Source organism: Streptomyces endocoffeicus, assembly GCF_016741935.1.
Classification (GTDB): Bacteria; Actinomycetota; Actinomycetes; order Streptomycetales; family Streptomycetaceae; genus Streptomyces; species Streptomyces endocoffeicus.
The window spans coordinates 628320-859005 of record NZ_JAERRG010000001.1; the positions used below are offsets into that span (position 1 = coordinate 628320).

Annotated in this window: 168 protein-coding genes, 5 pseudogenes and 1 riboswitch (2 of these 174 only partly in view); of the genes and pseudogenes, 73 read left to right on the forward strand and 100 right to left on the reverse strand. The window is 71.2% G+C overall.

What is annotated here, in order from left to right:
* The 3 genes and pseudogenes from JK364_RS02775 to JK364_RS02785 all read left to right on the forward strand — a co-directional run.
* A protein-coding gene (locus JK364_RS02775) for an NAD(P)-dependent oxidoreductase (protein ID WP_201847109.1) crosses the window boundary here: on the forward strand, positions 1–920 show its 3' portion. The gene continues 16 nt to the left of window position 1, outside the view; the window shows 920 of its 936 coding nt (coding positions 17–936); the start codon falls outside the window, past its left edge; it ends in the stop codon at positions 918–920.
* Positions 921–966: 46 nt separating this feature from the next.
* Positions 967–2136 carry an iron-containing alcohol dehydrogenase family protein gene (locus JK364_RS02780; RefSeq protein WP_201847111.1) on the forward strand — a complete coding sequence of 390 codons (1170 nt, stop codon included), beginning with the start codon at positions 967–969 and terminating at the stop codon, positions 2134–2136.
* A gap of 167 nt (positions 2137–2303) precedes the next feature.
* Positions 2304–2571: pseudogene (locus tag JK364_RS02785) on the forward strand (RNA polymerase subunit sigma-24); the annotation flags it as partial.
* An 84-nt stretch (positions 2572–2655) separates the two neighbouring features.
* Here the strand turns inward: JK364_RS02785 and JK364_RS02790 are convergent.
* From JK364_RS02790 to JK364_RS02840, 11 genes are all read right to left on the reverse strand, one after another.
* Entirely contained in the window at positions 2656–3114 is a 459-nt protein-coding gene (locus JK364_RS02790) for a MarR family winged helix-turn-helix transcriptional regulator (RefSeq protein ID WP_201847113.1), read from the reverse strand.
* 103 nt (positions 3115–3217) lie between these two features.
* Positions 3218–4081: an SAM-dependent methyltransferase gene (locus JK364_RS02795; RefSeq protein WP_201847115.1), complete on the reverse strand. Its 864-nt coding sequence runs from the start codon at positions 4079–4081 to the stop codon at positions 3218–3220.
* A gap of 67 nt (positions 4082–4148) precedes the next feature.
* Entirely contained in the window at positions 4149–5441 is a 1293-nt protein-coding gene (locus JK364_RS02800) for an amidohydrolase family protein (protein ID WP_201847117.1), read from the reverse strand.
* Between the two features lie 5 nt (positions 5442–5446).
* A complete protein-coding gene (locus JK364_RS02805) occupies positions 5447–6355 on the reverse strand; it encodes a UbiA family prenyltransferase (RefSeq protein ID WP_201847119.1) in 909 nt (302 codons plus the stop codon).
* Between the two features lie 52 nt (positions 6356–6407).
* Positions 6408–7397 (reverse strand): ScbA/BarX family gamma-butyrolactone biosynthesis protein, encoded by a 990-nt coding sequence (locus tag JK364_RS02810; protein WP_201847121.1) that lies wholly within the window; start codon positions 7395–7397, stop codon positions 6408–6410.
* 15 nt (positions 7398–7412) lie between these two features.
* Positions 7413–8417 carry a nucleoside-diphosphate kinase gene (locus JK364_RS02815; RefSeq protein WP_201847123.1) on the reverse strand — a complete coding sequence of 335 codons (1005 nt, stop codon included), beginning with the start codon at positions 8415–8417 and terminating at the stop codon, positions 7413–7415.
* On the reverse strand, positions 8414–9568 hold the full coding sequence (locus JK364_RS02820) for an SDR family oxidoreductase (RefSeq protein ID WP_201847125.1): 1155 nt from the start codon (positions 9566–9568) through the stop codon (positions 8414–8416). Before JK364_RS02820 ends, JK364_RS02815 begins: the two co-directional genes overlap by 4 nt.
* Positions 9565–9870: an acyl carrier protein gene (locus tag JK364_RS02825; RefSeq protein WP_201847127.1), complete on the reverse strand. Its 306-nt coding sequence runs from the start codon at positions 9868–9870 to the stop codon at positions 9565–9567. Before JK364_RS02825 ends, JK364_RS02820 begins: the two co-directional genes overlap by 4 nt.
* Before the next feature lie 16 nt (positions 9871–9886).
* Positions 9887–11542: a hypothetical protein gene (locus tag JK364_RS02830; protein ID WP_201847129.1), complete on the reverse strand. Its 1656-nt coding sequence runs from the start codon at positions 11540–11542 to the stop codon at positions 9887–9889.
* A complete protein-coding gene (locus JK364_RS02835) occupies positions 11539–13308 on the reverse strand; it encodes an AMP-binding protein (protein WP_201847131.1) in 1770 nt (589 codons plus the stop codon). Before JK364_RS02835 ends, JK364_RS02830 begins: the two co-directional genes overlap by 4 nt.
* Positions 13301–16084: a phosphoenolpyruvate synthase gene (locus tag JK364_RS02840; RefSeq protein WP_201847133.1), complete on the reverse strand. Its 2784-nt coding sequence runs from the start codon at positions 16082–16084 to the stop codon at positions 13301–13303. Before JK364_RS02840 ends, JK364_RS02835 begins: the two co-directional genes overlap by 8 nt.
* Before the next feature lie 424 nt (positions 16085–16508).
* On the opposite strand from JK364_RS02840, the gene JK364_RS02845 reads away from it, so the two are divergent.
* Positions 16509–17903, forward strand: coding sequence for a cytochrome P450 (locus tag JK364_RS02845; RefSeq protein ID WP_201847135.1), 1395 nt, complete (start codon positions 16509–16511; stop codon positions 17901–17903).
* Between the two features lie 4 nt (positions 17904–17907).
* Here the strand turns inward: JK364_RS02845 and JK364_RS02850 are convergent.
* Positions 17908–18057: pseudogene (locus JK364_RS02850) on the reverse strand (ArsR/SmtB family transcription factor); the annotation flags it as partial.
* Between the two features lie 10 nt (positions 18058–18067).
* Here JK364_RS02850 and JK364_RS02855 point away from each other — a divergent pair.
* Positions 18068–18676 (forward strand): annotated as a pseudogene (locus JK364_RS02855) (MFS transporter); the annotation flags it as partial.
* On the opposite strand, the gene JK364_RS02860 reads toward JK364_RS02855, so the two are convergent.
* Entirely contained in the window at positions 18642–19277 is a 636-nt protein-coding gene (locus tag JK364_RS02860) for a cysteine hydrolase family protein (protein ID WP_201847137.1), read from the reverse strand. The pseudogene JK364_RS02855 and the gene JK364_RS02860 sit on opposite strands and share 35 nt — an antisense overlap.
* A 345-nt stretch (positions 19278–19622) precedes the next feature.
* Here JK364_RS02860 and JK364_RS02865 point away from each other — a divergent pair, with 345 nt between their 5' ends.
* A complete protein-coding gene (locus JK364_RS02865; RefSeq protein WP_201847139.1) occupies positions 19623–20228 on the forward strand; it encodes a TetR/AcrR family transcriptional regulator in 606 nt (201 codons plus the stop codon).
* Positions 20225–21235 carry a DMT family transporter gene (locus JK364_RS02870; RefSeq protein WP_201847141.1) on the forward strand — a complete coding sequence of 337 codons (1011 nt, stop codon included), beginning with the start codon at positions 20225–20227 and terminating at the stop codon, positions 21233–21235. Before JK364_RS02865 ends, JK364_RS02870 begins: the two co-directional genes overlap by 4 nt.
* Positions 21236–21418: 183 nt before the next feature.
* Here JK364_RS02870 and JK364_RS02875 read toward each other — a convergent pair whose 3' ends face one another.
* The 3 genes from JK364_RS02875 to JK364_RS02885 form a co-directional block, all read right to left on the reverse strand.
* Positions 21419–23233 (reverse strand): FAD-binding dehydrogenase, encoded by a 1815-nt coding sequence (locus JK364_RS02875; RefSeq protein ID WP_201847143.1) that lies wholly within the window; start codon positions 23231–23233, stop codon positions 21419–21421.
* Positions 23234–23405: 172 nt separating this feature from the next.
* A complete protein-coding gene (locus JK364_RS02880; protein ID WP_201847145.1) occupies positions 23406–23789 on the reverse strand; it encodes a (2Fe-2S) ferredoxin domain-containing protein in 384 nt (127 codons plus the stop codon).
* Between the two features lie 45 nt (positions 23790–23834).
* Positions 23835–24012: riboswitch (cobalamin riboswitch) on the reverse strand.
* A gap of 15 nt (positions 24013–24027) precedes the next feature.
* Positions 24028–24219 carry a hypothetical protein gene (locus tag JK364_RS02885; protein ID WP_201847147.1) on the reverse strand — a complete coding sequence of 64 codons (192 nt, stop codon included), beginning with the start codon at positions 24217–24219 and terminating at the stop codon, positions 24028–24030.
* Positions 24220–24411: 192 nt separating this feature from the next.
* On the opposite strand from JK364_RS02885, the gene JK364_RS02890 reads away from it, so the two are divergent.
* Positions 24412–26313: a glycoside hydrolase family 97 protein gene (locus tag JK364_RS02890; protein WP_201847149.1), complete on the forward strand. Its 1902-nt coding sequence runs from the start codon at positions 24412–24414 to the stop codon at positions 26311–26313.
* A gap of 30 nt (positions 26314–26343) precedes the next feature.
* Here JK364_RS02890 and JK364_RS02895 read toward each other — a convergent pair whose 3' ends face one another.
* The 6 genes from JK364_RS02895 to JK364_RS02920 form a co-directional block, all read right to left on the reverse strand.
* A complete protein-coding gene (locus tag JK364_RS02895; protein ID WP_201847151.1) occupies positions 26344–27531 on the reverse strand; it encodes a hypothetical protein in 1188 nt (395 codons plus the stop codon).
* Entirely contained in the window at positions 27528–28121 is a 594-nt protein-coding gene (locus JK364_RS02900) for a hypothetical protein (RefSeq protein WP_201847153.1), read from the reverse strand. The genes JK364_RS02895 and JK364_RS02900 overlap by 4 nt, the downstream gene beginning before the upstream one ends.
* A gap of 129 nt (positions 28122–28250) precedes the next feature.
* The gene (locus tag JK364_RS02905; RefSeq protein WP_201847155.1) at positions 28251–29297 is read right to left on the reverse strand and encodes a PHP domain-containing protein; all 1047 of its coding nucleotides are present in this window, start codon (positions 29295–29297) and stop codon (positions 28251–28253) included.
* Positions 29298–29359: 62 nt separating this feature from the next.
* Positions 29360–31705, reverse strand: coding sequence for a glycoside hydrolase family 65 protein (locus JK364_RS02910; protein WP_201847157.1), 2346 nt, complete (start codon positions 31703–31705; stop codon positions 29360–29362).
* Positions 31702–32445 (reverse strand): HAD family hydrolase, encoded by a 744-nt coding sequence (locus JK364_RS02915; protein WP_201847160.1) that lies wholly within the window; start codon positions 32443–32445, stop codon positions 31702–31704. Before JK364_RS02915 ends, JK364_RS02910 begins: the two co-directional genes overlap by 4 nt.
* 183 nt (positions 32446–32628) lie before the next feature.
* On the reverse strand, positions 32629–33528 hold the full coding sequence (locus JK364_RS02920; RefSeq protein ID WP_201847162.1) for a Gfo/Idh/MocA family protein: 900 nt from the start codon (positions 33526–33528) through the stop codon (positions 32629–32631).
* Positions 33529–33689: 161 nt separating this feature from the next.
* On the opposite strand from JK364_RS02920, the gene JK364_RS02925 reads away from it, so the two are divergent.
* The 3 genes from JK364_RS02925 to JK364_RS02935 all read left to right on the forward strand — a co-directional run bounded on the left by JK364_RS02925 (position 33690) and on the right by JK364_RS02935 (position 36938).
* Positions 33690–35009, forward strand: coding sequence for a YncE family protein (locus JK364_RS02925; protein ID WP_230991279.1), 1320 nt, complete (start codon positions 33690–33692; stop codon positions 35007–35009).
* An 82-nt stretch (positions 35010–35091) separates the two neighbouring features.
* Positions 35092–35595 (forward strand): MarR family winged helix-turn-helix transcriptional regulator, encoded by a 504-nt coding sequence (locus JK364_RS02930; RefSeq protein ID WP_201847164.1) that lies wholly within the window; start codon positions 35092–35094, stop codon positions 35593–35595.
* 71 nt (positions 35596–35666) lie between these two features.
* Positions 35667–36938 (forward strand): MFS transporter, encoded by a 1272-nt coding sequence (locus JK364_RS02935; RefSeq protein WP_201847166.1) that lies wholly within the window; start codon positions 35667–35669, stop codon positions 36936–36938.
* A 56-nt stretch (positions 36939–36994) separates the two neighbouring features.
* Here JK364_RS02935 and JK364_RS02940 read toward each other — a convergent pair whose 3' ends face one another.
* From JK364_RS02940 to JK364_RS02950, 3 genes are all read right to left on the reverse strand, one after another.
* Positions 36995–37372 (reverse strand): toxin Doc, encoded by a 378-nt coding sequence (locus JK364_RS02940; RefSeq protein ID WP_201847167.1) that lies wholly within the window; start codon positions 37370–37372, stop codon positions 36995–36997.
* Between the two features lie 2 nt (positions 37373–37374).
* Positions 37375–37614: a hypothetical protein gene (locus JK364_RS02945; protein ID WP_020865818.1), complete on the reverse strand. Its 240-nt coding sequence runs from the start codon at positions 37612–37614 to the stop codon at positions 37375–37377.
* A gap of 88 nt (positions 37615–37702) precedes the next feature.
* Positions 37703–38677 carry a carbon-nitrogen hydrolase family protein gene (locus JK364_RS02950; RefSeq protein ID WP_201847169.1) on the reverse strand — a complete coding sequence of 325 codons (975 nt, stop codon included), beginning with the start codon at positions 38675–38677 and terminating at the stop codon, positions 37703–37705.
* A gap of 224 nt (positions 38678–38901) precedes the next feature.
* On the opposite strand from JK364_RS02950, the gene manD reads away from it, so the two are divergent.
* Both manD and JK364_RS02960 read left to right on the forward strand, forming a co-directional pair.
* Positions 38902–40143 carry a D-mannonate dehydratase ManD gene (gene manD, locus JK364_RS02955; protein ID WP_201847172.1) on the forward strand — a complete coding sequence of 414 codons (1242 nt, stop codon included), beginning with the start codon at positions 38902–38904 and terminating at the stop codon, positions 40141–40143.
* Positions 40144–40188: 45 nt separating this feature from the next.
* A complete protein-coding gene (locus JK364_RS02960) occupies positions 40189–41172 on the forward strand; it encodes an aldo/keto reductase (RefSeq protein ID WP_201847174.1) in 984 nt (327 codons plus the stop codon).
* A gap of 16 nt (positions 41173–41188) precedes the next feature.
* On the opposite strand, the gene JK364_RS02965 is transcribed toward JK364_RS02960, so the two are convergent.
* From JK364_RS02965 to JK364_RS03005, 9 genes are all read right to left on the reverse strand, one after another.
* Positions 41189–43135 carry a cellulase family glycosylhydrolase gene (locus JK364_RS02965; RefSeq protein ID WP_201847176.1) on the reverse strand — a complete coding sequence of 649 codons (1947 nt, stop codon included), beginning with the start codon at positions 43133–43135 and terminating at the stop codon, positions 41189–41191.
* A gap of 77 nt (positions 43136–43212) precedes the next feature.
* Positions 43213–44664, reverse strand: a complete 1452-nt coding sequence (locus JK364_RS02970) for an FG-GAP and VCBS repeat-containing protein (protein WP_201847178.1) — start codon at positions 44662–44664, stop codon at positions 43213–43215.
* 96 nt (positions 44665–44760) lie between these two features.
* Complete coding sequence (locus JK364_RS02975) at positions 44761–45837, reverse strand: CobW family GTP-binding protein (protein WP_201847179.1); 1077 nt, start codon at positions 45835–45837, stop codon at positions 44761–44763.
* 105 nt (positions 45838–45942) lie between these two features.
* Positions 45943–46950 carry an aldo/keto reductase gene (locus tag JK364_RS02980; RefSeq protein ID WP_201847181.1) on the reverse strand — a complete coding sequence of 336 codons (1008 nt, stop codon included), beginning with the start codon at positions 46948–46950 and terminating at the stop codon, positions 45943–45945.
* A gap of 71 nt (positions 46951–47021) precedes the next feature.
* The gene (locus JK364_RS02985; protein ID WP_201847183.1) at positions 47022–49571 is read right to left on the reverse strand and encodes a glycoside hydrolase family 127 protein; all 2550 of its coding nucleotides are present in this window, start codon (positions 49569–49571) and stop codon (positions 47022–47024) included.
* 130 nt (positions 49572–49701) lie between these two features.
* Positions 49702–51144 (reverse strand): RICIN domain-containing protein, encoded by a 1443-nt coding sequence (locus JK364_RS02990; RefSeq protein ID WP_201847185.1) that lies wholly within the window; start codon positions 51142–51144, stop codon positions 49702–49704.
* Positions 51144–53039, reverse strand: coding sequence for a family 43 glycosylhydrolase (locus JK364_RS57470; RefSeq protein WP_201847187.1), 1896 nt, complete (start codon positions 53037–53039; stop codon positions 51144–51146). Before JK364_RS57470 ends, JK364_RS02990 begins: the two co-directional genes overlap by 1 nt.
* 58 nt (positions 53040–53097) lie before the next feature.
* Entirely contained in the window at positions 53098–54948 is a 1851-nt protein-coding gene (locus tag JK364_RS03000; RefSeq protein ID WP_201847190.1) for a family 43 glycosylhydrolase, read from the reverse strand.
* 230 nt (positions 54949–55178) lie between these two features.
* Positions 55179–56210, reverse strand: coding sequence for a DUF8189 domain-containing protein (locus JK364_RS03005; RefSeq protein WP_201847192.1), 1032 nt, complete (start codon positions 56208–56210; stop codon positions 55179–55181).
* A 318-nt stretch (positions 56211–56528) separates the two neighbouring features.
* Between JK364_RS03005 and JK364_RS03010 the strand changes: the two genes are divergently transcribed.
* The 10 genes from JK364_RS03010 (at position 56529) to JK364_RS03055 (ending at position 67228) form a co-directional block, all read left to right on the forward strand.
* Positions 56529–57614 (forward strand): MerR family transcriptional regulator, encoded by a 1086-nt coding sequence (locus JK364_RS03010; protein WP_201847194.1) that lies wholly within the window; start codon positions 56529–56531, stop codon positions 57612–57614.
* Between the two features lie 180 nt (positions 57615–57794).
* Positions 57795–59798, forward strand: coding sequence for a glycoside hydrolase family 127 protein (locus tag JK364_RS03015; RefSeq protein WP_201847196.1), 2004 nt, complete (start codon positions 57795–57797; stop codon positions 59796–59798).
* A gap of 163 nt (positions 59799–59961) precedes the next feature.
* On the forward strand, positions 59962–60189 hold the full coding sequence (locus JK364_RS03020; protein WP_086881764.1) for an SGM_3592 family protein: 228 nt from the start codon (positions 59962–59964) through the stop codon (positions 60187–60189).
* Between the two features lie 131 nt (positions 60190–60320).
* Positions 60321–61118 (forward strand): ABC transporter substrate-binding protein, encoded by a 798-nt coding sequence (locus JK364_RS03025; RefSeq protein WP_201847198.1) that lies wholly within the window; start codon positions 60321–60323, stop codon positions 61116–61118.
* Between the two features lie 49 nt (positions 61119–61167).
* A complete protein-coding gene (locus JK364_RS03030) occupies positions 61168–61953 on the forward strand; it encodes an amino acid ABC transporter permease (protein ID WP_201847201.1) in 786 nt (261 codons plus the stop codon).
* A 5-nt stretch (positions 61954–61958) separates the two neighbouring features.
* On the forward strand, positions 61959–62795 hold the full coding sequence (locus tag JK364_RS03035; protein ID WP_307841137.1) for an amino acid ABC transporter ATP-binding protein: 837 nt from the start codon (positions 61959–61961) through the stop codon (positions 62793–62795).
* Between the two features lie 219 nt (positions 62796–63014).
* Positions 63015–64058 (forward strand): LacI family DNA-binding transcriptional regulator, encoded by a 1044-nt coding sequence (locus JK364_RS03040; RefSeq protein ID WP_201847203.1) that lies wholly within the window; start codon positions 63015–63017, stop codon positions 64056–64058.
* Between the two features lie 174 nt (positions 64059–64232).
* Positions 64233–65201 (forward strand): acetylxylan esterase, encoded by a 969-nt coding sequence (locus JK364_RS03045; RefSeq protein ID WP_201847204.1) that lies wholly within the window; start codon positions 64233–64235, stop codon positions 65199–65201.
* Positions 65202–65282: 81 nt separating this feature from the next.
* Positions 65283–66458, forward strand: coding sequence for a CaiB/BaiF CoA transferase family protein (locus tag JK364_RS03050; RefSeq protein WP_201847206.1), 1176 nt, complete (start codon positions 65283–65285; stop codon positions 66456–66458).
* 35 nt (positions 66459–66493) lie between these two features.
* Positions 66494–67228, forward strand: a complete 735-nt coding sequence (locus JK364_RS03055) for a YqjF family protein (RefSeq protein WP_201847208.1) — start codon at positions 66494–66496, stop codon at positions 67226–67228.
* A 24-nt stretch (positions 67229–67252) separates the two neighbouring features.
* On the opposite strand, the gene JK364_RS03060 is transcribed toward JK364_RS03055, so the two are convergent.
* Together JK364_RS03060 and JK364_RS03065 are read right to left on the reverse strand one after the other, a co-directional pair.
* The gene (locus JK364_RS03060) at positions 67253–67612 is read right to left on the reverse strand and encodes a hypothetical protein (RefSeq protein ID WP_201847210.1); all 360 of its coding nucleotides are present in this window, start codon (positions 67610–67612) and stop codon (positions 67253–67255) included.
* A 110-nt stretch (positions 67613–67722) separates the two neighbouring features.
* Positions 67723–68358: a TetR/AcrR family transcriptional regulator gene (locus tag JK364_RS03065; RefSeq protein ID WP_201847212.1), complete on the reverse strand. Its 636-nt coding sequence runs from the start codon at positions 68356–68358 to the stop codon at positions 67723–67725.
* A 162-nt stretch (positions 68359–68520) separates the two neighbouring features.
* Here JK364_RS03065 and JK364_RS03070 point away from each other — a divergent pair, with 162 nt between their 5' ends.
* The 8 genes and pseudogenes from JK364_RS03070 (at position 68521) to JK364_RS03105 (ending at position 76233) form a co-directional block, all read left to right on the forward strand.
* On the forward strand, positions 68521–69363 hold the full coding sequence (locus JK364_RS03070; protein WP_201847214.1) for an SDR family NAD(P)-dependent oxidoreductase: 843 nt from the start codon (positions 68521–68523) through the stop codon (positions 69361–69363).
* A gap of 153 nt (positions 69364–69516) precedes the next feature.
* Complete coding sequence (locus JK364_RS03075) at positions 69517–69978, forward strand: pyridoxamine 5'-phosphate oxidase family protein (protein ID WP_201847216.1); 462 nt, start codon at positions 69517–69519, stop codon at positions 69976–69978.
* A gap of 275 nt (positions 69979–70253) precedes the next feature.
* The gene (locus JK364_RS03080; protein WP_201847218.1) at positions 70254–70868 is read left to right on the forward strand and encodes a hypothetical protein; all 615 of its coding nucleotides are present in this window, start codon (positions 70254–70256) and stop codon (positions 70866–70868) included.
* Positions 70869–70941: 73 nt separating this feature from the next.
* The gene (locus JK364_RS03085; protein WP_201847220.1) at positions 70942–71514 is read left to right on the forward strand and encodes a copper resistance CopC family protein; all 573 of its coding nucleotides are present in this window, start codon (positions 70942–70944) and stop codon (positions 71512–71514) included.
* Positions 71504–73624 (forward strand): bifunctional copper resistance protein CopD/cytochrome c oxidase assembly protein, encoded by a 2121-nt coding sequence (locus tag JK364_RS03090; protein WP_201847222.1) that lies wholly within the window; start codon positions 71504–71506, stop codon positions 73622–73624. Before JK364_RS03085 ends, JK364_RS03090 begins: the two co-directional genes overlap by 11 nt.
* The gene (lnt, locus tag JK364_RS03095) at positions 73621–75228 is read left to right on the forward strand and encodes an apolipoprotein N-acyltransferase (protein ID WP_201847224.1); all 1608 of its coding nucleotides are present in this window, start codon (positions 73621–73623) and stop codon (positions 75226–75228) included. The genes JK364_RS03090 and lnt overlap by 4 nt, the downstream gene beginning before the upstream one ends.
* 503 nt (positions 75229–75731) lie before the next feature.
* Positions 75732–75866, forward strand: a pseudogene (locus JK364_RS55025) (DUF3105 domain-containing protein); the annotation flags it as partial.
* A complete protein-coding gene (locus JK364_RS03105; protein WP_372461907.1) occupies positions 75805–76233 on the forward strand; it encodes a DUF3093 family protein in 429 nt (142 codons plus the stop codon). The pseudogene JK364_RS55025 and the gene JK364_RS03105, both read left to right, overlap by 62 nt.
* On the opposite strand, the gene JK364_RS03110 is transcribed toward JK364_RS03105, so the two are convergent.
* The 14 genes from JK364_RS03110 to JK364_RS03175 form a co-directional block, all read right to left on the reverse strand.
* Positions 76177–76557, reverse strand: coding sequence for a methyltransferase family protein (locus JK364_RS03110; RefSeq protein ID WP_230991281.1), 381 nt, complete (start codon positions 76555–76557; stop codon positions 76177–76179). The two genes, JK364_RS03105 and JK364_RS03110, sit on opposite strands and share 57 nt — an antisense overlap.
* A gap of 107 nt (positions 76558–76664) precedes the next feature.
* Positions 76665–77399 (reverse strand): cation efflux transmembrane domain-containing protein, encoded by a 735-nt coding sequence (locus JK364_RS03115; protein ID WP_201847228.1) that lies wholly within the window; start codon positions 77397–77399, stop codon positions 76665–76667.
* The gene (locus JK364_RS03120) at positions 77399–77734 is read right to left on the reverse strand and encodes an ArsR/SmtB family transcription factor (protein ID WP_201847230.1); all 336 of its coding nucleotides are present in this window, start codon (positions 77732–77734) and stop codon (positions 77399–77401) included. Before JK364_RS03120 ends, JK364_RS03115 begins: the two co-directional genes overlap by 1 nt.
* A gap of 67 nt (positions 77735–77801) precedes the next feature.
* Positions 77802–79751, reverse strand: a complete 1950-nt coding sequence (locus tag JK364_RS03125; RefSeq protein WP_201847232.1) for a heparinase II/III domain-containing protein — start codon at positions 79749–79751, stop codon at positions 77802–77804.
* 85 nt (positions 79752–79836) lie between these two features.
* Complete coding sequence (locus JK364_RS03130; protein WP_230991467.1) at positions 79837–80985, reverse strand: ROK family transcriptional regulator; 1149 nt, start codon at positions 80983–80985, stop codon at positions 79837–79839.
* Positions 80986–81038: 53 nt separating this feature from the next.
* A complete protein-coding gene (locus tag JK364_RS03135; RefSeq protein ID WP_201847236.1) occupies positions 81039–84152 on the reverse strand; it encodes an alpha-mannosidase in 3114 nt (1037 codons plus the stop codon).
* Complete coding sequence (locus JK364_RS03140) at positions 84145–86193, reverse strand: DUF2264 domain-containing protein (RefSeq protein ID WP_230991282.1); 2049 nt, start codon at positions 86191–86193, stop codon at positions 84145–84147. Before JK364_RS03140 ends, JK364_RS03135 begins: the two co-directional genes overlap by 8 nt.
* The gene (locus JK364_RS03145) at positions 86175–87788 is read right to left on the reverse strand and encodes an extracellular solute-binding protein (RefSeq protein ID WP_230991283.1); all 1614 of its coding nucleotides are present in this window, start codon (positions 87786–87788) and stop codon (positions 86175–86177) included. The genes JK364_RS03140 and JK364_RS03145 overlap by 19 nt, the downstream gene beginning before the upstream one ends.
* A gap of 17 nt (positions 87789–87805) precedes the next feature.
* The gene (locus tag JK364_RS03150) at positions 87806–88747 is read right to left on the reverse strand and encodes a carbohydrate ABC transporter permease (protein ID WP_201847240.1); all 942 of its coding nucleotides are present in this window, start codon (positions 88745–88747) and stop codon (positions 87806–87808) included.
* Positions 88744–89724, reverse strand: a complete 981-nt coding sequence (locus JK364_RS03155) for an ABC transporter permease (RefSeq protein WP_201847242.1) — start codon at positions 89722–89724, stop codon at positions 88744–88746. Before JK364_RS03155 ends, JK364_RS03150 begins: the two co-directional genes overlap by 4 nt.
* Before the next feature lie 44 nt (positions 89725–89768).
* Positions 89769–90785: a hydroxyacid dehydrogenase gene (locus JK364_RS03160; protein WP_201847244.1), complete on the reverse strand. Its 1017-nt coding sequence runs from the start codon at positions 90783–90785 to the stop codon at positions 89769–89771.
* Positions 90786–90800: 15 nt separating this feature from the next.
* Entirely contained in the window at positions 90801–93827 is a 3027-nt protein-coding gene (locus JK364_RS03165) for an alpha-mannosidase (protein ID WP_201847246.1), read from the reverse strand.
* 81 nt (positions 93828–93908) lie between these two features.
* A complete protein-coding gene (locus JK364_RS03170) occupies positions 93909–94997 on the reverse strand; it encodes a Gfo/Idh/MocA family protein (protein ID WP_201847249.1) in 1089 nt (362 codons plus the stop codon).
* Positions 94982–95638: a ThuA domain-containing protein gene (locus tag JK364_RS03175; RefSeq protein WP_201847250.1), complete on the reverse strand. Its 657-nt coding sequence runs from the start codon at positions 95636–95638 to the stop codon at positions 94982–94984. The genes JK364_RS03170 and JK364_RS03175 overlap by 16 nt, the downstream gene beginning before the upstream one ends.
* A 505-nt stretch (positions 95639–96143) precedes the next feature.
* On the opposite strand from JK364_RS03175, the gene JK364_RS03180 reads away from it, so the two are divergent.
* The 4 genes from JK364_RS03180 (at position 96144) to JK364_RS03195 (ending at position 100898) form a co-directional block, all read left to right on the forward strand.
* Positions 96144–97970, forward strand: a complete 1827-nt coding sequence (locus tag JK364_RS03180; RefSeq protein WP_201847252.1) for a right-handed parallel beta-helix repeat-containing protein — start codon at positions 96144–96146, stop codon at positions 97968–97970.
* A 23-nt stretch (positions 97971–97993) separates the two neighbouring features.
* Positions 97994–98761, forward strand: a complete 768-nt coding sequence (locus tag JK364_RS03185) for an SGNH/GDSL hydrolase family protein (RefSeq protein WP_201847254.1) — start codon at positions 97994–97996, stop codon at positions 98759–98761.
* 1 nt (position 98762) lies between these two features.
* A complete protein-coding gene (locus tag JK364_RS03190) occupies positions 98763–100097 on the forward strand; it encodes a glycoside hydrolase family 99 protein (protein WP_201847256.1) in 1335 nt (444 codons plus the stop codon).
* A 138-nt stretch (positions 100098–100235) separates the two neighbouring features.
* On the forward strand, positions 100236–100898 hold the full coding sequence (locus JK364_RS03195; protein WP_230991284.1) for an SGNH/GDSL hydrolase family protein: 663 nt from the start codon (positions 100236–100238) through the stop codon (positions 100896–100898).
* Here JK364_RS03195 and JK364_RS03200 read toward each other — a convergent pair.
* The gene (locus JK364_RS03200; RefSeq protein ID WP_201847258.1) at positions 100857–102188 is read right to left on the reverse strand and encodes a cytochrome P450; all 1332 of its coding nucleotides are present in this window, start codon (positions 102186–102188) and stop codon (positions 100857–100859) included. The genes JK364_RS03195 and JK364_RS03200 overlap by 42 nt on opposite strands.
* A gap of 144 nt (positions 102189–102332) precedes the next feature.
* Between JK364_RS03200 and JK364_RS03205 the strand changes: the two genes are divergently transcribed.
* On the forward strand, positions 102333–103538 hold the full coding sequence (locus JK364_RS03205) for an 8-amino-7-oxononanoate synthase (RefSeq protein ID WP_201847259.1): 1206 nt from the start codon (positions 102333–102335) through the stop codon (positions 103536–103538).
* Between the two features lie 80 nt (positions 103539–103618).
* On the opposite strand, the gene JK364_RS03210 is transcribed toward JK364_RS03205, so the two are convergent.
* The 4 genes from JK364_RS03210 to JK364_RS03225 all read right to left on the reverse strand — a co-directional run bounded on the left by JK364_RS03210 (position 103619) and on the right by JK364_RS03225 (position 106152).
* Positions 103619–104206 (reverse strand): RICIN domain-containing protein, encoded by a 588-nt coding sequence (locus JK364_RS03210; protein WP_201847262.1) that lies wholly within the window; start codon positions 104204–104206, stop codon positions 103619–103621.
* A gap of 279 nt (positions 104207–104485) precedes the next feature.
* The gene (locus JK364_RS03215) at positions 104486–104800 is read right to left on the reverse strand and encodes a hypothetical protein (RefSeq protein ID WP_201847264.1); all 315 of its coding nucleotides are present in this window, start codon (positions 104798–104800) and stop codon (positions 104486–104488) included.
* A gap of 34 nt (positions 104801–104834) precedes the next feature.
* The gene (locus tag JK364_RS03220; RefSeq protein ID WP_201847266.1) at positions 104835–105746 is read right to left on the reverse strand and encodes a hypothetical protein; all 912 of its coding nucleotides are present in this window, start codon (positions 105744–105746) and stop codon (positions 104835–104837) included.
* 19 nt (positions 105747–105765) lie between these two features.
* Entirely contained in the window at positions 105766–106152 is a 387-nt protein-coding gene (locus tag JK364_RS03225; protein WP_201847268.1) for a PadR family transcriptional regulator, read from the reverse strand.
* A gap of 269 nt (positions 106153–106421) precedes the next feature.
* On the opposite strand from JK364_RS03225, the gene JK364_RS03230 reads away from it, so the two are divergent.
* From JK364_RS03230 to JK364_RS03240, 3 genes are all read left to right on the forward strand, one after another.
* Positions 106422–107078 carry a DedA family protein gene (locus tag JK364_RS03230; protein WP_201847270.1) on the forward strand — a complete coding sequence of 219 codons (657 nt, stop codon included), beginning with the start codon at positions 106422–106424 and terminating at the stop codon, positions 107076–107078.
* A 227-nt stretch (positions 107079–107305) separates the two neighbouring features.
* The gene (locus tag JK364_RS03235) at positions 107306–108388 is read left to right on the forward strand and encodes a sensor histidine kinase (RefSeq protein ID WP_201847272.1); all 1083 of its coding nucleotides are present in this window, start codon (positions 107306–107308) and stop codon (positions 108386–108388) included.
* Positions 108379–109023, forward strand: coding sequence for a response regulator (locus tag JK364_RS03240; RefSeq protein WP_201847274.1), 645 nt, complete (start codon positions 108379–108381; stop codon positions 109021–109023). The genes JK364_RS03235 and JK364_RS03240 overlap by 10 nt, the downstream gene beginning before the upstream one ends.
* 140 nt (positions 109024–109163) lie before the next feature.
* Here the strand turns inward: JK364_RS03240 and JK364_RS03245 are convergent, their stop codons facing one another.
* On the reverse strand, positions 109164–110123 hold the full coding sequence (locus JK364_RS03245) for an ornithine cyclodeaminase family protein (protein WP_230991285.1): 960 nt from the start codon (positions 110121–110123) through the stop codon (positions 109164–109166).
* A gap of 374 nt (positions 110124–110497) precedes the next feature.
* Here JK364_RS03245 and JK364_RS03250 point away from each other — a divergent pair, with 374 nt between their 5' ends.
* Entirely contained in the window at positions 110498–112783 is a 2286-nt protein-coding gene (locus JK364_RS03250) for an MMPL family transporter (RefSeq protein WP_307841138.1), read from the forward strand.
* 104 nt (positions 112784–112887) lie between these two features.
* On the opposite strand, the gene JK364_RS03255 is transcribed toward JK364_RS03250, so the two are convergent.
* The 9 genes from JK364_RS03255 to JK364_RS03295 form a co-directional block, all read right to left on the reverse strand.
* Positions 112888–113700 (reverse strand): alpha/beta fold hydrolase, encoded by an 813-nt coding sequence (locus JK364_RS03255; RefSeq protein WP_201847280.1) that lies wholly within the window; start codon positions 113698–113700, stop codon positions 112888–112890.
* A gap of 126 nt (positions 113701–113826) precedes the next feature.
* Complete coding sequence (locus JK364_RS03260; protein ID WP_069871580.1) at positions 113827–114051, reverse strand: MbtH family protein; 225 nt, start codon at positions 114049–114051, stop codon at positions 113827–113829.
* A 54-nt stretch (positions 114052–114105) separates the two neighbouring features.
* Complete coding sequence (locus JK364_RS03265; RefSeq protein ID WP_201847282.1) at positions 114106–121314, reverse strand: non-ribosomal peptide synthetase; 7209 nt, start codon at positions 121312–121314, stop codon at positions 114106–114108.
* On the reverse strand, positions 121314–141824 hold the full coding sequence (locus JK364_RS03270; protein ID WP_201847284.1) for a non-ribosomal peptide synthetase: 20511 nt from the start codon (positions 141822–141824) through the stop codon (positions 121314–121316). Before JK364_RS03270 ends, JK364_RS03265 begins: the two co-directional genes overlap by 1 nt.
* Entirely contained in the window at positions 141821–151774 is a 9954-nt protein-coding gene (locus JK364_RS03275; RefSeq protein WP_201847286.1) for a non-ribosomal peptide synthetase, read from the reverse strand. Before JK364_RS03275 ends, JK364_RS03270 begins: the two co-directional genes overlap by 4 nt.
* 99 nt (positions 151775–151873) lie before the next feature.
* Positions 151874–152146 (reverse strand): acyl carrier protein, encoded by a 273-nt coding sequence (locus JK364_RS03280; protein ID WP_201847287.1) that lies wholly within the window; start codon positions 152144–152146, stop codon positions 151874–151876.
* A 42-nt stretch (positions 152147–152188) separates the two neighbouring features.
* Positions 152189–153142 carry a hypothetical protein gene (locus JK364_RS03285; protein WP_201847289.1) on the reverse strand — a complete coding sequence of 318 codons (954 nt, stop codon included), beginning with the start codon at positions 153140–153142 and terminating at the stop codon, positions 152189–152191.
* The gene (locus tag JK364_RS03290; RefSeq protein WP_201847292.1) at positions 153139–154905 is read right to left on the reverse strand and encodes an acyl-CoA dehydrogenase family protein; all 1767 of its coding nucleotides are present in this window, start codon (positions 154903–154905) and stop codon (positions 153139–153141) included. The genes JK364_RS03285 and JK364_RS03290 overlap by 4 nt, the downstream gene beginning before the upstream one ends.
* Positions 154902–156719 (reverse strand): fatty acyl-AMP ligase, encoded by a 1818-nt coding sequence (locus JK364_RS03295; protein ID WP_372461909.1) that lies wholly within the window; start codon positions 156717–156719, stop codon positions 154902–154904. Before JK364_RS03295 ends, JK364_RS03290 begins: the two co-directional genes overlap by 4 nt.
* 370 nt (positions 156720–157089) lie before the next feature.
* On the opposite strand from JK364_RS03295, the gene JK364_RS03300 reads away from it, so the two are divergent.
* Together JK364_RS03300 and JK364_RS03305 are read left to right on the forward strand one after the other, a co-directional pair.
* On the forward strand, positions 157090–157920 hold the full coding sequence (locus JK364_RS03300; protein WP_201847294.1) for an ABC transporter permease: 831 nt from the start codon (positions 157090–157092) through the stop codon (positions 157918–157920).
* Positions 157921–157974: 54 nt separating this feature from the next.
* Positions 157975–158916, forward strand: a complete 942-nt coding sequence (locus JK364_RS03305; RefSeq protein ID WP_201847296.1) for a TauD/TfdA family dioxygenase — start codon at positions 157975–157977, stop codon at positions 158914–158916.
* Between the two features lie 85 nt (positions 158917–159001).
* Here the strand turns inward: JK364_RS03305 and JK364_RS03310 are convergent, their stop codons facing one another.
* From JK364_RS03310 to JK364_RS03340, 7 genes are all read right to left on the reverse strand, one after another.
* Positions 159002–162262: a non-ribosomal peptide synthetase family protein gene (locus JK364_RS03310; protein ID WP_201847297.1), complete on the reverse strand. Its 3261-nt coding sequence runs from the start codon at positions 162260–162262 to the stop codon at positions 159002–159004.
* Positions 162262–163530 carry an ATP-grasp domain-containing protein gene (locus tag JK364_RS03315; protein ID WP_201847299.1) on the reverse strand — a complete coding sequence of 423 codons (1269 nt, stop codon included), beginning with the start codon at positions 163528–163530 and terminating at the stop codon, positions 162262–162264. The genes JK364_RS03310 and JK364_RS03315 overlap by 1 nt, the downstream gene beginning before the upstream one ends.
* A complete protein-coding gene (argH, locus tag JK364_RS03320) occupies positions 163527–165011 on the reverse strand; it encodes an argininosuccinate lyase (protein ID WP_201847301.1) in 1485 nt (494 codons plus the stop codon). The genes JK364_RS03315 and argH overlap by 4 nt, the downstream gene beginning before the upstream one ends.
* Positions 165008–166081 carry a pyridoxal-phosphate dependent enzyme gene (locus JK364_RS03325; protein WP_230991286.1) on the reverse strand — a complete coding sequence of 358 codons (1074 nt, stop codon included), beginning with the start codon at positions 166079–166081 and terminating at the stop codon, positions 165008–165010. Before JK364_RS03325 ends, argH begins: the two co-directional genes overlap by 4 nt.
* 105 nt (positions 166082–166186) lie before the next feature.
* Positions 166187–167140 (reverse strand): ATP-binding cassette domain-containing protein, encoded by a 954-nt coding sequence (locus JK364_RS03330; protein WP_307841140.1) that lies wholly within the window; start codon positions 167138–167140, stop codon positions 166187–166189.
* Between the two features lie 169 nt (positions 167141–167309).
* Positions 167310–168149 (reverse strand): TrmB family transcriptional regulator sugar-binding domain-containing protein, encoded by an 840-nt coding sequence (locus JK364_RS03335; protein WP_201847303.1) that lies wholly within the window; start codon positions 168147–168149, stop codon positions 167310–167312.
* A gap of 416 nt (positions 168150–168565) precedes the next feature.
* A complete protein-coding gene (locus tag JK364_RS03340) occupies positions 168566–169201 on the reverse strand; it encodes an HAD family acid phosphatase (RefSeq protein WP_201847306.1) in 636 nt (211 codons plus the stop codon).
* A 374-nt stretch (positions 169202–169575) separates the two neighbouring features.
* On the opposite strand from JK364_RS03340, the gene JK364_RS03345 reads away from it, so the two are divergent.
* On the forward strand, positions 169576–169794 hold the full coding sequence (locus JK364_RS03345; RefSeq protein WP_201847308.1) for a hypothetical protein: 219 nt from the start codon (positions 169576–169578) through the stop codon (positions 169792–169794).
* Entirely contained in the window at positions 169791–170618 is an 828-nt protein-coding gene (locus JK364_RS03350) for a DUF427 domain-containing protein (protein ID WP_201847310.1), read from the forward strand. Before JK364_RS03345 ends, JK364_RS03350 begins: the two co-directional genes overlap by 4 nt.
* Before the next feature lie 56 nt (positions 170619–170674).
* Here the strand turns inward: JK364_RS03350 and JK364_RS03355 are convergent, their stop codons facing one another.
* Together JK364_RS03355 and JK364_RS03360 are read right to left on the reverse strand one after the other, a co-directional pair.
* Entirely contained in the window at positions 170675–172246 is a 1572-nt protein-coding gene (locus tag JK364_RS03355) for an AbgT family transporter (protein ID WP_201847313.1), read from the reverse strand.
* A complete protein-coding gene (locus tag JK364_RS03360) occupies positions 172246–173547 on the reverse strand; it encodes a metal-dependent hydrolase family protein (RefSeq protein ID WP_201847315.1) in 1302 nt (433 codons plus the stop codon). The genes JK364_RS03355 and JK364_RS03360 overlap by 1 nt, the downstream gene beginning before the upstream one ends.
* A 124-nt stretch (positions 173548–173671) precedes the next feature.
* Between JK364_RS03360 and JK364_RS03365 the strand changes: the two genes are divergently transcribed.
* The 4 genes and pseudogenes from JK364_RS03365 (at position 173672) to JK364_RS03380 (ending at position 177412) form a co-directional block, all read left to right on the forward strand.
* A complete protein-coding gene (locus tag JK364_RS03365; RefSeq protein WP_201847317.1) occupies positions 173672–174745 on the forward strand; it encodes an Lrp/AsnC family transcriptional regulator in 1074 nt (357 codons plus the stop codon).
* Positions 174746–174880: 135 nt separating this feature from the next.
* Positions 174881–176152: an O-antigen ligase family protein gene (locus JK364_RS03370; protein ID WP_201847319.1), complete on the forward strand. Its 1272-nt coding sequence runs from the start codon at positions 174881–174883 to the stop codon at positions 176150–176152.
* A 214-nt stretch (positions 176153–176366) separates the two neighbouring features.
* A pseudogene (locus JK364_RS03375) lies at positions 176367–176465 on the forward strand (LysE family translocator); the annotation flags it as partial.
* 122 nt (positions 176466–176587) lie between these two features.
* Positions 176588–177412: an alpha/beta fold hydrolase gene (locus JK364_RS03380; protein WP_201847321.1), complete on the forward strand. Its 825-nt coding sequence runs from the start codon at positions 176588–176590 to the stop codon at positions 177410–177412.
* Here JK364_RS03380 and JK364_RS03385 read toward each other — a convergent pair.
* The 3 genes from JK364_RS03385 to JK364_RS03395 are packed head-to-tail and all read right to left on the reverse strand — an operon-like array spanning position 177357 to position 182059.
* Positions 177357–178874, reverse strand: coding sequence for an AMP-binding protein (locus JK364_RS03385; protein WP_201847323.1), 1518 nt, complete (start codon positions 178872–178874; stop codon positions 177357–177359). The two genes, JK364_RS03380 and JK364_RS03385, sit on opposite strands and share 56 nt — an antisense overlap.
* A complete protein-coding gene (locus tag JK364_RS57475; protein WP_201847325.1) occupies positions 178871–181171 on the reverse strand; it encodes a CaiB/BaiF CoA-transferase family protein in 2301 nt (766 codons plus the stop codon). The genes JK364_RS03385 and JK364_RS57475 overlap by 4 nt, the downstream gene beginning before the upstream one ends.
* Before the next feature lie 18 nt (positions 181172–181189).
* Complete coding sequence (locus tag JK364_RS03395) at positions 181190–182059, reverse strand: alpha/beta fold hydrolase (RefSeq protein WP_201847327.1); 870 nt, start codon at positions 182057–182059, stop codon at positions 181190–181192.
* Between the two features lie 144 nt (positions 182060–182203).
* On the opposite strand from JK364_RS03395, the gene JK364_RS03400 reads away from it, so the two are divergent.
* Entirely contained in the window at positions 182204–182680 is a 477-nt protein-coding gene (locus JK364_RS03400) for an FAS1-like dehydratase domain-containing protein (RefSeq protein ID WP_201847330.1), read from the forward strand.
* On the forward strand, positions 182677–183075 hold the full coding sequence (locus tag JK364_RS03405) for a hotdog family protein (protein WP_201847332.1): 399 nt from the start codon (positions 182677–182679) through the stop codon (positions 183073–183075). Before JK364_RS03400 ends, JK364_RS03405 begins: the two co-directional genes overlap by 4 nt.
* An 89-nt stretch (positions 183076–183164) precedes the next feature.
* Here JK364_RS03405 and JK364_RS56855 read toward each other — a convergent pair whose 3' ends face one another.
* Positions 183165–184118: a quinone oxidoreductase family protein gene (locus tag JK364_RS56855; protein WP_201847334.1), complete on the reverse strand. Its 954-nt coding sequence runs from the start codon at positions 184116–184118 to the stop codon at positions 183165–183167.
* A 329-nt stretch (positions 184119–184447) separates the two neighbouring features.
* Between JK364_RS56855 and JK364_RS03415 the strand changes: the two genes are divergently transcribed.
* The 10 genes from JK364_RS03415 (at position 184448) to JK364_RS03460 (ending at position 193173) form a co-directional block, all read left to right on the forward strand.
* Entirely contained in the window at positions 184448–185677 is a 1230-nt protein-coding gene (locus JK364_RS03415) for an aromatic ring-hydroxylating oxygenase subunit alpha (protein ID WP_201847336.1), read from the forward strand.
* Between the two features lie 114 nt (positions 185678–185791).
* Positions 185792–187141: a M20 family metallopeptidase gene (locus JK364_RS03420; RefSeq protein WP_201847338.1), complete on the forward strand. Its 1350-nt coding sequence runs from the start codon at positions 185792–185794 to the stop codon at positions 187139–187141.
* A complete protein-coding gene (locus JK364_RS03425; RefSeq protein ID WP_201847339.1) occupies positions 187138–188100 on the forward strand; it encodes a DODA-type extradiol aromatic ring-opening family dioxygenase in 963 nt (320 codons plus the stop codon). Before JK364_RS03420 ends, JK364_RS03425 begins: the two co-directional genes overlap by 4 nt.
* A complete protein-coding gene (locus JK364_RS03430; RefSeq protein WP_201847341.1) occupies positions 188097–188960 on the forward strand; it encodes an alpha/beta fold hydrolase in 864 nt (287 codons plus the stop codon). Before JK364_RS03425 ends, JK364_RS03430 begins: the two co-directional genes overlap by 4 nt.
* Positions 188961–188976: 16 nt before the next feature.
* Positions 188977–189759 carry an IclR family transcriptional regulator gene (locus JK364_RS03435; protein WP_201847343.1) on the forward strand — a complete coding sequence of 261 codons (783 nt, stop codon included), beginning with the start codon at positions 188977–188979 and terminating at the stop codon, positions 189757–189759.
* On the forward strand, positions 189756–190292 hold the full coding sequence (locus JK364_RS03440; RefSeq protein ID WP_201847345.1) for a MaoC family dehydratase N-terminal domain-containing protein: 537 nt from the start codon (positions 189756–189758) through the stop codon (positions 190290–190292). Before JK364_RS03435 ends, JK364_RS03440 begins: the two co-directional genes overlap by 4 nt.
* Positions 190289–190684 carry a hotdog family protein gene (locus JK364_RS03445; protein ID WP_201847347.1) on the forward strand — a complete coding sequence of 132 codons (396 nt, stop codon included), beginning with the start codon at positions 190289–190291 and terminating at the stop codon, positions 190682–190684. Before JK364_RS03440 ends, JK364_RS03445 begins: the two co-directional genes overlap by 4 nt.
* Before the next feature lie 181 nt (positions 190685–190865).
* Positions 190866–191888 (forward strand): NAD(P)/FAD-dependent oxidoreductase, encoded by a 1023-nt coding sequence (locus tag JK364_RS03450; protein WP_201847349.1) that lies wholly within the window; start codon positions 190866–190868, stop codon positions 191886–191888.
* Position 191889: 1 nt separating this feature from the next.
* Entirely contained in the window at positions 191890–192210 is a 321-nt protein-coding gene (locus JK364_RS03455) for a ferredoxin family protein (protein WP_201847351.1), read from the forward strand.
* A 150-nt stretch (positions 192211–192360) separates the two neighbouring features.
* The gene (locus tag JK364_RS03460; RefSeq protein WP_201847353.1) at positions 192361–193173 is read left to right on the forward strand and encodes an IclR family transcriptional regulator; all 813 of its coding nucleotides are present in this window, start codon (positions 192361–192363) and stop codon (positions 193171–193173) included.
* Positions 193174–193176: 3 nt separating this feature from the next.
* On the opposite strand, the gene JK364_RS03465 is transcribed toward JK364_RS03460, so the two are convergent.
* Positions 193177–194394 (reverse strand): ROK family transcriptional regulator, encoded by a 1218-nt coding sequence (locus JK364_RS03465; protein ID WP_201847355.1) that lies wholly within the window; start codon positions 194392–194394, stop codon positions 193177–193179.
* A 316-nt stretch (positions 194395–194710) separates the two neighbouring features.
* Here JK364_RS03465 and JK364_RS03470 point away from each other — a divergent pair, with 316 nt between their 5' ends.
* The 7 genes from JK364_RS03470 (at position 194711) to JK364_RS03500 (ending at position 202844) form a co-directional block, all read left to right on the forward strand.
* Positions 194711–195814, forward strand: coding sequence for a Gfo/Idh/MocA family protein (locus tag JK364_RS03470; protein ID WP_201847357.1), 1104 nt, complete (start codon positions 194711–194713; stop codon positions 195812–195814).
* Between the two features lie 68 nt (positions 195815–195882).
* On the forward strand, positions 195883–196770 hold the full coding sequence (locus JK364_RS03475) for a sugar phosphate isomerase/epimerase family protein (protein WP_201847359.1): 888 nt from the start codon (positions 195883–195885) through the stop codon (positions 196768–196770).
* Between the two features lie 28 nt (positions 196771–196798).
* Positions 196799–198304, forward strand: coding sequence for an ABC transporter substrate-binding protein (locus JK364_RS03480; protein ID WP_201847361.1), 1506 nt, complete (start codon positions 196799–196801; stop codon positions 198302–198304).
* Positions 198305–198323: 19 nt separating this feature from the next.
* Positions 198324–199265 (forward strand): ABC transporter permease, encoded by a 942-nt coding sequence (locus tag JK364_RS03485; protein ID WP_201847363.1) that lies wholly within the window; start codon positions 198324–198326, stop codon positions 199263–199265.
* A complete protein-coding gene (locus JK364_RS03490) occupies positions 199262–201061 on the forward strand; it encodes a dipeptide/oligopeptide/nickel ABC transporter permease/ATP-binding protein (protein ID WP_201847365.1) in 1800 nt (599 codons plus the stop codon). Before JK364_RS03485 ends, JK364_RS03490 begins: the two co-directional genes overlap by 4 nt.
* Positions 201058–201903, forward strand: a complete 846-nt coding sequence (locus JK364_RS03495) for an ATP-binding cassette domain-containing protein (RefSeq protein ID WP_201847367.1) — start codon at positions 201058–201060, stop codon at positions 201901–201903. Before JK364_RS03490 ends, JK364_RS03495 begins: the two co-directional genes overlap by 4 nt.
* A 5-nt stretch (positions 201904–201908) precedes the next feature.
* Positions 201909–202844, forward strand: coding sequence for an NADP-dependent oxidoreductase (locus JK364_RS03500; RefSeq protein ID WP_201847369.1), 936 nt, complete (start codon positions 201909–201911; stop codon positions 202842–202844).
* A gap of 5 nt (positions 202845–202849) precedes the next feature.
* Here the strand turns inward: JK364_RS03500 and JK364_RS03505 are convergent, their stop codons facing one another.
* The 14 genes from JK364_RS03505 to JK364_RS03570 form a co-directional block, all read right to left on the reverse strand.
* A complete protein-coding gene (locus JK364_RS03505) occupies positions 202850–203395 on the reverse strand; it encodes a flavin reductase (RefSeq protein WP_201847371.1) in 546 nt (181 codons plus the stop codon).
* A gap of 25 nt (positions 203396–203420) precedes the next feature.
* The gene (locus tag JK364_RS03510) at positions 203421–204173 is read right to left on the reverse strand and encodes an SDR family NAD(P)-dependent oxidoreductase (RefSeq protein WP_201847373.1); all 753 of its coding nucleotides are present in this window, start codon (positions 204171–204173) and stop codon (positions 203421–203423) included.
* The gene (locus tag JK364_RS03515) at positions 204170–204538 is read right to left on the reverse strand and encodes a hypothetical protein (protein WP_201847375.1); all 369 of its coding nucleotides are present in this window, start codon (positions 204536–204538) and stop codon (positions 204170–204172) included. The genes JK364_RS03510 and JK364_RS03515 overlap by 4 nt, the downstream gene beginning before the upstream one ends.
* A 53-nt stretch (positions 204539–204591) precedes the next feature.
* The gene (locus tag JK364_RS03520) at positions 204592–205755 is read right to left on the reverse strand and encodes an acyl-CoA dehydrogenase family protein (protein WP_201847377.1); all 1164 of its coding nucleotides are present in this window, start codon (positions 205753–205755) and stop codon (positions 204592–204594) included.
* A gap of 131 nt (positions 205756–205886) precedes the next feature.
* Positions 205887–207020, reverse strand: a complete 1134-nt coding sequence (locus JK364_RS03525) for a sensor histidine kinase (RefSeq protein WP_201847379.1) — start codon at positions 207018–207020, stop codon at positions 205887–205889.
* Positions 207017–207634 (reverse strand): response regulator transcription factor, encoded by a 618-nt coding sequence (locus tag JK364_RS03530; RefSeq protein WP_201847381.1) that lies wholly within the window; start codon positions 207632–207634, stop codon positions 207017–207019. Before JK364_RS03530 ends, JK364_RS03525 begins: the two co-directional genes overlap by 4 nt.
* A gap of 48 nt (positions 207635–207682) precedes the next feature.
* Positions 207683–208510, reverse strand: coding sequence for an ABC transporter ATP-binding protein (locus JK364_RS03535; protein ID WP_201847383.1), 828 nt, complete (start codon positions 208508–208510; stop codon positions 207683–207685).
* Positions 208507–210276: a dipeptide/oligopeptide/nickel ABC transporter permease/ATP-binding protein gene (locus JK364_RS03540; RefSeq protein ID WP_201847385.1), complete on the reverse strand. Its 1770-nt coding sequence runs from the start codon at positions 210274–210276 to the stop codon at positions 208507–208509. The genes JK364_RS03535 and JK364_RS03540 overlap by 4 nt, the downstream gene beginning before the upstream one ends.
* Positions 210273–211214 carry an ABC transporter permease gene (locus JK364_RS03545; RefSeq protein WP_201847387.1) on the reverse strand — a complete coding sequence of 314 codons (942 nt, stop codon included), beginning with the start codon at positions 211212–211214 and terminating at the stop codon, positions 210273–210275. Before JK364_RS03545 ends, JK364_RS03540 begins: the two co-directional genes overlap by 4 nt.
* Positions 211215–211254: 40 nt before the next feature.
* Positions 211255–212763 carry an ABC transporter substrate-binding protein gene (locus JK364_RS03550; RefSeq protein ID WP_201847389.1) on the reverse strand — a complete coding sequence of 503 codons (1509 nt, stop codon included), beginning with the start codon at positions 212761–212763 and terminating at the stop codon, positions 211255–211257.
* A 103-nt stretch (positions 212764–212866) separates the two neighbouring features.
* Positions 212867–213760: a sugar phosphate isomerase/epimerase family protein gene (locus JK364_RS03555; protein WP_201847390.1), complete on the reverse strand. Its 894-nt coding sequence runs from the start codon at positions 213758–213760 to the stop codon at positions 212867–212869.
* A gap of 39 nt (positions 213761–213799) precedes the next feature.
* On the reverse strand, positions 213800–214909 hold the full coding sequence (locus tag JK364_RS03560) for a Gfo/Idh/MocA family protein (RefSeq protein ID WP_201847392.1): 1110 nt from the start codon (positions 214907–214909) through the stop codon (positions 213800–213802).
* A gap of 38 nt (positions 214910–214947) precedes the next feature.
* Positions 214948–215868, reverse strand: coding sequence for a sugar phosphate isomerase/epimerase family protein (locus JK364_RS03565; protein WP_201847395.1), 921 nt, complete (start codon positions 215866–215868; stop codon positions 214948–214950).
* Positions 215865–217016, reverse strand: a complete 1152-nt coding sequence (locus JK364_RS03570) for a Gfo/Idh/MocA family protein (RefSeq protein ID WP_201847397.1) — start codon at positions 217014–217016, stop codon at positions 215865–215867. Before JK364_RS03570 ends, JK364_RS03565 begins: the two co-directional genes overlap by 4 nt.
* Positions 217017–217260: 244 nt before the next feature.
* Here JK364_RS03570 and JK364_RS03575 point away from each other — a divergent pair, with 244 nt between their 5' ends.
* A complete protein-coding gene (locus JK364_RS03575; protein ID WP_201847399.1) occupies positions 217261–218496 on the forward strand; it encodes an ROK family transcriptional regulator in 1236 nt (411 codons plus the stop codon).
* Between the two features lie 61 nt (positions 218497–218557).
* Here JK364_RS03575 and JK364_RS03580 read toward each other — a convergent pair whose 3' ends face one another.
* Positions 218558–220012, reverse strand: coding sequence for a glyceraldehyde-3-phosphate dehydrogenase (locus JK364_RS03580; protein WP_201847401.1), 1455 nt, complete (start codon positions 220010–220012; stop codon positions 218558–218560).
* A gap of 446 nt (positions 220013–220458) precedes the next feature.
* Between JK364_RS03580 and asnB the strand changes: the two genes are divergently transcribed.
* Positions 220459–222291, forward strand: coding sequence for an asparagine synthase (glutamine-hydrolyzing) (gene asnB, locus JK364_RS03585; RefSeq protein ID WP_201848877.1), 1833 nt, complete (start codon positions 220459–220461; stop codon positions 222289–222291).
* A gap of 19 nt (positions 222292–222310) precedes the next feature.
* Here the strand turns inward: asnB and JK364_RS03590 are convergent, their stop codons facing one another.
* On the reverse strand, positions 222311–223006 hold the full coding sequence (locus JK364_RS03590) for a TetR/AcrR family transcriptional regulator (RefSeq protein WP_201847403.1): 696 nt from the start codon (positions 223004–223006) through the stop codon (positions 222311–222313).
* Between the two features lie 172 nt (positions 223007–223178).
* Here JK364_RS03590 and JK364_RS03595 point away from each other — a divergent pair, with 172 nt between their 5' ends.
* The 3 genes from JK364_RS03595 to JK364_RS03605 are packed head-to-tail and all read left to right on the forward strand — an operon-like array spanning position 223179 to position 225584.
* A complete protein-coding gene (locus tag JK364_RS03595) occupies positions 223179–223808 on the forward strand; it encodes an MSMEG_1061 family FMN-dependent PPOX-type flavoprotein (protein WP_201847405.1) in 630 nt (209 codons plus the stop codon).
* Positions 223809–223831: 23 nt separating this feature from the next.
* The gene (locus JK364_RS03600; RefSeq protein ID WP_201847407.1) at positions 223832–224740 is read left to right on the forward strand and encodes a PDR/VanB family oxidoreductase; all 909 of its coding nucleotides are present in this window, start codon (positions 223832–223834) and stop codon (positions 224738–224740) included.
* A 40-nt stretch (positions 224741–224780) separates the two neighbouring features.
* Positions 224781–225584 carry a siderophore-interacting protein gene (locus JK364_RS03605; protein WP_230991288.1) on the forward strand — a complete coding sequence of 268 codons (804 nt, stop codon included), beginning with the start codon at positions 224781–224783 and terminating at the stop codon, positions 225582–225584.
* 2 nt (positions 225585–225586) lie between these two features.
* Here JK364_RS03605 and JK364_RS03610 read toward each other — a convergent pair whose 3' ends face one another.
* From JK364_RS03610 to JK364_RS03620, 3 genes are all read right to left on the reverse strand, one after another.
* Entirely contained in the window at positions 225587–226189 is a 603-nt protein-coding gene (locus JK364_RS03610; RefSeq protein WP_201847410.1) for a DJ-1/PfpI family protein, read from the reverse strand.
* A gap of 108 nt (positions 226190–226297) precedes the next feature.
* On the reverse strand, positions 226298–226720 hold the full coding sequence (locus tag JK364_RS03615) for a tautomerase family protein (RefSeq protein WP_201847412.1): 423 nt from the start codon (positions 226718–226720) through the stop codon (positions 226298–226300).
* A 64-nt stretch (positions 226721–226784) separates the two neighbouring features.
* Positions 226785–227486, reverse strand: coding sequence for an SDR family oxidoreductase (locus JK364_RS03620; protein WP_201847414.1), 702 nt, complete (start codon positions 227484–227486; stop codon positions 226785–226787).
* 227 nt (positions 227487–227713) lie between these two features.
* Here JK364_RS03620 and JK364_RS03625 point away from each other — a divergent pair, with 227 nt between their 5' ends.
* Positions 227714–228343: a TetR/AcrR family transcriptional regulator gene (locus tag JK364_RS03625; RefSeq protein WP_201847416.1), complete on the forward strand. Its 630-nt coding sequence runs from the start codon at positions 227714–227716 to the stop codon at positions 228341–228343.
* 86 nt (positions 228344–228429) lie between these two features.
* On the opposite strand, the gene JK364_RS03630 is transcribed toward JK364_RS03625, so the two are convergent.
* Together JK364_RS03630 and JK364_RS03635 are read right to left on the reverse strand one after the other, a co-directional pair.
* Complete coding sequence (locus JK364_RS03630; RefSeq protein WP_269146168.1) at positions 228430–229488, reverse strand: PfkB family carbohydrate kinase; 1059 nt, start codon at positions 229486–229488, stop codon at positions 228430–228432.
* Positions 229485–230686: the 3' portion of a purine-cytosine permease family protein gene (locus JK364_RS03635; protein ID WP_201847419.1), read on the reverse strand. Its footprint extends 292 nt past the window's final position; only the last 1202 of its 1494 coding nucleotides appear in the window; its start codon lies beyond the right edge, outside the window — the gene reads right to left on this strand; its stop codon occupies positions 229485–229487. The genes JK364_RS03630 and JK364_RS03635 overlap by 4 nt, the downstream gene beginning before the upstream one ends.

Here is a 230686-nt window from a genome sequence, read left to right on the forward strand (position 1 = left end):
TCGGCCTGGGCAACATGGGTCGCCACATGGCCCGCCACCTGATCGAGGCGGGTCACCAGGTCACCGTGCACGACATCCGCCCCGAGGCCGCCGCGGAGCATCTCGCGCTCGGCGCCGGATGGGCCGACACGCCCGCCGCGTGCGCGGACGGCGTGGAACTCCTGATCACCAGCCTGCCGACGCCGCGTGTCGTCGAGGACGTCCTGCTGCGCGGTGGCGCCGCCGCGGCCCTGGCGCCGGGGGCTCTGTGGGTCGACATGTCGACCTCGACCCCGGCGGCCGCCGAGCGAATCGCCGCCGAGGTGCTGGACGCCCAGCAGGTGCGCCGGCTCGACGCGCCCGTCTGCGGGATGTCGCACGGCGCCGACTCCGGCACCCTGCAGATCTTCGTCGGCGGTGCCGAGGACGACTTCCGGGCCGCGCTGCCCGCGCTGGAGGCGATGGGCGACCCGAAGCGCATCCTGCACATCGGCCCGCTCGGCGCCGGTTACACGGTCAAGCTGCTGCTCAACCTGCTGTGGTTCAGCAAGCTCGTGGCCACCTCGGAGGTGTTCGCGATGGGCGCCAAGGCGGGCGTCGACCTCGGTCTGCTGCGTGATTCCCTGCTCAAGAGCTCCGCCTCGTCCTACTTCCTGGAGCACGACTTCATCCGCGTCCTCACCGACGGCGACTACGACGACTCCTTCGCCATGGTCCTCGCCTGCAAGGACCTCGGCCTCGCCATCGACCTCGGCCGCGACCTGGGTGTGCCCACCGAACTGTCGGCGGTGGTCGAGCAGATCTTCCGCCGCTCCAGGACCGAGCACGGCGACCTCGCGGGCGAGATGAGCCCCGTCCGCCTCTACGAGGCCCTCGCCGGGCAGGAGTTCCGGCTGGCCATCCAGGCCACCGCGCCAGTGGGCGCGACCGTCGCGGTCTGACGACGAGCGAACGCCACCCCGCACCACGACGTCAGGAGCCGCACCCATGACCCCTTCCGGGCCCGGCGGTCCCACACCGCTGAGCATCGACCCCACCTGCCGTATCGAGTTCGGCCCCGGCCGCATCGACCGGCTCCCCGCCCTGATCGCGGCAACCGGCCACGATCGCGCCTTCGTCGTCACCGACCGCGGTCTGCGCGCCGCGGGTGTCCTCGAGCCGGTCCTCAAGGCCCTCGGGGCCGCCGGGCTGGAGTACGCCGTCTACGACGAAGTGGCGCCCAATCCGTCCACCACCAACGTCGACGCGGGTGCCGCACAGGCCCGTACGTTCGGTACCGCCGCGGTCGTCGCCCTCGGCGGGGGCTCCGTACTCGACGCGGCGAAGGGCATCGCCCTGCTGGTCGGCAACCCGGGCGCCACGGCCGCCGACGCCGACGACCTCTGGGAGGCGGGCGACGGGCTACCGCTCGTCGCGATCCCCACCACCTCCGGCACCGGCGCCGAGACCAACGGCTTCGGGGTCATCGAGGACACCGCCGCCTGCCGCAAGGTGTACATCGGCCACCCGTCGGTGAAGCCGTGCGTCGCGCTGCTCGACCCCGAGCTCACCCTGGGCCTGCCCGCGCCCGCCACCGCCGCCACCGGGATCGACGCCCTCGTGCACGGCATCGAGTCGCTGGCCTCGCGTGGCGCGAACCCGATCTCCACCGCCTATGCGACGCAGGCCGTGGCCATGGTCAGCCGCGCCCTGCCCACCGCGTACCGGAACGGCTCGGACCTCGACGCCCGCGCCGAGCTGATGCTGGGCGCCCATCTCGCGGGCCAGGCACTCACCCTCTCCGGGCTCGGGCTCGTCCACGGCATCGGCCATGTGCTGACCGCGCACACCGGCACGCCACACGGCGTCGCCCTCGCCGCCGTCCTCGAGGAGGTGATGGAGTTCAACGCTCCCGCCGCACAGGGCGCCTATGAACAGGTGGCGCGGGCCATGCGCCTCGCACCTCCCGCCGACGGGGACTGGGCGCGGGCAGCCATCGACGGAGTACGCGAGATCGCGGGCACCGTCGAGGTGAAACGCCCCCTGAGGACGCTCGGCGCCGACCGCGCCATGCTGCCCTCCATCGCCGCCGGGGCGGTGGCGGACCCGGTGACGAAGAACAATCCGCTACTCCCCGATCAGACGCGGGTCCTGAACATCCTCACCACCACCTACTGATCGCCACCGCATACTGATCAGCACCCCAGGTTGATCCCGGCGCCTGGATCGTGACCCCGGCGATCCAGGTGCCGTGGCAATGGCTGTCACATCCGCGGACCCGACGGTGTCTTCATGCCGAACCGGCACACGTTCGGCTGCCGCGTGTGTCCGGGTGGAAGCGGCCGGAACACGTGGCGGCCCGGCGGCCGCGGACGCGGGTGAGCCGGTCGGAGCAGCAGGCCGTGGTGGAGCGGTTCCTGGTCGCGTTGCGGACCCGCGTTCGAGACGACGCCCGTATGGCTCAACGGCGCCCCCGCGGGACGGCTCGCCTTCGACGGCGAGCCGTCCGCGGTGAGCCTCCTGGTGGAGAACGGGCGGGTGGCCCGGATCTACGTGGTGAGAACCCCGGGGAAGCTGACCCGGCTGGACGTACCGGCCGAGCTCGCCAGGTGAACCACGCCGCTGCCGCTCTGGCGTCGTGGGTGTTCCGGGCGGTGAGTACCGCCGCCCGGAACACCCACGACCACGCGGAACGCGCTAGTGGTGCCAGCCGTGCCCGCCCGTGTTGTGGATGAAGCGCTGCAGCACCTTCATGGTCGTCAGGTACTCCTCGTCGGAGATGCCCGCGTGCCGCTCCGCCCACAGCTCGTCCTGGAGGGCCGCGGCCTTGTCGTACAAGGCCCGGCCCTCCTCCGTGCTGCCCAGGCGTCCCTCGGCGTCCTCGGTGATCCAGCCCAGGGCGATGGCCCGGTCGATCTCCGCCTCCATGACCTCCGGACCGGCGTCGAGATAGTTGCGGAGGAGGCCGGACACCTCAGCGCGGGTCTTGACGGTGTCGGCGCGTGCGACCTGGGCGATGACCCACCACTGTGGCTGGGTGACGCCGATCCCGGCGAGAGCGGCCTGGATGCGGCTGACCACGGCCTTGTAGGCCGCCCAACTCCAGTACCCGATGGGCTGCTTGAGCAGTTCGGGGTCGCTGTGGGAATACTCCATGGCCGGTCCCTCCGTCGTTGCGTGAACTCGTGTGACGATGGGATCGACCGTAGAAGTTGAACCTAAGTTGAAGTCAAGGTGGTCACCCGGCGGTGGCGGTCGGTCAGCGGTCGGCCGTCAGCAGACGGACGCGGCCCGTGCCGGGCAGGGCCGGGTCGAACGCCGGAGGGACGGGCCGGGCGTGGCGCTCCGCGAGGTCGGTGAGGGATTCCTCCGCGGCGCTCCAGCCGTGGTCCGCGAGCCAGTTGGCGGGAGGCTGCGTCATCTCGTTCTTCCACAGCGAGGACAGCATGCCCATGATGCCCTCCGGTGAGGCGGACGCCGCCTCCCGGGCCTGGTCGGTGTTCACCATCGACCGGGTGACATGTTCCACCCCGAGGTGGCTGCCCGGCGCGGACAGCGCGGTGATCCGGTCGAGCAGACGGTCCGCGTCGCGCTCGGGCAGGTAGACGAGTATCCCCTCGACCAGCCAGGCCGTCGGCACGTCCTCGCGGAAGCCCTGCTTCGCCAGCAGCGAGGGCCAGTCCTCGCGCAGATCGGCGGCGATCACCTCGCGCTCGCAGCGCGGCTCCTCGCCCTGGAGGACGCGTTCCTTGAAGTCGAGCACATTGGGCTGGTCCAGTTCGAAGAGGCGTGTCCCGTCCGGCCAGTGCAGCCGGAAGGCACGGGTGTCCAGGCCCGCCGCGAGCAGGACCGCCTGGCGGCAGCCCGCGGCGCACGCCTGGATGAAGTAGTCGTCGAAGTACCGGGTGCGCAGGGCGAAGTAGTCGCCCATGGCCTCGGTGAACAGCTTTCCCTGTCCCTCGGTCCAGACCGCCTGCTGCTCGGGGCCCGCGGCGTCGACGAAACGCGTGGCCAGGGTGTCCTCGAACAGCCGGTCCGGGCGCCGGCTCTCGTCCGCGCGGGTGATGCCCACGAACAGCGCGGTACTGCTGACTCCCGCCAGGCGCTCGTGTCCGTCGGTCACGTGGTCCTCCGCTTCGTGTGGTTGTCTCTCATGTCCTCTCCCCCGTTCATGAGCGTGTCGTTCCCGCTCACGAGCGTGTCGCTCCAGCTGATGAGGCGGTGCGCTCACGGTACGCCGCACGGTCGAAGCGGACGCCGCCGCGCCAGATCGCCTCGATCGACCGGGTGCGTGTGATGTCCTGCGTGGGGTCGCCCTCGACGAGGACGAGGTCCGCGCGCCGGCCCGGCGCGATCACTCCGCGGTCGGAGAGACCGAAGTGCGCGGCGGGGGCCGAGGTGGCCGCGGTGAGCGCCGCCGCCGGAGTCAGTCCGGCCTCCACCAGGAGGGCCAGTTCGGTGTGGAGACTGGCGCCGTGGACGACCGGGCAGGCGCGGTCCGGCCGGTAGTTGGTGTCGGTCCCCGCCAGCACGGGCACACCTGCCCGGTGCAGACGGGCCACGCTCGCCAGGGCGTGGGTGAAGTGGTGCTCGGGGGACTCCTTCTCCACGCAGAGGCCCTCGTGGCCTTCCGCGATCGCGGTACGGGCGTGGCCCGGCAGATAGGCGACGATGCGCGGATCGTCCGCCAGCGATCGTCCCGTACGGGGCCGGGAGGAGGTCTCCGGGGCGGACGCCTCCAGCATGGCCAGGGTGGGGATGGCGACCCGCTTCTCGTCCGCGGTCCGGCTGACGAACGCGTCGTCCAGAGCCGCCTCCAGCGGAAGGTGCGTCAGCATGTCCACACCGCTGTCCAGGGCGAGTCGCGCGGACCATCCGGCGGACACATGGGCCACGGTGAGCAGGCCCCGACGCCGCGCGGCGTCGGCGAGCGCCGTCACGGTCGCCCGGTCCAGGGCGGGCAGCGACATCCCGTGGTTCGCGCCGTCATCCACGATGATCTTGATGAAGTGAGCGCCCTCCGCCTGTCGCGCGGCCACGAACGCGTCGGCCTCATCGGGCCCGGCCACCGTCGGCAGCAGCGGCATGGCATGGCCGGGGTGCCCTCCTGGCGCGCTTGCCACCAGCCCCGAGCTGCGCATATCGGCGAGGTCGGCACGTTCGCCCGCCGCCGTGCACAGGGCCTGGGTGAGCTCCGGCGGGCCCATGAACATGTCCAGCTCGGTGGTCACACCGAAGGCCAGCGCCAGTTCGAGATTGCTCTCGGCGCCGAACACATGCGTATGCGCGTCGATCAGGCCGGGCAGCAGCGTCAGGCCCGTTCCGTCGATCACATCGGCCGACGCCGACGCCGACGCACCCGAAGCCGCGGCGGGCTCCGTCAGGACGCGTGTGATGACCCCGTCGGCGAACTCCACCGCCCCGGAGCCCAGCAGCGCTGTCCCGTCGAAGATCCGCACCTTGTCGATGATCACCGGCCGCACCTCTCTCACCGTCCGATCGCGATCGCTGTGGAGCCGTAGAAACACAGCAGGTTGAAGAAGAGCACAAAGCCCATCGCCGGGAGCATCAGCCCGGATGGCTGTCTGCGCACGAGGAAGCGCCAGGCGCCGAGGGCGGGGAAGACGATGCTCAAGGCCGGCAGCAGGCCCCGCGTCCCGAAGAGCAGGAGTCCCAGTGCCACCGCGCCCACGGCGAGAGCGAGGCACACGGCCGCGCTGCCGCGCGGGCCGAGCACCTCCGAGTACAGCCGTGCCTCCGGGTCCCGCCGCCACTCGGTCTTCCGGGCGAACTCGAACTGGAGGAAGGCGCAGGCGAACATGGCCAGCAGCGGGACGGCCCGCCCGTCGCCGTCGATCGCGTCGCCGGTCAGCAGCGAGACATAGAGGTAGACGGAGAGCAGCAGCTGCACCGGGTAGCTGACGAGGAGGTTGGCGATGAGGGCCTCGCCGATCCGCGGCGACCAGCGCTCCAGCGCGACCAGGAACAGCGTGTATCCGAGGGCGAGCAGGATCAGCAGCACGGAGAGGGCCGAGACGAGTGCGTTCAGCACGACGACGACCACCGTGATCAGCGCCATGGCGCCGCGCAGCTCCGCCACCGTGATGGCGCCCGTCACCAGGGGCCGGTCCGGGTTGTGCCGGCGGTCGTACTCCAGGTCCTTCTGCTCATCGACCATGCGGGCGAACAGCAGGGCCAGCACCACGCTCACCGCGCGCACCGCGGTCGCCCCGGAGGGTGTCCAGTGCGAGGAGGGCCCGGAGAGTGCCTCGGCCGAGCCTTCCAGGGCCAGGGTCCACAGCACGCCGTAGGTGACGTAGATCTGCGGGCGGAACATCCGCAGGACGAAACGGCCCAGCCGGGCCGGCACGCGGGTGGCGGTCAGGACATCGCTCACCGCCGCCACCGTCTCCCGGACCTGGGACGGTCGAGCGTGCCGGGGGCGGCGGTCATATCGGCCGCGCTTCCGTGTTGGCCGGTGTGAGGCGCAGTTCGCCGTCGGCGATGGTGTGCCCGGCCTGCTTCATGACGCAGCGCAGAACGGCGCTCGTCCCGTCGCCGTCCGCCCGGACGCTCTCGCAGGTGATCGGCAGATCCAGCTCGCCGAAGCCCGTGAAGCGCGCCTTCAGCCCCGTGAGGACGGCCGACGCCGACGGCAGCGCCCCGGTTTCCACGGCGGTGGCGAGGCTCAGCTGCCGGAACGCCTCAAGGGTCAGCATGCCGGGGACATGGTCCAGGGGGTGGTCGAACAGCACGGGGTGACTGGTGTCGACGAGCAGTCGCGCGGCCCCCATCTCCGCTCCGTCCGGGGGGAGTTGGAGCCGAAGCGGGGAGATGACCACGTTCGCCGCGTCCCTGCGGTCGACCAGGGCCTCGCCGATCCGCTCCCCCGGCTCACAGGCCGTGAACGTGGCCTGGACGGGCAGCCCCAGCGTCGCCCGCACGTCCTCGCGCGTCGCTTGCCACTGGGCGGGCGTCAGCCAGGACATGGAGCCGTCCAGCGTCGCCACCACGCGGTCACCGATCAGCGCGGTGTAGGACAGCCGCGCCCCCTTCAGGCCCTCGCGGCCACGGAAGCGGCGCACGATGCGGCAGCGCAGCACCACCTCGGTGGGTACGTCACCTACCGCGAGCGCGGTGATGTCCGCGTCGCGCAGGGCGATGTCCCGCAGGATGAACTTCGTGCCGAACGGGTTCTCGAACAGATCGTGGCCCAGCATGAGGAGCGACTGCCGGACGGCCTCCACCAGGACCATCGGGTCGTAGACGTGGCGGCAGCCCGCCGTGTCCCGGTAGAAGGCGTGTGAGCGGGGTATCTGCACCCCGATGTCGAGGGTGTCCTCGTCCCGGGCGAGCACGCCGGTCAGAAACACCTCGCCCAGGCTCAGCCGGTGGACGAGCTCACGCGGCACCGTCTGGCTGAATTCCACCGTGTCCATGCTTCCCCCTCCGTGTTACCGAACCGCCGACCGCGCCGGGTGGTGCTGCCAGTCGGACACACTGACTCCACCGAGCACGGGGGCCAGCCCCTTGCGCTTCATGGGCAGGACATGGGAGCCGACGATCACCGTGTCCCAGGCGTCGAGCGGCAGCCCGGCCCGCCAGACGGCTTCGATCAGCCGCCGGTAGCCCTCCTGCTCCCCGGCCGCGAGCCGGGTCGCGCGCAGCTCGTCCCGGACGGCGCCGGGGGCCAGGGATTCCTCCGCCTCCGCCACGGCCCGCTTGAGCCGTTCCGCGGCCGGTTCGAAGGAGAGATCCCGCTCGGGCACCTCGCCGTGCAACCGCTCGCCAAGCTCACGCGCGCGGGCCGACTGGTCCTCACCCGCCAGCGCGGAGGCGTAGACCCGCTGCCGGAGCGCCGCACCGAAGTAGATGCCCAACTCCCTTGCCACATCGGCGGGTTCGTCGGGAGTGTGGACGAGGTTGAGAAGATAGCTGTAGCGGCCGGTGGCGTAGCGGAGCTGGCCGGGGACCCGGGCCAGCGGATCGGTCGGGCCCTTCCGCTCGGTCAGGACGACCGACGCGGGTGCGCTCGGCAGGGCCGCGGCCCCATCGGCGTCCTGGCGCACCACGAGCACCACCGCGTCGCAGGTGTCGGTGAACAGGTCGGCGAGACGGCGGCGCTCCGGTGTGGCCAGGTTCCACTGGAAGTACCACAGCGCCCGCACGGTGTTGGGGGTGAGCCGGGTGCGTTCCGCGGCCACGATCCGGAAGCCCTCCCGGGCCAGCCAGTCGACGGTCGTCGGCAACTGCCTGCTGACCACGGCGTCGGGCTTGAGCAGCAGCGCGGCGTGCCGGTGGAGGAAGCCGTCGACATCGGCGGTGAGGGTGGCGAGCTGTTCGACGCTCTCCAGGAAGTAGGTGTCCGAGCCGAAGAGGACGCGCTTGCGCGGATCGCAGCTGAGGGCCGGGGATATGTCGTCGCCGAAGGGCCGGCCGTCCGTCGTGTCGTCGGTCATCGGCCGGCTCCGTTCACATCGCTCGCGGTCGGGCTGGTCCCGTTCGCCGTCGGGGTCGCGTCCGGGCCGGTGATGTTCAGCCGGGCGAGCACCTCGGTGGCGTCGGGCGGCGGCGCGCCCAGGTAGCCCGTCTCCAGGCAGTGGTCGATCAGCGCGCGCAGGAAGTCCTGCCCGTCCGCCGGTGGCCTGCGGGTGGCGAGGCCCGCCGTGTGGGAGTCGTCGAACCGCGTCCGGCGCCGGAAGTAGCTCTCGTAGAGCGTCATGACACGCTCGTAGTACGCCCGCTCCCGGCGGGGCAGCCGCTGGGCGTCGAAGCTCGTCGGAGGCACGAACCTCGGCACCTGGAACGGCGGGTACTCGGCCATCACATCGGAGAAGTCCCGCAGCGTCAGCGGTGCGCCCACCGCGTGGAAGGTGCGGCCCGCCGCCTCCTCGAACCGGTGGGTGACCTCGGTGATGATGTCCGCCACATAGTCCACGGGCACCAGGTCCAGGCGCGCCTCGTACTGGCCGGGGATGGAGCGGACCTTGCCCTCGGTGGCCAGTTTGAGGACGACGTAGATGTTCTTGTAGTCGCGCACCACACCGGTGTGCTCGTCGCCGACGACGATGCTGGGGCGGACGATCGCGGCTCGCACCCCGTCGGCCTGGGCCTTGTGCACCAGGGTCTCGGCCCGGAACTTGCTGTCCTCGTAGGCGTTGGCGAGGCGCTGGCCCTCGTCCAGCTCGGTCTCGCGGATCAGCCCGTCGCGCTCACCGCACACATAGGCGGTTCCCACGTGCACGAGGGGCACACCGCCGGCGCGGGCCAACTCCAGGACGTGGGCGGTGCCGTCGACATTGACCGCCTGGTAGACCTCGTCGGGGAGGCCGAAGTCGGTGATCGCGGCGCAGTGCACGATCCGGTCGAGGCCGTCCGCGACCAGCGCCTGGTACGCGGCCTCGGGCAGACCGAGCCGGGGCTTGGTGACATCGCCCGGCAGGCAGGTGACGGCGTCCGGCTCCAGCGGGGTGCCGTCGTTGCGCATGACCACCGGCTGGTTGTGGACCAGGGCGGTGACCTGGTGCCCGGCCGCCACCAGCCGGGCGGTGACCTCCGCACCGACCAGCCCGGCCGCGCCGGTCACCAGAATCCTCAAGCGCTCCGTCATCGGCCCGCCTCCGCCTGCCGTGCCTCGGTCTCTCGGCGTACTTCTGTCACCAGGCGGACGATGTCGCCGAGCGTGGTGACCGTGGCGGTCCTCTCCTGGGGGAGCTCCCCGAGCCCGAAGCCCTGCTCCAGCGCCAGCGTCAGTTCGATGAGCCGGAGCGAGTCATAGGCCAGATCCGCGATGAGCGCGGTGTCGTCGGCCAGGGTGGTGCCCCCCGCGGGCGCCATCGCGCCGACGATCGCGTACACCTTGCTCCGCGTCTCGTCCTCGTTCGGCGATGGTGTGCCGGTGCTTGACGTCAACGTTGCTCCCTCAGCGTCAGGTGGTGGCGAGATGCGGCTGCGCGCCACCGCTGGACAGCAGATCGCTCGCCTCGTCGATGGGCAGGTCCGCGTCGAGGTGGGCGCCGAGGCGCAGCCAGTCGTAGCCGATCTCCAGGGTCTGCCGCCATCCGTCCGAGGAGTCGAAGGAGGACGGGAAGCCGTGCGCGCCGATCGTGTGCCGGACCAGGGCGACGAAGTCGTCCAGCGCGGTGAGCGCCGCGCTGCCCTGAGCCACGGACGCGATCGTGAGCGTCGCGAGGTGCCGGGCCTTCGCCCGGATCTCGTCGGTGTCCGCTCCCGCCGGGAGGAGGGACAGCCTGCGGACGACCTCGGAGTCCGGGGGCAGCGGATTGACTCCGTAGGCGCTGAGCACGCCGCGCAGCGCGGCCCGCAGTATCCTCCGGGCGCTGAGTTCGGCGACGCTCCACTGCTCGCGGTCCAGGGCGCCGGTGAGGTCCTCGCGGGCGTTCTCCACCAGCACGTTGGACCACACGAGGGTCATCGCGGCGGCGCTGAACCGGCGGGCGGGCATGGGCACCAGATCGATGCCCTCCGCACCGCCGACCGCCGCCCCGCCCACGGTGACGATGGGCCGCGCGATGCTCGGTGGCGGTGTGACGGGGCCGGACGGAGCGGCCAGCGGCATGGCGGGGACGATCGGTCCTTCGCCCTTCCACGCCACCTTCACCAGGCCGAACCGGAGGAACTGGGCGATCCGCGGGCCCGCCTGTGGTGCTCCTGACGCGTCCGCCACGGCCACTACGCTCCCCAGGGGCCGGCCGAAGACGACCGAACGCCAGGCCCGCGCCGCCCGGTCGCCGAGGACGAACACATCCTGCTTGTCGCGTACGACATGCACACGGTCGCCGGTCTGCCAGGTGGTCACCCCGGTGGCCCTGGCCACGGTGATCCGCTCGGAGTCGGGTTCGGCGCCCGCCACCCCCAGATCGGCCGTGAGCCGGACGCCCGCGGTGATGTACTCGGCGGTGCCGAGGCCCGACGCCTCCAGCGAGGCGAGCGTCCGGTACCGGTCACACAGCGGCTGGTCACCGATGCGGTCCAGCTGCATGGGCAGCCACTTCGGCTCCAGATATGCCTCTCCCCGCGCCGCCGCCCAGGACTTCACCGCCTGGATCAGTCCGGCTTCGGTCCATGCCGCGGCCTCCTCCTCCTGGCCGAGCTCCCGCAGGGCGAGCGCGTAGCGGATCGACTGGCGTGCGTGATGTGCCCACCACTCCCGCATCGTGTCCTGGAAGTCGTCGAGGGACATCAGCCCCTTGACCTTCGCCACCAGGTCCGGATTGCGCAGCGGGAAGCTGCGCAGCAGACGCTGACAGCGGTTCAGCAGATCCTCCGGGACGGCGCCCACGTGGCCGCGCGTGTCGGTGGTGATCGCGGAGAACTGCTCGGCGAGCTGCCGCACGGAGCGGGTCCTGACCTCGACCCGACGCCCGTCCAGGAACAGCAGCGAGGGCATGGTGGGCAGGTCGGCGTCGCTGTCCGCGATGAGCAGGAAGTCGATGTCGGACGAGGAATTGCCGAAGCCCTCGGCGATCGAACCTTCGAGGACCACAGCGCAGTTGGCGACGGAGTTGATCCGCGGAATGGTCTTGTCGAGCAGGTTCTGCAGATAGTCCTCGCTGAGGATCACACGGGCCTCCCGGTCGTGACATGGGCCGTCTCGGGGACGCGCGCGTCTTTCTCGAGGACGCCCGCGTCTTTCTCGAGGACGCCCGCGTCTTTCTCGAGGACGCGCGCGTCTTTGAGGCGGCCCGCTCGCAGCTCTTCCCACATGTGGCGACGTCTCGGCTTGCCGCTGGACGTCTTTCTGATCAGCCCGCTGCGCCCGGTGACGACGGTGATGGCGACCTCGTCGCCGAGTGCGCCGCGCAGGACCAGCGTGGCGTCCTCCACCCACGCGCCCTCGGCCTGCTCCGCGAACAGCGTCACCGAGGTGCCGCCGGTGCCCTCGACGCCGACGACCGCGCACTTCTCCCGGGCGATCCCGGTCGCGGAGACCACCTTCGCCTCCAGGTCCTCCATGTAGACGCTGCGTCCGCGCGCCTTGAGGCTGTCGCCCATCCGGCCGAGCACGAACAGCTCGCCCCGGTGGAAGAACCCGGCGTCCCCGGTCCTGATGCCGCCGTCGGTGAACCGTGTGGAGCCGGTGCGCCCGGCGTGGTAACCGCTCGTCACCGAGGGGCCCGTCACCTCGATCTCGCCGAGGTGCCCGTCGGGCAGGGCCCGTCCCCCGTCGTCGACCACCGTGGCGCCCACCCCGTCGCCGGGGCCGCCGCAGCCGATCAGCCAGCCGTCCTCAACGTCGGAGGACGTCTTCGCGGAGCTCGCGAACTCGCCCTCCTCCTCGATGGTGACGGGGCCTCCGAAGCGCAGCGCGCCGGTGTCCACGCGCACGGTCGGCGCGGGAGCGTCGGAGGTACGGACGGTCACCGCGAGCGTCGCCTCGGCGAGCCCGTACGACGGCAGGTAGACGGACGGGGAGAATCCGGCGGGTGCGGCGAGCCTGGCGAAGTGCTCCAGCGCACGGGGGTCGATGGGTTCGGCGCCGACGATGGCGTTGCGCCACGCGGACAGGTCCAGGTCCGCGAGCCGGTCGCCGAGCCGCCGGACCGCGTACTCGAACGCGAAGGGCGGGGCGGCGGTGTGCGCGGCGACGGCGAAGCACCGCAGCCAGCGGGCCGGATCGCGGATGAACTGCTCGGGGCGCATGAGCCACAGATCGTCCCTCACGCTCACGGGGGTGAGCAGACAGCCGATGAGCCCCATGTCGTGGTGGAGCGGCAGCCAGGAGGCTCCGGCGTCGCCCGCGCGCCAGCCGAGTGTGCTCCGGATCAGCGCGAGATTGGCCTCCAGGTTCGCCCAGGTGACCCGGACCCCGCGGGGCCGGCTGCTGGAGCCCGAGGTGAACTGGAGGAGGGCGAGTTCACCGGGTTCGCGGGGCTGGATCTCGTCGCCGTCATCGCGCCAGATCCACGGCTCGCGGTCGGAGCCCGCGGCGGCCAGTACCCGCTCGGCCAGGGGCGCGAGTCCCTCGGCGGTGATGGTGACGGCGGCCTCGGTCTGCCGCAGGATCCCGGCCGCGTGCTCCACGTACTCGGCCTCGGCGGCGAACGACGGCGGGGGGATGAGACAGACCGTGGCGCCCGCGGCCCAGACGCCGAAGAGCGACGACAGACACGGGAAACCGGTGGGCAGGAGGACACACACCACGTCGCCGGGGCGTACCCCTTGTGCCGCCAGTGATCCGGCCACCCGCCGTGCGGAGGCGGCGAGTTCGGGGTATCCGTGGAACTCCCAGCCGCCTCGGTCGTCGGCGAGGTGGATGCCTCGGCCGTGGAGGTCTCCGGCAGCCGTCCGAGGAGGATCCGGCAGCCAGGAGAGCAGTGCCTCACTCACTCTTCGCGTCCTTCGCCTTCTCGGCCTCGGTCCCGGCCCCGCCGTCCGTTCCGGCCCCGGTGTCGCTTCCGGCCGGGGTGTCGGTTTCGGCCGGGGTGTCGTCGTCCAGGAACGTGATCGCCCCCGTCCCTCCGTCCACCCTCAGCCGCATACCGGTCTCCATCTCCGTGACCGCGCCCTTGACCTGGACGACCGTCGGAATGCCGAGCTCACGGGCGACGATCGCCACATGCGTCAGCGGGCTGCCCCGCTCGATGATGAGCGCCGAGGCGGACGGCAGCGCGGCGACCCAGCCCGGATCCGTGCGATAGGTCACCAGGACACCGCCGTTCACATCCACCGGAGTGTCCGTGACGACGGCGCGGGCCTCCACCACACCGGGGCAGGACGGGGTGCCGCGCAACTCCCGGACGCCGGTGCGCGCCACGCCGCCCTTCACAAAGCCGGCCCGCTCCAGATTGCCCCGCCAGTAGGCGGCCCCACGGGTGGTGAACCGGGACGGCGCGGACAGCTGCTCGTCCTCGGCCCGCTGACGCTTGCGCAGCTCCACGAGGCCGCGCAGATCGGTGTGCGCCGTCGTGCCCTCGTAGGCGCCCCGCAGCTCCTCCAGGCGCAGGAAGAAGACATCGTTCCAGTGGTCGATCGCCCGCATCCTGGCGAGATCGCGGCCCATGGCGCGCAGCATCCGCTTCGCCGAACCGAAGGCGCGGGTGCGGCAGAACCTCAGCCGCTCCCGGTTGTAGAGGGAGGTCTGTGCCTTGCGGCGGACGACGTTGTAGAGCATCCGGCGCGGCCCGCGCAGGTGCTCGTCCAGATAGGCGTCGGCCTTGTCGCCGGAATGGGCGTCCACCTCGGGCAGCGCGGCGCGCACCATGGCGAACAGGGTCGACGGGTCCTCCCGCAGATCCGGCACTTCGAGCTTGAGTTCGTCGAGGCTGCGATAGCCGTACGCGGCGACGTACTCGTCCACCGAGGCGAGGAACGCGGTGTGGCCGCCGTCGCGCAGCGCCTGATAGGTGTCCGCGGCCGGGGTCTCCTGGACGAGGCGGCTCAGTTCGGCGTCGTCGCGGACGGTGGCGGCGAGGGCCGACAGCGCACGGGCGGGTTCGATGGACTCCACCCGGGAACCGGGGCTGGCGGCGCTCCAGGTGAGCCACTCGGGGGCATCGGGCAGCCAGCCCCTGTTCAGCAGGGCGAGTGCGCCGATGGACCAGAGAATCGTCGCGTCCAGGGTCTGCATCGGACCCCACTTCTCCAGCAGGTCCTTCTCCAGCGCGCGGAATCGCCGGTAGACGTCCTGGCCCTCCATCGCGTCGTAGTCGACGTTGTCGAACTCCTCGTAGGCCTTGTAGAAGTAGGCCATGAATCGTTCTACAGAGCGGTTCATGGTGAGGAAGCGGCGTACGAAAGCGGCCACCGTCCTCGCGCGGGACAGCCGACCGCGCAAGGAGGAGGAGAAGGTGTACGGGTAGATGGTCTCGGCCATTTCGTCGTCGAGTGGCTCCTCGACGCCGATCGCGACCTCCAGTACTTTCCTGTTGAGTTCATACAGTGGCGCGATCCGCACCATCCGATACCAGTGGAGCAGGTTGTAGTACACCCGGCCATGGAAATAGCCGAGCATTTGAGGAGCCCATTCCTCGATCTCGCGCAGTGCGTCGGGCGGGACCCGGAGCCCTCGGGCGTAGTATTCGTAGACCCTGCCGTAGACATTGGCCGCGAAGCTGTAGGTCAGCGGTGAAACGATTCCGGAGAAGCTCTCGACGATGTTGGCGTTGTCCCAGATCCGGAGTTCGCCTTCACTCGGCCCTAACTGATCCTCCGATGGCTGGATCGCATCCGGCAGCGCGGTGATCGGGCGGGCCTGCAAAATCCACAGGGCGTCATCCGCGAGCGCCCACTCGATGTCCTGCGGAGTGTCGAAGACCGCCGCGATGTGTGCCCCGGCCTCGTGCAGCCGTGCTATGTCCTTCGGCTCCAGCGACAGCTTCTCCCGGTCGGCCCGCTCCACTTCGGCGACCAGATATCCGGAACCCGCCGGATCCAGGTGATAGCGCTCCCGCTTGTCGCCGAGCACGGTGTCGTCCACCGCGCCCGTGGCGCCGTCGAGGACGACGGTGTCGGCGTCCACCGCGCCCGATACCAGGCCCTCGCCCAGTCCGTACACGGAACTGACCACATACTGCCGCCGGTTGCCGGTCACCGGGTTGGCGGTGAACATGACGCCGCTGCGCTCGGCGTCCACCATGTCCTGCACCACGACGGCGATGCCCGCGTCGCGCGGCGGCAGCCCGTGGCGCAGCCGGTAGTGCAGCGATCGCTCGGAGAACGCCGAGGCCCAGCACTTCTTGACGTGCGCCATCACCTCGGGGAGCCCGGACACATTGAGGAAGGTGGCGAACTGTCCGGCGAAGGAGAGCTCCGAGCCGTCCTCCTCGAGGCCGGAAGAGCGCACCGCGACCCGGGGGCGCCCGACATGCGCATACGCTTCTTCGACGACCGACGCGGCCTCGTCGCTCAACTCCCCCGACTCGATGATTTCGGCCAACTGCCGGGAGATTCTGCTCGCATTGTCCTGGGTGACCTCGGCGAGGAGATCCTGGATGCGTCCCGCCTCGTCGAGTGCGGTGATGAATTCCTGGAACACATCGAGCCCGACGACTGCCCACCGGGGGACGGCGAGCCCGTTCCTGGAGAGCTCATGGAGATTCCTCCCCTTCCCGCCCGCCAGCTTCGCAGCCTCACCTGGGAGGCTGTCGTCGACTATGGCTCGCATCGGTTTCCTTGACCTCCGGGCACGCATGTCGCGAAACACACCCCGCTTGATCACGAGGAAGTTTCACCGTACCCCACGGGTCTGGCGATCGCGATCCTTCCCCCTCTTTATACAAGGCCACTTCATGACGTCCTGGCCACTTCATGACGTCTTGATTGAAGACGTCCTGACACTTTGGCTGGTTGCTACGCATTTCCCTAGCGATTGTCGGCCAACCACCCCTGGCGCTCGGCGTTCGCTGGGGGTAGTAGTGAGCTGGTAACCCTAGGATCCTTGCCATTGCTCCCCCCGTTTCCTGCCCCCACGCCCTTTGTTCTCCCCGGCCGGTGGCGAATCCCTGGTGGGCCGCATAGTGGCCACTAGTGGCCGCCGGCTCATGGACGCCGGAGAACTGAGCGGACACTGGACAACTGGAGAAAAACCGATGTCCCTGCTTCCTCCCGGCTCCCGGCAGCCCGCCCTTCTGCAGACCATGCGCATGCGCGACCCGGTCCACTACTTCGCGTCACTTCGGCGGCGCTACGGTCCCGTGTTCCGCATGCAGCTGATCGGTTTCCCGCCCCAGGTGGTGGTGTCCACCGCGGAACTCGCCGCGGAGATCTACAGCACGGACGGCGACGGCAACCGGGCCGGGGCGCTGCGCGCGGGATACGTGCCCTGGCTCGGCGACTATTCGCTGTTCACGAACGACGGCGAGCCGTGGTGGCGGCACCGCAAGCTGCTCAGCCCGGCCCTGCACGGCCGGTCCATCGCGAGCTACCCGGACCTCATCGCCGAGATCGCCGCGGAGGACATCCGGACGTGGCCGCTCGGCAGGCCGTTCGCGCTCCAGGAGCATATGCAGGCCATCACGCTGGAGGTCACCCTGCGGCTGGTCTTCGGGATCCGCGACGTCACCCAGCTGGCCCGGCTGCGGACGTTACTCCTCACCCTGTCCAAGGCCAGTGGCTCCCCGCTCCTGTTCCTGATGCCCGCGCGACTGCGGGCTTGGGCGGAGAAGTCACCGCTGGCGATGCGCGTACCGGTGCTGCCGACGACCCGCACCATGAAGGCAAGCGCGGCGGTGGACGAGATCCTCTTCGCCGAGATCGCGCGGCGCAGGGACGAGGAGGACGGCGACGCCACCGATGTGCTGGGGCGGTTGCTCCAGGCGCGGGACGACGAGGGCCGCTCGATGAGCGACCAGGAGATCCGCGATGAGCTGCTCACCCTGCTGGAGGCCGGACTCGAGACCACGGCGACCGGCCTCTCCTGGGCCTTCGAACGGTTGATGCGTTCCCCGGACGTACTGCGGCGGCTGCAGGAGGAGTTGGCGCGGGGCGAGGACGACAGCTACCTCGAAGCGGTCGTCAAGGAGGTGCTGCGGCTGCGCCCGGTGATCACCGGCTCGGGGCGGCTGCTGGACAAGCCGCTGCGGCTCGGCGGATACGAGATCCCGGCCGGATGGGTGGCCATCCCCATGTTCTCGCTCATCCACCAGGACAGCGAGGCGTATCCGGACCCCGAGGAGTTCCGGCCGGAGCGGTTCCTCGGCGAGGGCGCCCAAGCGGCGCAGAAGTCGTTCCTGCCGTTCGGCGGCGGCCGACGCTACTGCGTCGGCGCGCAACTCGCCATGATGGAGCTGAAGGTGATCATTCGGGAGGTGCTGCGGAGGGTGGAGCTGACCGCCGCCGACCCCGCGCCGGAGGCCCAGCGCATGTGGCACGTCACCCTGGTCCCGGGAAAGCGCGCCGTCGCCGTGGCCCGCGAACAGCCCCTGAACCGCGCACCGTTGAGCGAGGAACCGAGGTGTCCCGTGCACCCGGCCCCGCCCGAATAGGCCATCACCCGCGCGGTGGGTCCGTGGCCGCGAGTCGGTCGCCGAGGGGACTTCGCCGGTACAGCACCTGCCGTCCGTGGCGCGCCCGGGTGACCAGCCCCGTGGCGTACAGGACGCGCAGGTGCTGGGACACGGCGCTCGGAGTCACCCTCACCTGCTGGTAACAGGCGACCGTCTTCGCCGGATTCTCGGCCGTCTGGACCTGTCTGGCGCTGCTCCTGACCAGTCCCGCCTACGGGCTCGGCGCCCAGGCTGTCGGCATGCTCGCCCTGGTCGGCGGGGCGACCATGCTGTGCACTCCGCTCGCCGGGCGCCTGGTGGACCGCCGGGGGCCCGATCCGGTGAACCTCGTCTGTCTGCTCGGGGTGCTCCTCTCCGCCGCGATCCTCGCCCTGGGGGCCCTGGGCGGGACGCCGGGTCTGGCCGCCCTGACGGTCGGCACCCTGCTGCTGGACGTGGCGATGCAGTCCGGCATGGTGGCCAACCAGGCCCGCGTCTACGCCCTGCGCCCGGATGCCCGCGCCAGGCTCAACACCGCCTATATGACCTGCGCCTATCTGGGCGGCAGTGCGGGTTCCTGGCTCGGCGTACGCGCCTGGGGGCGGGCCGGCTGGTGGGGTGTGTGCGCACTCGTCGCGCTTCTCACCGCCCTCGCCCTGGTACGCCATCCGCCGGCCCCGCGCCGACCTCGGGAGAGCCTGCCCGTTCCGGCTCAGGTTCCATGCCGTAACACGGCACCTACGCCTCCGGACCCTCCCCGCGCAGCGCGGTGAGGAGCTCCTTCGTGGTGAGGATGGCATGGGCGAAGGTGGGGCCGTTCAGCTCGTGCGCGGAGTGCATCATCTCGGGCTTGAAGGCGGCTGTGGCATCGCGTACCAGTGTGACGTGGTAGCCCAGCTCCATGGCGAACCGGCCGGTGGACTCGATGCAGGTGTTCGCCAGCAGCCCGACGAGGATCACATGGGTGATGCCGTGCTGCTTGAGCTGCATATTCAGGTCGGTGTTGGCGAATCCGCTCTGCGCCCAGTGCTCCCGGACCACCACCTCCCCCGGCCCCGGCCGGAAGTCGGGATGGAACTCCCCGCCCCAGGTGTCCCGGGCGAAGCTGTGCCGCACCATGACGTTCCGCTGGGTCGGGTTGGGGTGGTCCCACGACTCGTAGTCACCCGGCTCCCAGCGGCGGTGCGGGACGAACACCACCCGCACCCCGGCCTGCCGGGCGGAGCCGACGATGGCGCGCAGGTTGTCCAGCAGACCGACCTCCCGCGCGACGCTCGCCACGGCCGGCCAGATCTTGCCTCCCTCGGAGAGGAAGTCGTTGTAGGGATCGACCAGCAGCACCGCCGTCCGCCGGGGGACATAGGTCTCCGCCATCACGTCTCCTCCGTGGGCAGGCACATCGTGATCGGTCCGGGTACCCATCCCTCGCCGTTCGAACGCCGCACGGCACACCCACCCGCTTCCGGAACGCCCTACGGGGTGCCCGGCGCACCACGCTGCGGAGCCGCGTATCGATCCACGCGGCGGAGCCGCATATCGATGCTTCCCCCTCCCTGCCCCTTGCCGACACCAGGGGCTCCGCCCCTGGACCCCGGGTCCGGGGCGGCGCCCCACCACGTGACGGGGCGGACCGTGACGCCTGCGGCGGGCTGCGACATCGATACTGGGCGCCCGCTATAGTAGGTAGACCTACCTACCTAATCTGCCAGGGTGGATGCGATGAGTGAGACCGGTGTGAGGGCGACGGGGCCCGGGAGACGGCGGCCGGCGCGGGAGCGTCTGCTGGCGGCCGCCGCGCGCCGCTTCTACGCCGACGGCGTGACGGCGACCGGGATCGACACGATCACCGCCGAGGCGGGCGTGGCGAAGATGAGCCTGTACAACAACTTCTCCTCCAAGGCCGACCTCGTCAGGGCCTATCTCGACGCCCGCCACGAGGAGTGGCTGGCGATGTACCGGGCACGGCTGGAGCGGGCCGAGAGCCCCCGCGACGGCGTCCTCGCGGTCTTCGGCGCCTACGCCGATCACGCGGCGTTCGCCTACGAGCGCGGCTTTCGCGGCTGCGGCCTGCTCAACGCGGCCGCCGAGCTGCCCGCCGGGGACGAGGGGCGGACCGTGGTACGCCGCCACAAGGAGGAGGTCGAGCGGCTGATCGCCGGTCACCTCGAGGAGCTGCTGCCCGAGCGCCCCGACGACGCCCGGACGATGGCGGAGCACCTGGCGTTCCTGCTGGAGGGCGCGATGGCGCGCGCCGGTCTGGAAGGGGACGACAGCCGTCTGCGGCACGCCCGCGCGATGGCGGCGGCCCTGCTGGACCGGCTGTGACGGCCCCCGGACCCGGCGCCCGTTCGGCGGGCGCCGGGTCGTTGTGCGTACTCGCCGCGTCCCTGCTGTGGGGCACCACCGGCACGGCGGCCACCTTCGCCCCGGACGTCGGTCCCCTCGCCATCGGCGCCGTCGCCATGGGCCTCGGCGGACTGCTCCAGGCCCTGGTGGCCGCTGCCCGCATCGCCCGCCAGGCACCGCGGCTGCGTGCCCGGCGCGGCACCGTACTGCTCGGCTCGGTCGCGGTGGCGGCCTACCCCTTGGCGTTCTACAGCGCGATGCACCTGGCCGGAGTGGCCGTGGGCACCGTGGTGTCCATCGGCATGGCCCCGCCGGCCTCGGCCGTGATCGAACGGGTCATGGACCGGCGCCGGCTGACGCGCCGCTGGAAACTCGGTGCCGCCCTGGGCCTGTTGGGCACCCTCATGCTGTGCGCGGGCCAAGCCGCCGGGGCCCCCGGCGGCGCGGAGCGGACATCCACGGCCGCCACGCTGCTCGGTGTGGGGCTGGGGCTCATCGCGGCCACGACCTACGCCCTCTACTCCTGGGCGGCTCACCGGCTGATCACCCAGGGGGTCACCTCCCGCGCGGCGATGGGCGCGGTCTTCGGCGTGGGCGGACTGCTCCTGGTGCCGGTCCTCCTGCTCACCGGCGCCCCGCTCCTGGACTCCGGGTCCAACATGGCCGTCGGGGCGTACATGGCGCTGGTGCCCATGTTCGCGGGTTACGTCCTGTTCGGCTGGGGGCTGGCGCATGTGCCCGCCAGCACGGCGACCACGCTCTCCCTGCTGGAACCGGCCGTCGCGGCCGTCCTCGCCGTGCTGGTCATCGGCGAACGCCTCCCCGCCGTCGGCTGGGGCGGTATCGCACTCGTCCTCGCCTGCCTGGCCGTCCTCACCGCCCCGGCGGGCGTCTCCGGGCGGCGCCGGCAGCGGCGAGACGGCGTGACGCCGCTGCGGCGCACAGCGGTGGAGCACACCACCGCTCGGTCGGACCCGGCGCCGTAGCGGAGTCCGGCCCGACGGCAGGCCGTCCGCCGGGCGGTGATGTCATTCAGCCCGCCGCGACTGAGAGCGTTCTGCCCGCCGGGTCAGGTCGCGGTCGCGGACACCCGGTCAGGTCGCGGTCGCGGACACCCGGTCAGGTCGCGGTCGCGGACACCCGGTCAGGTCGCGGTCGCGGACGCCCGGTCAGGTCGCGGTCGCGGACGCCGCCGCGCGGCCCGCGGAGCGGCCCGAGAAGAGGCAGCCGCCGAGGAAGGTGCCCTCCAGGGAGCGGTAGCCGTGCACTCCTCCCCCGCCGAAGCCCGCCACCTCACCGGCCGCGTACAGGCCGCTGATCGGCCGGCCCGAGGCGTCCAGGACGCGGCCGGAGAGGTCGGTCTGGAGGCCGCCGAGGGTCTTGCGGGTGAGGATGTTGAGGCGCACGGCGATCAGCGGTCCGGCGCCCGAGTCCAGGATCCGGTGGGCGGAGGCGGTGCGGCTGAGGGTGTCCCCGGGGTAGGCGAGTGCGTTGCGGATGCCCATGACCTGGACGTCCTTGGTGTACGGGTTCTCGATCTCGCGGTCGCGGGCCTCGATCTGCCGTTTGAGGTCGGCCAGGTCGATCAGGTTGTCGCCGGTCAGCTTGTTCATGCCCGCGACCAGTTGGGGCAGGGACGTGGCGACCACGAAGTCCTCGCCCTTGTCCCGGAACCGCTGGATCGGCTCGGGGGTCTGCCAGATGCGGGAGAGGAGCTGCAGGATGTCCTTGTTGGTCAGGTCCGGGTTCTGCTCCGAGCCCGAGAGCGCGAACTCCTTGGCCATGATCTTCTGGGTGGTGACGAACCACGAGTAGTCATGGCCGGTGGCGGTGATCGACCCGAGGGTGTTCAGGGTGTCGTAGCCCGGGATGTCGGGGCTGGAGAAGCGTCTGCCCTTCGCGTCGAACCACATCGACGACGGGCCGGGCAGAATGCGGATGCCATGGCCCGGCCAGATCGGGTCGTAGTTCCTGAGGCCCTCGGTGTAGTGCCACATCCGGTCGGGGTTGACGATCCGTCCGCCCGCCTGCTCGGTGATCCCCAGCATCCGGCCGTCCACATACGCCGGGACACCGGTGACCATGAACTTCGGCGGCGAGCCGAGCCGGTCGGGCCAGTTCCGGCGTACGAGGTCGTGGTTGGCGCCGATACCACCGGAGGTGACGATCACCACCGGGGCGTTGAGCTCGAAGTCGCCCACCACGGTGCGCGAGGTCTGCTTGCCGCGGGCGGCGGCGCTCGGCTCCAGGATCGAGCCGCTCACCCCGGTGACGGCGCCACCGGTGACGATCAGCTCGTCCACCCGGTGACGGAACTTGAAGGTCACCCGGCCGTCCTTCGCGGCGGCCCGCACCTTCTTCTCGAACGGCTCGACCACGGCCGGACCGGTGCCCCAGGTGACATGGAAACGCGGCACCGAGTTGCCGTGGCCGTCCGCGAGACCGCCGCCGCGCTCGGCCCAGCCGACGATCGGGAACCATTGCACACCGAGCCCGTGCAGCCAGGACCGCTTCTCCCCGGAGGCGAAGTCCACGTACGCCTCGGCCCACTTGTGGGCCCAGTAGTCCTGGCCACCGGGATCGGTGACACCGCGGTCGAAGCCGGCCGTGCCGAGCCAGTCCTGCCAGGCCAGTTCGGGGGAGTCCTTGATCCCCATCAGCCGCTGCTCCTCGGAGTCGACGAAGAACAGGCCGCCGAAGGACCAGAACGCCTGGCCACCGAGGTTGCTCTCGGGCTCCTGGTCGAGGAGGAGCACCTTGCGCCCCGCGGCGGCCAGTTCCGCCGTGGCCACCAGCCCGGCGAGCCCGTGGCCGACCACGATGGCGTCCGCGTCCGAGGACGCCCCGGAGGCGGCGAAGGCCGGAACCGCCGCCTGGGCGAGGGCGGCGCCGGCGAGCACACCGCCCGCCGCCGTCAGGGCGCGGCGGCGGCTGATCCCGTTGATCCCGGCGGGCGACGCGGAATTCTCTGTGGAGTTCTCCATGAGCTGCCTTCCGGAAGGGGGTTCGGAGGGGCGGGAGATACGGAGGGGGTTGCCGCGACGGAATCGTGTTACCGGCCGGCAACGTGTTACCGACGGTAGCCCACAGGGTGCGAGGCCGCCAGAGTTCTGCTCACAAGAGCAACTCCCGCACGGGGCACGGGACTTCGGGCGCTCAGCGACCGCCCGCCGGCGGCTCGGCCGAGGCACTCCCCCGTGGCGAGAACGCGTACAGATCGAGGATGTCGGGCAGCGGTGCCACCCCGGGGCCACCCGCCCGGACCCAGGCCACGATGTCCTCCGTCGCGTCCGGGTCGTTGACCAGGCCGAGCCACACCGGCCTGCCCCCGGCGGCCCGTCCGGCGGCCGACGGCTGCACCACGATCACATTGGCCTGGTCGCAGACGTCCAGACACTCGGAGACGCGTACGGGCGCCTCCTCACCGAGCCGCGCGATCTGCGCGGCATGGTCGATACCGGTCACCTTGGGACTGCCGCAACAGCAGTCCCGGCATACGGTCACCCGGCACGGCAGCGGGTCGGTCGGCCATACGGACATGCCGTATCACCCCTCCTCCGGGGAAGTCCGCCCCGGTGTCGCTCGAGGAGGCGACCGCGTGAGTCTCCTGGCTCTCGGGTCGCTGCTCGTCCCGGCCTTCCCACCCGCGCATGCGGGCAGTGGCCTGTTCGGGATCCGCTCGCCGATCACAGTGGCGGTACCGCGCCGGATTCCCACCGGCTTCCTCGTTCCGCCGTCGCCCTTGTCGCCCGGCATCATCGCATCCCGGGCACCCGGCTCACTCCTTCGGGGCTCCGCAGCGCGCACATTGGGCGAACTCGGCGGTGTCCTGGATCGCGCCACAGTCGGCGCATACCCTCTCCAGCCAGCAGGCGGGGTCCCCGCCCTCGGGCTCGGCGGGCGCCGGGGCCGCCGTCTCCGGGCCCGCCGCCTCCGGGTCCGGGTCGCCGGGCCGAGCCGTGCCGCTCATCGTGTGCGCCTCCTCGTCCGGACCGCGCGCGGGTCCGCCTGCCGACCCTCTACCCCTGGCGTCGTCTCCGGAAGCAGCCAAGCCATAGATCCGATCTCTCACCCGCCCACAACCCTTGACGGGGCGTAATGCCGCTCAACCCCTCCCCAGATATCGGATGACTCGGTAACGTATCCGCCTCGGGAGGCAACGATGCCGAGATCTTACCGACGCTCCGCAGTGGCATTTCTGCTCTGCGGCGTCCTGGCCATGACGCTCTTCATCTCCGGGCCCGCACAGGCGAAGGACTCCGCCTGGACCGTGCGCGGCCCCTCGCCCCACTCCGGTCCCCTCGCGCAGCTGCGGCTCGACGGCGCCTCGGGGGCGCTGACGCTCCAGGTGTCCCGGGGCGGACGTACGGTGGTCGAGCCCTCGCCCGTGGGCATCGTCACCGAGCGGGCGGATCTGTCGCACGGGCTGCGCTATCTGGGACGCCACGACCGCACCGTCGTGGAGCGCTACTGGTCGACGGCCGGCAAGCAGCGCTCGCGCACGGCGCGGATGACCGAGACCCGCTTCCGGTTCCGGGGCGGCGGGAACGCCCGGCTGGACCTCGTGGTGCGGGTCTCGGACGACGGGGTCGCCTACCGCTACGACCTGCCCTCCGGCAGCGGCGATGTCCTCGGCGAGACCTCGGCCTTCACCCTGCCGCCGGACGCGGCGGCGTGGCTGGGCGACTACCGCAAGGACAACGAGAACCTGTTCAAGGAGTACACCGCGGCGACCGCGCCCACCGGTGAGTACATGGCGCAGGCGCTCTTCGAGACGGGCGGCGGCTACGCCCTGATCGCGGAGTCGGATCTCACCGGCCGCTACTCCGCCGCCCGGCTGATCCACCAGCAGGGGCTGCCCACGTACCGCATCGGCCTGTGGGACGAGCGGGTCGAGTCCGACGGGCCGCTCAGCACCCCCTGGCGCGCCCTGATCGTGGGCGATCTGCCGACCGTCACCCAGTCCACCTTCACCGACGATCTGGCACCGGCGTCACGGGTCGCCGACACCTCGTGGATCCGGCCCGGCCCCGCGCTGTGGACCTGGCTCGCGGGCGGCAAACCGGCCGGGCAGAGCCTGTCGATGCAGAAGGGGTACGTGGACTACGCGGCCCAGCGCGGCTGGCCGTATGTGGTGGTGGACGCGGGCTGGTACTTCGACCCCGACCAGTGGGACGTCACCGATCCCGACTGGCAGCGGAACAGCTGGATCCCGCAGCTCGTGGACTACGCCCGCGAGCGGCGCGTGGGCATCCAGGTCTGGATCCACCACCGTGACCTCGACACCGCCGAGGAGCGCGAGCAGTGGCTGCCCACGCTGGAGCGGTGGGGGGTGAAGGGCGTGAAGATCGACTTCATGGACTCCGAGTCCCAGGAGACACTGCGCTGGTACGACGAGATCCTCAAGGCCACCGCGGCCCACCATCTGCTCGTCAACTTCCACGGCTCGACGATTCCCAAGGGCATTCAGCGCACCTGGCCGCAGGTGATGTCGATGGAGGGCGTCAACGGCGAGGAGAAGCGGACCAACACCCCGCAGCACCTGGCGACGCTGCCGTTCACCCGCAATGTCATCGGCTCCATGGACTTCACCCCCGGGGCCTTCCACCGGCCCCAGCGCCCCAACGCGGCGTCGGACGCGGGCGAAGTCGGCCTGTCGGTGCTCTACGAGTCCGGGATCCAGAACCTGGCGGGCACCCCGGAGTCCTATGACGCCCGTCCGCTCGCCCGCCGGTTCCTGGAGCAGATCCCGGCCACCTGGGACCGCACCCGGCTACTGGCGGGGCGGCCGGGTGAGAGCGCGGTGCTCGCCCGCGCCAGCGGCTCGCGGTGGTTCATCGGCGGTACGTTCACCGGTCCCGCGCACACCGCCGAGGTGCCGCTGCGGCTGGAGCCGGGCCGCTGGCTGGTCGATCTGATCCTGGACGGCCCGGACGGTCTGGTCCGCACGCCCACGGTGGTGCGCGGCGGGCAGACCCTGTCCGTGCCGGTCACGGCGGACGGCGGGTTCGCCGCCATCGCCTGCCGCTGGCGGCCCGGCCTGTCGACCTGCGACCGCCCCTGACCATCCCCTACGACCAGCACTGACCACCCGTCACGCGGACACCCCGTCCAGGACGCCCGTCCAGATGCCGATCGCCGGAAGGCAGACACCGGCCGCGAAGACCCATGCGGCGGCGACGGCACTGGCGTAGGGGGCGGGGTGGCCGCCGGTGCACCCGCGGGAGAGGGCCAGCAGCCGGTCGGCCTTCTGAGGTGTCGGGTTCTTCCTCTGCTGAGCGGTGAGGAAGGCGGACAGCCGGTCCGCCGACTCCGCGTCCGTGACCGCCTCGGCGTCCGCCCGCATCTCCATCAGCGTGACCAGGACGCGGCGGGCGCGGCTGTTGGCGTAGAGGCCACCGGTCAGGGTGAGGACGAAGGCGGCCATCGACGCGAGGGTCTGCGCCGGGCGCTCGATGGGGGTGATGGCGAGGGCCGTCACCCCGTCGAAGCACACGGCGGCCTTCCCCGCCGCCGGCGCATGGCGCAGATAGCGCCGTCTCATCGGATCGCCGTGGCGCAGATGCGAGATCTCGTGCCGGAGCAGGACCGGACCTGCCGGGCTCTTGAGCAGGGCGCGCCAGCCGAGCGGGATGGCGACCTGGACGGTCGGTCTGCGGACGTTCAGGGTGAGGGCGTGGTAGAGGAAGGTGCCCGCGGCCGCCCAGAGCGCGGCGACCAGGATGATCGCGGGCACCAGGAGACGATCCCCGTCGATGGGCAGGGACATCCGGTCCCGCAGTACGGCGAAGGCCACTCCGGCCGCGGCGCCGACCGCCCAGACGGACTTGCGGCGCTGCAGTCTCGTCCCCCAGTCCTCCATCCGGCCCAGCCGCCCCGGGGACGGCTGGGGGACGTGGACCACCTTCAGGTTGGACGCCGGGGACCAGCTGGAGACCGCGTTCAGCCCCGCGGTGTCCAGTCCGGCCGAGTGGAAGACGTCCCGGACGCGCACCCAGCCCTTCGCCGACCAGTCGACCGGGTGCGACGCCTCCTCGGCCTCACGACCGCTGAGGGAGTCGGACCGCCACTCGTGGACGAGGGGCAGCAGGAAGACCACGAGGAGGACGAGGGCGGCAAGGAACGCGGTGCCGCCGACCGCGGCCGGCGCGGACAGCGGCTCTTCCCCCGTGGTCATCACACTCGCCCCGGTGACGGGCGCCGCGCACAGCGGCCCGATGAGCACGGTCCAGCAGGTCCGCTCGGCCCGGCGCAGCCGGCGGACCGGGGACGCGACGGTCATGGGCGGCCGGGCGCGGCGGGGTCCGCGGGGTCGGCGCGGTCCACGGGGCCCGCGGGGCCCGCGACATCGGCGGAGTCGGCGGAGTCGGGGCCGGACTCGGAGCGGATGAGCGCTTCCGCCTGGATCCGTACGACGGCCCGCACCATGGCCGGATCCACCTCCGGGGGAAGCCTCAGCTCCACCGTCACCCGCCGGGCGAGCCCCGCCGCTCTGTCCTCGTTCTCGCCGCCCTCCGTGCCCGTCCCGCCCGAGGTGGCGTCGCCGCGCAGACAGCGCTTGAGATAGCCGACGGCGTCCCGCACTCCGCGCTGGACGGCCATCTCGGTCGCCGTCGAGAGCACGGTGAAGGCGATCTGGCCGAGCACGGACAGCCCGATGGTCAGGTAGACATGGGTGTCGACCGCGGGTGCCCCGCTGAGGTCGTCGAAGAACTCCCCCGCGCCGGGCACCCGCCGCCCGGCGCGCATCTCCTCGGCGAACTCCTCGAAGAGCTCCTCGTGTTCGTCCTCGGCGACGGTGCGCGCCGAGGCGTCGACCATCGTCAGGATCCGCTCGATCGCGGCGTCGTCCAGCCCCGTCATGTCTGTCATGTGGTTCCCCCCGTGCGCCACGCCCTTGGCGTGGTCTGCGACACATTTACGGTAGCCCGCCCGAAGGAGAAGATGTAAGGACTTACGGCAAATAGGCGAACTCTCCGCTCATTTCGCGTATGGCCGCCGTCAACTCCCGTGCCCCGCACGGCTTGGGGGCCTGCGCGTGCGGGTCCAGTCCACCAACTGCCGGGCCGTCCACGTGGTGATGACGCGCTCCGCCGGCACCCCGCATTCCACGGCCCGGGCGCATCCGGATGGCTGCCAGTCGAGCTGGCCGGGCGCGTGGGCGTCGGTGTCGATGGAGAAGAACGTCCCCGCCCGCACGGCCTCCCGCAGCAGTCCGCGCGGCGGATCCAGCCGTTCCGGGCGGCAGTTGATCTCCACGGCGGTGCCCGCCTCCGCGCAGGCGCCGAAGACCTCCTCCTGGTCGAAGACCGACTCGGGGCGCTTGCCGCCGAGCAGCCGTCCGGTGCAGTGGCCCAGCACATCGACCAGCGGATCGCTGACGGCGGTGACCATCCGGCGGGTCATGGGGCGGGCGTCCATCCGCAGCTTGGAGTGGACCGAGGCCACCACCACATCCAGCTGGTCCAGCAGCTCCGGCTCCTGGTCCAGGGAGCCGTCGGGGAGGATGTCGACCTCGATCCCGGTGAGCAGCTGGAACGGGGCGAGCTTCGCGCGCAGCTCCGCCACCACGTCCAGCTGGGCGCGCAGCCGGTCCGCCGAGAGGCCACGGGCCACCGTCAGCCGCGGGGAATGGTCGGTCAGCACCGCCCACTCGTGCCCCAGCCGCGCCGCCGTACGGGCCATCAGCTCGATCGGGGAACCGCCGTCGGACCAGTCCGAGTGCATATGGCAGTCCCCGCGCAGCGCGGCGCACAGCTTCGCCGCGTCCTCGTCGGGCTCGCGCCCGGCCTCGGCTGCCTCGGTCTCCAGCTTCGCCAGATATCCGGGCATCTGGTCCTTCAGCGCCTCCTGGACCACCTGCGAGGTCTTGGGGCCGAGGCCCTTGAGCGACCGGAGGGTGCCGTTCGTGGCACGCCGTGCCACCTCCTGGGGGTCCAGGTCGGCGAGCACTGACTGGGCCGTGCGGAAGGCGCGCACCCGGTAGGTCGGCGCCTGGGCGCGCTCCAGGAGAAACGCGATCCGGTCCAGGGCCTCCAGGGGGTCCATCGGGCGCTCCTCGCTGTGGGTGGCGTGGTGTGCGGGGTGTCGCGCCGTGGGGTGTCGCTGCCTCAGGCGCGGCGGTTCGGGCGGCGGCCGGGGGGCTGACGGGGTTCGGGACGGGCCGTCAGCTCATCGATGTCGCAGGTCCGGGGGGTCTTCTCGGAGACGGTGATGGGCCGGCCGTAGTGCCGGATCTCCAGGGGGGCGCCCTCGGCCAGGGAGTAGGTGACGGAGCGGTTGGTGATCTCCACGCGCAGCCTCCGGCCCAGCACCTGCATGGTGAAGGCGAGCCGGGCCAGCTTCTCGGGCAGCTTGGGCGAGAACTCCAGCCTGCCGTCGCGGTGCCGCATCCCGCCGAACCCGGCGACCAGGGCGATCCAGGTGCCGGCGAGCGAGGCGATGTGCAGACCGTCGCGGGTGTTGTGCTCCAGGTCCTTCAGGTCCATCAGGGCCGCCTCGCCCAGGTAGTCGTAGGCGAGCCGCAGATGGCCGACCTCGGCGGCCATGACGGCCTGGGTGCACGCGGAAAGCGAGGAGTCCCGGACCGTGAGCCGCTCGTAGTAGTCGAAGTTGCGTGCCTTCTCCTCCTCGGTGAAGCACTCGCCGCGCAGATACATCGCCAGCACCAGATCGGCCTGTTTGACCACCTGCTTGCGGTACATGTCGAAGTACGGGAAGTGGAGCATCAGCGGGTACTGGTCCGGGCGCATTCCCTGGAAGTCCCACTCCTGGTGGCCGGTGAAGTCCGCGGACTGCTCGTGGACGCCCAGGGTCTTGTTGTACGGGACGGACATGGACTCGGCGGCGTCCCGCCAGGCGGCGGCCTCCTCGTCGTCGACGCCCAGTTCGGCGCCCTTGTCCGGGTGGCGTTCGACGATGTCCGCGGCGGCCCGCAGATTCGACTGGGCCATGAGGTTGGTGTAGACGTTGTCGTCCGCGACGGCGCTGTACTCGTCCGGGCCGGTCACCCCGTCGATGTGGAAGCGGCCGTGGTGGTCATGGTGGCCGAGGGAGCGCCACAGCCGGGCGGTCTCCACCAGCAGTTCCACGGCGGTCTCGCGCTCGAACTCGTCGTCGCCGGTGGCCGCCACATAGCGCACCACCGCGTCCGCCACATCGGCGTTGACGTGGAAGGCCGCGGTGCCGGCCGGCCAGTAGGCGGAGCATTCGGAGCCGTCGATGGTGCGCCAGGGGAAGGTGGCGCCCTCGTGGCCCAGCTGCCGGGCCCGGTCCCGGGCGGCGGGCAGGATGGACTGCCGCCAGCGCAGCGCCTCGGCCACGGACTCGGGGAAGGTGTAGGTGAGCAGGGGCAGGACGAAGGTGTCGGTGTCCCAGAAGGAGTGGCCGTCGTAGCCGGAGCCGGTGAGGCCCTTGGCGGGGATGGCCCGTTCCTCGGCGCGGGCGCCGGCCTGCAGGACGTGGAAGAGGGCGAACCGCACGGCCTGCTGGATCTCGGCATCGCCCTCGACCTCGACGTCGGCGCGGGACCAGAAGTCCTCCAGCCAGGCGCGCTGCTGGTCCACCAGGCCGCGCCAGCCGGTGCTGGCGGCCCCGGCCAGCGCGGCCTCGACCTGGTCCCGTACGGCGGGCAGCGAACGGGCGCCGGACCAGCCGTAGGCCACCAGCTTCTCCAGCCGCAGCACCTGGCCCGGCTCCAGCACCGAGGTGATGGTCAGCCGGGCGACGTCGTCGGCGCTCTCGCTGGAGTGGCGGGTGGGCGGCGGCCCGGTGATCAGGTGGTCGGCGGCGGCCGCGACCCGCAGATCGCTGGCGTCGGTGCAGTGGATCAGCCGCAGCCGCTTGTCGTCGGCGGCGTTCTCCTCGGGCCTGAGCGGGGACTCCAGGGCCTCGGCCACCCGGGGGTCGCCGGCGCGCTCGGGGAGCTGTTCGTTGGCGACCAGTTCGGACTGGACGACGACGCGGATCTGGGCGTCGATGGCCTCCACCTCGTAGGCGACGGCGGCGATGGCCCGCTGGGTGAGGGAGACCAGCCGGGTGGAGCGGACCCGCACGCTGATGCCGGAGGGGGAGGTCCATTCGCAGGTGCGGTGGAGCAGTCCGCCGCGCAGGTCGAGCACCCGCTCGTGGGAGCGCAGCCGCCCGTAGCGCAGATCGAAGGGCTCGTCGTCCACCAGCAGCCGGATGATCTTGCCGTTGGTGACGTTGATCATGGTCTGGCCGGCCTCGGGGTAGCCGTATCCGGCCTCGGCGTAGGGCAGGGGGCGCCGTTCGTACACCCCGTTGAGGTAGGAGCCGGGGAGGCCGTGGGGCTCCCCCTCGTCGAGGTTGGCGCGCCAGCCCACATGGCCGTTGGAGAGCGCGAAGACCGATTCACTCTGAGGCAGCAGATCGAGCCGGAGATCGGTCTCCCGCAGCGCCCAGGGGTCGACGGCGTACGAGGAATCGGTGATCACGAGTCGTCCTCCAGCAGCTCGGCGAGATCCCTGACCACGATGTCGGCGCCGTGTGCGCGCAGCGCGTCGGCCTGACCCACTCGGTCCACGCCGACGACGCAGCCGAAGTGCCCGGAGCGCCCGGCCTCCATGCCCGCCAGGGCGTCCTCGAAGACGGCGGCCGCCTCGGGCCCGGTGGCCAGCTCCTGTCCGGCCTCCAGGAAGGTGTCGGGGTGCGGTTTGCCCGGCAGCTTGCGCTCGGCGGCGACCACACCGTCGATCCGTACCTCGAAGAGGTGCTCGATCCCGGCGGCGATCAGCACATCACGGCAGTTGGCGCTGGAGGAGACGACCGCGGTCCGCAGGCCCTCGGCGCGCACGGCCGCCACGAAGCGCACCGAGCCGGGGTACGCCTCCACTCCCTCCTTCCGGATCTTCTCCAGGACGAGGATGTTCTTGCGGTTGCCCAGGCCGTGCACGGTGTCCCGGTCGGGCGGGTCGTCCGGCTCGCCGTCGGGCAGTTCGATGCCCCGGGAGGCCAGGAAGGTGCGCACCCCGTCGGCGCGTGGCCGGCCGTCCACGTACTCGTCGTAGTCGCGGCCCGAGTCGAAGGGGCGGAAGGAGGGGCCGTCGCGCCGCCGCAGGTACTCGTCGAACATCTGTTTCCATGCCGCCGCGTGCACCACCGCGGTCCGGGTCAGCACGCCGTCGAGGTCGAACAGGCAGGCTCGGATGCCATCGGGCAGGCAGAGCTTGGTCATGGCCCCCGGTTCCCCCGGGAACGCCGGAATATGCGGGGAAGGGGAAGCCGTCCCCCGCTCGGCGGAGCACGGCGCGCACCCGGTGCGGGACGGGCACGCTCAGCGCGGTACGGCGCTCGCTCACCACGGGACAGCGCTCGCTCGCTCACCACACGGCGGCGCTCACCACGGGACAGCGGCCGCTCAGCGCGGCACGACGGTGCGCCCCTCGCGGACGGAGCGGTCGGCGGCCTCCAGGACGGCGACGACCTCGCGGCCGAACCGTACGTCGCAGGGGTCGGCCGCGCCGCCGTCGCGGGCGGCGCTCAGCAGCCGGTCGACGGCCGTGGCGAAGGCGTCCAAGGCGGTGGTCCCCGCCTCGGGCACCACGGCGATCCCCCGCTCGCCGTAGAAGTCGCAGGAGAAGCCCCGGGCGGCGGGCCGGGCGTCCAGGGTGAGCGCGAGGGTGCCGATGGCGCCGGAGTGGTGGCGCAGCAGCACATGCGCCGCGCCGCGCGGCCCCTCGAGGGCGGTGACCTCGGCCACCGGGCCGAGGACCGGCAGCAGGACGGACAGCGAGTGCGGGCCGACGTCCCACAGTCCGCCGCGCTCCCGCCGCCAGTGGGAGTCGCCGTAGTGGCCGCCGGGCTGGAAGATCGAGGCGAAGGCGGTGGCACGGCCGCCGTCCCAGCCGCCATCCGCCGCGGCCTGCCGGAGGAAGGTGTCGACGGGTGCCGCGAAGCGGTTGGTGAAGAACACGACCGAGGCCGGCCCGCGCTCGTCCACGGCGCGCACGATCCGGTCGGCCTCCTCGGTGGAGAAGGCCAGCGGCTTGTCCAGGAGCAGATGGCGTCCGGCCAGCGCGGCCCGCTCGGCGAGGCCGCTCTGGATGTCCGGCGGAAGGGCGATGGCCACGGCGTCCACGTCGGCGATCAGCGCGTCGGCGTCCGGGTGGGCGCGGGTGCCCCAGCGGTCCGCCAGCGCCTTCGCCTTCGCAGGATCGCGTCCCCAGATCCCGGCCAGTTCGGCCACGGGGTGCGCGGCGAGCGCCGCCGCGTGGGTCTCGGCCGCCCAGTGTCCGGTGCCCAGCACTCCGAACCGCACTGTCCGTCCCCCTCCGCGCGCAGCTCCCGGGGCCCTCCCCGGGGGTCGGCCGCGATCCTACGCCCGTACCAGCCCGGCCGCTTCGGCCGAGGGCGGTACGCCGCTCCCCCGCTTGGCCGCCGGCGGATGCCGGTGGCCGGGGGCGGTGCCAGGGTGAGGCCATGGCCGGCCACGGTGCGGGTGACGGCCGAAGCCCACCCTCACCGCTGGAGGAACCCGTGGCCCGTGGCTCGTCGCGCTCCCTCACCCGCGCACACCGGCGGCGTGCCACGGTCCGGGCCGCGGCGGCCCTGCTGCTGTGCGGGGCGGCGGTTCCGGCCTGTGCCTCCTCCAGCGAGCACCGGCCGGACCGGGCGGCGTCGGAGTCGGCGCGGCAGAGCGCGCTCCAGGCGTCGGCCGCGGCGAAGAGGAAGGCGGGGAAGGAGGCGGCGAAGAAGGCCGAGTCGGCCCGGCTGCTGCCGGGGATGCCGCCCCCGCTGGACCCGCGTGACCTCTACGCGGCCGACCGGCCGGGGAAGCTGTCCCGGACGGTGAAGGACTATCCGTCGCGGGTGTACGTGCCCAATACGCTCTCGGACACGGTGAGCGTCATCGATCCGAAGAAGTTCAAGGTCGTCCGCACGGTCCAGGTGGGCCACCAGCCGCAGCACGTGGTGCCCTCGTGGGATCTGAAGACGCTGTGGGTCAACAACGACCTGGGGAACACCCTCACCCCCATCAATCCCGCCAACGGCCGGGTGGGGCGCCCGGTGGACGTCCACGACCCGTACAACCTCTACTTCACCCCGGACGGGAAGTACGCCGTGGTGATGGCCTCCATGGACCGGGCGCTGGTCTTCCGGGACGCGCACACCATGAAGGTGGTCAAGTCGGTGCCGGTGGACTGCTACGGCGTGAACCACGCGGACTTCTCACCGGACGGGCGCTACTTCATCGTCTCGTGCGAGTTCTCCGGTGAGCTGCTGAAGGTGGACACGGCGAAGAAGAAGGTGATCGCCAAGCAGCGGCTGCCGATCGCCGGGGCGATGCCGCAGGACGTCAAGATCTCGCCCAACGGCAAGACCTGGTACATCGCCGACATGGTGGCGAACGGCCTGTGGGTGCTCAACGGCGACACCTTCGGCAAACCGCGGCTGCTGCCCACCGGAAAGGGCACGCACGGCCTCTACGTCAGCCGCGACTCCGGCTCCATGTACATCTCCAACCGCGGCGAGGGCACCATCTCGGTGCTGTCCTTCAAGAGCGGCAAGCTAGTGCGACGGTGGCGGCTCCCCGGCGGCGGCAGCCCCGACATGGGCGGGCTGTCCACCGACGGCAAGGTGCTGTGGCTCTCGGGCCGCTACAACGCCGAGGTCTACGCGATCGACACCCGCACCGGCCGGCTGCGCGCCCGGATCCCGGTCGGCGGCGGCCCGCACGGGCTCGCGGTCTACCCCCAGCCCGGCCGCTACTCCCTCGGCCACACCGGAATCTTCCGCTGAGGCGGTGTTCCCGCGGATGCCCGCCCGGACCCGTGACCATCTGCATAGCCTGCCTATATAGAGGCATGATATAAAACTAGATGTGGAATACACACAGCAGTCCGGTGCCCGGGAATCCGACGCCCCCGCCACCCGTGAGGAGGTCGCGGAGGCGCTGGAGCAGCTGGCGTTCCTCGCGGTGCGCCATCTGACCAACCGGGACATCAGCTTCACCGCGGCCTCGACCCTCGGCCGGCTCAGCCGGGAGGGCCCGTCCCGCCTCACGGCCCTGGCCGCCGACGAGGGCGTCACCCAGCCCTCGATGACCCAGCTCATCCAGCGACTGGAGCGGCAGGGTCTGGTGACCCGGGTCGACGATCCGCACGACGGACGGGTGGTCCTGGTGGCGATCACCGACGCCGGGCGGGAGCTGCTCGCCGAGCGGCGCCGCGGCCGTACGAACCGGCTCGCCGAACTGCTGGCCACCCTCTCCCCCGAGGACGAACAGGCACTCGCCGACGCCGTCCGCGCCGCCGCCCCCGCCTTCCAGCGGCTGGTCGAGAACGCGGCACGGGCGCGGAAGTCCCCGGGAAACACCGCTTCCTGATCAACCGGCACCCTGCCGCGCCACGGCTCGCCATGTCGTCACGGCTCGGGCCCTGAACGACGGAGCATCATTTGTCCGCTCATCCCAGCGCCCCCAACCCCTTCAAGCAGCCGAAGGCCGTATGGGCGGTCGCCTTCGCCTGTGTGATCTCCTTCATGGGCATCGGCCTCGTGGATCCGATCCTGCCCTCCCTCTCCGCCAAGCTGCACGCCACGCCCAGCCAGGTGTCGCTGCTGTTCACCAGCTATCTGGTGGTCACCGCCGTCGCCATGCTGGTCACCGGGTTCGTCTCCAGCCGTATCGGCGCCAAGCGCACCCTGGTGGCCGGTCTGGTGCTCATCGTGATCTTCAGCGCGGCGGCCGGGGCCTCCGGCAGCATCGACGGGATCGTCGGCTTCCGCGCCGGATGGGGGCTGGGCAACGCCCTCTTCATCGCCACCTCGCTGGCCGTCATCGTGGGCTCGGCCAGCGGTGGCTTCGCCGGCGCGATCATCCTCTACGAGACCGCGCTGGGCATCGGCATCGCGATCGGGCCGCTGCTGGGCGGCGAGCTCGGCGCGATCAGCTGGCGCGGGCCGTTCTTCGGGGTGGCGGTCCTGATGGCCATCGCGCTGATCGCGACCATCGTGCTGGTCCAGCCCACCCCGACCCCGGCGCGCCGGGCCTCGATCGCCGACCCGCTCAAGGCGCTGCGCCACCGCGGGCTGCTCATCATGGGGCTGACCGCGCTCTGCTACAACTGGGGCTTCTTCACGGTGCTGGGCTACGCCCCGTTCCCGATGGACCTGGGCACCCATGAGCTCGGCTATGTCTTCACCGGCTGGGGTGTGCTCGTCGCCCTCTTCTCGGTCTTCGGCGCTCCCTGGCTCCAGGCACGGCTCGGCATAGCCCGCTCCCTGTATCTGAATCTGGCGCTGTTCGCCCTGGACATCCTCGTCATCGGTCTCTTCACCGACTCCAAGACGACGCTGATCGTGGCGGTGATCGTGGCCGGCGCCTTCATCGGGATCAACAACACCATCACCACCCAGGCGGTGATGACCGTCGCCCCCGTCGAACGGCCCGTCGCCTCCGCCTCCTACGGTTTCGTCCGCTTCATCGGCGGCGGTCTGGCCCCGTACGCGGCGGGGAAGATCGCCGAGCACAGCGGTGTGCATCTGCCCTTCTACATCGGGGCCGCGGCGGTCGCGCTGGGTATCGGCGTCCTGGCCACCGGGCACTCGCTGCTCGCCGAGGCCGAGCGCGTCCAGGCGGCGGAGGCGGCCGGACACACCCCGGCCGAGGAGCGGCGCGAGACGCTAGAGAAGCAGGCGCTGGCCGAGGAGCTCGGCTCGGCGGGCTGACACGGGCCGGGGCCCCGGCGGGCCCCGGCCGTCCCCGCTCAGATCCGCCAGGGGCCTCAGATCCGCCAGGAGCGGATGTGGCTGGCCGCGTCGAAGACATCGGACTTGCCCGAGAGGATGTCGCGGACCAGGTCGATCAGCGCCCCGTACGGCGGGTCGATGCCCTCGCCGGAGGCGTGCATATAGGCGACCGCGGTCGCGGCGGCGAACCGCGCGTTGCTCGCCGGAAGCGGCCTGAGCAGCGCGATGGTGTGCAGCAGGGCCGCGGCCCGCCACGCCGAGTCGGGATCGACGCCCAGGCGCGGCGGTTCGACGCGGTGGCGGGCGACGGCCGCGACCAGACCCGAGAAGTCCGAGATGGCCGGCTGTTCCGGCATGACCTCCTCATGGCGCTGCAGCAGCCAGGGGACGTCGATATGCAGCAGCGAGGCCATGGTCAGGCGGCCTGCCCGGGCTGGCGGTGCTCATCGTCGGGGAACGCGTCCGCGAAGGCGTCGGCGTTGTCCGCGAAGAACCGCCGGAAGACCTCGGCACCCTCCTGCAGAGCACGGTGACGCGCGATGTCGGCCACGGTCGCCTCGCGGACGAGGGCTTTCATGGTGGTACCGCGCTCCTTGGCGATCTGCCGGAGATCCTCCAGTTCCCGATCGCTGAATTCCACGTTGAGAGCTGACATGGGGACACCCTACTCACGAGGTACCCCGTCAGCAATCGCCGCAGCTCAGATCATGTTTTTGTAGGTACTTGACAAACCTTTCCAGCCATCAGGGACGGCTGCGGCCGGGGACGGGACGGCCGTCGGGCCCGACCCGGACGAACGGCTCGCGCACCTCCCGGTCCGTCAGGCTCCGGTACGCGGCGGGGCGGCGGAAGGCGTCTCCCCAGGCCTCCCGGCGCCGGTAGTCGCGCAGCGCCTCGAGGTCGAAGACCGCCGGATAGACCCCCTCGGCCTCACCCGCCTCCACCACCAGGGTGTCCCGCGACCGCCCGTCCACGAAGGCGACACCGTCGTGGGCGACGGAGTGGCCCCAGCCGGGCCCGGCGTAGTTGGCCATGGCCATGCCGGTCATGTTCTCCACCGCGCGGGAGCGGAACTGGGAGAGCCGGTTGATCTCCAGCTCGCAGGCGTTCGGGGTGAGGACGATCTCCGCCCCGGCGAGCATCAGGGCGCGGGCGCTCTCCGGGAACTCGCGGTCGTAACAGATCATCGCCCCGGTCATCACCTCGCCCACCGCCGTGTCCAGGGCGCACACCTCGAACCCCTCCCCCGGGGTCAGACCGGCCTCGGGCAGGTCGAAGGCGCAGGTGTGCACCTTGGCGTAGGTCAGCACCAGGCGGCCGTGCCGGTCGATGAGGGAGAGGGTGTTGCGCGGCGGGCCGTCCCAGCGCTCCAGATAGGTGAGCGCGATGGCCATCTCCAGCTCGGCGGCCAGTTCGCGGAAGCGGGTGACGAAGGGCGAGTCACGGGTGATGGGCTCGCCGAGCCAGACGGGTTCGGGCCACGGCCCGGCCGGAGCGCGGGCGCCGTCCCACCGCGACGGATGGCGGTAGACCTCGCCGCGGGCGGAGCCTTCCGGGACGTCGCAGCTGTAGCCGTTGCTCCACATCTCGGGGAAGAGCGCGATGTCGGCGCCGAGCGCCCGCGCCCGGCGGCAGGCCGCCTCGCCGAGGGCGAGGTTCACCGGCAGATCGGGCCCCGGCGGGGCGAGTTGGAGCAGGGCGACGGTGAGGGTGGTCATGGCGGATGCCTCCTTCGGTACCTGATGGCGTGCGGGCGATGCGAAGGAGGTGTCCCGGTGGACCCCGGGGGCGGGGCGGGTGTCAAAGCATGCCGCCACGCTACCCGCGCCCGCGGTGGGTTCGCGAGGGGCCGTCGCCTCCGGATCCCGGCGGCGGGAAGCGGGTAGAGCTGCCGGTACGGCGTGATCGCCGAAGGGACCGGCCACAAGGAATGGGGTATGCGGTGAGGATCGAGTCGGCCGAGGTCGTCGTCACCAGTCCGGGACGCAATTTCACCACCCTGCGCATCGTCACCGAGGACGGTCTCACGGGTCTGGGGGACGCCACGCTCAACGGCCGTGAGCTGGCCGTCGCCTCGTATCTGCGGGACCACGTGGTGCCCTTGCTGCTCGACCGGGACGCCTCGCGCATCGAGGACACCTGGCAGTATCTGTACCGCGGCGCGTACTGGCGGCGGGGGCCGGTGACCATGGCCGCCATCGCGGCCGTCGACACCGCGCTGTGGGACATCAAGGCCAAGGCGGCCGGGATGCCGCTGTACCAGTTGCTGGGCGGGGCGTCGCGCAGCGGGGCGCTGGCCTACGGGCACGCCTCCGGCCGGGACGTCCCCGAGCTGCTCGACTCCATCCGCGCCCATCTGGAGCAGGGCTATCGCGCGATCCGCGTCCAGACCGGCATCCCGGGGCTGGCCTCGGTCTACGGCGTGGCCTCCGCCAGCGCGGGCGGCGGGGAGCGCTACGACTACGAACCCGCGCGCCGGGGGTCGGGGCCGCGGGTGCTGCCCGCCGAGGAGAGCTGGGACACCCGGGCCTATCTGCGTCATCTGCCGACCGTGTTCGAGGCCGTCCGGGCGGAGTTCGGCCCGGAGCTGCCGCTGCTGCACGACGGCCACCACCGGATGACACCGATCCAGGCGGCCCGGCTCGGCAAGGCGCTGGAGCCGTACGACCTGTTCTGGCTGGAGGACGCCACACCCGGCGAGGACCAGGCCGCGCTGCGGCTCATCCGGCAGCACACCACCACCCCCCTGGCCATCGGCGAGGTCTTCAACCACGTCCACGACTACACCACCCTGCTGAGCGAGCGGCTGATCGACTACGTGCGCTCGGCGGTGACCCACACCGGCGGGGTCACCGCCATGCGCAAACTGCTGGACCTGGCCGCGGTCTACGGGATCAAGTCCGGTATGCACGGTCCGACCGACATCTCCCCCGTGGGCATGGCCGCGGCGCTCCACCTGGATCTGGCCGTCCACAACTTCGGCATACAGGAGTACATGCCGCACACCGCCGACACGCTGGAGGTCTTCCGCACCTCCTTCCGCTTCGAGGACGGGCTGCTGCACCCCTCCGACACCCCGGGCCTGGGCGTCGAGCTGGACCCGGAGACCGCCGGGCGGTTCCCGTACCAGCCCGCGTATCTGCCGGTGAACCGGCTGGCGGACGGCACGGTGCACGACTGGTGAACGGAGGTACGGTGAGCCGCGTCGCCGTAAGTGAGAAGAGGGAGCATGGAGCAGCGTGAGTTCGGCCGGCTCGGCCGACAGGTCTCGGTCGTGGGTCTGGGCACCTGGCAGCTGGGCGCGGACTGGGGCGAGGTCGGCGAGAACGACGCCCTGACCGTGCTGGACACGGCCGTCGAAGCGGGCGTGACGTTCTTCGACACCGCCGATGTGTACGGGGACGGGCGCAGCGAGCAGCTCATCGGGCGGTACCTGAAGTCGCGCCCGGACGCCGGGATCTTCGTGGCCACCAAGATGGGGCGGCGGCTGCCGCAGCTCGCGGAGAACTACACGCTGGACAACTTCCGTGCGTGGACCGACCGCTCGCGGGCCAATCTGGGCGTGGACACCCTGGATCTGGTCCAGCTGCACTGCCCGCCGTCCTCGGTGCACTCCTCGGCCGCGGTCTTCGACGCGCTGGACACGCTGGTGGCCGAGGAGCGGGTGGCGGCGTACGGGGTGAGCGTCGAGACATGTGCGGAGGCGCTGGCGGCGATAGCGCGTCCGGGCACGGCGAGTGTGCAGATCATCCTCAACCCGTTCCGGCTCAAGCCGCTGGAGGAGGTGGTCCCGGCGGCGCGGGAGGCCGGTGTGGGGATCATCGCGCGGGTGCCGCTGGCGTCCGGTCTGCTGTCGGGGAAGTACACCAAGGACACCGTCTTCGCCGAGAACGACCACCGCACCTTCAACCGGCACGGCGAGATGTTCGACCAGGGCGAGACGTTCTCCGGCGTCGGCTTCGAGGAGGGCGTCGAGGCGGCGGTGGAGTTCGCCGGGCTGGCCCCGCGGGGAGCCACCCCCGCGCAGACGGCGCTGCGGTGGATCGTCCAGCAGCCGGGCGTGACCTCGGTCATCCCGGGGGCGCGTTCGCCCGAGCAGGCTCGGGCGAACGCGGACGCGGCGGGGCTGCCCCCGCTGCCGGGCGCCGCGCTGGAGGCCGTCGGCGACCTGTACGACCGGCGGATCCGGGCCCAGGTGCACCATCGCTGGTGACGGTGGCACGCGGGGCTCAGAAACCGGCGTCCGCCGCCCATCGCGCGAGTTCGCGCTGGGCGGCGGCGCGCTGCTCCGCCGAGGGGGCGGCGGTGCCATCGGCGATCAGCGCGTAGTGCAGGGTGCCGGTGGACTCGTCGGCCGGGGCGGAGAGCACCAGCCGGTTCCCGCCGTTGTCGCCGGGCTCCGCCGCGGTGGCGACGGGGTGGTCGGCGGTGTGGCCGTGTGCGGTGTACGCGGGCGGGCCGGTGAGGGTGCCCAGATCGGAGACGACGGTGGTCCGGGCGGGGTCGAAGTCGCGGGGCAGCCGGAGTTCGGTGGGCGCGTCGGTGGCGCCGCCGGAGCGCCACACCAGCATGCCGTAGCGGCCGGAGCCGGTGACCTTGGCGACGTTCGGCAGACTGCCGGGGATGCGGTCCCAGCTGAGCGTGGTGGAGCCGTCACGTGAGCGGTCCTCGAAGGTGAAGGCGAGGGTGCGGCCCGCGACGGCTCGTGGATAGACGCGGTCGAGCAGCCGGGCGTCCTGGCGCGGCGCGGCGGCGCCGGAGTCATCGAGGCGCACGGCCGAGAGGTCCTCGTCGTTCCAGGCGTCGCCCTCGGTGAGGATCTTCCCGGCGTTGCCGTTCATGGCCTCGTGGTGGCGGCCGTTGTAGATGTCCCACTGCCACTGGGTGGAGGAGAGCACGGCGCCGGACGCGGCCGGCCGGGTCCACCAGCTGGCGCCGGGGAGGCGGGAGTCCAGCGCCTGGTACATGCCCTTGACCACGGTGGGGGCCTTGTCGGAGGTGAAGCCGGCCAGCGGATGGCCGAACTCGCTCATGACGGCGGGCAGGTCCAGGGCGGTGGAGCGGTCGCGCAGGGCGCCGAAGTCGCCCGCGTACTGGCCGTCGGCCGCCTTGCCGGGCATGAAGATCCCGGAGATGGCCTTCTGGTCGTAGTAGTGGGTGTTGAAGACGTAGTCGGGGCCGGGCTTTCCGGCGTCGAGGAGTCCGCCCTCCTGGCGCTGGAAGTCCAGGTTGGAGTTCCAGAACATATTGGGTTCCACGAACGCGGGCTTGTCCTGCCAGCCCGCGGCGTCCATACGGGCGCGGAACTTCTCGTAGAAGGGCCACAGCACGCTCTTCTCCCAGGTGCGGCTGTTCTGGCCGTCGTCGTACGCGCCCGCGTACGGCTCGTTGAGCGGGTCGAAGCCGACGACGCGGGTGAACTGGTCGTCGGTGAGCTGCCGGGCGAGGTAGGTCATGGTCTTCTCGGCGGTGGCCAGGAAGGCGTCCTGGACGCGGACGGTGCCCGCGCCGGTGGTCAGTTCGCGGTTGCGCCAGAAGTCGCGGGTGGAGTTCATGACCGCCTGGTTCTGGGTGATGTTCTGGCCCCAGTGGAAGCAGATGCCGCAGGACTCCTTGGGGTAGCCGCCCGCGTCGATGACCCATTTCGGGGCGCCGTCGCCGCTGTACCAGCTGTCCTTGTCAAAGAGATGGCGGGAGTAGAGGTCCTGGTGGAAGTCGGGGAAGACCCGGATTCCGGCGTCGAGGAACGCCTTCATCTGCGCGGTGGCCTTCTCCAGATAGCCGGTGTCCACCTGGCCGGGCTCGGGCTCGGCATGGGCCCAGGACAGCAGGAACCGCACCGCGTTGGCGCCGGTCAGGTGGCGCATGGCGGCGGCGGACTTCCTCGCGTCGGCGGTGGTGGCGAACGGGAGCCCGCCGTTCTCCTCCAGTTTGGTCTCGCCGGACACGTTGAAACCGCGCAGCACGACCTCGCGGCCGTGGCCGTCGGCGAACCGGGTGCCGTTCACGGCCACCTGGTCCGCCGCCCGGCCGTCGAACCAGGGCGCCTCGGCCGCGGCCGCCGGAGTGCCCGGGGCCGCGGCCGCCGCCAGCAGCAGGACGGCCGCCCCGAGCAGCCGGGTGCGACCCGGTCGGGGGCGGCCGATCCGTATCCCTCGTGTCTCATGAGTCGGCATGGACCTACCGTCCAGTAAACCTGAGGGATCGTCAACTGCTCACGCTCGAAGAGCAGTTCGGCGCTCGGGCGATGTGGTTACCGCTGGAAACCGTGCCCCAGGGACGCGCCTGCCTCCGGCGCCCCGAGGGAGTCCGGTCCGAAGGAGACGACACCGTTCGTGGTCAGGCCGCTCGCCTGGCCGCGCAGCACCCAGGCCGCACCGCTGGTGGACTGGGCGCCGTCCTCGTCGGGCGCGCCCACGGCCAGGTCATCCTTGCCGTCGCCGTCGGTGTCGGCGAGCCCGGTCGCCATGGCGAAGTGGTCGCCCGCCTCCGCGACACCGGGGACACCGGCGGTGTCCTGGGTGAACGCCTGGGCGCCGGTGCCGGACAGCCCGCCCCGGCCGCCGTAGAGCTGGACGACGCTGCCCGCCTCCTTGACCGAGTCCAGGCCCTCGTACGGAATGCCGACGGCGATGTCCGCGTAGCCGTCGCCGTTGACGTCGCCGGAGCTCAGCGAGTAGCCGAACTGGTCGCCGTCCTCATTGACGCCGGGAACGCCCGCGGTGTTCTGGTCGATGGTCGTGGTGCGGGTGGTGCTCGGCCCCGACGCGGTGCCGTAGAGGACCTTGAGCGTGCCGTGGTCGTACGGCAGGTTCTCGATGACGTCACCGGGGACGGTGCGCACGACCAGATCGCCGTGGCCGTCCTTGTCCACGTCGGCGATGGTGGCGGAGGCGGCGTCGGTGAGGTCGGCGGCCTTCTGCGACAGGCCCTTGTCGTCGCCCTTGAAGAACAGGCTGGACTGGGACATCTCCTCGAAGGCGTGGGTGGAGACGAGGTCGTCCTTGCCGTCACCGGTGATGTCGCCCGCGGTCAGACTCGTCGGCGCGTCGAACCGGCCGGTGTCGGAGAAGGAGCTGCCCGCGTCCTTGCCGTCCCGGGTGAACGGGCCGAGCCGGACGCGCACTCCGGTCTTCTCGTCGTCCGGGCCCTCGCCGGTGGTGACGACGTCGGCCAGGTCGGCGTGGCCGTCACCGTTGAAGTCACCGCCCGCGATGACGCTGTCGCCCCAGTGGTCGCCGTTGCCGGCGGGCAGCTGGGTGCCGCCGGTCAGCCCGTTCGGCGAGCCCCACAGGACCGTGAGGGCCGGGGACTTGCCGGTCTGGACCGCCAGATCGGTGTAGCCGTCGCCGTCCAGGTCGCGGGCGACGGTGTGGGCCCCGAAGTACGCCGACGCGGCGGGGTCGCCGGGGACGCCTTCGGTCGCCTGGCTGACGACCTGGCGGTGGGCGGTGTCCGCGCCGGAGGCGGAGCCGTAGACGACGGCGACATAGCCGGCCTTGGCCTTGCCGCCCACCGCGCCGGTGGGGGCGGAGACGGCCAGGTCGGCGCGTCCGTCCTTGTTGAAGTCGACCTTCGGGGCGGCGGCCGCGGCCGGGCGGGCCTCGGCGGCGCCCGCGGAGGGTACGGCGAGTAAGGCGGGGGTGGTCACAAGTGCGGCCACCGTCGCGCAGCGCACGACGGTGGTGAGAGAACGGGGGCGCACACTTCCTCCTGCTCGTTGATGAGCGTTTACCTCATGTACACCCACCAGGACACCTGACGCCGCCTCAGGGTTGCGCTGCCGATTCCCAGGATTTCCCTAGTCCGCCTCGTTCACATAGCGGAGCACGCCCATCATGTGCGTCTCGTCGATCTCCTCCTCGGGCGTCGCCACGCACTCGGCCAGCCGTTTGGTGAGGGTGCCGGCGTCGATCCCGGTGCCGATCATCACCAGCTGGGTGGTGCGGGGCTCACCGCGCTCCCAGGGCGAGAGCTGGAAGCGGAGGTACGAGCCGACCGTGTGCAGCCCGAACTTCCGCTCCCGGCCCGCGCCCGCGAAGTGGAGGAACCCCTTGGCGCGGTAGAGGCCCACCGGGCGGCTGTCGAGGAAGTCCATGAGCCGGCGCGGATGGAGCGGCTCGGCCGCGGAGAACTCCACGCTCTCGTAGGCGGCGTGGAGGTGGTCGCCGTGGTCCTGGCCGTGGCCGCGGGTGTCGTCCCCGCATCCGGCGCCGGATGCCTCGTCGGCCCATACGTCGGCGAACGAGAGCTGCCGGAAGCCTTCCCCGGCGGTCTCGCGGGGCCGGTGGTCGAAGAGGAGAGCGGGGTCCACGCGCCCGTGCGCGGCGGTCACGACCGGCACCCCGGGGGCGATCTCCTGGAGGGTCTCCAGGAGATCCCGCCGCTCGTCCTCGGCGACGCGGTCGGTCTTGTTGAGCACGACGATGTCCGCGGCGCGGACATGGCGGTCGAGCTCGGGGTGGCGGACGCGGGTGTCCGGGAACTCCGCGGCGTCCACGACCTCCACCAGGCCGCCGTAGACGATCCGCTCATTGCTGCTGGACAGCAGCGCGCGGATCATGCTCTGCGGTTCGGCGAGGCCGCTGGCCTCGATCACCACGACGTCGATGCGCAGCTCGGGATCGGTGAGCCGCTCCAGCATCTCGTCCATCTCGGAGGCGTCCGCCGCACAGCACAGACAGCCGTTCTCGATCGGGATCATCGAATCGACCTGCCCGGCGACGGCCAGGGCGTCGATGTTGATCGACCCGAAGTCATTGACGATGACGCCGATCCGGGTGTCCGCGCTGTCCCGCATCAGATGGTTGAGCATGGTCGTCTTGCCGGAGCCCAGAAAACCCGTGACGAGAATGACCGGAATCCGTTGTGTGGCCAAGGCTGTGTCTCCGTGCGGCGGTTCGTGGCGGTCTCGGGTGACCGCTCATGCTATCCGGCCGCGGGCCGGGCCGATCCCCGGCCCGCGGACCGTCAGCGAACCCCGTCAGGGAATCTCGATGCCCGCCTCGGCCGAGAGCCGGTCGATCTCGGCCAGCTCGGCGTCGCTGAAGCCGGGCGAGTCCAGCACCGCGACGTTCTGCTCCAGCTGGGCGACGCTGCTCGCGCCGATCAGCACCGAGACCACCCGGGGATCCCGCAGCACCCATGCGAGCGCCAGCTGGGCGAGGGTCTGGCCGCGCCCCTCCGCGAGCTTGTTGAGGGCGTGCAGCAGGGCCAGCCGCTCCTCGGTGAGCGTCTCGCGCTTGAGGAAGTGGCCGAGCGCCATGCGCGAATCGGCGGGCACCCCGTGCAGATAGCGGTCGGTGAGCTGCCCCTGCGCCAGCGGCGAGAAGGCGATGACCCCGGCGCCCGCCTCGGCGGACGCCTGGAGCACCCCGCCCTCGACCCCGCGGTTGAGGATCGAGTACGGGTACTGGTTGATCAGGTACGGGGTGCGCAGCTCCTTCAGGATCGCGGCGGCCTCGGCGATCGCCTCCGGCGGGTAGTTGGAGATGCCCGCGTACAGCGCCTTGCCCTGGCGCACCGCGCTGTCGAGGGCGACCATCGTCTCCTCGATCGGGGTGTCCGGGTCGAAGCGGTGGGAGTAGAAGACATCGACGTAGTCCAGCCCCATCCGGGACAGCGACTGGTCGAGGCTGGCGAGGACGTACTTGCGCGAACCCCACTCGCCGTACGGCCCCGGCCACATGAGGTGTCCCGCCTTGGTGGCGATGAAGAGCTCATCGCGGTAGGGGCGGAAGTCCTGGGCGAAGACCGAGCCGAAGTTGCTCTCGGCGCTGCCGGGCGGCGGACCGTAGTTGTTGGCCAGGTCGATATGGGTGACGCCCAGGTCGAAGGCGCGGCGCAGCACCGCGCGCTGGGTTTCCAGGGGATGGGTGTCGCCGAAGTTGTGCCACAGGCCGAGCGAGACCTTCGGAAGCAGCACACCGCTGCGGCCGCAGCGCTGGTACTGCATGGAGTCGTAGCGGTTCCCGGCGGCGAGGTGGACCATGCGTCGTCCTTGTCCGTACGGTGCGGTTGGGAGCGGACGGGCCGTGGGGACGGCCCGCCCGCCTGAGCTTGTCAGCTTTGGGCCAAAGTGGCGACCTCATTAGCGCTGAGTGTCCTGCCGTACACACGGACGTCGTCGAACGCGGCCTTGAGATACGGGTCCGGGTACTGCGACTTGCCGAGATACCCGGCGCGGATGTGGTTGCCGAAGTGGACGGGCTCGACGGTGACGGCGGTGTTGCGCCCCACCTCGCGCCCGCCGGCGTAGAGGACGGCGGTGCCGCTGCCGTAGGCGACGGCCACATGGACCCACTGGCCGGTGGGCAGCGGGGCGGCCTCGATGCGCTGCTCGGCCCCGCCGCCGCCCGCGGTGATGGCGAAGCGCAGCTTTCCGGAGTCGGCCACCGGGGTGAGGAACATATTGGCGGTGACACCCGTGCCGATGTCGAAGATCCGGGTCCAGGTGGCGGGGGTGCCGTCCAGCCGGACCCAGGTGGCCAGGGTGTAGGCACGGGCGCCGGCCAGGAGGTCGTCGGCGAGGACGACATGGCCGTCCGTGCCGTTCAGGGCGACCGCGCCACCGGTCCTGCCCGCCGTCCAGGAGGCGCCGCCGACGAGCCGGGCGGTCTTCTCCCGGCCGGTGGCGTCGGCCGCGGTGGTGCCGGAGGTCTCGTCGAAGCGGTGCCAGGCGGCGAAGGCGGGCGGCGGGGTGGGCGGCTGCCCGGTCAGCCAGTACACGTTGTAGTGCTGGTGGTGGACGCGGGCGACCGGCAGCAGGGTCACGCTCTCCCCACTGGCCGTGGCGCTGAACCGCAGCGGGCTGGTGGCCGTCTGGGACACGGATCCGGTGTCCAGGCGCGGCATGGTCATCCCGGTGCGGCCGCCGTACGCACCGGCGAGCACCACGGGCCCGTAGAGCACGGCCTGGACGTCGGGGTCGTCGGGGGTGGGGTCGAACGTCAGCTTCATCGGCAGGGTGACCTCGACCCGGTCGCCGGTCTTCCACTGGCGGTCGATGATCAGCCAGCTGCCGGGGGCCGGCCGGTCGGCGAGGGCGGTGCCGTTGAGCGTGGCGCGGGCCCCGGCCGCCCAGGAGGGGATGCGGACGCGCAGCTCGAGGGAGGCCGCGCCGGAGGTGACGGTGAGGGTGGTGGTCTGCTGGTCGGGGAAGCCGGTGGTCTGGCGCCAGCTGATGCCCTTGTCCTGCCAGCGCAGCTCGGAGGGGATGAAGAGGTTCACCAGCAGGCTGCGGTCGGCGTGGGTGTAGATGGTGTCCGCGAACTTGGCCTGGGTCTCCATGCCGCTGCCGTGGTCGCAGGAGAAGTTGTCGTAGTCGGTGGAGTACTGGTTGGGGTCGGTGCCCATGAAGGACGGCTGCTGTTTGAAGGAGCCGGGGGCGAGGCCCGTGTAGTAGATGTTGAAGCCGTGGGCCGAGTCCGGGTCCTGCTCCCCCAGCATCTGGTTGAGCAGGGTGCGCTCGTAGTAGTCGAGCAGGTCCACGCGCTCCGGTGCGTGGAAGTGGATCAGCCGGGTGAGCTTGAGCATGTTGTACGAGTTGCAGTTCTCGCAGCAGTTGTCCGAGAGCTGGGCGGCGATGGCGTCGGGCTCGTGGAACGCCTCCCCGTTGCTGTTTCCGCCGATGACGTAGGTGTGGTGAGCGGTGACGATCTTCCAGAAGTTCTCGCCGATGGTGCGGTAGCGGCTGTCGAGCCCCTCCTCCCACAGCCGCATGGCGCCGACCATCTTGGGGATCTGGGTGTTGGCGTGCAGCCCGGCCAGCTGGTCCTCGTTGCGGGCCAGCGGGTCGAAGACGCGGGCGTGGGTGAAGCGCTCGGCCACCTTCAGCCAGCGGCTGTCGCCGGTGATGGCGTGCAGATCGGCGAGGACGTCGTTCATGCCGCCGAACTCGGTCTGCAGCACCCGCTGCATCTGGTCGTAGCTGAGCTTGCCGGTGCGGGTGTCGACCCAGGCGGCCTGGCGCTTCACGGTCTCCAGGGCCTCGGCGTTGCCCGCGAGCCGGTACTGGTCGACGAGCCCGGCCATGATCTTGTGGATGGTGTAGTACGGCGCCCACACCCCGGTACCGGCCTCCAGCCGGTCGAAGAAGCTCTCGGGGAACGCCGAGAGATAGCCCTGGCCGTAGCCCGCGGCCGGGGACTTGGCCTGGCAGGCGGCGAGCGCCGAGACCAGCTTGCGGCCCTTGTCGAGCAGGGCGGTGTCGCCGGTGCCCGCGTAGCCGAGGGCCAGCCCGGACAGCAGGTGGCCGGTGCTGTGGCCGCGCAGTTCCGTGCTGGGGCTCTCCCAGCCGCCGCAGGGCTGGGCACTGCTGGGGAGGCCGACATTGAGGCGGAAGGTGTGCAGCAGCCGGTCGATGTCGACGAAGCGCAGATAGGCGGTGTTGCGGGACTGGTTGTCCTTGAAGGCGCCGGGGAGCAGGGTCACGGCGGTGAGCGGGAAGGGCTGGGCACTGGTCAGCGCCTTGGGTTCGCGGCGGGTCGCGGCCGGGGTGGCGCCGGGGGCCGCCGCCGCGGCGGTGGATCCGGCGGCGGCGGTGAGCGCCACGGCCGCGGCCCCGGCGGCCGTGGTGGCGATGAAGTGCCGTCTGTCGACTGGTTCGCTCATGACTTCCCTCACTGAGGTTCGAAATTACGAACAATGTCCGACATCGTGTGCACCGTGAAGGTACCGGCCCTCCCGGGGACGTCAACAGCCCCCGGGCACCGGGGCTCGGGCACCGGCGGTGCGGGGTCGGTCAGCCGCGCCGCCACTGCTGGTTGGCGCCGCCGGTGCAGTTCCACTGGAGGAGCGCGGCCTTGTCCGCCGTGGACTCGTCCGCGACATCCAGGCACTTGCCGCTGGAGCGGGCGGTGAACCGGACGTAGCCGTCACCGGTGTCGGTGGCCCGCCACTGCTGGTTCGCCCCCGTGCCACAGGCCGACTGGACCACGGCGGCGCCGTCGGCGGTGGAGCCGCCCGCCACCGTCAGACACTGCGAGCTGTGCCGGGCGACCAGCTGGACCTGGCCACCGCCCATGTCCCTGGACCAGAACAGCTGATTGCCACCGCCGTTGCAGGCGTACTGGACGGCCGCGGCGCCATCGGTCTGCGAGCCGGAGACGATGTCGGCGCATTTGCCGCTGTGCCGCGCCATGAGCGTGGTGTACGGACCGCCGGAGCCGGTCACCGTGCCCGCCGCCGTGTCGATGGTGAGCTGCGGATACCAGTCCATGGTCAGGGTGGTGGCGGTGGGGAAGGCCAGCGGCAGCCAGACGTAGCGCGAGTCGTTGACGGTGCCGCCGAAGGAATTCCCCCAGCGGTCGCCCAGATAGAGGTACGAGGTGGTGCCGCTGCCCTGCACCGGCAGGACGTACGCGGTCTGCGAGCCGTAGGCGGTGGCGTCGCCCACGTTGCGCATCGCGCTCCAGGGGCCCGCCAGGCTGGTGGCGGTGGCGTACTGCTGCTGGTTGGGGTTCCAGCCGGTGGCGCCGGAGGTCAGCATGAAGTACACGTTCCCGCGCTTGAAGAGTGCCGGTGCCTCGCGGTGGCCGCCGGGCCAGGGGTTGGCCACCAGGCTCGCCACCCCGGTGTAGTCGTCGGTCAGCCGGTAGATGTGCAGGTCGTAGTTGTCCCGGGCGGCCGAGACCATGTATCCGGTGCCGTCGCCGTCCTGGAAGAGGGTGATGTCCCGGGACATGTGCCGGCCCAGCGGGCGGAAGCTGCCCCGCCAGGTGTAGTCGCCGTCGATGGTGGCGGAGGTGGCGACGGCCGCGCGCGCCTCGCTGTAGTCGCTGCCGTTCTCCTTGTGCATCCACATCACGTACTGCCCGGTCCGCGCGTTGTAGAGCACCTTCGGCCGCTCGATGTTGGCGGACGCCAGCTCGGGGTCGGTGGCCTCGGTCAGGACATGGCGGCGGAACTCCCATGTCTTCAGGTCCGTGGAGCGGTACGCGGAGACATAGCGGAAGGTGTTGTCGGCGTTGCGGTTCTCACCGAACCAGTAGAAGTACCCGCCGGACTTGATGACTCCCCCGCCGTGGGCGTGCACCACCTCGCCCGATGTGGTGGTGAACTGTGTGCCGTTGGCGACGGTGACCGGGGCGGCCTGCGCCGCGCCTGCTCCCGCCAACGGGGCGAGCAGCCCGAGGACGGCGGCCACGACGAGGGTCCACAGATGTGCCCTGGGACGTCCACGCATCACACGGCCTCCTTCAGGACGGTGAAGTGGCGGGCGAATCCGGTGAGTCCGGGCAGTTCCCGGATCGGGGTCCAGGTCCGGAAGCCGTCGAGGCTGTCGCTGTAGTAGTACTTCTGCTCGGTGTAGCCGTCGAAGTAGATCCGCCAGCCGCCGTTGTCCAGGCGCACCAGCGCGGGACCCTCGCGCCAGCTGCCCCAGCCCGCCCAGTCGCCGGTGCCGCGGAAGGTGTACGGCCCGCCGAGGCTGCCGGCCGTGGCGTGCTCGATGTACTTGGTCGTCTCCTGCTTGGTGAAGGCGTGGTACTGCCCGGCGTGGCGGACCACGAAGGTGTCGATGTAGTTGGCGGTGTCCAGGCCCTTCAGCGGTGTGGGCGTGGTCCAGGACGACAGCGAGGCGTTGGTGGCGGTGAGCAGATGCGGCCGGAAGATGTAGTCGGGTGTGGAGCTGGTGTCCAGCGACACGATGATGTGGACGCCGCCGTCGTCGTCCACGAAGAACTCGGGCGCCCAGGTGCGCTCGAGACCGGCCACCGGGAGGGTGTGATCGCGGACGAAGGTCCAGTTGACGCGGTCGCGGCTGCGCGCGAAGCCGATGGTGTTCCCGGTCCAGTTGGTCGTGTGGACGATGTAGTAGTAGCCGTCGGTGTGCTTGATGACGCTGGGGTCGCGGATCAGCCCGGACGGCGGGGTGTAGGCGGGTCCCTTCAGCAGGGTGTACGTGGTCGCGTCGGACGACTGGTAGACGTACATGTTCGACTCGCTGCTGTTGGTGAACGCCGTCATGGTGAAGCGGGTGGCGGCCGTGGTGTCCCGCGCGGGCGCGTCGGCCACGGGCACACCGAAGTCCGGGGTGCCATCGGCCTTCCAGCCGAGCGCCTGGACGCGGGTGTGCCGGTTGGGGTCGTTCAGCGGGTCACCGGTGATGTCCTTGTACTGGCGGGCGTGGTAGACGAGGAGGTCGGTGCGGCCGTCCTCGGCGACGGTGAAGGAGTTGTGGCCGGGCCCGTACTGCTTGGTGGTGTCATTGCTGGTGAAGACCGGCCGCGGGCTCTTCTTCCAGGACGACGCGGCGAGCAGGTCGCTGCCGGCGGAGGCGGTCAGCAGCCCCATGCAGTAGTTGGCGTCGGTGGCACTGGCGGAGTAGGTGAGGAAGACCCGGCCGTTCCGCTGGAGGACCGAGGGGCCCTCGTTGACCTTGAAGCCACGGGTCTCCCAGTCGTACGTGGGCCGGGAGATCTCCACCTGGGGCCCGGTGATGGTCCACGGATTGGCCATCCGGGCGAGGTAGATGCTCGAGTTGTTGCCGACGTCCGGGTTGCTCTGGGCCCAGACGAGATAGCGGATGCCCTGGTGGGTGAAGGTGGAGGCGTCGAGGGAGAAGGAGTCGACGGGCGTGACGATGCGGCCCTTCTCGGTCCAGGTCCCGGCCAAGGGGTTGGGGCTCGCGTTCTCCAGCACCCACATCCGGATCTTCCAGACGTCGTCGGCGGGCGCCGAGGCGAAGTAGACGTACCACTTGCCGTCGATGAAGTGGATTTCCGGGGCCCATATGTGGGCGCCCATGTCGCCGCTGGTGTGCTTCCTCCAGATCACCGACTCGGCGGCGGTGGCCAGCCCGCCGATGGTCCTGGAGCGCCGCAGGACGATCCGGTCGTACTCCGGGGCGGTGGCCGTGAAGTAGTAGTAGCCATCCGTGTGCTTGAGGATGTGCGGATCGGCGCGCCGGCGCACCAGCGGATTGGCGTACCCGGGGGCCTTGGCGGCCTCTTGCGGCGCGGCGGGGGTGGCGGGGGTGGCGGCCCGCGCGATGCCGGGCGTTCCGGCGGCCGCCCCCAGGACGAGGGCACCCATCACCACGCGTCTGCGGCTGGGCTGGTGCTCTGCACTGCGGCTCATACGGTTCTCTCCTGCTCTGGCGGACGATGCGCCTGACACCGGACGGGCGTGCTGCCGTCTATCGGACGGGCTCGATGCCGGTCTGCGTCGGGCGGATCTTCTGGATGGTGCCGTCGGGGTCGAACCGCATCCGGTCGATGGCGACTTCGCGATGGGTGCCGTCGCCGCCGGGGCGGGCGAAGCGGTGGTAGACGATGTACCACTCGTCGCGGCCCGGGACCTGGATGACGGAGTTGTGGCCGGTGCCGAGGATCTGATCGCCGGGGTCCTTGGCCAGGACCGGGTTGCCCGCCGCCTTGGTGAAGGGGCCGAGCGGTGAGTCGGAGACTCCGTAGGCCACCCGGTAGTCCGGGCTGCGGGTGTCGTCCTCCGACCACATCGCGTAGTAGCGGCCCGCGCGCTTGAAGACCGTCGGGGCCTCGTTGTAGCCGGGCGGAGTGATCTTCACCGGCTGGGTGGCGAAGGAGACCATGTCGTCGTTCAGCCGGGCCGCTTCGAAGGCGCCCTGCCCGAAGTAGAGGTACGGGGTGCCGTCGTCGTCGATGAAGGCGTCGGGGTCGATGGACTGATGGCCGAACTGCCCCTTGGCGACCAGCGGTTTGCCGAGGGCGTCGGTGAACGGCCCCTTGGGGCTGGAGGATTTGGCGACGCCGATGGACTGGCAGGCGCTGAAGTACATCCAGTAGGTGTCGCCCTTCTTCACCACCGAGGGGGCCCAGGCGTTCTCGTGGCACCAGGAGACATCGGCGAGGTCGAGGGCGGGGCCGTGGTCGGTCCAGTGGACGAGGTCGGGTGAGGAGAAGCCGTTGAAGCGGGTGCCGCTCCAGCCGGGGTGGCCGTCCTCGGTGGGATAGATCCAGTACCGCCCCTCGGCGTACATCACATCGGGGTCGGCGTGGTAGCCGGGCAGCGCGGGGTTGGCGTCGCCGGGCCGCACTGTGGCGGTCTCCCGGATCACGGTGCCGTGGCGTACCACCCCCGACAGACCGGGCAGCTCCCGTTTGGGCGTCCAGTGCTCCAGGTCGGGGCTGTCGCTGTAGTAGTACTTCTTGACGGTGTAGCCGTCCATGAACATGCGATAGCCGCCGCCGGGCAGGGCGACGATCGTCTGGCCCTCCAGCAGACTGCCCCATCCCGCCCAGTCGCCCTTGCCGGTAAAGCGGTACGGGCCGGTGACGCGGTCGGCGACGGCGTGCTCGATGAGTTCGCCCGTGGCGTTCTTGGTGAACGCGTGATACGTGGCGCCCTTACGGACCACGAAGGTGTCGATGTAGCCGTTGTAGTCGCTCTCGCTCGGCGAGATGCCCTCGAGCGGCTGGGGCTCGCTCCACTTGGCGAGGGTGTCGTCGAGGGCGGTGAGGACGTAGGGCTGGAAGTGCCGGTAGGCGGTGGGCCCGGTGGACAGCGAGACGACGATGCGGACCTTGCCGTCGGGCGCGTCGGTGAAGAACTCCGGTGCCCAGGTGTTGTTGGCGGCCACGCCGTGGTCGATGTCGGCGAGATGGGTCCAGGTGCGGCGGTCGTCGCTCACGGCGAGGCCGAAGGTGGTGCCGGTCCATCCGGTGGTGTACGCGACGTAGTAGCGGCCGCCGCGGTGGATGACGCTGGGGTCGCGGACGAGGCCGGAGGGCGGGGTGTACGCCTTGTCCTGGATCGACCAGAAGTTCCGCGCGTCGTCGGACCCGTAGACGTACATATTGCTCTCGCCGCTGTTCGTGAAGGCGGTGAACAGATAGCGGGAGACCGTGGTGGACCGCTGCACGGCGCGTCCGCTCCCGTCGCTCCGGTGGTGCTCCGCGGCGTGCACACGGTTCGCGGTGAGGGGGACCACGAGAGCGAGGGCGGCGAGCAGCGCGAGCAGCACCGCCGGCGCTCTCCAGGGTCGGGTGCGGGTGGCATGCGGGGGCATCAGAGGGCTCCTGCGATCCGAAGTGATCGAATTTGTTCGGAGATTAAGGGTTCTGATGACTTCCGACAGCCCCTGGAGAGGGTGCGAAAGTTTCGAAAACCATGGAGCCCTGGCGGACGCGCGATGAAGTGGTGGGGTGAGGGGGCGGGTTCGCGGCGCGGTGACGGGAACGGTTCGACAACGCGGTGACGGGGTGACGCGGTGACGGGGTGACGGGGTGACGGGGCGGATCAGACGAAGGTCTGGCGCTGCAGCCAGAGGTCCCTGGCGGTCCCGCTGCCCTGGATGAAGACGTAGAGCAGGTTCTCCTCGTTGAGGATGGGGACGCCGATGCCCGCGGAGCCGATGACCCCGCCCAGGGACTGGAAGCCGCTGTATACCGTGGAGTTCTCCGTGTTCTGCACGGCGACCCACAGGGCGTTGTCGGTGGCCTTGATGAACACGTTGATCCGGCCGTCCTGCGCCAGGGCGCAGGTGGGCCGCCAGACGATCTGCGCGCCGAGGCTCACGGGGGCGCCGAACGTGTCGTAGTCGTCGCTCTGTCCGACCCGCCGGACGGACCCGTCGGAACCCCGGTAGAAGATCTGCACCCGTCCCGCCGCGTCCAGGCACACCGATGGGCGGCTGGTCACATTGGTGGCATTTTGGGAGAACATCTCCCAGACGGTGGAGTTCTCGGTCTGCTGCTGGATGGTGTAGAGGGTCTCGCCCGAGCCCTTGACCGCCACCACCAGCCGCCCTCCCCCGTCGAGGATGGGCGAGGGCGTGGCGAAGATGGCACCGCCCAGCGATGTCGCGGAGGTGTAGGTCTCGTACTGCAGATCCTGGTTGCGGATGTACCACAGGGCGTTGTCGGTGCCGGGGAAGAACACATAGATGCCGCCGTCGGCGCCGAGTGCCGCGGCCGGGTCGTCACCGAGGCCGGTGACCAGGGTCTGGGGCGGTCCGTACCCGGAGTTGATGGAGGTCTGGGTGATGACCTCCAGATTGTTGCCCGGGGTGCGGTAGAAGACCCGGACCTTTCCGTCCTTGCCCCGGATCGGTGCCGGGATGCCGTCGACGGACACGCCCGGGTACTGCTGCCACGGCCCCCAACTGCCGTCGCGGGCCTCCACCCTGCTCCACAGGACGTTCGACCCGCCCCGGATGAAGACCTGCACCCGGTCATCGGCGAATGCGACCGGGGCGGGCTCGGAGTGGATGCCGCCCTGAAGATTGATCCAGGTGCCCCAGACGGTGCCGGGAGTGGTGGAAACGACCATGAGAGGACCTCCCTCTGCTCGCGAGGCCTCGTGAGGCCACGAGAGTGCGCGGATACACCGTCAATTCCCGGGGCAAGCATGGCGGATACCCGAAGAAGGCAAGATGTATGGATATGACCGACTCATTGCCATGAGAGGTTGATATCGGATTGGGCGCGCCCGCTTGCTTCGGGAATTCGTCGCGCGAGAGGAGCGATACTGATCGCAAGCTCGGCGGCCCCCATCGCCCTTCGCCCCTTCGCCAGTTGACCTTCCCCCTTGGGGAAGCCCGAGCATCGTGGTCGCCGGGCGAGGTGCCCGGCGACGAGGAGGGCGAGCATGGGGCTGCTGACCATCGGTGCGTTCGCGAGGGCCTCGCGGCTGTCCCCCAAGGCGCTCCGCCTGTACGACGAGCTCGGACTGCTGCCGCCCGCCCGCGTCGATCCGTACTCCGGCTACCGCCTCTACGATCCGGCCCAGCTGGAGCGGGCCCGTCTGGTGGCGTGGCTGAGGCGGCTCGGCATGCCGCTGGCCGACATCCGGGCGGTGTGCGAGCTGGAGCCGGAGGCGGCGGCGCGGGAGGTGCGCGCCTACTGGGCGCGGGTCGAGGCCGACACCGCCGCCCGGAGGGATCTGGCCGCCTTCCTCGTCGACCATCTTTCGGGGAAGGACACCACGATGTCTTCTGACCACACCGCCCTGGGGATCCGCTACGCCGTGCTCTCCGACACCGGCTCGGTCCGGGAGAGCAATGAAGACACCGGTTACGCCGGTCCGCGTCTGCTCGCCGTGGCCGACGGCTTCGGGGGCGGACGGCACGCCGGCGAGGCGGCGATCGAGGCACTCAAACCGCTGGACGCGGGCGTCCCGGGCGCAGAGCTGCTCAGCGCCCTGGAGGAGGCGGCGCACCGGGCCCATGAGTCGGTCTCCGCGCTGGCCGCCTCCGACCCCGCGCTGCGGGATGTCGGCACGACGCTCACCGCGATGGTGTGGTCGGGCTCCCGGCTGGGGCTGGTCCACATCGGCGACTCGCGCGCCTATCTGCTGCGCGACGGTGAGCTCTTCCAGATCACCCATGACCACACGGTGGTCCAGTCGCTGATCGACGAGGGGCGGATCACCCTCGAGGAGGCCGCCTCGCACCCCCAGCGGGCACTGCTGCTGCGCGCCGTGGGCGCCGGTTCGGCGTTCGAGCCGGACTTCGCCCTGCGGGACGCCCGCGCCGAGGACCGCTATCTGCTGTGCTCGGACGGGCTGACGGGGGTCGTGCCCACCGAGGAGATCCAGCGCGTGCTCGGCTCGGAGGACGACCCGGGCAGGGCCGTACGGGAGCTGGTCGCCCTCGCCATCCACGCGGGCGGGCCCGACAACGTCACCTGTGTGGTGGCCCATGTGGCCGAACAGGCGGTGCTGACCTCGGCGTAAGCCGCCCCTCAAGCCGTCCCGCCCGCCCGCCGACTCCGGTGGTTGAACGTTGATGAATGGTGTGTGCAAGGTCTTGTCGGCCGGATGAACACGTCCATATGCTCGCGACGGAAACCGGTTTCCACTCCTGAGTGACCGGGAGACGGGCATGGCCGGCGGCGCGGCGTAAGGGGTGGGCGGATGTCCGCAGGTCCGATCCGGCTCTCCCGGGACGCGCGCACCGCGCTCCGCCCGGCCACCGCGGCGCGGATCACCGGGGGCTTCTGGGCCGCCAGACGCCGCGTCAACGCCGAGGTGAGCGTTCCCCAGGGGCCGGACCGGCTGGAGCGGGCGGGCAATCTCGCCAACCTCCGGGCCGCCGCGGGAGCGGCCCCGGAGGAGTCCGGCTTCCGGGGCGACTTCCCGTTCCAGGACTCCGATGTGCACAAGTGGCTGGAGGCGGCGTCCTGGCAGCTGGCGGACGGCGGCGAGGGACCGGCCGAGGAGGAGCTGTCCCGGCAGGTGCAGCGGCTGGCCGGGCTGGTCGCGGCCGCCCAGGCCGAGGACGGCTATCTCCAGACCTACTACCAGCTGGGCCCGGACGCCCGCCGGTGGACGGATCCGCACTGGGGGCACGAGCTGTACTGCGCGGGCCATCTCCTCCAGGCCGCGGTCGCCCACCACCGGGCCACCGGCCGGGACGGGCTGCTCGATGTGGCGGTGCGGTACGCCGATCTGATCGACGCCACGTTCGGGCCCGGCAAGGACGAGACGGTGTGCGGACATCCGGAGATCGAGACCGCGCTGGTCGAGCTGTACCGGGAGACCGGTGAACGGCGCTATCTCGATCTTGCCGGGTACTTCGTGGACCGGCGCGGGCGGGGCAGCCTCGGCGACGGCCCGCCGGAGGGCTCGCCCGGCCCCCGCCCCGGGGCGCCCTACTGGCAGGACCACGTCCCGGTGCGGGAGGCGACGGCGGTCGCCGGGCACGCGGTGCGCCAGCTGTACCTCCTGGCCGGGGCCGCCGATGTGGCGGCGGAGACCGGCGACGAGGGGCTGCGGGACGCCCTGGTGCGGCTGTGGGAGGACATGGCCGCGACAAAGACCTATCTGACCGGCGGGGTGGGCTCGCGGCACGAGCTGGAGTCCTTCGGGGACGCGTACGAGCTGCCGCCGGACCGGGCGTACGCCGAGACCTGCGCGGCCATCGCCGCCATCCACTTCGGCTGGCGGATGGCGCTGCTGACCGGGGAGGCCCGCTACAGCGATCTGGTGGAGCGGACCCTGTTCAACGGCTTCGCGTCGGGGGCGTCGATCGACGGTGAGCGCTGGCTCTATGTGAATCCGCTGCGGGTCCGCCACGACGATGAGAACCATAAGGACGATGAGAACCGTAAGGCCGCCACCGGTGACCGGAGCGCCCACCGGACGCCGTGGTTCCGGTGCGCCTGCTGCCCGCCCAATGTGATGCGGCTGCTCGCCTCACTGCCGCACTACATGGCGAGCGGCGACGCCGAGGGGCTCCAGCTGCACCAGTACGCGTCCGGCTCGTACGAGGCGGGCGGCGGCGCGGTGCGGGTGGGGACCGGCTACCCCTGGGAGGGCCGGATCGCGGTGGTCGTGGACGCGGCCCCGCCGGACGAGGACTGGACGCTGTCGCTGCGCGTCCCGCACTGGGCGCGGACGTACGAGGCGACGGTCGGCGGGGAGCCGGTGGCCGAGCGGGCCGAGAACGGCTGGCTGCGGCTGCGGCGGCGCTGGCGGCCCGGTGAGACGGTCGTACTGAGCCTGCCCCTCGACCCCCGGCTCACCCGGCCCGATCCGCGGATCGACGGGGTGCGCGGCTGTGCCGCGATAGAGCGCGGCCCGCTGGTGTACTGCCTGGAGCAGCCCGATCAGCCCGCCGGGCTGCGGCTGGACGACATCGACCTCGACCCGGATGCCGCGCTGACCCCGGAGCACCGGCCGGAGCTGCTGGGCAGGGTGACCGTGATCACCGCCCTGGCCCTGCCCCACGCCGCCGCGCGCGACGGCTGGTGGCCGTACCGGCGCGGCGGTACGGGCCCCGGCGGGGCCGCGGGCGGCGCGGGCGGTGCGAAGGCCCCCGAGCCGGTCCCGGTGACCGCGATCCCGTACTACGCGTGGGCGAACCGCGAGCCCGGCCCGATGCGGGTGTGGATCCCGGTCCGGACCCCGCCCGGCTGACGGTCCGGACCCCGCCCGGCTGACGGTCCAGGTCCCGCCCGGCCGGTCCGCACCGACGCAAGGACCACCCATACCCGCCGGAACTCGGCGGGCACCCCACGCGTTCATCGCTCGAGGAACACGCTCCTGTGCCCGAGCGGCACCGGCCGACGGGAGGTGCCCCGTGAGCACCGGATCCACACCCCGAGGGGATGACGCCGACGACTGGGACGACGTCGTCCTCGACGCGGACTTCATACGGGACGCCGAGGTCACCGAGCCCGCCGCGCGCACCCGGATGCTGACCGCGCGCTGGCGGCGCGGCGCGCCCGAACCCCAGCCCTGGCGGGCGGACGAGCCGCCGGCCGGCTGGTTCTGGAGCAAGCGCCGCAAGCGGCGGCGACGGCGCTGACCTCGCCTCTCCGTTACCCGGTCGCAATTGCACGCGTAAAGACACCGCGCCACTTCCGGTGGGAGGATGCGGGCCCGACTCACTGATCATGAGATCCGTGGTCGTCCGCCGACCCCGCCCCCGGAGGTGCCGTGTTCGCTCGCTCCGCGTTGCCGCCCGTCATAGCCGTCGCCGCCGTATCCGCCCTGCTGGCCGGGTGCACCAGCACCAAGTCGTCGGGGTCCGGTGGCAAGGACATCAGCCTGGTGAACTCCGGGAAGCTCACGACCTGCACCCATCTACCCTATCCGCCCTTCCAGTCCAAGCAGGGCAAGAAGATCGTCGGCTTCGATGTGGACATGGTCGATCTCGTGGCCTCCGCGCTCCACGTGAAGCAGGAGATCGTGGACACGCCCTTCGAGGGCATCCAGTCCGGAGAGGACCTCAACACCAACCAGTGCGACGTGGCCGCCGCCGGGATGACCATCACCGACGTGCGCGAGAAGAACCTGGACTTCTCCGCCCCCTATTTCGAGGCCACACAGGCGCTGCTCACCGCCAAGGGCAAGCCGTTCAAGTCCCTCGCCGACCTCAAGGGCAAGAAGCTCGCGGTCCAGCAGGGGACCACCGGTGAGGCTTACGCCCAGAAGCACGCCAAGGGCGCGAAGCTGGTCCAGTTCGAGGACCTCGCGCTGCTGCTGACCGCCGTCAAGACCGGGCAGACCGACGCGGGCATCAATGACAACGGTGTGCTCTACGACTACGTCAAGGACAACCCCGACACCGCGGTGGCGGCCGAGTTCGACACCGGCGAGCAGTACGGCATCGCCGTGCGGACCGGCAATGACGCGCTGCGCAAGAAGATCAACGCGGTGCTGAAGGACGCCCGGGCGGATGGCTCCTACGACCGCGTCTACAAGAAGTGGTTCGGCACCGCGCCCAAGAAGTGACGCCCGCCGACGGCCATCGGAGCTTCGGAGCTGAGGAGTCCGCACACTTATGGCAATGACCCGCCGGCAGCGGGCGCGGGCGATACGAGCGGTGCAGTACGCCGTGCTCATCGCCGTGCTGCTCGCCATCGTCCTGGCCGCCGACTGGGGTGAACTGCGGCGCGCGTTCCTCGACGCCGAGGTCGCCCGGTCCCTGTTTCCCGACATCATCACCACCGCCCTGGTCAACACCGTCGTCTACACCCTGCTCGGCTTCGGCTTCGGCCTGGTCCTCGGGGTGGTGCTGGCGCTGATGCGGCTCTCGCAGGTGCCGCCGTACCGCTGGCTGGCGGTGGCCTACATCGAGTTCTTCCGCGGGGTGCCCGCACTGCTGGTGTTCATCGCGCTCGGCTTCGGGGTGCCGCTGGCCTTCCAGGTGGCGCTGGACCGGTATGTCACGGTCATGCTGGCGCTGGGGCTCGTCGGCGCCGCCTATATCGCGGAGACGATGCGGGCGGGCATCCAGGCGGTGCCCAAGGGGCAGATGGAGGCGGCGCGTTCGCTGGGCATGTCCCACAGCCGGGCGATGGCCTCGATCATCATCCCGCAGGCGTTCCGGATCGTCCTGCCGCCGCTCACCAATGAACTGGTGCTGCTGACCAAGGACTCCTCCCTGGTCTATCTGCTGGGGCTCTCCCTGGACCAGTACGAGCTGTCCAAGTTCGGCCGGGACGCGCTGAATCAGCACCGCAGCCTCACCCCGATCCTGGTCGCCGGGGTGTGCTACCTGATCATCACCGTTCCGCTCGGCCACTTGGTGCGCCGGCTCGAGGCCCGTTCGGCGAAGGCGAGGTGACCGGGGTGAAGGAGACGACGGAGACGAAGGGGACCGGCGAGGCGGACGGCATCGCCATCCGGGTGGCGGGTCTGCACAAGTCCTTCGGCGAACTGGAGGTGCTCAAGGGCATCGATCTCACCGTCCGGCGGGGCGAGGTGGTCTGTGTCATCGGCCCGTCGGGATCCGGCAAGTCGACGCTGCTGCGCTGTGTGAACCTCCTGGAGGAGCCGACCTCGGGCTCGGTCACCGTGGCGGGGACGGAGGTCACCGACCCGGATGTGGACATCGACCGGATGCGGCGGCGCATCGGCATGGTGTTCCAGGCGTTCAACCTCTTTCCGCATCTGACGGCCCTGGAGAACCTCACCATCGCCCAGCGGCGGGTGCTGCGCCGCGACAAGGCGGAGGCGGTGCGGATCGGCCGGGAGACCCTGCGGCGGGTCGGCCTGAGCGACAAGGAGTCGGCCTATCCGGCCCAGCTGTCGGGCGGACAGCAGCAGCGGGTGGCCATCGCCCGGGCGCTGTCGATGGACCCGGAGTTGATGCTCTTCGACGAGCCGACCTCGGCGCTCGATCCGGAGCTGGTCGGCGATGTGCTCGCGGTGATGCGCGCCCTGGCCGACGAGGGTATGACGATGCTGGTCGTCACCCATGAGATGAGCTTCGCACGGGAGGTCGCCGACCGGGTCGTGTTCATGGACGACGGGGTGATCGTGGAGGAGGGCGGACCGGAGCAGGTGGTGTCCGATCCGGTTCACCCCCGCACCCGGGCCTTTCTCACCCGGGTGCTCAACCCGGCCGCGGCGCGGGTCGGGGAGGTGCCGGACACGGGCCCGCACGGAGCGCGGATCGACCGCTGAGCCGCGTGCGGGCGAGGGGTCCGCGTGGTCGATGCGCCGACGGCTCCCGAGACGACACGAACAGCGGGCAACCTTGTCGCGGCCGGCGGCGACAAGGAGTCGCGGGCCTCCCACCTCGACGACCGGGGTCTTCCCGGCGACTTGAGGCGGCCTTAGGGTTGGTAACCGATTGCTGCCCGGTCAGGGGTTCCACGTGGGCGGTTAGGGAAGGGAGTCTCAATGGCTCGTTCCTCGGGATCGACGGGGCCCACACTGGCGGTCGTCGCCCGTGAGGCGGGTGTGTCGGTGCCGACCGCGTCGAAGGTGGTCAACGGCCGGGAGGACGTGGCCCCCGAGACCCGCCGCCGGGTCACCGAGGTCCTGGACCGCCTGGGATACATCCGCAGGCCGCGCTGCGAGGCCCCCAGGCCGACCGCGATCGTCGACCTGGTGGTGCACTCGCTCGACAGCGCCTGGTCGGGGGCGGTGCTGCACGGCGCGGCCGAGGCCGCGCACGAGGCGGGACTCGAGGTGGTGGTCTCGGCCGCGGCCACCCGAAGCCGGGGCGGCCGGCTCGAGTGCGGCTGGCCGGAGAAACTGTACGCCCGGGGCAGCTCGGGTGTGCTGTTCCATCTCATCGAGCTCGCCCCCGCCCAGTACTCCTGGCTCGACGAGCGGCGGATCCCGTTCGTACTGATCGACCCCGCGAGCGACCCGCCGCCCGGGGTGCCGTCCGTGGCGGCCGCCAACTGGCAGGGCGGGATGGCCGCGACGGAGCACCTCATCGGACTGGGGCACCGCCGGATCGCGGTGATCGGCGGCCCGGGGCGGGCGGTGCGCGACGGCGGCCGGGTCGCCGGTTACCGTTCGGCGATGGCGGCGGCCGGATTGCCGGTGCCGTCCGCGTATGTGCGCTACGGCGAGATCAGCGAGGCCGGGGCGCGCCACCGGATGGGTGAGCTGCTGGCTCTGACCGAGCCGCCCACGGCCGTCTTCGTCTGCTCCGATCAGATGGTGCCGGGTGTGTACCAGGCGGTCAGGGGACGGGGCCTGAGGGTGCCGCGGGACATCAGCGTCGTGGGCTTCGACGATCTGCCGCAGGCCCGCTGGATCACGCCCGCGCTGACGACGGTCCGTCAGCCGCTGTCGGAGATGGCGGGCGCGGCGCTGCGCACGCTGCTGCGGCTGATGACCGGCGAGGTGCCGGAGGCCATCCGGACCGAGCTGTCCACCCGGCTCATGGTCCGGTCAAGTACCGCTCCCCCGCTCCGTGCTCCCTTATGACCGAGGAGTCGAACACTGCACGGATGACCGGACGAGTCCGTATCCCCCGTCCCCTCCGTATCCCCCGCCCCCCTCCATCGCCCCCGTATCCTCCATCACCCCTGACCCGACTCCTCAATCACCCCCTGACCGCACCCCCTTCACCGCACCGATCGCTACGGAGGTCCGCCCACCGTGTTCATCGACCTGCCCCTGGAGCAGCTGCGCAGCTACCGGCCCCCGCTGCCCGAGCCGGACGGCTTCGACGCCTTCTGGCAGCGGACGCTCGCCGAGGCCCGCACCCGCGAGCTGAACGCGGTGTTCACCGAGGAGGACACCGGACTGACCCGTGTGCACACCTACGACGCGGAGTTCTCCGGCTTCGGCGGGCACCGGATACGCGGCTGGCTGCTGGCCCCGCGGGACGTGGCGGGCCCGCTGCCGTGCGTGGTGCAGTACCTCGGCTACAGCGGCGGCCGGGGGCTGCCGCACAACTGGCTGCTGTGGCCGTCGGTGGGCTACGCGGTCTTCGTGATGGACAGCCGGGGCCAGGGATGGGTCCAGCACTCCCCCGGCGTCACCCCCGATCCGGTCGGCGGCACCGGGCCCGAGACACCGGGCAAGATGACCCACGGCGTCCTCTCCCCGGACGACTACTACTACCGCCGGCTGTACACGGACGCGGTGCGGGCGGTGGCGGCCGCCCGTGAACATCCGCTGGTGGATCCCGCTCGGATCGTGGTCAGCGGGGGCAGTCAGGGCGGTGCGCTCGCCCTGGCGGCGGCCGGGCTGGTGCCGGACCTGACGGCGGCGCTGGTGGATGTGCCGTTCATGACGCACATCCGGCGAGCGGTCGAGATCACCGACGTGGAACCCTATGGTGAACTGGCGCGGTTCTGCGCCACCCAGCGCGACCTGGCCGAGCGGGTGTTCGCCACGCTCGACCACTTCGACGGGCTCAACTTCGCGGTCCGCGCCAACGCGCCGGCGCTGTTCTCGACCGCCCTGCGCGATGAGACCACCCCGACCTCCTGCGGCTTCGCCGCCTATCACCACTACGCCGGTGAGAAGGACCTCAAGGTGTGGTCCTTCAACGGCCACGAGGGCGGCGGCCCCCATCAGCAGGCCGAGCAGATCGCCTATCTGCGGAGGCTGCTGGGCTGAGCCGGACGTGCCGGGCGGCGTCGGTCGCCGCCCGGCACCGGGTAGACAGGGGCTACCCGCATCGAAGCGAAGGAGCCGCCCGTGCCCGCGCAGCCGCTGGAAGGCATCACCGTCGTCGCCCTGGAGCAGGCCGTCGCCGCCCCGTTCGCCACCCGTCAGCTCGCCGATCTGGGGGCCAGGGTCATCAAGGTGGAGCGGCCGGGGCGCGGGGACTTCGCCCGCGAGTACGACCGCGAGGTCAAGGGCGTGTCGGCCTACTTCGTCTGGGTCAACCGCGGCAAGGAGAGCGTCGTCCTCGACGTCAAGGACGCCACCGACCGGGCGCTGCTCGAGGCGATGCTCGCCCGTGCCGACGTCTTCGTGCACAATCTGGCGCCCGGCGCCGTGGACCGGCTGGGCCTGGGGACGGAGACGCTGCGGGCCGCCCACCCCCGCCTGATCACCTGCGCGATCTCCGGATACGGGGACAGCGGCCCGTACCGCGAGAAGAAGGCGTACGACCTGCTGATCCAGTGCGAGGCGGGGCTGCTGTCGATCACCGGCAGTCCTGAGGCCCCGGCCCGCCCCGGGATCTCGATCGCCGATATCGCGGGCGGGATGTACGCCTACACCGGTATTCTCACCGCGCTGTACGAGCGGGAGCGCACCGGCGCGGGGACCGATCTGAGCGTGAGCCTGCTGGACGCGCTGGGCGAGTGGATGGGCCACCCCTATTTCGCCCAGGCGTACGGCGGTGCCGGAGTCGTCCGCAGTGGCGCCCGCCATCCGTCCATCTCGCCGTACGGCGCCTACCGCTGCGGGGACGGCGGTCAGGTGTTCCTGAGTGTGCAGAGCGACCGTGAATGGGTGGCCCTGTGCGAGCGGGTGCTCCGGCGCCCGGAGCTGGTCCGCGATCCGCGCTTCGCGGACAATCCCCTGCGCCGCACCCATGACGAGGAGCTGACGGCCGAGCTGGAGGCGTGCTTCGCGGGCCACCCCGCCGAGGGGCTGATCGCGCTGCTGGACGGGGCCGGTATCGCCAATGCCCGGCTGCGCGACCTCGCGGAGTTCACCGCCCACCCCCAGTTCGACGCCCGCGACCGCTGGGGCGAGTTCGGCTCCCCGGTCGGCGCGCTGCGCGGTCTGCTGCCGCCGGTGGAGGTGGCGGGCCGCAGGGCGCCGATGCGACCGGTGCCGGGGCTCGGCGAGCACACGGAGGCGGTGCGCGCCGAGTTCTCCGAACCGGCCCCCCGCCCGGGGACCGCGGGACCCGCCTGACGGGTGGCTCGGGCCCCTGTGCTAGGACGCTGGTCATGGAGATCGAGCCGGTCACCCTGTCCACGCCACGGCCCGTGCGACGGCCGACACTGGTCCAGCGCTGGGATGAACTCACCTTCCTGCACTGGCCGGTGGAGCCGGAGCGGGTGGCCCCGCTGCTGCCCGCCGGTACCCGCCCGGACACCCTCGACGGTGTCACCTATGTCGGGCTGGTCCCGTTCCTGATGCGCGGTGTGGGCTTCGGGCCGGGACCCGGTCTGCCGTATCTGGGCACGTTCTGCGAGACGAACGTGCGGCTGTACTCGGTGGACGGGCAGGGCCGGCGCGGTGTGGTGTTCCGGTCCCTGGACGCGGCCCGGCTGCTCCCCGTGCTGGTGGGCCGGCTCACCGTCCGGCTGCCCTATCGGTGGTCCACGATGCGGCTGCGCCGTGAGAAGGACGTGATCACCTACAGCTGCGGCCTGCGGCGGCGCCCGGCGGCCCGGGGTCGCACGAGCCGGGCCGTGGTGCGGATAGGCGCGACCATCGCCGAGCCCACACGGCTGGAGCGCTTCCTGACCGCCCGGTGGGGTCTGCACGTCTCCTGGCACGGCCGCACGGTGCACCTCCCGAACGACCACGCACCGTGGCCACTGCACCGGGCCGAGCTGCTCGAACTCGACGACGGCCTGATCACCACCGCGGGCCTGCCGCCCATGCCGGGCCCGCCGGTGAGTGTGCTCTACTCCCCCGGGGTCGCCGTGCGCTTCGGGACCCCGCGACGCGTATGAGCCCCCCGGCCAAGGTCTTCCCCATCACCCGGCAGCGACCGGGTACCGTGGGGCGTTGATCGACTTGGGGAGACAAGACATGGACCCTCGCGCCGCAGCGTCCTTGGCGCGAGTCTCTTCTCCGTCGTCCGCGCCGACGAACGCGCAGCCACCAGGCACGATCACGAGCCGGCCACTACCGGAGACCGGTGTGACTGATTCCCAATCGCTCTTGCCCTCGTTCCTCTTGCGGTCGTAGAACGTCCTCGACGTAGGGCAGAAGCGCGCGGCCGGCAGTCCGCACGTGGCCGCGTCGACCACCATGTTTCCGCCGCAGGCCACGAGTTGCCGTACCTCGAGGTTCAGGCCCGGCAACAGGACATCCTCGCGCGTTTCCACCCGCATGCCAGAGGGATCCCCAGGCGGAACGGTCCTGCAGTCCGGGCCCCGCCAGGTCGGGGCCTCTGCGGAGCCAGGGCTGGGGGCCGCTGAAGTCGGTCCGGTGAGAGCCAGGGTCAGTCAGCGCCGCCAAGACTGGGCAATGGCGCCTGGTGCGGATGGGCGCGCAGCCCGTCGAGAAGGATCGCCAAATATCGTCGCCACAGCTCGGAGGGGTGTTCGGCGGGCAGGGCCATGACGGCGTCGATCATCGCGGCGATCGGTGCGATGTCGGCCTCGGTGACCCCGTCGCGCAGGGCGCCCTGCGTACGGGCCCGTGCCAGGAGTTGCTCGCAGTGCGAGGTGATCTCCTGCCGCGCCCGGGCAGGACCGGCGCCCTCGATGATGCCGTGTCGCATCAGCTCACGCAGCCCGCGGTTGTGCGCGGCCCGCGCCAGGGCCCTCTCGAGGAAGCCGGCCAATGCGGCGAATGCGTCGTCCCCGGCCAGGGCCTCCCGCCCCATCGCCGCGATCTCGTCGAGTTCTTCACCGAAGACGGCCTCCGCGAGCGCCTGCTTGTCGGGGTACTTCCGGTAGACGGTGCCGACTCCGAGGCCGGCATGGTGCGCGACATCGTTGAGCGTGGCCTGAAGGCCGCGCGCGGCGAAGACCTCGCGTCCGGCCTGAAGGATGCGCCGGCGATTCAGCTCGGCATCCCGCCTCAGCGGAGGTGCTCCTGCCGCAGCGGGTTCCGCGCCTCCCCTCCGACCCATGAACGACTCCTTCCGCTGCTGTATCCGTACCCGAACCGGATACAGCATATCCGGTTCGTGGTACGGTCCCCGCATAACCGGATACGCAATATCCACATAGTGGTTTCGTGGCATCGGGCTGCGAGCCCAGTCGCACAGCTCGGCAGGGATGGAGAGCCAGGGATGCAGACCGTGGTCATCACCGGAGGAACCGACGGGCTCGGCAAAGGTCTCGCACTGCACTACCTGCGCCAAGGAGCGCGGGTCCTCGCCGTGGGCAGCACGCCCGCCAAGGGCGAGGCCCTTCTAGCGGAGGCGACGGCCCTCTCAGCCGGTGACCGCGCCACTTTCCTGCGGGCCGACCTGACATCGGTTACGGCGGCCCAGGAACTCGTCACCGAGGTTGAGGGCACCTGTTCCTCAGTGGACAAACTCATCCTGTGCGCCCAGCGGTACCGGCTCTTCGGCACCCGCACCGTCACCCACGAAGGATTCGAGCACAGCTTCGCACTCGCCTATCTGAGCCGATACGTCCTGAGCCACGGCCTGCGCGCGACACTGGAGTCCGCACCACGACCAGTCATCATGAACGTCGGCACCCCCGGCATCCCCCTGGGCCGGATCCACTGGGACGACCTGCAACTGACACGCCGCTACAACGGCACCAAAGCCACCCTGCAGTCCTTCCGCGCCAACGACCTGCTCGGCGTGGCCTTCGCCGCAGTGCACACCAACACCCCGATCCGCTACATCGGCTACAACCCCGGCGTCGTAGCGACCGGCATGACCGACCACCTTCCCCAACCACTGCGCGCCCTCACCAAGGCCTCGTTCACCCTGTTCGCCACCTCCGTGGCAAAGGCCGTCACTCCGGTGTCCCACCTCCTGGACGAACCGCCAGGCGAACCCTTCACCGCCTACCGCACCACCCGCCAACTCGCCCTGAAAGGCACAGCCTTCGACAAGGACGCCGCACTGCGACTGCACCGCCTCACACAGGACCTGCTGCTCCGCCAAAGGTCGTAGCCATCACGGAAGAGCGGTCAGAACCCTTCTGCCGGCCACTCCGAGCACCGAAGTCGGTCACCCCGGGCCAAAAGCCGCGGGGTTCATCGGTCTCCGGGAGTAGGTCCCGCGCATCATGCGCGCTTCGCGCCTGCCTGGCTAGGGTCGGTCCTCATGGAGACCACGGGAATCGTTCGTCGCCAGACGGCGGAGCGTATGCGCGACGCTCTGAAGCGGCTCGTTGCCGAGCGGGATGTATGGGTGTCGACGGCTCACCCTGATCACGGGCCGCACCAGGTGCCGCTGTGGTTCTTGTGGGATGGGCGAGCGGTGTGGATGTGCACCAGCGCCACTTCCGTGACTGCGCGGAACGTCCGCGAAGAGCCGCGCGTGCGCCTGGCGCTACCGGACACCTTCGACGTGGTGCTCCTCCAGGGTGAGGCGGAGTGCTTCCCGGACCAGGAGGTGCCCGGAGGCGCAGCGGAGGCGTTCGCCGACAAGTTCGGGTGGGACCCACGCGTGGAAGAGGGTTCCTTTCTGTATGTACGCGTGGTCCCGAGGACTGTGCGCGCTTGGCGCGGCGAGCCGGAGCTACGCGGAAGAGTCATCATGCGCGACGGGATGTGGCTCGAATAACGGCCGTCCCTCGCCGTCACGCCTCACTCTGACGGATACGCGAGTGACCCTATGTGGATATGCCGAAATCCGGGCCTGGGCCAAAACGCCGATGGCGTCGATCCGGTCCGGCTCATCCCCGCCCGATGAGGCGCCGCCCCCGCGGGATACGCTGCGTACTCGCGGGGCCCCGGCTGCCCGCGAGAGCGAGACGGGGGAACCAGGTGGATCTCGAAGGCGGTGACGCGATGCGACCGATGCGCCGCCGCCGTGTGGCTCCGGGTGCCGCCGGGTCCGTGGGCACTGGCCAGGCCGCTTTCCTCGCCGCGGCCATCGTGCTGCTTCCGCTGCTCGGCCAGGCCATCCTCGCTGGGCGCCTGCCGGCGGGTGCCGCCGTGGTCTGCTGCGTATCGGCGGCGTTCCTCGGCTCCCTGCTGTGTGCCCGCCGCTCACTCGCTCCCCAGCAAGTGCTCGCCGGGCTGGGCGGTGCCCAGGTCGCCCTTCACCTCGGCTATACGCTGCCCGGCGTGTGCGCGGCAGCGGGCTCCCGTGCGGGGGCGGGCTGGCTGGAGTACACCGCCGCGTCCGGCCATCCCTCCTGGGAGATGCCGGTCGGACACGCGGTAACGGTTGTGACCGCCGCCCGGTTGCTCGGGGTGATGGACGCGGTGCTGAGGCCCTTGCGGACGCTCGCCACCGCCGCGCGGCAGCGGCTCGCCCTCCGGCTGCCCGGACCGATGGCCGCTGTTCGGCGTCTGCCACTGGTTCCGGCGGGTGATCCCGGGCGCACCGCCGTCGCTTTCCGGGCGCCACCGCGCCGTGGTGAGCGTGCCCCGCCGTCCCGCCGTGTGATCCCACGTGTTCCGTCTCCGATCCGGCCGGTGCCGGGCGGCGGTATCCGCCTGGTGTGAACCGGGCGTGGCGGCCGCCGTGCGCCGGTCGCCAGATCCCGGCCGCGTCGACGGCCGGGCGTAAAGGCACTTCATGTTCACCACACACCTCCCGCGTGCGGCGGCCGTGGGCGGCCTGCTGGCGTGCGCCACGCTGATCGCCACAGCGCGGCCCGCCGCCGCGCATACCGCCCTGACCGGCAGCGCCCCCGACGACGGGGCCACCGTCGCCACATCGCCCGACCAGGTCTCCCTGTCCTTCAATGACCCGATGGACGCCCGCTACAGCCGCGTAGCGGTCACCGGCTCCTCCGGCCGTGCCGTCACCACGGGCGCCCCGGAGGTTGAGGGTCGCACCGTGACCCAAGCGCTGGCGGCCGATACGCCTCCCGGCCGGTACACCGTCGGCTATCGGGTGGTCTCCGCCGACGGCCACCCCGTGTCCGGCCGCTTCGGCTTCACGGTGGCCGCCCTCCGTACGACGAGTCCGGCGCCTCGAGCGTCCACGTCATCCAGCGATGCTCCGGCTGCCTCGGCCGGCACGGCCAAAGACGAATCCTCCGCTCCAGGCGCGCTCCCGGTGGTGGCCGGAGCCGCCATCGTGCTCGCGGGCGGGGGCGGTATCGCGTATCTGACGCACAAGAGGAGGTCCCGCCATGGCGGTTGACCCGATACCGCGCAAAGCCGTGCTCCGGCCTCCGCTACTGCTCCTGGCGGCGTTCGTGGCGGCGCTCGTGGCGGCGACGGGCGCGCTGCTGGCGGCCGTATGGTTCGGTGGTGGGATTCCCGAGGCGGTACCGGGCCTGCCGGACGCGGGGCCGGTCACGGTGTGGGGTCTGCCGCCGGCGAAGGCTGTCGCGGACCTCGCCGCGGTGTGCACCGTCGCGGGGCTGCTGCTGATCGCGGTGCTGGCACCCAGCGCCCAGCGGCGGCTGAGCGCGCGGCGGTTGCGGGTCCTCACTCTCACCGCGGTGTCCTCGGGAGTGTGGCTGCTGGCGACGTCGGCGGTGCTGGTGTTCACCGCCTCGGACCTGCTCGCCCAGCCCGTGGCCGAGGTCTTCGCCCCCGGAATCCTCGCCGATGTCGCCACCAACACCCCCCAGGGCCGCTCGGCGGCGCTGACCGCACTGGCCGCGCTGCTGTTGGCCACCTTCCTCCTCGGCGTGACCACCCGGGGTGCCGCCACCGTGAGTCTGTGCGTCGCGCTGGCCGGGCTGGTGCCGCCCGCGTTCGCCGGTCACTCGGCCGCCTCCGGCAACCACGACGCCGCCGTGATCAGCCTCGCGGCGCATGTCCTGGCGGCCACCGTGTGGATCGGCGGGCTGGCGGCGGTCACAGCCGCCGCCGTACGGGCCCCGTCCCACACGGTGGCGGCCGTACGGCGATTCAGCCCGCTGGCGGCCTGGTGCCTGCTCACCGTCGCCGCGACCGGCGTCGTCAGTGGGCTCATCCGTCTGGAGGCCCCGGCGCAGGTGTTCACCACCCGGTACGGCCTGCTGCTGACCGCCAAGACCCTGGCGCTGATCGCCCTCGCGGGCTGTGGTGCCTGGCACCGCCGGCGCACGCTGCCGGCCCTGGAGGAGGGGCGGCGCGCCGCCTTCGTGCGGCTCGCCGGGGCCGAACTCCTGCTGATGGCGGCGACCGTCGGCCTCGCGGCCGGTCTGTCCCGCAGCCCGGCCCCGGCGGGGCCACCGGAGTCGTACGACCCGGTCAGGGAGCTGCTGGGCTTCCCCATGCCCGCCCCGCTCGGCGGCTTCCCGTGGACGCCGCTATTCACCGAGTGGCGGTTCGACGGCGTGTTCGCCTTCGGTACCGCGGTCGCGGGGCTGGCCTATCTGGTGGGAGTGCGCAGGCTCCGGGCCCGTGGCGATGCCTGGCCGGTCGGCCGCACGGTGGCGTGGCTGGCGGGGCTGGGGGTCATCGTGGTGGCGACGATGAGCGGGCTGGGCACGTACGGCAAGGTGCTGTTCAGCGTGCACATGGGCCAGCACATGACCCTGGCGATGACAGCACCGATCCTGCTCGTCCTGGGGGCGCCGATCACCTTGGCCCTGCGGGCGCTGCCCACCGCCCCGAAGGGTGGGCGACGCGGCCCGAGAGAACTGTTGACGGCGATGCTGAGCAGCCGTTACGTCAAGGTGATCGCGCACCCCGTGGTCGCCGGAGTGCTGTTCATCGGCAGTGCCTTCGCTGTCTACTACACCCCGCTGTTCGCGACCCTGATGCGCAGTCACTACGGCCATGTGGCGATGCTGGTGCACTTCCTGGTCGTCGGGCTGCTGTTCTTCTGGGTGCTCGTCGGGGTCGACCCGGGACCGCACCGCATCCCCCACCTCGCCAAGCTCTTCGTCATGATCCTCACGATGCCGTTCCACTCCTGGTTCGCCATCTCCTTGATGAGCTCCACCGACCTCATCGGCGCAAGCTGGTGGACCGCACTCGACCGGCCCTGGGGAAGCTCGCTCGCCGACGATCAGTACAACGCGGGGGCCATCGCCTGGGCGACCGGCGACATCCCCGTCCTGATCACCACGCTCATTCTCGCCGTCCAATGGGTCCGCTCGGACGCCCGCGAGGCGCGCCGGATCGACCGCCGGATCGACCGCGGCGACGCCAACGACCCGCTGACCGCCTACAACGCGTATCTGGCCGGCCTCCACGCGCGCGACGAACGCATGGCTCGGGCAGGGCGACGTACGGGAGATCCGAGCCCCCGAGGCACGGCGCCCACTCCGCAGGCCGACAATGCTGATCATTCGACGGAAGGGACGACATGATCAGTTATCCGACGCTGCTGCGTCAGGCCACCCGCCCACCATCCCAGGCGCTGCGGTCGCGCCGCGCATGGCGCGACCCGGCGGCGGCCGTCGCGGGCGCCCTGCTCCTCGTCGCGGCCTTCCCACCATGGGGGCTATGGCCGACCGCCGCCCTCGGACCGGCGCTTCTGCTCGCCGTCCTCCGATACCAACGACCGCGAGCGGCCTTCGCTCTCGGCGCCCTCTTCGGACTGGCCTTCTTCGGTCCGCTGCTGTGGTGGCTGACGAATCTCGGCTTCCTGCCATGGGCGGCGCTGAGCGTCGCACAGGCACTGCTCCTTGGCCTGCTGAGCTGCGCGGTCCCCATATTCGCCCGACTGCGGGGATGGCCACTGTGGGCGGCCTGCTGGTGGGTGACCGCCGAGGCGGTACGGTCCCGGGTACCGCTCGGCGGCTTCCCGTGGGGCCGCCTCGCCTTCAGCCAGGCCGAATCCCCGGCGCTGGGGTGGGCCTCGGTCGGCGGCGCCCCGGCCGTCAGTGCTGTGGTCGCCCTGGTCGCCGGCTGCCTCGCCGCGCTGCTGACGGCCCGGTCCGACGGACGACGCCAGGCCGCCGGGGGCCTTGCGGCCGCTGTGGCCGCCTGCGCGTGCGGAACACTGCTGATTCCCGCCACGGCCTCGGCCGGCGAGGGCGAGCGGGCACGCGTGGCAGTGGTGCAGGGAAATGTTCCCCGTGCCCGGAGCCTGGAGGAACAGGCCCGGGTGGAACAAGTGGCCACCAATCACATCGCCGCCACCCGGCAGCTTGCCCGCGACGTACGGGCCGGGCGCACGCCCCGGCCCGACCTGGTGCTGTGGCCGGAGAACGCCACCGACACCGATCCACGCACCGACCCGCTGCTGCGCCATCAGATCTCCGACGTCGTAGCCGAGCTCGGCGCTCCCATCGTGGTCGGAGCGATCCTCGACGCCCCGGGCGACCGGATCCGCAACGCCGGTCTGCTGTGGCGGCCCGGCACCGGGCCCGGCCGTTACTACACCAAGCAGCACCTGGTGCCGTTCGGCGAATACATCCCGCTGCGGGACGTCTTCGGCGGGCTGGACGACCTCCAGCTCATCCCGCGCGACTTCATACCCGGCACCGGTCCGGTACGACTCGACGCCGGGCCGGTGCGGTTGGCGGAGTCCATCTGCTACGAGGTCGCCTACGACGGCCAGGTCCGCGATGCGGTCCGCACCGGCGCCAACCTGATCGCGGTCCCCACCAACAACGCCACATACATGCGCGATGGCAATCTCGCCGAGCCCGAACAGCAGCTTGCCATGTCCCGGCTGCGGGCGGTCGAGCACGACCGCTCGGTCCTCGTCGCCTCCACCACCGGCATCAGCGCGGTCATCGCCCCGGACGGCACAGTCACCAAGGCCACCGGTCCCTGGACTCGCCGGGTGCTGACCGGCACCGTGCCGCTCCGCTCGACGACCACGCTCGCCACCCGCCTCGGGTCGCTGCCGGAAGCGGCATTCGCGGTCGTTGCCTGCGGAGCGGTGGCTCTTGGTGTCCGCCGCCACGGTACCTCTCGCAGGAGCGGGGCAGCTGAACGTGCAACCTCTGATGTTCGTGGCTGAAGCCGAGGATCCGTGTCGCCGGGGCGCGGTGGGGTGGCGAGGGCCTCCGGTGTGAGGAGGGGCGGCACTACCCTCAGCGCTCGGGCGGTTTGCCGAGGTCCGTACGGACCTCGGCCCCGTACGCGGCGAGCAGGCCGGCCATCAGCGGTTCCATCCCTGGATCGGTGACCAAACGGAATCTGACGACAGGCCGGTGGATCACGCATAGCTTGGCTACGATCGCCGTGATGAGAGCGCGGCACGGGCGATTCCAAGGCGGCGGTGAACATGTGACCGCGCGCTTTGTGCTGCGCTGCCTTGTCCTGTTGGCCGTCGCGATGTGGGTGGTACCGCTGTGCGCCCATGTCGTGGACGGAGGTGCGCAAAGGGACACGGCGAATCTGTCCCGCGCGGCGGCGGGCATTCCAGCGGGACCAGAAGAATTCTCCGGCCATCTGTGCACCGACCTCGAACACGGTCCGAGCCGACAGGACTGCCAGGTCAGTTCCACCGTGAGCCGCACCCTGACCGCCTGGGGCAAGCAACTCAACGCCGACTCCGCCTCGGACCCGGGCATCCAGCGGTTCCTCGAAAGGTATGTGCAGGGCAAGCAGACCCCGGAACCCGGTGCCGCCTGTACCGGCGGCCGGGCTGTGTGAGGAGCAACAGCCGACCTACCCAAGGACAGCCGGACAAGGTGACCGCAATGCCCGCCAACACAGCCCCCGCCTACGACGAACGCCTCACCGCTCCCCGCTCCTGGCGGGTGATCGCCGCGCTCTTCGGCCTCGCCACAGCACTGATCTTCCTGCCGTTCGTCGGGGTGGCGGCCCTGATCTCCCTGGCCGCTGGGACCCTTCTGGCGGGGCTCTACTCGATCCCGACGACCCCACCCCCTACGTGTACGTGTCCACTCGTGCGCCGGCACAGTTTGCCCGAGTGCTCAAGGAAGCCGCTGACGGAGCGGGGTCAGGCCCGGTCGGCAGCTCGGAGGCCGATACCGGGCAGGAAACGCCCGGCGCGTGAGGTGTAGGCGGTGTAGGCGGCGCCGTGCGAGACCCTGAGGTAGGGCTCCTCCACTACACGGACCTGCAGCTGCACCGCCAGAACCAGTGCCGCGAGTGCCGTCACGGCGATCGGGTTGGGCACCATCAGGGCCAGTCCGGTCGCCGTGATGGTCATCGCGGTGAAGACCGGGTTGCGCACGTGGGCGAACAGTCCGTCGGTTACCAGCTCCGTACGCTCGGCCGCGTCCACGCCTACCCGCCAGGAGGCGCCCATGTTCGTCTGGGCGACCCAGGTGACCGCGATACCGGCCAGGGCGAGGATCAGCCCGGGCCCACCGCACAAGTGCCGCGTGTGTGCCGGGGAGCTCCGGAAGGCCGGTCAGCGTGCCGAGCGGCGCCGCGGCCCCGCCGAGCCGGTGTATAGGGCAAGTGCCGCCACGGCCCAGCCGGTCATCGGTCCGTCTTCCGCACCGGGCCGCAACAGGCGCATCCCGGCCGGCATCCGCAGCCACCCTCAGCCTGAAGCGGGGGAACGCCCGCGGTGGCGGATGGAGCGGCGCAGCAGCCCTCCCCGCGCCAGGCGCCCCGGCCTTCCTTGACCGCGACCGCGGCGATGACGAGGGCCGCGATGGGGTCGGCCCAGGACCAGCCGAGGGTGGCGTTGGCGACGAGGCCTACCAGGAGTACGGCGGAGAGGTAGGTGCACAGCAGGGTCTGCTTGGAGTCGGCGACCGCGGAGGCGGAACCGAGTTCGTGTCCGGCGCGACGCTGAGCGGCTGACAGGAAAGGCATGATCGCCAGCGACAGGGCAGCGAGAACGATGCCGGGGATCGAACGGTCGGCCTCCGCGGTCCCGGCCAGCGAGCGGACCGCGTCGATGCTCACATACGCGGCGAGGGCGAAGAAGGAGACGGCGATGATCCGCAGCGCGGTCTTCTCACGCGCTTCGCGCACCGCGTGGCCATGGGCGGAGAACTGCCAGGCGACCGCGGCGGCGGAGGAGACCTCGATGACCGAGTCCAGGCCGAAACCGACCAGCGCGGTGGAGGAGGCGACCGTCCCGGCGGTGATCGCGACGATGGCCTCGATGACGTTGTAGGTGATCGTCGCGGTGACCAGCAGTCGGATGCGACGGGTGAGCGCGTCGCGGCGAGCCGGAGATGGCCCGAGGGATATCGCGGTCATCAGCAGCAGCCCTCTGTCTCCGCGTCCGGGCAACTCCGATCGGCCGCGACCGCCACCACGGCCGCCCGCAGGTCGTCCAGCGCGTGCCCGAGCCGCTCGTCGGCCAACTCGTACCGGATACGGCGCCCGACCGGCACGGTGACGACCAACCCGCAGTCACGCAGACAGGCCAGATGATTGGACAGCCGCGTACGGGAGATGCCGAGCTTGTCGGCGAGGTCGGAGGGGTGGGCCGGCCCCTCGCGCAGCATCAGCAACAGTCGGCAACGGATCGGATCGGCGAGCGCGCGGCCGAAGCGGGCCAGCACCTCGATGTCGGGGGCAACGGTCAGCATGTCCTCTACGGTACACGGAAACCTGAATTCAGGAAGTCATGAATCAAACCCCCGAATCTCTGCGCGGTCACGCGGGATCACCGGAACACACCCGCCCGGAATTCGGCCGCACCGTCAGCATGTGCTCACCCTCGGCCGTGGGCCGGCGGGCGGTGAGGACGAGCCGGTGGACCGCCGGGCCCCATACTCGGGTGAAGGCCGGGTCGGTGAGCGGAATCGTCTCCACCGAGGCCGTGAACGCCATGGCATCCCAGCCCAGGATCAGCCCGCGCCCGGCCGGCGGGCTGACAACGGCCCGGCCGCCCCCGGCCGCGAGGGCCACCTCCCCGCCGGCCAGGAGGTGCAGCGCCAGTGAGCCGGGCGGTGCGGAGCAGCCCCAGGCGTCGCCGATCTCAATGCGCTCGTCGTCGTCCACGTCGCGTACCAGCCGGAACGTACGCTGCCAGCGAGTCAGTCCCGCTTCGGGCGGGTAGGCCGCGGCGAGGTCACACGTCAGCTCGTCAGTGGTGCCGTCGCCGCGGTGGGCGACCGCGGCCGCGCGGAAGCCCGGCCCCGGCGGCTGGCCGAGGCCGTTGACGATCGGCACATTGTGATACTCGCTGGTCATCGACCAGATTCCATAACGCTCCGGGCTGAACGTCTCCTTGCGGTACGTGCCGACCCCGGCGTCGATCAGCAGCGGCCGGGCGTCGAGGGCGACGATGAAGGTGCCGACATCGTTGTGATTGTGGCTCTCGTCGTTGTGGCCGCCCTTCGCCGCGAGCAGCAGCCCGCGATCCGTGCCCGCCGCGGCGCGGGCGACCAGGACCTGGGTGTCGGGCAGCCAGCTGCGTACGGGCAGCGGGAAGGGCGCGGGCCCGGCCGCCTGCCAGTCGGCGTCGAAGAGGGCGTCCGAGATACGGCGCAGATCGAACGGTCCACCGGTCTCCGGGATCGCGGCATCGGCGGCGCCGCGCAGCGCCCGGGCGTGTGCGGACACCTCCGGCTGATCGGTGCGGCGGCCGTAGCGGTGCAGCACCGCCGCCCCCATCTCGCGCGGACGCGCCGGCCCGTCCGCGAAGTTGACCGCCCAGCCGTCACCGATCCAGGTGGCCAGGGGATAGCGCGCGATGGCCCGTATCAGGGGATGGCCGAAGACCCCCGCGTCGGTGCCGAGCAGCGAGGTGAGGGTCTCCAGGCACTCGAAGAGGCTGGCCCCGGCGCGCCACCAGTAGTGCGGCCCTTCGTCGCAGCCGCCGTCACCCGGGTGCGCGGCCAGGTAGTTCTCCAGGCCCTGGACGATGCGGGAGACCAAGGCGCTACGGACCTCGTCGGACTCCTCCGTCAGCGCGGTGGCCAGCAGCAGCTCGGAGTGGATCCAGGGATTCCAGTTGTTCAGCTTGGCGGTCGAACCGTCGTACCAGCCCCAGTCGTCGCGCTCCAGATACGGCCGCAGCACCCGGGTGGAGACCTCCCGGCGCAGCCGTCGGCGCACCAGCGGGTCGATCCGGTCCAGCTCGTCGCCGGCGATCGCGTCGGTGCACGCCAGGAGCACGGCCGTCATCGAGGCGCCGAGGTCCAGGGTGGGGCACTCCGGGTCCGGCAGCAGGCCGCGTTCGCGGCCGTGGGAGCCGAGGACCCGGAAGTCGTGCGCCGGGAGCACCCAGCTGGTCTCCTCGCACAGCGCCCAGACGCCGTCCATCACTTCGTCCAGGAATTCCGCGGAAGCGGGGCCCATGGCGGCGGCCAGCACCGCCCACCCGAGCCGTTCTCGCCGCGCGGCGGCCGGCGTCTGGTAATCCCAGCGGTCGCCGTCGCGCGCGAAGCGGGCGAACAGCGAGGCCGGCAGGGACGGCCACGGCTCTTCGAGCGTCGAGCCGGCCGCCCGCAGCACGCGGTCGCGGGTGTCGTTGCCGATGCCCGCCCACGCGCCCCGGTCCGCCGCGGGCGGTACGGGACTCCACTCGCCGATCCGCGGCATACGGGCGGCGACCAGCGAGGGCGGGAACAGCTCTGTCAGACGGGGATGGCCAGGCATGGTGGAGGGCTCCGGGGAGTCTCGACGCCGGGGCGTAGCGCCCGGGTGGTTTCGGGTGCTTCAGGCCAGCAGCCTTTCGGGTGCTTCAGGCCAGCAGCAGCGATCTGGGCTGAGCGGACAGGGTGCGGTCCAGGACCAGGGCGGCCGCGCCGATCGCCGCCACGTTTTCGCCCAGGGTGGTCGACGTGACCGTCGTCGGATGGGTCGGTCTGACGAATGGGCTCCGCGCCACCATCGGCTCGATCGTGGTCAGGAGGCGCTCGGACAGCAGCTGCCACACCGGGCCGCCGAACACGACCGTCTCCACGTCCAGGAGCGTCGCCGCCGCGCAGACGCCGCGGCCGATGCGGATGGCCAGGCGCTCGATGATGCCGTCCGCCGGTACGTCCCCGGCGGCGGCCAGCGCCGCCAGGCGTTCCAGGCCGCGCTGGGCGTCGGCCGGGTCGAGGCAGGTGTACTCGGTGCCGAGCACGCCCAGGGCGATGGCCTCGTCGACGAGCGTACGGGCCGAGAAGGACGCGCCGAGGCCGCCGACCTCGCCCGCGTTGCCCGACACACCGCGCAGCACCGTGTCCTCCACCGCCAGACCCATGCCGGAGCCGGTGCCGAGGTAGAAGAAGAGCAGGTTGCGGCTGTCCGTGGCCGCGCCCGCCCAGCGCTCGGCCACCACCGCCGCCGTCACGTCCTTGTCGAGCAGCGCCGGGAAGCCGGTGGCTTCGCTCAGGCGATCGCGCAGCGGGTAGCGGCCCCAGTCCGGCAGCTCCGGCGGGTCCACCACCCAGCCCGCCTCCGCGTCGATGGGACCGGGAGCGGCGATGCCCAGGCCCAGCACCCGGGCGTCGTCGATGCCGGACTCGGCCACCAGCGCCGACACCGATGCCGCCATGTCGGCGGTGGTCCGGTCGGTGTCGCCGCCGCTCGGCGTCTGCCGGCTGCGCTGGGCGACGACGGTGCCTGCCAGGTCCACCAGGACCGTGGTGATCACGGCGGGATCGAGGTGAACGCCCACGGCGTAGCGCGAGCTCGGCACGACCTCCAGCAGGGTGCGGGGCTTGCCGCTGCCGGTGTGCTGTTTGCCGGACTCGCGCGCCACACCCTGGTCGAGCAAGCGGCGTGTGATGTTCGAGACGGTCTGCGCCGACAGGCCGGTGGCCTGGGCGAGTTCCACCCGGCTGAGGCCGTCCGCGTGCCGGCGGATGGCGTCCAGGATCACGGACTCGTTGAAGTCCGCCATCCGCGGCAGGTTGGTGCCACGCCTGATGGCCGGCTTTTCGGGTTTCACGGTCGTCAACGTACCTCCCCCTGACTCGGGGGCATCGTAGGCCGCAGCCGCAGCGTACGGATCTGGAACGGGCGGAACTTCAGGACCACGGCCCCGTCCTCGGACGCGGCCAGCCGGGCACCCGGCCGCTCCAGCAGATCGCAGTCGTACGCGGCGGCGAGCTCGAAGCCCGCCGTGAGCCGCGCCGCCGCCACCGCCCCGCCGCACGCCTCGTACAGCCGCACCACGACATCGCCGCACTGGTCGTCGGCGAGCTTCACCGACTCCACCACGATGTCGCCGGTGTCGACGGACACCAGGGCGGCGGCCGACGCCGGGGCCGGGCGCAGCGGCAGGTTCAGGGCGTAACCCCCCGCGATGGCCTCCTCGATACCGGCTCCGGCCACCAGCGCGTAGCTGAAGCCGTGCCGCCCGCGGTCGGCCTCCGGGTCGGGACTGTGCGACGAGCGGAGCAGCGAGAGCCGCACCGTGGTCGTGGTGCCGCCGTCCGGGCGGGTGTCGCGGCGGATGTCGTGCCCGTACGTGGAGTCGGTGAGCAGCGCCGCGCCCCAGCGCCGCTCCCCCACATGCACCCAGCGGTGCGCCCACAGCTCGAAGCGGGCCGCGTCCCAGCTGGTGTTCTCGTGCGTGGGCCGCTGCACATGCCCGAACTGGATCTCGGCGCTTTCGCGCTCCGCGTGTATGTCGAGGGGCCAGGCCGCTTTCAGTACGGTGTCGCGCTCCTGCCAGTCGATGTCGGTGCGGATCGTCACCTGACGGGACTCGGCGGCGAGATCGAGGTGCTGGACGATCCGGGAGGCGCCGAAGGCGCGCTCCACCCGCACCGAGGCGAGCAGCGGGCCCTCGTCGACCAGCGTCACCGACTCGGCCTCGTCGAGGTCGCGGACGGTGTCGCGGTAGTAGGAGTCGATGTTCCAGGCCGACCACAGGTTGGGGTCGTCGGGGTGCAGCTGGAGGAGGTTGCCGGCGCCGCCCGGGGCGATCGACTCCCGGTCGGCGGCGTGGTCGTGGACCGAGGTGATCAGACCGCGCCGGTCGACCACGACCCGTACCACGCCGTTGTCGAGGACGAAGCCCCCGCCCTCGGAAGCAGCCGTGACCTCCTGCCGTGGCGCGGCCACCGTGCCGCCGGAGGCGAGGGCGTCCACCTCGGCGAGGACGGCGCCGCGCCCGTCCGACAGGCGCTGCGCACCGGGGAGTTCGGCGCCGGACACGACGGCGACCTCGCGGCGCGCGTACGGCCCCGCGTTGAGCAGCGCTCCGGCGGCCCCCGGCAGCCGGCCCGCCGCATCCGCGATCAACGTCTCCAGCTCGTCGCGGATTTCCCCGTACTCCCGCTCGGCCTGCTGGTGCACCCACGCGATGGAGGTGCCCGGCAGGATGTCGTGGAACTGGTTCAGCAGCACCCGCTGCCACAGCGCTTCGAGGCGTTCGTACGGGTACGGCGCGCCCGCCCGTACCGCCGCCGTCGCCGCCCACAGCTCGGCCTCGCGCAGCAGTGCTTCGCTGCGCCGGTTGCCGCGCTTGGTGCGGGCCTGGCTGGTGTAGGTGCCGCGATGGTTCTCCAGGTACAGCTCGCCGCGCCACACCGGGAGCTCGGTGCGCTCGGCACGCGCCGCCGCGAAGAAGGCGTCCGGCGCCTCGATGGCGACCTTGGGCGAGCCCTCCAGGTCGCGCAGCCGGCGGGCCTTCTCCAGCATGGAGCGGGAGGGGCCGCCACCGCCGTCGCCGTAGCCGAAGGGGACGAGCGAGCGGGTGGCCACTCCCTTGTCCTCGAAGTTGCGCTCGGCATGGGCGAGTTCGGCCGCCGTGAGCGACGCGTTGTAGCTGTCGACGGGCGGCAGGTGGGTGAAGATGCGGGTGCCGTCGATGCCTTCCCAGTCGAAGGTGTGGTGCGGCAGCTTGTTCGTCTCGTTCCAGGAGAGCTTCTGGGTCAGGAACCACTCCGCGCCGGCGAGCCTGGCCAGCTGCGGGTAGGCGGCGGTGTAGCCGAAGGAGTCCGGCAGCCACACGCCCTTCTGCTCGACGCCGAACTCCTCCGCGAAGAAGCGCCGTCCGTAGACCAGCTGGCGGGCCATGGCCTCGCCGCCGGGGAGGTTGCCGTCGGCCTCGACCCACATACCGCCGACCGGGACCCAGTTGCCCTGCGCGGCCGCCTTCTTGATCCGGGCGAAGATCTCGGGGCGCCGCTCGCGCATCCAGGCGTACTGCTGCGCGGAGGAGCAGGCGAAGATCAGCTCGGGGTACTCCTGGGCGAGCGTCGTCATGTTGGTGAAGGTGCGCGCGCATTTGCGTACGGTTTCGCGCACCGGCCACAGCCAGGCCGAGTCGATATGGGCGTGCCCGACGGCGGCGAGGGTGTGCGCGGAGGCGTGCGCCGGCCGGGCGAGCACGCCGGCGAGGCGGTCGCGGGCCGCCGCTGCGGTGCCCGCCACGTCGGCCGGGTCGACGGCGTCGGCGGCGCGGCGCAGGGCGTAAAGGATCTCGTGCCGCCGGGTGGAGCCGAGCGGGAGTTCGTGCATCAGCTCGCCGAGGACCTCGATGTCGTGGATGAGGTGCCAGACGTCGTCCTCGCGGACGGCGATCTCGGCCTGTTTGAGGCGGTAGAGATGGTCGGGGCCGGCCGTCGCCCGCGAGCCGTAATGGGTGTTGATCCCCGCACTGCCGGTGATGGGCGGATTGGCGGCGAGTTCGATGAGGAGGTCGACGCCGTCGCCGCCGGTGGCGGAGTCGGCGAGGAGCACGCTGCGGTTGTACGGGTGCAGGCCCTGGATCGGCGCGCCGTGGGCGTCGTGGACGAGTCCCTCGGCCTGGCCGCCGGGCCCCTTGGTGAGGTCGAAGTCCAGGTCGAAGACGGCCTCGACGCGGCGTCCTGCCCAGTCGGCGGGGATCTCGGCGCTCGCGCGCATCCAGGTGGTGCACCAGGGCGCGCCCCATGTCGAGCCGAGCTGGAAGGGCTCGTACGCGGCGGTCAGCGCGTCGGCCACGGGCACGGGCTCGCCGTCCACGAACCAGGCGCTGAGCGAGAGCGGCCGGGCGGCGCTGTACAGGGCGGGGCGGACGACCCGGTCGAGCAGCTTGCGGATCCGGTCCTCGATGATCCTGCGGTCGTCATGCACGGTGGTGGTCCTTCCAGGGGTCGTACGCGTCGGGATCGGGGGCGGGGAGTCGGATCGTGTCCTGGGTGCCGTCCGCCCAGGTCACGTCGGCGAGCAGGGTGGTGCCGTCGGCACGGGTGGTGACCTGGGGCAGGGCGGCGGGGTCGGTGCCGCCGAGGTGTATCAGGGCGATGTGGAGGGTGCCGTGGACTACGGGGCCTTCGGTCTCCACGACGGGGGTGGCGGAGGCGGGGCCGAGGGCGTTGCTGTCGGAGCCCGGGATCACCGCGCTGTCGGGCAGCCCTCGCGCGCCTACGACGAGGGAGACGATGCCGTCGGTGCCTTCGACTCGGGCGGGGCCGCCGGCCGGGGATGGGAGGGCGCCGGCGCCTTCGCCCCGGGAGGTGTCGGCGGTCCGGGCGGTGGCGGCGTCCGGTGGCGGGTCGCCCACGGCCAGGGCCCAGCCGCCGACCCGCAGCGCATGGCCGGGGCCGGGGTCGCCGTCGACGCGTACGGCGCGGACCTCGACGGAGCCGCGCAGCGCGGAGCCGACGGTGAGCCAGGGGCCGAGGGTGTAGTCGGTGTCGGGGCCGCCGAACACATCCCAGGTCGCGTCGTCGGGCCAGTGCGCGCGCGAGCGCGAGACGGCGGTGGCGCCGTCGATCGAGATACGGGTGGCGGGGCGCCGATGCGAGGCGCGCCCGGCCGCGTCGAGCAGCACGACCGCGTTGTCGAGCGGATCGGCGTCCGCGCTGCCGCCGGGGACGGTCGGGTCGCCGGGGGTCTCCGGCGCGGTGTGCGTGGAGTAGGCGAAGCGCGCGTAGGCCGGGTCGTCGGCGTGCGGACGGGCCGGGTCGGCGTGGTCGCCGCCGTGGTTGACGACGCGTACGACGCCGTCGGCGGCGGTGCCGGAGACGAGCCAGCCGGGCGTCGCCAGCGCCCGCGCGAAGTCGCCCGCTTCGACGGCGAGCGGCATCGCCTCCTCCGTCCACACCGGGTGGTCCGGCGGCAGGGCGAGACCGATGAAGCCCTTGCTCGCCCAGTACGGGGAGGCGGGGCCGGAGTAGCCCTGAAGGATGCCGCGGAAGGGCCGGTGCCAGCCGAGCGTGAGCAGACCCCGCGCGTTCAGCGCCCCGTGCCCGTGGAAGTGGTCGAGCATGCGGGTCGCGAGCGACCGGGTCTCCCCCGGCGCCAGCGGTGTGGCGCCGAAGACGGCGCCGGTCCACACGGAAGCCAGCGCCGCGTGCCGGTACGTGAGCGAGCGGCCCTGGATCAGCGGTGAGCCGTTGGCTCCGACCAGCAGCCGCTGGTCCACCAGGAACCGCCGCAGCCGCTCCCGGTAGCGGTCCAGGAGCCCGGCGGGCGCCGCATCGCCGAGGATGCGGCAGAACCACAGCGGGTAGAGGTGCATCGCCCACCCGTTGTAGTGGTCGAAGTTGCGGTGTCCGGCGCCGGTCAGCCCGTCGGAGTACCAGCCGTCGCCCGCGTACCAGCCATCGGTCAGCGCGATGGTCCGGTCGAGGTCCTGCTGGCGCCACTCGCCTCCAACGGTCCGGGCGAAGGCTTCGGTAACGCCCTGGAACCAGATCCAGTTGTTCCCCGGCATCGGATCGCCGACCATCGGCGCCAGCCAGTCCAGCACCCGCCGCCGGACCTTCGCGTCCAGCCGGTCCCAGATCCACGGCCGGGTCTCGTGCAGCGCGAGCGCGATGGAGGCCGCCTCGACCTTCGCCTGGTTGCACTCGGCGAAGGCCGGCCAGCGATCGGGGTTCCGCGGGTCGGTGCCGGCGGCGAGGCCGGCCGCGTACCACCCGGCGAGGTCGTGCGGGTCCGCGCCCGCCGCCCCCGCCAGCCGGAACGCGGCCAGCAGGAACGTGCGGGCGAACCCCTCGAGGCCGTCGCTGTGCGCGCCGTTGTGGCTCGGCGTACCAGGCAGGTGGATCAGGTCGTGCCCTTGGGTGGCGTACGGACGGACGGCGAGCAGCATGTCGTCGGCGGTCCGCTCCCAGTGGGCGCGGTCCTCGGCGGGGGTGCGGCGGCGCATCAGTGGCGGGTCTCCCATGCCTTTTCGAACTCGACGCGGATCTGGTCGCCCGCCTCCTTGCGCCAGTTCCGCATGACGCCGTCCCACTCCTTCAGGGGGACGCGGCCCTGCATGATGCCCTTGCGGGTGTCGTCCAGGGTCTTCTGCAGCAGTGCGGACTTCTTGGCGTTGGTGGGCGAGTAGAGGGCCTCGGTGGGGTTGCGGACCAACCGCTCGACGGCGTCCTTCTGGAATGCGTACTGCGTCTTCACGATCTCCGGTTTGACCGGGTAGTAGAGCGTGAAGGGCGCGTCCGTGGCGAACGTCGTCGGCAGGGTGACCTCGGCGGTGCCCTTCGGCGTGAGGATCGGGTCGGCCCCCTTCATGGTGTGGTCCGGGCCCCGGACGCCGTACTTGCGCAGCAGATAGCTGTCCGTGCCGAAGGGCGCGGCAAGGGCGTTCATCGCCCGCAGGATCTGCTTGATACGTGCCTTGGGCGCCTTCTTGATGATGAGGACGCCGTAATAGGACTGGCCCGACCAGTAGGTGCCCTTGCCGCCGTCCCAGCTGGGCGGCATCAGGTAGCCGAGGTCGAAGCCCTTCGCCGCGGGGGCGTAGGTGGTGTAGTAGTCGTTCCACGCGGCGGCCCCGTCGGGGTTGATGACGAGCTGGCCGGTGCCGAACCACTCCTTGACCTTGCCCGTGACGGTGTAGGCGTCCGGGTGCATGACTCCGGCCTTCGTCATCTGGCGGACCGCGTCCATGGCCTGCTTGGCCTCCTCGGTCTCGAGCCAGAAGGTGAACTTCCCCCCGTCCTCGGACCATTTGTTGGGTCCGCCCAGCATCTGCATGGTCGTGTCGAACGCGGTGATGGGGTCGCCCATGGCGTACTGGTTGCGCTTGCGGTCGATGACGTCCTTGCACAGCTGGAAGTATTCCTTCCAGCTGCTCGGGTTCGGGTCGACGTCCAGCTTCCTGAGCAGGTCGAGGCGGGTGAAGATCGGACCGCCGGAGACCGGCCGGGGCATCGGGATCCCGTAGATGCCGCCGTTGAGCACACAGGGCCCCCAGGAAGCGGTCGGGATGTTGGCGAGGTACGGGTAGTCCCGGATGTTGTCCCCGGACAGATGCGGGGTGAGGTCCTCGAAGAGGGCGTCCAGCATGCCCGGCGTCGCCGCGGCGTTGTCCTTCGGCGGCAGCATCAGCATCGCGTCCGGCAGATCGCCGCCCGCGAGCGTCACGGCGAACTTGCTCGGGTAGTCGGTGACCGGAGTGATCTCGAAGTTGAGGTCGCAGCCGATGCTCTTGTTGAGCGCCTGCCACATGACATTGCTCCCCACCGGCGGCGGCACCGGATTGAAGATCAGCGTCATGATGTTGATGGCGGGGCCCTTGGCGGGCGGGCCGTCCGGCAGCGCCTGGACGGGGTTGGCGGGGTAGTGCTCGTAGCCGACCGAGACGCCGTCCGCAGTCGCGGGCATCGACGTCGGCACGCCCTGGTACGGGATGTACATGGGCAGCGTGGCCTTGGCGTTGGCCGCCCTGGCCGAGACCGGCTTGTAGTCACCGCAGCCGGCCAGGGTGAGCCCGGCCGTGGCACCGGCGGCCGAGGCGAGAAAGCCGCGACGGCTCATAAATGGCTTCATCACCGTTATCCCTTCACCGCTCCGACCATTACGCCCTTGTTCATATGCCGCTGCAGGAAGGGGTAGACGATGACGATGGGCACGATCGAGAGCACGAGGATGGCCGCCTGCAGCGACTGTGCCGGCGGCAGCGGCGCCCCGGCCGCGACGTCGACCTGACCACCGCTGAGCGCCGCGTTGTTGACGACGTAGGTGCGCAGCACCATCTGCATCGGCCACTTGGCGGCGTCGTTGATGTAGAGCAGCGCGTTGAAGAAGGCGTTCCAGTACGTCACCGCGTAGAACAGGCCGATGACCGCGACCGATGCCTTGGACAGCGGGAGCACGATCCGGGTCAGGATCGACAGCTCGGAGGCGCCGTCGATGCGCGCCGAGTCGATGAGCTCCTTGGGGATGCCCATGAAGAAGGAGCGCAACACGATCACGTTGAACGCGTTGATCATGGTCGGCAGGATCAGTGACCAGTAGCTGTTGATCAGGCCGAGCTGCTTGACCATCAGATAGCTCGGTATGACGCCCGGCACGAACAGCAGCGACATCAGCAGCAGCATCAGGATCGGCTTGTGCCCGAAGGAGCCCGGCCGGCTGAGTCCGTAGGCCAGCGAGATGGAGCTGAGCAGCGACAGGGCCGTACCGACGACGGTGATGCCGACGCTGACGAGCATGGCCTTGGAGACCAGCCCGCCGGAGAGCAGCGCCGAGTAGGCGGAGAAGCTCGGTTTGTCGGGCCACAGGACGTAGCCGCCGGCCTTGGTGACCTGTGCGGTGTCGGCAAGCGAGGTCGAGATGATCGCCAGGAACGGCAGCAGCACCAGGACCACGCAGATCAGCAGGATCAACGACTTCAGGGCGCGCCACGGCGGGGTGCCGGGGGTCTCGCCGGGGATGGCGCTGTAGGCCCGGCGCGGCCCGCGGCGCACCGGATGGGTCGGCGATAGCGTTGTCATGACTTGTAGACACCTTCCTCGCCGAAGAGGTGGGCGACCTTGTTGGCGCCCAGGACCAGCGCGACCCCGACCAGCCCCTTGACGAGGCCGACGGCGGCGCTGACGCCCCAGTCCCCGCCGATGAGACCGTGGTTGTAGACGTAGGTGTCCATGACCTCGCTGTTCTCCAGGCCGACGCCGCCCTGCTGCAGCAGGATCTGCTCGAAGCCGACGGAGAGGGCGTCGCCGAGGCGGAGGATGAGCAGCAGGATCACCAGGCCGCGCAGCGCGGGGAGGGTGACGTGCCAGGTCTGCCGCAGGCGGCTGGCGCCGTCCATCGCGGCGGCCTCGTAGAGGTCGTTGTCGACGCGGGAGAGGGCGGCCAGGAAGAGAATGGTGCCCCAGCCGGTGTCCTTCCAGATGACCTGGGAGGTGAGCAGCGACTTGAACAGCTCCGGATTGCCGATGATGTTCCAGGTGCCCAAGTCGTGGGCCTGCAGGAACAGGTTGAGCATGCCGGTGTTGCCCAGCATCTGCTGGAAGAGGGCGACGACGACCACCCAGGACAGGAAGTGCGGCAGATACAGCACGTTCTGCACCCACTTCTTGACCCGCTCGCTGACCAGGCTGTTCAGAGCGAGGGCGAGGAGGACGGGTGCGGGGAAGACGAAGACGACCTGTATCAGCGTCAGCTGCAGCGTGTTGACCAGCGCCCGCAGGAACTGGTCGTCACCGTTGAAGAGGACCTCGAAGTTGTCCAGCCCGCTCCAGGGGCTGTGCATGATGCCGATGTACGGCTGGTAGTCCTGGAACGCGATGACGTTTCCGAGCAGCGGAACGTAGTGGAACAGCAGCAGCACCAGCAGCCCTGGTATCGCGAACCAGAACAGCGCCGCGTCTCGCCGGCCGGCCGGGCGCGGGCGCCGCGGCCGGCGGGTGTCCGCCGCCCCTCTGCCCTCCTCGGCCGCCGGAGCGGCGGATTGTTGAACCGTTGTCATGAGGTGGAGCCCTTTCATCATCGAAAGACGGCGTGGTGGGCGGCTCAGGCCAGCCGGGCGAGCGCCTCCCGGGTGACCTCGCCCCGCAGCGGCTCGCCCGCCAGCCAGCGTGCGATCTCGGCGACCGCGTACTGCCCGAGCCGCCGCACCTCTGTGCCCTGGGCGCCGGCGATATGCGGAGTGAGCAGCACATTCGGCAGTGAAACCAGCGGGTGCCCCGGCGGCACCGGCTCGGGGTCCGTCACATCGAGGTACGCCTCGAGCCGGCCCGAGACGCATTCGCGGGTCAGGGCCTCGGTGTCGACGATCGCGCCCCGTGCCGTATTGATCACCGCGGCCCCGTCGGGGAGCAGCGCCAGCAGCTTCGCGTCCAGCAGTCCCGTCGTCTCCGGCAGCAGCGGCGCGTGCACGCTCACCACCGCCGAGCGGCGGCAGAGTTCGGCGAGTTCCACCGGCTCGGCGCCCAGCGACCGCGCCTCCTCGTCGGTGACATACGGGTCGCTGAGCAGGATCCGGTAGCCCGCGTCGGAGCGCGCCAGTTGGGCGATCACGCCGCGGCCGATGCGGGAGGCGCCGATGATGCCCACCGTCAGGCCGTCGCCACCCGAGCGGAGCGCGTGGTCCGGCCATCCGGCCCCGTATCCCGCCGCCATGGTCAGCGTCCGCCGGGCGGCGAGCGTGATCAGAGCGGCGGTGTACGCGATGACCGGGCCGGCGTTGGCATCGGCGGCCGACGAGACCACGATGCCGCGCTCCCACACCGCCTCGCTCACCAGCGACTTGACCGTACCGGCGGCGTGCAGCACGGCCCGCAGCCTCGGGGCCCGCGCCAGCACCTCGGCCGTCAGCCGCGGGCAACCCCAGCCGCTGACCAGCACCTCCGCCTCGGCAAGCGCCTCGGGGAAGGCGGCGTGCACCTGAGCACCCGAGGGATCCGCGACCAGCCGCACCATCGCGGCCAGCTGATCGCGCAGCTCCGTCGGCAGTACGAGACCGGCGACGTCGGGGTTCATCACGCACACCGCCGTGGGGCGGTCCGCGCGTGCCACTGGGGCAGTCATATCGGTCCGGTCCTCTCAGGCGCGCGGCAGCCGCAGGGTCACCATCTGGAACGGCCGCAGGGCGAGCGCCACGCCACCGTCGGCCACGGCCGGCGGTTCGGCGCCGGGGAGCGGACGTTCCAGCAGGTCCGTGAGGACCGCCCGGCCCGCGGCGAAGCCGTCGATGCGGACGGTGGCGCGGGCGCGGGCGCCGTTCGCCTCGTAGAGGCGGACCACCAGGTCGCCGCTGTGGTCGTCGGCGAGCTTGACCGCGCTCACCACGACGGCGTCGTTGTCGACCCCGACCAGGGGCGCCACCCCGGCGGCGGTGCCGGTGACGCGGCGCTCCGGCAGGTTGGCGCGGTAGCCCTCGCGTACCGCGTCGCCGACCGTGGCGCCCGGGACCAGCGCATGGTGGAAGCGGTGTACGCCCTGGTCCGTCTCCGGATCCGGGTAGCGGGGCGCGCGCAGCAGCGACGCCCGTACCGTGGTGGTGGTCCCCGCGTCGGCACCGGTCCGTACCGCACGGGTCACATCGTGGCCGTAGGTGGCGTCGTTGACGATCGCCACGCCCCAGCCCGGCTCGTCGACATGTACGAAGCGGTGGTTGCAGGCCTCGAACTTCGCCCACTCCCAGCTGGTGTTCTGGTGGGTGGGCCGGTAGACGTGCCCGTACTGCGTCTCCGAGGCGTACCGGTCGGCCCTCACGTCCAGCGGGAAGGCGAGCTTCAGGAAGCGCTCGGTCTCGTGCCAGTCGACCTCGGTGTCGATGTCGAGCCGCTTGGCGTCCTTCGGTACGGACAGGAGCTGGCTGACGCGGGAGCCGCCGAAGGCGCGCACGATGCGCACCGAGGTGCCCTCGACGCCCAGCGCGGCCGTGTCGGTGAGGTCGCTGCCGGTGTTGCGGTAGAAGGCGTCGACGTCCCAGGCGTCCCACTGGTTGGGGAAGTCGGGGTGCAGCTGGAGCAGGTTGGCCGCCTGCCCGGGGGCGATCGCCTCCCGGTCGGCGGCGCGATCGTACGCGGAGACGACCAGGCCGCGGGCGTCGATCTCGACGCGCAGGAGGCCGTTGTCGAGGACATAGCCGCCGCCGTCGCGCGGGACCGGGGCGGCGCCGCCGCCCTCGTCGGCCGCGGCCGACGCGCCGCCGGCCGGGACACCGCGCCGGGTGTGCGGCGCGGAGTTGAAGACCAGCTCGCCGGTGCCCGCACCGGCGAGCGCGGCTTGCGCACCCTCGATGATGGACTCCAGCTCCTCCGCCACCCGTGCGTACGTCTCCCGCGCCTCCCGGTGCACCCAGGCGATCGACGAGCCCGGCAGGATGTCGTGGAACTGGTGCAGCAGCACCGTCTTCCAGATCCGGTCGAGCTGTTCGTACGGATACGGCGCTCCCGCCCGTACCGCCGCCGTGGCCGCCCACAGCTCGGCCTCCGCCAGCAGGGACTCGCTGCGCCGGTTGCCGCGCTTGGTCTGCGCCTGGCTGGTGAGGGTGGCGCGGTGCAGCTCCAGGTAGAGCTCGCCGACCCACACCGGCGGGTCGGGGTATTCGGCCTCGGCCTTCTCGAAGAAGTCGGCCGGAGATTCCCATCGGACCGTCGGCGCACCCTCCATGCCGCGCAGCCGCGCCGCCTTCGCGACCATCTCGCGCGTGGTGCCGCCGCCACCGTCGCCGTAGCCGACCGGGGCGAGGGAGTGCCTGGCGACCCCCTTCTCCTTGAAGTTGCGGGCGGCGTGCGCGAGCTGGGCGCCCGTCATCTCGCAGTTGTAGGAGTCGACCGGTGGGAAGTGGGTGAAGACCCGGGTGCCGTCGATGCCCTCCCAATTGAAGGTGTGGTGCGGGAAGGAGTTGGTCTTGCTCCAGGAGATCTTCTGAGTGAGGAGACGGTCGGCTCCGGCGGCCTTGATGATCTGCGGCAGGCCGGCCGCGAAGCCGAAGGTGTCGGGGAGCCAGGCCTCGTCGTTCTCGATGCCGAACTCTTCGAGGAAGAAGCGCTTGCCGTGGACGAACTGCCGGGCCATCGCCTCGGAGCCGGGCATGTTGGTGTCGGACTCGACCCACATGCCCCCCACCGGCACGAAGCGGCCGTCCGCGACCGCCTTCTTGACCTTGGCGTAGACCTCGGGGCGGTGCTCCTTGAGCCAGGCGAACTGCTGGGCCTGCGACATGGCGAAGACGAAGTCCGGCTCGTCCTCGATGAGCTTGGTCATGTTCGAGGTGGTACGGGCGACCTTGCGGACCGTCTCGCGCAGCGGCCACAGCCAGGCGGAGTCGATGTGGGCGTGGCCGACGGCGCTGACGCGGTGCGCCGCGGGGCTCGCGGGCGCGGCCAGTACCTCGGCGAGCTCGTCCCTCGCGGCCTGTGCGGTGCCGTTCACGTCCCGCACGTCGATGGCGTCCAGCGCGCGGCCGACGGCGCGCAGGAGCTCCCAGCGGCGGGCGCCGTCGACGGGCAGCTCGGCCATCAGCTCGCCGAGCACCTCCAGGTCCATGGCCAGGTTCCACACCGTCTCGTCGAAGACGGCCAGCACCATGTCGCCGAGGACGTACTGGGGCGCGTCGCCGGCGGTCGCCCTGTCGCCGAGCCGGGTCGGCCGGAAGGGCACGCCGTCCGCCTCGAGGTCGGGGTTGGAGGCGGCCTCGATGCGCCAGTGGATCCGCTCGCCACCGGCGGCCGGGGCGCCGACGCGGACGTAGTTGTTGCGCGGGTGGAGGCCCTTGACCGGGGTGCCGTCGGGCTCGTAGACGAGGCCCTCGCACTGGAAGCCGGGGGTACGCGGGGTGAAGCCGAGGTCGAGCACGGCCTCGACCGTCCTTCCGGCCCACTCGGCCGGCACCTCGCCGGTCACCTTGAACCAGCTGGTCCCCCACGGCGCACCCCAGGGAGCGCCGGTGGCGATCGCGCGGGTCGGTGCCGCCAGCCCCTCGGCCACCGGAACGGGCTCGTCCGCCGTGGACCAGATCTCCACGGTCAGGGGTGTGGTGACGGAGTGGACGGCGGGCCGGACGCGTTCGTTGAGGACGCGTTCCAGGCGGGCTTCGACCAGCTTCCGGTCGTCGTGCATCCAGGGCCTGTCTTTCGGGTCTTGTCGGCGAGTACGGGTGGTGGTGCCGAGCGGGGCGGTGACGCGGATGGGGTGTGCGGGTCAGCGGGCGACCGGGGCGGGACGCTCGCAGGTGCTGGTGATCGGCAGGGCCCGGCCCTGCTCCGCCGCGTCCATGAGCGTCAGCATGACGTCCAGGACGTGGGCGGCGAGTTCGGCGGACGCGCGGTGCGGGCGGCCGGCCGACAGGGCCTCGGACAGGTCGGCGAGGGCCGCGCCGCGCCCCGCGTCCGGGTAGCCGGCCGAGACCGGCAGCGTCTCCCAGCCGTCGCCGCGGTTCAGCTCGACGGCGCCGTCGAAGTTGTTCGGGTCGGGTACGGACAGCGAGGCCTCGGTGCCGTGTACCTCGATGCGCGGCAGTCGCGCGGCGCGTACGTCGAAGCTCATGATGAGCGTGGACAAGGCGCCTCCGGCGTGCTCCAGGGTGCCGGTGATGTGGGTGTCCACCTCCACCGGGAAGCTGTGCCCGGCGCGCGGGCCGCTGCCGATGGTGCGCTCCGTGCGCGAGCGGGAGGACGCGCCGGTCACCTTGACCACCGGGCCCAGCAGGTGCACCAGGGCGGAGAGGTAGTACGGGCCCATGTCCAGCAGCGGACCGCCGCCGGGCCGGTAGTAGAACTCCGGGTCCGGGTGCCACTTCTCGTGGCCGGCGCCGGTCATGAAGGCCGTGGCGGCGACCGGTCGGCCGATCAGGCCGTCGTCGACCGCCTTGCGCGCGGTCTGGGTGCCGGTGCCGAGGACCGTGTCGGGCGCGCAGCCGACCCGCAGACCTGCCTCGCGGGCGGCAGCGAGCACGGCGTCGGCTTCCTCGCGGTTCGCGGCCAGGGGCTTCTCGCCGTAGACGTGCTTGCCCGCGCGCAGTGCCTGAAGCGCGACGTCGGCGTGGGCGGCCGGGATGGTGAGGTTGAGGACGGCGTCCACGTCCTCCCGCGCCACCAGGTCGGTCACGGAGTCCACCACGGCGACCCGGCTCCCGTACCGCGCGGCGACGGCCTCGGCGCGGCCGCGGTCGAGGTCGGTGACGGCGGTGAGCTCCACCGAGGTCAGCCTGGCCAGGGTGGCGAGGTAGGCGCCGCTGATCTTTCCCGCGCCCACGATCCCTACCCGCAGTGGCTTCAGCGGCTCGCCCACAGCAGTCCCCTCTCGGTCAGCGTCCGAACCTCCGGCACGTCGAAGTCGTCGGGTTTGTGCCCGATGGTCGATACGAAGACCCGGCCCCGGCCCCAGGTCCTGGTCCACACGGCGGGCATCACCGCGGGCCGGTCGTGGAGCTCGTCCGGCGGGAAGGTGGTGGTGGCCAGCACGTCGATATGCGGATCGGTGAGTACCCAGTACTGCTCGGAGTGGAGGGCGAAGTCGTCCAGCCCGGCGACGATGGGGTGGTCGGCGCGCTCGGGCACGATCTCGTAGCCGTGGTCGAGGTAGCCGGGCGGGTGCATCGCGAACGTGCCGCCGGTGAGCAGGTGGTAGCCGTGGTCGTGAAAGCAGTCGACGATGCCGCCGTGCCAGCCGGCCAGACCGGTGCCGGCGCGGACCGCGGCGGCGAGGTTGGCGCTCTGCTCGCGGGTGATGGTGCCCATGGTCCAGCACTGGACGATCAGGTCGGTGGCGGCGAGGCGCTCCGCGGCGTCGTACACCGCGAGGTCCTCGGAGGTCTCGACGGTGAAGCCGTGGTCCTCGAGGTACGGGACGAAGCTGTCGCTGATCGTCACGGGGTGATGCCCGTCCCAGCCGCCGCGGACGACCAGCGCCCGCCGGGTGTCGGTGGTCAAGGTGGATGCACGCTCCCATTCGTCACCGCGTGGCAGGACGCGGATTTCGGGGTGGTTCGGGCTGCGCCCGGCAGGTCTGACAGGAGCGGGGACGTGCCGCCGGTCGACGATGCCGGGTGCGAGGTTGCGAACGTATGAACCACCTCGGCGGTTTGTCAATACGTTGTACTAACTTGCTGCGCCCGGCGATGGGTGCCGGGTGGTGCGCTCGGGCGGTGACACGGCCTCGGCGAAGCCGTCGGCGCGCTCATGTCATGCGGACGCGGCCGGCGGCCCTCTCCCTGACATGGAGATTTCTCGCGTATCGGCGGGACGTGCGGGCTCATGCCGTCGAGCCAACTCTCCCGCGTGTCCGATGAAGAGGACCTGTCGAACGCATTGACGTAAGTCAATCGGATGGACTTTCATGTCCGCCCAGTGGCGCCCTGAGGGGCTCGCCCATCCCCAGTGACGCTCTGAGGGGCTCCCCATCCGCACCGCCAATCAGGCGAACGAGAGGTCATACATGCATCACCGCAGAGTCCGGCGACTCTCCAGCTGGGTCGCCGGTGCCGCACTGCTCGGCGCCGGCGCCCTCACCGTCCTCCCCGACACCGAAGGGCGCGCGGAGGCCGCGGACGGCGCCGAAGCCAAGGCCGCCGCCGGAGCCGGCGCCCGTACCCCCTTCGCGACCGTCGAGGCGGAGTCCGGGACGCTCGGCGGCGGCGCCGAGGTCCACGCCATCAAGCCGGGCGATCCCGCGCCCACCAAGGCCACTCCGGAGACCGAGGCATCCGGTTACGCCTACGCCAAGCTGGACCGGACCGGCCAGTCGGTGGCGGTGGTGAACAAGACCGGCAAGCGGGCCAACACGCTCGTCGTGCGCGCCTCCATCCCCGACGCACCGCAAGGCGGCGGCATCGACGCCTCGCTGAACCTCTACGTCGACGGCGAGTACCGCCAGGCGATCACGATCAGCTCCAAGCAGGCATGGAACTACCGTCACGCCACCACCAACGCGGACGACCCGAACGCCGGCGGGGCGGCCTACCGCTTCTACAACGAATTCCCCGTCTGGGTCGAGGGCGCCCCGATTCCCGACGGCAGCACCATCACGCTCAAGAAGGAGGCCGCCAACACGGCCGCCTATTACGATGTGGACTCCGTCGACCTGGAGAACGTCGGGGACGCGCGCACCCGCCCTGAGGGCTCGCTCTCCGTGGTCGACCACGGCGCCGACCCGACGTCCCGGAAGGACTCGACGGTCGCCATCCAGAAGACCGTCGACACCGCCCGCGAACAGGGCAGAACGGTCTGGATCCCGAAGGGCGAGTACCTCACCAACAGCTTTGACGGGGCCGCGCCGTTGGACTTCACCGGCGTGACCGTGCGTGGCGCCGGCATGTGGTACACCACGATCTACCGCAAGCCGCCGCTGCCGGCCAAGCAGCGCTCCCAGATCCTGGTCGGCTCCGGCACCGAGCTGAGCGACATCCAGATCGACGCCAACGCCATCTACCGGGACGTCCGCGGCCCCGGCGGCTCCGACTACGGCATCAACGCCAGCGGCGCCAAGGGCTGGCTGGTCGAGCGGATCTGGACCCGGCACACGGATGCCAACTGGCTGTCCGGCACCGGCGGCACCATCCGCGACAGCCGGACCGCGGACTCGTACGGCGATGGCTTCAACATCAACAACAGCAATACGCCCAGCCCGGACAGACGCGGCGACAACATCACGGTCCAGAACAACTTCGCCCGCAACACCGGCGACGACTCCTTCGCCGTCTACTCCGACTCCGGCACCAATGGCGACAACGGCCAGCTGAGCGGCGCCCGGGTGCTGAACAACACCGCGATCGCGCCCTGGTGGGCCAATGGCCTCCGGATCGCCGGCGGCAAGGACATCCAGTTCAGGAACAACCTGGTGCGGAGCGTGTCCTCGAACAGCGCGCTGGAGGTCGGCGTGTTCGGCGACTCGGGCCACCCGCTGGAATCCGCCACGGTCAGCGGAAACGTCCTGCTCGGTGGCGGCGGCTGGAACGGCGTCCGGCACGGGGTGCAGATCGGCTCGCCAGCACCGACGTCGAACTTCCCCGACGCGTTCACGAACATCACGATGACGGACAACGTCATGCGTGGCGCGCTGCGCGCGGGCCTGTTCATCACCAAGAAGAACGTAAGGGCGACGCTGCGGAACAACACGATCGACGGCCCGGCGAACCAGGGCATCTGGGTCGCGTCGGGAGTCACCGGGACCGGGACGTTCTCCGGCAACAAGGTGCGGAACCTGCCGCCGGGGCAGGTCGAGCTCCAGAACGACTCGAAGGACACGTTCAAGATCACCGAATGACCGATCTCTTCGCAGGAGTTCCCATGAACACCACCATGTCCAGACGCACGGCCCTTCTCGGCGGCGCCTTAGTGGCCGCCGGTCTCGTACTGCGATCGACCCCAGCGTCGGCGGACATCCCAGGGGAGTCCAACGGCGGTGTGCGCATCATGCCGCTTGGCGATTCCATCACCGACGGATTCACCCCCTACCCCGGCGGGTACCGCGTCGGTCTCTGGCAGCGTCTGGCAGCCGGCGGCTACACCGTGGACTTCGTCGGCTCCCGGTCCAACGGCCCCGCCGAGCTCGGCGATCACGACCATGAGGGCCACTCCGGCTGGCGCATCGACCAACTGGACGCCAACATCAACACCTGGCTCCAGCAGAGCGACCCCCGCACGGTCCTGCTGCTCATCGGCACCAACGACCTCAACCAGAACTACGACATCGCCAACGCGCCCGCACGCCTGTCGCGGCTGATCGACCACATCCGGGTTGCCAGGCCGAGGTGCGAGCTGTTCGTCGCGACCGTTCCGCCGCAGTCCAACGCCACCCTCGAGAGCAGGGTCAGGGCATACAACGCGGCGATTCCACAGATCGTGGCCTCGAAGGGGCCACACGCGCATCTGGTGAAGATCTACGACGCGATGACCACCGCGGATCTCGCCGACGGCATTCACCCGACCCGGGCCGGCTACGGGAAGATGGCCGCCGTCTGGTACGAGGCGCTGCGCGCGGTTCCCGGCTCGCTCGTACCGCTTCCCCCGAGCTCCATCGATTCGTCCCACACACACCGCCGAGCAAGGAGCTGAAATGGCTGAACACTCCCACAACCGGCGGAGTTTCCTACGCGGCACCGGCGCTCTCGGCGCGGCAGGGGCAGCGGCCTGGGCCGGAATCGGCGGCCTCACGCCCGCTGACGCGCGGACCGGGAGTTCCTCGGGCGCGCGTCCCGCACCCAAGCACATGCGGACGTATGCGGCCGACGCGGTCAAGGGGAAGGTGTATGTGGGGTACCAGGGGTGGTTCGCCGCGACTGGCGACGGCTCTCCGATCAACACCTGGACGCACTGGTCCAAGGGCACCACACCGTCCCCCGGTAACCAGACGTTCGAGCTCTACCCGGATATATCGGCCTATCCCGCTGGGTCCCTCTTCCCGACGGGGTACGCGCCGTTGGGCAACGGCAAGCCCGCCACATTGTTCAGCTCCTACTCCACCGCGGTCATCGACCAGCACTTCCGCTGGATGCAGCGGTACGGGATAGACGGCGCGGCCCTCCAGCGTTTCGGCAGTGACATCGTCGCGGTCGGCCAGCCGCGTCTCAAACAACGCAATGACATCCAGAGCAAGGCACGTGACGCGGCGCAGAAGTATGGGCGCGGCTTCTACATCGAGTACGACATCAGCGGCCTGACCGACACCAATCTGGTGGCCACGGTCCAGAGCGACTGGACCAACACCATCAACGGCACGCTGCACCTGCCCGATTCCCCGGCCTACACGCGCGAGGGCGGAAAGCCCGTCGTCCACCTGTGGGGCATCGGCTTCACCAACCGGCCCGGCAATGCCGACAGCTGCCTTGAACTCATCAATTGGTTCAAGAGCAAGGGCGCCTACGTCATCGGGGGCGTCCCCAGAGGCTGGCGCACCGATGCCAATGCCAAGCCCGGCTTCGGTCCCGTCTATGCCGCCCTGAACATGGTCTCTCCGTGGAACGTCGGCAACCCCGACGTGGACCAGAAGCTGTTCGACGACGACATGGCCAAGCTGAGGGCGAACGGGCAGGACTACCAGCCCGTGATCTATCCCGGATTCGCCTGGTCCAACTGGAAGGAGGGAGCGCCGCGCAACGAGATCCCGCGCAGGGCCGGTGACTTCATGTGGCAGCAGGCCGTGGCCGCCGCCCGGTGCGGCACCAAGTCCGCCTTCATCGCGATGTTCGACGAGTACGACGAGGCCACTGCCATCGCACCGGCCGCGGCGGACAAGTCGATGATCCCCGCCAACCAGTACTTCCTCACCCTGGACGCCGACGGGACCAGCGTCTCCTCCGACTTCTATCTGCGCCTGGCGGGCGCCGTCACCAAGATGATCAACGGGTCGACCGGCATCGACCCCACCGTACCGATCCCGCCGAAGGTCTGACCGAGCCGCCGTAGGCGGAGGAGACCTGACGCCCTCCGCCTACGGCCTTCGACCGCCCGCGTCCCCAAGGAGCCCTTTGTGGCAGCGCCACTCAACCCTCATGGCCACTCCAGCACGCCCGCGGGAAGCGTACGCATCATGCCCCTGGGTGATTCCATCACCGATGGGCACAACGCCTACCCCGGTGGCTACCGCGTCGCACTCCGGCAGCGGCTGGCCGCGGACGGCCATGCCGTCGACTTCGTCGGCTCCCTCGCCAACGGCCCGGTTGAACTGGGCACCCGCCACCACGAAGGACACTCCGGCTGGCGCATCGACCACTTGGACGCACACATACGGACATGGCTGCGGCACAGTGTCCCCCGCACCGTGTTGCTTCTGATCGGAACGAACGACATGAACCAGAGCTACGACGCCACGCAGGCGCCGGCGCGCCTGGCCCGGCTGATCGACCACATCCAGGAGGCCCGGCCGGCCTGTGAGGTGTTCGTCGCCACGGTTCCGCCGCAGTCCGATCCCACACGGGAGCGGCGAGTCAGGGCCTACAACGCGGCCCTTCCCGAGGTGGTCGCCGCAAAGGGCCGACGGGTGCATCTCGTGAACATCTACGACGCGTTGACCACCGCCGACCTCGCCGACGGCCTCCACCCCAACCAGGGGGGTCACGAGAAGATGGCCCGGGTGTGGCACAGCGCTCTTCGTTCCGTACCCGCCGCGCTCATGCCGGAAGTGGCGGGCCCGGAAGCGGTGCGGCCCTGCTCATCCGTCGGTTACCGCCAGGCGCAGAGGTGCCCGGAATGACAGCAGTCCGAGCATCGGCGGCCCCTCCGCGCCCTCCACGACGCGTGCCTTCGGCAGGCTGCGGGCCGCTGCCCGCAGGGCCACTGCCGCCTCCGTTCGCGCCAGCGACGCACCCGGGCAGCGGTGGCGACCGGTGCCGAAGGCCAGATGGTGGCGGATGTTCGCCCGGTGTGGACACATCCGTTCCGGATCGGTGAAGACCTCCGGGTCCGAACCGCTGCCCATGAGCGTCAACAGCAGCTGTGCTCCCGCGGGCAGTTCCACTCCGCCCAGTTCCACCGGTCGCGCTACGACCCTGCGCCACGTGGTCACCGGCGGCTCGCGCCGCAGCACCTCCTCCACCCAGGCCCCGGCCGCTTCCTCCTCCTGTGCCACCCGCGGCCACAGTCCGGGCTCGGTGAGCGCTCGGCGCAGCACGGTGGCGATGAGCTGTCCGGTGGTCGACTGGCCGGCGATGAAGACGAAGAAGCAGACAGCGACCGCGGTCTGGGGGTCCAGCGGGGCTCCGTCGGGCAGCCGGTGCCGGGCGAGTGCTCCGAGGAAGGAGTCGGCGGTGGCCTTGCCGGTGCGCACGGTCGTGGTCAGCCATTGGTGGAACTCACCGGTCTGTGCCGCCAGTTCGAGCTGTCGGTCCGGGGTGGGCCTGCCCCAGAACAGCTCCAGTGAGGCGTCGCTCCAGCGGATCAGCGTGGCCGGGTCGACGTCGTGGATGTCCAGCAGCTCCATCAGCACGCGGCAGGGCAGGAGCTGGGCGAAGGAGGTGAACAGGTCGTATTCGCCGTCGGTGTCGATCCGTGCCCGCGCCGTGTCCAGTAGCTCCCCGGCCAGGCGCTCGATCACCGGTACGGCGGCCGCGACGCGCCGTGCGTTGAAGAACCGGGTGGTGACCCGGCGCAGGCCGGGGTGGCTGTCGGTGCCGTTGTTGGCGAGCGCGGGCGGGAGCTGGAAGCCGGCCCGGGCGAGCACCCGCAGTACGGCCACGGGCAGCGGGGTGACCGCGTGCTGGGCGTTGTCCGGTCGGAAGGTGGCGGGGTCGAGCAGAACCCGGCGGATGTCCCGGTGGCGGCTGACCAGCCACAGACCGGTGCCCGCGTCATGGTGCACGGGCGCCTGGGAGCGCAGCAGGTCCAACCAGGGGTAGGGGTCCCGGACGAAGCCGTCTCCGAACAGGTCCAGACCGTCCAGCGGACCCCCCGCGCCGGGCGGTAGGGGCCCTGCCACCCCGCTGCCGGGTCCGCCGTCGCGGACCTCCGTACCAGGTGCGGTGGTGTCCAGAGCCGGTATGCGCACGGACGGACGCTAACACGTGGCCGCGCCGCCACCGCCGTCCTGTGCGCGGCATCACTCGGACAGACGGCGGCCACCCCGTTCGACGACACCGGCCCCCTCCCCCACCCGCCGACCGGCCACCGGGCGCGTGTCAGAGTACCGATCATGGCCCAGCACCCCGTCCAGCCGACCACACCCGCCCGAGTCGCCCCCGCCCCGGCGGCGGTCTTCGACTGGATCGACCGGCGCACCGAGTTGCGCCGCCGCGCCGGGCTGACCCGTCACCTGCGCCCACGACCGGCCGACGAGCCCGTACTGGATCTGGCGGGCAACGACTACCTGGGCCTGGTCCGCCACCCGCGAGTGGTACGGGCGGCCACGGAAGCGGTGGCGCGCTGGGGCGGCGGTGCCACCGGTTCACGCCTGGTCACCGGCACCACGCAGCTGCACCAGGAACTCGAGGAGGAACTCGCGGCCTTCTGCGGCTTCGAGGCCGCGTTGGTCTTCTCCTCCGGATACACGGCCAACCTGGCGGCCCTCACTGCTCTGACGGGGCCGGGAACACTCATTGTCTTCGATGCCTACAACCACGCCTCCCTGGTCGACGGCTGCCGACTCTCCCGGGCGAAGGTCACGCAGGTGCCACACCGCGAGCCGGGCGCGGTGCGTACCGCGCTCACCGAGCACGGCGGGGGTCGTGCCCTGGTGGTGACCGACTCGGTCTTCTCGGTGGACGGCGACGCCGCGCCGCTGACGGAGCTGGCACCGGCATGCCGTGCGCATGGCGCCGCGCTGCTGGTGGATGACGCGCACGGCCTCGGGGTAGTCGGCGACGGGGGCAGCGGCGCGCTGTCCGCCGCCGATCTGGCCGGTTCCCCGGACGTGGTGGCCACCGTGACGCTGTCGAAGTCGCTGGGCTCCCAGGGCGGGGCGGTGCTGGGCCCCCGCCGGGTCATCCGGCACCTCACGGAGACGGCCCGCACCTTCATCTTCGACACCGGGCTCGCCCCGGCGAGCGTGGGCGCGGCCCTGGGCGCGCTGCGGCTGTTGCGCGAGGAGCCGGAGCGCGCCGCACGAGCCCGGGAGGTGGCCCGGCGGCTGTCGACGGGCCTGGCGGCCACCGGGCTGGACGCGAGCGTGCCGGACGCCGCCGTGGTGTCCGTCCGAGCGCCCTCGCCGGAAGCGGCCGTGGCCTGGGCGCGAGCGTGCCGGGAGGCAGGCGTGGCGGTGGGCTGCTTCCGGCCGCCCTCCACGCCCGACCGCCACTCCCGGCTACGACTCACCGCACGCGGCGACCTCACCGACAACCAGATCGAGCAAGCCGTGGCGGTGGTCGCCCGTTGCGCCCCGCCCAGCGACACGGACGACTGACTCACCAACGCCATCAGACGGCGGGAACGCGAACATCCGACTGGCGCGGGGACCGTTCGCAGCCGGCGCGACCGGAGCCGCTACTGCGCGGCGAGAGACCACACACGCGACGGGTCGGCGTCGCAGTTGTAGATGACGGTGGACGTGTTGTTCAGAACACCGCCGCCTGCCGGGGTGAGGCATTTGCCGCTGCTGTAGTTCACAATGTGGTAATTGAAATTACCCTTATCGGTGAAGTACCAGAGTCGCGACGGATCATTGTCGCAGGTGTAGATGACGGTCTGGGTGTTGTTGCTGCCGGCGCCCCCGGCAGGAGCGAGGCACTTACCGCTGTTGAGGTTCAGGATCTGGTAGAGGGAATTACCCTTGTCCACGAGGTACCAGCTACGTGACGGGTGGGTGTCGCAGTCGTAGATGACGGTGAAAACGTTGTTGTCGACACCACCGCCGGCCGGGCTGAGACACTTGCCGCTGTTGTTGTTCACGAGAAACTTGCCGAATGCCGCCGATCTCGCCGTCGGCGGTAATGTCGCCGTCGAGGGCGACACCTGCGGAGTCACCGGTGCCGGGCTCGACGAGGCCGAGGCGACTGGTGCCGAGAGGACCGTGCCACCGATCGCGGCCACAGCTGCTGCGATCATCCCCGCAGCCTTGAAGTAATTGTTCATCTGCGCCTGCTTTCCTTGTCGAGCGCGGAGGATGGAATGCGGGCGGACACCTTGAACACTGATCCAAAATCATTTCTCGGGTGTCACGCGCTGCGCCTTGAAAATTACCATTGAGGCAGAGCGATGTCGTGAGCACTTTTCCGCCATACGCTGTCCGGCCCGATGCTCGGGACCCATCCGCACGACGCAATTCCCCGGCTGGGCGACAACATCCGACTCACACAGGTGCTGGACTTCGACCCGGAACGGCACTGACCCGCAGCGGGGACATGTCGCGCATCACTCCGGATGGGCCACGGCGTCATCCCGTAGTCGCACCGCTGCCAGCAGACTCAGCCCCGGCTCCGCCCCGCGCAGCGCCTTCACCGCCGCGACCGAGGTGAGGTCCCCGGAGAAGCCGACGTCGGCCAACCGGGAGCGGACCCAATGACCACGCACCTGGGTTTCGGTGGCGGCAGCGGTGGATTCGACGATCGTGACCGCACGTTCCAGACCCGGGCGCGTCTCGGCCGAGGCCCCGTCCAGTGCCTGGCGGAGGGCCGCCGCGACCACATGCGCGTCCCGGATCAGCACGATGTTGTGACTCTTACCCATTCTTCGGTTCCTCCTCTGTAGATCACTGCTCTTGTCATGTCCGAGGTCCAGGCATACGCGAGCGCTGGAACCGCGACACGAACACTCCGGCGCTGACCGGCGCATCGCCCCGCGTCAGCCGGCGCACCCGGCTGGGCTCCTGCTCGGCCAGCCGGAGTGCGTACAGCCCCACCGGGCCGAATTCGTCCCAGGGCGCCCGTTCGGCATCGATGACATGACGGGCCGCTTCTTCGGTGAGCTCGGCCGCGCGGGCACGAGGCAGGCCGTGCTGTTCTTCCAGCAGCCGCGGCAGGTTCCGCAGCCAGTCCTCGGAGGAGTGAACGGTCTCCGGTGTTATGTCGAGTCCACCCTCGCCGGTCGGCTTACCGGGTACGGCGAACCAGATCGCCATCAGGACGATCCCCGCCAGACAGATGATCGGCGTGGGAAGCGTGCCAAGTCCGGTCCTGGGCAGCGTGGTGAAGGCGATGGCCGCCAGGATCGTCGTGGCGGCCGAGGCGAACCACCACCCGACGGCCCGGCGCCGGGCCCCTGACCGCGGCCCGTGCGCCGCGACGAACGCGGTCGCCAGAGCGAGTGCGGTAACGGCTGTCCCCGCCAGGCCGGCCTTGGTCAGCGTGAGAGTGCCACCAGCCGATATCCACAGCAGGAGGCCGACCACCACCGTACTCATTCCCAGCGAACCGAACACGCCGGAAAGGCGGTCGGCCGGGGTCAGGCCGTCCCGGTCGTAGATCGCACGGATCTGATCCGGGACCCGTTCGGTGGCGACCGTCGCCGCGAACTCCGCGGGTGAGCCGAAAGCCTCCCGCGGATGCTCACCGCTCTCCGCGCAGTGCTGCCCCACTTCGTTCAGCACCGTGTCGGCGGTTTCCCGCGGCACCGACCGCGTGGCAAGCGTCAGCCGAGCCCTGGCGTACCAGACTTCGACGGTCTCGTTACTCACGTCCACTCCCTGCCGACACTCATGTCCGCTCCCTGTCGACGTCATCGACTCGGGCCAGCAGACGATCCACGGAGCCGGAGAAGTGCTCCCAGCCCACCCGCTCCTCGCGCAGCCGCGCCCACCCGGCGTCGGTCAGCCGGTAGACCTTGCGCCCCGGGCCGCCCTCCCCCGCCTGCCAGTGAGCCTCGACCAGTCCGTCGTTCTCCAGACGGCCCAACACCGGGTAGAGCGCTCCGCCGCGGACCGTGCCGAATCCTTGCGCGGCCAACTGCTGGACCAGTGCGTACCCGTGCTGGTCGCCCTGCGCGAGCAGAGCGACCAGCAGCAGAGGCAGCATTCCTCGCAGCCAGCCGGACGAGGGCTCCCCGGACGAGGGCTCCCCGGACGAGGGCTCCGCTGTCGGCATGACCTACTCCCGCTTCCAACTAGTCGCGGTTCGCATCTAGTTCGATTTCAGAGTAGTTAAGCACGCGCCAAGATCTGGCACCACCCCGGCCCGGTGTCTGGACGGCCCGGCACCCGGCTGATCCGCGGTTTCCCGCAGGGTCAGCGTTGCGGGGAACACCACCGGGTCGGGCGGCAATCCTCATGTCCTCGCCGATCCGCGGTTTCTAGATTGACAGGCGTCGGGGCGGGAGGCGCCCTGGCGCCGGACCGCCATGTTGGAGACCACGCATGCACTTGATGACCCTGGCGCTGCCCCAGGAGCCCTCGGACGGCATCGCCGGCTGGGCCGCGGACCTCGTGGACGCGATGGGCGGGCCGGGAGCCGGTCTGGCCATCGCGCTGGAGAACCTCTTCCCGCCGCTGCCCAGCGAGGTGATCCTGCCCCTGACCGGGTTCGCGGCCGGTCAGGGCGTGATCAGCCTGGCCTCGGCACTGTTCTGGACCACGCTCGGCTCGGTGGTGGGCGCGCTGGTGCTGTACTGGATCGGCATGCTCGTCGGCCGCCGTCGCATGCACGCCATCTGGGCGAAGCTGCCGCTGGTGAAGACGTCCGATCTGGACCGTACCGAGCAATGGTTCGAGAAGCACGGCACCAAGGCGGTGTTCTTCGGCCGCATGGTGCCGATCTTCCGTAGCCTCATCTCCATTCCGGCCGGGGTCGAGCGCATGCCGCTGCCGGTCTTCGCCCTGCTGACCACGCTGGGCAGCCTGGTCTGGAACTCGGTGCTGGTGATGGCCGGTTACTGGCTGGGCGATCAGTGGGACGAGGTGGAGACCTACGTCGGCGTCCTCTCCAAGGTGGTCCTGGTCGCGGTTGTGGTGGCCATCGTGGTCTATGTCGTCATGCGCTTCCGCGGACGCGACCGGCGGCACCACGCTTCATGAGCCACGACGCGCGCCCCGGCCCCTCCGCTCCGCTCGCGCCACAGCCCGGGCGATCTTGCCCGGGCTGTGCGGCCGGGCTAGGCTTGGCCGCCGTGCAGGGGGATTTCAGGAATATCGCCACTCATCACCTGTTTCTCGGCTCACCCGGTCAGCACGACGGCAGGGGGGCGGCGGATCCCTCGTGGCCGCGCAGGATTCCGGGAACGCTCCTCGGCTGCTGCACGGCCATGCTCGGATTCCTCTACTTGCTGATCGTCGGTACGGTCTTGGCGGCCTTCCTGTTGTGGCCGCGCGCCCGGCCCCGCGCCTTGGCCGCGCTCGCCTCCGGGGCCCATCGGCTCGCGGCGCTGGACCGGGCGCGCCGCTTCGTCTTCTTCGGCGATCGTTTCCCCGAGCACTACAAGTCGTCCGACCAGAAGGTCCTGCGGTATCTGACGATCCGCGGCTACACGGGGCTGCTGTTCACCATCGTCCTCGGTCTGCTGGGGTTCGGCTGCATCCTCGCCGCCGTGCTGGCCGTGCGACTGCTCCAAGGCCGCCTCGACCTGCCGGAACTCCTCACCCAGGCGCTGCTCGGCGGAGTGCTGCTGTTCCTCGACGTACAGGGCATCTACTCCCTGGCGGTACTGGACGCCCGGCTGGCCCGCGAGTGCTTCGGGCCGTCCGAGCGGGAGTTGCTGCGGCAGCGCATCGACGAACTGGCCACCAGCCGGGCCGCGGTCGTCCAAGCCGTCGACGCCGAGCGCCGCCGCATCGAGCGCGATCTGCACGACGGCATCCAGCAGCGCCTGGTGGCACTCGCCATGCTGCTCGGCCGGGCGCGCCGCAGCCGCGGCCGCAACCCCGAGCAGGTGGACGCCTTACTGCACCAGGCGCACCAGGAGTCCCAGGAGATCATCACCGAACTCCGTGAGGCGACCTGGCGGATCTATCCGTCCGCCCTGGACAGCCTGGGGCTGGAGGAAGCACTCGGCGGGGTCTCCGAGCGGTGTTCCATCCCCATCCGCATGGAGTTCGAGGTCGACCGTGCGCTGCCGCAGCCGGTGGAGACCGCCGCGTACTTCGTGGTGTCGGAGTGCGTGACCAATGCCGCCAAGCACTCCGGCGCCACGGCGATTTCCATCCGGCTCGCGTTGCACGGAGCGGTGTTCGTGGTACGGGTCGAGGACAATGGGACCGGCGGAGCGGACCCATTGGGCAGCGGCCTCACGGGGCTGCGCAGCCGGGTGAGCGCGCTCGACGGTCTGCTGCACATCGACAGCCCCCTCGGGGGACCCACGACCATTACCGCGGAGCTTCCATGCGCATGATCCTCGCCGAGGACTCGACCTTGCTACGGGAAGGACTGGTGCGCCTGCTCGTCGAGGAGGGCCATGAGGTCGTCGCGGCGGTGGGCGACGCGGTGTCCCTCATGAAGGAGGTCGAGGAGCAGGCACCCGACATGGTCGTCGTCGACATCCGGATGCCACCGACGCACACCGACGACGGGTTGCGGGCCGCGCTGGAGATCCGCAAGCGCTGGCCCCAGATCAGCCTGCTCGTGCTCTCACAGCACGTGGAGCGCAACTACGCGGCCCAGCTGCTGGCCTCCAACGCGGAGCGGGTCGGGTATCTCCTGAAGGACCGCGTCGCCCAGGTCGAGGAGTTCCTGGACGCGCTCGAGCGGATTCACGCGGGTGGCGCGGCCATCGACCCCGAAGTCGTGCGTCAGTTGGTCATCCGTACCACCCACGGTGACCCGCTCGCCCGGCTCACCCCGCGGGAGCGGAGTGTCCTGGAGACCCTGGCGCAGGGTCACACCAACACGGCCATCGCGCAGAAGCTGCACATCTCGCTGAGCTCGGTGGAGAAGAACCTCAATACGATCTTCGACAAGCTCGAGCTGTCGCACACCGCCGGCTACAGTCGGCGGATCCTGGCGGTTCTGCGGTATCTGGAGTCCTGAGGCGCGCGACCGGTGACCGCCCGGATACCGAGGTGCCCGACGACGTCGTCCCGCACGCCGTCGAGCACCCCTCGGCGCCTGGCACACCGCCGGGCTGTCCTCGGCCCTGCCACGTCCCCGGCCGGCACAGCCCGGTGCCGTCACTGGAAGGAGTACGGGTTGAGCGCGTCCTCCGGCAGGTGTTCCAGCTGCACCCGGTCACCGATGCCGGCTTCCTCCGCGAGTTCGAGGATCACGTCGAAGGCGATGTGATCCTCCAGGGCGAATCCGGTCGAGTCGAAGACGGTCAGCCCGTCCCGCCGCGCCTCGGCGAGCGCGGGGGCGGCGCACAGCTCGGGCAGCTCCGGGCCCAGGTCGCTCTCGTCGAGCTGCTGGCACTCGCCCTCGCGCAGCGCCTGCCCCCGGTGGTCCGGGGTGACGAAGGCGGACTTCAGCACGGACCGCGGCACCTCGTACTTGCCGATCAGATCGGCGCCGATGGCGTTGATGTGGACGTGCGGGCGCAGCCGCTCGCCCTGGAGGACCGGGCCGTCCCCGACCCCGACCGAGGTGACGGTGCAGATGATGTCCGACGCCGCCTCGATCTCCGGGACCGTTGCCACCTCCACGTCGATTCCGAGGAATTCCGCCCGCTCGGCGAAGGACTCGGCGTGGGCGGGCTCGATGTCGTGGACGAGGACGCGGTCCAGCCGGAAGATCCGGCTGAGGGCATGGGCCTGGGTCACCGCCTGGGCGCCGGCGCCCACCAGGCCGAGGACCCCGCTGTCGGGGCGGGCGAGCAGACGGCTCGCGATGGCGGACGCGGCGCCGGTGCGGACGGCGGTGGGAAGGATGCCGTCGCCGACGGCCAGCAGACAACCGGTCACGTCATCGTAACGGGCCATCGTGCCCACGATGGTGGGCAGCTGATGGGTGGTCGGATTCGTGGGGGTGTACGCCACGGTCTTGATGGTGATCGAGTCGCCTGGCTGGTGGTGCGGCATCCATTCGAGGACGGCCGTGTTCTCCCGGCCGCGCAGGAATCCGTCCCGCGCCGGGGTGATACCCCGCCGGCTTTCCGTACGGAACGCCTCGTCGAGCCGGTCGATCATCCGGTCCATGAAAAGGTCTAACCCCTTCCCCTGGACGATCTTGGCAACATGTTGCCGAGTGAGGACCGTGGTTTCCATTGTTTCCCCTTGATTCGCATCACGGTGCGGCATTTACTTGCCAATGGATTTTCGCTCCATCGGAAAGGACGAACCGGAATATGAAACTAATGGCCGCGGATTCCTCCGGTCAAGATTTCTCCTGAGCGAGTACGGTTTCCCGCAGCTGTCACCCTGTGGTTCCCCGCAGGGTGACAGCTGCGGGAAACAATGACTTCCGAGGCGGTTTACCCCGTATCGACGTCCGGTCCATGGAGCTAACGTTTCAGCTTCATAAACCCGTTCAGCCGCCCCGGCGGTTCGGCGATATTGGGAGGACACCGACGGTGCGAAAGAAACCGGCGACGTTACGGGTTGCCCGATGGAGCGCCACGCACCCGTGGTCGGCGATCGGACTGTGGGTCGCGTTCGTCGCCCTGTGCCTCTTCCTCGGCGGCGCCGCCGGTACGAACAAGCTGGATTCGGAGGAGTCCGGGGTCCGGGAGTCGGGCCGAGCGGGCAAGATCGTTTCTTCGGGGGACTTCACCGAGCGGCCCGAGGAGAACGTGCTCATCACCGACGATTCGGGCGGGAAGCTGGACCGGCGGGCGGCGGAGCGGGCGGCCCAGGACGTCACCGACCGGATGAGGGACCTGCCCGAGGTGCGGAGCGTCGGTGATCCGGTCCCCGCGCCGAACGGCAAGGCCCTGCTGGTGCCGGTGACCATGACCGGTGACAAGGACGGCGCCATGAACCGGGTCGGCCCGCTGCTGGACGCGAGCGCCGAGGCCGATCGCGCCCACGACGGGCTCAAGATCGAGCAGGTGGGCGACGGTTCCACGGTGAAGGGCATGTCGGACACCATCGGCGAGGATTTCAGGAGGGCCGAGCTGATCAGCGTTCCGCTGACCCTGCTGATCCTGCTGGTGGTCTTCGGCGCGATCATCGCCGCCGGAGTGCCCGTGCTGCTCGCCCTGTCCTGCGTGGTCTCCGCGATGGGCCTGTCGTCCCTGGCCTCACATGTGCTGCCGGAGACCAGCGCGGTGAGCAATGTCATCCTGCTCATGGGCATGGCCGTCGGCGTCGACTACTCGCTCTTCTATCTCAAGCGGGAGCGGGAGGAGCGCCGTAAGGGCAAGTCCCACCTCGACGCCATCGAGATCGCCGCGGAGACGTCGGGGCACACGGTCGTGGTGTCCGGCACCACCGTGATCGTGGCGATGGCCGGGCTCTATCTGGCCCAGGAGGCCACCTTCGCCTCCCTGGCCACCGGTTCCATCATCGTCGTGGCGGTCGCGGTCCTCGGCTCGGTGACCGTGCTGCCCGCCCTCCTCGCCAAGCTGGGCCGCTGGGTGGACCGTCCCCGGGTGCCGTTCCTGTGGCGGCTCACGATGCGCTCCGGCGAGTCGCGGGTCTGGCCGGCGCTGCTGCGCCCGGCGCTGCTCAAGCCGGTTCTCACACTGGTGGTCTCCATCGGCGCGCTGCTGCTGCTCGCCCTGCCCGCCCTGGACATGAAGCTCAAGCAGCCCGGCCAGGACGACCTGTCACGGGACATCCCGGTCGTACGGGCGACGGACCGGCTCACCGACGCCTTCCCGAGCGAGGGAACCGTGCACAAGGTGGCGGTACGGGCTCCCGCCGACGAGGCCGGTCAGGTCGAGGCCGCCCTGCGCGGGCTGATCGCCCGTACCGAGGGAAACAGCCTGTTCGCCCACGACCAGAAGCCGGTGATCCGCGAGTCCGAGGACCGCCGGGTGCACACCGTCGACGTGGGCACGCCGTACCCGCCGAAGCACCCCAAGGCCACCGAGTCGCTGAAGGTGCTGCGCGGATGGGCGCCCCAGGCGCTGGACGAGGTCCCGGACGCCGAGAGCGCGGTCGGCGGCGCGGTGGCCCAGGGCGCCGACTTCACGGCCCATCTGGAGGAGCGCATGCCCTGGGTGGTGGGCTTCGTGCTGCTGCTGACGTTCGGCACCATGGCGGTGATCTTTCGCTCTCTGGCCGTGGCGCTGTCCGCGGTGCTGCTGAACCTGCTTTCCGCGGCGGCCTCGTTCGGTGTCCTGGTGGCGGTCTTCCAGCACACCTGGGCGGAGGGCCTGCTCGACTTCGACAGCTCCGGCACGGTGGTGTCCTGGCTTCCGCTGTTCCTGTTCGTGGTGCTCTTCGGACTGTCCATGGACTACCACGTGTTCGTGGTCAGCCGGATCCGGGAGATGGCCTTGGACGGCGCGTCCGTGCGGGACTCCGTACGGGAGGGCATCGTTCGCTCGGCGGGCGTCGTGACCAGCGCCGCGATCGTCATGGTGGCCGTGTTCTCGATCTTCGGCACGCTCAACGCGGTCGAGTTCAAGCAGCTGGGCGTGGGACTCGCGGCGGCGATCATGCTGGACGCGGTGGTCATCCGGATCTTCGTGCTGCCGGCGCTGATGACGGCACTCGGCCCGTGGAACTGGTGGCCCGGCGGCACGTCCAGGATCGGCCGGCGGCTCTCCCCGGTGTCGGCTCCGGCTGAGGCCGGTGCCGATGGGCCGGCGGCCCCGTACGCACGGCCCCTCGCGCCGGAGCCGGGCGCGGACGAGGCGCCCAGCGCGTCGCGCGGCGGCGCGCCGGCGCCCGGCCGCCACCGGCGGTAGTGGCCGCGCGACCCCTTTGACGAGGGGGGAGGGCGGTCCGATACCCCCGGTCGGGCACCCTCCCCCCTCCCCTCGTTCCCGTGCCCTCCGGCCTCCTGTGGCGGTCAGCGGGCGGCCGCCCCGGTGAGGAACTCCACCATCGCCTTGTTCACCGTCGCGGGGTCTTCCAGATAGCCGTAGTGCCCGCAGCCCTCGACGAGTTCGTACTCGGCTCCCGGGATGGCGTCGGCGACCTCGCGCGCCAGATGCGGAGGAGTGATCAGGTCGTCCGCGAAGGCGATGACCTGACAGGGGACCCGGATGCCCCGGTACGCCTCGAGCCGGTCGTCCAGCGTGCTCAACTCCATCTGGGCCCGATGCCCGGGACCGCCCGCGGGCGAGAGCTCGAACAGGTCGAGCCAGTCGGCCATGGCCGCCCCGTTGTCGAGGGTGCGCGGGGACAGTGACTTCAGGGCCCGTACCACGGCGGCGTACCGCGCCGGGAGTTCCGTCCCGGCGTCGTACAGTTCGATCTCGGCGCGCGTGATCGCGGCCCGCAGCACATCGGTGCGGCCCCGGGTGGCGATGAGGACGGCCTGACGCACGAGATCGGGCCGGGACAGCGCGAGTTCCTGCGTGATGAAGGCGCCCAGGGACGTGCCGACGACCCGGCAGGGACCGATCCCGAGGTGCTCGATGAGTCCCGCCACATCGCCGGCCATGTCCTGGAGGGTGAACCCCTCCGGGCACTCCGAGGTCGGCGGTATGCCCCGGTTGTCGAGGGTGATCACGCGGAAGCCGACGGCGGTGAGGGCGGGCACCTGGTGCAGTTGCCACACCGTGCGGCCGGCACCGGTCCCCTGGATCATCACGACCGGCTCGCCCTCGCCGGCTTCCTCGTAGTGGAGCTGTATTCCGCCCACATCGATGAACGGCATCTCGCTCCTCCCTTCTCCTTGGTCTTCCGGGTTACGCGGACATGGGTGTGGCCCGCCCGTCGGGCGCGACGCGTCGGAGGCGTCCCGGCGGGGCGGGCCACACGGCGGTCCTGCGGGTGCGGCGGCTCAGGCCGCGCCGGCGCCTTCCATGGCCTTGATCAGACTCTTGGGGCGCATATCGGTCCAGTTGGTGTTGACGTATTCGAGCGCCGCGTCCCGCGTGGCGTCGGCCAGGACCGTGCGCCAGCCCTGAGGAACCTCGACGAACGCGGGCCACAAGGAATGCTGCCCCTCATCGTTGACGAGCACGAGATAGGTGCCCTCGGGGTCCTCGAAGGGGTTGGTGCTCATGAGATCGCTCCTTCTCGAAGAATTCTTCTCTTGCGCTTGACGTACCTTCACGGCTCACAGCCGGTCGGCGAGAAAACGTCCGATACGGGCCGCGTGACGGGCGTCGGTCATCAGATCTCCGTGGTTGGAGTCTATGGGGCAGATCTCGATCGACCCGCCTATCAGGGGTTGCCACAAGTTGACATTCAGTAGGGTTTCCCGGTCAGTGGGTTTCCGTTCCGCGGACACGAAAAGCATGTCCCCGTCGAAGAACTGGGGCACGTAGGACCGCATGATCCGGACATTGTTCACGTAGACGTCCTTGAGGGCCAGCACGTCCTGGGCCTCGAGGTGGTCGAGGTGCGCCATGGGGTGATTTCCCGCTTGCAGGAACTCCCGGAAGCGCACCAGAACCCGCTCCTGGTCTGCTATGAGCTCGGCCATGTCGAAGGTGAACCCCATGGCCCGCAGATTGTTCGCGACGACCTCGTGCTCCACCGGCTCCGAGTGGTCGCTGTGCTCCCCCGGCGGATAGGAGTCGAGCACCGCGAGCATCCCGACCTCCTCGCCCTCCGCTCGTATCCGGACGGCCAGCGCCTGCGCGGTCAGCCCGCCGAAGGACCAGCCGGCGAGCCGGTAGGGGCCATGCGGCTGCACGGAGCGGATCCGGGCGAGGTAGTCCTCGACCATCTCGTCCATGGACGCCGGGAGCGGTCCGGCGCCGTCGAGGCCGCGGGCCTGGACGCCGTAGACCGGTACCTCGGGGCCGAGGTGGCGGACCAGTCCCGAGTAGCACCAGCTGAAGCCGCCTCCCGGGTGCAGGAAGAACAGCGGAGGGGCCGAGCCGCGGGCTCGCAGGGGCAGCAGTGTCCCCGTCGAGTCGCCCTCCACAGCCGCCTCGCCCGTCAGCAGGCGGGCGAGCGCGGCCGGTGAGGGTGCGTCGAAGACCGCGCGCACGGGCAGGTCGCCGCCCATCTCGTCGCGGATCCGGCCGACCAGCCGGGCGGCGAGGAAGGAGTGGCCGCCGAGGTCGAAGAACTCGTCGTCGGCTCCGACCTCCGCCACGCCCAGGACCTCGGAGAACAGGGCGCACAGGGCGCGCTCCTCGGGGGTCCTCGGCACGCCCGGCGCGGTACCGGTCCGGTACTCCGGCGCCGGCAGCGCGGCCCGGTCGAGCTTGCCGTTGGGCGTCAGGGGCAGCGCGCCCAGGGTGACGAACGCGGCGGGGACCATGTGGTCGGGCAGGTGCCGGGCGGTGTGCTCGCGCAACCGGCGCGCCTCGGGCTCCGCGCCGTGCGCCCCGACCACGTAACCGACCAGGCGCCGGTCCCCCGGCCGGTCCTCCCGTACGACCACGGCCGCCCGCGCCACCTCCGGGGCGGCGGTGAGGACCGCCTCGATCTCACCCGGTTCGATGCGGAACCCGCGGACCTTGACCTGGGTGTCGGTGCGCCCCAGATACATGAGTTGTCCGGCGCGGGTGAGGCGGGCCAGGTCGCCGGTGCGGTACATCCGGGCGCCCGGCGGGCCGTAGGGATCGGCGACGAACCGCTCCGCGGTGCGGTCGGCGCGGGCGATGTAGCCGCGGGCCAGAGCGGTTCCGGTGATGTACAGCTCTCCGGGGACGCCCGGCGGCACCGGGTTCAGCCAGGGGTCGAGCAGCCGCACGGCGGTGTTGTCGACGGGCCGCCCGATGGGGGCGGGGCCGGGCGTCCAGGCGTCGGGGTCCGCCGGGAGCGGGCAGGCCGTCGCCACATGGGTCTCGGCGGGGCCGTAGTGGTTGTGCAGCCGCCGTCCGGGGCGGTCGGCGCAGAACGTGCGGATGGCGCCGTGCGGGGTGAGCGCCTCACCGGCCTGTACCAGGTCGGTGAGGCGCGGCAGTTCGAGCCCCTGGGCGGTGGCGGCCTCGCACACGGCGTCGATGACCAGGTTGGGCGCGTACAGCTCCTGGACGCCCGTGTCGTGCAGCCACCGCGCCAGGCGGGCCGGGTCCCGGCGGACGTCCTCGGGGCAGACCACGAGGGTCTTGCCGTGCAGCAGGGCGGAGAGGATCTCCTGGACGGAGACGTCGAAGCTGACCGCGGTGAACTGGGCCACCCGGGTGCCCGGCCCGCCCGGCAGCTGCGCCTGGTGCCAGTCCAGAAGGTTGGCGAGGGCGCCCGCGGGCATCAGCACGCCCTTGGGGCGCCCGGTCGAACCCGAGGTGTAGATGACGTACGCCGGGTGCGCGGGGTCGAGCGGCCCGGCGCGTTCGTCGTCGGTGACATCGGTCGCGGGGTACGCGGCGAGCGCTTCGGCGGCCTGCCGGTCGTCGATCGCGAGCGTACGGCCGGCGAGCGCTTCCGGAAGTGCCCCGGCCAGTTCGCTGGTGGTCAGCACGAGGGCGGGGCGGGCGTCCTCGAGCATGAACGCGATGCGCCCGGCCGGGTACTCGGGGTCGACGGGCAGATACCCGGCGCCGGCCTTGAGAACCGCCATGAGGGCGGTGACCAGGCCGGCCGACCGGGGCATGGCGACCGCGACGAGGTCCTCGGGGCCCACCCCGCGGTCGATGAGCAGCCGGGCGAGGCGGTTGGCGCGCGCGTTCAGCTCCGGGTAGCCGACCGCGCCGGCCGCGGTTTCCACGGCCACGCCGTGCGGGCTGCGGGCGACGGCCGTCTCGAACCTCTCGGACAGCGAGGCGTCCGGCGCGGCGCGGACCGCGCCGTGCCCGCCGGTCAGCACCATGGCCCGTTCGCCCTCGTCGAGGAGTTGCACCTCCCCGAGGTGCGCCTGCGGGTTCGCGGTCATGGCCGTCAGCAGCCGCAGGAGCCGCGCGACGATCCGCTCTGCCGTGTCGCGCTCGAAGAGATCGGTGCTGAATTCCAGACCCGCGTTCAGCCCGTCCGCACTGCCGTCGGGGGCGTGCCGCTCGGCGAAGGACAGCAGCAGATCGAATTTGGCCGTCCCCGTGTCCGAGTCCAGTTGCTCGACCGTGAGGCCCGGCGCCCCCACGCCGCCCTCGGGGGCCGCCGCGTCCGCCGGTGTCTGCCGCCGCTCGGTGTTGTTGAAGGTGAGCATGGTCTGGAACACCGGGTGCCGGGACTGTGAGCGCTTGGGGTTGAGCGCCTCCACAAGCCGCTCGAACGGCAGGTCCTGATGGGAGTACGCCGCCAGGTCCGTGTCCCGGACGCGGGCGATCAGCTCCCGGAAGGTGGGGTTGCCGGAGGTGTCGGTGCGCAGCACCAGCGTGTTGACGAAGAATCCGACGAGATCGTCCAGGGCGTCGTCGGTGCGACCGGCCACCGGGGTGCCCAGCGGGATGTCGGTGCCCGCCCCGAGCCGGGTGAGCAGCGCGGCGACCGCGGCCTGGACCACCATGAAGGGGCTGGCCTTGGTGGCGCGCGCCAGGGAGCGGATCCGCTCGTACAGCGGTCCGGGCACCTGGTAGGGGATGCGTTCGCCGCGATGGGCGGAGGTGGCGGGGCGCGGCCGGTCGGCGGGCAGCGCGAGCTCGTCCGGCAGCCCGGCCAGGGTCTGCTTCCAGTAGGCGAGCTGACGCGAGATCAGGCTGTCCCCGTCGTCCTCGGAGCCGAGCACCTCGTGCTGCCACAGGCTGTAGTCGGCGTAGCTCACGGGCAGCGGCCGCCAGGCGGGGGCGGCGCCGTCGCGCCGTGCGGCGTAGGCGGAGACGATGTCGCGGGCGAGCAGCGGCACCGACCAGCCGTCGCCCGCGATGTGGTGGACCAGGAGCAGCAGCACATGTTCCCGCTCACCGGTCTCGAACAGCCACACCCGCAGGGGGAGTTCCTCGGTCAGCTCGAAGCCGTACCCCACGGCGGCGGCGATCTCCCGCTCCAGGCGGTCCGGCGGCACATCGGGGACGACGGTCAGCGCGGGCCGTGCCTCCGGGCCGTGCAGCACGACCTGGTACGGGCCTTCGGCGTCCTCGGCGAAGACCGTGCGCAGCGACTCGTGGCGCTCCGCGACGTCCATGAGCGCGTCCCGCAGCGCCGCGCGGTCCAGATCGCCGGTGAGCCGCAGCGCGAAGGGGATGTTGTACGTCGGGGAGGGGCCCTCGAAGCGGTGCAGGAACCACAGCCGGCGCTGGGCGAAGGAGGCCGGGACGCGCCCGGGGCGCGGTTCGGCGGGCAGCAGCGCCGGCCGGGCCGATCCGGCCGTGTCGAGGGCGCGGGCGATCCCGGCCACGGTCGGCGTGTCGAACAGCTGCCGCACCGCCAGCTCGGCACCGAACACCGAGCGGATGCGCCCGGCGAGCCGGGTGGCGAGCAGTGAGTGTCCGCCGGCGTCGAAGAAGTCGTCGTCGATGCCGACCGTCGGCAGCCCGAGGACCTCCGCGAAGAGGCCGCACAGGATCTCCTCCTGGGGGCCGCGCGGGGCACGGCGTGCCCCGGTGGCGGCGGCCGGACCGGTGTCGGGCACGGGCAGGGCCCTGCGGTCCACTTTGCCGTTGGCGGTCAGCGGCAGCGCGTCGAGGACGACGAACGCGGCGGGCACCATGTAGTCGGGGAGTTCGGCGGCGAGGTGCGCCCGCAGGTCCTCCGGGGACGGGGTGGTGCCGCGTTCGGCGACGAGGTGGGCCACCAGGCGTCTGTCGCCGGGGCGCGGCTCCTGCACGGTGACGACGGTCTGGGCGACGTCGGGGTGGCCGCCCAGCCGCGCCTCGATCTCACCGAGCTCGATGCGGAAGCCGCGCAGCTTCACCTGTTCGTCCGCGCGCCCGAGATATTCGAGGGCGCCCTCGGGGCTCCAGCGCACCAGGTCGCCGGTGCGGTACATGCGGGCGCCGGGCGGGCCGTAGGGGTCGGCGACAAAGCGTTCCGCGGTGATCCCGGGGCGCCGCCAGTAGCCGCGTGCCAGGCCCGCTCCGGCGATGTGCAGCTCGCCCGCCGTGCCGGGCGGCACCGGGCGCAGCCCCGTGTCCAGGACCATCAGCCGGGTGTTGTCCAGGGGGCCGCCGATGGGGACGGAGGCGGGGACCTCCTGCCCCCGGGGAAGCCGGTGGCGCACCGCGAACGTGGTCGTCTCGGTGGGCCCGTACACGTCGACGACGGTCGTGTCGGGGCAGGCGCGCATCACCCGGCGGACGGACGCGGCGGGGACCGCCTCTCCCCCGGTCCACACCTCGTGGAGGCCCGCGAAGTGTTCGGGCGCCTCGTCGGCGACGAGCTGGAAGAGACCGGTGGTCAGGAACAGCCCGGTGATCTCGTGCTCGACGAGCAGCTTGCCGAGCAGGTCGGCGTCGAGGTCGCCGGGCGGGGCGACGACGGCGGTGCCGCCGGTCAGCAGTGGCACCCACATCTCGTAGGTGGAGGCGTCGAAGGCGTGCGGCGAGTGGATCAGGACCCGGGTGTGGGCACCGCCGGTGAACGAGCGGTCATGGGCGAGTTCGAGCACATGGCGGTGGGTGGCGGCGACGCCCTTGGGGGTTCCGGTGGAGCCGGATGTGTGGCAGATGTAGGCGATCTGGTCGGCGTGGACGCGCGGCAGCGGCTCCCTGGGCGCGGGACCGGGTTCCGGGGCGTCGTCGTCCACGACGACCGACGGAAGTCCCAGGTCCGCGGCGCGGTCGGCGTTCGCCCGGTCGGTCAGCACCAGGGAGACACCGGCGAGGCCGGTGAGCAGACGCAGCCGGTCGGCCGGGTCGCGCTGGCGCAGCGGGACGTACGCGCCGCCCGCCTTGCAGACTCCCAGCGCGGACACGACGACGTTCGCCGAGCGCTCCATGAGCAGCGCCACCGGGGTCTCCGAAGCCACTCCGAGCCGGGTCAGGCGGTGCGCCAGCGCCTCGGAGCGGGCGTCGAGCGCGGCGTAGTCGAGCGCGTCGGCGCCGGTGCGGACGGCGATGGCGTGCGGGGTGCGGGCGGCCTGGGCCCGGAACGCCTCCGGCAGGCTGAGGTCCGGGATGTCGGTGTCCGCGCCGCGGCCGAACCCGGACACGGCCCGGTGTTCGTCCCGGGAGAGCAGCTCGAGTCGGCCAACGGGCCGCAGCGGGTCGGTGGCGACCGCGGTGAGGACGCGGACCACGCGGTCCAGGACGGCGCGGGCCGACGCCTCGGTGACCAGGTCGGGCTGGTGGTCCAGGCGCAGCCGCAGCAGGCCGCCGCGGCCGACCGCGACGAGCGCCAGCGGATAGTGGGCGGCGTCGCGGTTGCGGGCACCGACGACGGTCAGGCCGCGCGCCCCGCCCGGCTTGTCGTTCCCGGCCGCGAGGTCCACGGGGTAGTTCTCGAACACCATCGTGGTGTCGAAGAGTTCACCGGCTCCGGCGAGCCGCCGCACCTCGGCGAGGTCGATCTGCTGGTGGGCCTGGAGCCGGGTCTGCTCGTCCTGGACCCGGCGCACCATGTCCACCAGCGGCTCGGCGGGGCGCAGCCGTATCCGGACGGGCAGGGTGTTGATGAACAGGCCCACCATCGTCTCGACCCCGGCGAGTTCGGGCGGCCGCCCGGAGACGGTGGCGCCGAACGCCACGTCGTCGCGGCCGGTCAGCCCGCCGAGGACGACCGCCCAGGCGCCCTGCACCAGCGAGTTGAGGGTCAGCGCACGCTCCCGGGCGAGGGCCGCGAGCGCCTCGTAGGCGGCGGGTTCGAGCTGGGCGTCCAGGCGTCCCGGCACGACCGCGGGCCGGTCGCCGGCCCGGGGCGCGACCAGGGTGGGGCCGTCGAGTCCGGCCAGCGCCTCGCGCCACGCGGCCACCGCGGCGTCCCGGTCCTGGTCGGCGAGCCAGCGCAGATAGTCCCGGAAGGGCCGGACCCGTGGCAGCCCGCTGTCGTCGCCCCGGGACGCGTACAGCGCGAGCAGTTCGCGCAGCACCATCGGGCGCGACCATCCGTCCAGCAGGATGTGGTGGTTGGTCAGGATGAAGCGGTGCCGGCCGTCGCCGAGCCGCAGCAGGGTGAACCGCATCAACGGCGGCTTGTTGAGGTCGAAACGGCGCCGCCGGTCCGCCTCCAGCACCCGGTCCGCCGCCGCGGCGCGCTCGTCCTCGGACAGCGCGGCGAGGTCGATTTCCTCCCAGGGCAGGGTCACCTCGTGCGGAATGAACTGGACGGGCCGCCGCAGGCCCGCGTAGCGGAAGCCCGCGCGCAGATTGGCGTGGCGCCGCAGCAGAGTGCGGCACGCGCTGCGCAGCGCCTCCGGGTCGAGGTCGCCCTCCAGGTCCATGGTGTCCTGCACGACATAGACGTCCGGCGCCGCCTCGTCGTAGACGCTGTGGAAGAGCAAGCCCTCCTGCAGCGGGGCCAGCGGCAGGATGTCCTGCAGTCCGGACTGCGTCGCCATCACATGGTCCTCCAGTCGTCTTCCAGCAATTCGATCTCGTCCTGGCTCAGCAGGCTCAGGGAAACGTCCGAGACGGTGAGCCCGCCCGCGTCGGGGCGTTCCGCGTGCTCGGTGAGGGCCGTGAGGGCCTGGAACCACAGGTCCGCCAGCGCGCCGACCTCGGTCCGGTCGAGGATGCCCTCCGCCCAGGTCCAGGTGGCGGCCAGTTCGGGTCCGCGCGGTCCGTCGTCGGTACGGGCGTTGAGCTCCAGGGGGTGGGCGAGCGGAACCCGGGGGTCGGTGCCGCCGATGCCGGCGGCGCTGGTGAGCACGGTCCAGTCCGGGACCGTGGCGCTGCCCGCCTCCTCGGCGTCCGCGACCGTGAAGCGTCCCAGGTAGTTGAAGGCCACCCGCGGCTCGGGCAGGCGGGTGAACCCCGGTGCGGTGCTCGCGTTGAGATACCGGACCAGGCCGTAGCCGATGCCCTTGTCGGGCACGGCCCGCAGCTGCTCCTTGATCCGCTTGACGGCCTCCCCCGCGGCCGGGCCCCCCGCGAACGCGTCGGCGAGGTCGACGCCGCCCGGGTCGATCCGTACGGGGTAGAGGCTGGTGAACCAGCCCACGGTGCGGGACAGGTCCACGGCGCCCACGAGGTCCTCCTCACGCCCGTGGCCCTCCAGGTCGAGGAGCACCCCGGCGGGCGGCCCGCCCGCGCCCCAGGCGCCCCGGCCGCCGCGCCAGCGGGCCCACGCCAGAGCGAACGCCGTCAGCAGCACGTCGTTGATCTCGGCGGTGAACACCGAGGGCACGCGGGTGAGCAGATTCTCGGTGACCGCGACCGGCAGCGTGACCGTCAGATGCGCCGCGCTCCCGTACCTGTCCCGGGCCGGGTCCAGTGCCCGTCGGCCCAGCAGCGGGTCCCCCGGCCGCAGCACCTCCTGCCACCAGGCGGCCTCCGCCGCCCGCGCGGGCCGTGCCGCCGCCTCCGTCAGGCGCTGCGCCCAGCGGCGCAGCGAGGTGCCCACGGGCTGGAGTTCCGGCTGTCGCCCGGCGCTCACGGCCCGGTACGCCTCGGCCAGGTCGGGTACGAGGACGCGCCAGGACACCCCGTCGACCACCAGGTGGTGGACGAGGAGGAGCAACAGGCCCGGAGTGTCCGCGCCGCGGTCGAACCAGACCACCTGGACGAGTCGTCCCGCGTCCAGGTCCAGACGCTCCCGTGCGGCTTCGGTCTCCCGCCGTACGAGATCCCGCTGGGCCGGCTCCTCGAGTCCGGCGGCGGCCACGCGGCGGACCAGGGACGCGGCGTCGACCGTGCCCGGTCGGCGTACCTCCAGCCGCCGTTCGTCGGCGGCGGTGAGCCGGGCCCGCAGGGCGCCGTGGTGGTCGAGCACCGACTGCACCGCGGACCGCAGATGCTCATGGCGGAGGGCCGCGGGCACCTGGATGAGCCGCGACTGGTTGAACTGGTCGGCCGGGCCGCCTCGTTCGAGGAACCAGCGCACGATCGGCGTCAGTGGTACGTCTCCGACGTCCGCCCCCGGCTCCTCCGCGGCCACCCGGACGGTCTCCGTGGCGATGTCGGCGAGCGCGGCGACCGTGCGGTGCTCGAAGACGTCGCGCACCGCGAGTTCGAGTCCGGCCCGCCGGGCGCGGCTGACGAGTTGGATGGACATGATGCTGTCGCCGCCGAGATCGAAGAAGCCGTCGTCGATGCCGACCCCGTCCAGCCCCAGCACGTCGGCGAACAGCGCGCACAGGGTCTTCTCCCGCTCGGTGCGCGGGCCCCGCCGGTCCGCCTCCGGCTTCCCGCCGTACACGGGCGCGGGCAGGGCGCGCCGGTCGAGCTTCCCGTTCAGGGTGAGCGGGAGCGCGTCCAGGACGACCACGGCCGACGGCACCATGTGCTCGGGCAGGGCGGTGGCGAGATGGGCGCGCAGCGCGTCGGACCCGGGGGTGGACTCGGCGCGGGCGGTCGGCACGGCATAGGCCACGAGGCGTTTGTCGCCGGGCCGGTCCTCGCGCAGGATCACCGCGGCCTGGGCCACCGAGGCGTGCGCCTCGACCGCCGCCTCGATCTCGCCGAGCTCGATGCGGAAGCCGCGCAGCTTGACCTGGTCGTCGACGCGGCCGTGGTACTCCAGGCGCCCGTCGGCCAGTCGGCGTCCGGTGTCCCCGGTGCGGTACATGCGGCCCTCGCCGAACGGGTCGGCCACGAAGCGCTCGGCGGTGAGGCCGGGCCGGCCGAGATAGCCGCGGGCCAGACCGGCTCCGACGACGTACAGCTCCCCGACGACACCCGTGGGGACCGGCCGGAGCCGCTCGTCCAGCACGTACACGGCGAGATCCGGGATCGGTTCGCCGATCACCGAGCCGGACGAGGCGGCGACGACGGCTTCGTCGAGCGCGACATGTGTGACGTGCACGGTGGTCTCCGTGATGCCGTACATGTTCACCAGGGACGGGGCGTCATCAGGGTGCCGGGAGTACCAGTCGGCCAGCCGGCCCGGCTCGAGCGCCTCGCCGCCGAAGACGACATGGCGCAGGCGGAGCCGCGCGGCGTCCTCGGAGTTGTCCCGGTCGGCCGCCATGAGCTGGTAGAAGGCCGACGGGGTCTGGTTCAGCACGGTGACGCGCTCGTCCACCAGGAGCTTCAGGAACCGGTCCGGGGTCCGGCTGGTCTCGTGGGAGACGACGACCAGCCGTCCGCCGTGCAGCAGCGGTCCCCACAGTTCCCAGACGGAGAAGTCGAAGGCGTAGGAGTGGAACAGCGTCCATACGTCGTCGGGGCCGAAGTCGAACCAGTGACCGGTCGAGTCCATCAGGCGTATCGCGTTGCCGTGCGGCACCTCGACCCCCTTGGGCCGCCCGGTGGATCCCGACGTGTAGATGACATACGCGGTGTCCAGGGGCGAGAGTGCCACATCCGGGTCGGCGGCGTGGTACCGCTCCGACTCGGCGAGCACATCGGGCGTCACGGTGAGGATCGGCCGCGCGTCGTCGATCATGTACGCGATGCGGTCGGCCGGGTAGGCCGGGTCGATGGGCACGTATGCCGCACCCGACTTCAGTACGCCGAGGACCGCGACGACCAGCTCCTCGGTGCGGGGCATGCTCAGGCCCACATACCGCCGTGGGCCCGCTCCCCGCTCGCGCAGCAGATGGGCCAGCCGGTTCGCCCGCGCGTTCACTTCGGAGTAGGTGAGGGACGTGGTCTCGTATGTCACCGCGATCGCGTCCGGAGTGGCGGCCACCTGCCGCTCGAACCTGGACACGATCGTGTCGCCGGAGATCGTGTCGCCGGAGGCGGCGGGGTGCCGTGGCGGCGCGGTCAGCTCGCGCCACTCGGCCGGGTCGAGGATCCGGAGGTCCTGTATCCGGACGGCCGGGTCGGCCGCCACCTGCTCCAGCAGGCGGACGAAGCGGTCGGCGATGCGCTGCGCGGTGGCCCGGTCGAACAGGTCCGTGCTGAAGTCCAGCGCGCAGCCCAGCCCGGCCCCGGTGGCCCCGGCCGCCCCGGCCGCCCCGGTGGTCTCGGTGATCTCGGTGATCTCGAAGGCGAGGTCGAACTTCGCCGAGGGCGCCCCGAGCGGTCGTCCGGTGACGGTGAGCCCCGTCCGCGCGGTGAGCGGCCGAGCGGCGTTGTTCAGGTTGAGGACGGTCTGGAAGAGCGGGTGCCGGGCCAGCGAACGCTCCGGGTTGACCACCTCGACCAGCCGCTCGAAGGGCAGGTCCTGGTGCGCGTACGCCTCCAGGTCCCGCGCCCGGACACGTTCGACCAGTTCGGTGAAGGTGGGGTTGCCGGAGGTGTCGGTGCGCAGCACCAGCGTGTTGACGAAGAACCCGACGAGGTCGTCCAGCGCGTCGTCGGTACGGCCCGCGACCGGTGTGCCGATGGGGATGTCGCTGCCCGCCCCGAGCCGGGTCAGCAGGGTCGCCAGGGCCGCCTGAAGGACCATGTACAGACTCGCGCGTTGCTCACCGGCGATCCGCGTCAGCCGCTCGTACAGGCCCGGCGGCAGCTCGAACCCGACCCGGTCGCCCCGGTAGGAGGCGGCGGCCGGCCGTGGCCGGTCGAAGGGGAGGGCCAGCTCCTCCGGGAGCCCTTCCAACGCCCGGGTCCAGTGGTCGAGCTGGCGCGCGATCTCGCTGCCCGAGTCGGACTCGTCGCCGAGGAGGTCACGCTGCCAGAGGCTGTAATCCGCGTACTGCACCGGCAACGGCTCCCAGGCGGGGGCGCGGCCGGACGTCACGCGGGCCGCGTACGCCGCCGTGAGGTCGCGGACCAGGATGCCGCGCGACCAGGCGTCGCTCGCGATGTGATGCGTCAGCAGGAGCAGGGCCGAACGGTCGGTTTCCGCACCGCCGGAGCCTCCGGCGGCGGCGGGCAGCCGGAACAGCGAGGCACGGATCGGTATCTCGGCGGAGAGATCGAAGGCGTACGCGGCGGCGTCGCGCATCAATCGGTCCACGGACCCCTCGTCGGCCACCTCCGCCACGCTCAGCGGAACCGGTGCCTGATCGGGTGCGAGGACGACCTGATAGGCGCCGCCGCCCGCGTCGTCGGCGAACACCGTGCGCAGGCTCTCGTGGCGCACGACCACGTCGTTCAGGGCCTGGCGCAGCGCCTCCTCGTCCAGCGCGCCGGTCAGGTCGAGGGAGACCACCATGTTGTAGGCATCGCTCGGCCCCTCCAGGTGCTGGAGGAACCACAGACGCTGCTGGGCGTGCGACAGCGGCACCCGGGCGGGCCGCTTCGCGCTCACCACCCGGCCCCGTACGGCGGCGGACTCGTCGAGTGCCGTGGCGAGTTCGGCGACGGTGGGTGCCTCGAAGACGCGGCGTACGGCGAGTTCGGCGTCCAGGACGGTACGGATGCGGCTGACCAGTTTGGTCGCGAGGAGGGAGTGGCCGCCGAGATGGAAGAAGTCGTCATCGATAGTGACCGACTCCAGGCCCAGTACCTCGGCGAACAGACCGCACAGGATCTCCTCGCGCGGTGAGCGCGGCGCCCGGCCGGTGGCGGTGTCGGGGCCATAGTCGGGCGCGGGCAGCGCCCGCCGATTCAGCTTCCCGTTCGCGGTGAGCGGGAAGGCATCCAGGGTCGTGAAGGCGGAGGGCACCATGTACCCGGGGAGTTGCGCGGCCACATGCTCACGCAGGGCCAGGGACTCCGGTCCACCCGCCACGGATGGAATGACATAGGCCACAAGACGCTTGTCCCCGGGCCGATCCTCACGCACCAGAACGGCGGCCTGCGCCACCTGCTCATGCCCGGCCAGCACGGCCTCGATCTCACCCAGCTCGATACGGAAGCCCCGCAGCTTGACCTGGTCATCGACCCGGGAGAGGTACTCCAGCTCGCCCACGGCCGTCCATCGCACCAGGTCACCGGTGCGATACATCCGCCCACCGCCGGTGCGGTCGAACGGATCGGCCACGAAGCGTTCAGCGGTCAGCCCCGAGCGTCCGTGATAGCCACGGACCACACCCTCACCCGCGATATACAGCTCACCGGGAACACCGGCCGGGACCGGCCGCAGGCCGTCGTCCAGCACATACACCTGGGTATTGGCGATCGGCCGCCCGATACGGGGCGCACGCGCGGTATCCGGGGTGACCGACCAGGCTGTCGACCAGATCGTGGTCTCCGTCGGGCCGTACATGTTCGTCACCGACCCGGCCCGCTCAGCCAACGCCACCGCCAGATCGGCGGGCAGAGCCTCACCACCGACGAGGACCCGCACTCCTGTGAGCACGGAGGCGTCCTCGGCCAGCACCGCCCGCCACAGGCTGGGCGTCGCCTGCATCACCGAGATCCGCTCATTGGTCACGAGCGCGCACAGCGCCACCGGATCCCGTACCGCATCCCGCTCCGCCACCACCACCGCCGCACCACTCAACAACGGCACGAACAGCTCAAGGCCCGCGATGTCGAACCCGACGGTGGTCACGGCCAGCAACCGGTCCGCCCCGGTGAGCTGGAACCGCTCCGCCATCGCCACCACAAAGTTCGCCAACGGCCCCTGCGGAACGACCACCCCCTTCGGCCGACCCGTCGACCCCGATGTGTAGATCACATACGCCGCGTGGGACGGCGCAGGGGGAACGAACCGCCGCTCCCCCTCCATCCGGGAAAGCTCCTCGGCGGTCTCGGGCGCGTCCAGCAGCACCCGTGGGAAGTCCACATCCGGCAGCACGGACTCCAACTCACCAGTGGTCAGGATGAGTTGAGGTGCTGCGTCCTGGAGCATGTAGGCGAGCCGGTCGGCCGGATACTCCGTGTCCAGCGGCAGGTACGCCGCCCCGGCCTTCCACACCGCCAGCAACGCGACCACCAGATCCACCGACCTCGGCAACGCCACCGCCACGAACGCCTCGGGCCGCACCCCACGGTCGGCCAGCAGCCGCGCGAGACGATCGGCCCGAACGTCCAGCTCGCGATACGACAGCGACACCCCACCAGCCACCACCGCCACCGCGTCCGGTGTCCGCGCCACCCGCTCCCCGAACAACTCCACCACCGAACGACCCGGCACCTCACCCGCCGTGTCATTCCAGTCCCACAACACCGACCGCGCCTCGGCCTCGTCCAGCAGCTCGACACGGTCGAGCGGCGCGTCCGGGGCGTCGACCATGCCCCGCAGCACCCGCAGATACCGCCGGCCGAGGGCTTCGACGGTGCTCCGATCGAACAGGTCGGTGCTGTACTCCAGCACTCCGGGCAGTCCCCCCGCGCCATGCGGCTGTTCGGTGAAGGCGAAGGACAGGTCGAACTTGCCCACTCCGGTGTCGGCCGCCATCGGCGACACGGTGAGATCGGGGATCCCGGCCACGGCCTGCTCGGTGGCCGCCGTGTCGGTGTTGTTGAACGCCAGAAGCACCTGGAAGAGCGGATGGCGGGCCAGCGAACGCTCCGGATTGAGCACCTCGACCAGCCGCTCGAAGGGCAGGTCCTGATGGGCGTAGGCGGCCAGGTTCCGGGTGCGCACACGCTCGATGAGCGCGCGGGCCGTGGGACGCCCCGACGTGTCGGCGCGCAGCACCAGCGTGTTGATGAAGACGCCGACCAGGTCGTCGAGCGCGGTGTCGGTGCGGCCCGCGATCGGTGTGCCGATGGGGATGTCCGTCCCCCCGCCGAGCCGGGTCAACAACGCCGCGAGCCCCGCCTGGACCACCATGAACGGGCTCGACTGCGTGTCCCGTGCGAGCGCGGCCACCTTGTCGTAGAGGTCGGCCGGAATCTCGAAGGGAATGCGGTCGCCCCGGTAGGAGGCGACGGACGGCCGCGGCCGGTCGTACGGCAACTCCAGCTGATCCGGCAGGTCCGCCAACGCGCCGGTCCAGTAGGTGAGTTGCCGTGCGATCTCACTCTCCGGATCGGACTCCTCGCCCAGGACGTCGCGCTGCCAGATGCTGTAGTCGGCGTACTGCACCGGCAGCGGTTCGAGTGCGGGAGCCTCGCCGGTGGTGACCCGCGCGGCATACGCGGCCGTCAGATCGCGTGCCAGCGGTGCGCGGGACCACGCGTCGCTCACGATGTGGTGCAGAACCAGCAGGAGAACGTGTTCCGCGCCGCCGTCGAGGGCGAACAGCGTTGCGCGGACTGGCAGTTCCGCCGCGTCGGCGGACAGGTCGAAGCCACGGCGGGCGGCCTTACGCAACTGCCCTTCGAGACTCACCCGGTCCGTTTCCACCGTCGTCAGCTCGGGGCTTGCCTCATCGGCCGGGCGCACGACCTGGTACGCACCGTCGGCGTCCTCGGTGAAGACGGTGCGCAGGCTCTCGTGCCGGGCGACCACATCGCCCAGGGCCAGCCGTAGGGCGTCCCGGTCCAGGGGGCCGGTCAGCCGCAGCGCGATGGGGACGTTGTAGGTGGCGCTGGGGCCCTCGAACTGGTTCAGGAACCACAGCCGCCGCTGGGCATACGACAGCGGAATCCGCTCCGGGCGCGGATCGGCCACCGTCAGGCCACGACGCACACCATCGGTCGCGAGGGCGGTGGAGATACCGGCGACGGTCGGGGTCTCGAAGAGCTGCCGGATGGGCAACTCCGCGTCCAGGACGGTACGGATGCGGCTGACCAGTTTGGTCGCGAGGAGGGAGTGGCCGCCGAGGTGGAAGAAGTCGTCATCGACGGTGACCGACTCCAGGCCGAGAACCTCGGCGAACAGACCGCACAGGATTTCCTCACGCGGCGAACGCGGCGCCCGGCCGGTAGCGGTGTCCGAACCGTAGTCGGGCGCGGGCAACGCACGCCGGTCCAGCTTTCCGTTGGGGGTCAACGGCAGCTCTTCGAGGGTGACGAAGGCCGAGGGGACCATATAGTCGGGTAGCGACCCGGCGGCGTGCTCCCGCAGGTCCGTATCGGAAACGCTGGGATCCGCCACGACGTACGCGACCAGTCGCCGGTCCCCGGCCCGGTCCTCCCGTACGACGGCGGCCGCCTGCGCCACCTCGGGGTGACCGCTCAACACGGCCTGAATCTCGCCCAGTTCGATACGGAAGCCCCGCACCTTGACCTGGTCATCCACCCGGCCCACGTAGACCAGTTGGCCATCGGCGTTCCAGCGCGCTACATCACCCGTGCGATACATCCGCGCACCCGCCGGACCGTAAGGATCGGCGGTAAACCGCTCAGCGGTCAGATCCGCACGCCCCAAGTAGCCACGCGCCAGCACCACACCACCGATGTACAGCTCACCGGCCACGCCCGGCGGCACCGGACGCAGACCGGCATCCAGCACATAGGCGCGGGTGTTCCAGAACGGCCGCCCAATCGGCACCGCACCACCAGCAACCTCCTGACCAGGCTCGATCCGGAAGTCGGCGCAGTTGACCGTCGCCTCCGTCGGACCGTACGCGTTGACCACCCTTACACCCGGATGCGCCGCCCGCCAGGCTGCCAGCGCCTCGCCCACCAGCGCCTCACCACCGGTGATCAACGTCCCCGACGGCGACACCTCCTCGGGCAGCGCTTCCAGCATTCCCAGGTGGGAGGGGGTGACCTTCATAAACGACGGCCGACCAGCACCACCCGCCGACTCATCGAGGTCTGCCAGCACCACCCGGCCACCACTGACCAGCGGGGTGTAGAGCGCGGTGACGGTCAGGTCGAACGCGACGGAAGAATGCAGCAACGCCGTCCCCGACGCATCCGGATACACCTCACGCGCCCGCTCCAGATACGCCCCCACCGAACGATGCTCAACCACCACACCCTTGGGACGACCCGTCGAACCCGACGTATAAATCACATACGCGGGCGTATTGAGACTCACCACCGCCGACACCGGCTCATCCCCATACGCATCGGCCGCCCCGAGATCCGCCACGTCATCGATCACCAGGACCGGCCGGGCATCGCTCAGGATGTGAGCCTTGCGCTCCGCCGGATACTCCGGATCCACCGGCACATAAGCGCCACCGGCCTTCAGCACACCCAGCAGCGTCACCACCAACTCCACCGACCGGGGCAAGGCGATGGCCACAAACCGCTCGGGCCCCGCTCCCCGCTCGATCAGCCACCGGGCGACCCGGTTCGACCGCCCGTCCAGCTCCGCGTACGTCAGCCGGGCGTCACCGAACACCACGGCCACCGCGTCCGGCGTCCGCGCCACCTGCTCCGCGAACAGCACCGGCAGCGACACACCCCGTACGTCGCGCCGCTCGCCGTTCCACTCGACCAGCACCCGCTCCCGCTCCGCCGCATCCAGCAACTCCACCTCCCCGATACGACGCTCGGGGTCCTCGGCCAGCTCGGTCAGAACCCGGACGAAACGCTCGGCGACACTCTGCGCGGTGGCCCGGTCGAACAGATCGGTGCTGAAGTCCAGAGCCCCCTCCAGCACCACACTTCCGTCCGCATCGTCGCGCCGTTCACCGAGCCGGAAGGACAGGTCGAACTTCGCCCCTCCGGCGGCCACCGGTTCACCGGTCACTGACAGGCCCGGCAGCGAGGTGACGGCCGACGCCCCGGCCTGCTCGGTGTTGTTCAGCGTGAGCATCGTCTGGAAGAGCGGATGCCGGGCGAGCGAACGCTCCGGGTTGACCACCTCGACCAGCCGCTCGAAGGGCAGATCCTGGTACGCGTACGCCTCCAGATCCCGCGCCCGCACCCGCTCGATCAGCTCCGCGAACGTCGGGTTGCCGGAGGTGTCCGTCCGCAGCACCAAGGTGTTCACGAAGAAGCCGACGAGATCGTCCAGCGCGTCGTCCGTGCGGCCGGCGATGGCCGTGCCCAACGGGATGTCCGTCCCGGCGCCGAGCCGTGTCAGCAGCGTGGACAGCGCCGCCTGCACCACCATGAACAGGCTGGCCCGACGCTCACGGGCGATCCGCGTCAGCTCATCGTGAAGGGCGGATGGCAGCTCGAAGGTGATCCGATCGCCGTCGAACGAGGCGGTCGCCGGCCGTGGCCGGTCGAAGGGCAGCGGCAGTTCCTCCGGAAGGTCGGCCAGCGCCTCCTGCCAGTAGCCGAGTTGGCGGGAGATCTCGCTCTCCGCGTCGTGTTCGGCCCCCAGCACCTCGCGCTGCCAGATGCTGTAGTCCGCGTACTGCACCGGCAGCGGCTCCCACTCCGGAGCCTCACCGGAGCCGACTCGTGCCGCGTAGGCGCGTGTCAGATCGCGGGCCAGTGGGCCCATCGACCAGGCGTCGCTCGCGATGTGATGCGCGACGACCAGCAGGACGGACTCGTCATCGCCCAGCTCGAACAGCCACGCCCGTAGCGGCACATCGTCCATGAGGTCGAAGGGCGTCCGGATCGTCCGGTTCAGCTCTTCCCGTACGGCCTCCCGGTCGATCGCGGCCACCGTCAGGTCCACCTCGGCAGCGTCCAGGATCACCTGGTACGCACCGTCGGCGTCCTCGGCGAACACCGTACGCAGGCTCTCGTGCCGGGCCACCACATCGCCCAGGGCCAGCCGTAACGCGCGCGCGTCCAGCTCACCGCTCAGCCGCAGCGCCACCGGAATGTTGTACGTGGCACTCGGCCCCTCGAACTGGTGCAGGAACCACAACCGCTGCTGCGCCAGCGACAACGGCAACCGCGGCGGCCTCGGCACCACCGCTCGCAGCCGGGTCCGTGCCACCGCCGACGCGTCCAGCACATCAGCGAGTTCGGCGACGGTGGGTGCCTCGAAGACGCGGCGTACGGCGAGTTCGGCGTCCAGGACGGTACGGATGCGGCTGACCAGTTTGGTCGCGAGGAGGGAGTGGCCACCGAGGCCGAAGAAGTCGTCATCGACGGTGACCGACTCCAGGCCCAGCACCTCGGCGAACAGACCGCACAGGATCTCCTCACGCGGCGAACGCGGCGCCCGGCCGGTGGCGGTGTCCGAACCGTAGTCGGGCGCGGGCAGCGCCCGCCGGTCCAGCTTCCCGTTCGCGGTGAGCGGGAAGGCATCCAGCGTCACAAAGGCCGACGGCACCATGTACGCAGGGAGTTGCGCGGCCACGTGCTCACGCAGGGCCAGGGTTTCGGGGCTGCCCTCCACGGCCGGGATCACATAGGCGACGAGCCGTTTGTCGCCGGGCCGGTCCTCGCGGACGAGGACGGCGGCCTGGGCCACGCCGTCATGCCCGGCAAGCACCGTCTCGATCTCACCCAGCTCGATACGGAAGCCCCGCAGCTTGACCTGGTCATCGACCCGGGAGAGGTACTCCAGCTCACCCGCGGCCGTCCACCGCACCAGGTCACCGGTGCGATACATCCGCCCACCGCCGGTGCGGTCGAACGGATCGGCCACGAAGCGTTCGGCGGTCAGCCCCGAGCGTCCGTGATAGCCACGGACCACACCCTCACCCGCGATATACAACTCACCCGGCACCCCGACCGGCACCGGCCGCAACCCACCATCCAGCACATACACCTCGGTATTGGCGATCGGCCGCCCGATACGCGGCGCACCCGCCCCCTCCGACGTGACCGACCACGCCGTCGACCAGATCGTGGTCTCCGTCGGGCCATACATATTCGTCACCGACCCGGCCCGCTCAACCAACGCCACCGCCAGATCAGCGGGCAGAGCCTCACCACCCACCAACACCCGCACACCCGCCAGCACCGAAGCATCCTCGGCCAGCACCGCACGCCACAAACTCGGCGTCGCCTGCATCACCGAAATCCGCTCAGCCGACACCAACCCACACAACGCCACCGGATCCCGCACCACATCCCGCTCCGCCACCACCACCGCCGCACCACTCAACAACGGCACGAACAGCTCCAGACCCGCGATATCGAACCCGACGGTGGTCACCGCCAGCAACCGGTCCGCCCCGGTGAGCTGCAACCGCTCCGCCATCGCCACCACGAAATTCGCCAACGACCCCTGCGGCACCACCACACCCTTCGGCCGACCCGTCGACCCCGACGTATAAATCACATACGCGGAGGTGGTGAGGTCCATCGCCGCCCGTGCCTCCTCGGGCCCGGCCGGATCGTCCAGCGCGTCCCGCACGACGGGCTCGTCCAGGAGCAGACGCGGAATCTCGATGGTCTCGGGGAGATGGTCGCCGGTCTCCGTCGTGGTGAGGATGAGAGTCGGTGCGGCGTCCTGGACCATGTAGGCGAGCCGGTCGGCCGGATACTCCGTATCCAGCGGCAAGTACGCCGCCCCCGCCTTCCACACCGCCAGCAACGCCACCACCAGATCCACCGACCTCGGCAACGCCACCGCGACAAAGCCCTCGGCCCGCACCCCACGGTCAACCAGCAACCGCGCCAGACGCCCGGCCCGAGCGTTCAACTCGCCGTACGACAGCGACGCCCCACCAGCCACCACCGCCACCGCGTCCGGCGTCCGCGCCACCCGCTCCCCGAACAACTCCACCACCGAACGGCCCGGCACCTCACCCGCCGTGTCATTCCAGTCCCACAACACCGACCGCGCCTCCGCCTCGTCCAGCACATCGACGCGGGCCAGCGGGGCGGTCGGCTCGGCCACGGCCTGGGTGAGGAGCCGGAGGAACCGTTCGGTGAGGGTGTGTGCCGTCGCGCGGTCGAACAGGTCGGTGCTGAACTCCAGGACACCGTTGAGCGCGTGCACCTGCCCATTCTCGTCATGGCTCTCGACGAAGCCGAAGGCGAGGTCGAACTTGGCCACGGACGTTTCGACCTGCTGACGGTCGGCGGTGAGCCCGGGAAGACCCCCGAGGGAGTCCAACGCCCCTTGATAGTCGGTGTTGTTGAGGGTCAGCAACACCTGGAAGAGGGGGTGCCGGGAGAGCGAACGCTCCGGGTTGAGCACCTCGACCAGCCGCTCGAAGGGCAGGTCCTGATGGGCGTACGCGCCCAGGTTCGTCTCCCGGACCCGGTAGAGGAGCTCGGCGAAGCCGGGGTTCCCCGAGGTGTCCGTGCGCAGCACCAGCGTGTTCAGGAAGACACCGATCAGGTCGTCGAGCGAGGTGTCGGTCCGGCCGGCGATCGGTGTGCCGATGGGGATGTCCGTCCCCCCGCCGAGCCGGGTGAGCAGCGCCGCAAGGCCGGCCTGAAGCACCATGAACGGGCTGGCCTGCGCCTCCCGGGCCAGCTCGCCGATCCGTGCGTACAGCTCCGCGGACACCTGGAACGGAACGCGATCGCCCCGGTAGGAGGCGACGGGCGGGCGCGGCCGGTCGTACGGCAGCTCCAGCTGATCCGGCAGGCCCTCCAGCGCGGTGGTCCAGTAACCGAGCTGGCGCGAGATCTCGCTGTCGGAGTCGGACTCGTCGCCGAGGACATCGCGCTGCCAGATGCTGTAGTCCGCGTACTGCACCGGCAGCGGCTCCCACTCAGGGGCATCGCCCGAGGTGACCCGCGCGGTGTACGCCGCCGCCACGTCCCGCGCCAGCGGTGCGCGCGACCATGCGTCGCTCACGATGTGGTGTGTCAGGGCGAGCAGCACATGCTCCTCTTCCGCGACCGCGAACAGCACGGCGCGGAAGGGGATTTCGGCAGCCAGGTCGAAGGGACGGGCCGCCGCCTCGGCCAGCGCCTCGTCCAGCCGCTCCTCGTCGGTCTCCACCAGCGGGAGCTCCGCACATACCTCGTTCATGGGCAGGACGATCTGCCAGGAGCCGTCGGTGTCCTCGGTGAAGACGGTGCGCAGGCTCTCGTGCCGGGCCACCACATCGCCCAGGGCCTGGCGCAGCGCGTCCCGGTCCAGCCGCCCGGTCAGCCGCAGCGCGACCGGAGCGTTGTAGGTGGCGCTGGGGCCCTCGAACTGGTTCAGGAACCACAGCCGCCGCTGGGCATACGACAGCGGAATCCGCTCCGGGCGCGGATCGGCCACGGTGACGCGGCGACGCACACCGTCGGTCGCGAGGGCGGTGGAGATACCGGCGACGGTGGGGGTCTCGAAGAGCTGCCGGATGGGCAACTCCGCGTCCAGGACGCCACGGATCCTGCTGACCAGCCGGGTGGCCAGCAGCGAGTGGCCACCGAGCCGAAAGAAGTCATCGTCGACGGTGACCGACTCCACGCCCAGCACCTCGGCGAACAGACCACACAGGATCTCCTCGCGCGGCGAACGCGGCGCCCGGCCAGGGACAGCGTCCGAACCGTAGTCGGGCGCGGGCAACGCACGCCGGTCCAGCTTTCCATTCGGCGTCAGCGGCAGCTCGGAGAGGGTGACAATCGCCGACGGCACCATGTAATCCGGCAGCGAAGCGGCCGCGTGCTCCCGCAGAACCGCGATGTCAAGGTGATCCGCCACCACATAGGCGACCAGTCGCTGGTCCCCGGCCCGATCCTCCCGCACGGCCACCGCGGCCTGAGCCACATCGGGATGGCCACGCAGCACAGCCTGGATCTCGCCCAGTTCGATACGGAAGCCCCGCACCTTGACCTGGTCATCCACCCGGCCCACGTACACGAGCTGTCCATCGGCGTTCCAGCGCGCCAGATCCCCGGTGCGGTACATCCGCGCACCCGCCGGACCAAAGGGATCAGCGGTAAACCGCTCCCCCGTCAGATCCGGACGACGCCAATACCCCCGTGCCAGGACCACACCACCGATGTACAGCTCACCGGCCACGCCCGGCGGCACCGGACGCAACGAGGCGTCCAGCACATACGCCCGCGTGTTCCAGAACGGCCGCCCGATCGGCACCGCACCACCAACAACCTCCTGACCAGGCTCGATCCGGAAGTCGGTGCAGTTGACCGTCGCCTCGGTGGGACCGTACGCATTGACCACCCTCACATCCGGATGCGCCGCCCGCCAGGCTGCCAGCGCCTCGCCCACCAGCGCCTCACCACCGGTGATCAGCGTCCCCGACGGCGACACCTCCTCGGGCAGCGCTTCCAGCATTCCCAGGTGGGAGGGGGTGACCTTCATAAACGACGGTCGACCAGCACCACCCGCCGACTCATCGAGGTCTGCCAGCACCACCCGGCCACCGCTGACCAACGGCGTGTACAACGCCGTCACCGTCAGATCGAACGCCACCGACGAATGCAGCAACGCCGTCCCCGACGCATCCGGATACACCTCGCGTGCCCGCTCCAGATACGCCCCCACCGAACGATGCTCAACCACCACACCCTTAGGCCGACCCGTCGAACCCGACGTATAAATCACGTAGGCCGGAAGCGACAGCTCCCGCACCTCTTCCACCGGCTCATCCGAGTACGCATCGGCCGCCACGAGATCCGCGACCCCATCGATCACCAGCACCGGCCGCGCATCACTCAGGATGTGGGCCTTGCGCTCCGCCGGATACTCCGGATCCACCGGCACATACGCGCCGCCTGCCTTCAGCACACCCAGCAGCGTCACCACCAGCTCCACCGACCGCGGCAACACCACACCCACAAACCGCTCAGCCCCCACCCCCTGCCCCACCAGCCACCGCGCCACCCGATTCGACCACGCCTCCAACTCCGCATACGTCAGCCGAACGTCACCGCACACCACCGCCACCGCATCCGGCGTCCGCACCACCTGCTCCGCGAACAACACCGGCAACGACACACCCCGCACACCCCGCGACTCACCATTCCACTCGACCAGCACCCGCTCCCGCTCCGCCGCATCCAGCAACTCCACCTCACCGATACGACGCTCGGGGTCCTCGGCCAGCACGGTCAGCACGCGGACGAAACGCTCGGCGACACTCTGCGCGGTGGCCCGGTCGAACAGATCGGTGCTGAAGTCCAGAGCCCCCTCCAGCACCACACCCCCATCAACCCCACCACGACGCTCCGCAAGCCGGAACGACAGATCGAACTTCGCCGCCCCCGCCGCCACCGGCTCACCCGTCACCGACAGGCCCGGCAACGAAACAACGGCCGACACCCCACCCTGCTGTGTGTTGTTCAACGTCAACATCGTCTGGAACAACGGATGCCGCGACAGCGACCGCTCCGGATTGACCACCTCCACCAACCGCTCAAACGGAAGATCCTGATAGGCGTACACCTCCAGATCCCGCACCCGCACCCGCTCGATCAGCTCCGCGAACGTCGGGTCACCGGAGGTGTCCGTCCGCAGCACCAGCGTGTTCACGAAGAAGCCGACCAGGTCGTCCAGCGCGTCATCGGTACGGCCGGCCACGGAGGTACCGAGGGGGATGTCCGTCCCCGCGCCCAGGCGCGTGAGCAGCGCGGACAGCGCCGCCTGCACCACCATGAACAGGCTGGCCCGGCGCTCACGGGCGATCCGCGTCAGCTTCTCGTGCAGCTCCGGAGCGAGGTCGAGAGTGACGGAGTCGCCCTGGTAGGTGGCGGCCGCCGGGCGGGGGCGGTCGAACGGCAGCGGCAGCTCCTCCGGAAGGTCCGCCAACGCCGCCTTCCAGTAGGCCAGTTGGCGGGTGATCTCGCTGTCGGGATCGTCCTCCGCACCCAGCACCTCGCGCTGCCAGATGCTGTAGTCCGCGTACTGCACCGGCAACGGCTCCCAGCCCGGAGCCCCGCCGGAGCCGACCCGCGCCGCGTACGCCCCGGTCAGATCGCGGGCCAGCGGGCCCATCGACCACGCGTCACTCGCGATGTGATGCGCGACGACCAGCAGCACATACTCATCGCCGCCAAGCTCGAACAGCGAGACCCTCAGCGGCCTTTCCGACCGGAGGTCGAAGGTATGGCGGCCCTCGGTGAGGAGTTCGGCACGCAGCTGGGTCTCGTCGGTCCGTACGACGTTGAGCTCGACCTCCGCGGTGTCCAGGACCATCTGGTACGGACCGTCGGCGTCCTCGGCGAACACCGTGCGCAGGCTCTCGTGCCGGGCCACCACATCGCCCAGGGCCAGCCGTAACGCGCGCTCGTCCAGCTCACCGCTCAGCCGCAGCGCCACCGGAATGTTGTACGTGGCACTCGGCCCCTCGAACTGATACAGGAACCACAACCGCTGCTGCGCCAGCGACAACGGCAACCGCACCGGACGCGGCACCACCGCCCGCAGCGGGGAGCGCACCGCGGTGGACGCGTCGAGCACGGTCGCGAGCTCGGCGACGGTGGGTGCCTCGAAGACGCGGCGCACCGCCAACTCGACGTCCAGGACCGAGCGGATCCGGCTGACCAGCTTCGTCGCCAGCAGCGAATGGCCGCCGAGGCCGAAGAAGTCGTCATCGATGGTGACCGACTCCAGGCCCAGCACCTCGGCGAACAGACCGCACAGGATCTCCTCGCGCGGCGAACGCGGGGCCCGGCCGCCCGTCGACCCCGGTCCGTAGTCGGGCGCGGGCAGGGCGCGCCGGTCCAGCTTGCCGTTCGGCGTCAGCGGGAAGGCGTCCAGGGTCGCGAACGCGGAGGGCACCATGTAGTCGGGCAGTTGCGCGGCCATATGCCGACGCAGATCGGTGCCGCTCGGTACGGCACCATCCGCCGCCGGGACGAGATAGGCGACGAGCCGTTTGTCGCCGGGCCGGTCCTCGCGGACGAGGACGGCGGCCTGGGCCACGCCGTCATGCCCGGCAAGCACCGTCTCGATCTCACCCAGCTCGATACGGAAGCCCCGCAGCTTGACCTGGTCATCGACCCGGGAGAGGTACTCCAGCTCACCCACGGCAGACCACCGCACCAGGTCACCCGTGCGATACATCCGCCCACCGCCGGTGCGGTCGAACGGATCGGCCACAAACCGCTCCGACGTCAGCCCCGAGCGTCCGTGATAGCCACGGACCACACCCTCACCCGCGATATACAACTCACCCGGCACACCCACCGGCACCGGCCGCAACCCACCGTCCAGCACATACACCTCGGTATTGGCGATCGGCCGCCCGATACGCGGCGCACCCGCCCCCTCCGACGTGACCGACCACGCCGTCGACCAGATCGTGGTCTCCGTCGGGCCATACATGTTCGTCACCGACCCGGCCCGCTCAGCCAACGCCACCGCCAGATCAGCGGGCAGAGCCTCACCACCGACGAGGACCCGCACTCCTGTGAGCACGGAGGCGTCCTCGGCCAACACCGCCCGCCACAAACTCGGCGTCGCCTGCATCACCGAAATCCGCTCAGCCGACACCAACCCACACAACGCCACCGGATCCCGCACCACATCCCGCTCCGCCACCACCACCGCCGCACCACTCAACAACGGCACGAACAGCTCCAGACCCGCGATATCGAACCCCACCGTGGTCACCGCCAGCAACCGGTCCGCCCCGGCGAGCTGCAACCGCTCCGCCATCGCCACCACAAAGTTCGCCAACGGCCCCTGCGGAACGACCACCCCCTTCGGCCGACCCGTCGAACCCGATGTGTAGATCACATACGCCGCGTGGGACGGCGCGGGGGGAACGAACCGCCGCTCCCCCTCCGTCCGGGAAAGCTCCTCGGCGGTCTCCGGCGCGTCCAGCAGCACCCGCGGGATGTCCACATCCGGCAGCACACCCGTCAGCTCATCCGTGGTGAGGATGAGCGTCGGCATGGCGTCCTGGAGCATGTAGGCGAGCCGGTCCGCCGGGTACTCCGTATCCAGCGGCAAGTACGCCGCCCCCGCCTTCCACACCGCCAGCAACGCCACCACCAGATCCACCGACCTCGGCAACGCCACCGCCACGAACGCATCGGGCCGCACCCCACGCCCGACCAGCAACCCCGCCAAACGCCCAGCGCGCTCATCCAGCTCGCGATACGACAGCGACACCCCACCAGCCACCACCGCCACCGCGTCCGGTGTCCGCGCCACCCGCTCCCCGAACAACTCCACCACCGAACGACCCGGCACCTCACCCGCCGTGTCATTCCAGTCCCACAACACCGACCGCGCCTCCGCCTCGTCCAGCACATCGACGCGGCCGACGGGCAGCTCGGGGTCGGCGACGAGTGCGTGCAGGACACGTACGAAACGGTCCAAGAACCGCTGGGCGGCGGCCTCGTCGAAGACATCGGGCCGGTAGTTGAGTCTGAACAGCATGGTGTCGCGGGCGGAGCCGACCAGCATCAGCGGGTAGTGGGTGGCTTCGCGGTCCTTGCTGGGGACGAGTTGGACGGCGGCGGCGATGCCCTCGCCGCCGGTGGCGGCGCGGTCGACGGGATAGTTCTGGAACACCATGGAGGTGTCGAAGAGCTCGCCGTGGCCCACCGCGCGCTGGATCTCGGGGAGTTCGAGGTGCTGGTGTGGTGTGAGCCGGGTCTGCTCGGCCTGGACGCGGGTGAGGAGTTCGACGAACGGTTCTGCGGCACGCACCCGTATCCGGGTGGGCAGGGTGTTGATGAACAGGCCCACCATCCGTTCGACGCCGTCGATCTGTGGCGGGCGCCCGGAGACAGTGGTGCCGAAGACGATGTCGTCGCGACCGGTGTGTCGGCCAAGGGTGATCGCCCAGGCCGTCTGTACGACGGTGTTGAGGGTGACGCCGCGGCTCCGGGCGATCTCGGTGAGGGCGGCGGTGTCGGACCGGGAGAAGGAGGCGAGGACCTCGGCGGAGGCGACCGTGGTGCGGGCGACGCCCGGGGCCACCGGGCTGGGTTCGGCGAGGTCGGCGAACGCCTCGCGCCAGGCGGCGCGGGCGGCCTCGCGGTCCTGTGCCGCCAGCCAGGTGAGGTAATCGCGGTAGGGGCGTACGCGGGGCATGGCGCTGTCGTCGCCGTGGGCGTCGTACAGCGCGCACAGTTCGCCCATGAGGACGGGCAGCGACCAGCCGTCCAGCACCAGGTGGTGGTTGGTCAGCACCAGGCGGTGGAGCGAGGCACCCAGCCGGATGAGGGTGAATCGCAGCAGCGGTGGCCGGGTCACGTCGATCCGTGTGCTCCGGTCGGCGGTCATGGCCTCGGCCGCGGCCGCGGGCCGCTCGCCCTCGGGCAGCGCGGTCAGGTCGGTCTCGGTCCAGGGCAGCGGCACAGTGCGCATCACCACCTGCGCCCAGTCGCCGTTCTTGCGCTGCCGGAAGGCGGCGCGCAGGGTGGCGTGGCGGGCCAGGAGGGCCTCGGCGGCGGTGCGCAGGATGGCCGTGTCCAGCGGGCCCTCGATGTCGAAAGCCGCCTGGACGACGTAGGGGTCGAGTTCACCCTGGTCGTAGACGCTGTGGAAGAGCAGGCCCTCGTGGAGCGGGGCCAGCGGCAGGATGTCCTCGATCTTCCGCGGGGTGCGACTCACTGTCGGGCCTCTTCTTCGTCTTCAGGAGCGTGTACGTCGTCGGATGCGGCCGGCTCTTCGTCGTCCGGCATGTCGTCGAACAGGTCGCCGAGTTCGTCCTCGAATGCCTCGATCTCGTCCTGGGTGATCGAGGACAGGGAGACGTCGGACGGGGTGAGCCCTCCGGCGTCGGGGTTCTCGGCGTGGGTCACGAGTGCTTCGAGCGCCCGGAACCACAGGTCGGCCAGTTCGTGGACCTCGTCCTCGTCGAGGATTCCGCCGGCCCAGGTCCAGTGCGCGACGAGCTGCGATCCGTGGGGGCCGTCATGCGTACGGGCGGTGAGCTCCAGGGCATGGGCGAGCGGCAGGTGCGGCGGATCGCCGGCGACGCTGTCGACGCCGATGAGCGGGGTCCAGTCGGTGTCCTGGCCGACGCCTGTGGTGGAGAAGCGCCCCAGGTAGTTGAAGGCGACCTGAGGATCCCGCAATCCCGCGAACCCCTCGGCCGTGGCGGGGTTGAGATAGCGGACGAGGCCGTAGCCCATGCCCTTGTCGGGCACGGACCTGAGCTGTTCCTTGATCCGTTTGAGGATGTCTCCCGCGCTTCCACCGCCCGCGAACGCCTCGGTGAGGTCGGTGGCGCCCGTCTCCAGGCGCACGGGGTAGAGGTTGGTGAACCAGCCCACCGTGCGTGACAGATCGGCGCCCCGGACGAGGTGCTCCTCGCGGCCGTGCCCCTCCAGGTCGAGAAGGAGGCCGGTCTCCCCGCGCCACCGTTCCCACGCCAGGGTGAAGGCGGTCAGCAGGACGTCGTTGACCTCCGCGTTGAACGCGGCGGGCAATCGGGTCAGCACGGCTTCGGTGACGCTCACCGGAAGGGTGAGGCTGATCCGTCGGGCGGCCGCGGTGGTGTCGCGGGCGGCGTCCAGCGCCCGGCGCCCGAGCCCGCGGTCCTCCTTCCGCAGCGTCTGCTGCCACCAGGCCGCGTCGGCGACCCAGGCCGGTTCGGCCGCTTCCTCGGTCAGCCGCTGGGCCCAACGCCGCAGTGAGGTGCCCACGGGCTGGAGTTCGGGTGTGCGGCCGGCGGCGATGGCCTCGTGGGCCTCCGCGAGGTCGGGTACCAGGATGCGCCAGGAGACTCCGTCGACGACCAGGTGGTGGACGAGGAACAGCAGCAGGCCCGGCGTGTCCGCACCGCGGTCGAACCACACGACCTGTACGAGCGTGCCGCGGTCCAGGTCGAGCCGTTCCCTGGCGCTCTCGCTCTCGGCCCGTACCAGGGCGTCGAGTGCGGGTTCGTCGAGGGGCCGGCCGGCTTGTCCGGTGGCCTGCACATGGCGTACCAGGGGCGCGGCGTCGACCGTGCCGGGTGCCCGTATCTCCAGTCGGCGTCCGGGGCCGTCGGTGAGCCGGGCCCGCAGGGCGTCGTGGTGGTCCATGAGCGCCTGGAAGGTCCGGGTGAGGGTGTCGAGGCGCAGCGCCGCGGGCGTCTGGAGGACGACGGACATGTTGAACCCGTCCAGGTCCTCACCACGCCGCAGCAGCCAGTGCGCGATCGGGGTGAGGGGCACCTCGCCGACGCCGGCGCCCGGCTCCTCGACGACGGTCCCCGCCACCTCCGTGACGACGTCGGCGAGCGCGGCCACGGTGCGGTGCTCGAAGATGTCGCGGACCGACAGTTCGAGTCCCGCCCGCCGGGCCCGGCCGACGAGTTGGATGGACATGATGCTGTCGCCGCCGAGATCGAAGAAGCCGTCGTCGATGCCGCACCCGTCGAGCCCCAGCACGTCGGCGTACAGCCCGCACAGGGTCTTCTCCCGCTCGGTGCGCGGCCCTCGGCCCGTGCCGTCGCGGTCCGCGACGGGAGCGGGAAGCGCCCGCCGGTCGAGCTTTCCGTTGGCGGTGAGGGGCAGTTCGGACAGGACCGTCACGGCCGACGGGACCATGTAGTGCGGCAGGTGCTGTTCGAGGTGGGTACGCAGGGTGGGGACGAGGTCGGCTTCGTCGTGGGCGCCTTCCGGTACGACGTAGGCGACCAGCCGGGTCACCCCGGGGGTGTCCTCGCGGGTGACGACGACCGCCGTGTCGACGTGCGGATGGTCGCCGAGCACGGCTTCGACCTCGCCGGGTTCGACGCGGAAACCGCCGATCTTCACCTGGTCGTCGACGCGCCCCAGGAACTCCAGTTGCCCGAGGCGGTTCCAGCACACGATGTCGCCGGTCCGGTACATACGGGAGCCGGGGGCGCCGAACGGGGTGGCGACAAAGCGTTCCGCGGTGCGGCCGGACCGGTTGAGGTAGCCGCGGGCCAGCTGTGCGCCGCCGATGTAGAGCTCCCCTCGCACACCGGGCGGCACCGGCCGCAGGTACGCGTCGAGCACATGGACCTGGGCGTTCCACAGCGGGTGGCCGATGGACGCGGACGACGGCCACTCGTCGGTGTCCTCGGGGAGCGTGGTGGACGTGGCCGCGTGGGTCTCGGCCGGGCCGTAGATGTTGTGGGCCATATGGCGCCAGTCGCCGGCGCAGAACCGGCGCAACTCGGCGCTGAGCCGGAACTGTTCGCCGCCCTGGAAGATGTCGGTGAGCGAGTCCAGTGGTTCGCCGCGGTCCTCGGCGGCCGCGAGCACCGCGTCGATCACCAAAGTGGGCGCGAACAGCTCATTGACGCCGTGGCGGGCGATCCAGCGGACCAGTTCGTAGGCGTCGCGCCGGACGTGTTCCTCGGGCAGGACGAGCGTTTTGCCCGCCACCAGCGCCTGGAGAATCTCCTGCACCGCGAAGTCGAAGGCGACGGCGAGGAATTGGGCGGTGCGGGTGCCGACGCCGCCGCTGTAGGTGTCGGTGTGCCAGGCGAGCAGGTTCATCAGCGACCCCATGGGCATCACCACACCCTTGGGGGCCCCGGTGGAGCCCGAGGTGTAGACGACGTACGCCGGGTGGCGCGGGTCCAGCGGGCGTACGCGGTCGTCGTCCGTGAGATCGGTGGCCGGGGCGTCGGCGAGCGCCCGTACGGTGGCCGGGTCGTCCAGGACGAGGCAGCGGGCCGGGCCGGTGCCCAGGAGGGGGCGGGTGGCCCCGTCGGTGATCAGGGCGCGGGGCGCACAGTCGTCGAGAATGGCGCGCAGCCGCTGTTCGGGGGCCGAGGTGTCGAGGGTGAGGTAGGCGGCACCCGTCTTGAGGGCGGCGACCAGGGAGACGATCATCTCCGCCGACCTGGGCAGGGCGATCGCCACGATGTCCTCTGCCCCGATTCCCTCGGCGGCCATGAGCCGGGCCAGCCGGTTGGCCCGGGCGTTGAGCTCCTCGTAGGAGAGGGTGGTGTCCTCGGAGATCAACGCGGTGGCGCTGGGCACCTCGGCGGTCTGCCGCTCGAACAGTACGGGCACGGTCTGCGGCGGCACCTCCTGCGCGGTTCCGATCCAGTCACGCAGGATGTGCCGGGTTTCCGCGGGGGTCAGAATGTCGAGCCGCCCGATGGGGCGGTCCGGGTCGGCCACGACGCCTTCGAGCACCCGCAGCAGTCGATCCGCGAAGCCGTCGGCGGTCTTCCGGTCGAAGAGGTCGGCGTTGTACTCGACCGCGGCGTGCATGCCGGTCGGCTCGCCCATGGGCCCGTAGGTCTGGTCGAAGAAGAACGCGAGGTCGAACTTGGCGTGTCCGGTCTCCGGAGCCCGTACGTCCATGGTCAGGCCCGGCAGCCTCAGCACCTCGAGGGCGTCCTGGTTGTTGTCGAAGCCCAGCAGCACCTGGAACAGGGGGTGGCGGGCGAGCGAGCGGACGGGGCTCAGCACTTCGACGAGCCGTTCGAACGGCAGGTCCTGATGCGCGTAGGCGCCGAGGTTCGTCTCGCGGACCCGGCCGACGAGTTCGGTGAAGGCGGGGTTGCCGGAGGTGTCGGTGCGCAGCACCAGCGTGTTGACGAAGAAGCCGACCAGGTCCTCCACGGCGGCGTCGGTCCGCCCCGCGATGGGGCTGCCGATCGGCACGTCCGTACCGGCCCCGAGCCGGGTCAGCAGCGTCGCCAGGGCGGCCTGCACCACCATGAACAGGCTCGACCGCGTGTCGCGCGCCAGGTGGGCCAGGCCCGTGTGAAGCTCCGCGGGTACCTCGAAGGTGATGCGTCCGCCCTGGTGGGACTGGCGCGGTGGCCGGGGCCGGTCGGTGGGCAGCTCCAGTTCCGCCGGGAGATCCGCGAGTGCCCGCTTCCAGTGGGCGAGTTGGCGTGAGATCTCGCTGTCGGGGTCGGACTCGGCACCGAGCACCTCACGCTGCCACAGGGTGTAGTCGGCGTACTGCACCGGCAGCGGCCGCCACCGCGGGGCCTCGCCCGTTTCGACGCGTGTCGTGTACGCCGACGACAGGTCGCGGGCCAGCGGGCCGAGCGACCAGCCGTCGCCCGCGATGTGGTGGACCACCAGGACGAGGACGCACTCCCCGGTGGGTGTGGTGAACAGCCATCCGCGGACGGGTAGTTCGCGGGTGAGGTCAAACGGGTGGGAGGCCGCGGCCCGTACCCTGCCGTCCAGTTCCTCGGGGGTGACCGTCTCCTCGATCAGCTCCGGTCGCGCCTGCTGGGCGGGCAGGATGACCTGCCGCGCACCGGTCCCTTCCGCCGTCTCCTGCGCGAACAGCGTGCGCAGGCTCTCGTGGCGCGCGACGACGTCACCCAGGGCAAGGCGCAGTGCGGTGCGGTCAAGGGTGCCGACGAGCCGCAGGGTGACCGGGATGTTGTAGGTGGCGCTGGGGCCCTCCAGGTGGTGCAGGAACCACAGCCGCTGCTGTGCGTAGGAGAGCGGAACGCGCGGCGGGCGCGGGGCGGGGGTCACGGGAGGCCGGGCGCCGGACGCCTCGTCGAGCACCGCGGACAGACCGGCGACGGTCGGGTTCTCGAAGAGCCGGCGGATGGAGATCTCCACGCCGAGCACCGAGCGCACGCGGCTGAGCAGCCGTACGGCTGACAGGGAATGGCCGCCGGCGGCGAAGAAGTCCGCGTCGATGCCCACGGAGGGAACGCCCAGCATCTCCGCGAAGAGGGTGCACAGGATCTGTTCCCGCGGGTTGCGTGGCGCACGGGACGGCTCGGTCCGCCGGTCGGGTGCGGCGGTTTCGCCCGGACGCTCGGCGGGGGTCTCGACCAGCCGCAGTTCCCCGTCGTGGGACCAGCGGGCCATCCGGCCGGTGCGGTGCATCGCGCTGCCGTGGTCGAAGGGACACGGGAGCGGCCGCCCGGCGTCGGCGATACCGGTGCCGTCCTGGCCGGCCGGGGCCGGGTCCTGGTGCGCCACGTACAGCTGCCCGGGGACACCGGGCGCCACCGGGCGGAGGGCCTCGTCCAGCACATAGACCCGGGTGCCGCTCACCGCGTCGGGCAGCTCCACCCGCGACAGCACGGCGGCCACAGCCGGGCGCCGGGGGTCGCTCCACTCCTCGAGGACGGCCGTCCGCTCGGCCGCGTCGAGTATCCCGGCCTCGGAGACCCGCCGGTCCGGTTCCCCGGCCATGGCGGCCAGCAGCCGCAGATAGCGTTCGCGAAGGGAGCGGGCCGTGCGCGGCTCGAAGAGTTCGGCGCTGAACTCCAGGTCGGCGGCGATGCCGGCGGGCCTCCCCGCGTCGTCGAACCGCTCGGTCAGCTCGAAGTTGAGGTCGAACTTGGTGTCCTCGATCGGCAGCCGTTGCAGTTCCACGGCGAGCCGCGGCAGCCGGGCGACCTCGGCGACCGTGGCCCGGGGGTCGGTGTGGTGAAGGGACAGCGACACCTGGAAGAGCGGATGCCGGGAGAGCGAGCGCTCCGGGTTGAGCACCTCCACCAGCCGCTCGAACGGCAGGTCCTGATGTGCGTACGCCGCCAGGCTCCGCTCCCGGACCCGCTCGATCAGCTCGTTGAACGTCGGATCGCCCGAGGTGTCCGTGCGCAGCACCAGCGTATTGGCGAAGAACCCGACCAGTTCCTCGACGGCCGTGTCGGTGCGGCCGGCGATCGGTGTGCCGATGGGAATGTCGGTGCCGGCGCCGAGCCGGGTCAGCAGCGCCGCGAGCCCGGCCTGCAACACCATGAACAGGCTGGAGCGGGTCCTGCGGGCCAGCCCGTACAGCGCCTGATGGAGTTCGGCGGGGATGCGGAAGGAGTCCTGGCCGCCGCGCTGCGTCAGCTCCTCGGTGCGCACCCGGTCCGCGGGCAGCGCGAGTTCGTCCGGGATGCCCGCCAGCGCGGTGGTCCAGTAGGCGAGCTGGCGGGAGAGCTCGCTGTCGGGGTCGTCCTCCGCTCCCAGGACCACCCGCTGCCAGAGGCTGTAGTCCGCGTACTGCACCGGCAGCGGCTGCCACCGCGGGGCCTCGCCCGTTTCGACGCGCGCCGTGTACGCCGTCGCCACGTCACGCGCCAGGGGTCGCATCGACCAGCCGTCACCCGCGATGTGGTGCAGGAGCAGCAGGAGTACGTGCTCGTCCGGCCCCAGTTCGAACAGCGTGACCCGCAGCGGTGGTTCATGGGACAGGTCGAAGACGTGCCGAGCCTCGGCGGTGAGCTCTGCCGCGAGCCGGTCCTCCGCCACCGTCCGCACGCCGAGATCGATCGCGGCGTGGCGCGGTTCCAGAACGACCTGGGTGAAGCCCTCTTCGTCCTCGGCGAAGACGGTGCGCAGGCTCTCGTGGCGTGCCACCACGTCGCCCAGGGCGAGGCTCAGCGCCTCCCGGTCCAGAGGTCCGGTCAGGCGCAGCGCGCCGGGCGCGTTGTAGGCGGTGCTTCCCTCGTCCAGCAGGTCCAGGAAGCGGAGGCGGGCTTGCGCGTACGAGACGGGGACGCGGGACGGGCGCGCGGTCGCGGTCAGGGCGGGGCGGGCGGTGGAGGTGCCGAGGGCCGTCCGGTCCAGGAGGGTGGAGATGCCCGCGACGGTGGGGGTCTCGAACAGCTGCCGGATGGGCAGCTCCGCGTCCAGGACGCCACGGATCCTGCTGACGAGCCTCGTCGCCAGCAGGGAGTGACCACCCAGACGGAAGAAGTCGTCATCGATGGTGACCGACTCCACGCCCAGCACCTCGGCGAACAGACCACACAGGATCTCCTCACGCGGCGAGCGTGGGACACGGCCCACGGCCGTGTCGGGCCCGTACTCGGGCGCGGGCAGGGCACGCCGGTCCAGCTTCCCGTTCGGCGTCAGCGGCAGCTCGGAGAGGGTGACGAACGCCGAGGGCACCATGTAATCCGGCAACAGACCCGCGGCATGCTCCCGCAAGCCCACTTCGGAAACCGTGCCGTCCGCCACCACATAGGCGACCAGCCGCCGGTCCCCGGCCCGGTCCTCCCGCACGACCACAGCCGTCCGCGCGACATCGGGGTGACCGCTGATGACGGCCTGGATCTCACCCAGCTCGATACGGAACCCACGCACCTTGACCTGGTCATCGACCCGGCCCACATACACCAACTGCCCATCGGCGTTCCAGCGCGCCAGATCCCCCGTGCGATACATCCGCGCACCCACAGGGCCGTAAGGGTCGGCGGTGAAACGCTCCGCCGTCAGGTCCGCACGACGCCAGTAGCCCCGCGCCAGAACCACACCGGCGATGTAGAGCTCACCGGCCGCCCCCGGCGGCACCGGACGCAACGACGCGTCCAGGACATAGGCGCGGGTGTTCCGGAACGGCCGCCCGATCGGCACCGGCCCCGCCGCCACCGCGGCACCAGGCTCGATGCGGAAGTCCGCGCAGTTGACCGTTGCCTCGGTGGGACCGTACGCGTTGACCACCGTCACATCCGGATGCGCGGCCCGCCACGACGTCAGCGCCTCCCCGACCAACGCCTCGCCACCGGTGATCAGCGTGCCCGACGGCGACACCTCCTCGGGCAGCGCTTCCAGCATTCCCAGATGGGAGGGGGTGCCCTTCATAAACGACGGCCGACCAGCATGTCCGGCGTGCTCATCCAGCTCACCCAGCACCACCCGGCCACCGCTGACCAACGGCGTGTACAACGCCGTCACCGTCAGATCGAACGCCACTGACGAATGCAGCAACGCCGTCCCCGACGCATCCGGATACACCTCACGCGCCCGCTCCAGATACGCCCCCACCGAACGATGCTCAACCACCACACCCTTCGGACGCCCCGTCGAACCCGACGTATAAATCACATACGCGGAGGTGTTGAGACCGGTGATCGCCGGTACCGGATCAGCCGCATACTCGTCAGCCGCCGCGAGCACCGCCACATCATCGATGACCAGCACCGGCCGTGCGTCATCCAGAATGTGCGCTATGCGCTCGGCCGGATACTCCGGATCCACCGGCACATACGCGCCACCTGCCTTGACCACACCCAGCAGCGTCACCACCAGCTCCACCGACCGGGGCAGGACCACCGCCACAAACGACTCCGGCCCCACCCCCTGCCCCACCAACCACCGCGCCACCCGATTCGACCACGCCTCCAACTCCGCATACGTCAGCCGAACGTCGCCACACACCACCGCCACCGCGCCCGGCGTCCGCACCACCTGCTCCGCGAACAACACCGGCAACGACACACCCCGTACGTCGCGCCGCTCGCCGTTCCACTCGACCAGCACCCGCTCCCGCTCCGCCGCATCCAGCAACTCCACCTCACCGATACGACGCTCGGGCTGTCCCACGGCCCACTCCAGCACCCGCACCAGCCTTTCCTGGTGGGCGGCGAGCTCTCGTTCGTCGTAGAGGGCCGGGTCGGCGTCGAACTCCACGCGGATGCCTCTGCCGGAGGCCGCCGTGCCATAGAAGTTGATCTTCAGATCGTTGACGGGCCCGGTGGACAGGGGGTGGGGGGTGGCGCGACTCTCGCCGAACCTGAGCTCGTCGACGTACGCCACCACGTTGAGTGTCGGGCCGAGACGGGCCTGGCGGCCTCCCGAGAGCCCGAGCTCCCTGACGAGTTCCTCGCCCCGGAACCGCTGGTGCCTGACGACATCGGCCAGCGAGCGCGACACCGACGCGACCAGCTCCGTGAACGTGGTCCCCGGGGTGGCGGTCACCCGGATGGGCAGGACGTTCACCATCGCGCTCGGCGTGCCCAGGGACACCCGGCTGGTGCGGCCTGCCAGGGGCATCGAGAAGGTGAGGTCCGTGCGGCCGGTCATGCGGTGGTAGAGGACGGCTGTGGCCGCGATGGCGACTGCCGGCCACTGCGCCCGGAGCCGGTCGCTCAGCGCGGTGAGCCGATCGGCCAGGGCGGTCGGCAGGGTCAGGATGCGCCGCAAACCGCTGTGGGTGCTGCCGGCCGAGCGGCCCGCGAGCGCCACCGGGTCGGGCACCTCCTCGAACAGGTCGAGCCAGTGGGCCCGGTCCTGGGCATGGCGGCGCGAGCCCGGATAGCCGGTCTCCTCGGCGATCACCCGGTCGAGGGTGGCGAAGCCGGACTCGGGCGGCTCGGTACCGGTGAGCAGGGCGGTGTAGAGGGCCGCGACCCGCGCGCCGTACACGGACTGTCCGAACGCGTCGAGGACGGCGTGGTGGTAGCGGTGGAAGTAGAAGGACCGGTCGTCGGCCAGGAGCAGCAAGGTCTGATCGCTCAGGGGGCCGCGGCCGAGGTCGAAGGGGATGCGCATCTCCGCGTTCATCCACCGGTGCGCCGCGGCCTCCGGGTCCGCCGCGTCGCGCAGGTCGCGCACGCGCAGAGACGACGGCTCGGCGGGCACGACGAGTTGGCACAGCCGGGTGTCCTCGGTGCGCTCGGTGTCCTCGGTGGGATCGGTGTCCCCGGTGGGATCGGTGTCCTCGCTGGGATCGGTGTCCTCGGTGAAGTACGACCGCAGCGCCTCGGTCTCCTCGACGGCCCGCCGTACCGCCTCTCCGAGGACGCCGGTGTCGACCGGGCCGTGGATCTCCAGATAGGCGCCGCAGTTGTAGAGGGGACTGTCCGGCTGCAGTTGCTGGGCGACCCACACGCCCAACTGGGCGGCGCTTACGGGTCGACGGAGCGTACGGGCGGCGTCGGACATGGCGGAGCGGTCCTCTCGGTTCTGCGGAGTGGCGGACTGCGCGGGATGGGATGCGGTGGCGGCTGCGGTGCGGCTGGCGGCTGCGGTGCGGGGTGCCCGTCAGGCGTACTGGGCCAGTTCCTTGGCGAGGGCCTCGCTGAGCGCGTCGATGGTCGGGTTGTCCCACAGGAGCGTCGGGTCGAGGGAGATGTCGAGGTGGTCCTCGAGCTCTCCGGCGACGGACAGGACGTACAGCGAGTCGAGTCCGTAGTCGGAGAGCCGCACGCTGGTGTCGATGGTGTCGGCGGGCCGCTCGAGGTGGGAGGCGACGCAGTTGGTCAGCCATTCCCGCAGGCTGTCGACGGTGTGCTGGCCGGCGTGGAGGTCGGACATGGGTGTCTCCTTCGCAGTGGGGCGGGCGTCCGGGCGCGACGGCTAGGGACGGTCGGGGAGAGGGCGTTCGGCCAGGTCGAACGAGCGGCCGGTGTCGTAGCGGTGGTCGAGGTCCGCGAACAGGCGCTCCAGTGCGGGGCCCGACGGCTGCGGTGTCCGTCGCGCATGCGTGACGAGTGCGCGGCCGGGCGCCGCGGCAAGCAGTTCGGGGTCGCACAGTGCGGTGGCGGCCGGGGCCGTGGTGAGCTCCGCGCCGGTCATGCCGCTGAGCGGAGCGGCATGACCGGCGGGCTCCGGCGGCCGGCCCGCTCGGCTTCCCCGGCCCGTACCGCCGGGCCGGCCCTCGGCCGCGAAGAGGGCGTGCTGCATCTCGTTCAGCAGCAGGTGGAAGGCGGCGTGTTCGCTCTCCCTGATGTAGAAGCGCGACCCCATGGCCAGCGAAAGGCGGTCCATCGCGCCCTGGAGCACGCGCGGTACGAGCACCCGGACCACGCGGTCGTGGGCGTCCGGCCGGGCGGGGAAGGCATCGGTGCCCCGGACCGCGAGTGTCGTCAGCGTGTCGCACAGCAGCAGGTCGGCGTAGGCGCCCGCGAGTACCGCGCGCAACTGGGGAATGTCGATGGCCGCCGCGCCGTACAGGCGCCGGGCCCGCAGATGGCGCAGCGTCATACGCAGGCCGGAGTCGAGTGTGCCGACGGCGGCCGCACCGACCGTCACGGCGCCGCTCCCCCGCTGGGCCTCACCGCCGGACCGGGTCAGCGTGGGCGATCTGCGGTAGCCGGCGCGCAGAGCGTGCATCCGCGATTCCGGGGACGCGTCGCCGTCCTCGGCGCCGCCCGCGCCGAGGGCGCGGAAGGGCTCACCGGCCGGCGGGTGTCCGGCCTCCCGTGCGGCGAGGATTGCCCGGAAGCCGTTGGGGTTCGCGGTGTCGTAGGGGTCGCCGAGGCGCTTTTCCACGGTGGTGGCGAGGGCGACGGAGGCAGTGGTGGTGTTCACGAGGCGGCCCCCTCCTGGGAGCCGGTGGGCTCCACGTGGTCGAGGAGTGAGTGGAAGGGAGCGGACGGGCGGGCGAGGACCGCTTCGGCGAGGTCGTCGAAGGCGGTGCGGTCGGCGTCGTCGACGAGCTCGTCCAGGTCGGTGAGCGCCTTGACGAGACAGGCGAGCAGCGCGGCCTCCGGGAGGGGGCTCCGGGCGCGGACGGCGGCGCGCAACCACAGGTGGAGCGCCGAAGCCGCCGCGAAGCACGACTCGAACCGCTCGGCGAGCCGGAACGCATGGCCGGGGACGGCGCGGGGCGAGAACCGGATCGCCGCCATGTCCTTGTGGAGCCGGTCGGACACGTCCAGGAGCCGCCCGGCCAGGGTGGTGAGCGCCGTGGAGGCGTGGCCGCGTGCGGCCAGGTCCCGCAGCTCGCCGACCGCCGACGGCAGGCCGGCCACGACGGAGCAGCCGCCGCTGGAGACCAGGCCGAACGCGTGGGGCCGCATCGGGCGCAGCGGAGCGTGCGGATTCGTGGCCTCGGCGAGGCCCTCCGCGTCCCACCGGCCCTTCGCGTAGCCGCGGGCGACGCGGGGGAACTGCTCGATCAGGGCGCTGCGGTTGACCAGGCTGCTGCCGTCGAAGATGCCGATGATGCGGTGGTCGCGTTCCACCTTGGCGAATCCGGTGTGCGGGTCGTCGGGGCTGAGCAGTCCGTACGGGCCGAGGAGGTGCAGCAGGCGCGCGATGAGGTCGTCGATCTCGGCGGGCACATATGCCTTCGCGACGGCGGAGACCACGCTCATCTCGCCGGGGAGCGCGTGTGGGGAGCGCGCCGCCACCAGGCCGGTGGCGTCGGAGAGCAGCAGGCCCGCGGCGGCCTCGCCCAGCTCCCGCCGCACGTACGGGTCCAGCGCGAGCCCTCCGCCGGCGGCGTCCTGGGCCACGAACTCGGCGGCCAGGGCGAGCGCGTGGTCTCCCGCGCCCAGTGACATCGCGACACAGCCGGTCCGGGAGAGGTGCAGCGCCTTGAGGATGATCTCGATGCCCTCACCGACCCGCCCGATGAGCGCTTCCTCGGGCAGTGGCGCGTCATGGAACGCGATGCCGCTGATGTCCGCGCCCCGGATGCCGTAGGTGGGCACTTTGGGCAGGTGGGTGAAGTGTTCCGGGGCGAGCCGGGACTTGTCCACGAGGAAGAGGCTGAAGCCACGCGGACCGCCTCTTTCGTCGGTGCGGGCCAGGACGGTGACCAGACCGGCCCGGGTGGCGGAGTTGATCAGCCACTTCTCGCCGGACAGCAGCCAGCCGCCACCCGGGGCGGGCCCGGCGGTCAGCTCACCGGCCATCAGATCGCTGCCGTGGTGGCGTTCGGTCAGGGCGCAGGAGACGGTCGTTCCCTCCGCTATCCGCCGTCCCAGCCGGCGGGCGGCCTCCGGCTCTCCCGCGATCCAGGTGGCGGCGGCCCCGAGATAGGTCTTCCCGTGCGAGACGGCCACGGTCAGGTCGATCCGGGACACGGCCCGCAGCAGCCGCATGACGACGTCGAAGCTCTCCAGTGCGCCGCCGTGTTCGGCCGGTACATAGAAGCGCCGCAGTCCGAACGCGTCGAGCGCCCGGCAGGCCTCGGTGGGAAATGCCTCGGCACGGTCGAGCTCGGCGAGCGCCTCGGGTGCGAAGGGCCGCCCGGGTCCGGTGAGCTCGCCGAGCAGGCGGGTGAGCCGCTCGAGGGGTGTGGCGGAGGGGTCTTGGGTCCGGGTGGCCGGGGAGGCGGTGGTCATATGGCGGCCTCCTGGGGCTCGGGTAAGGGGCGCAGCAGGCTCTGTTCGTAGGCGGCGTAGGTGGGCCGCAACGCGCCGGCGCGGAACAGGTCGCGCATCGCCGACCGCTGGATCTTGCCGCTGGTGGTGCGGCGTACTCCGCCGGGGCGCAGCAGCAGGACGGCGCCGACGGGGGCGCCGAATTCGCGGGCGACGGTGAGCCGCATCTCGGCGGCGAGTTCGCGCAGCCGTTCCTCGTCCTTGATGCCGCGCACCTCGTGGGTGACCACGAGCACCTCGTCGCCCTGGGGGCCCTCGCCCGGTACGGCGAAGCACGCGCCGACGAGATTGCCGAGCTCGGGCCACTGGGTGCGCAGTTCATCCTCGATATCCTGCGGATAGAGGTTGCGGCCGCGCAGGTTGAGGACGTCCTTGATGCGGCCGGTGATGTGGAGTTCGCCCTGGTAGAGGACCCCGAGGTCGCCGGTGCGCAGCCAGCCGGCGTCGCCGTCCGCGGTCGTGGCGCGGAACTCGGCCTCGTTGGTGGCCTCGCGGTTCCAGTAGCCCTGGCCGACGATGTCACCGCGTATCCAGATCTCACCGACGCCGCCTTCGGGCAGGACGTGCCGGGTGTCGGGTTCGACGATGCGCACCTCGGCGCCGAGCGGCGGGCCGCAGCCGACGACGGCGCGGGCGGGCTCGTCGGGGGCCGCGGGCCGGAACTCGTGGCGCTCCAGCAGTTCGGCGGAGACCTGCCGCACCCGGGGGGCGCCGCCCGCCACCCCGGAGATGAAGAGGGTCGCCTCGGCCATGCCGTAGCAGGGGGTCAGGGCGTCGGCGCGCAGGCCGTGGCCGGCGAAGCGCCGCTGGAATCGTTCGAGCACGGCGGCGCGTACGGGTTCGGAGCCATCCAGCGCGTGCCGCCAGCGGGACAGGTCCAGGCCCTCGCTCTGGGCGTCGGTGACCCGTCGGCTGCACAGGTCGTATGCGAAGTCCGGCGCCGCGGACGCCTCGATGCCATAGCGGTCGATCATGTGCAGCCACAGGTGGGGGCGTTTGAGGAAGGTGGTGGGGCTCATCAGGACGGTGGTCGAGCCGAGCAGCAGCGGTGGGAGTATCGAGCCCATCAGCCCCATGTCGTGGAAGTGCGGGATCCACCCGCCGATGGGGGTGGTGTCGTCCAGCTCCAGGGAGTCGGCCAGATTGGCGGTGTTGTGCAGCACATTGCCGTGGCTGATCATGACGCCTTTGGGATCGCCGGTGGAACCGGAGGTGTACTGGAGCACGGCGAGCGTGTCGTGTCCGGCGGGCGTCATCGTCCATGCGTGCGGATCGGGGGCGTCGCCGTCGTCGGTGACCAGCAGGGGAAGGGTGTCGAGTCCCTCCTCGGCGGCCCACGCCCCGATGTCGGCGCGGGTGGCGGTATCGGTGAGGATCGCCACCGCGCCCGCGTCGTCCGCGATGCGCCTGACCCGGTAGCGCTCATGCCGGTACCGGCCGGGCAGGGACGAGGGAACCGCGACGGCGCCCGCGTACAGGCAGCCGAAGAAGGCGGTGACGAAGGCCGGGCCGGCGGGGTACAGCAGGACGACGCGGCCTCCCGGCGGGACGTGGGCGCGCAGCCGTACGGCGACACTCCTGGCTTGTGCGTCGAGTTCCGCATAGGTGAGCCGATGTGCTCCGTCGGTGCGCAACGGGTCCGTCACGAATACGGCCGCCGTCTTTTCCGGACGGTTTTCCGCATGCTCCCGGAGCACTGCGTCAACGCTGGGGGCGGTGACGATTCCCGCCATATCCGAGGCCCTGCCCTTCGTGTCCGCGAACTGAGTTTCCATGCGCCGATATGGCGCTGCCGTGCATTTCTACCGAGGGACCGCAACCCGGGAAAGGCACTGACAACAAATTGCACAATGCACGCCATCCCCTCGGCGCAAATCGCCCCATAGCACTCATATCGCACCGCGATCCTGGGGCGCACCGGCCAGTACTGGCCAGGAAACGTCCCGCCGGGTCGATTTCCGCGCGATAGAGTCGAAGTGCGTTCGTTCCACATGGACGACACAGCTATCCGATACATCCGCGCTCAGTCATCGCGTAGCCGGTCATGGCGGCGGATTCTTTGATCCTGCCTTTTTCGATTACCGCTCCAGGAATTTGGCGCACCGTGCCGCGCACCAGCGGGCGCACGACTCCCGGAGGAATTTCATGACCCGTAGCCCGTCGTTACCGGACGGCGGCGCCTTCGCTCCCGCCTGGCACGGCAGCAGCCCTTGGGCACAACTGCTGATCCTCACCCAGCGGTCGCTCAAGGCTCATCTCGCGCACCGCCGGACCCTGGTCCTCGCCATGCTGCAGCCGGTCTTCATGCTGCTTCTGCTCAGCGAGGTCTTCGGCAGCATCGTCGACCTCGACCACCTGCCCGACGGCGTCTCCTACCTGGACTATCTGCTGCCCGCGCTGCTGGTGACCACGGGCATCGGGCCCGCGATCGCCTCCGGTATCGGCCTGGTCCGGGACATGGACAACGGTGCGGTGGCACGGCTGCGCACCCTGCCCATCCACGCGCCGCTGCTGCTGTTCGCCCGCAGCTTCGCCGACCTGCTGCGCACCACCGGACAGCTGACGATCCTGCTCGTGGTGGCCGTGGTGTTCATGGGCGCCGACCCGGCCGGCGGCGGCGTGGGACTGGTGGCCGCGCTGCTGCTGACCTGTGTAGTGGTGTGGGCGATGACCTGGATCTTCCTGGCGCTGGCGGCCTGGCTGCGCAGCGCCGAGGCGATGCAGAGCGCCGCCTATCTGGTGACGTTCCCGCTGATGTTCGCCTCCAGCGCCTTCGTCCCCGTGGACCGGATGCCGGGCTGGCTGCAGCTCCTGGCGATCCTCAACCCGCTGTCGTACGCGATGGACGCCTCGCGCGCGCTCTGCCTCGACCAGCCGCTGGGCGCCCAGGTGTGGTCAGCCCTGGGCGCGAGCGCCCTCGTCGCGCTGCTCGGATCGAGCGCGGCGGTGTGGGCGTTCCGGCGGCCCCTGGTCTGAGCTCATCCCCCTTACCCCACCCCTCCCCCTCATCAGACGAAACGGAGAGCCCTCATGCCCGAGCAGACAGATGCCCTGCGGCGGCTGGACGCCGCCCCCGGGCCCGGCACCGACGCCGCGGCCTGGGTCACCGAACACCGTGCGGAGATACGGGCCCTGGTGGCCCACCACGGTGGCCTGCTGGTCCGCGGCCTGGACCTGGACGGCCCCGAACACGCCGCCTCCGTGGTCCGCGGGGTCATCGGCGAAGGCATGGCCGAGCGCGAGGGGTTCGCTCCCCGCGACGAGTTCGGACCGGGCCTGTACTCCTCCTCGCACTGGCCGGCCGACCAGCCCATGTGCATGCACCACGAGCTCAGCTACGCGGCCGAGGCGCCCCGGCTGATGGCCTTCGCCTGCGTCACCCCGCCGTCCGCCGGCGGTGTCACGGCCGTCGCCGACGCCCGTGCGGTGCTGCGTGACCTGCCGGATGGACTCGTCGAGCGCTTCGAACGCCACGGTTGGGTGCTGACCCGCCACTACAACCCGTTCGTCGGGATCGGATGGGAGGACGCGTTCGGCGCCAAGAACCCCGACGAGGTGGAGCGTTACTGCGCCGACCACGGCATCGAGGTGCGCTGGGACGCCGAGGGCGGCCTGCGCACCCGGCAGACCCGTCCGGCCGTCGTAGCCGATCCCGAGTCCGGCGAACGGTGCTGGTTCAACCAGATCGCGTTCCTGAACGAGTGGACGATGGCTCCCGAGGTGCGTGAGTTCCTCACCGCGGAGTTCGGCCCCGACGGGCTGCCGTTCAACACCTTCTACGGTGACGGCTCGCCCCTGGACAGCGCCACCGTCGATCTCATCAACGCGGCCTACGAGAAGCACACGGTGCGCGAGCCCTGGCAGCGCGGCGACCTCATGGTCATCGACAACGTCCGCATGGCGCACAGCCGCGAGCCCTACCGGGGCGACCGCGAGATCGTCGTCGGCCTCGGCGAACCGTTCCGTCCGTAGGCACACCGACCGCCGGTCAGATGGCGGGACCGGCGAACCACGGATCAGGGGGCGCACCCGGGCGGACCCGGGGGCGCCCCCTTCGTCACCGGTCCCGCGGCTCGGACAGCGAGGAGCACACCCGTACCAGCGCGGCGGTCTCCGCCGGCCGGGTCCGGACGAAGTAGTGGCCGCCCCGCTCCAGTTCGTGGAGGGCGATCCGGTCGGAGATCGCCTTCCAGCCGCCGTACTCCTCGGTGAAGGAGGCCGTGGCGATGTCGTCCCGTGCGACCACCACCTCCACCGGGGCATCGAGCCGGTACGCCTCCGGGTCCTCGCGGACCGCGCGCAGGTGTCTCCCGGCGGTCAGCACGTCGTGCTGGTAGGCGCGGGCCACCACATCGGCACGCTCCGCCCCCAGCTCGTCCAGCTCCGTGTACACCTCTCCGGCCCGCAGCCGGGAGAGCAGGCTCTTCTCGTCCGCCGTGGCCGCCTGGGCCATCTCGGCGGCGAGCGTTTCGGCGTCCCCCAGCAGCAACGCGCCGATGTAGACGCGCTCGACGGGCCGATCCGCCTCCGCCAGCAGTCGCGCCGTCTCCAGAGCGGCGGCCACACCGGTGGAGTGTCCCCACACCGACACCGGCGTGGTGATGTGCGCGACGATCTCGTCCCGTACCCACCGGGCCAGGACGGGGACGTCCTCCATCGGCTCACCGTCGCCGGCGAAGTCATGGCCGGGCGGTTCCACACCGAGCACCGCGATGCCATCGTGCTGGAGCTCGGTGGCCAGGGGCCGGAAGTTGACGGCGTTGCCTCCCGCGAAGGGGAAGCACACGAGGGTGTGGTGCGGATCCCGCACGGCGGCCATCGGGTGGAGCAGCCGGGTCGCCATCGGGCGGGCGAAGGCGCCGGCGCCGTGGGGTTCGAGCACCGCCGCGCAGTCGGCGAGCACCGGGTGGGCGGCCAGGTCCTTCAGCGACAGCGCCCGGTCCAGCCGGACCAGGAGCCGCACCGCGGCCAGCGAGGTGCCGCCGAGCTCGAAGAAGTCGTCGGACCGGCCGATCCGCTCCAGCGGTACGCCGAGGACATCGGCCCACAGCTCGGCGAGGCGCTGTTCGGCGGGGGTGGCGGGCGGGATGGGGGCGGGACGTCCGGCCGTCTCCGCGGCGGGCCGCGCCAGCGCCTTCTTGTCGATCTTCCCGTTCTCGGTGAGCGGCAGCCGGTCCACCCGGTGGACATGGGTGGGCACCATGTAGTCGGGCAGGACGGTGCCGAGGAAGTCGCGGACTCCCTCCGCGGTCACCTCCTCCGAGCCGCTGAAGAAGGCGACGAGGACGCGCTGTTCGCTGGTGTCGCCCTCGGTGACCACCGCCGCCTCGCGGACACCGTCCATGGTCAGCAGCTTGTTCTCGATCTCGCCGATCTCGATGCGGAAGCCGCGGATCTTGACCTGCGCGTCGCGGCGCCCCAGGAATTCGAGGCGGTCCTCGGGCAGCCACCGGCCGAAGTCACCGGTCCGGTACATCCGGGTGCCCGGCCGGAACGGGTCCGGGACGAACGCCTCCCGGGTGCGTTCCTCGTCGTTGATGTAGCCACGGCCGACGCACACCCCGGAGAACGCGATCTCACCGGGCGTGCCCAGCGGCACCAGCGCCAGGTTCTCGTCGAGTACATAGGTGTTGACGTTGCGCAGCGCGCGGCCGACGGACACGAACTCCCGCTCCGGGACGCCGTGCAGCACCTCGTGCATCGGATCGTCCGATGTCTCGGTGGCGCCGTAGGCGTTGACCAGCTGGACATCGGGGTAGGCGGCGAACCAGCGCTGCACCAGTTCGTAGGTGAGCGCCTCACCCGTCACCGACACCGAGCGCAGGGCGCCGAGCGGACGGGGATGCTGCTCCAGATGGGTGAGGAGCACTTCCAGATACGACGGGACGACCTGCGTCACGGACACCCGGCCCTCGACGATCTCCTCGACGAAGGCGGCGACGTCGAGCTGGGTGCGGGTGTCCACGATCCGCACGCTGCCGCCCATCAGCAGCGGCGCGGCGAACTGCCACAGGGAGATGTCGAAGCACTGCGACGCGATCTGGGTGACCACATCCCCGCCACCGGCCGTGATCCCGGTGTCCTCGATCTTCGCGTAGAGGTGGTTGAGGAAGCCGGCGTGCTCGCACAGGGCACCCTTGGGGCTTCCGGTGGAGCCCGAGGTGAAGTAGATGTAGGCGGCCTGTCCGGGCGTCATCGGCACCCGGGGCGGCTCCGGGTGGCCGCCGCGCGCCAGGACGCGCGCCACGGACAGCCGCGTGAGCGGGGCGGCCAGCCGGGCGGAGGCCGCGCGCGCCAGCGCCTCGCTGCCCGGATCGGTCAGCGCGACGGCGCAGGCGCTGCGCTCCAGCTGAGCGACCACGCGTTCGACCGGGAAGTCCGGCCGAACGGGCAGGTAGACACCGCCCGCCGTGAAGACGCCGAGGGCGGCCGCGATCCACTCCGGGGTGCGGTCCATGACCACGGCGACCACGTCCTCGGTCTCCACCCCCGCCTCGACCAGCGCGTGCGCGATCCGGTTGACCCGCCGCTCCAGCTCCCGGTACGTCCACCGGACCGTGCCGTGCTCGACCGCGATGGCGTCGGGGCAGCCGCGGGCCCGCTCCTGGAACAGGTCGACGAAGGTGCGGTCGGGCAGTTCCACGGTGGGGCCGGCGAGCCCGGACAGCTGCTTCTCGGTCTCCTGGGAGGACAGCAGGCTCGTCGACCCGTGCCTCCCGTGCGGGTCGGCCACGAGAAGCCGCAGCGCGGCCAGGTGGTATCCGGCGAGGCGCCGCGCGTAGCTGCCGTCGATCGCGGCACGGTCGTGCAGCACCCGCAGCGACAGGCCCTGCTCATCGCGCGACCAGGCCACCCGGAGCAGCACGCCGTCGTCCAGGGCGTCGGGCGCGCGGTCGCCGTGGGCCCGGACCGGAGTGTCCTCGTGCGCCGCCAGCCCGGACAGGTCCAGTACGGCCTCGGGCCGTGCGCCGGCCGCGGCTCCCAGGCCCTTCAGCGCCCCGTCCGCGAGTGCCGCCAGCTCCGCCCAGGTGGAGTCGGCGACGGACAGGCCCAGTGGCCGCGCGGGGCCCGGCCCGTCCTGCGGCACACAGCCGAGGAGCAGGTCGCGCTCGGCGGCGGCGGTCGCCAGGACCCGGGCGTGACCGGCGAGCAGCAGGGCCGCCAGGGGGAGTTCCCATTCCCCGGCGGTGCGTTCCAACGCGTCCGTGAGCTCCGCGTCCAGCCGTATGCCGTGGACCCCCGTGCCCGCGTCCGTCGCGGACGGTGAGGTCCACCGGGGAACGTGGGTGAACGCCAGGGTCTTCGCGCCGTCTTCCATCAGCCTGCGACTCCTTCATCCGGCAGCGCCGGCTCCTCCAGCTCGATCCTGATCAGGCGCGCGGCGGCCGCCGCGTGGTGTCCGGCCCGCTCCCCGTCCGTCCCGGTGGCGACCACGCAGCCCAGGCGGTCCTGGAACGTGTTCGTCACGCGCACGGTGCGTCCGGGGGCGGTGCCGACCGCGACGGCCACCACGCCGGGGGCCGCCCGCGCCGCCTCGACTCCGCCGATGCCCGTGACCCGTCCCTCGCGCTCGTTGCGCAGGAAGCGGACCGCGGCATGCCCCCGGCCCGGCCGGGCGGGCGTCCGGCTCTGTCCCGCCGCGCGGGCGATCACGGCGTCGACGAGGTCGACTCCGTGGGCGGCCCGTACGGCGACGGGGATCATGCCGCCCGCGAGCCGCGGGTTGACCTCGATGACGACGGGGCCGTCTGCGGACATCCGCAGTTCGGTGTGGGCGGCTCCCCAGCCGAGGCCGAGCGCGGTGAGCGCCCGCAGGGCGGTGTCGCCGAGCGTGGCGGCGGTGGCGTCGGGCACGGGTGCGGGTACCTCGTGTCCGGTCTCCACGAAGTACGGCCGGGGCCCGATGTGCTTGGCGACGACGGTGACGACAGCGTTGTCGAAGGTCTCGACGGAGAACTCCGGCCCCTCGACGGCCTCCTGGACCAGAATCCGGGCCGGCACCGGGTTGCCGCGTTCGTCGGTGGACCGGCTCAGCAGTTCATCCGCCCACCGCCCGGTCTCGTCGCGGTCCCGGCACAGCCGGACGCCGACCGAGCCCGATCCGAGGACCGGTTTGAGCACGACCGGGTGGCCGATCCCGTCGGCGGCGCGCACCGCGTCGGCCACCTCGCCGACGGACGCGCTGGCGGGTACCGGGACACCGGCCGCCGCCAGCGCGGCGACCTGCGTCTCCTTGTCCCGGCACCGGGCGATGGCGTCCCCGTCCGCCGCGGGCAGGCCGAGCTTGGCGGCCGCGCGGGCGGCGGTGGACACGAAGTACTCGGAGCTGGAGGCGACTCCGGCGAGCCCTCCGTCCGGTACGAGCCCGGCGCAGCAGTCCACCACCGCGGCCAGGTCACCGGTGTCCAGCAGCCTGGTGTCGATGCCGTCCTGCTCGACGTACACATAGCGGCCCGGGTCCCGGGTCAGCAGCACCGGCCGCAGTCCTCGTGCCCGCGCCGCCGCGCAGAACTCCCGCCCCGTTCCCGTGGTGTTGCTCTCCACGAACGCGAGCCACCGCCCGCTCGTCCTCGCGTGCCCGGTCATCGTTCTCCTTCCCTTCCGGCCGCGGATCCGTGGCCCGCGAGAAGCGCGTCGACCGCGAGATCGAGCCTCCGCCGCGCGTCCCGCGTCCGGCCGCGGTGGACGGCGAGCCGTCGCCCATGGGCGGTGAGCCGCTCCCGCAGGACGCCCACGGCCGCGTCGCACTCGCCGGGGCCGCCGCCCCGGTCGTGTGCCTCGACGACGTCACGCAGGGAGGGCAGTTCGGCGGCCGTGCCGCCGGGGGCCCCGTCGGGCAGGTCGATCTTGGTGAGTTCCGTCGCCCCGCTCTCGATCGCCTCGCGGACGGCGGCGCCCACGATGTGGTGGGCCGTGCGGAACGGAACCCCTTGTGCGACCAGTCTGTTGGCGATCACGGTGGCGGTCACGAAGCTCTCCGCCGTACGCCGCTCCATCCGCTCCACCATCGGACGGGCGCCGCTGACGAGCACCTGGGCGAGGAGGACGGAGTCGCGTACGGCGGCCAGCGCGGGCCAGGCCGGAGCCACCGCCTCGGTGCCGACCTCGATGGAGTTCGTGAACGGCGCGGACTTCATGGCGGAGGCGGCGGCCGTCCAGGCGCCGATGGCCGCGCCCGCCTTCGCCTTGACGTGTTCCAGCAGGAACGCGTTGCGCTTCTGGGGCATGGCCGAGCTGCCGCCGACCAGCCGTTCGGGGAACTCGATCAGCCCGAACTCCTGGGTGCTCCACAGCTGCAGGTCGGTGGCGAGCCGGCTCAGCGTCACCCCGGCCGAGGACGCGGCGGCGAGCGCGCGCAGCAGCGTGTCCCGTGCGGCCACCGCGTCGATCGCGTGCAGCGGTGGGCCGGCGAACCCCAGCAGGACGGCGGTGCGCGCCGGTTCGATGGGCAGGTCCGTCCCGGACACCGCCCCGGCGCCGAGCGGGCAGCGGTCCAGCTCGTCCAGCGTCTGGCGCAGCGCGGTGAGGTCACGGTCCAGCGCGGTGGCGATCCCGCACAGGTAGTAGCCGTAGCTGACCGGCATGGCCGGCTGGAAGTGAGTGTAGATGGGCATCACCACGTCGCGGTGGGCGCGGGCCCGGGAGAGCAGGACCGCCTGCAGCCTCAGCACCTCGCCGAGCAGGTCGGTCAGTTCGGCGCGCAGCCGCATCGCGGTGACGGTCGCCTTGATGTCGTTGCGGGAGCGTCCGGTGTGCAGCTTTCCGCCCACGTCGGCGCCGAGTTCGGCCACCAGATGGCCTTCGTACATCAAGTACAGGCCGCGCGGCGCCGGCAGCCCGTGCAGACTGCCGAAGCCTTCCGCCCGCAGCCGCGTGATGCGCTCCAGGAGCGCGGCGGCCGTGTCGGCGGGCAGCAGCCCGCACTCGGTGAGCATGACCACATGCGCCATGTCGATGGTGCTGATGGGCTCCAGTTCCCCGCGTATGGCGCCGGGATCCGGTTCCCCGTAGACGACGCGGCGGGTGCGCGGGCCGAGGATGCGGGTGAGCCGTCCGGTGGAGCTCACGACAGCGCCCGCTCGGCGAGGCGGTGCGCCACCCGGGGCACGACGCCGGGCACCTCCTCGTAGGAGCGGCGGCCCCAGACGAGCCGGGTCCAGCGGTCACCGGCCTCGGCGGGGGACGCGACGGTCACCGGCTCGGTGGGACGCTCGGCGAGCACATGGCCGTTCGCGGTGAGCCACGCGTCGTCGTAGACGGTGGCCTGGTAGCGGTACCCCTCGTCGGGCAGCATCACCACACAGAGCCCGTCCGGGTTGTTCGCCGCCCACCACTGAGCGACCAGATGGGCGGCGCCGCTGGTCGGGCCCTGGAAGAGGGCGGATTCGGCGTGCAGGGCCCGGGTCTGGGCGTATGCCTCGGTCGCGTCGCACCAGTGGATCTCGTCGAAGAGGGTGTGGTCGAGGTTGGCGGGCCACAGGCTGTTGCCCAGGCCGCGCAGCGAGCGGGGCCCGTCGGGCTGGCCGAACAGCACACTGCGGTGGCTGTCGACGCCGATGACCTGGGTGTGCGAGCTGTATTCGCGCAGTCCGCCCCCGGTGCCACACATCGATCCGGCGGTGCCGACGGTGCCGACCAGGCAGTCGACGGTGCCGAAGGTGCGCACGAGCTGCTCGGCCACCACCTGGTACGACCGGGCGTTGTCCGGGTTGTTGTACTGCTCGGGGCAGAAGGTGGACGGCAGCGAGGCGCGGATCTCCGCCACCTTGGTCAGCCGGGCTCCCTGATATCCGCCGACCGGCGCGGGCTCCAGGCACATCTCCACCTTGGCGCCGAGGTCGGTCAGTCTGCGGTAGAGGTTGTCGTCGATCGCGGGGTCGCTCACCAGGACCAGCTCACGCTCCATCAGCGCCGCCTGCATCGCGAGGGCGAGTCCGAAGGTGCCCGAGGTGGTTTCCACGATCACGGTGTCCTCGGTCAGCTCGCCGCGCTGTAACGCGCGACGCAGGATGTACTGCGCGGGCACCAGTTTCATCAGGGTGAAGACCGCGCCGTAGAGGTTGGGGCCGAGCCGGATGAGGCGTGGCAGCATTTGGGCCTCGGTGATGGAGCGGTACGTCAGGGCGGACAGCGGCATGGAGACTCCTCGGGGTCCGGGGGCGGGCCACGGATCCGGGATCCGGTGGACGCCCCTCGGGGGTCGTGGGGGCATGGCCTGTCGGCCGGGGCACGGGGAACGGAATCAGGAGAGGACCGGCAGGTCGGTCAGCCCCTCGGCAAGGGCCACGTAGACGTCGTCGAGGGTCGGCTCGGACAGCGAGATCCCGGTGATCGCCACTCCCGCGTCGTCCAGGGCACGTACGACGGCGGCGAGGGCTGCGGACTCGTGCACGGGGACGCACACCGTGCCCTCGGGCTCGCCGGGTTGCGGCTCCAGACCCGCGTGGCGCAGCGCGGCCCATGCGGCCGGTACGGCCGCCGGTTCGGCGAGGGTGGCGCGGACCGAGCTGACGCCGAGTTGCTTCTTGAGCTGTGACACCGAGCCGTCGGCGATGGTCCGGCCGCGGCCCAGCACGATGACCCGGTCCGCGAGTTGTTCGGCTTCTTCGAGGTACTGAGTGGTCAGCAGCACGGTGGCGCCGCCCGTCACCGCCGACCGGACCGAGTCCCACAGCGCGCTGCGGCTGACCGGATCGAGTCCGGTGGTGGGCTCGTCCAGGAACAGCACCTGGGGGCGGCCGACGAAACTGCTGGCGAGGTCGAGCCGGCGGCGCATGCCTCCCGAGTACGTCGCGGCCGCACGGTCGGCCGCGCCCGTCAGCGCGAAGGTCTCCAGGAGCTCATCCGCCCTCGTCCGGGCCTCGGTGCGGCTCGCGCCGAGCAAGCGGGCCACCAGGACGAGGTTGTCCCGGCCGGACAGGTTCTCGTCCACCGCGGCGAACTGTCCCGTCAGGCCGATGCGCCGACGTACTTCACGGGCCTCGCGCACCACGTCGTATCCGGCCACCCGCGCCGTGCCCCGGCTGGGCGGCAGCGCGGTGGCGAGGATGTTCACCAGCGTGCTCTTGCCCGCTCCGTTGTGGCCCAGCAGACACAGAACCTCGCCTTCGCCGATGCGGAAGCTGACACCGTCCAGAGCCCGGGTGCCGCCGAAGGACCGGCATATGTCCATCACATCAATCATCGCGCTATTCACCGGATGTCATTCCTCGCAGGGAGCGGATCGGGCAATGCAGTGAGAGGCTGGGAAGTTCCTACATTCGCCGCTCATTCCCCTGCAAGGCCCATACAACAAGTTGCCAGACGGTGCGGGGGCGTTCAGGAGAGTCGACTCGTCCTGACAGGTTCTGACCACGGTCCGGTGATTACGCGGGCTGCGAGTCCTCGTCGTCGAAGGGATCCACATAGGGCAGCAGGCCCAGCTCCACCGCACGGGCGCCGGCCTGAAATCGTGAATTGGCGCCGAGTTCACGGGTTATTTCGGCCACGTTCCTTCGATAGGTGCGGACCGACATGCCGATTTCCCGCGCGGCGGCTTCGTCCGTACGCCCCGAACTCAGCGCCATGAGTATCCGCCGGGCCATGACGCTGCGGGTCCGGCCGCTGAGGCGGCGGTGGTCCTCGAGTGCCGCACTGCAGTTCCAGGAGATCATGAACAGGGTGCGCAGATTGCGCAGCACGGCCGGCGCCCGCACCAGCACCGCCTCGCGCGAGAGTTTGTCCGAACCGGACCACACCACGCTCACCGAGCCATCGGCGAGCACCATCTCCTGCAGGGGTGCCCCGACGAGTCTGACATCGACCCCGGGCGCCTGCTTGTCCAGGCATTTCAGGAGGTATCGCTCATCCATCAGCCCCACCCGCCCCAGCAGCCGCACGTCGACCCCCCGGGCGACGGCTCTGCCCAGCCGGGTGACCAGTCTGGCGGCCCGCTGGTCGTTGCCGCCGGCGAATACCACGGAGAGGCTCTGCTGCGCCGACTCGATGACGTGCTCGGCGGCGTCCACGCCTTCCTCCGGCTCCATCTCGGTCAGGAGCCGTTCCTCGCTGCGATGGCGGTCGACGGCCGACATGACGAGTCGGCCGGCCTCCAGAAGCAGACGTTCTATCTCTCCGCTGAAGACTCCGCCACTCGTTCTTAACGGTGTGATATCAGCGTCTGGTTCCGGATCCGGACCGGCGGAATTCTCGGCGATGATGAACACGTCATTGCAAGAGCTTGGCACAGTTCCCCCTGAAGCAAAGGAAGGGTTGCGACTCACGAGTGCGCCATGGACTCAAGGCACCTCAAGGAGCACAGAGGGCTCGCTGTTCGCCTGCACCGTCCGCGTTCAGAACGTGGCCTGCCTTTCCCATGGGCAGCTCGTCTTCAGCGGACAAAGACGCAACGATCTCACCTTGACCGTCCATAGCGCTGGACTATACCCATTCGCTCCAGCACGGAGTATGGTCGAATCCCTAAAGACAATGGGGGAAACCTCATTGCAGGGTGCGGATTCACTCCTCCGGACAGCGGGGAACCCGCACCCCGGGACGCCCCGGGGGACCGGGGAGGCAGGGCCGTGGGCCGACGAGTTCCGGCGGCCCCCTCCGGGGAGCCGCCGGAATTCATTATTCCGATTCAGGACAACTGGCCGTCGTAGTCAGGCAGTTTGAACGTGCGCTCGGCGTGCCCGCCAACAAGATCACTTTCATTGTTCCCGATGTTGGCGATGATGGTGTAGCCCAGGGACTCGATCTCCGCCCGCTTCGCGGTTTTGAACTCGGCCGGGTCACCGAGGACGTCCCCCAGTGACCGCTGGTACAGGCCGGTGATGGGGTACCCGACGTGCACCAGGTTGCCCCGGGTCACCTGGTCGAGGAGGTCCGGGCGCGCGGTGATGAAGAAGATGCCCACTCCGCGCTCGCTCGCGTAGCGGGTGAGCTCCAGGACCCGCTCGACGGCCGGAGTCGGCGGGAACCACTGGAAGTACGTCTCCAGCGAGGTGTTGTCGATGTCGAGGACGATCGCCTGCTTCTGCCCCCCGCCGTCCTGGATGCGCTGCTGGACGTAGGGAAGGGCCTGGTCGATCACCTTGTCGACATCGCTCTTCCACGTCTCGTAGTCGACGGCCGCGGCGGCGCTGGGGGCCGCGACCGCCGTGGTACGCGCCCGATCCGCCTCGAGGGCCTGCGCGTCCACCGAGCCCGCCAGCCCCAGCAGAGCCGCCGTGGCGACAACCGCTCCCGCCCGCGCCTTCCGTAAGACCGCTCTCATGGTTGCTTCCTCCGTTCCGTCAGCCGTGGCCGGCGGCCACGATTCGGCTCGAAGCTAAGGCCGCCACCGACGCCTCGGCGAGCCCCTGGCCACAACCGGAGCGAGGCGCTCTGACCGCACAAGGGAGCCGCGGACGCAACCGTTTGCTTCTCGCCGAACCGGCCGAAATCATGGCAAGTAGCTGCCACCGGGCATGAGCCGTGGAGGTGGGATTAGAGTAGAAAATGTCATCGCGCTTGTCCGTCAAGGTCGACGAACGGATCGAAGCCATGACCAGAGCGACCAAGACAACCCCTTCCACCAGCGCGGACTCCCGGACGCCGGCTCCGGCGGCGAGGAGAAGGCCCCGCGGGCCCCGTGCGGCGGCCGAGGACGTGTCCGCGCGCCATTCGGTGACCGTCCAGTGCGATGGGCGGCGGGTGGAACTGCCGTCGCAGGAGCAGCTCTGCTTCCTCGCCGGGCTCGGCGTCATCGCCGCCATCGGGATCATCGACTGGCCGGTGGCGGCGGCCATAGCGGTCGGGCACGGGCTGGCCCACAGCCAGCACGGCAAGGCGCTGCGCGAGTTCGGAGAGGCGCTGGAAGAGGCATGACACAGCGGACACCGGACACGCCGGACACGCCAGGTGCACCGGACTACCCCGCGATGATCGTTCCGGTCGGGCATGTGGAGCCCGTACCGCGCCGCATCCGTGGCTTCGTGGCCGGCCGCCCCGTCCTCGACACCGTGCGGGCGCGCTATGTGTGGCTCTGGCCGGGCTATCCGCAGTACTGCGTGCCCCGCGACGACATCGCCGAGGGGGCGCTCGTCGACGAGGGCCGGAGCATGGCGCTGAAGGTCGGCGGAGCGCGCCGCCAGACCCTCCAGCTGGGCTCGCTCACCCGCCCGGGCGCGGCCTGGGAGTGGGGCGAGGACGCGCCCTCCGGCATCGTGGGCCATGTCAGCTTCCGGTGGGAGGCCATCGACGCCTGGTTCGAGGAGGACGAACAGGTCTTCGTCCACCCCAGGAGCCCGTACACCCGTGTCGACGCGCTCCGGTCGGGCCGCGCCGTACGCGTCGAGCTGGACGGCGCCGTGCTCGCCGACGCCCCGAGCTCGGTGATGGTGCTGGAGACGGGGCTCCCGACGCGCTACTACCTGGACCGGGTGTATCTGGACTGGACGCGCATGGAGCCCACCGAGACCGTCACCAGTTGTCCGTACAAGGGCATGACGAGCGGCTACTGGTCCGTCCGGACCGGCACCGCCACCCACCCGGACCTCGCCTGGACCTATGACTTCCCGACCCGCCAGGTGTCCCCCATCGCGGGGCTGGTCGCCTTCTACAACGAGAAGGTCGACCTCTACCTGGACGGCCGGCCGCTTCCCCGGCCCGCCCCGGTCTCCAGGGCGAACTGGGAGCGGGAACAGCGGTAGCCGGTAACGCCTCGGGAGTCCCGGGCACACGGTGACCGCCATGTGCCCGGGAAGCGTCATTTGACGCCGATGTGCGCTCCGGGGCCGAGCGGCAGATCCAGGCCGTAGAAGATGCCGAGGATCGCCAGCCACACCAGCAGGAACGGCACCACGAAGATGGCGAGCCGGGAGATGAGGGTCCCGAGGCGGGCCTCCGGTTCGTATTCGCGGACCATCGCCAGGACCAGGAGGAGATACGGGTTCATCGGGGTGATGGCGCCGGTCGCCGAGTCGCCGATGCGGAAGGCCGCCTGACTGAGCGCCGGGCTCATGTCCATGAGCATGAAGGCCGGGATGAAGACGGGGCCGACCAGGGACCACAAGGCGGATCCGGAGAGGATCACCAGATTGAGGCAGGAGGTCAGCAGGACGAACGCGATGATCGCCCAGAAGCCGGTCACGCCGATGGAGTTGAACAGCGCGGCCGCCTTCACCGCCAGCAGCACCCCGAGGTTGGACCAGGTGAAGACCGCGATGACCTGGGCGGCGAAGAACATCATCACGATGTAGCCGGACATGTTCTTCACCGAGTCGGTCATGGCGGTGACCACGTCCTCGGTGCCGGTGAGCTGCTTGACCGTGAAGCCGTAGGTGAGCCCGGCGAGCAGGAAGGCGCCGAAGAGCACCGGGACGACGCCGGTCAGCACCGGCGAGGGCACGAAGGCGCCGCCCTCCCCGCGCAGCGGCGCGCCCGGCGGCAGCCACAGCGCGAGGACCGCCGCGAGATACACACCGACGACCGCGCAGGTGACCGCGAGCCCCTTGCGCTGCGCCGGGGTGAGCGTCAGGTCCTCCCCCGTGGCCTCGCTGTCGGCCGCCTGATAGGTGCCCAGGCGTGGTTCGAGGACGCGGCTGATGAGGAATCCGCCGAGCAGCCCCAGGACGATGCTGCTGGCGGCGGTGAAGAAGTAGTTGATGAGCACATGGATATGGAGGCCCGCGGCGGCCGGGAGCACCGAGGCCGCCTGCTGGGTGATGCCCACGTACAGGGCGTCGAGCGAACCGATGGTGAACCCGGCGGCGTACCCCGCGGTGACACAGGCGAAGCCGCCGATGAGGCCCGCCACGGGATGGCGCCCGGCGCTCTTGAACACCAGGGCCGCCAGCGGTGGCAGCACGATGGCGCCGACGTCGCTCATCATGTGCGCCTGGCTGGCGATGATCGCCACCGCGTACGGCAGCACGGCGCGCGGCACCCGGGCCAGCGTGGCCCGCATCGCGGTCTCCAGCAGACCGGTCTTCTCCGCGAGCCCGACCACCATGATCAGCACCAGCACGGCGCCGATCGGCGGGAAGGTGGCGAAGTTGGGGATCAGGTTCTCCAGCAGCCAGCGCAGCCCCTCACCGGTGAGCAGCCCGCCGATGGGCTTGGTGTCATCGGTGCCGGGGACGGTGACGGAGACACCGGTGAGGGCGAGGACGGTGGAGACGACGGCCAGCAGCGCGAAGAGCCCGGCGAACAGGACGATGGGGTTGGGCAGGGCGTTGCCGGCGCGTTCGATGAAGGAGAGGACACGGTCGAGCCCGCCACGCCGCTCCTTGTCCGGCGAGGTGCCCCTGGGGGCGGGGAGCCCGGTCACCGCGGGCATCAGGGCCGCCCCGCGGCCGGCGTGGCCGAGGGCAGGAGGCCCTTGGTGTCCTTGCGGACGTGTCCGTCCTGCACGACGCACACCACGTTGGCGGGATCGCCGAGCACACCGATGTCCGCGAGCGGATCGCCCTCGCAGACGACGAGGTCGGCGACGCGGCCGGGGGCCAGCGTGCCGAGCCGGTCGGCGACGCCGAGGAGTTCGGCGGCGGTCCGGGTGCCGGCCACGATGGCGTCCATGGGGTCCATGCCCAGGTCGACGAGGTAGGAGAGCTCCATCAGGTTCTGGCCGTGCGGACAGACGGCGGCGTCGGTGCCGAGCGCGATCTTCGCCCCCTGCTCGATGGCGCGGGAGATGTTCTCCTTGGTGATGCCGGACCAGCGCACCTTCTTCTCGTAGTGATAGTGCTCCATCGTAGCCTTGTTGATGCCCGCGTAGACGGTGGAGAGGGTCGGGACGACGAAGACGCCACGCTCCCCCGCCATCTCCAGGGCCCGGTCGTCCAGGCCGTAGCCGTGCTCGATGCTGGTGACCCCGCCGCGGATGGCGTTGAGGATGCCCGCGTTGCCCTGGGCGTGGGCGGCCACCGGCTTGCCGCCGTGGCGCCGGCACTCGTCGACTACGGCGCGGATCTCCTCCTCCAGGAGCCCCTCGTCGTCCGGCTGGTCGTAGGGGCTGCCCATGCCACCGGTGGCGCAGATCTTGACCAGGTCGGCACCGGCACGCAGCACCTTGCGCACGGCCAGCCGCGCCTCGTCCTCGGTGTCGGCGAGCTCGGACATCTCCCCGCCGCTGAGGTCGGTGCCGTCGGGCAGCCGCACATCGGCGTGGCCACCGGTGTGGCTGATGATCCGCACCGCGGTGTGCAGCCGGGGGCCCTCGATCCGGCCGGTCTCGACGGCGGTGCGGTAGCCGGTGGCCAGGCCGCCCAGGTCACGGGCGGTGGTGATGCCCGCGTCGAGGGTCTCCCGCATACGGGTGGCGGTGTCGAACGTGACCAGGACCGGGTCGAGTTCACCGCGGCGGCCGGGCGGGCTGGCATGGGCGTAGGCGAGGTGGGTGTGGCAGTCGAAGAAACCCGGCAGCACGGTGCGACCGCCCGCGTCGATGACACGTCCGGTGAAGGCGTCGCCGGACGCCGGGGGCGCGGTGGCCGCCGGGCCCGCGTAGGTGATGGTTCCTTCGGCGTCGGCGATGACAACGGCGTCCGCGATCGGGGCCGCCCCGGTACCGTCGACCAACGTGGCGTTCTCCACGCGCAGAGCGGTCCTGGTGGTCTCGGACGTGGTGGGTTCCGTCATGAGCTCGATCTCACTCCTCGTTGCGGGAACTGGTGGGGAGGAGTGTCGATCCATCGCGTGTTTCGGGTGTTATCATGCAGCATTCCATCGAGATTCACATGCGATACGCAGAAAAGCGCCGCCCATGCACACGCAGGATTTCGCCGCGCATGACCTGGACGAGCTGGATCGCGGCCTCATACACGCACTGCAGATCCACCCCAGGGCCCCATGGACTCTCGTCGGTGATGTGCTCGGGGTGAACCCGGTGACGGCCGCGCGCCGCTGGCACCGGCTCCAGGAGAGGGGGCTGGCCTGGGTGACCGCCTACCCCCGGCTGTCGGACTCCCGGATCGTGGTGACCGGCATCGTCGAGGTGGACGCCGAGCCCGGGGTCGGCGAGGACGTGGCCGAGTCCCTGGCGGCCGAACCCTCGGTGGCGAACGTCAAGCTCACGGCCGGAAGCCGGGATCTGGTGATCGCGCTGCAGGCTTCCGACCTGGGCGAGCTCTCCCAGCTCACCACCGCTCTCTTCCGTGGCGCCCCGGGGGTACGGGCGACACGTACGCATGTGGCCACGGCCGTGCCCTCCGAGGGCAGCCGGTGGCGGCTGCGCGCCCTGGACGCCACGCAGCTCGCCCGTCTCCAGGAGGCGCTCCCGCCGACCGAGCCGCTCCCCTCCGGGACGGCCGGCTGGGACCCCCTGGACATCCGGCTCCTGGAGCTGCTGAGTGTGGACGGCCGGATGGCGGTCAGCGATCTCGCGGACCACGCCGACGCGCCGCTCACCACGGTCCGCCGGAGGCTGCGGTCGCTGCTCGGCTCACGGGTGTGTCTGCGCTGCGACCTGGCGCGGCCGCTGTCCGGGTGGCCGCTGTCCGCGGTGTACTTCGCGTCCGTACCGGCCGAGCGCCTGGAGGAGACCAGCCGGGCGCTGGCCGGAGTGCGGGAGGTGCGGTCGTGCGCGATCACGGCGGGCCCGCACAACCTCGTGATCGACGTCTGGCTGCGCGCGTCCGGCGATGTGCACACCTTCGAGGCACATCTGTCCAGGCGGCTGCCGCGGCTGACCATCGAGGACCGCTCGGTGGTGCTGCGCACCGTCAAGCACATGGGCCGGCTGCTGGACCGCGACGGCCACAGCGTGGGCATCGTCCCGCTGCGCCCCTTCGCCGCGCCCGCCGCCGGGGGTGCCACCGGGGGTGCCACCGCCACCTGAGACGCGGGCACACGGTCCCGTATCGGGGCCACCTCGTCGGAAACGGTCGGCGGGGCGCACCGGACGTGAAGGCGCTGTCCAGTGTTCGTATGGGTGCCATCTGCCGGTACCCGCCGCCGGACACGCTGGGGCGCCATGGCACCTGTGCGCGCGATAGTCCAAGCCGTTCCGCTGGTGGCTACGGCCATCGTCATGCTCGACGCGGCCACCGACTTCTTCCCGGACGCCCCGCTGGTCGGCGTCATCACACCGGTGCGCCTCGCCGTGCTGGCGGGGCTGGTCGCGACGGCGGTGACGGCCCCGCGACTCGCCACGTTCCGCACCCGGCTCGACCTCGCCATCGCGCTGCTCCTGCTCAGTGCCATCGCCACCACCTACGTCGGCGGCCACCCCGACGCACCGCTGCGCGCCCTGATGACCGCTCTCGCCACCTTCTACCTGCTGGTCGGGGTGCGGCGGTCGCAGCCCGAATCGTGGCGGGCGGTGGCGCTGCTCGCGCTGGTCTGCGTGGCGGCCGCCGCCACTTCGGCGTTCGCCCAGGTGACCAACGAGGTGCCGACCGGCTTCTGCCGCACCGGGCTCTTCACCGACGTCGACTGCGACGGCGGCGGGGCCGGTGCGATGATCCGCGCCACGGGCACCTTCGCCAACCCCAACCTGCTCGCCGCGTTCCTGGTGCTGCTCACCCCGATCGCCCTGCTGACGGCGGTGACGGTGGCCGAACGCACGGCCCGGGTCGCCGTCGTGACCGTGGGCCTCCTCGCGTACGGCGCGGTGCTGACCACCTTCTCCCGGGCGGGCTGCGTCGCGGCCGCGGCGGGTCTGCTGGTGCTCGGTGGCGCGTACTGGCTCGCCCCCCGCCTCGGCCGGTGGGGGGTGCGGACGCTGACGACCGTGGGGCTGGCGGGGCTGGCGGCGGTGACGGTGGCGCTGTGGGTGGTGTCGCGGGCCGGTGACGCGCTCGGGGTCCGGGGCCAGGCGTGGAAGGCGGCCGTGGACCTGGCCGTGGACCATCCGCTCGGGGTCGGTCTGGGGCGGGCTGGCGACGCCGTCTCCGCCGCCGTACCGGGCGGGAGGACCTTCGTCCACGCGCACAACATGTGGCTGAACTGGCTGGCCGAAGCGGGCGTGGCCGGTCTGCTCGGCATCCTGCTGGTGACCGTGATCGCCGTCGCCTCCGCGGTCCGCGCCGCGCGGGAGAAGTCCGTGGCCGGTGTCGTCGGGCTCGCCGCCCTGACGGGGTTCTTCCTGGCGGCCACGGTGGACCACCCGGCCAACCTGGACCGGATCGCCATGCTCTTCTGGCTGGTCCTCGGCCTCGTCATGGCCGAGGTCCCGGGCGGGTGGCGGGAGTCCGGGACGCCCGTGCGGGCCACGGGGCGGTCGGGCCGGCGCGCGCGGCGCTGAAGCGCTCCGCTGGACGCTCCGCTGGAAGTGCCGCGATGTGTTGTCGGGCGTCCGCGGCGCCGTTGTGGCTGGTCGCGCCCACGCGGCGGAGCCGCACATCGACACAGCCCCGCGCCCCTTCGGGCGCGCCTCTCGAACCGCAGCGGACTTCCGCCGATCTGCTGAGCGGGACCCGCCCGCCACCGCCGCCACGATGCGGGGGAAGCTCGCCGGGCTGCTGAGCCGCAGCCGCCGGGTGGCGCGGGGGCTCAATGTCTTCAGCGGGACGGTGTTCACGGGACTGGCCGTACGGCTCGCCGCCTCTCCGAGGTAGGCGGCCCAACGGACGCTGTGGCCGCCCGGGGTCCGGACAGCGGACCGTTCTCCTGGCCCCGTCCGCGCGGTGGCGACGAGAGTGGGTGGGCGTTCGCGTCAACCGGAAGGCGGGGCACAGCGATGGCGGACACGGTGCGGCGGGGCTACGCGCCCAGCTCCTTCGGGCAGTTGCACTACGCGGAGTGCGGGTCCGGTGAGGCGGTGCTGCTGCTGCACCAGACGCCACGTTCCTGGACCGAGTACGCCGGTGTGCTGCCCCTGGTGGGCCGGGCGCACCGGGCGATCGCCATGGACACCGTGGGGTTCGGCGCCTCGGCCAGGCCCGAGGGGCCGCACTCGATCGAGCGGTTCGCCGATGGAGTGGAGGCGCTGGCCGACGCGCTCGGGCTGGACTCCTTCCACCTGGTGGGCCATCACACGGGTGGTGTGGTGGCCGTGGAGGTGGCCGCCCGGCTGGGCGACCGCGTCAGCGGTCTGCTGCTCTCGGCCACTGCCTTCGTGGATGAGGCCAAGCGCGCGGCGGCTCCCGCCCGCCCGCCGGTCGACCATGTCGACCCCAAGCCGGACGGCTCACATCTGGTGGAGGTGTGGAACCGGCGCCGCGCCTTCTACCGGGCGGGCGAGGAGGCCGCGCTGCACCGCTATGTGATCGACGCGCTGACGGTGCTGGACCGGGTGGAGGAGGGGCACGAGGCGGTGTACCGGTACCGGATGGAGGAGCGGCTGGCGCACATCACCGCCCCCGTACTCGCCGTATGCGCGCCGGAGGACCACTACTCGCTGCCCGCGCTGGAGAAGTTCGCGGCGGCGCTCGGCTGCGAGACCGCGGTCCTGTCCGGCGGCCACGTACCGGCGCCCGAGCAGCTGCCCGGGGAGTTCGCCGATGTCGTCACCGCGTGGGTGGACCGGCATCGGCGGTGGCCCGGTCCCACGTCGTCCCGGTGACACCCTGCCTCCGCAGCGCCGCCTTGCGCACCTTCCCGGTCTCGGTGAGCGGCAGTTCGCCCAGGATGTCCACATAGCGGGGGACGGCGAACGGGGGCAGCTCGCGCTCGCAGTGGCGGATCACATCGGCCAGGTCGAGGGTGCCGCCCGCGCGGGGCACCACGGCGACCATGACCTCGTCCTCGGCCAGCTCGGACGGCACGGGGAAGACGGCCGCGTCGGCCACCTCGGGATGGCTGCGGACGACCGTCTCGACCTCGCACGAGGAGATGTTCTCCCCACGGCGGCGGATCACGTCCTTGATGCGGTCCACGAACCGGAACCAGCCGTCGGGTTCGCGGACCACCCGGTCCCCCGTGTGCCGCCACGCGTCCACCGGCTCCGCCAACTCGCCCAGGTAGCCGGTGGCGAAGGCGTACGGCCGGTGGCTGCGCACGACCAGTTCACCCGGGGTGCCGTCGGGGACGGGCGTGAGCAGTTCGTCCACGACACGGGCGTCGAAGCCCTCGCGCAGGGTGCCCATGTAGCCGGGCCGCTGCTTCTCGGGGGTCGTGCCGATGACCAGGTTGGTCTCGGTGGAGCCGAATCCGTCGATCAGCGTGACGCCGAACCGCTCGCGGAACGGCCCCCAGGCGTGGGCCGGTGTCGCCGGGGAGAGCCCGCGGACGGCCCGGTGCGCACGGTCGTGGGGGCCCGGGGGCTGGGCCAGCAGCATCGGCACCATGGCGCCCAGCAGATAGACCACGGTCGCCCCGGCTCCGGCCGCCTCGGCCCAGTACCGGGAGGCCGAGAAGCGGGGCGCCAGCGTGATCGACGCCCCCACGGTCATCGCCTGTGCCAGCGCGTTCAGCGCGTTGGTGTGGAACAGCGGGAGGCAGGTGTGGAGGACGTCGTCCGCGGTGAGGCGCAGCGCGTCGGACACGTTGCGCCCCCACCAGACGAACTGGGCGTGGGGGCAGCGCACCCCGCGCGACGTGCCGGTGGTCCCCGAGGTGAACAGGACACACGCGGTGTCCTCCGGGCGGACGGGTGCCGCCGGGAAGGCAGGTCCGCCGCCCGGCCGGGGCGTGCCGTCCGCTCCGGCGCGCCACAGCGTCCCCCGGTACCCGGCCGCCCGCACGCGCTCGGCCGTCCCGTCCTCCGCGAGCAGATGAGTAGGGCGGGCCTGGTCCAGGACGTGTCGCAGCCCGGCGCCGCGCAGCCCCGTGTTCAGGGGCACCAGCTCGGCGCCGAGCCAGGCGGCGCCGAGGAACAGGTCCACGAGTTCGATCCGGTTGCCCGTCATCGCCGCGATGCGCTCGCCCGGACGGCAGCCCTGGACCGCGAGGGCCCCCGCCATGGTGGCGGCGGCCTCCCGGGTCTCGCCGTAGGTGCGGACCGTGGTCCCGATCCGCAGGAAGGGGCGGTCCCCGTGGTCCCGGGCCGCCGCCTGGAGCAGCCCGGGAATCGTCAGTGAGGTCACCGCAGCACCTCGCGCTCGCGCAGTGCGCGGATCCGCTCGGGTGACAGGCCCGCGACCTCGCGCAGCACATCGTCGGTGTCGGCGCCGAGCACGGGTGCCGCCTTACGGATGCCACCGGGTGTGCGGATGAGCCGGACGGGCGGCCCCTCGTGCAGGAAGGCCCCCGCCACCGGGTGTTCCGCGCGGATGTAGAAGCCCCTGGCCCGCAGCTGCGGATCGTGCTCCACGAGGTCGCGGCCGTCCCGCACCGGGCCCGCGGGTATGCCGTGCTCCTGGAGGAGTTCGGCGGCGGCGTCGGCCGGCAGGGGCCTGGCCCAGGTGGCGAGGGCCTCGTCGACCAGCTCGGTGTGGTGTGCGCGCCTCTCCGCCGCGCGGGTGCGGTCGTCGGTGGCGAGGTCGGGGCGGCCGATGACCGTGCACAGGGCGGCCCATTCGGTGTCGTCGCGGACGCTGACGGCCAGCCAGCTGTCGGCGCCGAGGCAGCGGTACACGCCCTGCGGGCCCCACCGCGGATCGGTGTTCCCGGCGGGTTCGGTGGGGTGGAGCAGACTGGTGCCCATGTGGGAGGCGATGGCCTCGAGCTGGGACAGGTCGATGTGCTGTCCGCGCCCGGTCTCCTCCCGGTGCTCCAGGGCGGCGACGGTGGCGAGCGCAGCCTGCAGCCCCGCGACGATGTCGCCGTGGCCGTAGATCACCCCGACCACGTCGTCCGGGCCCCATCCGGTCAGGCCGGTGAGCCCCGAGCTGGCGGACACGGTGTCCGCGTACGACACCCAGCCGCTGCGCGGGCCGGTGTGTCCCATGCCGGACATGCTGATGTACACCAGGCGGGGGTTGATCTCGCGCAGGGTGTCGTAGCCCAGGCCGAGCTTGGTCATCACGGTGGCGCTGAAGTTCTCCACCAGGACATCGCAGGAGGCGATGAGGTCGCGCAGCACGGCGACGCCGTCCTCGGTGCGGGTGTCGAGGGCCAGGCTGCGCTTGTTGCGGTTGACCTCGTTGAAGTAGCCGTTGGTGTTCGGATCGGTGTGCGGGCCGCGCGAGAGATGCATGAAGGGCGCGAACCGGGTGGGGTCGGGACGGCCCAGGGACTCGACCTTGATGACATCGGCGCCGTGGTCGGCGAGCACCTTGGTGCAGTACGGCCCGGCGAGCACCCAGGTCAGATCCAGGACGCGGACGCCGTGCAGGGCGGGCCGCGCGGGTTCCCCGGACGCCGCGGGTACGGGCCGGGCCGGGCGGCGCTCGTGCAGCAGCCGCTGGTCCCCGCCCCGTTCCGGGACGTCCAGCTCCTTGATCCGGTGGCCTTCGGGGAACGCGAAGGGGAACCCCAGGTCGGTGCGGTCCCCGGCGCGGAGGAAGAAGTCACGGGCGGCGAGCTGCGGATTGCCGGGCAGCTCATGCGGCAGGTCGACCGCCGCCCACGGCAGCTTCCTGGACTGGGCGAGCTCGGCGAACTCGGCCTTCGGCCACCGGCCCGCGAAGTCCTGCACCACCTCGAAGACATGCTCCTGGTACTTCTTCCGCTCCACCGGGTCCTGCCAGCGCGGCTCGGCGAGGTCGGCCTCGGCGCCCTCCTCGCGCAGCCAGGCGAGCAGCGCGTCCCACATCCGGGGGCTGCCACCGAGGCCACCGCCGAGATGGCCGTCGGCGGACCGGAACAGCCCGTGCGGCACCAGCGGATGCACCCGGCCGGGGCGCGCGGGCACCCGGTCCTCGTGCAGATGGGCGAGGGCGCCCGCCTCCAGGGCGGCGGCCGTGCACGCCTGGGCGGACACGTCGGCGAGCTGGCCCGGCCCCGTACGCCTGGCCCGCAGTCCGAGCAGGGCGGCGATCGCGGCGTGCACACCGGCGAGCTGCTCCGCCTGGTTCTCCGGAAGGTGCAGGGGCGGCCCATCCGGGTCGCCGACCTGCGCGAGCATGCCGCCGAGCGCGGCGACCACCAGATCGGTGCCCTGCCAGTGGCTGCGGGGGCCCACGGTTCCGAAGGGGGTGACGCGGACGTGGACGAGGTGGCCGAGTCCCGCGACGGCCTCCGGCGCGCCGTCCGGTGTCCCGTCGAGGAGGACGTCGGCTCCCGCCACCAGGCGCCGCAGCTCCTCCGGGGACGCGGGGGTGACGGACCGCTTGCCGGCGTGCCAGTGGACGAAGGCGTCGCCGTTCAGTTCGCGCCGTGTCGGATCGCCCTCCTCGGGCTCGACCAGGACGACCTCGTGTCCGAGGCCGACCAGGAGCCGGCCCGCGAACCGGGTGAAGGGGCTGGACAGTTCGACGACGCGAACGGCCGGGTTGCTCACATCTCCTCCGCGGGATGCTCAGTCGTGCTGCTGGTTCAGGAAGCCGGTGACCGCGGTGTAGTAGGCGTGCGGCCGCTCCTCCTGGGGGTGGTGGGAGGCGTGGTGCATGATGTGCAGATTGCCCTTGGGGACCATGCGGGCGAGCATCAGCGGATAGTCCGGGGTGAGGAACGCGTCGTACATGCCCCAGAGGAAGAGGGTGGGCGCCTGGATGGCCCCGAGCTCTGCGGTGAGGTCCTGCCAGTCGCCGCGCGGGTTGTCGGAGGCTCCGGCGAGGGCGGTCTCCTCCGGGTCCAGGCTCTGCTCATAGCGCAGGGTGACGGTGTCATCGGGGATGGCGTCGGGGTCGTACCACTCCAGGCGGGCGATCAGCTGCCGCATCTTCTCCCAGGAGGGGCCGGTGCCGCCGTAGTACACGTCGCGGGCGTTGCGGCCACGCCGGCCGCCCTCCGGCAGCGGGGCCAGCGGGCCGTGGAACACGGGCATGCTGCCGGTGACGGTCAGCGACCGGGCCCGCTCGGGGTACTTCGCGGCCAGGTTCAGCGCGATGGTTCCGCCCCATGAGTTGCACACGAAGTCGGCGCGCTCGATGCCCAGGGTGTCGAGCAGGGCGACCGTCTTGGCGGCGTGGTAGTCCCACATCGGGCCCTCGATGACGGACTTGCCGGACTTGCCGTACTGGAGGATGTCCACGAGGTAGCAGTGACGGTCCTCGGCGAACAGCGGTGCCACCTGGCCGAAGTCGGACCAGCCCGTGCACCCGGGGCCGCCGCCGTGCAGGAAGACCGTCGGCCTGCCCGTCGTGCCCAGTTCGGTGTAGTGGTACGTGACGCCGTCCGCTTCCGCGTAGGCGCCCTCCGGCGGCTTCTGGATGGTCATGAGGTCCATGTCCCGATGGTGTGCGGCCGGTGATCTCCGCCCAAGCGGACCGGTCCGCTGAGCGGGCCGGTCCCGTGGTGAGGGCCTCCGGGCGGTGGCTAGCCTCCCGGCTCATCGAGTCCCCGATGATTCGCGTCCACAGAAAGGCAGCACATGTCCGCGTGGGAAGTGGCCGAGGAACGGGCGAGGGCGGTGATCGGCCGCCCGGAGCACCGGGATCTGGGGGTCGTAAGGGCCGAGGACGCGGCGGAGTTCGCGCGCGCGGCCGGGGAGACCGGCCCGCGGCTGACCGACCCCGGCCACCCCGGATTCACCGTCCATCCCCTGTACGTGGTGAGTCTGCTGCGCGGCGCGGGGGGCGCCGGCCAGGGCGAGTTCCGGCCGGACGGGATGTACCGCGACGAGGTCCCGGGCACCGACGGCCTGGACGTCCGGCTGATGGCGGGTGGCCAGGAGGTCCGGTTCACCGGCGAGGTGCGGGCGGGCGACCGGATCGCGGTCCGCCGTGTTCTCACGGATGTCGAACGCAAGGGCAGCGGTACGCCGTTTCTGCTGCTGACCGTCGAGAAGACGTACACGGCGGAGCGGGGCACGCTCGCCCGGGTGCGGGAGAGGTTCATCGTCCGATGAGTGTGCGCACGGGACAGCCCGTACCGCCGGTGGAGTTCACCCCGGACGCCGTCACGCTGCTGCGGTTCGGGGCGGTCACCCGCAATGCCCATCGCATTCACTACGACACCGGGTTCGCGCGATCCGAGGGGCTGGACGGCCCGGTCGTCATGGCGCAGTTGCACGGCTGTCTGATGCACCGCGCCGCCACGTCGTTCGCGGGTCCGGGCGGACGGGTCCTGGAGGTCGAATGGCAGAACCGGGCACCGGCCCTGGCCGGGGAGCGGCTCGTGGTGTGCGGCACGGTCGGCGCCGTCGATCCGGCGACGGGGCGGGTCACCCTGGATCTGGTCGAGCACGGTGGGCGGGGCGATGTGGTGTGCTGCCGGGGCCGGGCCGTGGTCCTGATGGGGTGACCGGCCCCGCCCCGGCGCGGGACCGTTCAGCCGAGGTCCGGAACCGTTCAGCCGAGGTCCGGAACCGTTCAGCCGAGGTCCGGGATCGTTCAGCCGAGGTCGAGGACGACCTTGCCCACCGCCTCCCCGGACCGCAGACGTGCCACGGCCTCGGCCAGCCCGTCGACGCGATGGCGCTCGACGGGCAGGGTCAGCTCGCCGGAGGTGAGGTCGCCGAGCAGCCGCTGGGTGTCTGCGGCCACCTCCTGGCCGCGGGTCATCAGGTTCACCGGCAGCAGCGACACATCCGCGAGGAGGAAGTCGGCCAGGTCCACGGTGAACTCACGGCCCGCGGTGTAGCCGACGAGGGCCACCCGGCCACGGGGGCGCACCAGCGGCAGGGAGTCGCGCAGGACCGGCCCGCCCACGGTGTCGACGACGACGTCCACCGGGCCGCCGATCGCGTCCGCGGACAGGTCCGCGGCGAGCAGCGCCTTGGCGGCGGCCGGGACGTGCGGCAGTTTGGCGGGGCGGCCCACCACGCCGATCACCTCGGCCCCGGCCCGGGCCGCGACCTGCACGGTGAGCGCCCCGACCGCACCGGCCGCCCCGGTCACCAGGACCCGCTCCCCGGGCCGGACGCCCGCCACGGTGTGCACCGAGGCCCATGCCGTCCCCGCCGGGGAGAAGTAGCTGCAGGCCAGGGCGGGGTCCGTGCCCTCGGGCACGGCCTCCACAGCGGCGTCCGGGACCAGCGCGTGGCCGCCCCAGGTGCCGTCGCGGCGCAGTCCGAGTGCCTTGCCGCGGAGGCGGACCAGGCTCCCCTCGGGGTGGGTATCGGAGGCGACGACGATGCCGCTGCCTTCGGTTCCGGGCACCGACGGCAGATCGGGGAGGATGCCGAACCTGCCGTCGACGACGTTCAGATCGAGGTGGCTGACGGCGGCCGCCTTCATCCGCACCAGGGTGTGGCCGGGGCGTGGCTCGGGTACCGGCCGCTCGACGAGCCGCGGGAGGGTGCCGAACTCCTCCAGCACCAGGGACTGTGACGTCGGGTGGCTCACGTTTTCGCTCCGTATCCACGGGCTCACGGCCCGGTTCGGGGAGGGGCGGACGCCGCGCACGCTAGACCGCGTCCCACGGTCCGCGCACCGGACGGGGTCCGCTCAGCGGGACGCCCCGCCGCGGCCGCCGTCCGGTCGCCCCATCCGGGCGCCCCGTCCGGCCGCCCCGCCTTTCAGCCGCCCACCGTCCGGCCGCCGACCGTCCCACCGTCCGGCCGTCCGCCGGAGGAGCACAGCGGTCTGCTCAGCGGACCGGATCCCTTGGGCGGATCCGCGCCGGGCCGGATGCTCGGGTCCACCGTTCACCCGGTATCAGGAGGACACGCACGATGACGGTCGAGGACTCTCCCGACACGGCCACCCCCGCCCGGAGCCGCCGCGGAAAACCGGCCGGACCCGGCCGCCAGGACTGGTCGTCCTGGCCCCACTACGACGGTGCGGCCGCGGGCTTCCGCGGCTACTGGTACCCGGTCACCTGGTCCAGCCAGATCACCGGCAAGCCGCTGCCGTTCACCGTCTGCGGTGAGCGGATCACGCTGATCCGCGACAGCGGCACCGCGTACGCCCTGCACAACCGGTGCCCGCACCGCGGTGTGCCGCTGTCGGAGGGCAATCAGCAGTTTCCGGGCACGGTGAGCTGCCCGTACCACGGCTGGACCTTCGACCTGCCCACCGGGCGGCTGTCCGCGGTCATCACCGACGGCCCCGGATGCCGGCTGACCGGGAAGCTGGGGGTGCGCACCTATCCGGTCGAGGAGCGCCTCGGGATGGTGTGGGTGTACATCCCGATCGCCGACGAGGAGCCGCATCCGATCGACTCCCAGCTTCCGGAGGAGCTGGTCGGCAACGCGTTCGTGATGGGCGGGCGGATCGAGCCGCGCGGTGGCAACTGGCGGTTCGCCTGCGAGAACGGCTTCGACGAGGGCCACGCCAAGTATCTGCACCGCACGGCCCTGTGGCGGCTGTTCAAGCCCATGCCGACCTGGAACATCACCCGGATCGTGCCGCGTGGCCGCTGGATCTTCCGGGTCCAGGACGAGGTCCACTGGGAGGCCGAGTACCCCGGCGTGGGCCGCTGGACCAACAAGCGCTGGTGGAAGATGCAGCCGCCGAAGGAAACCTTCAACATCGGCAACACCGGCAAGGCCGACAGTGTCGACCCCACGATCGAGGCCCAGGACTTCCCGGGTTTCGCCTCTCTGTCGATGCCGGGCGTGCTGCGCATCGCCTACCCCAAGTTCATCCACTACGAGTTCTACGTCCCGGTGGACGAGAACAACCACCGCTATGTCGGGGTGATGGTCAACTTCACCGAGGGCTGGGACACCCTGCGCTTCTACGCCAAGTACCTGGGGGCGATCCGCTGGCTGTTCCACGGCCAGTTCTCCGGCCAGGACGCGTGGATGGTCGATGTCACCGACGCGCCGCCGGAGAAGCTCTACCGGCCCGATGTCTCGCTCACCGCCTGGCGGAACCTCAGCGAGGAGGAGTACGGCAAGAAGCTGGCCGCGGCCGGCGGCGCATCCGCATCCGCCTCCGCATCCGAAGAGAAGGCATGACATGTTCCGCAAACTGTTCACCCTGTTGCTGGGCGCGGCGATCGCCGTCGGGATCCCGCTGGCCAGAAAGCGCATCGCGCGGACCACGATGACCCAGGTCCACAGGATCAACCAGTGAGCGCCGACGGCCTGGCGGGCCTGGACGAGCGGCGGCGCTCCTGGGCACTCGACGCCGCCCGCCACATCAGCGCCGGCCGGCTCCGCGAACTGATCACGGGCCTGGTGGACATTCCCAGCCCCACCGGTGACGAGGGCCCGCTGGCCACCCATATCGCCGACACCCTGCGCGCCTCCGGTTGCCACGCGGCCGCCCAGCCCCTCGACGACCGGCAGGCCAACGCCTGGGGGCGGCTGACCGGTGACGGCACCGGCCCCGACCTCATGCTCTACGCCCCCATCGACACCCTGACCGTGGGCGAGGAGAGCGAGGACGTGCCGTGGATCGGCCCGGAGCTGCGCGAGGACATGCGGCCCGCGGCCACCGTGTACGACGACCTGGTGACCGGGCTCGGCGCCTCCAACCCCAAGGGGCACGCGGCGTGCGTGATGATGGCCACCGAGGCGATCTCCCGGGCCGGTGTCCCGCTCACCGGTGACCTGGTGGCGGCCTTCGGCGCGGGCGGGATGCCCACCAACGCCCGGCCCGTGGGGACCCGCCACAACACCGGCCAGGGCGCCGGGTGTTCGTTCCTGCTGGAGCAGGGCGTGTGGACCGATTACGCGGTCATCGCCAAGCCCGGCTGGACCGTCTCGTGGGACGAGGTCGGACTGGTCTGGTTCGAGGTGACGGTCGGCGGCACCCACACCTACGCGGGCTCCCGCCACCGGCTCCCGTACGACAACGCCATCGCCCGCGCCGGGGAGGTGGCCGCGTATCTGGAGAAGTGGTTCGAGGAGTACGCCGAGCGGCACACCTCGGGCACGGTGGCACCGCAGGGCATCGTCTCGTCGATCCGTGGCGGCTGGCCGCGGATGGCGGCGGTCACCCCCGCCGTGTGCACCCTGATGGTGGACCTGCGGATCAGCCCGGACATCACACCGATGCGGGCCAAGCGGGAGTTCATGGACGCGCTGGCCGCCCTGCGGGCCGCCTCGCCCGGTCTCGACGTCCGGGCGGAGATGGTGCTGGCGATCCCCGGCACCCGCACACCGCGCGGGTCGTGGATCAACCGCAGCGCCACGGCGGCCTGGGAGGCGCTGGAGGGGCGCGCACACGAGGTGATCGCCGGGAACAGCGGTGCCACCGACGCCAACATCCTGCGCGGCCGCGGCATCCCCACGGTGCGGATCGGCATGCCCAAGGTGGCGGAGGCCCCGTTCGAGATCGACTTCGCCCGCGGCATGAACACGGTGTCGCTCCGGGCCATGGAGAGGCTCACCCGCCATCTGATCCGTACCGCGGTGGACACCGTCACCCGGACCCGCGCCGAGGTGGCCGAGGCGGCGGAAGGAGCCGTGGCATGACGGAGATCGTGCTGGGGGTCGGGGCGTCGCACAGCACGCTGATGAACACCCACTGGGAGGAGACGTACCACAAGGACCGCGCCGAGCGGTTCCGGGACGCGCTCGGCGAGGCGCGCGACGCGCTGGCCGCGGCCCGCCCCGACACGGTGGTCCTGATCGGCTCCAACCACTTCCGGGGATTCTGGCTCGACCTGATCCCCAGCTTCACCCTCGGGGTGGACGAGTGCCTCGCCAGCGGCGAGTCCGGCACCCCGAAGGGCCCGCAGCCGGTGGACCGGGAGCTGTCCCTCTACCTGGCGGGCGCGCTGGTGGAGCGGTCCGGTTTCGATGTGGCGTTCTCCGCCCGGCTGCAGATCGACCACGGCCAGTCGCACGCCGTCCAGTATCTGCTCGACGGGCTCGACGTCGACCTCGTACCGCTCGTGGTGAACGTCTTCGCGCCCCCGCTGCCCACGCTCGACCGCTGCGAGCGGCTCGGCCGGGCGATCCGGGAGGCGGTCCTGGCGTTCCCCGGCGACCGCCGGGTGGCGGTCATCGGCTCCGGCGGGCTGTCCCACCGGCTGCCCTGGCCGGACTGGCGCGACCCGCGGGGCGAGGACGAGGAGTTCATGGTCGGCGCCTGGCTGAACGGCCGGGAGAACTGGCAGGACTACGACGTGCGGCGGCGCGAGATCATCCGGGCCGCCGAGGCGGCGCTCAACCCGGAGTTCGACGAGGAGTTCCTGTCCTGGCTGGAACGCGGACAGGCCCACCGCCTCACCGAGTACACCACCGCGGAACTGGAGCGGGTGGCCGGCAACGGCGCACAGGAGCTGCGCACCTGGCTGCTGATGGCCGCGCTGCTCGACCACATCCCGGGCCGGCGTCTGGCCTACGAGCCGATGCCCGAGTGGCTCACCGGCATGGGGGTCGCCGTGCTCGACCCCGCGCAGACACAGAACAGCGAAAGGCAGTCATGAGCATCTGGACCGAACTGTCGGGCATCGACTACCGGCACGCCTATGTGAAGACCGGCGACATCACGACCCGCGCGCTGCAGGCCGGCCCGGAGGACGGCGAGCATGTGGTGTTCCTGCACGGCACCACCGGCCATCTGGAGGCGTTCGTACGGAACATCCCGGCGCACGCCGAGCGCTACCGCTGCCACTCCATCGACATGCTGGGCCACGGCTACACGGGCAAGCCGGACCGGCCGGGCGAGATCCCGGCGTATGTCGAGCACCTGATGGCCTATCTGGACGCGGTCGGCGCCGAGCGCGCCCATCTGGTCGGCGAGTCGCTGGGCGGCTGGGTTTCGTCGTGGGCCGCGAGCGAGTACCCGGACCGGGTCGCCTCCCTCCAGTTGCTGTGCATGGGCGGCACAAAGGTCAATCCGGCGGTGATGGAGCGGCTGAAGAAGTCCACCCGCAGCGCCTCCCTGGAGGACGACATCTCCTTCACCCGGGACCGTCTGCGGCTGTTGTGGGCCGACTGGGACGAGGAGCTGGGCGAGGAGCTGACGCGGATCCGCTACGAGATCTACCACCACCCGGACTTCCAGCGGAACCTGCACAATCTGCTGGCGCTCCAGGAGACGGACACCCGCGAGCGCAATCTGCTGCGGCCCGACCGCATGGCCCGGATCAAGGCGCCGACGCTGGTGGTCTGGGGCAACAAGAACCCGTTCGGGGACGTACCGGAGGCCGAGGCCATCGCCACCGCGATCCCCGGCGCCCGTCTGGAGATCTTCAACGAGTGCGGTCACTGGCCGCAGCACGAGAAGGCGGATCTGTACAACCCGCTCAGCCTGGAGTTCCTCGCCGCGTCCTCCACCACCTGATCGTGAGGTGCCTGCCATGACCGTCGTCCCCATCGACCACGCCACCAGAGCCTGTCCCGACTCGATGAACTCCGTCCTCGGCAAGGTCCGGTCCATCCTGGAGGCGTTCACCGCCGACGACGACTCGCTCTCGCTCGCCGATGTGGTGCGCCGCTCCGGCGTGGCGAAGGCGACCGTCCACCGGCTGTCCCAGGAGCTGGTCGCATGGGGGGCGCTGGAGCGGGCGGGCTGCAACTACCGGCTGGGGCTGCGGCTGTTCGAGATCGGGCAGCGGGTGCACCGGCAGCGGATCCTGCGGGAGGTGGCGCAGCCGTACATGGAGGATCTGCTGCTGGCCACGCGGGAGACCATCCACTTCGCCATCCACGACGGACTGGACGTGGTGTATCTGGAGAAGATCCTGCCCCACCGGGGGCTGAGCGAGGAGTCGCGGGTGGCGGGGCGGCTTCCGCTGCACTGCACGGCCACCGGCAAGGCGATCCTCGCCCACTCCCCCGGCACCCTGTTCGGCGAGGTGGTCAGGAACGGCCTCAAGCCGGTCACCCGCCACACCATCACCTCGCCGGGCCGGCTGCGCGGCCAGCTGGACCGCGTCCGCGAGCAGGGCATCGCCACGGAGGCGGAGGAGGTGCGGCTCGGCTATATGAGCATGGCGGTACCGGTGTTCGGGCGGCAGAACGCCCTCGCCGGGGCCCTGTCGATCACGGCGCCGACCTATCGCGTGGACGCGATCGCCCACGCCAGCGCGTTGCGTACGGCGGGTCTCGGCATCAGCCGCTCGCTGAGGTCGGCGCTGTGACGGCGCCCGCCGTGTCCTCCCCCGCTCTGGAAGAGGTGCTGGCACGGGCGCGGGAGCTGATCGGGCGGTGGCGGGACGAGGACTGCGGCACCCCGGCGGTCAAGGACTTCTGCCGTTACGCGGCCGCCCTCAACGACGGCGGGTACATCCGCCGGGCCCGCGCCCTGGCGGCGGACGGACGGCCCGTCGAGGCGCCCGCCCTGTTCCTCGCGGCCACCATGAGCTGGGAGGACGGCCCGCCGGAGGACGAACTGCGGCCGGATGGCCTGGCACGGCGGGAGTCGCCGTGCACCGAGGGCCTCCCGGTGCGCCAGGTGCACGGCGGCCAGTCGGTGCGCCTGGTCCGGCCCCCGGTGGCCGGGACCCGGATCACGGCGGCCCGTGCGGTCGTCTCCGCGCGGCACAAGCACGGGCGGTCGGGCGAGTTCGTCCTGCTGGGTGTCCGCACCCGGTTTCTGTACCCCGACGGGAGCGAGCTGGCGGCCGTGGACGAGACGATCGTGGTGCTCGACGCCACCGGAGGTGACCGATGACGGCGCCCGCTGTCGGGGCGGAGTGTCCGCCACGCCGGTACGCCCACACCAGTGTGCAGCTGTTCCGCTTCAGCGCCGTGTCGTGGAACGCCCACCGGATCCATTACGACGCCGCGTACGCGGCCACGGAGGGGTTTCCCGACGCCGTCGTGCAGTCCACGCTGCACGGCGAGATGCTCAGCCGGCACGCCCTGGAGTGGGCCGGGCCGGGCGCCCGGCTGGAGTCGGTGGCCTGGCGCAATGTCGCCACGGCGGTGGCCGGTGAGCGGCTGACCTGGGCCGCGACGGTGTCGTCGGTGGAGGGCGCGTTGATCCGGCTCGACGCGCGCATCCTCAAGGCCGACGGCTCGGAGTGTGTCACGGGGACGGTGGAGGTGACGCGCGCCGGGTGACGGCCCGGGGCGTCCGGGCGCGGGAGCGGGAGCGGTGGCACACAGGGCTGTGGGGGGCCTTGGGCGCCACCGCTTCGGCGTGTCCGGGGCACATGGCGCCTGGCCATCGGTTGGGGCCTTGTCCCGGCAGGCGGACCGATTCCGTTGGACCGTGATCGCGTCCTGCCTACGCTCCTCGACCATGAGCGTTCTCAACGATGAGCCGGTCGCCGCGGAGGACGCGGCGGTGGTCGAGACGGACATCCTGATCATCGGCGCCGGTCCGTCGGGCCTGTACGGCGCCTATTGCGCGGGCTTCCGGGGCTTGCGCGTGGCCGTGATGGATGTGCTGCCCCAGCGGGGTGGCCAGATCAGCGCGATGTACCCGGAGAAGCCCATCTTCGACATCGCCGGATTCGCCTCGGTGCGCGGTCGCGACCTGGTGGACAGCCTGGTGGCGCAGGCGGAGGCGCACGGCACCCGCTATCTCCTCGGCCACCGCGCGGTGGCGCTGGACTACGACGGCGACGGACTGCCCGTGGTCCGCAGCGACCGGGGGACGGCGGTACGCGCCGGGGCTGTCGTGATCACCGGAGGCGTGGGGACCTTCACCCCCCGCCCGCTCCCGGCCGGGGAGGACTTCCTCGGCCGCGGTCAGGTGTACTTCGTACCCGACCCGGCCGCCCACGCCGGTCATGACGTGGTGGTCGTCGGCGGTGGCGACAGCGCCTTCGACTGGGCGGCCCTGCTGGCCCCCGTGGCGCGCTCGGTCCGCCTGGTGCACCGCACCGCCCGGTTCCGCGCCCATCGCGCGTCGGTGGCGAAGGTCCAGGCGCTCGGCATCGACATGCTCACCGACTCCGAGGTCAGCGGCCTGTACGGCGCCGCGCACCTGGAGGAGGTCGAGATCCGCCACCGGACCACCAAGGACACCACCCGCCTCCCGGCGCAGACCGTGGTGGCGGCCCTCGGCTTCCTCGCGGACCTCGGCCCGCTGCGGGAGTGGGGCCTGACCCTCCAGGCGCGCCGGATCGCCGTGGACACCCGTATGGCCACCAACCTGCCCCGTGTCTTCGCGGCCGGCGACATCACCGACTACCCGGGCAAGGTGCGCCTGATCTCCGTCGGCTTCGGCGAGGCCGCCACCGCCGTCAACAACGCCGCCACGGTCATCGACCCGGAGGCGGCACTGTTCCCCGGGCATTCCACCGAGAAGGAGAACTGACATGGCCTACGTCATCGGCGCGTCCTGCGTGGACATCATGGACCGGTCCTGCATGGAGGAGTGCCCGGTCGACTGCATCTACGAGGGCGAGCGCAAGCTCTACATCAACCCGGTGGAGTGCATCGACTGCGGCGCCTGCGAGATCGCCTGCCCGGAGCAGGCGATCACCGTGGACCGCAAGGCGGACCCCGAGCACCGCGCGGACAACCGGCGGTTCTTCGAGGAGGTCCTGCCGGGCCGGGACGCCCCGCTGGGGACCCCCGGTGGCGCCGGGCCGGTCGGCCCGCTGGGTGCCGACACGGCCCTGGTGGGGGGCGGGTGAGCGGATCACCGGCCGCGAGATCGGGTTGACCTCCGCCGAATTCCGATCCCTGACACCATTCCTACCAGGCAAAAAGATATCTATATTGGCCATCCTCAGCACACATGGCGGCCTTGATCGAGGCACACCGGCAGGCGAGGAGGGCATGTCGTGACGACTGCGGCGGTGCCTCGTGGCAGCGGCGGAGAGGCCGAGCCGGACGGGCGGTCCCCCAAGTCCGTCCTCGGCAAGGTCGGGCTGATCCTGTCGGCCTTCGGCGACGGCGACCTCTCCCTCAGCCTCACGGAGCTGACGGCGCGCACCGGGGTCGCCAAGGCCACGGTGCACCGGCTGTGCCAGGACCTCGTCGCCAGCGAGCTGCTGGAGCGGGACGGCTCCCACTACCGGCTCGGCCTCCTGCTGTACGCGATCGGCCTGCGCGCGCCCCGTCAGCGCACCCTGCGCCACGCCGCGCGGCCGGTCATGGAAAACCTCGCACAGGCCCTCGACAGCCCCGTGAGCCTGTCCGTGCCGAACGGCACCGACCTGCTGTGCATCGACAACGCCGGCCGCCACCGCAACCGGGCCGGCGCCTCGATCGGCGGCCGGCTGCTCCAGCTGCACAGCACGGCCCCGGGAAAGCTCACCCTGGCCCTGCTCCCCGATCAGTACCCGCTGGCGCGGCTGGTCCCGCATATGCGCCGGATGACCGCCCGCACCCTCACCGCCGACCGGCTCCCGGGCGAACTCGCCCGCATCCAGGAGCAGGGCTACGCCACCGACTCCGAGGAGCACCGCCTCGGCTACTCCGCCGTGGCCGTGCCCATCCGCGGGCCCCAAGACGGCGCCTACCTGGGCGCGCTGTCGGTCGTCGCCGCCACGGCACGCCACAACGTCCCCCGTACGCTGGCGGCGCTGCGGAACGCCTCGGAGGCCGTCACCACCCGTCTCGCGGTGATCGAGGCGTATCGCGCCGAGCCGTAGCCCTCAGTCGACGAGCAGCCGGGCTATTCCCCGTTCGCTGAAGACGTCCCCGGTGGCGAGGGCCACCGCCCCGTGCACGGCCGAGGCGGCGCCGAGCCGTGTTGTGGTGATGGTCAGATTCCGGGTGGCCAGCGGCAGGGCGCGCTGGTACACCACGGCGCGCACCCCGGAGAGCAGGTCGTCGCGCAGATCGCTGAGCGGGCCGCCGAGGACGAGGGTGCGGGGGTTGTACATGTAGACGAGCATGGCGGCGAGTTCGCCGATCTCGGTGGCCGCCTGCCGCAGGGCCCGGACGGCGGGCGGGTCGTTGTCCGCGACGCGCTCCGCGAGCTCGTGAACCCCGTGCAGCGGGTCCTCCTCGGTGGACTCGGGGATGTCCAGGCTCCGCAGGACGGCGCGGTGGGAGGCGATGGCGCGCACACAGCCGACATTGCCGCAGGTGCACAGGGCGGTGCCGCCGCCGAGGGACCGGATGTGGCCGACATCGCCGGCCGCGCCGTCGGCGCCGCGGTAGATCCGGCCCTCCGCGGTGATGAGCCCCGCTCCGATCCCGTTGGCGATCTTGAGGCAGAGCACCGGGGTTTCGGCCCGGGCCTGAACGGCCTCGCCGAGGGCCATGAGGTTGGCGTCATTGTCCACCTGGGCGGGGGCCCGGAACCGTGCGCGGAGCCGTTCGGCGACCGGGTAGCCGTCCCAGCCCGGCATGCCGTTGGGCCTGAGCGGGCAACCGCGCTCCCGGTCCACGGGAGCGGGCAGCCCCATCACCACCTGACGGACCCGGTCCGGATCGCGCCCCGACCGCTCCAGCAGGGCGTGCAGCCGCTCGCACACCACCTCCAGGACCGTTTCCGGCCCCGTGTCGATGCGCACGGTCACCGTGTCCTGGGCGATGAGCCGTCCGTCGAGGTCGGCGATGGCGATCCTGGTGTCCAGGGTGTCCACATCGGCGACGGCGATGGTTCCCGCGCGCGAGCTGAGGGTCAGCAGCCGTGGCGGCCGCCCGCGCACCGATTCGCTGGACTCCAGCTCCTCCAGGATGTCGCGGCCGAGGAGTTGGTCCACCTGCTGGCCGACGGTGGAGCGGGCCAGACCACTGCGCCGCGCGATCTCGGCCCGGTTGGTCGCCTCACCGGCCAACACGAGGTCCAGCACCCTGCGCAGTCCGACGGGGACCGCGGGCAGCAGCGCCTGATCGGCGGAATAACCGTCACCTTCACGCATTTCCCCAACCTAGCCGTCGTGGATCACCCCGGAACAGCCCCTCTTTAAGACGTTTTTAGTTTGCGAGAAAAATTAACAACCGCCTCTTGTTCGGGGTAGCCGAACTAAACGAAGGTGTTAGGCGACGCGAACACGCCTTACTCAACCGCCGGAAGAGGGCAGTCCGCTGGCGCCCCCGTTCCCGAAGTCACGGGCGGTGGACCGCTCGACGCGACACCGCGAGCCCCGGCAAGGCACCGCCACACCGCACACGTTCGCCGATCACTCGCAAACCCCACCATCCCCCGCACCACTCCTGGGAGAGGAACCCACGGCCATGGCCAAACAGACCCATCGCATCGGCATCCTGGGCAGCGGCAACATCTTCGGCCGGTATGTCACCGGTCTCGCCCGCTACCCGGAGCTCGAGATCGTGCGCGTGGGCGACGTCGATGTGGCACGGGCGAAGCAGGCGGCCGCCGACCATTCCATCCCGGCCTGGGGTGACGACCGCGGGCTGTACGCCGACGACTCGGTGGACATCGTGGTCAACCTGACGCCGCCGGTCCACCACGCCCGTACGATCATCACGGCCCTGGAAGCGGGCAAACACGTCTACGTCGAGAAGCCGCTGGCCACCACGGTCACCGACGGCGAAGCGGTCCTCGCGGCGGCATCCCGCACCGGGCGGGTCCTCGGATCGGCGCCGGACACCTTCCTCGGCAGCGCCGCCCAGACGGCGCGCAAGGCGATCGACTCGGGCCTGATCGGCACGCCCATCGGCGCCTCCGCCTTCATCGGGCACAGCAAGGCCGAGACCTGGCACCCGAACCCGGCCTTCCTGTTCCAGCCGGGAGGCGGCCCGGTGATGGACATGGGTCCGTACTACCTGGCCATCCTCGTCAACTGCCTCGGCCCCGTCTCCACCGTCTCGGCGGCCGCCCGCATAGGCGTGCCCGAGCGCACCGTCACCGCGCCCGAACGGACCGTGGACACCATCGAGGTCACCATCCCCACCCACACCGGTGCGGTGCTCACCTTCGCCTCCGGTGTCATCGCCACCACCCAGATGAGTTTCGACGTCTGGGACAGCGACCTGCCGTACCTGGAGATCTACGGCAGCGAGGGCACCCTCTCGCTGGCCAACCCGAACCACTTCGACGGCGATGTGCGGCTCCGGCGGCACGGAGCCGGCGACTGGACGGTCCTGGAACCGGCCCTCGAACTCTTCGGCGCCGTCGGCACCCGCGAGCAGTCCCGCCGCGGGCTCGGCGTCCGCGACCTCGCGAACGCCGTCGAGGGCGGCCCGCACCGCGCCAACGCCGCCTTCGCCTTCCATGTGCTCGAAACGCTCTGCGCGCTGGAGGGCTCGGCCCAGCAGGGCCGGTCCGTGACATTGAGCAGTTCCTGCGAGCGCCCCCAGCCCCGTTTCACCGTCTGACACCCGCCCGTTCACCCGCCCGTCCACCCATCCGCCCCACCGCCCCGGCCTCAAGGGAAAGGACCCTCATGACCATTCGCCACGACAGGATCGCGATCAACCCCCTGCAGTGGATCGCCACCGACGACGGCTGGATCGACCCCGCTCTGGCGCCGCCCCTGCCCGAGCGCCTCAAGGTCATCCACGAGGCGGGCATCGCCGCCGTGCACGCGGACGTGCCCACCGGGATGACGGCCGCCGAATACGGCCGGCTGCTCGACGAGCACGGTCTGGCACCCGCCCCGGGCTATATCTCGGGCCCCCTCCCGGAGGACGAGAGCAGCCTGCGCGAACTGCTCGACAAGACCGACCGCGTCAGCACCCAGATGGCCGAGCTGGGCCTGCCCACGGTCTTCGTGGCCACCGGCATGAACAAGCAGGCCCCCCGGGTGCACCGCCCCGCCGTGGGCGCGGAGGCGACTCCCGAACGGCTGGAGCGGGTGCGCGAGGTGTTCGCCCGCATGGGCGAGACCACCAGGGCGAACGGCGTCACCGCCGCGTTCCACCCGCACATCGGCACCTGGGCGGAGACCGAGGAGGAGACCCGCTTCATCCTCGACGGCGTGGCCGCGGACGTCCTCTCCTTCGGCCCGGACATCGGCCACCTCGGCTGGACCGGAGCCGATGTCACCGGCCTCATCCGCGACTACGCCGACCGGGTCGCCGCCCTGCACATCAAGGACTTCCACGCCGACGTGGCCGAGCGGGGCCGTGCCGAGGGATGGACCTACCAGCAGACCGTGCTGGCCGGGCTGTGGGCCGAGCCGGGCCACGCCTCGGTCGACATCCCCGCCACCCTGGCCGCGCTGCCCGACACCTTCGACGGCTGGCTGGTGATCGAGGTCGACCGCGGCGCCCAGGCCACCCCCGAGGAAAGCGTCCGGCTCTGCGGCGAGTGGGCCCGGCGGCAGCGCTGAACACGGCATCCGAGAGCAGAAGGACGACATGCGAAGAATGGTCATGGCAGGGGTGGCCCTCACCCTCGTGGCCGTGTCGGCGTGCGGCGGCTCCGGCGCCACGGCGTCCGCCACCGGAGACGACACGCTGACGCTGTCCATCGGCAACGCCCACACCGGCTGGGACCTGGCCTCCGCCGCCCTGGGCGACAACATCCAGTACTACGAGCCCGTCTTCGACTCCCTGGTCCGGCTGGACTCGAAGGCCCGTCCCCATCCGAACCTGGCCACCTCCTGGTCCTACGACCGCGGCCGCACCGTGCTGACCATGAAGCTCAGAAAGGACGTGCGGTTCACCGACGGTACGGCGCTCGACGCGACCGCGGTGCGCAAGAGCCTGCTCCACAACAAGGAGGGCACCAACGAGGCCGCCGGCAAACTCCGCGCCATCGACTCGGTGAAGGCCGTGAACCCCCGGACCGTGGCCATTCACCTGTCGGCGCCCGACCCCCAGCTCGTGGTGAACCTCGGCGACCCTTCAGGCATGATCGCCAGTCCCAGGGATCTGGCGGCGAAGGGCGGCCCGGTCGGCTCGGGCCCCTACGTGCTGGACAAGGCCGCCACGACCAACGGCAGCACCTACGCCTTCACCCGCAACCCGGACTACTGGAACAAGAAGGCGTACCCCTTCGACAAGATCGTCATCAAGAACATCAGCGACCCCACCGCGCGGCTGAACGCCCTGCTCAGCGGGCAGGTCGACTGGGCCCGTATCACCCCGCAGACCGCCCGGTACGCCAAGGGCCGGGGCCTGGAGGTGAGGTCGCACGCCGACAGCGTCGAGGGCCTCTACATCTGGGACCGCACCGGCAGGACCGTGCCGGCCCTGGGCAAGGTGAAGGTGCGCCAGGCCCTGAACCACGCCTTCGACCGGAAGACGATCGTCGAGAAGCTCAACCTCGGCTACGCCACCGCCACCTCGCAGATGGCGACCGCGGGCAGCACCTGGTACGAGAGGTCCCTCGAGAGCAACTACGCCTACGACCCGGCCAGGGCCAGGAGGCTGCTCGCCGAGGCGGGTTATCCGCACGGCTTCACCGTCACCATGCCCGACGTCTCCTCCGTCGCCTCCAGCCAGCAGGTCGTCATGGTCCAGGCTCTGGAGGACATCGGCATCAAGGTCAAGGTGGACAAGATCCCGTTCACCCGGCTGTTCACGGCCCTCCAGTCCGGCGAGTACGCGATGTCATGGTTCAAGCTGCAGTCCGGCCAGCCCTGGGACTTCATCCAGTCCGAGCTGGCCAAGGGCGCCGCCTGGAACCCCGCCAAGGACTTCGACCCAAGGCTCAACTCCATGATCGGCAAGGCGCAGAAGGCCCGGGGCGCGGCGCAGACCGCGGCGTTCCGCGAGATCAACTCCTACCTCCAGGACAACGCCTTCAACGCGCCCTGGGATGTGCTGGACGCCGTCCAGGGCAACTCCAAGAAGATCAAGGTGACGCCCCGCGCCTTCGTCTCCGCGGTACCGATCTACGCCATGGCCCCCGCCGGCTGACGCGGAAGGAAAGAACGCGATGCTGACCTTTCTCGTACGCCGCGTCGCGGCCGGTCTGGTGCTCCTCTATGTGCTCGCGACGACGGCGTTCGCGATGATGAGCCTCACCGGGGCCGACGCCGCGCGCAATATCGCCGGCACGATGGCGACGCCGGAGCAAATCGCCGCGAAGAGGCATGAGCTGGGGCTGGACCGGCCGTGGATCACGCAGTACGGGGAGTGGCTGACCCACGCGGTCCGGGGCGACTTCGGGACCTCCTGGTTCGGCGGTGACTCCGTCTCCGAAAGCCTGGTGCTCAAGGCGCCGGTGTCCCTGTCCATCGTGGTCAGCGGGCTCCTGCTGGCCACCGTCCTCAGCGCGGTGCTCGGCATCGCCGCCGCCGTACGGCGCGGCTGGCTCGACCGGGCGGTCCAGGCGACCGCCATCGTCGGGTACGCGGTGCCGAGCTTCCTGCTGGCGCTGCTGCTCTCCGCCACCCTCGCCGTCCAGCTGGGCTGGCTCCCGGCCACCGGATATGTGCCGCTCGTCTCCTCCCCCTCCGGCTGGCTCCGGTCCATCACCCTCCCCGCCGTCTCGCTCGCCATCGGCGCCATCGCCGCCACCGCCCAGCAGGTGCGCGGTTCGGTCATCGACGTACTGCGCCAGGACTTCGTGCGCACCCTGCGCAGCCGGGGGCTGAGCGAGCGGCGGGTGCTCTTCCGCCACGTCCTGCGCAACGCGGCGCCACCGGCGCTGACCGTGCTCTCCCTGCAGTTCATCTCCCTGGTCGGCGGCGCCGTCGTCATCGAGAAGGTCTTCGGACTCCCCGGAGTGGGCTCAGCGGCGGTGACGGCGACCGTCAACGGCGACACGCCCCTCGTCATGGGCGTCGTGGTCTACCTCGTCCTCATCGTCGTGGCGGTCAATCTGCTGGTGGACCTCGCCTACGGCTGGCTCAACCCGAAGGTGCGTGTCCGATGACGCATTCCGCGACCCGCGATACCCCCGGCACCCCCGGCTCCGCGCCGGACACCGCCCGCCGGCGCGGCCATCCGCTGGGCCGGCTGCTCCGCCATCCGGTGGCGGTGGTGTGCCTGGTCCTGCTGGCCCTCATGGTGGCGGCCAGTGTCTGCGCTCCCCTGCTCACCTCGGCCAGTCCGACCCGCGCCACCCTGGCCGACGCCTTCGCGCCACCCGGCGGCGGCCACCTACTGGGCGCCGACAGCGTCGGACGGGATGTGCTGGCGCGGGTGCTCTACGGCGGCCGGGTCAGCCTGCTCGGCGGGTTCATCGCCGTCGCGGTCGCCCTGCTGATCGGCGTTCCGGCCGGGCTGCTCGCCGGCTACTACCGGGGCCTGCTCGACACCGTCGTCAGCTGGGTGGCGAGTCTCGTCATGGCGGCGCCCGCCATCATGGTGCTGCTGGTCTCCATCGCCGCGATCGGCCCCGACACCAACGCGACGATGGCGGTGCTCGGCATCATCCTCGCCCCCGGGGTCTTCCGCCTCGTACGGGCCTCCGTCACCTCGGTGCGCGAGGAGCTGTACGTCGACGCCGCCCGGGTCTCCGGACTCGGCGACGCCCGTATCGTGCGCCGGCACATCCTGCCGGTGGTGCAGGCACCCACCATCATCCAGGCGGCGCAGATGTTCGGCGTGGCCGTGGTCATCCAGGCGGGCATCGAGTTCCTCGGCCTCGGCTCGGCCGGGCAGGCCAGCTGGGGCGCGATGCTCAACGACGCGTTCGCCAACCTGTACACCAAGCCCTCCCTGCTGGTGGCCCCTGGCCTGGCGATCGTGATCACCGTGGCGGCGCTCGGTCTGCTGGCCAACGCACTGCGCGACGCGCTCCTGGAGACGGGCGCCCCGGCGGCGCGGCGGCCCGGACGCCCCAGGACGGCACGGCCCGGCGCTCGCCCGGCGGACGGGGACGACAGCCTCCTCGCGGTCGAGAACCTGCGGGTCACCTACCCCGCCCACGACGGCGAGCGCACCGTGGTGGACGGGGTGTCGCTCACCGTACGCCGTGGTGAAGTGGTCGGCCTGGTCGGCGAGTCGGGATCGGGCAAGAGCCAGACGGCGTTCGCGGTCCTCGGACTGCTGCCCCCGGAAGGCCGGAGCGAGGCCGACCGGCTGAGCTTCGACGGCCGCGATCTGCGGGGGCTCGGCGCCAAGGAGCGGAACGCGCTGCGCGGCTGCCGCATCGCCTACGTCCCCCAGGAACCGATGTCCAACCTCGACCCGGCCTTCCGCATCGGCACCCAGCTCGTCGACCCGATGCGGCGGCATCTGAAGCTGTCGGCACGGGAGGCACGGGAGAAGGCCCTGTCCCTGCTGGAGCGGGTCGGGATCCCCGAGCCGGAGCGCGTCTACCACGCCTACCCGCACCAGATCTCCGGCGGTATGGCCCAGCGGGTCCTCATCGCGGGCGCCGTCTCCTGCGACCCCGATCTGCTGATCGCGGACGAGCCCACCACGGCCCTGGATGTCACCGTCCAGGCCGAGGTCCTCGACCTGCTGCGGGAGTTGCAGCAGGAGCGGCGGATGGGTCTGATCCTGGTGACGCACGACTTCGGCGTGGTCGCGGACATCTGCGACCGCGTGGTCGTCATGCGGACCGGCCAGGTCGTGGAAACCGCTCCGGCCGGGCAGCTCTTCGCCGATCCGCACCATGAGTACACCCGCATGCTGCTGGACTCGACGCTGGAGGACGCCCCGCCCCGCACCCCGCTCCGGCAGGCCCCGGCGACCGGCACGTCCCTCCAGGAGAAGGTATGAACACCACCCCGGCCCAGGTGCTCGAAATCGACGAGCTGGTCGTGGAGTACGCCACCAAGGGGCGGCGCGCCCGGCCGTTCCGGGCCCTGCACGGCGTCTCCCTGGACATCCGGCCCGCCGAGACCGTGGGTCTGGTCGGCGAATCCGGCTCGGGCAAGACGACACTCGGGCGCGCGGTGCTCGGACTCGCCCCGGTGGCCGAGGGCGAGATCCGCTATGCGGGCCGGGTGATCTCAGGGCTGAGCGCGCGGGAGCGGCGCGCGCTCAGCGCCGAGATCCAGGTCGTCTTCCAGGACCCCTACACCTCGCTGAACCCGGCGATGACGGTGGGCGACATCCTCACCGAGCCCCTGCTGGTCTCGGGCACCACCCGCGCCACCGCCGAGGAGCGGGTCCGCGGACTGCTGGACCAGGTGCGGCTGCCGGCCGACGCCGCACACCGGCTGCCACGGGAGTTCTCCGGCGGTCAGCGCCAGCGCGTCGCGATCGCGCGGGCCCTGTGCCGCGACCCGCGGCTGATCGTGTGCGACGAGCCGGTCAGCGCGCTGGACCTGTCCACCCAGGCCCGGGTCCTGGAACTGTTCGTGGAGATCCAGGAGCGTACGGGTGTCGCCTATCTGTTCATCACCCACGATCTGTCGGTGGTGCGGTGTGTCAGCCATCGCGTGGCCGTGATGCATCGCGGCCGGATCGTGGAGTCGGGGGAGGCGACGGCCGTGACCGGCGACCCTCGGGACCCCTATACGCGGCGGCTGATGCTCGCCGCCCCCGTACCGGACCCGGAGCGCCAGCGGGAACGCCGGGAGCGGCGCCGGAGCCTCATGGCCACGACGGCAGAATGACGAGCATGGACAACGCATACGGATTCACGGCGTACGGCGGCCCGGACGTGGAACGCTTCCTGGACCTTCCGCTCCCCTCCCCCGGACCGGGGGAACTGCTGATCGAGGTGCACGCGGCAGGGGTCAACCCGGTCGACTTCAAGGTGCGCGAGGGAATGCACCGGTCGTTCCTCCCGCTCGACCTCCCCGCGGTGTTCGGGCGCGAGGCGGCCGGGGTGGTGGTGGCCCTCGGCCCGGAGGTCGAGGGGTTCGCCGTGGGTGACTCGGTGTTCGGCAGCAGCGCGCGTGGCTGCGGTGGCTACGCCCACCACGCCGTCCTGACCGCCGGCTTCACCATCGTCAAGCCGGAGGGGCTGTCGTACACCGACGCGGCGGCGCTCCCGGTGGCGGCGGGGACCGCGTACGACTCCGTGCGCGGGCTGGACCCGGCCGCCGGGGAGACATTGCTGATCCTGGGCATCGGAGGCGGCGTGGGCGTGGCGGCGGCCCAGCTCGCCGCATCGGAGGGGGTGTCGGTGGTCGGCACCGCGTCCCGCGCGAAGCGGGACTTCGTGGTGTCCCTGGGCGCCACGGCCGTCGCGTACGACGGCGATGACACCGCGGACCGGCTGGCCGCCGCCCTCCCGAACGGTGCCGACGCCGTGCTGGACCTGGTGGGCGGCGACGCCCTGGACACGGTCTCCGGGGTGATGTCCCCCGACTGCCGTGTCCTCACGGTCGCCGGCCCGGACACCGCGGCTCGCTTCGGCGCCCGGCCACTGTCCCGCGGCAACCGGGCGGCGGCCCTGGGCGAACTCGCGCGCCGGGTCCAGGACGGCCGGCTCGACCCCCGGGTCCGGGAGGTCTTCCCCTTCGCGGAGGCCCCGGCCGCCCTTCGCGCGGTCGAATCCGGCCACCCCTGGGGAAAGGTGGTGCTGGAGATGCGGACCAGGACTCGGTGACGTTCTCACCCAGGTACCAGTGGTGTGGCGTCGAGGCGGTGGAACGCACGGTTGAAGTAGACGAGGCTCTGCCCGCCCGAACGGGTGCGGATCTGCTCGATGTCGACGAAGAGCACGCTGTGGGAGCCCATGGGGACAGCGTCCACGATCGTGCCGATGGCGCTCACCAGGGCGTCCTTGAGAACCGGTACGTCGTGGGTGCGGTCCCAGACGTCCCAGGTGAAGCGCTCGGCCATCGGCACCTTCGTGGCCCCGGCGAAGTGCAGGGCCAGTTCCTGCTGGGCGCCGCCGAGCACATTGACGCAGACCCTGCCATTGGCCCGGAACACATCGTGCATGGCGCTGCCGCGGTTGACGCAGACCAGAACGGTCGGCGGATCGTCGGTCACGGAGCAGACGGCGCTGACGGTGATGCCACAGCGGCCGTTCGGGCCATTGGTGGTCAGGATGTTGACGGCCGCCGGGAGATGCGCCATCGCCTCACGGAACTGGGACCGGTCGGGGGTCACGGCGGTGCCCCTCCTCTCCTGCTTCGGTTCGGATGCGCTCATGTGGTCACGGTGTTCCGGGCGCGCGTCAGCGCATGTACAGGCCGCCGTTGGCGTCCCAGCACGCGCCGGTGACCGCGTCCGCGTGGTCGGCGGCGAGCAGTACGGCCATATCGGCGATGAACTCCGGACGCCCCAACCGCCCTACGGGGATGGCGCGTTCGAAGTTTTTGATCTTGTCCGGCGGGATGATGTCGCGGACCACCGGCAGGTCCAGGGGGCCCGGGGAGATGGCGTTCACCGTCACCCCGTGCGAGCTGAGCTCGCGGGCGAACACCTTCGTCAGAGTGGCCACTCCCCCCTTCGCCGCCGCGTAGTGCGCTCCGGTCCCCGTGCCGCCGTTCTGACCGGCGAGGGAGGCGATGTTGACGATGCGCCCGTAGCCCCGTTCGGCGAAGTAGGCGCCGAGGACCTGGCAGCCGAAGAAGGCGCCGTTGAGGTTGGTGGACACGACCCGGTCGAAGCTCTCGGGGCTGATGTCCATCAGCGATTCGGCCTTGGTCAGTGCGGCGTTGTTGACCAGCACATGGACGGCACCCCAGCGGTCGACGAGCTGATCGCGGACGGTCGCGAAGGCGTTCTTGTCGCACACGTCCAGGGCGAGCCCGGCGGTGGCGCGGCCTTCCGGGTCGAGATCCGCCGCGGCCTTCACCGCGCCCGACTCGTCCAGGTCGGTGAGGGCGACGTAGTAGCCCCGGTCGTACAGCCGGCGGGCGATGTGGGCGCCGAGGCCGCCCGCCGCTCCCGTCACGAGCGCGACGCGGACATTCTCCGTGGTCATCGGGTGGCCTCCGGCTCGGGCAGCGGACGGCCGACGCGCGCCTCGATCTTCATATAGCGCCACAGGCCGTGTTCGCCGACCTGGACGGTGCGGAAGAGGTTGCAGGCGGCGGCGACCGCCGGCTGGTCGACGACATCGGCGAGGACGTAGCAGGTCCAGGGCCAGGAGTCGGAGGGGCCGACCATGTGCTGATCGTCGTCGACGGTGCCGAGGACGGTCACCCCGGGCAGTCCGTACAACTGCGTGAGCATGGATGTGAAGCCGTCCCAGACGATCTTGCTCCCGCCCGTGGGCAGGTCGAAGAAGTTCTGGTTGACGCCGATGCAGAACAGCACGCGCAGGGGCGGCTCGGGGGAAGCGGACATGGCGGGTTCCTGCCTTTCGGGGAGTGGCCGGGTCGGAGGTGGCCGGGGAAGGGCTAGAGGTAGCCGGGGAAGGGCCGGACGCCCATGAGGACCGCGCCCGCGCCGTCGTACATGCCCTCCTGCAAGAAGGCGTGTTGCGGGATAACCGAGGCGTCGCGCAGATAGCGCTGCATGGGGTCGCCGTCCGCGATGGCGGCGATGCCACCGAGCTGGTAGGTGGCTCGGACGACCTCGAAGGAGGTCTTCGCGAGGTGGGCGGAGGCGAGCCGCAGCGAGCTGACCTGTCGGGCGCTCGCGGGGTCCCCCGTCGTCACGGTGGCCCAGACCTCCTCGGTGGTTTCGTAGAAGTAGGCGCGTGCGGACCGGAGTTGGGCCTCGGCCCGGCCGACCGCGATGCGGTAGGTGGCGCGCTCGGCGGGGACCGGGGCGCCCGTGTAGCTCGCGCGTCCGCCCTGGGCGATGACGTGGTCGAGGGCGGCCCGTGCCACCCCGAGGCCGACGACGGCCAGCACCTGGGCGGCGTAGGGGACGGACGGGTAGCGGTAGAGCGGTTCGTCCACGGTGGCCTCGCCGCCGCGGACGAACGTCCACTCGTCGGGGACGACGGCCCCGTCCACCACCAGATCGTGGCTTCCGGTGCCGCGCATGCCGATGACGTCCCAGTTCTCGACGATCTCCACCTGCTCGGGCCGCAGGACGGCGGTGAGCGGGCGGCCGCCCTCGGCCTCCCCGCCCTTGATGCCCACGCCGAGCACATCCGCGCCCAGGCAGCCGCTGGCGAACTTCCAGCGGCCGGAGACCCGGTGGCCACCCGGAACCCGCTCGGCGGGCCGCACCGGGAACAGTCCGCCGGCGAAGACCACATCGGGCCCGTCGGCGTACAGCTCGGCCTGGGTCCGCAGTGGGAGCGCGGCCAGGTAGATCAGGGACGAACCGAAGCTGGCCACCCAGCCGGCCGAGCCGTCGACGACCGCGATCCGTTCGATGAGCCGGAGGAATTCGGCGGGCGGCAGGGCGTCTCCACCGAATTTCTTCGGTGTGCTCGCCCGGTAGATTCCCGCGTTCTTGAATTCCTCGATCACATCCCGTGGCACATGCCTCTTCTCCTCGAATTCGGCACGCCGCCGTTGGACCACGTCCAGTACCCGGTCGAACGCCGATCCGGAGGCCGACCGCCCCGCGGCCGCCGCCTCGGCGGCATCCAGCGTCTGCGTCATGAGCGAATCTCCTCGCATCGCCGGGCGGTTCTCCCGCCCGCCTCGTCAACACGCTAGGCGCGGGCGCTCATGAGCCTCAATTGGGCGTCGGACACATCGCGTAGGGGATTTCCCCTACGGATGAAGCCGGCTTACCGGCCGGGATCGGCCATCGGCAGCGTGAAGCGGAAGACCGCGCCGCGCGGCTCATTCGCTCCGGCCTCGATCCGCCCACCGTGGCGGGCCACGATGCGATGGCTGAGGGCGAGGCCGATGCCGCTGCCGTTCTCCTTGGAGGTGAAGACGCCGTCGAAGATCCGGTCCTCGGGCGGCGGGCCCTTCCCCGCGTCCCGGACCTCGAGCACGGCGGATCCGTCGCCGCCCCGCCGGGTGGTGACCGACACCGTCCGTTCCGCCTCCGGCCAGCCGGCCATCTCGTCCACCGCGTTGAAGGCGAGGTTCATCACGACCTGGCCGATGAGTATGTTCTCGCAGCGCACCGGCAGCGGCTCGGCGGTGAGGTCGAACACGACCGGCACCGCGTGCTCCTGGGCGCGCAGCTCGATGAAGTACGCGCAGTCACGCACGATCGCGTTGAGGTCGGTCAGTTGCTCGGACTGTTCCAGGCGCCCGACGTAGCTCCGCAGGCTGCTCAGGATCCGCCGGGCCCGCTCGATCTGCCGGGCGGCGTTGTCCAGCCCCCAGGCCACGGTCTCGTCACCGCGTCCGAGCCGGCCGCGTGCCCCTTCCACGAAGTTGTACGCGGCCGCGAGCGGCTGGCTCACCTCGTGCGCGATCGCCATCGCCATGTCGCCCATGGCGTTGTTGCGGGCCAGATGGTTCAGCCGCTGGGTGTCGCGGCGGTGCTCCTCCTCGGCGCGGGACAGATCGCGCCGGACCGCCTTCTCCTCGGCGATGTCCCGGAACTGGACCATCACCACCGCCCGCTCCGGGAGGACGACGCGAATGGCGATCGCCTCGGTGAGAATCTCCTCGCCGCTCCTGGAGCGATAGCACCACTCGGTGGCGCTGATACCGTGCCGCGCCGCGTGGCCGAGCCAGCGGTGCCCGAGTTCACGGCTGTACTGCCGGGCGTTCTTGCTCATGTCCGGTGCCTTGAGGGGCTTCAGCTCGTCGACGGTCCAGCCGAGCAGTTCGCAGGCCGCCCGGTTGGCCCAGAGGATCTCGTACGTCCGGGCGTCGTGCAGCAGCACGCAGTACTTCAGGGCCTCCATCAACGTCCGGAAACCGGAGGAGGGAAGACGGTCCACGGCGGTGTCCCTCATCGCTCCGCCGGGGGCCGCAGCCCCAGCCGGAGGATGTCATGCACGAGGGTCGCGATGGTCTCGGCGCCGGTCTTCTCCCGGATCCGGGCGCGGTGCACATCGACGGTCTTGGCGCTGATGCCGAGCCGGGTCGCGATGCGCTTGTTGGGCACGCCGTCGACGGACAGTGCGAGCACCTCCCGTTCGCGGGCGGTCAGCCGGTCCAGGCCGGTCCGCAGCTCCCGCTGGGCGGCGGCCCGCTCGAAGCGTTCCCGCGCGGTGCGCCGCGCGGCCTGCACGACGTCCAGCATGTGCTGGGGGTCGTAGGGCTTCTCGAGGAAGTCGACCGCGCCGTTCTGCAGGGCGCGCACGGACATCCGGATGTCGCCGTGCGCGGAGACGAAGACGACGGGCATCGGCGCGCCCGTCTCGTTCAGCAGCTGCTGTACGTCGAATCCGCTCAGCTCGGGCATGCGGACGTCGAGGACCAGACAGGCGGGCCGGTCGCGGTCGTAGGAGCGCAGAAAGGCACGGGCGTCCCCGAAGCGCTCCGAGCGGATGCCGACCGACTCGAGGAGCCAGGCGAGCGATTCGCTCAGCTCCTCGTCGTCGTCCAGGATGTAGACGAGGGACATCTCAGTCGTCCCGCCGGTGAACCCGGTCGGGTCCCCGGGTGCGGAAGGTCATGAGGCGGCCTCCTTCTGCCGTTCGGCCCGGCGGCGCGCCTGGCGGTCGGGGTCCGGCACCGGCGCCGCGAGCAACAGCCGCCGCGTGTAGGCGTGTTCCGGTGCCTCGGTGACCTGGGCGGCGGCGCCCGTCTCCACGATGTCGCCACGGTACAGCACGGCCACCCGGTGGCTGATGTGCCGGACCACGGACAGGTCATGGGTGATGAACAGATACGCCACGCCCGTGGCCTCCTGGATCTCGGTGAACAGGTCGAGCACCCGGGCCTGGGTCGTCAGGTCGAGGGCGCTGACCGGTTCGTCGCAGACGATCAGCCTGGGGTCGCGGCACAGGGCGCGCGCGATGGCGATCCGCTGGCGCTGGCCACCGGAGAACTCCCGGGGCAGCCGGTGCGCCGCGTCGTGCGGAAGGTACACACGGTCGAGCAGGGTCCGCACCCGCTGTTCCGCGTCCCGTCGGGCGACGCCGGTCACCAGCAGCGGTTCGGTGAGGATGTCCAGGACCGTCATGGCCGGGTTCAGCGAGGTGAACGGGTCCTGGAAGACCACCTGGATGTCCTCGCTGAGCGCGCGCCGCTCCCGCTTGCCGAGCCGGGAGACGGCCCTTCCGCCGTAGCGGATCTCACCGCCGGTGACGGGCGCGAGGCCGAGGACGGCCCGGCCCAGTGTGGTCTTGCCGGAGCCGGACTCGCCGACCAGGCCCAGGGTCTCGCCGGGCGCGATGGTCAGGGAGATGCCGTGCAGGACGCGGAACGGCTTCCCGCCACGGCCCTTCGCGGGGTACTCCACCACGACGTCGTCGAGTTCGAGGAGCGGAACGGTCATGACGTCATCCCCTTGAGAGGTTCACCGGCACCGGGGCGGGCGGACGGTTCGCCGCGGACCGGACCGCCGTCGAGCGTCGAGGCCAGGAGGGTGCGGGTGTACGGGTGCCCGGGCGCCGCGAAGATCTGCCGCATCGGCGCCGTCTCCACGATCCGCCCGCCCCGCATCACCGCCACCCGGTCGCAGATGTCGGCCACCACACCGAAGTCGTGGGTGACGAGGACCATCCCCATGGCGTGCTCCTGCTGGAGGGAGCGCATCAGGTCCAGCACCTCGGCCTGGACGGTGACGTCCAGGGCCGTGGTCGGCTCGTCGGCGATCAGCAGCCGGGGGTCGCAGGAGACGGCACCGGCGATGAGCACACGCTGCGCCATACCGCCGGAGATCTGGTGCGGATACGACCTGAACACCCGCTCCGGATCGGGGATGCCGACCCGCTCCAGAAGCCCCAGCGCCCTGCTGCGGGCCTCGGCGCGGGACAGCCCGAGGTGGGTGCGCATGGGCTCCACGAGCTGGAAGCCGATCCGGAAGCAGGGGTCGAGGTTGGACATGGGCTCCTGGGGGACGTATCCGATGCCGTGGCCACGCATCCGGTTGAGGGCGGCGGTGTCCATGCCCAGCAGGTCCTGTCCGTCGAAGGCCAGCCGGTCGGCCGTCACCTCGGCGTCGTCCGGCAGCAGTCCGAGGACGGAGAACGCCGTCTGGCTCTTTCCCGACCCCGACTCGCCCACCAGGCCCAGGACTTCGCCGCGTGCCACGGTGAGGCTCACCCCCTCGACGACGCTCTTCTCGCCGTCGGGCTTCGGGTAGCTCACGCGCAGTCCCTCCACGGTGAGCAGGCGGTCCGCCGGGACGTCGGCGGCCGGTGCGCTCTGGCGGACGACGCGCTTGCGGCGCTTGCGCACCGGCCGCGGCCCGGTCGGGCCGAGCGCGTCGCGCACCGCGTTGCCCAGCAGGCTCGACGCCAGGATGGTCAGGCCCATCGCGACGCCCGGCCAGAGCAGCAGCACGGGTGCGTTGTAGATGTTGGTGAAGGCGTCGCCCAGCATCGCGCCCCAGCTGGCCTGGGACGCCTTGCCCAGGCCGAGGAAGGCCAGCCCGGCCTGGATGCCGATCGCCACGGCGAACACCTGGGTCGCCTGGATGACCGACGGCGCGACCACCACGGGCAGCACGTGGCGGCGCATGACGCGCCCGTCGCCGAGCCCCGAGACCCGGGCGGCGTCCACGTACAGCTCCTCGCGGACCGCGATCACGGACGCCCGGATGAGCCGGAAGACCATCGGCGCCATGATGACGCCGAGGACGACCATGGCCACGTTGAGGTCCTGCGAGACGGCGGCCATCACCACGAGCATCACGATGATGGCGGGCACGGCCATGATGACGTTGACGATCCAGCCGGCCACGGCGTCGAACCAGCCGCGGTAGAAGCCGCTGATCACACCGAGCGGCCCGCCGACGGCGAAGGCGACGAGGACGGCGAGGGTGCCGCCCAGGAGGCTGGTGCGGCCTCCGTACAGCAGCCGCGAGAGCACATCCCGGCCGACGCCGTCGGCGCCGAGCGGATGGGCGTCCGAGGCGGGCGCGAGGGTGTCCGCCATGACGCTGTGGTCGGGGACGTAGTCGGTGAGCAGGGGCGCCGCCAGGCTCGCGGCGATCACGAGGGCCAGGACGGCCAGGCAGCCGGCGGCCAGCGGATCGCGCAGCGTCCGGCGCGGGAGGCGATCCCGCCGAGGGGTGGGCTCCACATCCACCGCTGTCATGAGACACGCACCTTCGGGTTGAGCCAGCCGTACGCGATGTCCAGCAGCAGATTGACGGCGACGACGACGCTGACGGTCACCACGACCGTGCCGAGCAGCACGGGCGCGTCACCGCGTACGGCGGCCGAGTTGGCGAGGGATCCGATGCCCGGCAGGCCGAACACCTTCTCCACCACGACCGCACCGCTGATCAGCCCGATGAACTGCAGGGCGAGCACGGTCAGAGCGGGCGGGGCGGCGTTCCGCAGCGCATGCCGGAACACCACACTGCGGGTGCTCAGGCCCCGGCTGCGCAGCGTGCGCACATAGTCCGCGCGCAGTACGTCCAGCAACGCGCCCCGCACCTGCATCGCGGTGGCGGCGGTGGCGGCGACGGCCAGCGACACCGCGGGCAGGACGATCGAGCGGAGCCAGTCGGTGACGGAGGCGTCGATGGCGACATAGCCGGTGGCGGGCAGCCAGCCGAGTTGAACCGCCACGGTGACGGCGAGGACCAGCGCGATCAGGAAGCTGGGCACGGCGGTGCCGAGCACCGCGGCGAGCTGCACCATACGGTCCACCCAGCCGCCGCGCAGCGCCGCCGCCGTGCCCAGGGCGACGCTGAGGACCGCGGCGAGCAGCAGACCGGCGAGCACGATGGAGAGGGTGACCGGCAACGTGTCCACCAGGGACTGGCCCACCGGGTCGCCGGTGAACCACGAGCTGCCCAGATCGCCCCGCACGGCCTGCTCGGCCCAGTGCCAGTAGCGCTCCACCAGGGGCTGGTCCAGGCCGAGTTCATGGCTCTTGGCGGTCACGGCGGACCGCGTGGCGCTCTCGCCCAGGATGTTGCGGGCGACATCGGTCCCGGTGAGGTTCAGCAGCAGGAACGTGGCGGTGGCCACGACGGCCACCAGGGCCGCTCCGGCGACGATGCGCCGGAACAAGAAGGCAAGCACGGGTCGGTTCCTCCTTCCATGTCTCGAAGCGGACCGGTGGCTACTTCGCCGCCGGTGCGTAGTTGTGGAGCGGCGGGTACTGGACCCCGCGCTGAGGCGTGACCTTCACGTCCTTCGCGGTGGCGTAGGCGTTGGCCACGACACTCCAGGGCGCGTTCCACGCCTGGTCCACGGCATAGGCGTTGAGCTCTTTGAACAGCGCGTCCCGCTTGGCTCCGGTGGCGTCACCGATGCGCGTGATGAGGCCGTCGGCCTTCGGGTCGTGGTACTTGAACGGGTTCCAGGTCGACTTCTCGGTCAGCTGCAGCTGAACCTTGTCCCATCCCGTGGGCGCGCCGAGCTTGAAGTACGACATCGCGTACTTGCCGGACAGCATGCTGCTCATGACCTGGTCGCCGGGCACGTTGTCCAGCTTCACCTCGATGCCGATGTCCTTGAGGGCCTGGGTGAGCGCGGCCTGCTCCTGCGGGAAGAGCGCGGAAAGGTCCGGGAGGGTGACGGAGAAGCCGTGCGGATAGCCGGCCTCGGCCAGCAGCTTCCTGGCCTTCGCCGGGTCGTAGGAGTAGGTGTCCTCCAGCCCGGCGTCGTAGCCGTCCTCACCGGGCGCGAACACCTGCGCGGTGGGCGTGCCGAGCCCGGTCTTGGCCGACTTGACGATCCCCTGCTTGTCGAAGGCGTGGTTGAGCGCTTGCCGGACCTTCACCTTGCCCAGCGCCGGCACCTTCTTCCCGGCCCGGTCCCAGATGTACAGGCCTTCCACGTCGCCGGGCTCGTACGTGGCGATGTTCAGGCCGCGGGCCTTGACGGTCTTCACCCGGTTGAGGTTGAGCGTGGCGCCGTCGAGCTGGCCGGACAGCAGCGCGTTGGTGCGCGCGGTCGGGTCGGACAGGTACTTGATGACGACCTTGTCGTAGGGGAAGGCCTTCTTGTTCCAGTAGCCGGGGTTGCGGGCGTAGGTGTACGTCTGGCCCGCGGTGGTGGCCGATGTGTCCAGCTTGTACGGGCCCGAACCCACCGGCACCTTGGGGTCCTCGAGCGATGCCGGGCCGGCGATCATGCCGGACACCTGGCCCAGCGCGGGCAGCAGGGACGGGCTGGGGTGACTCAGTCTGATGGCCACGGTGCGGGCGTCGACGGCGTCCACACCGCTGATGTCGCGGATCTCACCGGCGGCCGAGCCCGTGCCGCTCTTGGTGTGCAGCAGGTTCCGCTTGACCGCTTCCGCGTCGACAGGGGTGCCGTCGGTGAACTTCACCTTGTCGCGCAGCTTGAGCGTCAGGGTCGTCTGGGGCCTGTCGTACGCCCATGACGTGGCCAGGTTGGGGGTGGGCCGGCCCTTGGGATCGAGCCGGACGAGGGTGTCGAACACCGGCTGGTAGTACTGCGTTTCGGGGCCGATGCTCGCCTTCGACAGGTCCCACGGCGTGGCCGTGACCGATTCGGCGAGGGTCAGTGTGTGGTCACCGCCCGCGGCCCGTGTACCGCCGCCACAGGCCGTCGTGGTCGCTGTCAGAAGTGCGGCGCCGATGAATGCCACTGTCTTGCGCATGGTCTTCTCTCCACCTGGTTCATGTGTCGGATCACCTCGATGTCCCCCCGGGTCGTCCTGCCTTCCGGCCGTGCGCCGGCCGGTTCCGCTGCGCGCCGCCCGGTCATGGCCGCGCGTGCCGTGTGGCCCACTCCCCGCACAGCCGCACGCTCTCCTCGGGGGTCGGCCGGGCCCCCCGGTCGACCTCGATGATCAGCCAGCCGTCGAAGTCGTCCGGCAGCGCGCCGACGAAGCCCTCGATGTCGGCGTTGCCGTGGCCCGGCTCCGACCACAGCCCCGCCAGCACCGTCTTGCGGTAGTCCCAGCCCGCTTCCCTGGCCCTGGCCGCGAGGCCGAGGTCCAGGTCCTTGATGTGAACGCTCGCCACCCGGTCCGCGTAGTCGCGCACCAGCTGTGCGGCGTCCGCGCCCGCCCAGGCCAGATGGCCCATGTCGGGTCCGAATCCGAGGACGGACGCGTCGACGGTGTCCAGGACGAAGCGGGTCTCCTCCTCGGTCTCGGCCCAGGTGCCCACATGCGGGTGGAAGGCCGGTGTGATCCCGTGTGCCCGGACCACCCCGGCGATCTCGGCCAGCAGGTCCCGTACCCGCTCCAGCCGGTCCCGGTCGTCGAGGTGGCCGACCGCGGGGCGGCCCACCCGCTCGGCGTCCTTCGCCATTCCCATGGCGAGGAAGACGGTGGGCACGCCCAGCGCCGCGTGCTGTTCGGCGGTGCGCGCCGCGTTGTCGCGGAACGTGCGCCGCTGGGTCTCGTCCTCGGTGAGCCGGACGGATATGTAGCCGGGTGCGGGGGCGATGCCGTGGCCGGCGAGCCGGGCCGCGTACGCCTCGGGGGTCAGGTCGCCGGGCACCGCGCTGTGCAGGGCCCCGATGCCCGCGTCGCGGATGACCTCAAGCTGCCGGTCGAGCGACGGGGCGAGCGTGGGGTCGAGCCATCCGTCGGCGCTCGCGACCCACTGCAGCGGATTGATGGCGAGACGGTCCTGCCTGATCTTCATGGTCGGTGGTCCTTTTCGTAGGCGCGGTCGGGTGCCGGGTCAGTGGGCGGTGCGCGGCTGGGGGCGTTCGCAGCCGCTCTCGATCGCGACGACCCGGTTCTCCCGCTGCGCGGTCTCGAACGCGGCCAGCACGTCGAGGGTGTGGAAGGCGAACCGCGGACCGGCGCGGTGCGGGCCGCCGCGGATGGCGCCCGCGAGGTCGTGTACGCCGAGGCCACGGCGGTGCTGTTCGGGGGTGTTCACGGCGCCGAAGAGTTCGGTGACCGGGGTGAGCACCGCCCAGTCGTCGTCGTGGTGGCGCTTGACCCGGACATCGCCGTCGAAGCAGTTGGGGTTGGGCAGCGAGAGGGTGCCCTCGGTGCCGTAGATCTCCATGCGGGGCAGCTCGGTGTCCCAGACGTCGAAGCTCATCAGGGTGGTGCCGATGGCGCCGGAGACGAACGTCAGCACGGCCGAGGCATGGGTGGGCACCTCGACGGTGATCTCGTCGACCACCCGCTCGGGGCTGGTGACCTGACGGGTCTTCGCGCCGATGCGGGTGGCGGCGGACACCTGCCGGACGGGGCCGAGGCAGTTGACGAGCGCGGCCAGGTAGTAGGGGCCCATGTCCAGCACGGGCCCGCCGCCCGGCCCGTAGAAGGCCCGGGGGTCCGGGTGCCAGGTCTCGGATCTGCTGGAGCGCACGAAGGCGGTGGCGCCGACGGGTTCGCCGATCCGGCCGGTGTCGATCGCGTGGCGGGCGGTCTGCACGGCGCTGCCGAGGAAGGTGTCCGGGGCCGAGCCCAGGAGTTTCCCACTGCGCTCGGCGGCGTCGAGGACCTCGCGGGCCTCCTCGACGGTGGCGGCGAGCGGCTTCTCGACGTAGACGTGCTTGCCCGCCTCCAGCGCGGCGATGACGGTCTTCGCGTGGAAGGCCGGCGGGGTGATGTTGATGACGATCTCGACGGCGTCGTCCTCGAGAAGTTCGCCGACGTCGCCCCAGGCCGGTATGGCGTACTCGGACGCGGCCCGCCTCGCGCGGTCGGTGTCGACGTCGGCCACGCGGATCACTTCGAGTTCCGGGAAGGTGCGCAAGCCCTCGGCATAGCGGCCGAAGATGTTTCCGGCGCCCAGGATCCCGATGCGGTGCCGTGTTTGTCGCTGAACCATGAGTCTCCTGCGGTCGTGAGGGGGAAGTCGAGCGGCGTTCACGCGACGATCAAAGGCCGGAGTGTCCGGTGGGCGATTTCCAGGCCGGTCTTGACCCGCTCCTCGGTGCCGCCCCACACCGGGTCCTCGTGTTCGACGGAGAGGGTCCCGGTGAAACCGTGCTCGTAGAGGGCGTCCACCACGGCGTTCCAGTCGACCTGGCCCCGGCCGGGTACGCGGTAGCGCCACCAGCCGGTGTCCCACGGGTCCTCCCGCCGGACCGCCTTGCCGAACACCCCGTAGCGGTCGATCGCACCCGGCAGGATCTGGAGGTCCTTGGCCTGGGCGTGCACGATCCTGTCCGCATACGGCGCGATGGTCTTCACCGGGTCGACGCCGATCCACGTCAGATGCGACGGATCCCAGTTCAGATACAGCCCGAGGGAGAACATCCACTCCCACAGCTCGGGCGAGTAGGCGAGGTTGCCCGGATAGCCGTCCGGGTGCCAGCCCTCCATCACACAGTTCTCGATGATGAGGCGGACGCCCTTCTCCCCCGCGTACTCGACGAGTCCGGGGAAGACCTTCTCGGCCTCCTCCAGGTTCCGCGCCACCGGCCGGGTCCAGTCGCGGCCCACGAAGGTGCCCACATACGGGACGTCGAGGGCCGCAGCGGTGTCGATCACCGCCCGGAGATGGGCGTGGATCTCCGCGCGGCGCGCGGTGTCGGGGTGGAGGTTGTTCTCGTAGTACGCCAGGGCCGAGAGATGGAGGCGGTGGCGCTCGAACAGCGCCCGGGTCTCATCGGCGTCGCGCGCGCCGAAACCGGCCACGGGCAGATGGGCGGCCTCGAAGTCCCGGCCTCCGGTGCGCGGCCAGGCGGCGACCTCCAGGGCCTCGTATCCCCTCTCGCTCGCCCATGCGGCGATCTCGGCGAGGGAGAGCCGGGGCAGACAGGCGGTGAGCATGCCGAGTTTCATGCGGTGTTCTCCAGGGCTATGGCAGTGGGGGCGACATCGGTCCAGGTCAGTGAGGCGGAGGAGGCCAGCACGGCCTCGACGAGCCGTGCCGAGCGGACGCCGTCCGCTCCGGTGGGCAATCCCTCGGGAGCCTCGCCGCGGATCGCCGCATAGGCGTCGGCGACGAAGGAGTGGAAACAGTCGGCGTACCCCTGGGCATGGCCGGCGGGCAGCCGTGAGAGCCGTCGCTGCTCGGCCGATCCCCGGCTCGGATCGCGGAACAGCACATGTGCTCCGTCCGGTGCGCCGAGCCAGGCGGTCTCGGGGTTCTCCTGGTCGAAGACCGCGCTGCCCCGCGCACCGTCGAGCTCGAACCACAGCCGGTTCTTGCGGCCGGCCGACACCTGGGAAACCGTGAGCGTGGCCAGGGCGCCGCCGTCGGTGCGCAGCAGTACGGTCGCCACGTCCTCGGTACGCACCCGCACCCGTCGGCCCTCGCCCATGGTCGAGAAGGTGGCGCCGGTACCGGCGGGGCGGGTGGGCACCGTGGTGCCGAGCCTCGCGGTGAGTTCGGCGAAGCGGACTCCGGCGACCCACTCGACCAGGTCGCACCAGTGGGATCCGATGTCCGCGAAGGCCCTGGAAGGGCCGCCCTCGGACGGGTCGACCCGCCAGGACATGGCGTCCTCGGAGAGCATCCAGTCCTGCAGATAGCTGCCGTGGATCAGTTGCCAGGCGCCGAACTCACCACGCAGCCGCCGGTCCCGCAGCTCCCGGACGAGCGGGTGGTAGCGGTAGACAAAGGGGACCGCGAGCACCAGCCCCGCCTCCTCCGCCAGGCTTGTCAGCCGTTCCGCGTCGGCGGTCGCGGTGGCGAGCGGCTTCTCGCAGATCACATGCTTCCCCGCGCGCAGCGCCGCCTCCGCCTGGCCGACGTGCAGCGCGTTCGGGGTGCACACATGCACAACCGATACGCTGTCGTCGGCGAGCACCGCCTCGAAGTCGGGATAGCGGCCGGGCACCCGCCACTCCTCGGCGACTCGCGCACCGCGCTCGGGAGTCGAGGCCACCACACCCGCGAGATCTCCGCCGCTCGCACGGATCGCGGCCGCGTGCACGGTACCGATCATCCCGGCGCCCGAAACCACCGCTCGAAGCGAACCACTCATCTGACGCACCTCCGACGTCCAACCGCCGATCGCGGTCCGACGCCGCGCTGCGCATCACCCTGGTTTAGTTCAGACAGCAAGCACAAGACGGCATATTTAATTTTTTTCAAGGCCTAAAAGTGGCCAATCTTCTACGCGCCTCCCCCGACTGTGTCCATGAGCAGCCGCCCTGGCGGATCCACGAGGCAGTGCCTGGGGAGAGGAGCGTTGACGGACTGAAGGGAACAACATTACGGTCACAGGAATGCATAAAGACGATGGCTACGCGGAGGAATCAAGCGCCCCCGTATCGGTACCCCTCGCCCTGCGGCGGGTGCTGGGACTCGTGGTCTCCGGGGAGGCGACCAACCGCGCGGAACTCGCGCGGCGCAGCGGCCTGGCCCGGTCGACCGTGGGCCAGCAGGTGGAGAATCTCGTCGGCAACGGCATCCTCCAGGAGGTCGAGTCCAGACGGTCCGTGCGGGGACGGCCGCCCCGGGTGCTGACGATCAGCCCGCAGGCCGGAACCGTCGTCGCCGTGGACATCGACACCGTCGCCTCCCAGCTGGCCATCGCCGACCTCAGCAGACGGCTGATCGCACAGGACACGGTCGACGTCCCGATCGACGCGGGCCCGCAGATCGTGCTGGAAGCGGTGTCCGAACGGTTGCGGGCGCTGCTGGAAGAACACGACCGCCATCCCGGCCGGGTGCGTGAGGTGGTCGTCGGCCTCCCCGGGCCGGTGGACTTCCAGCAGGGCTGCGCGGTACAGCCCACCGGCATGCCCGGCTGGGACGGCTACCCCGTCGCCGACCACCTCCGGGAACGCTTCGGCGCCCCGGTCGTGGTGGACAACGACGTCAATCTGATGGCACTGGGCGAGGCCGAGCGGGGCGGTGCGGAGACTCCGCTGCTCTGTATCAAGATCGCAAGCGGTATCGGGGCCGGTCTCATCACCGCGGGCGGGGATGTGTACCGCGGCGCCGACGGCGCGGCGGGCGACATCGGCCACACCCGGGCCGTGGGCGGAGGCAACGTCCTGTGCGTCTGCGGCAACGTCGGCTGTGTCGGAGCGATCGCCTCTCACCGTGCCGTCCTGCGCGGCCTCGGCATCCCCGAGTCGACCGACGACGACCGTCTGTACGGCACCCGTACGCTCGCCCAGCGTGTCGCCGACAGCGACCCTGCCGCACTGCACGCCGTGCGCCAGGCGGCCACGGAGATCGGCGAGGTGGTGGCCGTGCTGGTCCATATGTTCAATCCGCGCGCCATCATCCTGGCCGGTCCGCTGAGCGAACTCCGCGACGACCTGGTCTCCGCCGTACGAGCCGTCGTGTACCAGCGGGCCCTCCCCCTGGCCACCCGCAAACTGACCATCACCGCGACACAGCTCAAGGGCAGTTCCGGGCTCCACGGTGGCATCGCCCTCGCCACCCAGGACGTCTTCGGGCCGGCGGGTATCGTACGGCTACTGGCCGACATGTCCGGAACGGGCGACTAGGGCCCTTCCGACGGACCGCTTCCGGACGGGGCCGGAAGCGGGACCGTTGTCGCGGCGAGTGTCAGACCACCGGGGCCGGGTAGGTCGGGTACTCCACTCCGGAGACATACTGGACGACGCGGATGACCTGGCAGGAGTAGCCGAATTCGTTGTCGTACCAGAGGTAGAGGATCGCGTTGTCGCCCTCGACCTTGGTGGCGCCCGCGTCGACGATCGAGGCGTGGCGCGAGCCGATGAAGTCGTTGGAGACCGCGTCGGGGGCGCTGATGAAGTCGATCTGGCGCTTGAGCGGCGAGGTCAGGGACACATCGCGGAGATAGTCCAGGACCTCCTCGCGGGTGGTCTCGCGCGCGAGCTGCAGATTGAGGATCGCGATCGAGACGTCCGGCACCGGAACGCGGATCGAACTGCCGGTGATCTTCGCTTTGAGGTCCGGCAGGGCCTTCGCCACCGCGGAGGCGGCACCGGTCTCGGTGATGACCATGTTGAGCGGCGCCGAACGGCCACGGCGGTCGGACTTGTGGTAGTTGTCCAACAGGTTCTGGTCGTTGGTGAACGAGTGGACGGTCTCCACATGGCCGCGCAGCACGCCGTACTCGTCCGCCATCGCCTTCAACGGCGGGACGATCGCGTTGGTGGTGCACGAGGCGCAGGACAGGATCTGCTCGTCCGGCTTGATCGTGTCGTGGTTGACGCCATGGACGACGTTGGGGACATCGCCCTTGCCCGGCGCGGTCAGCACCACTTTGTCGAGTCCGGGGCGCAGATGCTTGGACAGCCCCTCGCGATCGCGCCACTTGCCGGTGTTGTCGATGAGGATGGCGTCCTTGATGCCGTACGCCGTGTAGTCCACCGACGTCGGGTCGTCGGCGTAGATCACCTTGATCTCGTTGCCATTGGCGATGATCGTGCTGTTCGCCTCGTCCACGGTGATCGTGCCCTGGAACTGGCCGTGAATGGAGTCGCGGCGCAGCAGCGCGGCCCGCTTGACGAGATCCTCACCGGCCCGCCCGCCGGTCCCGCGGACGACGATGGCACGCAGCCGCAGACCGTTGCCGGACCCGGCCTTCTCGATGAGCAGACGGGCGACCAGCCGCCCGATCCGTCCGAACCCGTAGAGGACGACATCGCGTCCCTCACGGCACTCGATCTTGTTGGCCCCGGTGGCCCCGGCGACGGCCTCGGCGGTGAACTCCTCCACCGGGAGACCGCGGTCATCGGCCCGGTGCGTCTCGGCGAGCAGGCCGATGTCGATCTGGGAGGGGCCGAGATCCAGCGCGGTGAGCGCCCGCAGGAACGGCAGGGTGTCGGTGACCGAGAGCTCCGCACCGGCGATCTGACGGGCGAATCGGTGGGTCTTCAGGATGCTGACGACCGACTTGTTCACCAAGGAGCGGCTGTGCAGCAGGACCGTGACGTCCCGCTCCCGATGCAGCTTCCCGATGAGGGGGATCATCGACTCCGCGATCTCCTCGCGGTGCTTCCAGTTGGTGAACGAGTCCTCGTTGAGAGTCACAAATTCATCTTTCGAGCTAGGTGGCGCTCATATGCTAGCTCCCCAGGTCATGGGGCTCGTCGGCGCCCCCAGCCATCCCCACCACGCGGGCTCCCGGCACAGCTCCCACATGCTTGCCGAACGGCACGCGAGCCCATGGCCCCCGCCACCACCCATGCGCCGCGGCCCATCACGGAGAGCCGAGGGCCGCCGCGGAGCCGTTCCTTCTCTTTCGTATACCGCCGGTCATTCCCCGATGAATTACGACGCGGATATCAGCCGTAAAATAGCGACTTAGTGGGCGTCGTTTTTCGGACAGCACTCATGACGAAACTTACCATTAACAGGAATTTACCAGTGAGAAATACCACTCCCCCAGAGATCAGCGCCCAGTAGCGATCCCCCTCCGGAGAGGTAGATGGTTTTCACAGGCAACCATCTCCCGCTGAGCGAAAGGGATGATCACTGTGTGCGGCATCACCGGCTGGGTCTCCTACCGTCGCGATCTGACCTCCCACCGACAGGTCCTCGACACCATGACGGAGACGATGGCCTGCCGGGGCCCGGACGCGGCCGGAGCATGGGTGACCGGCAGGGCGGCGCTCGGGCACCGGAGGCTGGCCGTCATCGACCTGCCCGGCGGGGCGCAGCCCATGGCCGTCGACACGGCCGACGGCCCCGTGAGCATGGTCTACTCCGGTGAGGCGTACAACTTCACCGAGCTGCGCGACGAACTGCGCCGCAGGGGTCACAGCTTCGCCACCGACTCCGACACCGAGGTCGTTCTGCGCGGCTATGTCGAGTGGGGCGAATCCCTCACCGAGAAGTTGAACGGCATGTACGCCTTCGCCATCTGGGACTCCCGTACCGAGAAGCTGGTGATGATCCGGGACCGGATGGGCATCAAGCCGTTCTACTACTACGAGACCGACGACGGCGTCCTCTTCGGATCCGAGCCCAAGGCCATCCTCGCCAATCCGCTCGCCGCCCCCGAGGTCGGTCTGGACGGGCTGCGGGAGATCTTCTCCTTCGCCAAGACCCCGGGCCATGCGATCTGGAAGGGCATGAAGGAGCTGCGCCCCGGCCACATCGCCGTCGTCGACCGCAATGGACTTCGCGAGCAGGCGTACTGGCGTCTGGAGGTCTCCGAGCACACCGATGACCAGGAGGCGACCGTCGCCCATGTGCGGGAGCTCCTGGAGGACATCATCGCCCGTCAGCTCGTCGCCGACGTGCCCCGCTGCACCTTGCTCTCCGGGGGGCTCGACTCCTCGGCGATGACCTCGCTCGCCGCCCGCAAGCTCGGCGAACACGGCGAGACCGTCCGCAGCTTCGCCGTGGACTTCCCCGGGCAGGCCGAGAACTTCCGCGCGATCGACGTGGCGCCCAGCGTCGACACGCCGTATGTGCACGCCGTGGCCGAGCATGTGAAATGCGACCACCGGGACATCGTGCTCGACGGCTCCGCCCTGTCCGACCCGGCCGTCAGGCAGGCGGCCATCGCGGCGAGGGATCTGCCCATCGGGCTCGGCGACCGGGACAACTCGCTCTATCTGCTGTTCAAGGCCGTTCGCGAACAGTCGACCGTGGCCCTGTCGGGCGAGTCGGCCGATGAGGTCTTCGGCGGCTATCCGTGGTTCCACGACGAGCGGCGCGACGCCGACACCTTCCCTTGGCTCGCCGGAGGACTGACGCTCGGCGACACCAAGGACCTGCTGTCCCAGGACCTCACCGAGAAGCTCGATGTGGACACCTACCTGCGCGACCACTACCTCAGCGCCCTGGACGAAGTCCCGCTCAAGGACGGTGAGACCGGTCTGGAGAAGCGCATGCGGCAGGTCTGCTATCTACACCTCACCCGCATGGTCAACACCCTGCTCGACCGCAAGGACCGGATGAGCATGGCCGTCGGCCTGGAGGTCAGGGTGCCGTTCTGCGACCACCGCCTCGTCTCCTATGTCTTCAACACCCCCTGGTCGCTGAAGACCTTCGACGGGCGGGAGAAGAGCATCCTGCGCGAGGCCACCCGCGATGTGCTGCCCGAGTCCGTGGCCAACCGCAAGAAGAGCGGTTACCCCGGCAGCTTCGACCCGGCCTATCTCGCCGCCATCAGGCGGCAGGCGGGCGACCTCATCACCTCCGGACACCAGGCCCTCGAACTGTGCAGCGTCGAGACGCTGAGGGAGGCGCTCGACGCACCGGCGGAGGTCATCACCACTCAGCAGCGCGCCATCATCGAACGCGCCCTCGATCTGGCGGCGTGGTTCGACCTGCGCAAGCCCGTCATCACGATCGGCTGACACCCGCACATCACGCACCTCACGAGGGACGGGCACCCGGGCCACCGGGTGCCCGGTCCTCGTCCCGTGACTGGTCAACCCCGCCGCTACCGCCCGGCGCGGCCGTGAGATAGCGGGTGATCATCGCGACGAGTTCGTTCTCCAGCCGCTCGGTGTCGATGGACTCGGGCGCCGCGATGAGCTGGTGGACGAGGAGCTCGACCGTGGACACCACGAGCCGGGCGGCGACGTAGGTGTCCTCGACCCGGACCTCGGGATGGCGCTCGAGCAACTCCTGGGTGTAGGCGACCCGATCCCGCTCATGCCGGGCGATCTTCTCGAGCAACTCGGGTGACCGGGGCCCGTGTTCCATCATGACGCGGAGCAGCTGCGGGTCGTCCAGGTGATTCGCGATCACAGGGCGCGCGAAACCGCGGATGATCTCTTCCAGGGAGTCCGGTTCGTCCTCGTCCTGGCGGCTCCTGATGGCGTCACCCCCGGCGTCGAGGTGACGGATCAGCAACTCGGCCAGGATCGCGTCCTTGTTCGGATAGTACTGATACAGCGAGCCGATCGAGATCCGGGCGCGCTCGGCGATGCGATTGGTGGTCCCGGCGGCATAGCCGTACTCGGCGAAAACGTGAGCAGCGGCGGTGAGGATGCGCTGCCGGGTGAGCTCGGCCCGGGCCTGGCGTGGCTGTTTACGTGGCTGAAGTCCGCGACGGCCGGTCGTCATGACACCTCCTGCGCAGCGCCCGTGAAAGCGAGTGGCGCGAGACCTGAGTAATTGCTCACAATAGTGCCATGAACTGCGGCGGAGCGGTGAGCCACCGTCGTCGGCAGGGAGGCGGGAGGCGACTGGCACGGGTCCCGCGCCCTCCGCTCCGCCCCTCCCGGAAGGAGTCCTCATGACGCAGACCAGCACACGCCCCCGGCGGTTGTCGCCGGCCGAGGTCCACGCCCTGCTCGGGGAGCCCGAGGCCATGGTCAAGGGCAAGATCCAGGACCATATCGACGAGTACTTCCGCCTCTTCATCGCGCACTCCCCCTTCCTGTCCATGGCCACGGCGGACGCGGAGGGGCGCGCCGACTGCTCCCCCCGTGGCGACTACCCGGGGTTCGTGAAGGTCCTCGACGACCACACGCTCGCGATTCCCGACCGCCCCGGCAACAAGATCGCCGACTCCTTCCGCAACCTCGCCGAGAACGACGGGATCGGACTGCTCTTCCTCATCCCCGGGCTGCGGGAGACCCTGCGGGTCAACGGCCGCGCCTACCCCACCGACGACCCCGATGTGCTCGCCCGGATGCAGACCGAGGCCAAGGATCCGGTGCTGGCGATCGTCGTCGAGGTGGCGGAGGCGTACTTCCACTGTGGTCGCGCGCTCATCCGCTCCCGGCTGTGGGATCCGGCGAGCCAGGCCCTCGCCGACGAGATCCCGTCGGTCGGCGAGATCGCCGCCACCCAGTTCGGGATGGACATCGACCCGATGGCGCTCACCCACGCTCTCGAAGAGGGCTACCGGAAACTCTACTGACCACGGCACAAGGTGAATCAACGATGCAACAGACCGTCGTCGACCACATCGAGCAGGTCGCCGAAGACGTCGTCTCCCTGGTCCTGCGGGGCGCCACCGGCCCGCTGGCGCTCTGGGAGCCGGGCGCCCATATCGACCTGGCGCTGCCGAACTGGCTGACCCGGCAGTACTCGCTGTGCGGAGACCCGGCGGACCGGGAGTCCTATCGCGTCGCCGTACGCCACGACCGCCTCAGCCGGGGTGGTTCGGAGTACATCCACCGGTTCCTGCGCCGGGGTCGCGCCCTCGATGTGTCGCTGCCCCGGAACCACTTCCCGCTGCTCCCCGCGCCGGAGTACCTCTTCCTCGCCGGCGGGATCGGCATCACCCCGATCCTGCCGATGCTGCGGGCGGCGGCCACGTCGGACGTCCCGGCGTCGCTCGTGTACCTGGGGCAGTCGGTGGCGTCCATGCCCTTCGCCGACGAACTGCGCTCCTGCTACGGCGATCGGGTGCGGATCGTCGCCACGCGGCAGCAGGGCAGGCCGGACTTCGCCGCTCTGGCATCCGCGCTGAGCCCCGGTGCCGTGGTCTACGCCTGCGGCCCCGGGCCGATGCTCGCCGCGGCGGAGGACGCGTTCCCCTCGGGGCGGCTGTACGCGGAGCGGTTCCGCCCGGCGCCCAGGTCGTTCGCGCCCAACACCGCGTTCGAGGCGGTGTGCGCCCGATCGGGGCGGACGGTTCAGGTGCCCGACGACGAGTCGCTGCTGGACGCCCTGACCCACGCCGGGTTCCCCGTGGCGTCCGGATGTCGCGAAGGCGTCTGCGGCAGCTGCGAAGTGGCCGTACTCGACGGCGAACCGGAGCACCGGGACGACATCGGCGCCCCCGCCGGCCGGATGTACGCCTGTGTGTCCCGCGCGGTGTCCCCGCGGCTCGTCGTGGACCTGTGACCAGGCGGCGAGCGGCCTTCAACGCAACGCGAGGAACGACATGCTGCCCAAGACACGCACGCCCGAATCACGGCAAATGATCACGCTGGAGGTGCGCCGGAACACCCAGCTGACACCCGCCTTCTCGACCATCACACTCGGCGGACCCGAACTGGAGCGTCTGAAGCCGATGGGCTTCGACCAGATGGTGCGGCTGTTCTTCCCCCGCGAGGGGCAGAACGGGCTGAGGATGCCGAAGCTCTCCAGCAATGCGTGGATGGCGGAATTACTCCTCCTGCCGAAGTCACGCCGACCATGGGTGCGCAACTTCACCATCCGGCGCGCCCGGCCCGAACTCGGCGAGGTGGACATCGAGTTCGCCCTGCACGGCGACACCCCGGCCTCCACCTGGGCCCGGCACGCCCGGCCCGGGGACCCGGCGGGCATCTTCGACATGGGCATGAGCTATCTGCCACCGGCCCATGCCGCATGGCAGCTGCTCGTCGGGGACGAGAGCGCCGTGCCGGCGATCCTCGCCATCCTCGAGGACGCCCCGGCGTCGCTGGTGGCGGAGGTCTTCCTGGAGGTGCCCGGGACCGCCGACATCCGCACGGACATCACCGCTCCCGAGGGCGTACGGGTGCGGTGGCTGGCCCGGGACGGCGCGGACACCCTGCCCGGCGGGCTGGCCCTCGACGCGGTCCGGACATCGTCCCCGCGACCGGGCCGGTTCTACACCTGGGTCGCCGGGGAAGCCGGACTGGCCACCGGGCTGCGCCGCCATCTGGTGCGCGACCGCGGCGTGCCGAAGCCGGACATCGCGTTCTTCGGCTACTGGCGGCACGGCCGCTCCAGCCCCGGTTGAGCTCACACCGGTGGCTTCGGGTCGTACTGGATGCCACGCCGCACCTGACGTGCGCGCTCCGCCGAGGCCAGCCTGGCGACCAGGTGAAGGGCCATGTCGATACCGGCCGAGACCCCCGCGGAGGTGATCAGGTCACCGTCGTCGACGAACCGGTCCTCGGGCCGTACGTCGATCGTCGGGTCGAGCTCGGCGAGCCGGTCCAGCGACGCCCAGTGCGTGGTCGCGGGCCGCCCGGTCAGCAGTCCGGCCGCCGCGTAGACCAGCGAGCCCGTGCACACGCTCGTCATCAGGGGCACGGATCGCCGCTGGGCCCGGACCCACTCCAGATGCCGGCCGTCCTCGAGCTGGGGCCGGGTCCCCTGGCCGCCGGGGTGCAGCAGCACATCCAGGGCGGGCAGGTCGGCCATCGCGTGATGGGCCGCTACGGTGAGCCCCTTCGCGCAGGTCACAGGGTTTCCATCGGCGGAGAAGCAGAACACCTGCCACCCGTCCTCGGCGAAATTGCGGGTCCAGTAGGACAGCACCTCCCATGGACCGATGGCGTCGAGCTCCTCCACGTCCGGGAACAGCAGGATCCCGATCTTCCGCGTGTCTTCCTGAGCCATGCCGCGATCCAATCAGACCCTTCCCCGCTCGGCCACGGATTTCACGAGGAGGGGGGCGAGGCCGCCGTTCGATGTCGGCGGCCTCGCGCCATCGCGATGTGCTCGCGGTCAGTACGCCACCGGACGGTTCTCCCGCGCCCAGAGCTGTTCGGCTTCGCTGCGCGAGGGAGGGGGCCACATCCCGTCGATCATCCAGAGATCCCGGGGCGTCTCGTCGACATGGAACTCGCAGTGCAGCCCGCGGTCCCGGGTGTGCGGGGCCAGCAGGCGGTTGAGCCCCTCGGTGCCCTTCTTCCGCACCTCGGGGTCCGTCGGGTGGCGCGCGATGTGCTCGACCACGACCCGGACGGTGTTGTCCGACGGCTCCCCGCCGACCAGGAACGAGGACTCGGGAACCTCGTGGAAAAGGGTGACGACGTAGAACTTCGGCAGACCGACCCGGGTGTAGTACTCCGTGACGTCCGCGGCGAATCGCCGCTTCTGCTCCGCGGAGTAGGCGTCGACCGGATGGTAGACGTGCCACAGGGGCATTGCTCTCTCCTTCAGGACGAGTGAAGTCGAACGGCGGTGACGAGCGGCTGTCGGCGGCGAGCGGTCAGCGTCCGAGGACCAGGGTGAGGCCCTCCACCGGCCCGGCGAGCGCCGCCTTCATCTGCCGGGTCACGGCGTCGACCAGCACCTCGTTGCCGCCGCTCTCGACGCCGTCCAGGGCCGCCTCCACGACCTCGGCCGGGGAGATCTTCTGACTCGGTATCCCGGCGGCCATGTCGGTGTCGGCGAGCCCGAGGTGCACCCCGACCACCTGGGTTCCCTGCTCCGCCAGCTCGATGCGGAGAGAGTTCGTGATCGACCACAGGGCGGCCTTCGAGGCGCCGTAGGCGGCCGCGCCGGCGCCCCAGGACAGCACGGAGTGCATGTCGACCAGCGCGCCGCCGCCCCGCGCGGCGAGGACCGGGGCGAACGCACGGGCCATCCGGAGGGGCCCGAAGACGTTCGTTTCGAACGTGGCCACCACATCGGCCATGTCCGCCGTCAGCAGCGGCGAGGGCAGGAGCACTCCCGCGTTGTTGATGACGATGTCCACATCCGTGGCCCGATCGGCGAGAGCGGCGACCGCGTCCGCGTCGTTGACATCGAGGGAAACGGCCTCCACCCGCGGGTCCTCGCTGAGGCTGGGCTTTCGCGCCGTCGCGTAGACCTTCGCCGCTCCGCGCCGGAGCAGTGCCTCCACATACGCCTTGCCGATGCCACGTTGACCTCCGGTCACCAGCACCACGGAACCATCGATCGCAACCATGTCGGGCCTCCTTGTCGGACCTGTCGGATCTGTCAGACCTGCCGGACTTGACGGATCTGTCGAATCGCGCGCACGAACCGGCAGGGACGACGGCCCAGGAGGCCGCGGCCCAGCGGCGCGCTGGAATAGATTATTAGCATCATCTAAAATGGGCCGCAAATATCATCGACGCGGTACCGGCATCCGGTACCCCAGTCCGGCACCACACGCAGAAGGAAGTACCGCCCATGCCCCGAGCATCCCGAGCCGAGGCCGAACGCCACCGCGAGCAGGTGATCGCGGCCACCGCGAAGCTGGTGCGCACCCACGGCGCCGACAAGGTGAGCGTGCCGCAGGCGATGGCGGCGGCAGGTCTGACCCACGGCGGCTTCTACCGCCACTTCGCCTCGAAGGACGACCTGGTCGCCCAGGCGTGCTCGGCCGCGTTCGCCGAACGCCTCGCCGACATGGAGAAACCCCCCGAGGGCGAGGACACCAGCGGCGCCCGGGCCGCTTTCCTGGCCGCCTATCTGTCCGCCCCGCACCGCGACAACCCCGGGCTGGGATGCGCCGCCGCGGCGCTGGCGGTGGACGCCGCGCACGCGGAGCCCGGTGACCCGCTCAAGGGGGCGTACATCGAGGGTGTGCGCAAGCTGATCGGCGGGATGGAGCGCAACGCGAGGACGTCCGGCGACACGGCGGCCGACGAGGAGTCCGTTCTCGTCGAACTGTCCACCATGGTCGGGGCGTTGGTGCTGTCGCGGGCCTGCGCGGGAGACGATCTGTCGGACCGCGTCCTGACCGCGGTGCGCGACCACGTCCTCGCCGCGTACGAGCACACCCCTGACGGGAAGGACGCGTCCGGCACCGGCGAGTGAAACGCGCTCACGTCAGGGGTTCGGACCCATCCGGTGCCCGGACCCATCTGGTGCCCGATCCCGCTGACGGCGGGCCCGGGCGCGGACTACCGTCCGAGCGCCGAGGACAGCCGCGCCGCGAGCGGCTCGCCGTCGAGGAAGTCCAGCAGCTCGCCAGCGGTCGGCCCGGTGGCGGGGCCGTGGCGGGTGACCGCGAAGGCGGCCGCCGCGTTGGCGCCCCGTACGGCGCCGCTCAGGTCCAGCCCGTGGCCGAGGAGGGCCAGGAACGCTCCCGTATGGGCGTCGCCCGCGCCATTGCTGTCGACCGCGGTCACCTGGCGGCCGGGGATGTGCGCGGGCTCGCCGCCGGGCGGGACCAGCCAGCATCCGTCCGCGTCGGCCCGCAGCAGCACACCGGTGCGCGGGCCCAGCCGGGCGGCGAGCGCCGCCGCGGCCTCCCGGGCGTCGTCCCGGCCGGTCAGCAGCCGCCCCTCGCGCTGGTTGCAGCTGACCCAGTCGCAGCGCGCCAGAACGGGCTCCAGCACCTCCTCCGGGATCTGGTCGGCCAGCGGGCCCGGGTCGAGGAAGACCCGGGTGTGCTCCGGCAGCCGTGCCACGAGCGAGGCCAGAACCGGGCCGTTCACCGGGTAGGCGAGCCCGTATCCGGAGATCTGCACCAGGTCGCCGGGGCGCAGCGCGGCGAGCACGGCCGTCGCGTGGGCCTCGCTCAGCCGGGCCTCGGCGCCGAGGCTGGTGGCGAAGGTGCGCTCGCCACCGCCGTCGACGAAGGCCACGCAGAATCCGGTGTCCTCCTCCGTGAGAGGAGGCAGCGGCACCTCGATGCCTTCCCGGGCGAGGTCCGCCCGCACCCGGTCGCCGAACGGCCCGGTGCCATGGGCACCCGCGTACACGGCCGGCAGGCCCAGGCGGCGGGCGGCGGTGAGGACGTTGAATCCGCCGCCCGTGGTGAGGGTGGTGTCCCGCGAGATGATGTCGCCGCCCCGCTCGGGCAGTGCGGGCACCCGCATCACCAGGTCGACGATGGCGTTGCCGAGCAGCACCAGCCGACCGCCCGTGGCCTCGCCGGAGGCGCCGGGGACGCTGTCGCGGGAGGCGCCGGGGACGCCGTCGTGGGAGGCGCCGGGGACGCCGTCGTGGCCGGTCATGAGGCCTCCCGCGCGGCCGGGGCGGGCAGCACCTGCTGCTGGGGCGGCTGTGCGGACGCCTCCTCGCGGACGGTGCCGTCGAACCTGCGCAGCAGGGCGTAGACGCCGGCCGCGAGCACCAGGGTCATCACCCATCCCAGCCCGTTGGACCCGATCCAGCTGTGGGCGAACGGCCCGGAGAACCACACGTCGGTGGCGCTGGTGCTGGCCTCGGTGAACAGCAGGCCCACCACGATGGCCGCCGCCCAGGCGATCATCGCGGCCCAGGCGACCCCGCCCCGGAACCAGTAGCGGCTGGAGCGGCCGACGTCCATCAGGGCCGCGCCGTCGTAGGACCGGCGGAGTATCAGGTCGACCGCGAAGACGCCTACCCAGGCGGTGATGGGGACGGCGAGGAGGGTGAGGAAGGTGATGAACGGGCCGTAGAAGTCCTTGGCGATCAGGATGAAGTAGATCCCGCCCGCGAAGGTGACGACCACGTCCAGGCCGACGGCGAGGGTGCGCCGGACCCGTATCCCCAGGGTGATCATGGTGAGTCCGGCCGAGTAGACGGACAGGTGGTTGGAGAGCAGCAGTCCGCCGAACGCGGCGATCAGATACGGGATGGACATCCACGAGGGCAGCATCGTGTTGATCGCCGAGACGGGGTCGGAGGCGGAGGCCAGATCGGGTTCACCCGCCGCGAGGAGCGAGCCCAGCGAGATCAGCACCACCAGCGGGATACCGGCGCCGAAGGCGGAAGCGGCCACCAGCCTGCCGCCGGGAATCCGGCGGGGCAGGTAACGGGCGTAGTCGGCCCCGGTGTTGGCCCAGCCGATCCCGGTACCGGCGGCGATCATGCCCACGCCCACGACCATCGAACTCACCGGCCCGACCTGGGCGTGGAAGACCTTGCCCCAGTCCACGGTGGTGGCGAGAAAGCCGATCACGACAAGGTTGAGCAGCCCGAAGACATAGCTGGCCCACCTGTTGATCCACATGATGGTGGCGTGGCCCAGGCCGCTGATCAGCAGGGTGCAGCCGATGAAGACCAGCAGGCACACCACGGTGAGGACGGTGTTCCGCCGGATGCCGAAGGCGGCGTCGAGCAGCGCCAGCAGGGCGAAGGCGGCCGTGGTGGTGTTGATGGTCTCCCAGCCGAGCCGGCTCATCCAGGTGACCAGCGTGGGCCCCGCGTTGCCACGGACCCCGAACACCG

Bases quoted from the DNA above. Each gene is read 5' to 3' on its own strand.
- JK364_RS02780 (WP_201847111.1), top strand. From the start codon at position 967: ATGACCCCTTCCGGGCCCGGCGGTCCCACACCGCTGAGCATCGACCCC.
- JK364_RS02790 (WP_201847113.1), bottom strand. From the start codon at position 3,114: ATGGAGTATTCCCACAGCGACCCCGAACTGCTCAAGCAGCCCATCGGG.
- JK364_RS02810 (WP_201847121.1), bottom strand. From the start codon at position 7,397: ATGGACACGGTGGAATTCAGCCAGACGGTGCCGCGTGAGCTCGTCCAC.
- JK364_RS02815 (WP_201847123.1), bottom strand. From the start codon at position 8,417: ATGACCGACGACACGACGGACGGCCGGCCCTTCGGCGACGACATATCC.
- JK364_RS02820 (WP_201847125.1), bottom strand. From the start codon at position 9,568: ATGACGGAGCGCTTGAGGATTCTGGTGACCGGCGCGGCCGGGCTGGTC.
- JK364_RS02840 (WP_201847133.1), bottom strand. From the start codon at position 16,084: ATGCGAGCCATAGTCGACGACAGCCTCCCAGGTGAGGCTGCGAAGCTG.
- JK364_RS02845 (WP_201847135.1), top strand. From the start codon at position 16,509: ATGTCCCTGCTTCCTCCCGGCTCCCGGCAGCCCGCCCTTCTGCAGACC.
- JK364_RS02860 (WP_201847137.1), bottom strand. From the start codon at position 19,277: ATGGCGGAGACCTATGTCCCCCGGCGGACGGCGGTGCTGCTGGTCGAT.
- JK364_RS02865 (WP_201847139.1), top strand. From the start codon at position 19,623: ATGAGTGAGACCGGTGTGAGGGCGACGGGGCCCGGGAGACGGCGGCCG.
- JK364_RS02875 (WP_201847143.1), bottom strand. From the start codon at position 23,233: ATGGAGAACTCCACAGAGAATTCCGCGTCGCCCGCCGGGATCAACGGG.
- JK364_RS02880 (WP_201847145.1), bottom strand. From the start codon at position 23,789: ATGTCCGTATGGCCGACCGACCCGCTGCCGTGCCGGGTGACCGTATGC.
- JK364_RS02885 (WP_201847147.1), bottom strand. From the start codon at position 24,219: ATGAGCGGCACGGCTCGGCCCGGCGACCCGGACCCGGAGGCGGCGGGC.
- JK364_RS02890 (WP_201847149.1), top strand. From the start codon at position 24,412: ATGCCGAGATCTTACCGACGCTCCGCAGTGGCATTTCTGCTCTGCGGC.
- JK364_RS02895 (WP_201847151.1), bottom strand. From the start codon at position 27,531: ATGACCGTCGCGTCCCCGGTCCGCCGGCTGCGCCGGGCCGAGCGGACC.
- JK364_RS02900 (WP_201847153.1), bottom strand. From the start codon at position 28,121: ATGACAGACATGACGGGGCTGGACGACGCCGCGATCGAGCGGATCCTG.
- JK364_RS02905 (WP_201847155.1), bottom strand. From the start codon at position 29,297: ATGGACCCCCTGGAGGCCCTGGACCGGATCGCGTTTCTCCTGGAGCGC.
- JK364_RS02915 (WP_201847160.1), bottom strand. From the start codon at position 32,445: ATGACCAAGCTCTGCCTGCCCGATGGCATCCGAGCCTGCCTGTTCGAC.
- JK364_RS02925 (WP_230991279.1), top strand. From the start codon at position 33,690: ATGGCCGGCCACGGTGCGGGTGACGGCCGAAGCCCACCCTCACCGCTG.
- JK364_RS02940 (WP_201847167.1), bottom strand. From the start codon at position 37,372: ATGGCCTCGCTGCTGCATATCGACGTCCCCTGGCTGCTGCAGCGCCAT.
- JK364_RS02945 (WP_020865818.1), bottom strand. From the start codon at position 37,614: ATGTCAGCTCTCAACGTGGAATTCAGCGATCGGGAACTGGAGGATCTC.
- JK364_RS02950 (WP_201847169.1), bottom strand. From the start codon at position 38,677: ATGACCACCCTCACCGTCGCCCTGCTCCAACTCGCCCCGCCGGGGCCC.
- JK364_RS02960 (WP_201847174.1), top strand. From the start codon at position 40,189: ATGGAGCAGCGTGAGTTCGGCCGGCTCGGCCGACAGGTCTCGGTCGTG.
- JK364_RS02965 (WP_201847176.1), bottom strand. From the start codon at position 43,135: ATGCCGACTCATGAGACACGAGGGATACGGATCGGCCGCCCCCGACCG.
- JK364_RS02980 (WP_201847181.1), bottom strand. From the start codon at position 46,950: ATGGTCCACCTCGCCGCCGGGAACCGCTACGACTCCATGCAGTACCAG.
- JK364_RS02985 (WP_201847183.1), bottom strand. From the start codon at position 49,571: ATGAGCGAACCAGTCGACAGACGGCACTTCATCGCCACCACGGCCGCC.
- JK364_RS02990 (WP_201847185.1), bottom strand. From the start codon at position 51,144: ATGCGTGGACGTCCCAGGGCACATCTGTGGACCCTCGTCGTGGCCGCC.
- JK364_RS57470 (WP_201847187.1), bottom strand. From the start codon at position 53,039: ATGAGCCGCAGTGCAGAGCACCAGCCCAGCCGCAGACGCGTGGTGATG.
- JK364_RS03000 (WP_201847190.1), bottom strand. From the start codon at position 54,948: ATGCCCCCGCATGCCACCCGCACCCGACCCTGGAGAGCGCCGGCGGTG.
- JK364_RS03005 (WP_201847192.1), bottom strand. From the start codon at position 56,210: ATGGTCGTTTCCACCACTCCCGGCACCGTCTGGGGCACCTGGATCAAT.
- JK364_RS03010 (WP_201847194.1), top strand. From the start codon at position 56,529: ATGGGGCTGCTGACCATCGGTGCGTTCGCGAGGGCCTCGCGGCTGTCC.
- JK364_RS03015 (WP_201847196.1), top strand. From the start codon at position 57,795: ATGTCCGCAGGTCCGATCCGGCTCTCCCGGGACGCGCGCACCGCGCTC.
- JK364_RS03030 (WP_201847201.1), top strand. From the start codon at position 61,168: ATGGCAATGACCCGCCGGCAGCGGGCGCGGGCGATACGAGCGGTGCAG.
- JK364_RS03040 (WP_201847203.1), top strand. From the start codon at position 63,015: ATGGCTCGTTCCTCGGGATCGACGGGGCCCACACTGGCGGTCGTCGCC.
- JK364_RS03055 (WP_201847208.1), top strand. From the start codon at position 66,494: ATGGAGATCGAGCCGGTCACCCTGTCCACGCCACGGCCCGTGCGACGG.
- JK364_RS03060 (WP_201847210.1), bottom strand. From the start codon at position 67,612: ATGCGGGTGGAAACGCGCGAGGATGTCCTGTTGCCGGGCCTGAACCTC.
- JK364_RS03065 (WP_201847212.1), bottom strand. From the start codon at position 68,358: ATGGGTCGGAGGGGAGGCGCGGAACCCGCTGCGGCAGGAGCACCTCCG.
- JK364_RS03070 (WP_201847214.1), top strand. From the start codon at position 68,521: ATGCAGACCGTGGTCATCACCGGAGGAACCGACGGGCTCGGCAAAGGT.
- JK364_RS03075 (WP_201847216.1), top strand. From the start codon at position 69,517: ATGGAGACCACGGGAATCGTTCGTCGCCAGACGGCGGAGCGTATGCGC.
- JK364_RS03085 (WP_201847220.1), top strand. From the start codon at position 70,942: ATGTTCACCACACACCTCCCGCGTGCGGCGGCCGTGGGCGGCCTGCTG.
- JK364_RS03090 (WP_201847222.1), top strand. From the start codon at position 71,504: ATGGCGGTTGACCCGATACCGCGCAAAGCCGTGCTCCGGCCTCCGCTA.
- lnt (WP_201847224.1), top strand. From the start codon at position 73,621: ATGATCAGTTATCCGACGCTGCTGCGTCAGGCCACCCGCCCACCATCC.
- JK364_RS03105 (WP_372461907.1), top strand. From the start codon at position 75,805: ATGTGCAGGGCAAGCAGACCCCGGAACCCGGTGCCGCCTGTACCGGCG.
- JK364_RS03115 (WP_201847228.1), bottom strand. From the start codon at position 77,399: ATGACCGCGATATCCCTCGGGCCATCTCCGGCTCGCCGCGACGCGCTC.
- JK364_RS03120 (WP_201847230.1), bottom strand. From the start codon at position 77,734: ATGCTGACCGTTGCCCCCGACATCGAGGTGCTGGCCCGCTTCGGCCGC.
- JK364_RS03125 (WP_201847232.1), bottom strand. From the start codon at position 79,751: ATGCCTGGCCATCCCCGTCTGACAGAGCTGTTCCCGCCCTCGCTGGTC.
- JK364_RS03130 (WP_230991467.1), bottom strand. From the start codon at position 80,985: ATGGCGGACTTCAACGAGTCCGTGATCCTGGACGCCATCCGCCGGCAC.
- JK364_RS03140 (WP_230991282.1), bottom strand. From the start codon at position 86,193: ATGGGAGACCCGCCACTGATGCGCCGCCGCACCCCCGCCGAGGACCGC.
- JK364_RS03145 (WP_230991283.1), bottom strand. From the start codon at position 87,788: ATGAGCCGTCGCGGCTTTCTCGCCTCGGCCGCCGGTGCCACGGCCGGG.
- JK364_RS03150 (WP_201847240.1), bottom strand. From the start codon at position 88,747: ATGACAACGCTATCGCCGACCCATCCGGTGCGCCGCGGGCCGCGCCGG.
- JK364_RS03155 (WP_201847242.1), bottom strand. From the start codon at position 89,724: ATGACAACGGTTCAACAATCCGCCGCTCCGGCGGCCGAGGAGGGCAGA.
- JK364_RS03160 (WP_201847244.1), bottom strand. From the start codon at position 90,785: ATGACTGCCCCAGTGGCACGCGCGGACCGCCCCACGGCGGTGTGCGTG.
- JK364_RS03165 (WP_201847246.1), bottom strand. From the start codon at position 93,827: ATGCACGACGACCGGAAGCTGGTCGAAGCCCGCCTGGAACGCGTCCTC.
- JK364_RS03180 (WP_201847252.1), top strand. From the start codon at position 96,144: ATGCATCACCGCAGAGTCCGGCGACTCTCCAGCTGGGTCGCCGGTGCC.
- JK364_RS03185 (WP_201847254.1), top strand. From the start codon at position 97,994: ATGAACACCACCATGTCCAGACGCACGGCCCTTCTCGGCGGCGCCTTA.
- JK364_RS03190 (WP_201847256.1), top strand. From the start codon at position 98,763: ATGGCTGAACACTCCCACAACCGGCGGAGTTTCCTACGCGGCACCGGC.
- JK364_RS03195 (WP_230991284.1), top strand. From the start codon at position 100,236: ATGCCCCTGGGTGATTCCATCACCGATGGGCACAACGCCTACCCCGGT.
- JK364_RS03205 (WP_201847259.1), top strand. From the start codon at position 102,333: ATGGCCCAGCACCCCGTCCAGCCGACCACACCCGCCCGAGTCGCCCCC.
- JK364_RS03210 (WP_201847262.1), bottom strand. From the start codon at position 104,206: ATGAACAATTACTTCAAGGCTGCGGGGATGATCGCAGCAGCTGTGGCC.
- JK364_RS03215 (WP_201847264.1), bottom strand. From the start codon at position 104,800: ATGGGTAAGAGTCACAACATCGTGCTGATCCGGGACGCGCATGTGGTC.
- JK364_RS03225 (WP_201847268.1), bottom strand. From the start codon at position 106,152: ATGCCGACAGCGGAGCCCTCGTCCGGGGAGCCCTCGTCCGGGGAGCCC.
- JK364_RS03230 (WP_201847270.1), top strand. From the start codon at position 106,422: ATGCACTTGATGACCCTGGCGCTGCCCCAGGAGCCCTCGGACGGCATC.
- JK364_RS03235 (WP_201847272.1), top strand. From the start codon at position 107,306: ATGCTCGGATTCCTCTACTTGCTGATCGTCGGTACGGTCTTGGCGGCC.
- JK364_RS03240 (WP_201847274.1), top strand. From the start codon at position 108,379: ATGCGCATGATCCTCGCCGAGGACTCGACCTTGCTACGGGAAGGACTG.
- JK364_RS03245 (WP_230991285.1), bottom strand. From the start codon at position 110,123: ATGGACCGGATGATCGACCGGCTCGACGAGGCGTTCCGTACGGAAAGC.
- JK364_RS03255 (WP_201847280.1), bottom strand. From the start codon at position 113,700: ATGCCGTTCATCGATGTGGGCGGAATACAGCTCCACTACGAGGAAGCC.
- JK364_RS03260 (WP_069871580.1), bottom strand. From the start codon at position 114,051: ATGAGCACCAACCCCTTCGAGGACCCCGAGGGCACCTATCTCGTGCTC.
- JK364_RS03265 (WP_201847282.1), bottom strand. From the start codon at position 121,314: ATGGCGACGCAGTCCGGACTGCAGGACATCCTGCCGCTGGCCCCGCTG.
- JK364_RS03275 (WP_201847286.1), bottom strand. From the start codon at position 151,774: ATGTCCGACGCCGCCCGTACGCTCCGTCGACCCGTAAGCGCCGCCCAG.
- JK364_RS03280 (WP_201847287.1), bottom strand. From the start codon at position 152,146: ATGTCCGACCTCCACGCCGGCCAGCACACCGTCGACAGCCTGCGGGAA.
- JK364_RS03290 (WP_201847292.1), bottom strand. From the start codon at position 154,905: ATGACCACCGCCTCCCCGGCCACCCGGACCCAAGACCCCTCCGCCACA.
- JK364_RS03295 (WP_372461909.1), bottom strand. From the start codon at position 156,719: ATGGAAACTCAGTTCGCGGACACGAAGGGCAGGGCCTCGGATATGGCG.
- JK364_RS03300 (WP_201847294.1), top strand. From the start codon at position 157,090: ATGACCCGTAGCCCGTCGTTACCGGACGGCGGCGCCTTCGCTCCCGCC.
- JK364_RS03305 (WP_201847296.1), top strand. From the start codon at position 157,975: ATGCCCGAGCAGACAGATGCCCTGCGGCGGCTGGACGCCGCCCCCGGG.
- JK364_RS03310 (WP_201847297.1), bottom strand. From the start codon at position 162,262: ATGGAAGACGGCGCGAAGACCCTGGCGTTCACCCACGTTCCCCGGTGG.
- JK364_RS03315 (WP_201847299.1), bottom strand. From the start codon at position 163,530: ATGACCGGGCACGCGAGGACGAGCGGGCGGTGGCTCGCGTTCGTGGAG.
- JK364_RS03325 (WP_230991286.1), bottom strand. From the start codon at position 166,081: ATGCCGCTGTCCGCCCTGACGTACCGCTCCATCACCGAGGCCCAAATG.
- JK364_RS03340 (WP_201847306.1), bottom strand. From the start codon at position 169,201: ATGAGAGCGGTCTTACGGAAGGCGCGGGCGGGAGCGGTTGTCGCCACG.
- JK364_RS03350 (WP_201847310.1), top strand. From the start codon at position 169,791: ATGACACAGCGGACACCGGACACGCCGGACACGCCAGGTGCACCGGAC.
- JK364_RS03355 (WP_201847313.1), bottom strand. From the start codon at position 172,246: ATGCCCGCGGTGACCGGGCTCCCCGCCCCCAGGGGCACCTCGCCGGAC.
- JK364_RS03360 (WP_201847315.1), bottom strand. From the start codon at position 173,547: ATGACGGAACCCACCACGTCCGAGACCACCAGGACCGCTCTGCGCGTG.
- JK364_RS03365 (WP_201847317.1), top strand. From the start codon at position 173,672: ATGCACACGCAGGATTTCGCCGCGCATGACCTGGACGAGCTGGATCGC.
- JK364_RS03370 (WP_201847319.1), top strand. From the start codon at position 174,881: ATGGCACCTGTGCGCGCGATAGTCCAAGCCGTTCCGCTGGTGGCTACG.
- JK364_RS03380 (WP_201847321.1), top strand. From the start codon at position 176,588: ATGGCGGACACGGTGCGGCGGGGCTACGCGCCCAGCTCCTTCGGGCAG.
- JK364_RS03395 (WP_201847327.1), bottom strand. From the start codon at position 182,059: ATGGACCTCATGACCATCCAGAAGCCGCCGGAGGGCGCCTACGCGGAA.
- JK364_RS03400 (WP_201847330.1), top strand. From the start codon at position 182,204: ATGTCCGCGTGGGAAGTGGCCGAGGAACGGGCGAGGGCGGTGATCGGC.
- JK364_RS03405 (WP_201847332.1), top strand. From the start codon at position 182,677: ATGAGTGTGCGCACGGGACAGCCCGTACCGCCGGTGGAGTTCACCCCG.
- JK364_RS03415 (WP_201847336.1), top strand. From the start codon at position 184,448: ATGACGGTCGAGGACTCTCCCGACACGGCCACCCCCGCCCGGAGCCGC.
- JK364_RS03425 (WP_201847339.1), top strand. From the start codon at position 187,138: ATGACGGAGATCGTGCTGGGGGTCGGGGCGTCGCACAGCACGCTGATG.
- JK364_RS03430 (WP_201847341.1), top strand. From the start codon at position 188,097: ATGAGCATCTGGACCGAACTGTCGGGCATCGACTACCGGCACGCCTAT.
- JK364_RS03435 (WP_201847343.1), top strand. From the start codon at position 188,977: ATGACCGTCGTCCCCATCGACCACGCCACCAGAGCCTGTCCCGACTCG.
- JK364_RS03445 (WP_201847347.1), top strand. From the start codon at position 190,289: ATGACGGCGCCCGCTGTCGGGGCGGAGTGTCCGCCACGCCGGTACGCC.
- JK364_RS03450 (WP_201847349.1), top strand. From the start codon at position 190,866: ATGAGCGTTCTCAACGATGAGCCGGTCGCCGCGGAGGACGCGGCGGTG.
- JK364_RS03455 (WP_201847351.1), top strand. From the start codon at position 191,890: ATGGCCTACGTCATCGGCGCGTCCTGCGTGGACATCATGGACCGGTCC.
- JK364_RS03465 (WP_201847355.1), bottom strand. From the start codon at position 194,394: ATGCGTGAAGGTGACGGTTATTCCGCCGATCAGGCGCTGCTGCCCGCG.
- JK364_RS03470 (WP_201847357.1), top strand. From the start codon at position 194,711: ATGGCCAAACAGACCCATCGCATCGGCATCCTGGGCAGCGGCAACATC.
- JK364_RS03475 (WP_201847359.1), top strand. From the start codon at position 195,883: ATGACCATTCGCCACGACAGGATCGCGATCAACCCCCTGCAGTGGATC.
- JK364_RS03480 (WP_201847361.1), top strand. From the start codon at position 196,799: ATGCGAAGAATGGTCATGGCAGGGGTGGCCCTCACCCTCGTGGCCGTG.
- JK364_RS03485 (WP_201847363.1), top strand. From the start codon at position 198,324: ATGCTGACCTTTCTCGTACGCCGCGTCGCGGCCGGTCTGGTGCTCCTC.
- JK364_RS03490 (WP_201847365.1), top strand. From the start codon at position 199,262: ATGACGCATTCCGCGACCCGCGATACCCCCGGCACCCCCGGCTCCGCG.
- JK364_RS03495 (WP_201847367.1), top strand. From the start codon at position 201,058: ATGAACACCACCCCGGCCCAGGTGCTCGAAATCGACGAGCTGGTCGTG.
- JK364_RS03500 (WP_201847369.1), top strand. From the start codon at position 201,909: ATGGACAACGCATACGGATTCACGGCGTACGGCGGCCCGGACGTGGAA.
- JK364_RS03505 (WP_201847371.1), bottom strand. From the start codon at position 203,395: ATGAGCGCATCCGAACCGAAGCAGGAGAGGAGGGGCACCGCCGTGACC.
- JK364_RS03510 (WP_201847373.1), bottom strand. From the start codon at position 204,173: ATGACCACGGAGAATGTCCGCGTCGCGCTCGTGACGGGAGCGGCGGGC.
- JK364_RS03515 (WP_201847375.1), bottom strand. From the start codon at position 204,538: ATGTCCGCTTCCCCCGAGCCGCCCCTGCGCGTGCTGTTCTGCATCGGC.
- JK364_RS03520 (WP_201847377.1), bottom strand. From the start codon at position 205,755: ATGACGCAGACGCTGGATGCCGCCGAGGCGGCGGCCGCGGGGCGGTCG.
- JK364_RS03525 (WP_201847379.1), bottom strand. From the start codon at position 207,020: ATGAGGGACACCGCCGTGGACCGTCTTCCCTCCTCCGGTTTCCGGACG.
- JK364_RS03530 (WP_201847381.1), bottom strand. From the start codon at position 207,634: ATGTCCCTCGTCTACATCCTGGACGACGACGAGGAGCTGAGCGAATCG.
- JK364_RS03535 (WP_201847383.1), bottom strand. From the start codon at position 208,510: ATGACCGTTCCGCTCCTCGAACTCGACGACGTCGTGGTGGAGTACCCC.
- JK364_RS03540 (WP_201847385.1), bottom strand. From the start codon at position 210,276: ATGACAGCGGTGGATGTGGAGCCCACCCCTCGGCGGGATCGCCTCCCG.
- JK364_RS03550 (WP_201847389.1), bottom strand. From the start codon at position 212,763: ATGCGCAAGACAGTGGCATTCATCGGCGCCGCACTTCTGACAGCGACC.
- JK364_RS03555 (WP_201847390.1), bottom strand. From the start codon at position 213,760: ATGAAGATCAGGCAGGACCGTCTCGCCATCAATCCGCTGCAGTGGGTC.
- JK364_RS03560 (WP_201847392.1), bottom strand. From the start codon at position 214,909: ATGGTTCAGCGACAAACACGGCACCGCATCGGGATCCTGGGCGCCGGA.
- JK364_RS03565 (WP_201847395.1), bottom strand. From the start codon at position 215,868: ATGAAACTCGGCATGCTCACCGCCTGTCTGCCCCGGCTCTCCCTCGCC.
- JK364_RS03570 (WP_201847397.1), bottom strand. From the start codon at position 217,016: ATGAGTGGTTCGCTTCGAGCGGTGGTTTCGGGCGCCGGGATGATCGGT.
- JK364_RS03575 (WP_201847399.1), top strand. From the start codon at position 217,261: ATGCATAAAGACGATGGCTACGCGGAGGAATCAAGCGCCCCCGTATCG.
- JK364_RS03590 (WP_201847403.1), bottom strand. From the start codon at position 223,006: ATGACGACCGGCCGTCGCGGACTTCAGCCACGTAAACAGCCACGCCAG.
- JK364_RS03595 (WP_201847405.1), top strand. From the start codon at position 223,179: ATGACGCAGACCAGCACACGCCCCCGGCGGTTGTCGCCGGCCGAGGTC.
- JK364_RS03600 (WP_201847407.1), top strand. From the start codon at position 223,832: ATGCAACAGACCGTCGTCGACCACATCGAGCAGGTCGCCGAAGACGTC.
- JK364_RS03605 (WP_230991288.1), top strand. From the start codon at position 224,781: ATGCTGCCCAAGACACGCACGCCCGAATCACGGCAAATGATCACGCTG.
- JK364_RS03610 (WP_201847410.1), bottom strand. From the start codon at position 226,189: ATGGCTCAGGAAGACACGCGGAAGATCGGGATCCTGCTGTTCCCGGAC.
- JK364_RS03615 (WP_201847412.1), bottom strand. From the start codon at position 226,720: ATGCCCCTGTGGCACGTCTACCATCCGGTCGACGCCTACTCCGCGGAG.
- JK364_RS03620 (WP_201847414.1), bottom strand. From the start codon at position 227,486: ATGGTTGCGATCGATGGTTCCGTGGTGCTGGTGACCGGAGGTCAACGT.
- JK364_RS03625 (WP_201847416.1), top strand. From the start codon at position 227,714: ATGCCCCGAGCATCCCGAGCCGAGGCCGAACGCCACCGCGAGCAGGTG.
- JK364_RS03630 (WP_269146168.1), bottom strand. From the start codon at position 229,488: ATGACCGGCCACGACGGCGTCCCCGGCGCCTCCCACGACGGCGTCCCC.